The 230,686-nt window shown below is 71.1% G+C and carries 201 protein-coding genes, 5 tRNA genes, 1 pseudogene and 2 riboswitches (1 of these 209 cut by a window edge); of the genes and pseudogenes, 146 read left to right on the top strand and 61 right to left on the bottom strand.

Features of this window, described 5'->3' with window-relative positions; all coding sequences use genetic code 11:
• The 3 genes in view from AB0C62_RS12420 to AB0C62_RS12410 are tightly spaced (at most 28 nt apart) and all read right to left on the bottom strand, a layout consistent with a single transcriptional unit that may run on beyond the window.
• Positions 1-1,778 carry the 5' portion of an ABC transporter ATP-binding protein gene (locus AB0C62_RS12420; protein ID WP_362972160.1) on the bottom strand. 70 nt of this gene lie to the left of the window's left edge, so the window shows 1,778 of its 1,848 coding nt (coding positions 1-1,778); it begins with the start codon at positions 1,776-1,778; its stop codon lies beyond the left edge, outside the window.
• A gap of 28 nt (positions 1,779-1,806) precedes the next feature.
• Complete coding sequence (locus tag AB0C62_RS12415) at positions 1,807-3,711, bottom strand: ABC transporter ATP-binding protein (RefSeq protein WP_362972158.1); 1,905 nt, start codon at positions 3,709-3,711, stop codon at positions 1,807-1,809.
• A complete protein-coding gene (locus tag AB0C62_RS12410) occupies positions 3,708-5,624 on the bottom strand; it encodes an ABC transporter ATP-binding protein (protein WP_362972156.1) in 1,917 nt (638 codons plus the stop codon). The genes AB0C62_RS12415 and AB0C62_RS12410 overlap by 4 nt, the downstream gene beginning before the upstream one ends.
• A gap of 231 nt (positions 5,625-5,855) precedes the next feature.
• Between AB0C62_RS12410 and AB0C62_RS12405 the strand changes: the two genes are divergently transcribed.
• From AB0C62_RS12405 to AB0C62_RS12390, 4 genes are read left to right on the top strand one after another with little or no spacing between them, the layout of a single operon-like run.
• Positions 5,856-6,758, top strand: coding sequence for an ABC transporter ATP-binding protein (locus AB0C62_RS12405; protein WP_362972154.1), 903 nt, complete (start codon positions 5,856-5,858; stop codon positions 6,756-6,758).
• 59 nt (positions 6,759-6,817) lie between these two features.
• Complete coding sequence (locus AB0C62_RS12400) at positions 6,818-7,552, top strand: ABC transporter permease (RefSeq protein ID WP_362972193.1); 735 nt, start codon at positions 6,818-6,820, stop codon at positions 7,550-7,552.
• A gap of 35 nt (positions 7,553-7,587) precedes the next feature.
• A complete protein-coding gene (locus tag AB0C62_RS12395) occupies positions 7,588-8,871 on the top strand; it encodes a sensor histidine kinase (protein WP_362972153.1) in 1,284 nt (427 codons plus the stop codon).
• A complete protein-coding gene (locus AB0C62_RS12390) occupies positions 8,861-9,520 on the top strand; it encodes a response regulator transcription factor (RefSeq protein WP_362972151.1) in 660 nt (219 codons plus the stop codon). The genes AB0C62_RS12395 and AB0C62_RS12390 overlap by 11 nt, the downstream gene beginning before the upstream one ends.
• A gap of 54 nt (positions 9,521-9,574) precedes the next feature.
• Here AB0C62_RS12390 and glgX read toward each other — a convergent pair whose 3' ends face one another.
• Positions 9,575-11,788, bottom strand: coding sequence for a glycogen debranching protein GlgX (glgX, locus tag AB0C62_RS12385; RefSeq protein WP_362972191.1), 2,214 nt, complete (start codon positions 11,786-11,788; stop codon positions 9,575-9,577).
• A 247-nt stretch (positions 11,789-12,035) separates the two neighbouring features.
• Here glgX and AB0C62_RS12380 point away from each other — a divergent pair, with 247 nt between their 5' ends.
• From AB0C62_RS12380 to AB0C62_RS12350, 7 genes are all read left to right on the top strand, one after another.
• Positions 12,036-13,262: an Ig-like domain-containing protein gene (locus tag AB0C62_RS12380; protein ID WP_362972149.1), complete on the top strand. Its 1,227-nt coding sequence runs from the start codon at positions 12,036-12,038 to the stop codon at positions 13,260-13,262.
• A 183-nt stretch (positions 13,263-13,445) separates the two neighbouring features.
• A complete protein-coding gene (locus tag AB0C62_RS12375; RefSeq protein ID WP_362972147.1) occupies positions 13,446-14,696 on the top strand; it encodes an Ig-like domain-containing protein in 1,251 nt (416 codons plus the stop codon).
• A gap of 90 nt (positions 14,697-14,786) precedes the next feature.
• Entirely contained in the window at positions 14,787-15,554 is a 768-nt protein-coding gene (locus tag AB0C62_RS12370; protein ID WP_362972145.1) for an enoyl-CoA hydratase-related protein, read from the top strand.
• A 193-nt stretch (positions 15,555-15,747) separates the two neighbouring features.
• Positions 15,748-16,356: an ATP-binding protein gene (locus tag AB0C62_RS12365; RefSeq protein ID WP_362972143.1), complete on the top strand. Its 609-nt coding sequence runs from the start codon at positions 15,748-15,750 to the stop codon at positions 16,354-16,356.
• A gap of 655 nt (positions 16,357-17,011) precedes the next feature.
• Positions 17,012-17,833 (top strand): polysaccharide deacetylase family protein, encoded by an 822-nt coding sequence (locus tag AB0C62_RS12360; RefSeq protein WP_362972142.1) that lies wholly within the window; start codon positions 17,012-17,014, stop codon positions 17,831-17,833.
• Positions 17,833-19,053, top strand: coding sequence for a hypothetical protein (locus tag AB0C62_RS12355; protein WP_362972140.1), 1,221 nt, complete (start codon positions 17,833-17,835; stop codon positions 19,051-19,053). The genes AB0C62_RS12360 and AB0C62_RS12355 overlap by 1 nt, the downstream gene beginning before the upstream one ends.
• A gap of 90 nt (positions 19,054-19,143) precedes the next feature.
• Positions 19,144-19,749: an ADP-ribosyltransferase gene (locus tag AB0C62_RS12350; RefSeq protein WP_362972138.1), complete on the top strand. Its 606-nt coding sequence runs from the start codon at positions 19,144-19,146 to the stop codon at positions 19,747-19,749.
• A 50-nt stretch (positions 19,750-19,799) separates the two neighbouring features.
• Here AB0C62_RS12350 and AB0C62_RS12345 read toward each other — a convergent pair whose 3' ends face one another.
• On the bottom strand, positions 19,800-20,444 hold the full coding sequence (locus AB0C62_RS12345; RefSeq protein WP_362972136.1) for a GNAT family N-acetyltransferase: 645 nt from the start codon (positions 20,442-20,444) through the stop codon (positions 19,800-19,802).
• Positions 20,445-20,499: 55 nt separating this feature from the next.
• On the opposite strand from AB0C62_RS12345, the gene AB0C62_RS12340 reads away from it, so the two are divergent.
• The 3 genes from AB0C62_RS12340 (at position 20,500) to AB0C62_RS12330 (ending at position 22,564) form a co-directional block, all read left to right on the top strand.
• Entirely contained in the window at positions 20,500-21,414 is a 915-nt protein-coding gene (locus tag AB0C62_RS12340) for a MerR family transcriptional regulator (RefSeq protein WP_362972134.1), read from the top strand.
• Between the two features lie 61 nt (positions 21,415-21,475).
• Entirely contained in the window at positions 21,476-21,688 is a 213-nt protein-coding gene (locus AB0C62_RS12335) for an EF-hand domain-containing protein (RefSeq protein ID WP_362972189.1), read from the top strand.
• 102 nt (positions 21,689-21,790) lie between these two features.
• Entirely contained in the window at positions 21,791-22,564 is a 774-nt protein-coding gene (locus AB0C62_RS12330; protein WP_362972132.1) for an NAD(P)-binding domain-containing protein, read from the top strand.
• Between the two features lie 22 nt (positions 22,565-22,586).
• On the opposite strand, the gene AB0C62_RS12325 is transcribed toward AB0C62_RS12330, so the two are convergent.
• The 6 genes from AB0C62_RS12325 to gcvT form a co-directional block, all read right to left on the bottom strand.
• Complete coding sequence (locus AB0C62_RS12325) at positions 22,587-23,138, bottom strand: MOSC domain-containing protein (RefSeq protein WP_362972130.1); 552 nt, start codon at positions 23,136-23,138, stop codon at positions 22,587-22,589.
• Between the two features lie 27 nt (positions 23,139-23,165).
• The gene (locus AB0C62_RS12320; protein ID WP_362972128.1) at positions 23,166-23,723 is read right to left on the bottom strand and encodes a glycoside hydrolase family 25 protein; all 558 of its coding nucleotides are present in this window, start codon (positions 23,721-23,723) and stop codon (positions 23,166-23,168) included.
• A gap of 136 nt (positions 23,724-23,859) precedes the next feature.
• Positions 23,860-25,227: an L-serine ammonia-lyase gene (locus AB0C62_RS12315; RefSeq protein ID WP_362972126.1), complete on the bottom strand. Its 1,368-nt coding sequence runs from the start codon at positions 25,225-25,227 to the stop codon at positions 23,860-23,862.
• Between the two features lie 191 nt (positions 25,228-25,418).
• Positions 25,419-26,681, bottom strand: coding sequence for a serine hydroxymethyltransferase (gene glyA, locus AB0C62_RS12310; RefSeq protein ID WP_362972124.1), 1,263 nt, complete (start codon positions 26,679-26,681; stop codon positions 25,419-25,421).
• 11 nt (positions 26,682-26,692) lie between these two features.
• Entirely contained in the window at positions 26,693-27,070 is a 378-nt protein-coding gene (gcvH, locus tag AB0C62_RS12305) for a glycine cleavage system protein GcvH (RefSeq protein ID WP_081219542.1), read from the bottom strand.
• 154 nt (positions 27,071-27,224) lie between these two features.
• Positions 27,225-28,343, bottom strand: coding sequence for a glycine cleavage system aminomethyltransferase GcvT (gene gcvT, locus AB0C62_RS12300; RefSeq protein WP_362972122.1), 1,119 nt, complete (start codon positions 28,341-28,343; stop codon positions 27,225-27,227).
• A 147-nt stretch (positions 28,344-28,490) separates the two neighbouring features.
• Positions 28,491-28,587, bottom strand: a riboswitch (glycine riboswitch).
• A 174-nt stretch (positions 28,588-28,761) separates the two neighbouring features.
• Between gcvT and AB0C62_RS12295 the strand changes: the two genes are divergently transcribed.
• From AB0C62_RS12295 to AB0C62_RS12250, 10 genes are all read left to right on the top strand, one after another.
• Positions 28,762-29,430 carry an AAA family ATPase gene (locus AB0C62_RS12295; RefSeq protein WP_362972120.1) on the top strand — a complete coding sequence of 223 codons (669 nt, stop codon included), beginning with the start codon at positions 28,762-28,764 and terminating at the stop codon, positions 29,428-29,430.
• A 69-nt stretch (positions 29,431-29,499) separates the two neighbouring features.
• Positions 29,500-30,276, top strand: coding sequence for an enhanced serine sensitivity protein SseB (locus tag AB0C62_RS12290; RefSeq protein WP_081219545.1), 777 nt, complete (start codon positions 29,500-29,502; stop codon positions 30,274-30,276).
• A gap of 173 nt (positions 30,277-30,449) precedes the next feature.
• Positions 30,450-31,250, top strand: a complete 801-nt coding sequence (locus AB0C62_RS12285) for an enhanced serine sensitivity protein SseB C-terminal domain-containing protein (RefSeq protein WP_081219546.1) — start codon at positions 30,450-30,452, stop codon at positions 31,248-31,250.
• Positions 31,251-31,726: 476 nt separating this feature from the next.
• Positions 31,727-32,725 carry an ABC transporter permease gene (locus AB0C62_RS12280; RefSeq protein ID WP_081219547.1) on the top strand — a complete coding sequence of 333 codons (999 nt, stop codon included), beginning with the start codon at positions 31,727-31,729 and terminating at the stop codon, positions 32,723-32,725.
• 59 nt (positions 32,726-32,784) lie between these two features.
• Positions 32,785-34,536 (top strand): ABC transporter substrate-binding protein, encoded by a 1,752-nt coding sequence (locus AB0C62_RS12275; RefSeq protein WP_362972117.1) that lies wholly within the window; start codon positions 32,785-32,787, stop codon positions 34,534-34,536.
• 69 nt (positions 34,537-34,605) lie between these two features.
• Positions 34,606-35,613 (top strand): ABC transporter permease, encoded by a 1,008-nt coding sequence (locus AB0C62_RS12270; RefSeq protein ID WP_362618197.1) that lies wholly within the window; start codon positions 34,606-34,608, stop codon positions 35,611-35,613.
• Positions 35,610-36,707 carry an ABC transporter ATP-binding protein gene (locus tag AB0C62_RS12265; protein WP_081219550.1) on the top strand — a complete coding sequence of 366 codons (1,098 nt, stop codon included), beginning with the start codon at positions 35,610-35,612 and terminating at the stop codon, positions 36,705-36,707. The genes AB0C62_RS12270 and AB0C62_RS12265 overlap by 4 nt, the downstream gene beginning before the upstream one ends.
• Entirely contained in the window at positions 36,704-38,020 is a 1,317-nt protein-coding gene (locus tag AB0C62_RS12260) for a dipeptide ABC transporter ATP-binding protein (RefSeq protein WP_362972115.1), read from the top strand. Before AB0C62_RS12265 ends, AB0C62_RS12260 begins: the two co-directional genes overlap by 4 nt.
• Before the next feature lie 140 nt (positions 38,021-38,160).
• Entirely contained in the window at positions 38,161-39,552 is a 1,392-nt protein-coding gene (locus AB0C62_RS12255; protein ID WP_362972113.1) for a M1 family metallopeptidase, read from the top strand.
• Between the two features lie 47 nt (positions 39,553-39,599).
• Entirely contained in the window at positions 39,600-40,265 is a 666-nt protein-coding gene (locus AB0C62_RS12250) for a trimeric intracellular cation channel family protein (RefSeq protein ID WP_362972111.1), read from the top strand.
• Here the strand turns inward: AB0C62_RS12250 and AB0C62_RS12245 are convergent.
• Complete coding sequence (locus AB0C62_RS12245; RefSeq protein ID WP_362972109.1) at positions 40,165-41,508, bottom strand: alpha/beta hydrolase-fold protein; 1,344 nt, start codon at positions 41,506-41,508, stop codon at positions 40,165-40,167. The genes AB0C62_RS12250 and AB0C62_RS12245 overlap by 101 nt on opposite strands.
• Positions 41,509-41,727: 219 nt before the next feature.
• Between AB0C62_RS12245 and AB0C62_RS12240 the strand changes: the two genes are divergently transcribed.
• Positions 41,728-42,588 carry a thioesterase family protein gene (locus tag AB0C62_RS12240; protein WP_362972107.1) on the top strand — a complete coding sequence of 287 codons (861 nt, stop codon included), beginning with the start codon at positions 41,728-41,730 and terminating at the stop codon, positions 42,586-42,588.
• A 313-nt stretch (positions 42,589-42,901) separates the two neighbouring features.
• Here the strand turns inward: AB0C62_RS12240 and AB0C62_RS12235 are convergent, their stop codons facing one another.
• Positions 42,902-43,492, bottom strand: a complete 591-nt coding sequence (locus tag AB0C62_RS12235) for a TIGR03086 family metal-binding protein (RefSeq protein WP_362972105.1) — start codon at positions 43,490-43,492, stop codon at positions 42,902-42,904.
• A gap of 104 nt (positions 43,493-43,596) precedes the next feature.
• Here AB0C62_RS12235 and AB0C62_RS12230 point away from each other — a divergent pair, with 104 nt between their 5' ends.
• Positions 43,597-44,559, top strand: a complete 963-nt coding sequence (locus tag AB0C62_RS12230) for a YafY family protein (protein ID WP_362972103.1) — start codon at positions 43,597-43,599, stop codon at positions 44,557-44,559.
• Positions 44,560-45,071: 512 nt separating this feature from the next.
• Here AB0C62_RS12230 and AB0C62_RS12225 read toward each other — a convergent pair.
• Positions 45,072-45,698 (bottom strand): TetR family transcriptional regulator, encoded by a 627-nt coding sequence (locus AB0C62_RS12225; protein ID WP_362972101.1) that lies wholly within the window; start codon positions 45,696-45,698, stop codon positions 45,072-45,074.
• Between the two features lie 184 nt (positions 45,699-45,882).
• Between AB0C62_RS12225 and AB0C62_RS12220 the strand changes: the two genes are divergently transcribed.
• The 3 genes from AB0C62_RS12220 (at position 45,883) to AB0C62_RS12210 (ending at position 47,900) form a co-directional block, all read left to right on the top strand.
• The gene (locus tag AB0C62_RS12220; protein ID WP_355867596.1) at positions 45,883-46,050 is read left to right on the top strand and encodes a hypothetical protein; all 168 of its coding nucleotides are present in this window, start codon (positions 45,883-45,885) and stop codon (positions 46,048-46,050) included.
• A 308-nt stretch (positions 46,051-46,358) separates the two neighbouring features.
• On the top strand, positions 46,359-46,571 hold the full coding sequence (locus AB0C62_RS12215) for a DUF4190 domain-containing protein (protein ID WP_362972187.1): 213 nt from the start codon (positions 46,359-46,361) through the stop codon (positions 46,569-46,571).
• Positions 46,572-46,730: 159 nt separating this feature from the next.
• Positions 46,731-47,900: a cysteine desulfurase family protein gene (locus AB0C62_RS12210; protein WP_362972099.1), complete on the top strand. Its 1,170-nt coding sequence runs from the start codon at positions 46,731-46,733 to the stop codon at positions 47,898-47,900.
• Positions 47,901-47,973: 73 nt separating this feature from the next.
• Here AB0C62_RS12210 and AB0C62_RS12205 read toward each other — a convergent pair whose 3' ends face one another.
• Positions 47,974-48,669, bottom strand: coding sequence for an N-acetylmuramoyl-L-alanine amidase (locus tag AB0C62_RS12205; RefSeq protein ID WP_362972097.1), 696 nt, complete (start codon positions 48,667-48,669; stop codon positions 47,974-47,976).
• A 60-nt stretch (positions 48,670-48,729) separates the two neighbouring features.
• Here AB0C62_RS12205 and mnmA point away from each other — a divergent pair, with 60 nt between their 5' ends.
• The gene (gene mnmA, locus AB0C62_RS12200; protein ID WP_362972095.1) at positions 48,730-49,851 is read left to right on the top strand and encodes a tRNA 2-thiouridine(34) synthase MnmA; all 1,122 of its coding nucleotides are present in this window, start codon (positions 48,730-48,732) and stop codon (positions 49,849-49,851) included.
• Between the two features lie 90 nt (positions 49,852-49,941).
• Here mnmA and AB0C62_RS12195 read toward each other — a convergent pair whose 3' ends face one another.
• Positions 49,942-50,727: an alpha/beta hydrolase gene (locus AB0C62_RS12195; protein ID WP_362972093.1), complete on the bottom strand. Its 786-nt coding sequence runs from the start codon at positions 50,725-50,727 to the stop codon at positions 49,942-49,944.
• A 65-nt stretch (positions 50,728-50,792) separates the two neighbouring features.
• Positions 50,793-51,116: a DUF427 domain-containing protein gene (locus AB0C62_RS12190; protein ID WP_327408885.1), complete on the bottom strand. Its 324-nt coding sequence runs from the start codon at positions 51,114-51,116 to the stop codon at positions 50,793-50,795.
• A gap of 50 nt (positions 51,117-51,166) precedes the next feature.
• Here AB0C62_RS12190 and AB0C62_RS12185 point away from each other — a divergent pair, with 50 nt between their 5' ends.
• The 15 genes from AB0C62_RS12185 (at position 51,167) to AB0C62_RS12115 (ending at position 70,059) form a co-directional block, all read left to right on the top strand.
• Positions 51,167-51,706, top strand: coding sequence for a TIGR00730 family Rossman fold protein (locus tag AB0C62_RS12185; protein WP_358819009.1), 540 nt, complete (start codon positions 51,167-51,169; stop codon positions 51,704-51,706).
• 96 nt (positions 51,707-51,802) lie between these two features.
• Positions 51,803-52,501 (top strand): SDR family oxidoreductase, encoded by a 699-nt coding sequence (locus AB0C62_RS12180; RefSeq protein WP_362972090.1) that lies wholly within the window; start codon positions 51,803-51,805, stop codon positions 52,499-52,501.
• Positions 52,502-52,569: 68 nt separating this feature from the next.
• Positions 52,570-53,577, top strand: a complete 1,008-nt coding sequence (locus AB0C62_RS12175) for a methionine synthase (protein WP_362972088.1) — start codon at positions 52,570-52,572, stop codon at positions 53,575-53,577.
• 15 nt (positions 53,578-53,592) lie between these two features.
• The gene (ligA, locus tag AB0C62_RS12170) at positions 53,593-55,788 is read left to right on the top strand and encodes an NAD-dependent DNA ligase LigA (RefSeq protein ID WP_362972086.1); all 2,196 of its coding nucleotides are present in this window, start codon (positions 53,593-53,595) and stop codon (positions 55,786-55,788) included.
• A 260-nt stretch (positions 55,789-56,048) separates the two neighbouring features.
• Positions 56,049-58,289 carry an EAL domain-containing protein gene (locus AB0C62_RS12165; protein WP_362972084.1) on the top strand — a complete coding sequence of 747 codons (2,241 nt, stop codon included), beginning with the start codon at positions 56,049-56,051 and terminating at the stop codon, positions 58,287-58,289.
• A gap of 531 nt (positions 58,290-58,820) precedes the next feature.
• The gene (gatC, locus tag AB0C62_RS12160) at positions 58,821-59,117 is read left to right on the top strand and encodes an Asp-tRNA(Asn)/Glu-tRNA(Gln) amidotransferase subunit GatC (RefSeq protein ID WP_015036350.1); all 297 of its coding nucleotides are present in this window, start codon (positions 58,821-58,823) and stop codon (positions 59,115-59,117) included.
• A gap of 5 nt (positions 59,118-59,122) precedes the next feature.
• On the top strand, positions 59,123-60,628 hold the full coding sequence (gene gatA / locus AB0C62_RS12155; protein ID WP_362972082.1) for an Asp-tRNA(Asn)/Glu-tRNA(Gln) amidotransferase subunit GatA: 1,506 nt from the start codon (positions 59,123-59,125) through the stop codon (positions 60,626-60,628).
• Between the two features lie 8 nt (positions 60,629-60,636).
• A complete protein-coding gene (locus AB0C62_RS12150) occupies positions 60,637-60,867 on the top strand; it encodes a hypothetical protein (protein WP_081219570.1) in 231 nt (76 codons plus the stop codon).
• Between the two features lie 16 nt (positions 60,868-60,883).
• Entirely contained in the window at positions 60,884-62,401 is a 1,518-nt protein-coding gene (gatB, locus tag AB0C62_RS12145) for an Asp-tRNA(Asn)/Glu-tRNA(Gln) amidotransferase subunit GatB (protein WP_362972080.1), read from the top strand.
• A 264-nt stretch (positions 62,402-62,665) separates the two neighbouring features.
• Positions 62,666-64,912, top strand: a complete 2,247-nt coding sequence (locus AB0C62_RS12140; protein ID WP_362972078.1) for an MMPL family transporter — start codon at positions 62,666-62,668, stop codon at positions 64,910-64,912.
• A gap of 3 nt (positions 64,913-64,915) precedes the next feature.
• Entirely contained in the window at positions 64,916-65,491 is a 576-nt protein-coding gene (locus AB0C62_RS12135; RefSeq protein ID WP_362972076.1) for a GNAT family protein, read from the top strand.
• A gap of 35 nt (positions 65,492-65,526) precedes the next feature.
• Positions 65,527-66,120, top strand: a complete 594-nt coding sequence (locus AB0C62_RS12130; RefSeq protein ID WP_362972074.1) for a hypothetical protein — start codon at positions 65,527-65,529, stop codon at positions 66,118-66,120.
• 176 nt (positions 66,121-66,296) lie between these two features.
• Positions 66,297-66,494, top strand: coding sequence for a hypothetical protein (locus AB0C62_RS12125; protein ID WP_362972072.1), 198 nt, complete (start codon positions 66,297-66,299; stop codon positions 66,492-66,494).
• A 164-nt stretch (positions 66,495-66,658) separates the two neighbouring features.
• Positions 66,659-69,721, top strand: coding sequence for an AAA family ATPase (locus tag AB0C62_RS12120; protein WP_362972185.1), 3,063 nt, complete (start codon positions 66,659-66,661; stop codon positions 69,719-69,721).
• Between the two features lie 26 nt (positions 69,722-69,747).
• Positions 69,748-70,059, top strand: coding sequence for a DUF6191 domain-containing protein (locus AB0C62_RS12115; RefSeq protein WP_362972071.1), 312 nt, complete (start codon positions 69,748-69,750; stop codon positions 70,057-70,059).
• 49 nt (positions 70,060-70,108) lie between these two features.
• Here AB0C62_RS12115 and AB0C62_RS12110 read toward each other — a convergent pair whose 3' ends face one another.
• Positions 70,109-71,284, bottom strand: a complete 1,176-nt coding sequence (locus tag AB0C62_RS12110; protein WP_362972069.1) for a PQQ-dependent sugar dehydrogenase — start codon at positions 71,282-71,284, stop codon at positions 70,109-70,111.
• A 104-nt stretch (positions 71,285-71,388) separates the two neighbouring features.
• Complete coding sequence (locus AB0C62_RS12105; RefSeq protein ID WP_362972067.1) at positions 71,389-72,396, bottom strand: aldo/keto reductase; 1,008 nt, start codon at positions 72,394-72,396, stop codon at positions 71,389-71,391.
• 76 nt (positions 72,397-72,472) lie between these two features.
• On the opposite strand from AB0C62_RS12105, the gene AB0C62_RS12100 reads away from it, so the two are divergent.
• The 6 genes from AB0C62_RS12100 (at position 72,473) to serA (ending at position 82,597) form a co-directional block, all read left to right on the top strand.
• Positions 72,473-73,414 (top strand): 2-hydroxyacid dehydrogenase, encoded by a 942-nt coding sequence (locus AB0C62_RS12100; protein WP_362972065.1) that lies wholly within the window; start codon positions 72,473-72,475, stop codon positions 73,412-73,414.
• Positions 73,415-73,804: 390 nt separating this feature from the next.
• Positions 73,805-76,912 (top strand): EAL domain-containing protein, encoded by a 3,108-nt coding sequence (locus tag AB0C62_RS12095; protein ID WP_362972063.1) that lies wholly within the window; start codon positions 73,805-73,807, stop codon positions 76,910-76,912.
• Between the two features lie 243 nt (positions 76,913-77,155).
• Positions 77,156-79,009 (top strand): acetolactate synthase large subunit, encoded by a 1,854-nt coding sequence (locus AB0C62_RS12090; protein WP_362972061.1) that lies wholly within the window; start codon positions 77,156-77,158, stop codon positions 79,007-79,009.
• Positions 79,010-79,029: 20 nt separating this feature from the next.
• Complete coding sequence (gene ilvN / locus AB0C62_RS12085; protein WP_081219582.1) at positions 79,030-79,557, top strand: acetolactate synthase small subunit; 528 nt, start codon at positions 79,030-79,032, stop codon at positions 79,555-79,557.
• Positions 79,558-79,696: 139 nt separating this feature from the next.
• The gene (gene ilvC, locus AB0C62_RS12080) at positions 79,697-80,698 is read left to right on the top strand and encodes a ketol-acid reductoisomerase (RefSeq protein WP_164369001.1); all 1,002 of its coding nucleotides are present in this window, start codon (positions 79,697-79,699) and stop codon (positions 80,696-80,698) included.
• A 309-nt stretch (positions 80,699-81,007) separates the two neighbouring features.
• On the top strand, positions 81,008-82,597 hold the full coding sequence (serA, locus tag AB0C62_RS12075) for a phosphoglycerate dehydrogenase (RefSeq protein ID WP_362972059.1): 1,590 nt from the start codon (positions 81,008-81,010) through the stop codon (positions 82,595-82,597).
• 123 nt (positions 82,598-82,720) lie between these two features.
• Here the strand turns inward: serA and AB0C62_RS12070 are convergent, their stop codons facing one another.
• Together AB0C62_RS12070 and AB0C62_RS12065 are read right to left on the bottom strand one after the other, a co-directional pair.
• The gene (locus AB0C62_RS12070) at positions 82,721-85,696 is read right to left on the bottom strand and encodes an AAA family ATPase (protein ID WP_362972057.1); all 2,976 of its coding nucleotides are present in this window, start codon (positions 85,694-85,696) and stop codon (positions 82,721-82,723) included.
• A 145-nt stretch (positions 85,697-85,841) separates the two neighbouring features.
• The gene (locus tag AB0C62_RS12065; RefSeq protein ID WP_362972055.1) at positions 85,842-87,437 is read right to left on the bottom strand and encodes an MFS transporter; all 1,596 of its coding nucleotides are present in this window, start codon (positions 87,435-87,437) and stop codon (positions 85,842-85,844) included.
• A 109-nt stretch (positions 87,438-87,546) separates the two neighbouring features.
• Between AB0C62_RS12065 and AB0C62_RS12060 the strand changes: the two genes are divergently transcribed.
• Positions 87,547-88,137 (top strand): TetR/AcrR family transcriptional regulator, encoded by a 591-nt coding sequence (locus AB0C62_RS12060; protein WP_362972053.1) that lies wholly within the window; start codon positions 87,547-87,549, stop codon positions 88,135-88,137.
• 7 nt (positions 88,138-88,144) lie between these two features.
• On the opposite strand, the gene AB0C62_RS12055 is transcribed toward AB0C62_RS12060, so the two are convergent.
• On the bottom strand, positions 88,145-89,380 hold the full coding sequence (locus tag AB0C62_RS12055) for a helix-turn-helix domain-containing protein (protein WP_362972051.1): 1,236 nt from the start codon (positions 89,378-89,380) through the stop codon (positions 88,145-88,147).
• 164 nt (positions 89,381-89,544) lie between these two features.
• Here AB0C62_RS12055 and AB0C62_RS12050 point away from each other — a divergent pair, with 164 nt between their 5' ends.
• From AB0C62_RS12050 to AB0C62_RS12040, 3 genes are all read left to right on the top strand, one after another.
• Positions 89,545-90,471, top strand: coding sequence for a proline dehydrogenase family protein (locus AB0C62_RS12050; protein WP_362972049.1), 927 nt, complete (start codon positions 89,545-89,547; stop codon positions 90,469-90,471).
• A gap of 130 nt (positions 90,472-90,601) precedes the next feature.
• Positions 90,602-92,233: an L-glutamate gamma-semialdehyde dehydrogenase gene (pruA, locus tag AB0C62_RS12045; protein ID WP_362972047.1), complete on the top strand. Its 1,632-nt coding sequence runs from the start codon at positions 90,602-90,604 to the stop codon at positions 92,231-92,233.
• Between the two features lie 145 nt (positions 92,234-92,378).
• A complete protein-coding gene (locus AB0C62_RS12040; RefSeq protein WP_362972045.1) occupies positions 92,379-92,921 on the top strand; it encodes a GNAT family N-acetyltransferase in 543 nt (180 codons plus the stop codon).
• Positions 92,922-93,001: 80 nt separating this feature from the next.
• Here AB0C62_RS12040 and AB0C62_RS12035 read toward each other — a convergent pair whose 3' ends face one another.
• A complete protein-coding gene (locus AB0C62_RS12035; RefSeq protein ID WP_362972043.1) occupies positions 93,002-93,967 on the bottom strand; it encodes a LysR family transcriptional regulator in 966 nt (321 codons plus the stop codon).
• A 67-nt stretch (positions 93,968-94,034) separates the two neighbouring features.
• On the opposite strand from AB0C62_RS12035, the gene AB0C62_RS12030 reads away from it, so the two are divergent.
• Complete coding sequence (locus AB0C62_RS12030; protein WP_362972042.1) at positions 94,035-95,492, top strand: MFS transporter; 1,458 nt, start codon at positions 94,035-94,037, stop codon at positions 95,490-95,492.
• 207 nt (positions 95,493-95,699) lie between these two features.
• A complete protein-coding gene (locus tag AB0C62_RS12025) occupies positions 95,700-95,831 on the top strand; it encodes a hypothetical protein (RefSeq protein WP_266616822.1) in 132 nt (43 codons plus the stop codon).
• 132 nt (positions 95,832-95,963) lie between these two features.
• Here the strand turns inward: AB0C62_RS12025 and AB0C62_RS12020 are convergent, their stop codons facing one another.
• Entirely contained in the window at positions 95,964-97,565 is a 1,602-nt protein-coding gene (locus AB0C62_RS12020) for a metallophosphoesterase family protein (protein WP_362972040.1), read from the bottom strand.
• A 142-nt stretch (positions 97,566-97,707) separates the two neighbouring features.
• Here AB0C62_RS12020 and AB0C62_RS12015 point away from each other — a divergent pair, with 142 nt between their 5' ends.
• The 3 genes from AB0C62_RS12015 (at position 97,708) to AB0C62_RS12005 (ending at position 101,814) form a co-directional block, all read left to right on the top strand.
• On the top strand, positions 97,708-98,751 hold the full coding sequence (locus AB0C62_RS12015) for a 3-isopropylmalate dehydrogenase (RefSeq protein WP_266846629.1): 1,044 nt from the start codon (positions 97,708-97,710) through the stop codon (positions 98,749-98,751).
• Positions 98,752-99,016: 265 nt separating this feature from the next.
• Positions 99,017-100,105: a branched-chain amino acid aminotransferase gene (locus AB0C62_RS12010; RefSeq protein ID WP_362972038.1), complete on the top strand. Its 1,089-nt coding sequence runs from the start codon at positions 99,017-99,019 to the stop codon at positions 100,103-100,105.
• 251 nt (positions 100,106-100,356) lie between these two features.
• Entirely contained in the window at positions 100,357-101,814 is a 1,458-nt protein-coding gene (locus AB0C62_RS12005) for an FG-GAP repeat protein (protein ID WP_362972036.1), read from the top strand.
• 120 nt (positions 101,815-101,934) lie between these two features.
• Here AB0C62_RS12005 and AB0C62_RS12000 read toward each other — a convergent pair whose 3' ends face one another.
• Positions 101,935-103,368 (bottom strand): cytosine permease, encoded by a 1,434-nt coding sequence (locus AB0C62_RS12000; RefSeq protein ID WP_362972034.1) that lies wholly within the window; start codon positions 103,366-103,368, stop codon positions 101,935-101,937.
• Between the two features lie 166 nt (positions 103,369-103,534).
• Between AB0C62_RS12000 and ureA the strand changes: the two genes are divergently transcribed.
• The 5 genes from ureA to cimA all read left to right on the top strand — a co-directional run bounded on the left by ureA (position 103,535) and on the right by cimA (position 109,560).
• Positions 103,535-104,239 carry an urease subunit gamma gene (ureA, locus tag AB0C62_RS11995; RefSeq protein WP_362972032.1) on the top strand — a complete coding sequence of 235 codons (705 nt, stop codon included), beginning with the start codon at positions 103,535-103,537 and terminating at the stop codon, positions 104,237-104,239.
• The gene (locus AB0C62_RS11990) at positions 104,236-105,945 is read left to right on the top strand and encodes an urease subunit alpha (protein ID WP_362972030.1); all 1,710 of its coding nucleotides are present in this window, start codon (positions 104,236-104,238) and stop codon (positions 105,943-105,945) included. Before ureA ends, AB0C62_RS11990 begins: the two co-directional genes overlap by 4 nt.
• 26 nt (positions 105,946-105,971) lie before the next feature.
• Positions 105,972-107,009, top strand: coding sequence for an agmatine deiminase family protein (locus tag AB0C62_RS11985; protein ID WP_362972029.1), 1,038 nt, complete (start codon positions 105,972-105,974; stop codon positions 107,007-107,009).
• A gap of 15 nt (positions 107,010-107,024) precedes the next feature.
• Positions 107,025-107,615 (top strand): TetR/AcrR family transcriptional regulator, encoded by a 591-nt coding sequence (locus AB0C62_RS11980; RefSeq protein ID WP_362972027.1) that lies wholly within the window; start codon positions 107,025-107,027, stop codon positions 107,613-107,615.
• Positions 107,616-107,955: 340 nt separating this feature from the next.
• Positions 107,956-109,560, top strand: coding sequence for a citramalate synthase (cimA, locus tag AB0C62_RS11975; RefSeq protein ID WP_362972025.1), 1,605 nt, complete (start codon positions 107,956-107,958; stop codon positions 109,558-109,560).
• A 54-nt stretch (positions 109,561-109,614) separates the two neighbouring features.
• On the opposite strand, the gene AB0C62_RS11970 is transcribed toward cimA, so the two are convergent.
• Positions 109,615-111,495, bottom strand: a complete 1,881-nt coding sequence (locus AB0C62_RS11970) for a ricin-type beta-trefoil lectin domain protein (RefSeq protein WP_362972023.1) — start codon at positions 111,493-111,495, stop codon at positions 109,615-109,617.
• 238 nt (positions 111,496-111,733) lie between these two features.
• Between AB0C62_RS11970 and AB0C62_RS11965 the strand changes: the two genes are divergently transcribed.
• On the top strand, positions 111,734-114,775 hold the full coding sequence (locus AB0C62_RS11965; protein WP_362972021.1) for a glycoside hydrolase family 3 N-terminal domain-containing protein: 3,042 nt from the start codon (positions 111,734-111,736) through the stop codon (positions 114,773-114,775).
• Between the two features lie 70 nt (positions 114,776-114,845).
• Here AB0C62_RS11965 and AB0C62_RS11960 read toward each other — a convergent pair whose 3' ends face one another.
• A complete protein-coding gene (locus tag AB0C62_RS11960) occupies positions 114,846-115,088 on the bottom strand; it encodes a hypothetical protein (RefSeq protein ID WP_362972019.1) in 243 nt (80 codons plus the stop codon).
• Positions 115,089-115,331: 243 nt separating this feature from the next.
• On the opposite strand from AB0C62_RS11960, the gene AB0C62_RS11955 reads away from it, so the two are divergent.
• Complete coding sequence (locus AB0C62_RS11955) at positions 115,332-116,693, top strand: hypothetical protein (RefSeq protein ID WP_362972017.1); 1,362 nt, start codon at positions 115,332-115,334, stop codon at positions 116,691-116,693.
• 30 nt (positions 116,694-116,723) lie between these two features.
• Here the strand turns inward: AB0C62_RS11955 and AB0C62_RS11950 are convergent, their stop codons facing one another.
• On the bottom strand, positions 116,724-117,215 hold the full coding sequence (locus AB0C62_RS11950; protein ID WP_362972015.1) for an N-acetyltransferase: 492 nt from the start codon (positions 117,213-117,215) through the stop codon (positions 116,724-116,726).
• 171 nt (positions 117,216-117,386) lie between these two features.
• On the opposite strand from AB0C62_RS11950, the gene AB0C62_RS11945 reads away from it, so the two are divergent.
• Positions 117,387-117,977 (top strand): YdeI/OmpD-associated family protein, encoded by a 591-nt coding sequence (locus AB0C62_RS11945; RefSeq protein ID WP_362972013.1) that lies wholly within the window; start codon positions 117,387-117,389, stop codon positions 117,975-117,977.
• A gap of 116 nt (positions 117,978-118,093) precedes the next feature.
• On the opposite strand, the gene AB0C62_RS11940 is transcribed toward AB0C62_RS11945, so the two are convergent.
• On the bottom strand, positions 118,094-118,711 hold the full coding sequence (locus AB0C62_RS11940; protein ID WP_362972011.1) for a YceI family protein: 618 nt from the start codon (positions 118,709-118,711) through the stop codon (positions 118,094-118,096).
• 290 nt (positions 118,712-119,001) lie between these two features.
• Here AB0C62_RS11940 and AB0C62_RS11935 point away from each other — a divergent pair, with 290 nt between their 5' ends.
• From AB0C62_RS11935 to AB0C62_RS11925, 3 genes are all read left to right on the top strand, one after another.
• The gene (locus tag AB0C62_RS11935) at positions 119,002-119,499 is read left to right on the top strand and encodes a hypothetical protein (protein WP_362972009.1); all 498 of its coding nucleotides are present in this window, start codon (positions 119,002-119,004) and stop codon (positions 119,497-119,499) included.
• A 250-nt stretch (positions 119,500-119,749) separates the two neighbouring features.
• Positions 119,750-121,357 (top strand): acyl-CoA carboxylase subunit beta, encoded by a 1,608-nt coding sequence (locus AB0C62_RS11930; RefSeq protein WP_164374136.1) that lies wholly within the window; start codon positions 119,750-119,752, stop codon positions 121,355-121,357.
• A 57-nt stretch (positions 121,358-121,414) separates the two neighbouring features.
• Positions 121,415-121,609 (top strand): acyl-CoA carboxylase subunit epsilon, encoded by a 195-nt coding sequence (locus tag AB0C62_RS11925; RefSeq protein WP_081219609.1) that lies wholly within the window; start codon positions 121,415-121,417, stop codon positions 121,607-121,609.
• Positions 121,610-121,828: 219 nt separating this feature from the next.
• On the opposite strand, the gene AB0C62_RS11920 is transcribed toward AB0C62_RS11925, so the two are convergent.
• The 8 genes from AB0C62_RS11920 to AB0C62_RS11885 all read right to left on the bottom strand — a co-directional run bounded on the left by AB0C62_RS11920 (position 121,829) and on the right by AB0C62_RS11885 (position 132,414).
• Positions 121,829-122,410 carry an ATP/GTP-binding protein gene (locus tag AB0C62_RS11920; RefSeq protein WP_006375305.1) on the bottom strand — a complete coding sequence of 194 codons (582 nt, stop codon included), beginning with the start codon at positions 122,408-122,410 and terminating at the stop codon, positions 121,829-121,831.
• A complete protein-coding gene (locus AB0C62_RS11915) occupies positions 122,391-122,987 on the bottom strand; it encodes a DUF742 domain-containing protein (protein ID WP_081219610.1) in 597 nt (198 codons plus the stop codon). Before AB0C62_RS11915 ends, AB0C62_RS11920 begins: the two co-directional genes overlap by 20 nt.
• A 94-nt stretch (positions 122,988-123,081) precedes the next feature.
• Positions 123,082-123,495 carry a roadblock/LC7 domain-containing protein gene (locus tag AB0C62_RS11910; protein ID WP_261709979.1) on the bottom strand — a complete coding sequence of 138 codons (414 nt, stop codon included), beginning with the start codon at positions 123,493-123,495 and terminating at the stop codon, positions 123,082-123,084.
• 10 nt (positions 123,496-123,505) lie between these two features.
• Entirely contained in the window at positions 123,506-126,733 is a 3,228-nt protein-coding gene (locus AB0C62_RS11905; protein WP_362972007.1) for a nitrate- and nitrite sensing domain-containing protein, read from the bottom strand.
• Positions 126,734-127,088: 355 nt separating this feature from the next.
• Positions 127,089-127,664 (bottom strand): ATP/GTP-binding protein, encoded by a 576-nt coding sequence (locus tag AB0C62_RS11900; protein WP_028802395.1) that lies wholly within the window; start codon positions 127,662-127,664, stop codon positions 127,089-127,091.
• Positions 127,645-128,043: a DUF742 domain-containing protein gene (locus AB0C62_RS11895; protein ID WP_059131717.1), complete on the bottom strand. Its 399-nt coding sequence runs from the start codon at positions 128,041-128,043 to the stop codon at positions 127,645-127,647. The genes AB0C62_RS11900 and AB0C62_RS11895 overlap by 20 nt, the downstream gene beginning before the upstream one ends.
• 111 nt (positions 128,044-128,154) lie before the next feature.
• Entirely contained in the window at positions 128,155-128,568 is a 414-nt protein-coding gene (locus AB0C62_RS11890; protein WP_010984127.1) for a roadblock/LC7 domain-containing protein, read from the bottom strand.
• 9 nt (positions 128,569-128,577) lie between these two features.
• Positions 128,578-132,414, bottom strand: a complete 3,837-nt coding sequence (locus AB0C62_RS11885; protein ID WP_362972005.1) for a nitrate- and nitrite sensing domain-containing protein — start codon at positions 132,412-132,414, stop codon at positions 128,578-128,580.
• A gap of 595 nt (positions 132,415-133,009) precedes the next feature.
• Between AB0C62_RS11885 and AB0C62_RS11880 the strand changes: the two genes are divergently transcribed.
• The 9 genes from AB0C62_RS11880 to AB0C62_RS11840 all read left to right on the top strand — a co-directional run bounded on the left by AB0C62_RS11880 (position 133,010) and on the right by AB0C62_RS11840 (position 137,052).
• Positions 133,010-133,198 carry a hypothetical protein gene (locus AB0C62_RS11880; protein ID WP_362972003.1) on the top strand — a complete coding sequence of 63 codons (189 nt, stop codon included), beginning with the start codon at positions 133,010-133,012 and terminating at the stop codon, positions 133,196-133,198.
• Between the two features lie 113 nt (positions 133,199-133,311).
• Positions 133,312-134,088: a fumarylacetoacetate hydrolase family protein gene (locus AB0C62_RS11875; RefSeq protein ID WP_362972001.1), complete on the top strand. Its 777-nt coding sequence runs from the start codon at positions 133,312-133,314 to the stop codon at positions 134,086-134,088.
• The gene (gene gltX / locus AB0C62_RS11870) at positions 134,081-135,595 is read left to right on the top strand and encodes a glutamate--tRNA ligase (protein ID WP_362971999.1); all 1,515 of its coding nucleotides are present in this window, start codon (positions 134,081-134,083) and stop codon (positions 135,593-135,595) included. Before AB0C62_RS11875 ends, gltX begins: the two co-directional genes overlap by 8 nt.
• Before the next feature lie 120 nt (positions 135,596-135,715).
• A complete protein-coding gene (locus AB0C62_RS11865) occupies positions 135,716-136,450 on the top strand; it encodes an HAD family hydrolase (RefSeq protein ID WP_362971997.1) in 735 nt (244 codons plus the stop codon).
• A gap of 89 nt (positions 136,451-136,539) precedes the next feature.
• A tRNA-Gln gene (locus AB0C62_RS11860) sits at positions 136,540-136,611 on the top strand.
• A 43-nt stretch (positions 136,612-136,654) separates the two neighbouring features.
• Positions 136,655-136,727 (top strand) — tRNA-Glu (locus AB0C62_RS11855).
• Between the two features lie 62 nt (positions 136,728-136,789).
• Positions 136,790-136,862 (top strand) — tRNA-Glu (locus AB0C62_RS11850).
• A gap of 16 nt (positions 136,863-136,878) precedes the next feature.
• Positions 136,879-136,950: transfer RNA gene (locus AB0C62_RS11845), tRNA-Gln, on the top strand.
• Positions 136,951-136,979: 29 nt separating this feature from the next.
• Positions 136,980-137,052, top strand: a tRNA-Glu gene (locus tag AB0C62_RS11840).
• A gap of 198 nt (positions 137,053-137,250) precedes the next feature.
• Here AB0C62_RS11840 and ndgR read toward each other — a convergent pair.
• The gene (gene ndgR / locus AB0C62_RS11835; protein ID WP_081219617.1) at positions 137,251-137,967 is read right to left on the bottom strand and encodes an IclR family transcriptional regulator NdgR; all 717 of its coding nucleotides are present in this window, start codon (positions 137,965-137,967) and stop codon (positions 137,251-137,253) included.
• Between the two features lie 190 nt (positions 137,968-138,157).
• Here ndgR and leuC point away from each other — a divergent pair, with 190 nt between their 5' ends.
• The 4 genes from leuC to AB0C62_RS11815 all read left to right on the top strand — a co-directional run bounded on the left by leuC (position 138,158) and on the right by AB0C62_RS11815 (position 141,482).
• Positions 138,158-139,582, top strand: a complete 1,425-nt coding sequence (gene leuC, locus AB0C62_RS11830; RefSeq protein WP_362971995.1) for a 3-isopropylmalate dehydratase large subunit — start codon at positions 138,158-138,160, stop codon at positions 139,580-139,582.
• Between the two features lie 5 nt (positions 139,583-139,587).
• Positions 139,588-140,181, top strand: a complete 594-nt coding sequence (gene leuD / locus AB0C62_RS11825) for a 3-isopropylmalate dehydratase small subunit (protein ID WP_362971993.1) — start codon at positions 139,588-139,590, stop codon at positions 140,179-140,181.
• A 279-nt stretch (positions 140,182-140,460) separates the two neighbouring features.
• Positions 140,461-140,691, top strand: coding sequence for a hypothetical protein (locus tag AB0C62_RS11820; RefSeq protein WP_164374128.1), 231 nt, complete (start codon positions 140,461-140,463; stop codon positions 140,689-140,691).
• Positions 140,692-140,828: 137 nt separating this feature from the next.
• A complete protein-coding gene (locus AB0C62_RS11815; protein ID WP_358816224.1) occupies positions 140,829-141,482 on the top strand; it encodes an HU family DNA-binding protein in 654 nt (217 codons plus the stop codon).
• 67 nt (positions 141,483-141,549) lie between these two features.
• On the opposite strand, the gene AB0C62_RS11810 is transcribed toward AB0C62_RS11815, so the two are convergent.
• Together AB0C62_RS11810 and cofC are read right to left on the bottom strand one after the other, a co-directional pair.
• Complete coding sequence (locus AB0C62_RS11810) at positions 141,550-141,753, bottom strand: hypothetical protein (RefSeq protein WP_164374126.1); 204 nt, start codon at positions 141,751-141,753, stop codon at positions 141,550-141,552.
• Between the two features lie 193 nt (positions 141,754-141,946).
• On the bottom strand, positions 141,947-142,585 hold the full coding sequence (gene cofC / locus AB0C62_RS11805; protein WP_362971991.1) for a 2-phospho-L-lactate guanylyltransferase: 639 nt from the start codon (positions 142,583-142,585) through the stop codon (positions 141,947-141,949).
• Between the two features lie 144 nt (positions 142,586-142,729).
• Here cofC and AB0C62_RS11800 point away from each other — a divergent pair, with 144 nt between their 5' ends.
• The 3 genes from AB0C62_RS11800 (at position 142,730) to AB0C62_RS11790 (ending at position 145,782) form a co-directional block, all read left to right on the top strand.
• Positions 142,730-143,500 carry a lysophospholipid acyltransferase family protein gene (locus tag AB0C62_RS11800; protein WP_362971989.1) on the top strand — a complete coding sequence of 257 codons (771 nt, stop codon included), beginning with the start codon at positions 142,730-142,732 and terminating at the stop codon, positions 143,498-143,500.
• Positions 143,497-144,507 (top strand): NAD(P)H-dependent glycerol-3-phosphate dehydrogenase, encoded by a 1,011-nt coding sequence (locus AB0C62_RS11795; RefSeq protein ID WP_362971988.1) that lies wholly within the window; start codon positions 143,497-143,499, stop codon positions 144,505-144,507. Before AB0C62_RS11800 ends, AB0C62_RS11795 begins: the two co-directional genes overlap by 4 nt.
• Positions 144,508-144,624: 117 nt before the next feature.
• The gene (locus AB0C62_RS11790) at positions 144,625-145,782 is read left to right on the top strand and encodes a D-alanine--D-alanine ligase family protein (RefSeq protein WP_362971986.1); all 1,158 of its coding nucleotides are present in this window, start codon (positions 144,625-144,627) and stop codon (positions 145,780-145,782) included.
• 21 nt (positions 145,783-145,803) lie between these two features.
• Here the strand turns inward: AB0C62_RS11790 and AB0C62_RS11785 are convergent, their stop codons facing one another.
• Together AB0C62_RS11785 and AB0C62_RS11780 are read right to left on the bottom strand one after the other, a co-directional pair.
• Positions 145,804-146,319, bottom strand: a complete 516-nt coding sequence (locus AB0C62_RS11785; RefSeq protein ID WP_362971984.1) for a DUF3515 domain-containing protein — start codon at positions 146,317-146,319, stop codon at positions 145,804-145,806.
• 20 nt (positions 146,320-146,339) lie between these two features.
• Positions 146,340-146,573 (bottom strand): Lrp/AsnC ligand binding domain-containing protein, encoded by a 234-nt coding sequence (locus AB0C62_RS11780; RefSeq protein ID WP_164374121.1) that lies wholly within the window; start codon positions 146,571-146,573, stop codon positions 146,340-146,342.
• A gap of 206 nt (positions 146,574-146,779) precedes the next feature.
• Here AB0C62_RS11780 and AB0C62_RS11775 point away from each other — a divergent pair, with 206 nt between their 5' ends.
• On the top strand, positions 146,780-147,745 hold the full coding sequence (locus tag AB0C62_RS11775) for a thiamine-phosphate kinase (protein ID WP_081219628.1): 966 nt from the start codon (positions 146,780-146,782) through the stop codon (positions 147,743-147,745).
• 201 nt (positions 147,746-147,946) lie between these two features.
• On the opposite strand, the gene rpmB is transcribed toward AB0C62_RS11775, so the two are convergent.
• Complete coding sequence (rpmB, locus tag AB0C62_RS11770; protein WP_081221832.1) at positions 147,947-148,132, bottom strand: 50S ribosomal protein L28; 186 nt, start codon at positions 148,130-148,132, stop codon at positions 147,947-147,949.
• A gap of 257 nt (positions 148,133-148,389) precedes the next feature.
• On the opposite strand from rpmB, the gene AB0C62_RS11765 reads away from it, so the two are divergent.
• A complete protein-coding gene (locus AB0C62_RS11765; RefSeq protein WP_362971982.1) occupies positions 148,390-150,081 on the top strand; it encodes a DAK2 domain-containing protein in 1,692 nt (563 codons plus the stop codon).
• Between the two features lie 27 nt (positions 150,082-150,108).
• Here the strand turns inward: AB0C62_RS11765 and AB0C62_RS11760 are convergent, their stop codons facing one another.
• Positions 150,109-151,038 (bottom strand): DMT family transporter, encoded by a 930-nt coding sequence (locus AB0C62_RS11760; RefSeq protein WP_362972183.1) that lies wholly within the window; start codon positions 151,036-151,038, stop codon positions 150,109-150,111.
• A gap of 86 nt (positions 151,039-151,124) precedes the next feature.
• Here AB0C62_RS11760 and AB0C62_RS11755 point away from each other — a divergent pair, with 86 nt between their 5' ends.
• Complete coding sequence (locus AB0C62_RS11755) at positions 151,125-152,075, top strand: LysR family transcriptional regulator (RefSeq protein WP_362971981.1); 951 nt, start codon at positions 151,125-151,127, stop codon at positions 152,073-152,075.
• Between the two features lie 425 nt (positions 152,076-152,500).
• Here the strand turns inward: AB0C62_RS11755 and AB0C62_RS11750 are convergent, their stop codons facing one another.
• Together AB0C62_RS11750 and AB0C62_RS11745 are read right to left on the bottom strand one after the other, a co-directional pair.
• The gene (locus AB0C62_RS11750) at positions 152,501-155,572 is read right to left on the bottom strand and encodes a tetratricopeptide repeat protein (RefSeq protein WP_362971979.1); all 3,072 of its coding nucleotides are present in this window, start codon (positions 155,570-155,572) and stop codon (positions 152,501-152,503) included.
• Positions 155,569-157,407, bottom strand: coding sequence for an HSP90 family protein (locus tag AB0C62_RS11745; RefSeq protein ID WP_362971977.1), 1,839 nt, complete (start codon positions 157,405-157,407; stop codon positions 155,569-155,571). Before AB0C62_RS11745 ends, AB0C62_RS11750 begins: the two co-directional genes overlap by 4 nt.
• A 163-nt stretch (positions 157,408-157,570) precedes the next feature.
• Here AB0C62_RS11745 and recG point away from each other — a divergent pair, with 163 nt between their 5' ends.
• The 8 genes from recG to mutM all read left to right on the top strand — a co-directional run bounded on the left by recG (position 157,571) and on the right by mutM (position 165,054).
• Positions 157,571-159,787, top strand: coding sequence for an ATP-dependent DNA helicase RecG (gene recG, locus AB0C62_RS11740; protein WP_362971975.1), 2,217 nt, complete (start codon positions 157,571-157,573; stop codon positions 159,785-159,787).
• A gap of 68 nt (positions 159,788-159,855) precedes the next feature.
• Entirely contained in the window at positions 159,856-160,443 is a 588-nt protein-coding gene (gene rsmD / locus AB0C62_RS11735) for a 16S rRNA (guanine(966)-N(2))-methyltransferase RsmD (RefSeq protein WP_362971973.1), read from the top strand.
• Positions 160,444-160,469: 26 nt separating this feature from the next.
• On the top strand, positions 160,470-160,949 hold the full coding sequence (coaD, locus tag AB0C62_RS11730; RefSeq protein ID WP_277625251.1) for a pantetheine-phosphate adenylyltransferase: 480 nt from the start codon (positions 160,470-160,472) through the stop codon (positions 160,947-160,949).
• A 99-nt stretch (positions 160,950-161,048) separates the two neighbouring features.
• The gene (locus tag AB0C62_RS11725) at positions 161,049-162,137 is read left to right on the top strand and encodes a cell division initiation protein (RefSeq protein WP_362971971.1); all 1,089 of its coding nucleotides are present in this window, start codon (positions 161,049-161,051) and stop codon (positions 162,135-162,137) included.
• Between the two features lie 175 nt (positions 162,138-162,312).
• Positions 162,313-162,957, top strand: coding sequence for a DUF177 domain-containing protein (locus tag AB0C62_RS11720; RefSeq protein WP_362971969.1), 645 nt, complete (start codon positions 162,313-162,315; stop codon positions 162,955-162,957).
• A 2-nt stretch (positions 162,958-162,959) separates the two neighbouring features.
• Positions 162,960-163,133 carry a 50S ribosomal protein L32 gene (rpmF, locus tag AB0C62_RS11715; RefSeq protein ID WP_006139588.1) on the top strand — a complete coding sequence of 58 codons (174 nt, stop codon included), beginning with the start codon at positions 162,960-162,962 and terminating at the stop codon, positions 163,131-163,133.
• Positions 163,134-163,152: 19 nt separating this feature from the next.
• Complete coding sequence (rnc, locus tag AB0C62_RS11710; protein WP_362971967.1) at positions 163,153-164,010, top strand: ribonuclease III; 858 nt, start codon at positions 163,153-163,155, stop codon at positions 164,008-164,010.
• A gap of 177 nt (positions 164,011-164,187) precedes the next feature.
• Positions 164,188-165,054: a bifunctional DNA-formamidopyrimidine glycosylase/DNA-(apurinic or apyrimidinic site) lyase gene (mutM, locus tag AB0C62_RS11705; protein ID WP_362971965.1), complete on the top strand. Its 867-nt coding sequence runs from the start codon at positions 164,188-164,190 to the stop codon at positions 165,052-165,054.
• A gap of 28 nt (positions 165,055-165,082) precedes the next feature.
• Here the strand turns inward: mutM and AB0C62_RS11700 are convergent, their stop codons facing one another.
• Positions 165,083-165,517 (bottom strand): helix-turn-helix domain-containing protein, encoded by a 435-nt coding sequence (locus tag AB0C62_RS11700; protein WP_362971963.1) that lies wholly within the window; start codon positions 165,515-165,517, stop codon positions 165,083-165,085.
• 130 nt (positions 165,518-165,647) lie between these two features.
• Here AB0C62_RS11700 and AB0C62_RS11695 point away from each other — a divergent pair, with 130 nt between their 5' ends.
• Positions 165,648-166,247, top strand: coding sequence for a flavodoxin family protein (locus tag AB0C62_RS11695; RefSeq protein WP_362971961.1), 600 nt, complete (start codon positions 165,648-165,650; stop codon positions 166,245-166,247).
• A gap of 326 nt (positions 166,248-166,573) precedes the next feature.
• On the opposite strand, the gene AB0C62_RS11690 is transcribed toward AB0C62_RS11695, so the two are convergent.
• Positions 166,574-166,858 carry a hypothetical protein gene (locus AB0C62_RS11690; protein WP_362971959.1) on the bottom strand — a complete coding sequence of 95 codons (285 nt, stop codon included), beginning with the start codon at positions 166,856-166,858 and terminating at the stop codon, positions 166,574-166,576.
• Positions 166,859-167,024: 166 nt separating this feature from the next.
• Here AB0C62_RS11690 and AB0C62_RS11685 point away from each other — a divergent pair, with 166 nt between their 5' ends.
• Positions 167,025-167,291 carry a hypothetical protein gene (locus AB0C62_RS11685; protein WP_362971957.1) on the top strand — a complete coding sequence of 89 codons (267 nt, stop codon included), beginning with the start codon at positions 167,025-167,027 and terminating at the stop codon, positions 167,289-167,291.
• A gap of 338 nt (positions 167,292-167,629) precedes the next feature.
• Positions 167,630-168,406 carry a hypothetical protein gene (locus tag AB0C62_RS11680; protein WP_158690524.1) on the top strand — a complete coding sequence of 259 codons (777 nt, stop codon included), beginning with the start codon at positions 167,630-167,632 and terminating at the stop codon, positions 168,404-168,406.
• Positions 168,407-168,449: 43 nt separating this feature from the next.
• On the opposite strand, the gene AB0C62_RS11675 is transcribed toward AB0C62_RS11680, so the two are convergent.
• On the bottom strand, positions 168,450-169,412 hold the full coding sequence (locus AB0C62_RS11675) for a CAP domain-containing protein (protein ID WP_362971955.1): 963 nt from the start codon (positions 169,410-169,412) through the stop codon (positions 168,450-168,452).
• A gap of 154 nt (positions 169,413-169,566) precedes the next feature.
• Here AB0C62_RS11675 and AB0C62_RS11670 point away from each other — a divergent pair, with 154 nt between their 5' ends.
• The 4 genes from AB0C62_RS11670 (at position 169,567) to AB0C62_RS11655 (ending at position 176,132) form a co-directional block, all read left to right on the top strand.
• Positions 169,567-169,848 (top strand): acylphosphatase, encoded by a 282-nt coding sequence (locus tag AB0C62_RS11670; protein WP_081219644.1) that lies wholly within the window; start codon positions 169,567-169,569, stop codon positions 169,846-169,848.
• 381 nt (positions 169,849-170,229) lie between these two features.
• The gene (locus tag AB0C62_RS11665; protein ID WP_028802434.1) at positions 170,230-170,433 is read left to right on the top strand and encodes a hypothetical protein; all 204 of its coding nucleotides are present in this window, start codon (positions 170,230-170,232) and stop codon (positions 170,431-170,433) included.
• Between the two features lie 223 nt (positions 170,434-170,656).
• Positions 170,657-174,238, top strand: a complete 3,582-nt coding sequence (gene smc / locus AB0C62_RS11660; RefSeq protein ID WP_362971953.1) for a chromosome segregation protein SMC — start codon at positions 170,657-170,659, stop codon at positions 174,236-174,238.
• A gap of 475 nt (positions 174,239-174,713) precedes the next feature.
• Positions 174,714-176,132, top strand: coding sequence for a sugar porter family MFS transporter (locus tag AB0C62_RS11655; RefSeq protein WP_362971951.1), 1,419 nt, complete (start codon positions 174,714-174,716; stop codon positions 176,130-176,132).
• 132 nt (positions 176,133-176,264) lie between these two features.
• Here the strand turns inward: AB0C62_RS11655 and AB0C62_RS11650 are convergent, their stop codons facing one another.
• A complete protein-coding gene (locus AB0C62_RS11650) occupies positions 176,265-177,233 on the bottom strand; it encodes an LLM class flavin-dependent oxidoreductase (RefSeq protein WP_362971950.1) in 969 nt (322 codons plus the stop codon).
• 202 nt (positions 177,234-177,435) lie between these two features.
• Between AB0C62_RS11650 and ftsY the strand changes: the two genes are divergently transcribed.
• A complete protein-coding gene (gene ftsY, locus AB0C62_RS11645; RefSeq protein ID WP_358816250.1) occupies positions 177,436-178,638 on the top strand; it encodes a signal recognition particle-docking protein FtsY in 1,203 nt (400 codons plus the stop codon).
• A 155-nt stretch (positions 178,639-178,793) separates the two neighbouring features.
• On the opposite strand, the gene AB0C62_RS11640 is transcribed toward ftsY, so the two are convergent.
• Positions 178,794-179,456, bottom strand: a complete 663-nt coding sequence (locus AB0C62_RS11640; RefSeq protein ID WP_362971947.1) for a bifunctional DNA primase/polymerase — start codon at positions 179,454-179,456, stop codon at positions 178,794-178,796.
• Between the two features lie 445 nt (positions 179,457-179,901).
• Between AB0C62_RS11640 and AB0C62_RS11635 the strand changes: the two genes are divergently transcribed.
• The 6 genes from AB0C62_RS11635 (at position 179,902) to ftsH (ending at position 190,060) form a co-directional block, all read left to right on the top strand.
• A complete protein-coding gene (locus tag AB0C62_RS11635; protein WP_362971946.1) occupies positions 179,902-181,377 on the top strand; it encodes a hypothetical protein in 1,476 nt (491 codons plus the stop codon).
• A gap of 415 nt (positions 181,378-181,792) precedes the next feature.
• On the top strand, positions 181,793-183,133 hold the full coding sequence (locus tag AB0C62_RS11630; protein ID WP_362971944.1) for an ammonium transporter: 1,341 nt from the start codon (positions 181,793-181,795) through the stop codon (positions 183,131-183,133).
• On the top strand, positions 183,130-183,468 hold the full coding sequence (locus AB0C62_RS11625) for a P-II family nitrogen regulator (protein WP_081219652.1): 339 nt from the start codon (positions 183,130-183,132) through the stop codon (positions 183,466-183,468). The genes AB0C62_RS11630 and AB0C62_RS11625 overlap by 4 nt, the downstream gene beginning before the upstream one ends.
• A gap of 56 nt (positions 183,469-183,524) precedes the next feature.
• Complete coding sequence (locus tag AB0C62_RS11620; RefSeq protein WP_362971942.1) at positions 183,525-185,981, top strand: [protein-PII] uridylyltransferase; 2,457 nt, start codon at positions 183,525-183,527, stop codon at positions 185,979-185,981.
• Positions 185,982-186,416: 435 nt separating this feature from the next.
• The gene (gene ffh / locus AB0C62_RS11615; RefSeq protein ID WP_362971940.1) at positions 186,417-187,970 is read left to right on the top strand and encodes a signal recognition particle protein; all 1,554 of its coding nucleotides are present in this window, start codon (positions 186,417-186,419) and stop codon (positions 187,968-187,970) included.
• Positions 187,971-188,125: 155 nt separating this feature from the next.
• Positions 188,126-190,060, top strand: coding sequence for an ATP-dependent zinc metalloprotease FtsH (gene ftsH / locus AB0C62_RS11610; RefSeq protein ID WP_362971938.1), 1,935 nt, complete (start codon positions 188,126-188,128; stop codon positions 190,058-190,060).
• A 27-nt stretch (positions 190,061-190,087) separates the two neighbouring features.
• On the opposite strand, the gene AB0C62_RS11605 is transcribed toward ftsH, so the two are convergent.
• Complete coding sequence (locus tag AB0C62_RS11605) at positions 190,088-190,945, bottom strand: SAM-dependent methyltransferase (RefSeq protein ID WP_362971936.1); 858 nt, start codon at positions 190,943-190,945, stop codon at positions 190,088-190,090.
• Between the two features lie 199 nt (positions 190,946-191,144).
• Between AB0C62_RS11605 and proS the strand changes: the two genes are divergently transcribed.
• From proS to AB0C62_RS11515, 18 genes and pseudogenes are all read left to right on the top strand, one after another.
• Positions 191,145-192,560, top strand: coding sequence for a proline--tRNA ligase (gene proS / locus AB0C62_RS11600; RefSeq protein WP_362971934.1), 1,416 nt, complete (start codon positions 191,145-191,147; stop codon positions 192,558-192,560).
• A gap of 251 nt (positions 192,561-192,811) precedes the next feature.
• Positions 192,812-193,408 carry a hypothetical protein gene (locus AB0C62_RS11595; RefSeq protein ID WP_081219658.1) on the top strand — a complete coding sequence of 199 codons (597 nt, stop codon included), beginning with the start codon at positions 192,812-192,814 and terminating at the stop codon, positions 193,406-193,408.
• A 412-nt stretch (positions 193,409-193,820) separates the two neighbouring features.
• Positions 193,821-194,240, top strand: a complete 420-nt coding sequence (rpsP, locus tag AB0C62_RS11590; protein WP_081219659.1) for a 30S ribosomal protein S16 — start codon at positions 193,821-193,823, stop codon at positions 194,238-194,240.
• Between the two features lie 2 nt (positions 194,241-194,242).
• Positions 194,243-194,482 carry an RNA-binding protein gene (locus tag AB0C62_RS11585; RefSeq protein WP_003973401.1) on the top strand — a complete coding sequence of 80 codons (240 nt, stop codon included), beginning with the start codon at positions 194,243-194,245 and terminating at the stop codon, positions 194,480-194,482.
• 166 nt (positions 194,483-194,648) lie between these two features.
• Positions 194,649-195,242 (top strand): ribosome maturation factor RimM, encoded by a 594-nt coding sequence (rimM, locus tag AB0C62_RS11580; RefSeq protein ID WP_362971932.1) that lies wholly within the window; start codon positions 194,649-194,651, stop codon positions 195,240-195,242.
• Positions 195,242-196,063 carry a tRNA (guanosine(37)-N1)-methyltransferase TrmD gene (gene trmD, locus AB0C62_RS11575; RefSeq protein WP_362971931.1) on the top strand — a complete coding sequence of 274 codons (822 nt, stop codon included), beginning with the start codon at positions 195,242-195,244 and terminating at the stop codon, positions 196,061-196,063. Before rimM ends, trmD begins: the two co-directional genes overlap by 1 nt.
• A 131-nt stretch (positions 196,064-196,194) precedes the next feature.
• A complete protein-coding gene (gene rplS, locus AB0C62_RS11570) occupies positions 196,195-196,545 on the top strand; it encodes a 50S ribosomal protein L19 (RefSeq protein WP_081219662.1) in 351 nt (116 codons plus the stop codon).
• A gap of 80 nt (positions 196,546-196,625) precedes the next feature.
• Positions 196,626-197,342 carry a signal peptidase I gene (gene lepB / locus AB0C62_RS11565; RefSeq protein WP_362971929.1) on the top strand — a complete coding sequence of 239 codons (717 nt, stop codon included), beginning with the start codon at positions 196,626-196,628 and terminating at the stop codon, positions 197,340-197,342.
• A pseudogene (lepB, locus tag AB0C62_RS11560) lies at positions 197,335-198,366 on the top strand (signal peptidase I); the annotation flags it as partial. The gene lepB (AB0C62_RS11565) and the pseudogene lepB (AB0C62_RS11560), both read left to right, overlap by 8 nt.
• Positions 198,311-199,252, top strand: a complete 942-nt coding sequence (gene lepB, locus AB0C62_RS11555) for a signal peptidase I (protein ID WP_362971927.1) — start codon at positions 198,311-198,313, stop codon at positions 199,250-199,252. The pseudogene lepB (AB0C62_RS11560) and the gene lepB (AB0C62_RS11555), both read left to right, overlap by 56 nt.
• A 218-nt stretch (positions 199,253-199,470) precedes the next feature.
• A complete protein-coding gene (gene lepB / locus AB0C62_RS11550; protein ID WP_362971925.1) occupies positions 199,471-200,244 on the top strand; it encodes a signal peptidase I in 774 nt (257 codons plus the stop codon).
• Positions 200,234-200,758, top strand: coding sequence for an NUDIX hydrolase (locus AB0C62_RS11545; RefSeq protein WP_362971923.1), 525 nt, complete (start codon positions 200,234-200,236; stop codon positions 200,756-200,758). Before lepB (AB0C62_RS11550) ends, AB0C62_RS11545 begins: the two co-directional genes overlap by 11 nt.
• Positions 200,759-200,813: 55 nt before the next feature.
• Positions 200,814-201,122 carry a DUF2469 domain-containing protein gene (locus AB0C62_RS11540; protein WP_003965949.1) on the top strand — a complete coding sequence of 103 codons (309 nt, stop codon included), beginning with the start codon at positions 200,814-200,816 and terminating at the stop codon, positions 201,120-201,122.
• A 216-nt stretch (positions 201,123-201,338) separates the two neighbouring features.
• The gene (locus AB0C62_RS11535) at positions 201,339-201,758 is read left to right on the top strand and encodes a YraN family protein (RefSeq protein ID WP_362971921.1); all 420 of its coding nucleotides are present in this window, start codon (positions 201,339-201,341) and stop codon (positions 201,756-201,758) included.
• A 1-nt stretch (position 201,759) separates the two neighbouring features.
• Positions 201,760-203,385, top strand: coding sequence for a YifB family Mg chelatase-like AAA ATPase (locus AB0C62_RS11530; RefSeq protein ID WP_362971919.1), 1,626 nt, complete (start codon positions 201,760-201,762; stop codon positions 203,383-203,385).
• Entirely contained in the window at positions 203,382-204,527 is a 1,146-nt protein-coding gene (gene dprA / locus AB0C62_RS11525) for a DNA-processing protein DprA (protein WP_362971917.1), read from the top strand. Before AB0C62_RS11530 ends, dprA begins: the two co-directional genes overlap by 4 nt.
• Before the next feature lie 270 nt (positions 204,528-204,797).
• Complete coding sequence (whiG, locus tag AB0C62_RS11520) at positions 204,798-205,640, top strand: RNA polymerase sigma factor WhiG (protein WP_355867936.1); 843 nt, start codon at positions 204,798-204,800, stop codon at positions 205,638-205,640.
• A gap of 141 nt (positions 205,641-205,781) precedes the next feature.
• Positions 205,782-206,339, top strand: a complete 558-nt coding sequence (locus AB0C62_RS11515) for a helix-turn-helix domain-containing protein (protein ID WP_362972181.1) — start codon at positions 205,782-205,784, stop codon at positions 206,337-206,339.
• Between the two features lie 42 nt (positions 206,340-206,381).
• Here the strand turns inward: AB0C62_RS11515 and AB0C62_RS11510 are convergent, their stop codons facing one another.
• Complete coding sequence (locus tag AB0C62_RS11510; protein ID WP_362971916.1) at positions 206,382-206,864, bottom strand: M23 family metallopeptidase; 483 nt, start codon at positions 206,862-206,864, stop codon at positions 206,382-206,384.
• 686 nt (positions 206,865-207,550) lie between these two features.
• Here AB0C62_RS11510 and rpsB point away from each other — a divergent pair.
• From rpsB to AB0C62_RS11485, 5 genes are all read left to right on the top strand, one after another.
• Positions 207,551-208,495, top strand: coding sequence for a 30S ribosomal protein S2 (gene rpsB / locus AB0C62_RS11505; RefSeq protein ID WP_362971914.1), 945 nt, complete (start codon positions 207,551-207,553; stop codon positions 208,493-208,495).
• 96 nt (positions 208,496-208,591) lie between these two features.
• Positions 208,592-209,428: a translation elongation factor Ts gene (gene tsf / locus AB0C62_RS11500; RefSeq protein WP_362971912.1), complete on the top strand. Its 837-nt coding sequence runs from the start codon at positions 208,592-208,594 to the stop codon at positions 209,426-209,428.
• 182 nt (positions 209,429-209,610) lie between these two features.
• Positions 209,611-210,381 (top strand): UMP kinase, encoded by a 771-nt coding sequence (gene pyrH / locus AB0C62_RS11495; protein WP_362971911.1) that lies wholly within the window; start codon positions 209,611-209,613, stop codon positions 210,379-210,381.
• A 170-nt stretch (positions 210,382-210,551) separates the two neighbouring features.
• Positions 210,552-211,109, top strand: coding sequence for a ribosome recycling factor (gene frr, locus AB0C62_RS11490; protein ID WP_362971910.1), 558 nt, complete (start codon positions 210,552-210,554; stop codon positions 211,107-211,109).
• Positions 211,109-212,248: a phosphatidate cytidylyltransferase gene (locus AB0C62_RS11485; RefSeq protein ID WP_362971909.1), complete on the top strand. Its 1,140-nt coding sequence runs from the start codon at positions 211,109-211,111 to the stop codon at positions 212,246-212,248. The genes frr and AB0C62_RS11485 overlap by 1 nt, the downstream gene beginning before the upstream one ends.
• A 106-nt stretch (positions 212,249-212,354) precedes the next feature.
• On the opposite strand, the gene AB0C62_RS11480 is transcribed toward AB0C62_RS11485, so the two are convergent.
• Positions 212,355-212,552 (bottom strand): hypothetical protein, encoded by a 198-nt coding sequence (locus AB0C62_RS11480; RefSeq protein WP_362972179.1) that lies wholly within the window; start codon positions 212,550-212,552, stop codon positions 212,355-212,357.
• A 388-nt stretch (positions 212,553-212,940) separates the two neighbouring features.
• Here AB0C62_RS11480 and rlmN point away from each other — a divergent pair, with 388 nt between their 5' ends.
• The 4 genes from rlmN (at position 212,941) to AB0C62_RS11460 (ending at position 218,034) form a co-directional block, all read left to right on the top strand.
• Positions 212,941-214,047, top strand: a complete 1,107-nt coding sequence (rlmN, locus tag AB0C62_RS11475) for a 23S rRNA (adenine(2503)-C(2))-methyltransferase RlmN (RefSeq protein WP_355867956.1) — start codon at positions 212,941-212,943, stop codon at positions 214,045-214,047.
• Between the two features lie 41 nt (positions 214,048-214,088).
• A riboswitch (TPP riboswitch) is annotated at positions 214,089-214,194 on the top strand.
• 82 nt (positions 214,195-214,276) lie between these two features.
• Positions 214,277-215,359: a thiamine ABC transporter substrate-binding protein gene (locus AB0C62_RS11470; protein ID WP_362972177.1), complete on the top strand. Its 1,083-nt coding sequence runs from the start codon at positions 214,277-214,279 to the stop codon at positions 215,357-215,359.
• Entirely contained in the window at positions 215,335-217,011 is a 1,677-nt protein-coding gene (locus AB0C62_RS11465) for an iron ABC transporter permease (RefSeq protein ID WP_362971907.1), read from the top strand. Before AB0C62_RS11470 ends, AB0C62_RS11465 begins: the two co-directional genes overlap by 25 nt.
• Positions 217,012-218,034 (top strand): ABC transporter ATP-binding protein, encoded by a 1,023-nt coding sequence (locus tag AB0C62_RS11460; protein WP_362971905.1) that lies wholly within the window; start codon positions 217,012-217,014, stop codon positions 218,032-218,034.
• A 79-nt stretch (positions 218,035-218,113) separates the two neighbouring features.
• On the opposite strand, the gene AB0C62_RS11455 is transcribed toward AB0C62_RS11460, so the two are convergent.
• From AB0C62_RS11455 to AB0C62_RS11425, 7 genes are all read right to left on the bottom strand, one after another.
• On the bottom strand, positions 218,114-218,797 hold the full coding sequence (locus AB0C62_RS11455) for an LAETG motif-containing sortase-dependent surface protein (protein ID WP_362971903.1): 684 nt from the start codon (positions 218,795-218,797) through the stop codon (positions 218,114-218,116).
• Between the two features lie 159 nt (positions 218,798-218,956).
• Positions 218,957-220,072, bottom strand: coding sequence for a Rossmann fold nucleotide-binding protein (locus AB0C62_RS11450; RefSeq protein ID WP_362971901.1), 1,116 nt, complete (start codon positions 220,070-220,072; stop codon positions 218,957-218,959).
• Between the two features lie 134 nt (positions 220,073-220,206).
• Positions 220,207-220,614, bottom strand: coding sequence for a VOC family protein (locus AB0C62_RS11445; protein WP_362971899.1), 408 nt, complete (start codon positions 220,612-220,614; stop codon positions 220,207-220,209).
• A 132-nt stretch (positions 220,615-220,746) separates the two neighbouring features.
• Entirely contained in the window at positions 220,747-222,231 is a 1,485-nt protein-coding gene (locus tag AB0C62_RS11440) for a hypothetical protein (protein WP_362971897.1), read from the bottom strand.
• A complete protein-coding gene (locus AB0C62_RS11435) occupies positions 222,213-222,950 on the bottom strand; it encodes an ATP-binding cassette domain-containing protein (protein ID WP_358816285.1) in 738 nt (245 codons plus the stop codon). The genes AB0C62_RS11440 and AB0C62_RS11435 overlap by 19 nt, the downstream gene beginning before the upstream one ends.
• 270 nt (positions 222,951-223,220) lie before the next feature.
• A complete protein-coding gene (locus AB0C62_RS11430) occupies positions 223,221-224,603 on the bottom strand; it encodes an aspartate aminotransferase family protein (RefSeq protein ID WP_355867976.1) in 1,383 nt (460 codons plus the stop codon).
• A complete protein-coding gene (locus AB0C62_RS11425; RefSeq protein ID WP_081219687.1) occupies positions 224,588-225,103 on the bottom strand; it encodes an Lrp/AsnC family transcriptional regulator in 516 nt (171 codons plus the stop codon). Before AB0C62_RS11425 ends, AB0C62_RS11430 begins: the two co-directional genes overlap by 16 nt.
• Before the next feature lie 188 nt (positions 225,104-225,291).
• On the opposite strand from AB0C62_RS11425, the gene AB0C62_RS11420 reads away from it, so the two are divergent.
• The 7 genes from AB0C62_RS11420 to AB0C62_RS11390 form a co-directional block, all read left to right on the top strand.
• On the top strand, positions 225,292-226,731 hold the full coding sequence (locus AB0C62_RS11420; protein ID WP_362971895.1) for a gamma-aminobutyraldehyde dehydrogenase: 1,440 nt from the start codon (positions 225,292-225,294) through the stop codon (positions 226,729-226,731).
• A 191-nt stretch (positions 226,732-226,922) separates the two neighbouring features.
• Complete coding sequence (locus tag AB0C62_RS11415; RefSeq protein ID WP_362971893.1) at positions 226,923-228,113, top strand: spermidine/putrescine ABC transporter substrate-binding protein; 1,191 nt, start codon at positions 226,923-226,925, stop codon at positions 228,111-228,113.
• 221 nt (positions 228,114-228,334) lie between these two features.
• Entirely contained in the window at positions 228,335-228,697 is a 363-nt protein-coding gene (locus AB0C62_RS11410) for a DUF2089 domain-containing protein (protein WP_362971891.1), read from the top strand.
• Positions 228,697-228,957, top strand: a complete 261-nt coding sequence (locus tag AB0C62_RS11405; RefSeq protein WP_362971889.1) for a hypothetical protein — start codon at positions 228,697-228,699, stop codon at positions 228,955-228,957. Before AB0C62_RS11410 ends, AB0C62_RS11405 begins: the two co-directional genes overlap by 1 nt.
• Before the next feature lie 21 nt (positions 228,958-228,978).
• Positions 228,979-229,410, top strand: a complete 432-nt coding sequence (locus tag AB0C62_RS11400; RefSeq protein ID WP_362971887.1) for a hypothetical protein — start codon at positions 228,979-228,981, stop codon at positions 229,408-229,410.
• A gap of 273 nt (positions 229,411-229,683) precedes the next feature.
• Complete coding sequence (locus AB0C62_RS11395; RefSeq protein ID WP_362972175.1) at positions 229,684-230,355, top strand: DUF4097 family beta strand repeat-containing protein; 672 nt, start codon at positions 229,684-229,686, stop codon at positions 230,353-230,355.
• Positions 230,356-230,387: 32 nt separating this feature from the next.
• The coding region (locus tag AB0C62_RS11390) for an ATP-binding cassette domain-containing protein (protein WP_362971885.1) at positions 230,388-230,686 on the top strand (299 nt) is incomplete at its 3' end.

Genomic DNA, 230,686 nt, shown 5'->3' with positions numbered 1-230,686 from the left:
CGTACGCCGCGGGTCCGTCCTGCGGCCGCGTGCGCCTCCACGGCATCCACCCGGCCGCCGGCCGCTTCCGATCCGCCGTCGGCCGCCAGGTCGCGGGCCACCAACGCCCGGTATCCCGGCTCCGAGCCGAGGAGTTCGCGATGGGTCCCGGTGGCGGCCACCTTGCCGTCGACCAGGAAACAGACGGTGTCCGCGTGGTCCAGCACGAGCGGCGAGGTACTGGTCACCACCGTCGTACGGTCGGTGCGCTCGGCCCGCAGCCGCCCCGCGACGGCCGCCTCCGTGTGCGCGTCGAGCGCCGAGGTCGGTTCCACGGCGAGGAGCACCTCCGGGTCGGCGAGCAGGGCCCGCACCAGCCGGACCCGCTGCCGCTGGCCGCCGGACAGGCTGCGGCCCCCCGCGTCGACGGCCGAGCCGAGACCGTCCGGCAGCCCGAGGACGATGTCGTCGGCGGCGGCCGCGCGCACCGCCCGCGCGATCACCTCGTCGGCGTGGTCCCGCCGCCCGCCGACCAGTTCGCGCAGCGTGCCCGCGAACAGGTCGGCCTCGTTGTCCGCCACCAGGATCCGCTCCCGCACCTGCTCCAGAGCGACCTCGTCCAGCCGGACACCGCCCCAGGTCACGTCCGACGGCGCGTACCGCCCGAGCCGGTCCAGCACCGCCTCCGACTCCGCGGGCCGCGCCCCGACCAGGACCGTCAGCCGTCCCGGGACGATCCGGACCCCGGACGCGGGATCGTGCAGCACGGCCGGGGACCCCGGGGCGTCCAGCGCGTCCGCGGGAGCGCGGTCGGGCTCCAGGGACAGGAACCGAACGACGCGCCGCGCGGCGACCACGCCCCGCGACAGCTGGTAGCCGGCCTCGATGAAGAAGTACACCGGCAGGACCAGCACCGCGACATAGCCGTACACGGACACCAGCTCGCCGATGCTGATGGCGCCCTGCGCGGCGAGCCGGGCCGCGAGCCAGGTCACCACGGCCAGGAACAGGGACGGCAGCCCGAGGCCCAGCGCCTGGATCCAGCTCGTCACCGCGCCGACGCGGTAGCCCTGGTCGCGCAGACGCCGCGCGTCGCGTCGGAACGCGTCCGCGAACAGCCCCTTCCCGCCCAGCCCGTTGAGAACGCGCAGACCGCCCGCCAGATCGCCGATCCGCGCCGTCAGCACGGCCTGCCGCTCCCGGTAGTCCGTCTCCGTCCCCTGGAGCCGGCCCATCAGCGGTCCGACCAGCAGCGCGATCAGCGGCACCCCGAGCAGGATCGCCACCGACAGCGTCACCGACACCGACAGCAGCAGCGCGGCCACCACCCCGTAGGTCACGACCGAGGCGATACCGGGCCCGACGACCGTCAGCGACGTACCGATCGTCTGCACGTCACCCACACCGATCGTCACGACCTCACCGGCCCCGACCTGCCGCGGCAGCGCCGCCCCGAGCCGGACCGCGTGGTCGACGACGACCTTGACCGTCCGGAAGTTGCCGTCCATCCGGACCTGGGTCATCGTGCGGTGCCGGACGACACCCAGCCACGCGTTGAACACCCCGGCGCCCAGCACCGCCGCCGTCCAGCCGACCAGCGCCGTGCCGTCACCCGGCTCCAGACCGTCGTCGATCGCCCGCGACAGCAGATACGGCGTCAGGGCCAGGAGCCCCATCCACACCGTCGCGATCACCGCGCCGGTGGCCGAGCGGCCCGCCTGCCGGCCGACCAGCCACCACAGGTACCGCCAGCCGCCCCGCCGGTCCGGCGTCCCCGGATCCGCGTACGCGTCGATCATCCGTCCCCCTTCGCCCGTCGGTCCGCCGTCATACGAGGCTGTCGCGCCACGCCCGGTGCAGATCGGCGAACCGGCCGGTGCCCGCGACGAGTTCGGCGGGCGATCCGTCCTCGACGATCCGCCCGTGCTCCATCACCAGCACCCGGTCGGCGATCGCCACCGTCGACAGCCGGTGCGCGACGACCACGGCCGTGCGGCCCCGCAGCACCGTCGACATGGCGCGCTGCACCGCCCGTTCACCCGGCACGTCCAGCGAACTGGTCGCCTCGTCGAGGATCAGCACCGCCGGGTCGGCGAGCAACGCCCGTGCGAAGGCGACCAGTTGGCGCTGACCGGCGGAGATCCGACCGCCCCGCTTGCGGACGTCCGTGTCGTAGCCGTCGGGCAGCTCGCTGATGAACTCGTGCGCCCCGATGGCCTTCGCCGCCTGCTCGATCTCCTCGCGGGACGCCTCGGGGCGCCCGATCGCGATGTTCTCGGCGACCGTGCCCGAGAAGAGGAAGGCCTCCTGGGTCACCATCACCACCCCGCGCCGCAGCTCGGGCACCGACAGCTCGCGCAGGTCGACGCCGTCGAGCAGGACGCGCCCCTCGGACGGGTCGTAGAACCGGGCCAGCAGCTTCGCCAGCGTCGACTTGCCCGCGCCGGTCGAGCCGACCACGGCCACCGTCTGTCCCGCGGGCAGGGCCAGCGAGAAGGTCGGCAGGACCTCCCCGCCGGTGCGGTACGCGAAGCGGACCTCGTCGAAGACGACCTCGCGGCCCGGGTGTTCGGAGGCGAGCGCGGGCAGCGGGCGCGGCGCGGACGGCTCCGGAACCGTCGGCGTCTGGGCCAGCAGACCGGCGATCTTCTCCAGCGAGGCGGCCGCCGACTGGTAGGAGTTCAGGAACATGCCCAGGCGGTCGATGGGGTCGTACAGCCGGCGCAGATAGAGGACCGCCGCGGCGAGCACGCCGAGCGCCAGCGAACCCGACGCCACCCGGTACGCGCCCCACAGCACGATGCCCGCGACCGCCGTGTTGGCGACGAGACGGGAGCCGACGACATAGCGGGCCATCTCCAGCAGGGCGTCGCCGTTCGTCTTCTCGTGCCGTTCGTTGAGCACCCGGAAGGCGTCGTCGTTGGCCGCCTCGCGGCGGAACGCGCGGACCGGCCGGATGCCGTTCATCGTCTCCGCGAACTTCACGATCACCGAGGCGATCGCCGTCGACCGGACGGCGAAGATCCTGCCCGCCCGACGCTGGTAGCGGCGGATGAGCAGGTACAGCGGGACGAAGGAGGCCACCGCGACCGCGCCGAGGCCCGCGTCCAGCCAGAGCAGCATCGCCGAGATGTAGACGAACGACAGGATGACCGTGACGAGTTCCTGGAGCCCCTCGCTGAGCAGTTCGCGCAGCGACTCGACGTCCGTCGTGGAGCGCGAGATCAGCCGGCCCGAGGTGTAGCGCTCGTGGAAGTCGACGCTGAGCGCCTGGGCGTGCCGGAAGATCCGGCCGCGCAGATCGAGCAGCACGTCCTGGTTGACCCGGGCCGAGGCGATGATGAACGCCCACTGGAGTCCGCCGGAGAGCGCCGAACACAGCAGATAGGCGACGCCGACGGCGATCAGCGGCCCGTGGTCGTCGTGCCGGAACGCCGGGACGGCGCGGTCGATGGCGTACGCGACGAGCAGCGGCCCGGCCTGCACCGCAGCCTGCTGGAGCAGCAGCAGAACGGTCGTCACGACCACCCGGGCCCGTAGCGGCACGAGCAGCGACCGCAGCAGGGCCGCCGTCGCACCCGGGGGAGTGGGCAGCGTGTCGCGGTCGAAGGGGTCCTGGTGCGGCTCGGTCCGCCGGTCCGCCCGTACCGCGAGCCGTCCTTCGCCCGGGTCCTCACCCGGGGCTCCGTCCGGTTCCCGGTCCGGAGCGGTGGTCGTGGGCGCCGCGGTCATCGGTCGTCCTCCTCTGCGCCCGACATCAGGTGGGCGTACTCGGCGTTCGTGCGCAGCAGTTCGTGATGGGTGCCGACCGCGGTGATCCGGCCGCCGGAGAGCAGCGCGACGCGGTCGGCCAGCAGGACCGTGGACGGGCGGTGCGCCACGATCAGTGCGGTCGTCTCCGCCAGCACCCGGCGCAGGGCGGCCTCGACGGCCGCCTCCGTGTGCACGTCCAGGGCCGACAGCGGGTCGTCGAGGACCAGGAAGCGGGGTCGTCCGACCACCGCCCGCGCCAGCGCGAGGCGTTGGCGCTGGCCGCCGGAGAGGCTGAGGCCCTGCTCGCCGACCTGCGTCGCGGTGCCCTGGGGCAGCGCGTGGGCGAAGTCGGCCTGGGCGACGGCCAGGGCGCGGTCCAGCTCGTCCCGGCCGGCGGTTGCCTCGGCGCCCATGAGGACGTTCTCGCCGACGGTGGCCGAGAAGAGGGTGGGCTCCTCGAAGGCGACGGCGACGAGTTCGCGCAGCTCCTCGCGGGGCATGGCCGTGATGTCCCGGCCGTCCAGGGTGATCCGTCCCGAGGTCACCTCGTGCAGCCGGGGGACGAGTGCGGTCAGCGTGGTCTTGCCGGTTCCGGTCGCCCCGACCAGCGCCATGCTCTCGCCCGACCGGATGTGCAGGTCGATCCGGTCGAGCACCGGCGGGGCGTCGCCGACGGCATCCGGGTACCGGAACCCGACCCCGTGGAACCGGAGCCCGTCCTCTTCGAGCGGGGTCGCGAAACCGCCCGCCGGCTCCGAACCACCGACGGGCACCGGCCCGGTGACCGGTGCGTGCGCGGGTCCCGGACCCCGTTCCGGCTTCGGGCAGGGGGAGGGTCCTCCCGCCGGCTCCGCGGCGGCTGTCCGTACGCTCGGGGGCGTGAGGGGCGATTCCGGTTCCGCGTCCATCACCTCGAAGTAGCGCTCGGTGGCCGTCGCCGCCTCCTGGCTCATCGCGAGGAGGAAGCCGATGGAGTCGACGGGCCAGCGCAGCGCGAGCGCGGTGGACAGGAAGGCGACCAGCGTTCCGGCGGACAGGTCGCCGTCGGCGACCTGGACCGTGCCGAGCACCAGGGCGGCGCCGATGGCCAGTTCCGGCAGGGTGACGATCACGGCCCAGATCGACGCGAGCAGCCGGGCCTTGGCCAGCTCCGTACCCCGCAGCGTCCCGGACAGCTCACGGAACGCGCGGGCCTGGCTCCGGTGCCGCCCGAACCCCTTGATGATCCGGATGCCGAGCACACTCTCCTCGACCACCGTCGTGAGGTCGCCGACCTGGTCCTGCGCCTGCCGCGCCACCTCCGAGTAGCGCCGCTCGAAGAGCCAGCAGACGATCATCACCGGGATCGCCGGGGCCAGCAGCACGAGTCCCAGGGTCCATTGCTGGACCAGCATGATCGAGACGCCCGCGAGGATCGTCACCGAGTTCACCAGCAGGAACGTCAGCGGGAACGCCAGGAACATGCGCACCAGCATCAGGTCCGTGGTCCCCCGGGACAGCAGCTGGCCCGACGCCCAGCGATCGTGGAAGGCGACCGGCAGCCGCTGCAGATGCCGGTACAGATCGGCCCGCATGGACGCCTCGACGCCCGCGAGCGGCCGGGCCACCAGCCACCGGCGCAGCCCGAACAGGACCGCCTCGGCGATGCCGAGGAGCAGCAGCCACAACGCACCGAGCCAGACGCCCGCCGGGTCATGGCCGGAGATCGGCCCGTCCACCATCCACTTCAGGACCAACGGGAACAGGAGCGCGAGACAGGACGCCACCACCGCGACGAACGCCGCGACGAACAGCCGCGTCCGCACCGGCCGCACATACGGCCACAGGCGCAGCAGGCTGCGAACGGTCGATCGATCGGGCAGGTCCGTGGTGACTGCATCTGTGGTTCCCATCACCGGCGAGCCTACGGAGTGGCACTGACAGTGCCCACCGAGTTTTGGCCGCACCGGAGAGATCCGGACCCGCCGCGTCCGCGCACTCAGGACCCGCCGCGTCCGGGATCTCCCGACTCGTCGCCCGGCTTCCGCGCACCTGGTCGTAGTGCCGCATCAACCGATCGGCTGATGCCGCTTCGAGCGCGATGGCCGATGTGCCGGCCGGGGTCCGGGCGGGAGGCTCGGAGCATGTCAGTCATCGAAGTGAGCGGACTGCGCAAGTCCTACGGCGGCCGGGCCGTCGTCGACGGTGTCTCCTTCACCGTCGAGGAGGGCGAGATCTTCGGGATCCTCGGCCCGAACGGCGCCGGCAAGACCACCACCGTCGAGTGCGTCGAGGGCCTGCGGGTCCCGGACGCGGGCCGGGTCCGCGTCACCGGGCTCGACCCCTTCGCCGACCGCGAGGCCACCAGCCGTGTCCTCGGCGCCCAGCTCCAGCAGAGCGAACTCCAGGCCAAGCTCACCGTGCGCGAGGCCCTGGAGCTGTACGCCGCCTTCTATCCGCACCCCGCCGACTGGCGCCCGCTCGCCGAACGCCTCGGCCTCACCGACCGGCTCACCACCGGGTTCGGCAAACTCTCCGGTGGCCAGAAACAGCGCCTGTTCATCGCGCTCGCGCTCATCGGCAACCCGCGTGTCGTCGTCCTCGACGAGCTGACCACCGGGCTCGACCCGCGGGCCCGCCGCGACACCTGGGAACTCATCGAGGACATCCGCGCGCAGGGCGTCACCGTCCTCCTCGTCACCCACTTCATGGAGGAGGCCCAGCGGCTCTGCGACCGGATCGCGGTCATCGACAAGGGCCGGATCGCCGCGCTGGACACCCCGGCCGGGCTGATCCGCCGCTCGAACGGCTCGACCGTCATCAGCTTCACGCCGTCGGCGCCGCTGGACGAGCGGGACCTCGCCGCGCTGCCCGCGCTCGCCTCCGTGGAGCACAAGGACGGCCGGGTCACCCTGTCCGGCACCGACGAGACGGTCAACGCCGTCATCACCCTCCTCGCCCGCCACCGCATCACCGCCCACCAACTCCGCGTCACCGACGCCACCCTGGACGACGCGTTCCTCGACCTGACGGAGGCAGCAGCATGAGCACGGCACTCGCTCGCCCCGGTACCCGCGCGGACCTCCGCTCCGGCATCCGCGGCGGCCTGAACACCGCCGTCATCCGGACCGAACTCCGGCTCTTCCGCCGCGAACCCGGCGCGATCTTCTGGATCCTGCTCTTCCCCACACTCCTCCTGGTGATCCTCGGCTCGATCCCCTCCTTCCGGCAGCCCGACCCCTCCTTCGCGGGCCTGCGCCCCATCGACGCCTACGTCCCCGTCGCCGTCCTCCTCGGTCTGATCGTGGGCTGCCTCCAGTCGATGCCACAGTCCCTGACCGGCTACCGCGAGCGCGGCATCCTGCGCCGCATGTCCACCACCCCCGTACGGCCCGCGGCGCTGCTGTCCGCGCAGATGCTGGTGTTCGGCGGCGCGGCACTCGTCTCCGCCCTGCTCGCGCTCACCGTCGGCCGCCTCGCCTTCGACGTGACCCTGCCCCGGCAGGCCGGCGGCTACCTCCTCGCGCTGGTCCTCGCCGTCCTGGCCGCCCTCGCGCTCGGCGCGGTGGTCTCCGCCGTGTCCCGCACGACGAAGATCGCGGGCGCGATCGGGTCCGCGGTGTTCTTCCCGATGATGTTCTGCGCCGGTGTCTGGCTGCCCGTGCAGGCCATGCCGGACACCCTCGCCCGGATCGTCGGCTACACGCCCTTCGGCGCCGCCGCCCAGGCCCTGAACCAGGCCGCCGCGGGCCACTGGCCGAGCTGGTCCCACCTGGGTGTGCTCATCGCCTGGACGGTGCTGCTGTCGGCCGGGGCCGCGCGCTGGTTCCGCTGGGAGTGAGCGTGAGCGACCTCCACTCCGTGCAGACTGAACGCATGACGACCGCACCGCGACAGGACAGCGCGGCCGCCGCGGCACGGACCGTGGAGGAACGCTGGGCCAGCTTCCACCGCTACGGCCCCTTCGGCCTGCTCGGCGTCGCCGTCGTCCTCTCCGTGGCGACGGCCGGCGTCGTCGGCATGAACCGCACGGACTGGTACGTGGGCGTGCCGCTGGTGCTCGCCGCACTCGCCCTTCAGATGTGGTGGACCCGGGCGATGCGCAGCAGACCGGGTCCGACCCGCGCGAGCATCGGCTACTTCTGGATCCGCTGGGCCATCGCGTTCGTCCTCGCCCTGACCAACCCGTTCTACGCCTTCTACGCGGCCGCGAGCTACTTCGACGTCGAGCGGCTGCTGCCCCGCCGCATGGTGCGGGTCGGGGTGATCGCCGCGGTCGTCGTCGTGGCCGGTTCGCAGTCCGGCGGGCTGCCACCGCACGGCGCGGTCGGCTGGGCCGTGTTCGGCGGGCTGCTCGCCGTCAACGTCACCCTCGCCGCGATCATGGGCCACCTCAACGCCAAGGAGAACGAGCGGGCCCTCGTCCAGGCCGCCACCATCGCCGAACTGGAGCGCACGAACACCGCGTTGCAGCAGGCCCTCGACGAGAACGCCGCCCTGCACGCCCAACTCCTCGTCCAGGCACGGGAGGCCGGGGTCGCCGACGAGCGCCGCCGGCTCGCCGCAGAGATCCACGACACCATCGCCCAGGGTCTGACCGGCATCATCGCCCAGCTCCAGGTCGTCTCCAACACCCCGGACCCGGCGGCCGCCCGCGACCACGTGACCCGCGCCGCCGACCTCGCCCGGCACAGCCTCGGCGAGGCCCGCCGCTCCGTTCAGAACCTCGCCCCCGTCGCCCTGGCCGACGACGGCCTGCCCGAGGCGCTGAAGAAGACCGTCGCCGAATGGGGCGAACGCAACGGCATCCGGGCCGAGTTCACCGTGACCGGCGTCGCCGAGCAGCTCCACGACGAGGTCTCGGCCACCCTCCTGCGGATCGCCCAGGAAGCCCTCTCGAACGCCACCCGGCACGCCCGCGCCGGCCGGGTCGGGGTCACCCTGAGCTTCATGGTCGACGAGGTCACCCTCGACGTCCGCGACGACGGACACGGCTTCGACCCGCTCGCCGTCCCGGCCCGCACCGGCACCGGTGGATTCGGCCTCGACGGCATGCGCGCCCGAGCCGAACGCATCGCCGGCTCCCTCACCGTCGAGTCCGAGCCGGGACACGGTACGGCGGTCTCCGCTCGCGTACCGTTGGTGCGCCATGACCGATGACCCCGCGGCCCGCCGCTCCGACCCCGTGATCACGCTCCTCCTCGTCGACGACCATCCCGTCGTCCGCGACGGTCTGCGCGGCATGTTCGAGTCCGCCCCCGGCTTCACGGTCCTCGGCGAGGCGTCCGACGGCGTGGAGGCGGTGGCGCTCACCGCCTCCCTCGACCCGGACGTCGTCCTGATGGACCTGCGGATGCCCGGCGGCAACGGCGTCGAGGCCATCGCCGAACTCACCCGCCGCGGAGCCCGTGCCAAGGTCCTCGTCCTGACGACGTACGACACCGACTCGGACACCCTCCCCGCGATCGAGGCGGGCGCGACCGGCTACCTCCTCAAGGACGCGCCCCGCGACGAGCTGTTCACGGCGGTCCGCGCGGCGGCGGAGGGCCGCACCGTCCTGTCCCCGGCGGTCGCCTCCCGCCTGGTGTCCGCGGTGCGCGCGCCCGCTCCCGCCGAGTCCCTGTCCGCCCGCGAACGCGAGGTGCTGGCGCTGGTCGCCCAGGGCACCTCCAACCGCGAGATCGCCCGTGTGCTGTTCATCAGCGAGGCCACGGTCAAGACCCACCTCACCCACCTGTACAACAAGCTCGGCGTCAAGGACCGCGCGGCCGCGGTCGCCAGGGCCTACGACCGCGGCATCCTCGGCTGACGGGGCGGGTCCGAGCCGGCCCCGCCGCCCGGGCGCACGCTCCTCAGCGCACTCTCAGCACACCTTCAGCAGCAGCACCGACCGCGCCGGCACCGCGATCGCCGTCCCCGCCCGGTGCACGACACCGGGCTCCTCGTCCTGCTCCTCCCGCGAGGTGTCCACGACCACCTCGTACCGAGCGGCCCACGGCAGCCCCGGCAGCTCGAAGGAGGCCGGCCGGTCCCCGGCGTGCAGCACGGCGAGGAAACTGTCGTCGGTGACGGGCACGCCCAGCGCGTCCCGGCCCGGGATGTCCCGCCCGGACAGGTACATCCCGAGCGTCGCGGCGGGCGCGTACCAGTCGCGCTCCGTCATCTCGGTGCCCCGCGCGGTGAACCAGGCCAGGTCCCGCAGCCCGTCGACCGAATGGGCCCGCCCGGAGAAGAACGCCCGGCGGCGCAGCACCGGATGCTCGTGACGCAGCGCGATCAGCCGGGACGTCAGCTCGAACAGCGCCCGCCAGCCGGGGTCCTCCAGCTGCGCCCAGTCGACCCAGCTGATCTCGTTGTCCTGGCAGTACGCGTTGTTGTTGCCCCGCTGGGTCCGCCCGAACTCGTCGCCGGCTACCAGCATCGGCACGCCGGTCGACAGCAGCAGGGTGGTCAGCAGGTTCCTCAACTGCCGCCGTCGCAGCGCCTGGAGGCCCTCGTCGCCGCTCTCGCCCTCCACCCCGCCGTTCCAGGCGCGGTTGTCGTCCGTGCCGTCCCGGTTGCCCTCGCCGTTCGCCTCGTTGTGCTTGCGCTCGTAGGACACCATGTCCCGCAGGGTGAAACCGTCGTGCGCGGTCACGAAGTTCACCGACGCGTACGGGCGCCGGCCGCCCCAGGCGTACAGGTCGCTCGACCCGGACAGCCGGTACCCGAGGTCCCGTACGTCGGGCAGGGCGCCGCGCCAGAAGTCCCGTACGGCGTTGCGGTAGCGGTCGTTCCACTCCGTCCACAGCGGCGGGAAGGCACCCACCTGGTAGCCGCCTGAGCCCACGTCCCACGGCTCGGCGATCAGCTTGACCCGGCGCAGCACCGGATCCTGCGCGATGACGGCGAGGAACGGCGACAGCATGTCGACGTCGTGCATGGACCGGGCGAGCGCTGCCGCCAGGTCGAAGCGGAAGCCGTCGACGCCCATCTCGGTCACCCAGTACCGCAGCGAGTCCGTGATCAGCCGCAGCACCTGCGGCTGCACGACGTGCAGGGTGTTGCCGCAGCCCGTGTAGTCGGCGTAGCGGCGGGCGTCGGACTGGAGCCGGTAGTAGCCGCGGTTGTCGATGCCGCGCAGCGACAGCATCGGGCCCAGCTCGCCCGCCTCCGCGGTGTGGTTGTAGACCACGTCGAGGATGACCTCGATGCCGGCCGCGTGCAGCGCGCGCACCATCCGCTTGAACTCGCCGACCTGCTGGCCCGTCGTCCCGGAGGCCGCGTAGCCCGCGTGCGGGGCGAAGTAGCCGATCGAGTTGTAGCCCCAGTAGTTCTTCAGCCCCCGGCGCAGCAGATGGTCCTCGTGGGCGAACTGGTGCACCGGCAGCAGCTCCACCGCCGTCACCCCGAGCTTCACCAGGTGCTCGATCGCGGCCGGGTGCGCGAGTCCCGCGTAGGTGCCGCGCAGTTCCTCGGGGATCCCGGGGTGCAGACGGGTGAACCCGCGGACGTGCAGCTCGTAGATCACCGAGTCCGCCCAGGGCGTCTTCGGGCGGTGGTCGTCGGCCCAGTCGTCGTCGTCCTGCACGACGACGCCCTTGGGGACGAACGGCGCCGAGTCCCGGTCGTCGCGCACGGTGTCGGCGACGTGCTGCTGCGGCCAGTCCCGGACGTGCCCGTACACCTCCGACGGCAGGGTGAAGTCGCCGTCCACCGCGCGGGCGTACGGGTCGAGGAGCAGCTTCGCCGGGTTCCAGCGGGCGCCGGTCCACGGGTCCCAGCGGCCGTGCACCCGGAAGCCGTACCGGCGGCCGGGGAGCACACCGGGGACGAAGCCGTGCCAGATCTCGTGGGTGAGTTCGGTGAGCGCGACGCGGGTCTCGGCGCCCGCCTCGTCGAAGAGGCACAGGTCGACGGCCTCCGCCCCGCCCGCCCACAGCGCGAAGTTGGTGCCGGTGGTGCCGTCCGGGCCCACCCGGAAGCGTGCTCCGAGTGGAGTCGGGGCACCCGGCCATACGGAGACGGGAGGCGCCTTCGGGCGCCGGGCACCGTTCAGCGCGGGAGCGGCCGGTTCCGGCTCCGTGGTCGCGGGCACGGCGGTGGACCGCCCCGCCGGTTCCGTGGCGGTCTGCGTGGGCAGTTCAGCGGCATGTCCCTGGTGGACTGCCTCCTGCTCGGGTGCGCTCGACACCGATCAGCCTCCCGCGGCTCGTGGAACGCAACGAAAAGGGGCGTACGGCGTCCCGGCCGCAGCTCCTTGTCGCGTCGTCCTCCCCACTGTTCTGCCCACCGGGTGGCTCGCACTCACGTTTCCCCGGCGGGGCGCCGTCGTTGGGTCCCTTGTGAACCACGTACCGACGCGCGCGCGGCGCGCAGGGGCCGCGCTGGCCGCCGTACTGACCTGGGCCGGTCTGCTGGCCGGAGCCGCCGGCTGCTCCTCCGGCGGGATCTCGAAAGGGATCGGTGAGGCGTTCGGCAAACCCCGCTCGCCCGAGGACGTCATCCACGTCACGCCCGACGACACCGCCAAGGGGGTCCGCCCGCAGCAGACGCTGACGGTACGGGTGCCCGGCGGGCGCCTGGAGTCCGTGACGGTCGTCAAGTCCCAGGACGCCCAGGAGTCCCCGGTGCCCGGGCGGATCTCCGACGACGGCCTGTCCTGGAAACCGGACGAGCCGCGGCTCGCCCTCGCCGCCAAGTACACGGTCGACGCGGTGGCCCTGGACGGCCACGGACGTCGCTCGGCCCGGCACACCACCTTCACCACGGAGGTCCCCGACGAGCGCTTCATCGGGTACGTCACCCCGGAGAACCGGTCCACCGTCGGCACCGGAATGATCGTCTCCCTGGAGTTCAACCGGGAGATCGAGAACCGGGCCGCCGTCGAGCGGGCCATCCGGGTGGAGGCGAGCCCGGCCGTCGAGATCCGCCCGCACTGGTTCGGCAAGGACCGCGTCGACTTCCGCCCCGAGACGTACTGGAAGCCCGGCACGAAGGTCACCGTCGCGCTGCGCCTGCGCGACGTCGAAGCGGCCCCCGGCGTCTACGGACTCCAGTCGAAGACCTTCACCTTCACCGTCGGCCGCAGCCAGGTCTCCCTCGTCGACGCCCGCGCGCACACCATGCAGGTCCGCCGCGACGGCGCCCTGCTCGCCACGGTGCCGATCACGGCCGGGGCGCCCAAGACGACGACGTACAACGGGAAGATGGTCGTCACCGAGATGCTCGAGGTGACCCGGATGAACAGCCGCACGGTCGGATTCGGCGGCGAGTACAACATCCCGGACGTCCCGCACGCGATGCGCCTCACCGACTCCGGGACCTTCCTGCACGGCAACTACTGGGCGCCGGACGCCTTCGGACACACCAACGTCAGCCACGGCTGCGTGGGCCTGCGGGACGTGAAGGGCGGTGGCTCGGACACCCCCGCCGGCTGGTTCTTCGACCGCAGCCTCATCGGGGACGTCGTCGAGGTCGTGCACAGCAACGACAAGCAGGTCGCGGCCGACAACGGGCTCGGCGGCTGGAACATGAACTGGAAAGTGTGGAAGGCGGGCTTCCGGCGATGAAGTGACCCGATATGCGGGTATGCGCACGACGGACTCCAGCGGCGCCCCGCACGGCCGAAGTTGGGACTGAACGGTGACCTTCCCGGGGAGCCATCGCTCCAGGCCGTGTGATTAATTAGCGCGATACGCGCGTGGGACGCGCTGGAGTGCGGGCCTGATCAGGCCGTGCGAGGGGAGAACGACTTGAACGGGCGACCGATATCGGGGGCGTCGGTTGGCGCACGGACCCACCGGAGCAAGGGAATCCTGGCACTGCTGCTGGGCGTCCTGCTGCTCGCGGTGACCGCGTGCGGCGGGGGAGGAGGCTCGGACCGGGAAGCCGGTTCGGGCGACGGCAAGGGCAAGGGTTCGAGCGGTACGGCCGACACCAAGGTCTCGCAGGCCGTGGTGAAGATCGCACCCAAGGACGGCGCGGGCGACGTGGAGACGAGCGGTGCGCTCAAGGTCTCCGCGGCCAAGGGCAAGCTGACCGAGGTCCGCGTCGAGGACACCAAGGGAAACGCTGTCAAGGGAAGCATCACCGACGGGGGCGCCACCTGGACGCCGTCGTCACACCTGGCCGCGGCCACCAAGTACACGGTCCACGCGGTGGCCAAGGACTCCGGGGGACGTGAGGCCGCCGAGGAGTCGGCGTTCACCACGCTGACCCCGAAGAACACGTTCGTCGGCATCTACACGCCCGAGGACGGCGCGAAGGTGGGCGTCGGAATGCCGTTCTCGGTCCGCTTCACCCGGGGCATCACGCACCCGGACGACGTCGAGAAGGCCATCAGGATCAAGACGGAGCCGGCGGTCGACGTCGAGGGCCACTGGTTCGGCAACGACCGGCTCGACTTCCGTCCCGAGGAGTACTGGGCGGCCGGCACGAAGGTCACGGTCACCTTCGACCTCGACGGTGTCGAGGGCCGCCCCGGCGTCTACGGCAAGCAGGCCAAGACCGTGAAGTTCACGATCGGCCGCAGCCAGGTCAGCACCGTCGACGTCAAGACCCACAAGATGACCGTCAAGCGGGACGGCAAGGTCCTCAAGACCATCCCCGTCACCACGGGAAAGCCGGGCTACGACACCTGGAACGGCCAGATGGTCATCAGCGAGCGCCTCAAGGTGACCCGCATGAACGGCGAGACGGTCGGCTACGGCGGCGAGTACGACATCAAGGACGTGCCGCACGCCCAGCGCCTGACCAACTCGGGCACCTTCATCCACGGCAACTACTGGGGCGGCGACGCCTTCGGCAACTACAACGCCAGTCACGGCTGCATAGGCCTGCGCGACGTGCGCGGCGGCTACGACGGCAAGGTGGCGGCGGCCTGGTTCTTCGACAACTCGATCACCGGTGACGTGGTCGTGGTCAAGAACTCGCACGACAAGACGGTCGCCCCGGACAACGGCTACAACGGCTGGAACATGTCCTGGTCCGACTGGACCAAGTGACCTGAGCGAGGGACCGGTCTTCGACGGGCCGGGTGTGCTGTGACCCAGCACACCCGGCCCGTTGCCGTTAACGGCCACTAACCTGCTCGCATGACTGTGCATCTCGAAGTGGCCGAAGGCGTGGGCACCATCCGCCTGGACCGCCCGCCCATGAACGCCCTGGACGTCGCGACGCAGGACCGTCTCAAGGAGCTCGCCGAGGAGGCCGCGACGCGCACGGACGTCCGTGCCGTCGTGCTGTACGGCGGGGAGAAGGTGTTCGCCGCCGGCGCGGACATCAAGGAGATGCAGGCCATGGACCACGCGGCGATGGTCGTACGGTCCCGGGCCCTGCAGGACTCCTTCACCGCCGTCGCCCGCATCCCCAAGCCGGTCGTCGCCGCCGTCACCGGCTACGCGCTCGGCGGCGGCTGCGAACTCGCCCTCTGCGCCGACTACCGCATCGCCGGCGAGAACGCGAAGCTGGGCCAGCCGGAGATCCTGCTCGGCGTCATCCCCGGCGCCGGCGGCACCCAGCGCCTGTCCCGGTTGATCGGCCCCTCCCGGGCCAAGGACCTCATCTTCACCGGCCGCATGGTCAAGGCCGACGAGGCGCTCGCCCTCGGCCTCGTCGACCGGGTCGTCCCCGCCGCCGAGGTCTACACGGCCGCCCACGCGTGGGCCGCCCGGCTCGCCAAGGGCCCGGCGATCGCGCTGCGCGCCGCCAAGGAGTCCGTCGACGCGGGTCTGGAGACGGACCTGGAGACCGGACTCGCCATCGAACGGAACTGGTTCGCGGGCCTGTTCGCGACGGAGGACCGGGAGCGGGGGATGCGGAGCTTCGTCGAGGAGGGTCCCGGCAAGGCGAAGTTCCTCTGACCGGACGGCGAACGTCACCCCGGCAATTCCTCTGATCCACTTGCAGTTGACGCGGTGTCTTACCCGGCGTCCCCCGATGGAGCGTTTTATGCCAGCCTTAAGGCAACCTTAAGCGCACCTTGTCGGTGGTCGCCGGGTACTGCCCCCAATCGCCCTTCGTTCGCAGGTCGGACGGGTTGCCCGGCCCTCCGGAATGCCGTGGGCATATGCCGATCAGCCACTTCGGAATGTCCCGTTCCGGGGGGCGTATTCCTCCGGAACGGCCCCCAAGCGAGGTCCGGGCGGCCATGATGGGGGCATGGCGGGGCTGGAGGGTATCGAACAGCCGCGGCGGCACGGGAGTGCGACCGCGGCACGCTGGACACCTGCGGTCGAGGACGAACGGGCGCTCAGGGCACTGGAGTTGTTCGGCAATCCCATCGAGACCGAGGTGCAGTTGCCGTCCCGCCCGGAGTCCGCGGCGTCCGCGCGGCGGCTCGCCCAGGTCGTGGTGCTGCGTCACTGGGGCCTCTCGCCGAAGATGGCCGAGGACGCGGTCCTGCTCGTCTCCGAACTCGTGGGCAACGCCGTGCGGCACACCGGCGCCCGCCATTTCGGACTCCGGATGCGCCGCCGCCGTGGCTGGATCCGCGTCGAGGTGCGTGATCCCTCCCGCGGCCTGCCCTGTCTCCTGCCGGTGCAGGATCTGGACCTGAGCGGGCGCGGTCTCTTCCTCGTCGACAAGCTCTCCGACCGCTGGGGCGTCGATCTGCTGCCCCGCGGCAAGACCACCTGGTTCGAGATGCGCGTCGCCGACCGCTAGCCCGCCCTCGTACGCGGAAACCCCGGCCGCTGGGCAGCCGGGGCTTCGGGGCTCCGCGGAACGAATGGGGTGTGATCCGCGGTGCCGACGACAACCATGGCCCGGGTCAATGGGTGGAGGTCGCATCGCTGACTATCGCAGACCGGCCGGATTGATCCAAAACCAGGGGATGTTGGCTCCGCCCCTCCTCGAATCCTCCACCCGATCCCCCCTCGGACCCGCGCCGTCCCCCTCCGGGTCCGCCCCACAACCTTCTTTCACCCCTCCGCCCCTACCCTTCCCGTACCTGGGGCTCCGCCCCAGACCCCGCTCCTCAAACGCCGGAGGGGCTGACATTCAGGCCCGCACCCGGCACCCGGCGAAAGGGACGCGCCCCGGCCAGTCGCTGCCCGCAGTCGGCGTCCGGTGGGAGGGGCCGTGCCGGTACATCAGGTGCCCGTCGCTTACGTCCGGATCGAGCAGCTCCCGCTTCTCGGCCGACGTCTGATGCAGCGGCGACGGGCGGATGTGCCGGCACGGCCCCGCCCCGCCCACCGGACCGAAACCGGAACCGGAGCCGAGGCCGAAGCCGGAGGCGCCCGGAACGCCCGGCGCGCAGCCGCCCGCAGACGGACCAATCGGCGGTTTCCGGGGTGGTCCCCCCTTAAATGGTCCGGTGACCACGCCCGCCGAAGACCCCGCAGCCGCCCCACCCCGGCGCGCGGCCCTGCTCACGGGACTAGCGCTCACCGCAGGAACGCTCACCGCAGGCTGCTCCGCCCAGGCATCCCCCGACACCGCACGGGCCCAGCCCCGGACGACACCCCCGACACCCCCCGCCGCGCCGAGCGCGCCCGTCGTACCCCCCGCCCCCGCCCCCCGCCGCTTCCCCGCCCAGCCCTCCGAGATCACGCACGGCCCCCGCACGAACCCCCCGAAAGTCGCCCTCACCTTCCACGGCCAGGGCGACCCCGCCATCGCCACGTCGGTTCTCGGCGAGGCGGAGAAGGCCGGCGTCCGCGTCACCGTCCTCGCCGTGGGCACCTGGCTCGACGAGCACCCCGGCATCGCCCGCCGCATCCTCGACGGCGGCCACGACCTCGGCAACCACACGCTCCACCACCTCGACATCAACGCGATGTCGCAGACGGAGGCGGCCGCCGAGATCCGTGGCTGCGCGGACCGGCTGAAGCGGCTGACCGGCTCGATCGGCACCTGGTTCCGGCCCTCCCGCAGCCCGCGGGCCTCCGCCCTCGTCCAGCGCCTCGCGCAGGACGCCGGTTACCCGCACACCCTCTCCTACGACGTCGACTCCCTCGACTTCACGTCGCCGGGGGCCGCCGCGGTCACCCGGAACGTCCTGGCGACGGTTCGCCCCGGCTCCGTGGTGAGCCTGCACTTCGGCTACGCCGACACGGTCGCCGCCCTCCCCGACCTCCTGCACGAGCTCGACCGGCGCGGCCTGCGCCCGGTCACCACAACGGAGTTGCTGAGCTGATGCTGACGCCCCCCTCCCCCCTGCGCTCCTGCCTGCACTCCTCCCTGCGTGGCGTGCTGGCCGCCGGCGCCGCCCTCACCACGCTGGCCGCCCTCGCGGGCTGCGGCGCCTCCGGCGGGAAGCATGCCGACGAGGCCCTCGGCACGAAGGCCGCCGTCCAGCCCGCCCCCGTGAAGAAGAAGACACCCGAGGGCCTGCCCGGCATGCCTCCGCTGCTGGACCCGACGGACGTCTACGCCGCCGACCGGCCGGGCCGTTTCTCCCCGGTGGTCAAGGACTTCCCGTCCCGGGTGTACGTGCCGAACACCGAGTCCAACACGGTCACGGTCATCGATCCGAAGACGTACGAGGTCATCGAGACGATCAAGGTCGGAGTGCAGCCCCAACACGTCGTCCCCTCCTGGGACATGAAGACGCTGTGGGTCAACAACGACAAGGGCAACAGCCTCACGCCCATCGACCCGAAGACGGGGAAGGCGGGCAAGCCGGTCGACGTGCACGACCCGTACAACCTGTACTTCACGCCCAACGGCAAGTACGCGATCGTGATGGCCTCCCTCGACCGTGAGCTGGTGTTCCGCGACGCGCACACGATGAAGCGCGTCAAGACGGAGCCGGTCAGCTGCTACGGCGTCAACCACGCCGACTTCTCCCCGGACGGGAGGTACTTCATCGTGTCCTGCGAGTTCAGCGGCGAACTGCTGAAGGTCGACACCGAGAAGATGAAGGTGGTCGCCCAGCAGAAGCTGCCGTTCCAGGGGGCGATGCCACAGGACGTGAAGATCTCCCCGGACGGCAAGAAGTTCTACATCGCCGACATGATGGCCGACGGCGTGTGGGTCCTGGACGGCGACAAGTTCACCAAGCCGACCCTGCTGCACACCGGCAAGGGCACGCACGGCCTCTACGTCAGCCGCGACTCCCGCGAGATGTACATCTCCAACCGCGGTGAAGGCACCATCTCCATCTTCGACTTCACCCAGAACCGGCTCACCAAGAAGTGGCGCCTGCCCGACGGCGGCAGCCCGGACATGGGCGGCGTCTCGGCGGACGGCAAGGTCCTGTGGCTCTCCGGCCGCTACAACGCCGAGGTGTACGCCATCGACACCCGCACCGGGGTGCAACTCGCCCGCATCCCGGTCGGCAGCGGCCCGCACGGCCTCGCCGTGTACCCGCAGCCCGGCCGCTACTCGCTCGGCCACACGGGCATCTTCCGTTAGAACGACGCCTGTTGACCCGCTTGAGCTGACACGCCGTCGTACGGGTGATGGTCCACGGCCCGCCACCGCGGAACGGAGATCGTGCACCCCATGATCATCCATCGCCCGCGGCGGCGGGCCGCCGCCGTCGTCCTGTCCCTCGGGGCCGTCCTCGCGACGACCGCCGCGACGCCCGCCGCCCCGGCCGCCCCCGCCACCCGGGCCGCGGCGCCCGGCTGTCCCCAGTTCACCGACCCGGTCAAGGCCGCCGCCGACCGGCGGGTGGACGTCGGGCGCATCACACCGGAACCGGTCTGGCGCAGGACCTGCGACACCCTGTACCGCAGTGACGTCCGGGGCCCGGCGACCGTCTTCGAGCAGGGCTTCTACCCGAAGGACGTCATCGGCGGACAGTACGACATCGAGCAGTACGCCCGCGCCGACCAGCCCTCGCCGTACGTGGCGGCGACGTACGACCACGATCTCTACAAGGCCGGGAACACGGCGGGCTTCAACTACTACATCGACGCTCCAGGCGGCGTCGACGTCAACAAGACCATCGGCGACACCCACCGCCGGGCCGGCCAGGACGAGGTGGCCTTCCCCGGCGGCATCGCCCGCCAGTACGTCGTCGGCGTCTGCCCGGTCGACAGGCGGACCCGGACCGAGATCATGAGCGACTGCCAGAGCAACCCGTACTACGAGCCCTGGCACTGACCCACGCCCCGCGGCACCACCGGAACCGGCGCCCCGCCCCGGGCGCCGGTTCAGCCCGCGGTGAGCAGTGCCTCCGCCCCGACGGGACGGAAACCGGCCGCCTGGAACGCCCGCAGACTGCGGGCGTTCCCCGCCGCCACCTGCGCCCAGACCGGCTCGCCGGCGAGGTGCCGCGCCGCCGTCGCGAGCGCCCGCCCCAGCCCCCGGTGCCGTACGTCCTCGTCCACCTCGACCGAGGCCTCCAGACGGCCCCCGATCCCGTGTCCGAGGACGACCACTCCGCCGTCCGCCGCCCAGGCCCGCACGCCGTCCCGCCGCCCGAGCGCGGCGGCGATGCGCGGATGACCCGGACCGGACAGTTCCGTGAGCGCAAGGGGCGGCGGGCCGGGCAGCGGGGCGGCGACGCACATCACGTCGACGGTGTCGTGCGCGCGTCCGGTCCGTTCCATGAGCGCGGCGAGGAACCGGGGGTTCATGGCCGCCGCGAGCGGATCGCAAGCGACCGCCGCCAGCGTCGCGCGCACCCAGTCCTCGTCCTCGTCGGTGAAGACCACGGAGTGCGCGGTGAAGGCGAGTACTCCGGCGTCGCGCGCGGAATGCTGCCGTACGACCGTGACGGAGCCGTCGGGCGGTGGGAAGATCCCCCGTGCCGCGGCGTCCACGACGGCTCCCAGCCTGTGTGCGGTGCCGGTCACGACCGCCCCCTCGGCGCTTGAGTCTCCACCCACTGGAAGGCCCAGACTCGCAGACATGACCGACGACGGCACCGGCCTTCTCACCATCGGAGCGCTGTCCCGGAGCACGGGGCTGTCCGTCCGGACCATCCGCTACTGGTCGGACGAGGGCGCGCTGCCCCCGGTGGCCCGCTCGTCCGGCGGCTACCGGCTCTACGACGCCGGGTCCGTGGCCCGGCTGGAGCTGGTCCGCACCTTGCGCGAGCTGGGGCTCGGCCTGGACGACGTACGGGCGGTGCTGGCCGGCGGGACCACGGTGGCGGAGGTGGCGGCCGCGCACGTGGTCGCGCTGGACGCTCAGATCAGGTCCCTGAAGGTGACCCGGGCGGTGCTGTCGACCGTGGCGCGACGCGGCTCGACCGCGGAGGAGACGACACTCATGAACAGACTGGCCCGGCTCTCGGCCGCCGAACGCGGACGCATCGTGGACGACTTCATGGAGGAGACCTTCGGGGGCCTGGACACCGCGGACCCCGACATCAGGACCCGGCTGCGGTTCAGCGTCGGGGACCTGCCCGACGACCCCACCCCCGAGCAGGTGGACGCCTGGGTGGAGCTGGCGGAACTGATCCAGGACCCGGCCTTTCGCGCCAGGATGCGGGAGACGGTCGAGTTCAACGCGGCCGACCGGGGCCCGGACGTGGCGCCGGGCACGTCCCTGTGGTTCATGAGCCGGCTCGTGCAGCTCGCGGGCGAGGCGCTGGAGCGCGGTGTCGACCCCGCGTCCCCGGCGGCGGACGAGGTGCTCGGCGGGCTGCTCGGTGACGCGGACAGCGCCGTGCTGCTGGCCCGCGTCGAGTCCGCGGCGCACGCCGAGATGGCCCGCTTCCGGGAGTTGTGCGCCCGGGTCGGCGGTCTGGAACCGCTGTCGGCCCACCGTGCGGAGTTCGCCTGGGTGGTCGCCGCACTGCGGGCCCGCGCGGACCGTTAATCTGACCTCCGTACACAACGCAGTGACGCACGCAGTGATGCACGACGAAGGGGCGGACCGGGTGGCCGACATCGAGGAAGCACGCAAGCAGTTCGAGCGGATCGACACGGACGGTGACGGGTTCATCACCGCGGCCGAGTTCAAGACCGCGCTCGCCCAGGGCGGCGACTGGAACGTCACCGAGTCGGTGGCGGAGGTCATCATCGCCGCCCGCGACCTCAACGGCGACAAGCTCCTCTCGTTCGACGAGTTCTGGGTCCACCTGAACAAGTGACGCACCGCGAAGGGGCGCCCGCCGGTCATCCCGGCGGGCGCCCCTTCGGCGTCTCCCGACCCGGCGGGTACCCGTCGGCCCGGCCCGAAGCAGCCGGAGAGCGTGGTGTTTTCGGCCTCTTCACCCGGATGCCGCACAGCCCGGAATAGGGCATCCGCCCCCACGGTTGGTGATCCCCATCAGGAGCATCAACCCCGGAAGGGTCTGTCTCTCATGAAGATCGGCATTATCGGCGCGGGCAACATCGGCGGCAACCTCACCCGGCGGTTCACCGCCGCCGGGCACGACGTCTCCGTCGCCAACTCCCGCGGCCCCCAGACGCTCACCGCGCTCGCCGAGGAGACCGGGGCGACCCCCGTCACGGTCGAGGAGGCGGCGCGCGACGCCGAGATCGTGGTCGTCACGGTCCCCCTCAAGGCGGTCCCGAACCTGCCGGACGGCATCCTGGACGGAGCCGCCGAGGGCGTCGCCGTCATCGACACCGGCAACTACTACCCCCAGCAGCGCGACGGCCGGATCGACGCGATCGAGGACGACGGCCTCACCGAGAGCCGCTGGACCGCGCAGCAGATCGGGCACACGGTCGTGAAGGCCTTCAACGGCACCTACGCCCAGGACATCCTGGACCGCGCCCGCCCGGCCGGTGCCCCCGACCGCATGGCGCTCCCGGTGGCCGGTGACGACGCCGCGGCCAAGCAGCGGGTGCGCGACCTGATCGACGAGATCGGCTTCGACACCGTCGACGCGGGCGGCCTGGACGACTCCTGGCGCCAGCAGCCCGGCACCCCCGTCTACGGCCTCCAGGAGGGCCTGGACGCCGTCACGAAGGCCCTGTCCGAGGCGCCGAGGGAACGCCCGGCGGACTTCCGCGGCTGACCCGTAGGGCACGGCCCGGAGGTCAGACGATCTCCAGGGGCCGGTGCGGCCCGTCCGGCAGCTCCACCGTCACGGAGTCGCCGGGCCGCACCGGCCCGCCGGTGAGGACGACGCTCATGATCCCCGCCTTGAAGCGGACCGTGCCGTCCTCGCCCCGCCCGACGACCTGCTTCATGAGGCCCTTTCGGAAGGTGTCGATCTGGGCGCAGGGATTGCGCAGCCCGGTCACCTCGACGACGGCCTCCGCCCCCAGGTGCAGCCGCGTCCCGGTGGGCAGCCCCAGCAGGTCGACGCCCCGGGTCGTGACGTTCTCCCCGAGCTGACCGGCGGCGACCTCGAAACCCGCCGCGCGCACCTCGTCGAACAGTTCCTCGTGGATGAGGTGCACCTGCCGCAGGTTCACCTGCGAGGGGTCCTTCAGCATCCGGAAACGGTGCTTCACCGTCGTCCCGGCGTGCACGTCCCCCTCCACGCCGAGCCCGGCGAGGAGCGTGACGCCCTCACGGTTCGGCTTGGTGAAGGAGTACGTCCCGTTGCTGCTGACCGCAGCGACCGTCCCGCCCGTGTCGCCCATGTGTCCGCTCTCTTCCTTCCGCTCGGCCTACGCCCCGCTGGCCCAGGTGCGCAGCGCGGTCTTGCTCGCGAAGTCCGCCACATCCTTGTCCACCGGGTCGGACGTGTACTGGTGGAAGCGCCACTTCGCCTTGATGCGGGGCTTGCCCGCGGAGACGTAGTCGGCGATCCAGAGACCGTCGCCGGCGTACGAGGTGGTGTCGATGTTCAGCCAGAAGTTCCGGTTCGTGTAGAGCACCACCCGATGGTGCGGGCGCAGCTCCTTCACCTTGCGGATGAAGCGGTCCTTCTCCGAATTGCTCGCGTGGGTGCCCTCGCCGGTGGTCTCCCAGTCGACGGCGAGCAGGTCGCCCGCCTTCTCGGGGGCCTTGCCGACGAAGTACTCGGCCTGGGCGGTGATGTCGCCGGGCCACAGGAAGTGGTAGAAGCCCACGACGCACCCGGCGTCTCGGGCCGTCTTCACCTGGGCGGCGAGCTTCGGGTTGACGTACGAGCGGCCTTCGGTCGCCTTGATGAAGACGAACGACAGACCGTCGGTTCCGTACGCGGACGACTGGTAGGCGCTGACGTCGATGCCTCGCAGCATGGGGGGAGCCTCCGTGCAGAGGGCGGGCCACACAGCGTGGTGCCCGGGGTTCGTGGGGAACAACTGCCTTTCGAGTTCCCCGACTTCACCCGTGTCACCCTCGCACGGAGGAGTGACCCGTAGCCCGCGTACGCGATCAGCACTCGATGATGTTCACCGCGAGCCCGCCGCGGGCCGTCTCCTTGTACTTGACGCTCATGTCGGCGCCGGTCTCCTTCATGGTCTTGATGACCTTGTCGAGGGAGACCTTGTGGGAGCCGTCGCCGCGCATGGCCATCTTCGCGGCGGTCACGGCCTTCACGGCCGCCATGCCGTTGCGCTCGATGCAGGGGATCTGCACCAGGCCGCCGACCGGGTCGCAGGTCAGGCCGAGGTTGTGCTCCATGCCGATCTCGGCGGCGTTCTCCACCTGCTCGGGGCTGCAGCCGAGCACCTCGGCGAGAGCGCCGGCCGCCATCGAGCAGGCCGAGCCGACCTCGCCCTGGCAGCCGACCTCGGCGCCGGAGATGGACGCGTTCTCCTTGAAGAGCATGCCGATGGCACCGGCCGCGAGGAGGAACCGTACGACGCCCTCCTCGTCGGCGCCCGGCACGAAGTTTATGTAGTAGTGCAGCACCGCCGGGATGATGCCGGCCGCGCCGTTGGTCGGGGCGGTCACCACCCGGCCGCCCGCGGCGTTCTCCTCGTTGACCGCCATCGCGTAGAGGGTGATCCACTCCATCGCGTGGGCCAGCGGGTCGCCCTCCGCGCGCAGCTGGCGGGCCGAGACGGCGGCGCGCCGGCGGACCTTGAGACCGCCCGGCAGGATGCCCTCGCGGGCCATGCCGCGTGAGACGCACGCCTGCATCACGCGCCAGATGGCGAGGAGCCCCTCGCGGATCTCCTCCTCGGTGCGCCAGGCCCGCTCGTTCTCCAGCATCAGCGCGGAGATCGACAGGCCGGTCTCCTTCGTCAGCCGCAGCAGTTCGTCACCCGTGCGGAACGGGTACTTCAGGACGGTGTCGTCGAGCTTGATGCGGTCCTCGCCGACGGCGTCCTCGTCGACCACGAAGCCGCCGCCCACCGAGTAGTACGTCTTCTCCAGGACCAGCTCGCCGGCGGCGTCGTGGGCGAAGATCGTCATGCCGTTCGCGTGGTACGGCAGGGCCTTGCGGCGGTGCAGGATCAGGTCGTCGTCGAAGGAGAAGTCGATCTCGTGCTCGCCGAGCAGGCTGAGCCGCCCGGACGCCTTGATCTCCTCCACGCGGTCGTCGGCGCCCTCCACGTCGACCGTGCGCGGGGAGGCGCCCTCCAGGCCGAGCAGCACCGCCTTGGGGGTGCCGTGGCCGTGGCCGGTCGCGCCCAGCGAGCCGTACAGCTCGGCGCGTATCGAGGTGACCGGCTCCAGCAGCTCCTCGTTGCGCAGCCGCCGGGCGAACATGCGCGCGGCGCGCATCGGGCCCACCGTGTGGGAGCTGGACGGGCCGATACCGATCGAGAACAGGTCGAAGACCGAGATGGCCACGGGGAACTCCTTGGTGGTTTCGCCGGACGCCGTTGTCCGGCGGGGGTGGTGCGGGACCGCATGGGACGGGGCACCGCGCTGCTTCCAGTGTGCGCGGTGCCCCGGACGCCCGTACGGAACGAACCGTACGAACAAAAACCGTACGCCGTGAAAACGTACGAACAAAAACGTACGACCTGAAGCGTACGAAACTACTTCAGGCCGGGGTACAGCGGGTGCTTGTCGGCCAGAGCGGACACCCGGGCCTTGAGGGACTCGGCGTCGTAGGACGCCTTGAGCGCCTCGGCGATGATGTCGGCGACCTCGGTGAAGTCCTCGGTCGTGAACCCGCGGGTGGCGAGCGCCGGCGTGCCGATGCGCAGGCCGGAGGTGACCATCGGCGGACGCGGGTCGTTCGGGACGGCGTTGCGGTTGACCGTGATGCCGACCTCGTGGAGGCGGTCCTCGGCCTGCTGCCCGTCCAGCGCGGAGTTGCGCAGGTCGACGAGGACCAGGTGCACGTCCGTGCCGCCGGACAGCACGTCCACGCCCACGGCCTTCGCGTCGTCCTGGACCAGGCGCTCGGCCAGGATGCGCGCGCCGTCCAGCGTGCGCTGCTGGCGCTCCTTGAAGTCGTCCGTGGCGGCGACCTTGAAGGAGACGGCCTTGGCCGCGATCACGTGCTCCAGGGGGCCGCCCTGCTGACCGGGGAAGACCGCGGAGTTGATCTTCTTGGCCAGCTCGGCCGTCGAGAGGATCACGCCGCCGCGGGGGCCGCCGAGGGTCTTGTGGGTGGTCGTCGTGACGACGTGGGCGTGCGGCACCGGGTTCGGGTGCAGGCCCGCGGCCACCAGACCGGCGAAGTGCGCCATGTCGACCATGAGGTACGCGCCGACCTCGTCGGCGATCCGGCGGAACTCCGCGAAGTCGAGCTGACGCGGGTACGCGGACCAGCCAGCGACGATCAGCTTCGGGCGGGACTCCTTGGCGAGGCGCTCGACCTCGGCCATGTCGACCTGGCCGGTCGCGTCGTCCACGTGGTAGGCGACCACGTCGTAGAGCTTGCCGGAGAAGTTGATCTTCATGCCGTGGGTGAGGTGCCCGCCGTGCGCGAGGTTCAGACCCATGATCGTGTCGCCCGGCTTGAGCAGCGCGAACATCGCCGCCGCGTTGGCCTGGGCGCCCGAGTGCGGCTGCACGTTGGCGTGCTCGGCGCCGAACAGCGCCTTCACCCGGTCGATGGCGATCTGCTCGACGACGTCGACGTGCTCGCAGCCGCCGTAGTAGCGGCGGCCGGGATAGCCCTCGGCGTACTTGTTCGTCAGGACCGAGCCCTGGGCCTCCATGACCGCGACCGGAGCGAAGTTCTCCGAGGCGATCATCTCCAGGGTGGACTGCTGGCGGTGCAGCTCGGCGTCGACGGCGGCCGCGACGTCCGGGTCCAGCTCGTGCAGGGGGGTGTTCAGAAGCGACATGCGGTGACTCCTCAGCCGGCGGTGAAGGCGGCGTACTCGTCGGCGGACATCAGGTCCTCGGGCTCGTCGGCGACGCGGACCTTGAACAGCCAGCCGCCCTCGAAGGGGGCCGAGTTCACCAGCGACGGGTCGTCCACCACGTCCTGGTTGGCCTCGACGACCTCGCCGCCCACGGGGGAGTACAGGTCGCTGACCGACTTGGTCGACTCCAGCTCGCCGCAGGACTCGCCCGCGGTCACCGTGTCACCGACCTCGGGAAGCTGGGCGTAGACGACATCGCCGAGGGCGTTGGCCGCGAACTCGGTGATGCCCACGGTCGCGACGCCGTCCTCGGCGACGGACAGCCACTCGTGCTCCTTGCTGTAGCGGAGCTGCTGGGGGTTGCTCATGGCCTGAATTCTCCTGTACGCGGGGGAGTGCTGATGAATGGGGGAGTCCGTCACCCGGACGAGCCCGTCCGGGGGTGCCGTCCGGCGCCGCGGAAGGCCGCGACGCCCGTGGTCCGTGCGGGCCGGTGTCACGGCCTGCCGATGCGGACCAGTGTCACTTCCGGCGCTTGTAGAAGGGCAGCGCCACGACCTCGTAGGGCTCGTGGGTGCCCCGGATGTCCACACCGACACCGGTGGTGCCCGGCGCGGCGTGCGCGGCGTCGACGTACGCCATCGCGATCGGCTTGCCCAGCGTGGGAGACGGGGCGCCCGAGGTGATCTCGCCGACGACCTGGCCGTCGGAGACGACCGGGTACCCGGCGCGCGGCACACGACGCCCCTCGGCGATCAGGCCGACCAGCACCCGCGGCGGGTTCTGCTCGGCACGCTCGGCGGCCTCCTGGAGCGCGGTACGCCCCACGAAGTCGCCCTCCTTCTCGAACTTCACGACCCGCCCGAGGCCGGCGTCGAAGGGGGTCAGCGAGGTGGTGAGTTCGTGCCCGTACAGCGGCATGCCCGCTTCCAGGCGCAGCGTGTCGCGGCAGGACAGACCGCACGGGATCAGCCCGACGGGGGTACCCGCGTCGGTCAGCGCCTGCCACACCTTCTCGGCGTCGGCGGGCGCGACGAACAGCTCGAAGCCGTCCTCGCCCGTGTAGCCGGTACGCGCGATCAGCGCCGGGACGCCGGCGACGGTGCCCGGCAGGCCCGCGTAGTACTTCAGGCCGTCCAGGTCCGCGTCGGTGACCGACGCGAGGATGCCGGGGGACTCGGGCCCCTGCACGGCGATCAGCGCGTACGCGTCACGGTCGTCGCGCACCAGCGCGTCGAAACCGGCGGCGCGTTCGGTCAGCGCGTCCAGCACCACCTGGGCGTTGGAGGCGTTCGCCACGACCATGAACTCGTGCTCGGCCAGCCGGTAGACGATCAGGTCGTCCAGGATGCCGCCGTCCTCCTGGCAGATCATCGTGTAGCGGGCGCGGCCGACGCCCACGGTGGCGATGTTGCCGACCAGCGCGAAGGCGAGAAGTTCGGCGGCCTGCGGGCCGGTGACGGTGATCTCGCCCATGTGCGAGAGGTCGAAGAGCCCGGCCTTCGTGCGGACGGCCAGGTGCTCGTCGCGCTCCGAGCCGTAGCGCAGCGGCATGTCCCAGCCGGCGAAGTCGGTCATCGTCGCGCCCAGCGAGCGGTGCAGGGCGTCGAGCGCGGTGAGACGGGGGGTGGTGCTGCTCATCGGTGGGGCTCCCAAGGCATGACGGCGAGGTCGTTCCTCCCCATCTGTCATCGGAACCTGAGAGGTTCATCACGACCCCGCGAAACGGTGGTCCTGACTTGCACCTTGGGTGGAGCCACTGGAGAGCGGCCCGCTTTTCAGATGTGCCTCGCCCGCGCGGTAACGGGGCCTGAGAGATTCAAGGGAGGGACTTGCTCCTTCGGCGCCCGGGTACACGTACCCAGGACTCTCCCGCGCGGATTCAAGCGGCCGGTATGCAGTTGGCGCGGCCATCATTGCACGCCCCGTCCGATCAGGGCAGTCCGCATCTGTAACCGTGCTGTGGCAGTCCGCGCACCGAAACGGGAAGCGCCGCGCATTACCTTCTCTTTACACTCGACGGGGATGGGACTCCACATCCAAGGGGAGGACGGCCACGGTGAACAGGACCACGGTGTACGCGACGACCTCGGGTCTCGCGCTGCCCGAGCAGCCCGGCGCACCGGCCCGGGAGGCGTGCGGCCCGCTCCCGGCGGCCGTCGTCCGTGACCTGAGGGACCGCGCCGGGCACAGTCCGCACGGCCTGCGCTTCGGCGCCCGCGACCTCGTCGTGGTCACCGGACTGCCGGGCAGCGGCAAGTCGACCCTGATGCGGCGGGCCGTCGAGGGAGCGCGCGTCGACTCGCAGGACACCCGCGACCGCTGGGACGGCCGGATGGCCGGCCTGCTGCCGTACGCGGTCTACCGCCCCCTCGTCCGCCTCGCGCACTACGCCGGCCTGCGCCGGGCACTGCGCGGCGACGGGGGAGTCGTCGTGCACGACTGCGGCACCCAGACCTGGGTGCGCCGCTGGCTCGCCCGCGAGGCCCGCCGCCGGGGCGGCGCCCTGCACCTGCTGCTGCTCGACGTCACGGCGGACACCGCGCTGGACGGCCAGCGCGAGCGCGGCCGGGGCGTCTCGCGCTACGCGTTCGCGCGCCACCGCGGCGCCGTCGCCCGGCTGCTGCGTTCCGTGGAGCGGGGCGACCTGCCCGAGGGATGCGGTTCCGCGGTCCTCCTCGACCGGGAGGCGGCGGACGTGCTGCGCAGGATCGACTTCGGCCACTGACCGGCCGAGGCGCCCACCCCACTAACCTTTCCAGCCGGAACAGTGGTTCGAAGCAGGCGGTAGAGACAGATGGACTTCCCGGCACAGGCACACCCCCATCCGCACGGCGGCTGGCCCGGCAACGAACTGGAGGAGGTGCTGTCCGCGGCCCTCGGCATGGGCGGAGCCGCCTCGGCGGGCGCCCGCATCGTCGAGGTGCTCGGCCGCAGCTTCGTCTGGGTGCCGCTGCCCAGCGGCGGGGGCCCCGACAGCGGCCCGCTCGATCTGCCCACGATGGAGCTCGAAGGCCAGGTCTACGTGCCCGTCTTCAGCTCGGAGGAGCAGTTCCGGCAGGTCACCGGCGGCCACATGTCGTTCACCATCGCGCCCGCCGCGGAGTTCGCCCGCGGACTCCCGCCGCAGGTCGGCATCGCGGTGAACCCGGACGGCGTGGTCGGCGTGCCCCTGCCGCCGATCGCCGTCGCCGAGCTCTGCCGGGCCGGGCGGACCCCACTGGACGGACCGGCGAGCGGCGGCCGGGTGCGGCTCTTCGAACCCGACTGGCAGGAGGACCCGGTGGACTTCCTCGCCGCGGCCTCGGCCGAGTTCGCCGGGACCGGCGTCGTGCTGAGCGCCCGCCGCTGCCTGGCCAGCATCGAGGGCGACGCCCCGGTCATGTTCATCGGCGTCGAACTCTCCCTGTGGGAGGGCGAGGCCCGCACCCTGCCCCTCGACGCCCTCGGCCGTGCCCTCGGCCGCGTCCCCATGAACATCCCGGTGAACCTGGTCCTCCTCGACGTCACCCAGGACCCGGTGGGCGACTGGATGCGCGCCCAGGTCCGGCCCTTCTACCAGGCAGGTCACTGAACGGCCGCCCCACCGTGACGGAAAGGAGCACGCGACGGCGTCCCCCGGCGGAGGACGTTCGCCGCATAAGCTGGTTTCATGGCCCGGTCGAGGTGTTGACGCAGGTTCTCACCGGCACCTCAGGCGTAATGGATGAGTTCGTCGTGATTTGTTCGCGAAGGGGCGGTTGAAGGGTGAGCGCGTCGGGCACGGCCGCGGCCGGGCAGGTCGAGCACATGCTGCGCCAGGTGACGCCCGGGCGTTACGACGCCTACGAGGCGCTCCTTCGCGCGCTCGCGACCCCCTCGTCCGGCCAGGTGTGGATGCTCCTCTGGCACGGCCAGTCCGGCTCCCCCGACGCCCAGTACGGCAACATGCAGGTGGACGGCTTCGGTTACGCGCCCTGCGTCACCTCCGCCCAGGAGCTGTCGGCCAGCGGCTGGAACCGCTCGTACGAGGTCGTCGACGGCCTGGACGTGGCCCGCACCCTCTACCCCGACCACTTCGGTCTCTGGCTGAATCCGCACGCCCCCGGCGGTGGCCTCGGCATCCCCTGGCTCGATCTGCGCCGGATCGCCACCGGCCTGGAACGCCAGCCCGCGGGCCCGCTCCGGCTCTCCGAACCCGGCATCGAGATCCCGCAGTTCTACGCCCTGATCACCCAGAACGCGCATCTCACCCCGGCCGTCCGCTCGTTGCGCCGTGCCTGGGTGCAGCCCGCGCTCGGGGCGCCGTATCTCGCCATCGGCCTCGACGTGTACGACACCTCGCCGCCCGCCGTCGACTCGGTGCGGGCGATGATGCAGCAGTCGATCGGAGCCGTCCCGGAGGGGCTGCCCGTCTCGACGGTGGCGATGTCGGACGCGTTCGACCCGGTCGCGATGTGGCTGCGCGCCAACGCCCGGCCGTTCTACGACCGCGAGGCCCACGCGGCCCCCGCGCAGGCCCCGGTGGCGGGCGGCTACGGCTATCCGCCGGCCCGCGGCGGCTACTGAGACCGTCCCGCATCGCGGACCGGTCGTACGATCGTGCGAGCGCTGCTGGCATCATGACCTCGCACACGGCCTTCCAGTGCCGTACGCATGATGGTGCTGACCTGCGGGGGAGCAGGCACATGGGGTGGTTGTCCCGATTCGGGACCATTTAAGACCAAAAGGATCAGCGTGGACCCTTCACGCCCAACTGCCCCTCGTCCGGCTCGCGTTACCCACTGTTCGGATAACGGAATCCCCCTACAAGCATCACGGTTGCGCATACTTTCTCCATGAGACCTGGCACGTGATCGTGGCGGCACTGAAGACTCGCCCATCAGACACGGGGTCATCGATCCCGTGAGCGAGTGCAAGTCGAACGATCAGCCGGATTTCCGGGCCGCATCATCTGCGGCCGGCTTCCCGGCGAGCAAGTGAACCAAGCCGCAGACAGCGGCAGGCGTAGGCCGGTCACCACCGGCGAGAAGGGTCGGGTCACTGTGACCGCACCGATCGAGACCACCGGGGCGGCGACGGAAGTTCAGCCAGAGGCTGTGCTCGCCGGAGTCGACAAGGGGCAGATCGAGGGTCGTTCCCTGGGACAGATCGCCTGGACGCGCTTCAAGCGCGACAGAGTGGCGGTCGCCGGCGGTGTCATCGTCGTGCTGCTCATCCTGCTGGCCGTGCTCGCCCGGCCCGTGCAGGCGATGTTCGGGCTGGACCCGAACGCCTTCCACCAGGACCTGATCGACCCCAACACCTCGCTGCCCAAGGGCGGGTTCGGCGGAATGAGCTGGGATCACCCGCTCGGCGTCGACCCGAAGTTCGGGCGCGACATCGCCACCCGTGTCCTCGAGGGCTCCTGGGTCTCCCTGGTGGTCGCCTTCGGCGCCACCATCCTGTCGAACGTGATCGGCGCGATCCTCGGCGTCGTCGCGGGCTACTACGGCGGGCGCGTCGACGCGGTCATCAGCCGCCTGATGGACACGTTCCTCGCCTTCCCCCTCCTGCTCTTCGCGATCGCCATCTCCGCCACCCTGCAGGGCGGCGCGTTCGGCCTCGAAGGGCTCCCGCTCCACCTGAGCGTGCTGATCTTCGTGATCGGCTTCTTCAACTGGCCCTACCTGGGCCGTATCGTCCGAGGCCAGACGCTCGCCCTGCGCGAGCGGGAGTTCGTGGACGCCTCCCGGGGCATGGGGGCCAGGGGCCCGTACATCCTGTTCCGGGAACTGCTGCCCAACCTGGTCGGCCCGATCATCGTCTACTCGACGCTGCTCATCCCGACCAACATCCTCTTCGAGGCGTCCCTGAGCTTCCTCGGGGTCGGCATCCAGCCCCCGCAGGCGTCCTGGGGCGGCATGCTCAGGGAAGCGGTCACCTACTACGAGGTCGACCCGCAGTTCATGATCGTGCCCGGCCTCGCCATCTTCGTGACCGTCCTGGCGTTCAACCTGCTGGGTGACGGTCTCCGCGACGCTCTCGACCCGCGCAGTCGCTGATGCCTGACGCGCACCGAGAGATCCACAAGTTTCCGACAATGGAGGGGAACCCGCCCATCATGCGAAGGTCAGCGCTGGCCGCAATTGCGGCCATCGGCTCCGCGAGTCTGCTCGTAGCAGGCTGCAGCAAGGCCGATGACAACAAGAACACCGACAACACGAAGTCAGCTGGGGCCAACGCAGCGACCACGGACGTCGTCAACGCCTCCACCCAGAAGGGGGGCACGGTCACGTACGAGTACTCCGACGTGCCGGACTCCTTCGACCCGGGCAACACGTACTACGCGTACATGTACAACCTCTCGCGTCTGTACGCCCGTCCCCTGATGACGTTCCAGCCCGGCGCCGGCGAGAAGGGCAACACCCTTGTCCCCGACCTCGCGGCCGGCAAGGGTGTCCCGAGCGACGGCGGCAAGACCTGGACGTACAAGCTGCGGACGGGCCTGAAGTACCAGGACGGCTCCGCGATCACGTCCAAGGACGTGAAGTACGCCGTCGAGCGCTCGAACTTCGCGCGTGACGTCCTCTCCCTCGGCCCGAACTACTTCCAGCAGTTCCTCGTGGGCGGCGACAAGTACAAGGGTCCCTACAAGGACAAGAGCGGCAAGGGCCTCTCGTCCATCGAGACCCCGGACGACACCACGGTCGTCTTCCACCTGAAGACCGCGTTCCAGGAGTTCGACTACCTGGTTGCCTCGCCGCAGACCGCTCCGGTCCCGCAGGCGAAGGACAACGGCGTCGACTACGTCAAGAACATCGTGTCCTCGGGCTCGTACAAGTTCCAGAGCTACTCCGACGGCAAGCAGGCCGTCCTCGTGCGCAACGAGAACTGGGACGCGAAGACCGACCCGCTGCGCAAGCAGTACCCGGCGAAGATCGTCGTCAACCTGAAGGTCAACGCCGAGACGATCGACAAGGACGTCCTCGCGGGCGACGCGATCGACCTCGGTGGCGGCGGTGTCCAGGCCGCGACCCAGGCGCAGCTGCTCAGCTCGGCCGACAAGAAGGCCGGCACGGACAACACCTACGGTGGCCGACTCGTCTACATGGCGATCAACACCAAGGTGAAGCCGTTCGACAAGGTCGAGTGCCGCAAGGCCGTGCAGTTCGCGATCGACAAGGTCTCGGTGCAGACCGCCGAGGGCGGCCCCATCCGCGGCGACGTCGCCTCCACCGTTCTCCCGCCCGACATCCCGGGCTACGCCAAGTCGGACGTCTACGCGTCCGCCGGCAACAAGGGTGACGCGGCCAAGGCCAAGGACCAGCTCAAGGCCTGCGGCAAGACGGCCATCAACACGAACATCTCCGCGCGCAGCGACCGCCCGCAGGAGATCGACGCGGCCACCGCGATCATCAACTCGCTGAAGAAGGTCGGCATCAACGCCAGCCTGAAGCAGTACCCGTCGGGCAAGTACTTCACCGACTACGCGGGTGTCCCGAAGTTCACCGAGAAGAACAACATCGGTCTGATCATGATGCAGTGGGGTGCCGACTGGCCCTCGGGCTACGGCTTCCTGCAGCAGATCCTGAACGGCAGCGCCATCGGCGCCTCGGGTAACACCAACCTGTCGCAGTACGACAACAAGGAAGTCAACTCGCTTCTCGAGAAGGCCATCGGCACGCAGGACGACACCGCGCGCAACAGCCTCTACACCGAGATCGACAAGAAGACCATGGACGACGCCGTCCTCGTTCCGCTGACCTACTTCAAGGTGCTCCTGGCCCGCCCGAAGTACGCCACGAACCTGGTCTCCACGGCTGCCTTCAGCGGTCAGTACGACTACCTCAACATCGGCACCACGAAGAAGTAGTAGCCCCGGAAGGCAGGTGAAGGCATTGGTGCCCGCGGGCTCAGCCCGCGGGCACCAGCGCCGATCCCCGTGATCTCGTACATCCTCCGTCGGACGGCAGCGGCAGCGATCCTGCTCCTGGTCGTCTCCGCGGTCACCTTCGCCATCTTCTTCCTGCTCCCCAGACTGGCCGGTCAGACCCCCGACCAGCTGGCCCAGCAGTACATCGGGAAGAGCCCGTCGAAGGCCGACATTCTCGCGGTCAAGCACAACCTCGGTCTGGACCAGCCCGTCTACGTCCAGTACTGGCACTTCATCAAGGGGATCGTCAGCGGCGCCACCTATGACCTCGGCCCCACCACGGCACACTGCAGCGCGCCGTGCTTCGGGTACTCCTTCAAGACCCACCAGGCGGTCTGGCCGCAGCTCACCTCCCGCCTTCCGATCACTCTCTCGCTGGCCGCCGGCGCTGCTGTCCTGTGGCTGGTCTCGGGTGTGGTCGTCGGCGTGATCTCCGCGCTGAAGCCCCGCTCGGTCTTCGACCGCACCTTCATGGGCGTCGCGCTAGCCGGTGTCTCGCTGCCCATGTTCTTCACGGGCAACCTGGCGCTGCTGCTCTTCACCTACCAGTGGCCGATCTTCGGTCGCGTCTACGTACCGTTCACCGAGAACCCGGCACAGTGGGCCAACACCCTCTTCCCGGCCTGGTGTTCACTCGCTCTGCTGTACTCCGCCATCTACGCGCGGCTCACCCGCTCGGGCATGCTGGAGACGATGAACGAGGACTTCATCCGCACGGCCCGCGCCAAGGGTCTGCGGGAGCGCAGGGTGGTGGTCCGGCACGGACTGCGTGCCGCGCTCACTCCGATCATCACGGTCTTCGGCATGGACCTCGGCCTGCTGCTCGGCGGTGCCGTGATCACCGAGACGGTGTTCTCGCTGCACGGCGTCGGCGAATACGCGGTGGACGGCATCACCGACAACGACCTGCCGCCCATCCTCGGCGTGACCCTCCTCGCCGCCTTCTTCGTCGTCATCGCAAATCTCCTGGTGGACCTGCTCTACGCGGCCGCCGACCCGCGGGTGAGGCTCTCGTGACCGAACTGTCCAAGACCGGCGCCGCGGTCGGCGAGCCCGTCTCCTCCCCCTCGAACGCCCCGCGCTCCTTCCTCGAAGTACGCGACCTCAAGGTGCACTTCCCGACCGACGACGGTCTGGTCAAGTCCGTCGACGGCCTGACCTTCTCGGTGGAGAAGGGCAAGACCCTCTCCATCGTGGGCGAGTCCGGCTCCGGCAAGTCCGTCACCTCGCTGGCGATCATGGGCCTGCACCGGCTCGGCGCACGCGGCAAGAACGTCCAGATGTCCGGCGAGATCTGGCTGGACGGCAAGGAACTGGTCAACGCCGACCCGGACGAGGTGCGCAAGCTCCGCGGCCGCGAGATGGCGATGATCTTCCAGGACCCGCTGTCCGCGATGCACCCGTACTACACGATCGGCAACCAGATCGTGGAGGCGTACCGCGTCCACCACAAGGTCGACAAGAAGACCGCCCGCAGGCGGGCGATCGAGATGCTCGACCGGGTGGGCATCCCGGAGCCGGCCAAGCGCGCCGACAGCTACCCGCACGAGTTCTCCGGCGGTATGCGGCAGCGCGCGATGATCGCCATGGCGCTCGTCAACAACCCTGAGCTGCTCATAGCGGACGAGCCGACGACCGCCCTCGACGTCACCGTCCAGGCGCAGATCCTCGACCTCATCCGTGATCTGCAGAAGGAGTTCGGCTCCGCGGTCGTCCTCATCACCCACGACCTCGGCGTGGTCGCCGAGATCGCCGACGAGGTGCTGGTGATGTACGGCGGCCGCTGCGTGGAGCGCGGTACCGTCGAGCGGATCTTCGAGCAGCCGCAGCACCCCTACACCTGGGGTCTGCTCGGCTCGATGCCGCGGATCGACCGCGAGACCTCCGACCGGCTCATCCCGGTCAAGGGCCAGCCGCCGAGCCTCATCAACGTCCCGTCGGGCTGCGCCTTCCACCCGCGCTGCCCGTACGCGGACCTGCCCAAGGGCGATGTCACCCGTACCGTGCGCCCCGAACTGCAGCTGATCGGCAGCGGCCACTACACCGCCTGCCACCTCTCGCAGGAGGACCGCACGCGGATCTGGACCGAAGAGATTGCGCCGAAGCTGTGAGTGAGACGAAGAAGACGGACGCCGCCGACGCGGTGATCCCGCAGCAGGCAGCGTCGTCCGACGACCGCGCGGCCTCCGCGAAGTCGCCGGACGACCGCGAGGTCCTGCTGCGGGTCCAGGGGCTGAAGAAGCACTTCCCCATCCGCAAGGGTGTTCTTCAGCGCCAGGTCGCCGCGGTCAAGGCGGTCGACGGCATCGACTTCGAGGTCCGCAAGGGCGAGACGCTCGGCGTCGTCGGTGAGTCCGGCTGCGGCAAGTCGACCATGGGCCGGGTCATCACCCGCCTCCAGGACCCGACCGGCGGCAGCATCGAGTTCGAGGGCCAGGACATCACCCGGCTCAGCGCCTCGGGGATGCGTCCGCTGCGCCGCGACATTCAGATGATCTTCCAGGACCCGTACGGGTCGCTGAACCCCCGTCACACCATCGGCTCGATCGTCTCGGCGCCCTTCCGGCTGCAGAGCGTCACGCCCGAGGGCGGTGTGAAGCGGGAGGTCCAGCGGCTCCTGGAGCTGGTGGGTCTGAGCCCCGAGCACTACAACCGCTACCCGCACGAGTTCTCCGGCGGCCAGCGCCAGCGCATCGGCATCGCCCGCGCGCTCGCGCTGAAGCCGAAGCTGGTCGTGGCGGACGAGCCGGTCTCGGCCCTCGACGTGTCGATCCAGGCGCAGGTCGTGAATCTGATGGACGACCTGCAGTCCGAGCTCGGTCTCACGTACGTGATCATCGCGCACGACCTCTCCGTCGTCCGCCATGTCTCGGACCGCATCGCGGTGATGTACCTCGGCAAGATCGTCGAACTCGCCGACCGCACCTCGCTGTACGAGGCGCCGATGCACCCGTACACCAAGGCCCTGATGTCGGCCGTGCCGGTGCCGGACCCCAAGCGCCGGGGCGCCAAGAGCGAGCGGATCCTGCTCAAGGGCGATGTTCCCTCGCCGATCTCGCCCCCGAGCGGCTGCCGCTTCCACACCCGGTGCTGGAAGGCCACGGAGATCTGCAAGACGACCGAGCCGCCGCTCATCGAGCTGAGGCCCGGTCAGCAGGTCGCCTGCCACCACCCGGAGAACTTCGAGGACCAGGCTCCTCAGGACACCGTGCTGCTGTCGGCGGCGCGGGAGGCTGTCGAGCTCGTGGGCGAAGCGGTGCTGGGGGAGTCGGCCGCGGCGCCCGTCGCCGTGGCGGAGCCCGAGCCCTCGGCGGTCCCCGCGGAGAAGTCCGTGAAGCCCGCGCAGGACGACACGGTCACCGAGGCGCCCGAGGCGGCTGCGGTGCCCGAGGCGGCCGACGCGGCGGAGGACGACAAGAAGTAGCGTCCTCGGCTGTCAGGAGTCACCGGCCTCCAGCCCGTGACGACTTGGCAAAGTCATGAACATGCCCGAACGGGAGCGTGCAGAGTCCTGCGTGTCCGTCTGATCGAATCTGATCGGCACACGTACGAAAGGGACGCGAAATGGCACTCTCCCGTTCGGCACGTTTAGGGGCCCTCGCCACCGCGGCGGCCTCCTTCCTCCTCGTCGCCGCCTCCTCCGCCCCCACCCCGGGCGCCGACGGCATCGGTGACACCTACTTCCCCCAGCTCGGCAACGGCGGCTTCGACGCCCGCCACTACGCCCTCGACGTGGCGTACGACCCGGCCACCGACCGCCTCGACGGCCGGACCACCCTCACCGCCCGCGCCACCCAGAACCTCTCCTCCTTCGACCTCGACCTCCAGAAGCTGGACGTCACCAGGGTCGAGGTGAACGGCAGACGCGCCCACTTCACGCGGTCCGGCGACGAGATCCGCATCACCCCGCGCGGCCCGCTGGCCAAGGGCCGGACCTTCACGGTCACCGTCACCTACGGCGGAGTCCCCGAGGCGCTCAGCGGACCGATCGTGTTCGGCTCCGACTACGGGTGGATGAAGACCCCCGACGGCGTCTTCGTCGCCTGCGAACCCAACGCCGCCTCCACCTGGTTCCCCTCCAGCGACCACCCGTCCGACAAGGCGACCTACGACATACGCATCACCGCGCCCAAGGGCCTGACGGGTGTCTCCAACGGACGTCTCGTCTCGACGCGCGACAGGGGCGGCCGCACGGTCACGCACTGGCGCGAGAGCCGTCCCATGGCCACGTACCTGGCGACCGCGACCATCGGGAAGTTCGACGTGAAGACGGGCAGGACGCCCGCCGGGACGCCGATCTACGTCGCCATCGACCCGGTGCTCGCGAACAGCAACAGCGTCGACGTGTACGCCGTCACCGCCGCGGCCACCGACTACTGGTCCCAGGTCTTCGGTCCGTACCCGTTCGAGGAGACCGGCGCGATCGTCGACGACATGCCGCAGGCCGGCTTCTCCCTGGAGGTCCAGTCCAAGCCCGCGTACTCGGCGGTGCGCTCGGAGTCGACCATCGTGCACGAGCTGGCCCACCAGTGGTTCGGCGACTCCGTCTCGGTCGCCCACTGGAAGGACATCTGGCTGAACGAGGGCTTCGCCACCTACGCGCAGTGGCTGTGGTCGGAACACCAGGGCGTCCGCTCCGCGCACGACTCGTTCGTCGCCGGCTACGACTCCCGGCCCGCCGACTCCTCCTTCTGGCAGACCACCGTCGGCGACCCGCAGCGGGACACGATGTTCGCCTCCGCCGTCTACCAGCGGGGCGCGATGACCCTCCAGATGCTGCGCGAACGCATCGGCGACACCGCGTTCTTCAAGCTGCTGCCCGCCTGGACGAAGCTGCACCGCTACGGCAACGCGAGCACCGCCGACTTCATCTCCCTCGCGGAGCGGATCTCCGGCCGGCAGCTCGACGACCTCTTCCAGACCTGGCTCTTCACCACAGGCAAGCCCGCCGTCTAGACCTTTGTTCGTAAGGTGCACGCCCCGCGACAGGTGAGAATGTGGGGGTGCTTCTGCAACTGTTCAGCCCCTCCGTCCAGCACACGCTCGACCTGATCGGCATTTTCGTCTTCGCGATCTCCGGCGCGCTGCTGGCCGTCCGGAAGAACTTCGACGTCTTCGGCATAGCCGTTCTCGCGGAGATCACCGCGCTGGGCGGAGGGCTGCTGCGCGACATCATCATCGGCGCCGTGCCCCCGGCCGCCTTCACCGACCTCGGGTACTTCACCACCCCGTTGGTCGCCGCCCTGCTCGTGTTCTTCCTGCACCCCCAGGTGGAGCGCATCCAGGTCGGCGTCAACGTCTTCGACGCGGCCGGGCTCGGCCTGTTCTGCGTCACGGGCACCGTGAAGGCGTACGACTACGGGCTCGGCCTCACCGCCTCCGCCGCCCTCGGCCTCGCGACCGCCGTCGGCGGCGGTGTGCTGCGCGACGTCCTCGCCAACGAGGTGCCCTCACTGCTGCGCTGGGACCGCGACCTGTACGCGGTTCCCGCGATCGTCGGCGCCACGATGGTGGCGCTCTGCATCCGCTACGACGCGCTCACCCCCTTCACCAGCGGCCTTGCCGTCGTCACGGCCTTCGTGCTGCGGCTGCTCGCGATGCGGTTCCACTGGCGTGCTCCGCGGGCCTGGAACCGCCGTTCGACGGTGAGCGAGGACGAGACCCCCTGACCCGGCCGGTCCCGACGACGTCCCGGGAGCCGTCGGCGTCGCCGGTCTCCACGAGGGTGCCGGTGCCGCCCGGGCCGCGTACGCCGTCCCCACCGCCTGCCCCGGGCGCGGCGCCGGCGGCCCGCGCGCGGAAGCGGTCCGACAGCCAGCGGAACACCTCCGGCAGCTGCGGCCGCCACAGGCCCATGTCGTGGCCGCCCGCGCTGGGCGGCAGCAGCACCACGTCCACCCGCGTCGGCGCCTTCGCGATCCGTTGGATCGCCGCGCCCGCCTCGTAGCCGTCGCCGGACTCGCCGGAGAAGTAGAGCGCGACCGGCGGTGGCACACGGTCGGCACGGAGCCGGACGGAGGGGTCGTTCCGCAGGCGCAGCTGCGGGTTCCGGCCGGCGAGCGAACTGCTCTCCTCACGCGGGTCGTTGTACCCGGACATGCTCACCGCGGCCCGGTAGCGGTCGGGGTGGGCGACGGCCAGTTTGGTCGCGCAGTGCGCCCCGGCCGAGTACCCGGCGGTCGCCCAGCCGTCCGGCGCGGCCTCGGTACGGAAGTTGTCCCTGACCATCCGCGGCACGTCGACGCTGAGCCAGCTCTCCGCGTTGACCGTGCCGGGGACGTTCGCGCAGCCCGTGTCCGCCCGCGCCAGCAGGTTGGTGCGCGGCGCGACCAGGATGAAGGGCGCCACGCGTCCGTCGCGCATCAGCGGCACCAGTTGCTGGTGCACCTTCAGCGAACCGAACCAGGCCCTGGCGGAGCCCGGATAGCCCGGCAGCAGCTCCACGACGGGGAACGAACGGTGGCGGAAGGCGGGTTCGGCGTACTGCGGCGGCAGCCAGACGTAGACCTCGGCGTTCACGCCGGAGACCCGTCCCCTCAGCTCGGTGACGCGTACCCCGCCCGCCTCGCGCATGCCGGGCCCGACGGCCTGCTCGAAGGTCTGCCGCACCCGGGGCAGACTCTCCGGCGCGATCCCGCCGGTGCCGTCCGCGCCCAGCTCGGCGGCCCGCTCGACGTGGTCGCCGGTGCCGAGCAGGTCGGCCCAGTCGTCGTACAGGCTGTTGGCGTCGTTCACCAGGACGAAGACCACGCTGATCGCGGTGGCCTGCGCGAACAGCAGCATCAGCAGCCGTCCCGTGCCACGCACCGGTCCCGGTCCCGGGACCCGGGACCACAGGGCCAGGGGCAGCACGAGGGCGACGGCACACAGCGCGATCGTGGTCAGGAGGAACGGCGTCCCGGTGAGACTCATGTCCTGTCAGAGGAGCACCCGGACCGATTGGTCACGGGTGATTCCGGACACTTGCCGAGAAAATGGCGAACGATCACCCACCTGGACGGGTCGCACCGAGGACCGGCTCCTCGCCGCGTCCCGTGACCGGGGAGGGGGGTGGATGCCGGCCGGCGGGCGTTCATCCTCCCGAAACAGTAAAAGCTACCGCTTAGTAATTTCCTGTTGTACCGTTCAGGCATGCCAGAAGCAGCTTCGGTACAGGCCGCACGGGCCACGATCGGCGACAGCGAGTTCGACCGCGACACCGCGGTCACCCCGCGCGCCCCGGGCGTCTACGACGTGGACCTCTCCGCCGGGTGGACGATCATCACCGCCGTCAACGGCGGCTATCTGCTGGCCGTCCTCGGCCGCGCGCTCGCCGACGCCCTGCCGCACTCCGACCCCTTCACGGTCTCCGCGCACTATCTCACCGCCTCCCAGCCGGGCCCCGCGGTCGTCCGCACGGACGTGGTCCGCACCGGCCGGACGCTGTCGACGGGCCAGGCGTCGCTCTTCCAGTACGACGACGAGGGCCGCGAGGTCGAGCGGATCCGTGTCCTCGCCTCGTACGGCGACCTCGACGCGCTGCCCGACGACGTGCGGACGACCGCGCGGCCGCCCGCGATCCCGCCCATGGACCAGTGCTTCGGCCCGCAGGACGCGCCCGCGCCGATTCCCGGCAGCTCGGCGATCACCGACCGGCTCTTCCTCAAGCTCGACCCCGCGACCCTGGGCTGGGCCCTCGGCGCCCCGTCCGGGAAGGGCGAGATGCGGTCGTGGTTCGGGCTCGCCGACGGCCGCGACGCCGACCCGCTCTCGCTGCTCCTCGCGGTCGACGCGCTGCCGCCGACCGCGTTCGAGATCGGCCTGTCCGGCTGGGTGCCGACCGTCGAACTGACCGTGCACGTGCGCTGCCGTCCGGCCCCCGGCCCGCTGCGGGTGTCGATCACCACCCGCAACCTCGCCGGCGGTTTCCTGGAGGAGGACGCGGAGGTGTGGGACAGCGCCGACCGGCTGGTCGCCCAGTCCCGCCAGCTCGCGCGCGCACGGCTCGACTGACCGGGGACTTCCCTCGGGGGGTACGACCCGGCCGAGCCGGGCCCCGGTCGGGGGGCCCGGCTCGACCGATCTCGACAGCCGGTCGGAGCCGGCTCGATCCGACCGCGACCGTCGGTCGGAGCCCGGCTCGATCCGACCGCGACCGTCGGTCGGGGAGCGGGACCTGCCGACCGCGGCCTCCGTGACGGAGGCTCGGCTCGGCCGAGCACGCTCCTCGGAGTCCAGCTCGTTAGCATGCGATCTCTTCGGGATCCGGCCCGGCAGGGCGCGATGTCCCGTCGAGGAGCACGACTTCGCCGGGTCCGACGTCCGGTCACACGGTGACGAACGGCCGGCGGCCCGTCCAGGCCGCCAGCCGGGTGTAGGCGTCGGCTCCCTCGGGCGCCGGGAGGGCCGGGTCGAAGGGCAGCTCGGGGTCCTCGCGCCCCTCCACGGGCAGTACCCGGCCTGCGGTCGCGAGGGCGAACTCGGCGAGTTCCGGGTCGAGTTCGAGGGGCCGGCCGAGCGCCTCGGACAGGTCCCAGGTGTGGATGACGGCCTCCATGACGTACCCGGCGAGGGCCTGGCGTCCGGGAGCCGCGCCCCACGGCACCCGCACGAGCGCCTCCAGGCGGGCGTCGTCGGCCCACGCCGTCCGGACCTGCGCCCTGGCCCCGTCGTACGCGGCGACCCAGCCGTCGTCCGGGACGCCGTCGACGAACGGCCGTACCGCGAGTCCGTCACCACCCGCCCCGATCACCGCGATCCGCCGGGTGCCTCCGACGAGGTGCGACAGCAGCAGGCGGACGTCGAAGTCGGCGCAGGGCGTCGCGCCGGAGAGCTGATCCGGCCGGACGGTTGCGATGAGTTCGGCGATCCGACCGGCGGCGCGGGTGTACAGGGGGCGGGGGTCCATGGCGTTCATGAGCGAACCTCTTCCGTGTCTCGGTGTGCCCTCACTGTCGACGCATAACCTGACAGCCCCCGTCAGCATTTGCCGGGTCCTCGGGTGAGCGCGATCCTGGGCCCGTGAAGTCCGACCGCCTGCTCTCGATCCTCCTGCTGCTCCAGACCCGGGGCCGGGTTCCCGCCCGCGAACTCGCCGACCGCCTCGAGGTGTCGGTGCGCACCATCTACCGCGACATCGAGGCTCTCTCCACCTCCGGCGTCCCGGTCTACGCCGAGCGGGGCCGGCACGGCGGCATCGAACTGCTCGCCGGATTCCGTACGGACGTCACCGGACTGACCGCCGACGAGTCCCGCGCGCTGTTCATCCTGGCCGCGCAGGGCGCGCACGCCGCGCTCGGTCTGGACGCGGCCCTCGACTCCGCGCTGCGCAAGGTGATGGCCGCGCTCCCCGCGCCGTTCCGGCCGGCCGCCGAGGTCACCGGCAGGCGCATCCTCGTCGACGCCACGCGCTGGAAGGGCGGGCCTCTACGGGCCGCCGACCTGGACGTGTTGCAGGACGCCGTGTTCAGCGACCGAAGGCTGCGGCTGCGCTACCGGCGCGGCGGGGAGGCCGAACCCCGCACGTACACCGTCGACCCGTACGGGCTCGTCTCCAAGGCCGGGGTCTGGTACCTGGTCGCCGACCGGCGCGGCACCCCGCGGCTGTTCCGCGCCGACCGGATCGGCGCGGCCACCCTCCTGCCGGACCCGGTGCGCCGCCGTCCCGGAGTGGAACTCGCCCACGTCTGGGAGGTGTTGCGCCGCCAGGTCGAGGAGCGGCCCGGGGGCGTCGAGGTCACGGTCCGGGTGCGTCGTTCGCGCCTGGACATGTTCGTGCGCCTCAACGCGGCCGCCCTGACGGAACTGCCCGAGGACAACGGCACCGACGAGTGGGTGATCGCGCGGCTCTCCCACGGTTCCGTGCGCGAGGCCCGGACCCTGCTGGCGTTCGGGGACGCGGTGGAGGTCCTCTCCCCGGCGGCGGCGCGGGAGGAGCTGGCCACGACGGCCTCGGCCGTCGGAGCGCTGTACGCGGGGGGTTGAGCGCCGGATCGCGCCCCGCCGGACGGGGCTCCGCCCAGCAGGAGACAGCTCCGGCACGGCGCACCCTTCGTGGATCTGGTGCTCCGGCCACCGCTCGCCAGGCCGTCGTCCGTCGGCCCGAACCGGCCCGGCCCTCGCCAACCCGACTGCACACGCGCGTCCTTCGGTCTTCGGCGGACGCCGGCCCGACGCCGCCCGGTCCACGCCGCCGTCGGCCGGTCCGATCCGGTGCGGGCGCCAGGTGCCAGGGTGGCTGCGGTGAGCGGGTCGCCGATCCAACGGGGGTTACGAGGTCTGTCGCGTCCGTGCGGCCACGTGGGCCGGGTTGGCGCCTTCGGCCGGGCGACCACGCTCGCTCGGCCAGTGCCAGTGCCCGTAGTGCCCGTGTCCGCGCGGGGGTTGGGCAGTCGGCGGGCGTCAAAGGCCCGGCGGCTGGGGCCAGTTTGGCGGGCTCCCGGGGTCCGGGCTCGTGGTCGGCCGGTGGCCTGTGGTCCCGTCCGTCGGGGCCGGGATCAGCCGAGCCAGTGACGGCGGCCGATGCTGATCAGACGCATCTGGCGGCTCGCCACCCGGGCCACCCGCTCGCGCTCCGCCTCCGGGGAGTCCAGCGCCTCCAGGAACGCCGAGGCCGCCATCAGCATGTGGTCGACGTAGAGACCCGCCAGCATGAGCAGGTCGTCGTCGCTCCACCCCCGCGACTCGGGGTGTTCGGCGAGCGCGTCCCGCACCTCCTCGGCGAACCGGGCCAGTTGCTCGCGGATCGCGTCCCGCACCGACTGCACCCCGCCGTGCCGCTCGCGCGCGATGAAGCGGACGTGCGCGGGGTGCGCCCCGACGTGATGGGCGATCAGTTCCACGGCGCGGGCGATGCGTTCGTCGCTGTCGCCGGCCGCTGACACCGTGTCCTCGATCATCGGGTGCAGGCTGCCGAGCGCCTCCTCGACCAGGGCCACGCCGAGATCCGCCGTCGAGCGGAAATGCCGGTAGAAGGCGGTCGGAGCGACTCCCACGGCACGCGTGACCTCCCGCAGACCCAGGCTGCTCAGGCTCTGGTCCTCCAGCAGCAGCAACGCGGCGTCCAGGAGCGCCTGTCGGGTCTTCTGCTTCTGCGCCTGCCGGATGCCGAGAGTGTGACTCATGCCATGCAGTTAACAACTGTTCTCTGGATTTTTAAAGCCGTGGGACGCGCTAGACTCGAGAGTCAGTGAACAAGTGTTACTACAACCGTTCACTGAGTCGTCAAGTCCCGGAAACAATCGGGCCTCACCGTCGAGGCACGGGTGGTCCGGGACCGGACCACGAGACTCCTTCGAGAGGAATCCCATGCTGTTCCTCGTCGCCGCACTCCTGCTGCTCGGCGTCGTCATGGGCACCGTGGCGCACGCGCCGCTGCCCGTCACCCTGGTCGCTGCGGCCGTCATCGGCATCTGGCTGGTCGTCTTCGCGCTGCGTGAGCGCGGCGCCCGCCGCCGGCACACCTCCGCCGGCTGACCGCCGGCACACCACACCCTCGCCGACCGGCCCGTGGTCCCCTTCCTTCACCAACTGACCGTTGGGAGCTGACGTACGTCATGGCACTCACCACTCACACCGCCGGCACCACCCGATCCGCCGGCACCACCAGCACCGCCGACACCGACTTCGACACCGCTCGCGGCACGGAGACGGCCCGCGACACGGACGCCGCCCCCGGCGCGCGGACCGTGCGTACCGAGGACGCCGTCCGTTCCACGGAATCCCCCCGCTCCGAGGCGGCCGCACGAACCCCCCTCGGGCGCCGCGTCCGGGACGCGGACGGCATGGCCGTGGCCGCCTTCATCCTCGGGCTCGTCGGCCTCCTGGTCCTCAACGTCTTCCTCGGCCCGATCGCCATCGTCCTCGCCTCCGTCGCCCTGTGGCGCGGGACCGCCCGCCGTGGCCGCGCGTTCCTCGGCCTCGGCCTCGGCATCGCCGACCTGGTCGTCCTGGTCGCGTTCATGCACGTCGACAGCACGGTGTCCTGGAGCTTCTGACGCCGAGCCGCTGAACGGCGCTCGGTGACGGGAGTCCGATGAAGCGCCCGTTCCGGTCCGGGGAGGACGCCTCGGCCGGTCCGCGCGCGGACCCCGACGACGGCGATGCCGGTGGGGGCAGCGGCAGGGGAACGAAGGGCCCGTAGAATCGGGCCCACCATGGCTTACCTCGACCACGCCGCGACCACCCCCATGCTCCCCGAGGCGGTAGAGGCACTCACCGCCCAGCTGAGCGTCACGGGCAACGCCTCCTCCCTCCACGCCGCCGGCCGCCGCGCCCGGAGGACGGTCGAGGAGTCCCGCGAGACCCTGGCGGACGCCCTCGGCGCCCGCCCCAGCGAGGTGGTCTTCACCTCCGGCGGCACCGAGGCCGACAACCTCGCGGTGAAGGGCCTCTACTGGTCCCGCCGCGACGCCGACCCCGCCCGCACCCGCGTCCTGTCGAGCCCGGTCGAGCACCACGCCGTCCTCGACGCCGTCCACTGGCTCGGCGAGCACGAGGGCGCCACGGTCGAGTACCTCCCCGTCGACGCGTACGGCCGGGTCCACCCCGACGCCCTGCGCGAGGCCATCGCCCGCAACCCCGACGACGTCGCCCTCGCCACCGTCATGTGGGCCAACAACGAGATCGGCACCCTCATGCCGGTCCGTGAACTGGCCGACGTCGCCGCCGAGTTCGGCATCCCGCTGCACGCCGACGCCGTCCAGGCCTTCGGTCAGGTCCCCGTCGACTTCGCCGCCTCAGGCCTCGCCGCGATGACGGTCTCCGGCCACAAGATCGGCGGCCCGTACGGGATCGGCGCGCTGTTGCTGGGCCGCGAGTACACCCCCGTACCCGTGCTCCACGGCGGCGGTCAGGAGCGGCACGTCCGCTCCGGCACCCTCGACGTGCCCGCCATCGCCTCCTTCGCGGTCGCCGGGCGGCTGGCCGCCGAGCGGCGCGAGTGGTTCGCCCGGGAGATCGGCGCCCTGCGCGACGACCTCGTCGACGCCGTCCGCAAGGCCGTGCCCGACGCGATCCTCGGCGGCGACTCCGCACCCGGCGGCCGGCTGCCCGCCAATGCCCACTTCACCTTCCCGGGCTGCGAGGGCGACTCGCTGCTCCTGCTGCTCGACGCGCAGGGCATCGAGTGCTCCACGGGCTCGGCCTGCACGGCGGGCGTGGCCCAGCCCAGCCACGTCCTCCTCGCCACCGGCACCGACCCGGACCTCGCGCGCGGCACCCTCCGCTTCTCGCTCGGTCACACCTCCACGGACGCCGACGTCGACGCGGTGGCCCGGGCGATCGCCCCCGCCGTGGAACGAGCACGCACCGCGGGCCTCACCTGACCGACCGGGCGCGCCCTCGGCCCGCGTCCCGGCCGAGGCCGCTCCTCGGCGGTGACCGCCCTTCAGGCCGCGCTCACGCCGCCGCCGTCCGTGCCCGCCGTACGAGGCGCAGATACCGGTCCCAGTCCCAGTACCGCCCGGGGTCGGTGTGGTCGGCGCCCGGCACCTCCACATGGCCGATGATGTGCTCGCGGTCCACCGGGATGTCGTACCGCCCGCATATTCCGGCCGTCAGGCGCGCCGACGCCTCGTACATCGCGTCCGTGAACGACGAGGCGCGGTCCACGAAGCCCTCGTGCTCGATGCCGACACTGCGTTCGTTGTACGCGCGGTTGCCCGCGTGGAACGCCACGTCCAGCTCGCGGATCATCTGCGTGACGTGACCGTCCTTGCGGACGATGTAGTGCGCCGCCGCCCCGTGCCCCGGGTCCTGGAAGACCCGCACCGCGCTCGCGAAGCTGCCCTGGGTGACATGGATGACCACCCGGTCTATCGAGTAGTCGTCGGGCCGGTCCGCCCGCCGCCAGTTCGCCGTCGACGCCGCCACCCACTGCGCGCCCCGGGAGTCCACCGCCCCCGCGACCCTCTCCTTCTCCACACCGGGCAGCCGCCACCACAGGTGCGTCAGCACGTCCCGGGCGATCGCCGCCGTGCCCACGGCGGCCGCCACACCGCCGACGAGCAGCACCCGGCGTCCGACCGCCGCGTCCGCGTCCTTGGCCGCCGCCTTGGCACCACGGCCCTTCGGCTTCCCCTTTTTCTCCCCCATGCGATCTTCAACGGATACTCGCGGGATCCGGTTCCCGCCGCCCCGTACTCTGGAGGGGTTATGACTGACACCTCGCAGCGCCCCCTCCGTGTCCTCGCCGCCATGTCGGGCGGCGTGGACTCCGCCGTAGCCGCCGCCCGTGCCGCCGAGGCCGGGCACGACGTGACGGGCGTGCACCTCGCCCTGTCGGCGAACCCCCAATCGTTCCGGACCGGCGCGCGGGGCTGCTGCACCATCGAGGACTCGCGCGACGCCCGCCGCGCGGCCGACGTCATCGGCATCCCCTTCTACGTCTGGGACCTCGCCGAGCGCTTCCGCGAGGACGTGGTGGAGGACTTCGTCGCCGAGTACGAGGCCGGCCGCACCCCGAACCCCTGCCTGCGCTGCAACGAGAAGATCAAGTTCGCCGCGCTGCTCGACAAGGCGCTCGCGCTCGGCTTCGACGCGGTCTGCACCGGCCACTACGCGCAGGTGATCGTCCGCGAGGACGGCACGCGCGAGCTGCACCGCGCCTCCGACATGGCCAAGGACCAGTCGTACGTCCTCGGTGTCCTCGACGACCGCCAGCTCGCCCACGCCCTGTTCCCGCTCGGCGACACGGTCACCACCAAGGACGAGATCCGCGCCGAGGCCGAGCGCCGGGGACTCGCCGTCGCCAAGAAGCCGGACTCGCACGACATCTGCTTCATCGCCGACGGAGACACCCAGGGCTTCCTGGCGAACCGCCTGGGCAAGGCGGAGGGCGACATCGTGGACGAGGCCGGAGCGGTCGTCGGATCCCACGAGGGCGCGTTCGGCTTCACGATCGGCCAGCGCAAGGGGCTGCGTATCGGCACCCCCGCCCCGGACGGCAAGCCGCGCTACGTCCTCGACATCTCGCCGGTGGACAACACGGTGACGGTGGGCCCGGCCGCGTCCCTGGACGTGTCCGCGCTGACCGCGCTCAAGCCCCGCTGGTGCGGCGCCGCCCCCACCGGTCCCGGCACCTACACGGCCCAGCTGCGCGCCCACGGCGGCGAGACGGAGGTGGCGGCCGAGCTGGTCGACGGCTCCCTCCAGGTCACCTTCAGCGAGCCGGTCCGCGGGGTCGCCCCCGGCCAGGCGATCGTCCTGTACGACGGCACGCGCGTGGTGGGCTCGGCGACGATCGCGACGACCACGCGCGCGACGGCCGGCGTCTGACCCGACGCTCGCCTGGCGTGACCGTGCGCGCCGCCGCCGCCGGGCCGGGGTGAGGCAGACGTCGCCGGGTGAGGCAGCGGTCCAGGGCGGCTAGCCGTTCGCGTCGAAGAACTCCGCCAGCACCGGGGCGAGCACCAGGGAATCGACCATGTGCGTCTGCCCCTCCAGCGTGCGGTACGAGCCGACGGGCGCCGTGTCCGCGACGACACGGGCCGCCTCGCGCATCCAGCCGGGGCTGGCGTCGCCCGCGATCGACAGCACCGGCACGGGCACGGCGGCCAGTCGCTCACGGGGCACCGTGCCGTCGCCGAGCGCGGCATTGTCGTACGCCAGGGTCGGAGCGATGGCCTCCATGCCGGCCCACGCGTGGGACAGACGGATTCCGGCGATCGTCTCCGGCGGCGTGCCGACCCGGGACAGGAACAGCTCGACGGCATCCCCGCGCCGGTCCTGCGCGAGCAGTTCCGTCAACCGCTCGGTGTACTCGGCGCGCTCCTTGCCGCCCCGGTCGTCGAGGGCGAAGGGCGTCTCGTAGACCGCGATCTCGCGCACGGGCAGCCCGCTCGCCACCGCCCGCAGGGCGAGCGCGCCGCCCGACGAGATGCCGTAGAGCGCCGCGCTGCCTCCGGAGGCCTCGATCAGCGCCGCGATGTCCTCGACCTCACGAGCGACCGCGAAGGGCTCGGTGTCACCGCTGCGACCGCGGCCCCGGCGGTCGTAGGTGACGGCCCCGAAACGGTCGGACAGGGCCTCGGCGAGGGGCGCCAGTGTGGCGCCCGTGCACATGGCCCCGCCGACCAGGACGACCGCCGGGCCGTCACCGAAACGTTGGTACGCGATGGGTGTCCCGTCGCGCGAGATGGTCTTCTTGTCCATGCCTGGGAAGACTGCCGGGTGGCCCGGAACTCATCGCGTCGCCACGCCCGCGTGGGGGCGCGACGTCAGGACACGTCCTGCTCGTAGAAGCAGAAGTGGTCCTTGATCCCGGCGACGTCGGGCTTGGGGTCGGGGTAGGCCCACACGAGGTCCGCGCCGTCCGGACGCGACCAGTACGACGCGGTGCCCTTGAAGGGGCAGTACGTGTGGGTGTCGGAGGGCGTCAGCAGGTCGAGACGGACGTCCTCGGGCGGGAGGTAATAGCGCACCGGACAGCCGGTCTCGCGCAGCACCAGGGGGCGGTCGCTCTCCGCCAGGACCTGGTCGCCGTGCACGACGCGGACGTGCTGGGTGCCCTGCTCGATGGTGATCGTGTGTCCTTCAGCCATACCGGGAAAGCGCTCGCGGGCCCCGATTCGTTCCCGCGTACGGTGAGGACATGAACATCTGCGTCTTCCTCTCCGCCGCCGACCTCGACGACCGCTACACGCGCCCCGCGCGGGAGTTCGCGGAACTCCTCGGCAAGGGCGGCCACACGCTGGTGTGGGGCGGCTCCGACGTGGGGCTGATGAAGGTCGTCGCCGACGGTGTCCAGGAGGCGGGCGGACGGCTCGTGGGGGTGTCCGTGGACTTCCTGGCCGCCAAGGCCCGCCCCGGCGCCGACGAGATGGTCATCGCCGGTGACCTGGCCGAGCGCAAGGCGCTGCTGCTGGCGAAGGCGGACGCCGTGGTCGTCATGGTCGGCGGCACCGGAACCCTCGACGAGGCGACGGAGATCCTGGAGCTGAAGAAGCACGGGAAGACCGAGAAGCCGGTGGTCCTGCTGAACACGGCCGGGTTCTACGACGGCCTCAAGGAGCAGTTCCGCCGCATGGACGCCGAGGGCTTCCTGCCCCGGCCGCTGACCGACCTGGTCTTCTTCGCGGAGGAGCCCGTGGGGGCCGTCGCCTACCTGGAGGAGAGCCTCGGCACTCAGTGAGGCGCGGGCGGCATCCGGGGCGCCGGCACGCGGTCCCGTGCGGACCCGTGTGACGTACCGGGACCTGGTGCGGGAGCGGCGTCCGGTGATGCGAGCATGGCGTCCATGGCTACACATGTGATCACCGGGGCCGGTTCCGGCATCGGCGCGGCCGTCGCCCGTCGTCTGCACGCGCGCGGGGACGACCTCGTGCTCCACGCGCGCGACGCGGGCCGCGCGAAGGAGCTCGCCGCCGCCTTCCCCGGGGCGAAGACCCTGGTCGGCGACCTGGCGGACCCGGACAAGCTCTCCTGGGCCTTCTCCCACCAGACGCTCCCCGACAGCGTCGACTCGCTGCTGCACATCGCCGGCGTGGTCGACCTCGGTCGGGTCGGCGACCTGACCCCGAAGTCCTGGCGCCACCAGCTCAACGTCAACCTGATCGCCCCCGCCGAGCTGACCCGCCACTTCCTGCCCCAGCTCCGTGTCGCCCAGGGGCACGTGCTGTTCGTGAACTCGGGGGCCGGTCTGAACGCCCACGCCGACTGGTCCGCCTACGCCGCCTCCAAGCACGGCCTGAAGGCCCTCGCGGACTCCCTGCGCCACGAGGAGCACGCCGCCGGTGTCCGGGTCACCTCCGTCTACCCCGGCCGCACCGCCAGCCCCATGCAGGCCAAGGTCCACCAGCAGGAGGGCAAGGACTACGACGCCGCCCGCTGGATCGACCCCGAGTCCGTCGCGACCACCATCCTGATGGCGCTCGACCTGCCGCGCGACGCCGAGGTCAACGACCTGACGGTGCGCCCGGGGCGCTGACCTCCGCCCGGACGGCTGACCTCTGCCCGGGTCGCCGACCTCGCCCCGGGATTCCGTAGGCTTCCGGGGTGAGCGAAAACAGCGTGTTCAGCTTCGGTGCAGCCACCGGGGTCGGGTCCATGCCGGGCGGCGACGCCCGGGAGGCCGCGAAGACCGTCACCGGTTCCGTGGAGGACTTCCCCTTCCTCGCCGAACTCCCCGCGCGCGGGCCGGGCGCCGACATGATCGGCCGGACCGCCGGGATGCTCGTCGAGCTGTACGCGCGCGTGGAGCCCAGCGGCTGGCGGATCGGCGACCGGCCGGGCCGGGACACCAAGCGGGCCCGGTCCTGGCTGGGGGAGGACCTCGACGCCCTGGAGGAGTTCACCCAGGGCTACGAGGGCCCGGTGAAGGTGCAGGCGGTCGGACCCTGGACGCTGGCCGCCGCCCTGGAACTGAGGAACGGCGAGTCGGCGCTCTCCGACCCGGGCGCCTGCCGTGACCTGGCCGGCTCGCTCGCGGAGGGACTGCGCGTCCACCTCGCCGACGTACGCGCCCGGATCCCCGGCGCCCAGGTCGTCCTCCAGCTCGACGAACCCTCCCTCGTCTCCGTGCTGCGCGGCCAGGTGCGCAGCGCCAGCGGCTACCGCACTCACCGCGCCGTGGACCGCCAGCTCGTCGAGGGAACCCTCCGCGACGTCCTCGGCGCCCACGCGGGCGGACCCGTCGTGGTCCACTCCTGCGCCCCGGACGTCCCCTTCGCGCTGCTGCGCCGGGCGGGTGCGACGGCGATCTCCTTCGACTTCTCGCTGCTCACCGAGCGTGACGACGACGCGATCGGAGAAGCCGCCGAGAGCGGGACGCGTCTGTTCGCCGGTGTCGTCCCCGGCGTGGACGGTCCGTTGTCCGACCCTGCCGGTAGCGTCATGGGTGTCAGGACGCTGTGGCGCAGGCTGGGGCTGCGGCCGGGGCTGCTTGCGGAGGCCGTCACGCTCACTCCGTCGTGCGGGCTCGCGGGGGCTTCCCCCGACTACGCGCGCAAGGCGCTCGCCCACTGCGTCCGGGCGGCGAGATCCCTCGCGGACAACCCTGAGTAACGGGAGGACACAACGGTGGCCGGCGAAAAGCACGCAGAGCCCACATCGGTACCCGCCGAGGCACGGGAGAAGCACGCGCAGCTCGCTGAGCAGATCGAGGAGCACCGCTTCCGGTACTACGTGAACGACGCGCCGGTCGTCAGCGACGCCGAGTTCGACAAGCTGCTGCGCTCCCTGGAAGCCCTGGAGGAGGACCACCCCGAGCTGCGCACCCCCGACTCGCCGACCCAGAAGGTCGCGGGCGCGTACGCCACGGAGTTCACCTCGGTCCAGCACCGCCAGCGCATGCTGTCGCTGGACAACGCCTTCTCCGATCTGGAGCTGGCCGCCTGGGCGGAGCGCGTCGCCAAGGACGTGGGCACCTCCGACCACCACTTCCTGTGCGAGCTGAAGGTCGACGGCCTCGCGGTCAACCTGACGTACGAGCGCGGCCGTCTGACGCGCGCGGCCACCCGCGGCGACGGCCGGACGGGCGAGGACATCACGCCCAACGTCCGTACGATCGCGGAGATCCCGGACCGCCTGACCGGCGACCGCGTCCCGGACCTCGTGGAGATCCGCGGCGAGGTCTACTTCCCGATGGAGAAGTTCGAGGAGCTCAACGCCCGCCTGGTGGAGGCCGGCGACAAGCCCTTCGCCAACCCGCGCAACGCGGCGGCCGGTTCACTGCGCCAGAAGGACCCGCGCGTCACCGCGTCCCGCCCGCTGCACATGGTCGTCCACGGCATCGGCGCCCTGGAGGGCTTCGACGGCCTCGGCCGCCTCTCCGAGGCCTACGCCCTGCTGCACTCGTGGGGCCTGCCCACCACGCGGTACGCCAAGGTGGTCGACGACCTCGACGGCGTACGGGAGTTCATCGCGTACTACGGGGAGAACCGCCACTCCGTGGAGCACGAGATCGACGGCGTGGTCGTCAAGCTCGACGAGATCCCCCTCCAGGGACGCCTCGGCTCCACCTCGCGGGCGCCGCGCTGGGCGATCGCCTGGAAGTACGCGCCCGAGGAGGTCAACACCAAGCTCGTCAACATCCGCGTGGGCGTGGGCCGCACGGGCCGCGTCACTCCGTACGCGCAGGTCGAGCCGGTCACGGTCGCGGGTTCCGAGGTCGAGTTCGCCACCCTGCACAACCAGGACGTGGTGAAGGCCAAGGGCGTCCTCATCGGGGACACGGTGGTGCTGCGCAAGGCCGGTGACGTCATCCCGGAGATCCTCGGCCCGGTCGCCGACCTGCGGGACGGCAGCGAGCGGGAGTTCGTGATGCCGGCCGAGTGCCCCGAGTGCGGTACGCCGCTGCGGCCCATGAAGGAGGCCGACGTCGACCTGCGCTGCCCGAACGCGCGGACCTGCCCGGCCCAGTTGCGCGAGCGGCTGTTCTACCTCGCGGGCCGCAAGGCGCTGGACATCGACCACTTCGGGTACGTCGCCGCGGCCGCCCTCACCAAACCGCTGGAGCCGTCCGAGCCGCCGCTGACCGACGAGGGCGACCTCTTCGGCCTCACCATCGAGCGGCTGCTGCCCATCAAGACGTATGTCCTCGACCAGGACAGCGGACTGCCCAAGCGTGACCCGAAGACCGGCGAGGAGAAGATCGCCACGATCTTCGCCAACCAGCAGGGCGAGCCCCGGAAGAACGCGCTTGCCATGCTCGACACCATCGCCGCCGCCAAGGACCGCCCCCTCGCGCGGGTCCTCACGGGCCTGTCGATCCGTCACGTCGGGCCCGTCGCGGCCGAGGCGCTGGCCCGCGAGTTCCGCTCCGTCGACCGGATCGAGCAGGCGACCGAGGAGGAGCTCGCCACCACCGAAGGGGTGGGGCCGATCATCGCCGCCTCCCTCAAGGAGTGGTTCGCCGAGGACTGGCACCGCGAGATCATCCGCAAGTGGCGGGCCGCCGGGGTCCGGATGGAGGACGAGGGCGCGGGCGAGGACCAGGGGCCGCGTCCCCTCGAAGGCCTCACGGTCGTCGTGACGGGCACGCTCGAACACCACACGCGGGACGGCGCCAAGGAGCAACTCCAGAGCCGTGGAGCGAAAGTGACCGGTTCTGTTTCGAAGAAGACGTCATTCGTCGTCGTCGGTGACAATCCTGGTTCGAAGTACGACAAGGCGATGCAGCTCAAGGTTCCGGTTCTGAACGAGGACGGCTTCGCGGTCCTGCTCGAACAAGGACCCGAAGCGGCGGCGGACGTCGCACTTCCGATCGAGGAGTAGCGGTTGAAGGCCACCCGTTCGGCGCATATCAGATGCATACGGGTGGCCGGGTCGCATTCGGGCAACCGTAGACGACCGCTGCCCGTGGAAGCCTTCCGCGGCCTACTGTTGACGTGTGCGCCCGTCGTGCCCAGTTGCGGCCGGCGCACCCCCTGTTCCTCGGGAGCCGGGGGAAGGGTTTTCCGACGTGGCTCCGTTGGCAGTTGTCGCCGGCGACGGACCGCGTGGCGTGGGCACCGCCGGCTGTGAGAGGGACGGGAATGGAACCGACCGAGAGCGCCGCCCCGGACTCCCGGCTGCGACTGAGCCGGATGACCGGCGCGTGGCTGGCGGGAATGCGGACCGGACGGTCCGCGCAGCGTCCCGCGCCCAGCGGCCTCGGTGCCGCACCGCTCGGCGCTCCCGCCCCGTCCGGCGCCGGCCCGCTCACCGCCGGGCGCGGCACCGGTCTGCCCGGCCAGGACCCCGAACGCCACACGGCCTGGCCCGCACTGCCCGCGGCGGTCGTCGGCGCGGCCGGCATCGTCCTGGGCGCCGGTTTCTACCGGGCGTTCAGCGACCACCACGCGCTCTTCCCGTGCGGCACCGTCGGCTGGGCCCTCGCCCTGCTGACCGGCATCATCGTCGGCCACCTCGTCGCCCTCGGCCGCGCCCGCTGGTGGGGCGGCACCGGCTCCGGCGGGGCGCTCACCCTCGCGGTCCTGCTGCTCTACGGCTGGGTCCCGGCCGGAATGGTCAGCCTGACCGTCGTCGTCCTGGTCGGCACGGCCCGCCGCAACCGCTGGCGCCAGGGCGTGCTGCACGGCGCCGTCGACATCCTCGGCATCGGCGCCGGAGCCCTCGTCCTCGCCTCGTTCGGGCGGTTCCCCAGCGTCGAGACCCCGTGGGTCGCCACGACCTGGACGCTGTACGCGGCTCCCCAGGTGGTCCTGGTCGCGTGCACCTACCTGGCCGTCACCCGGGGCCTGCTCTGGTGTCTGCACGCCCGGCGCGGTGGCGGACTGCGCACCGTCGCCCGTACGGCCCTGGTCAGACAGGGACTCGTCGCCGTCGCCGTGCTCGGTATCGCGCCGCTCGTGTGCGTCGTCGCGATGTCCCAGCCGATGCTGCTGCCCCTCTTCTCGATCCCGCTGATCGCCCTCGACTCCACCCTGTGGATAGCCCGCGCGCGGGCCGAGGAACAGCTCCGTGACCCGCTCACCGGACTGCCCAACCGGCAGTGGCTGCTGGAGCGCACCTGGACGGCCCTGGACGACGCCGAGCGCATCGGCGCACGGTCCGCGCTCATGCTGATCGACCTCGACCGGTTCCGGTCGGTGAACGACACGTTGGGGCACCTCGCCGGTGACCGGCTCCTCCTCCAGATCGCCGACCGGCTACGGCTCGCCCTGCCGCGCGGGGCGGAGGCCGCACGACTCGGCGGGGACGAGTTCGCCGTGTTACTCCCGGTCGCGGACTCCACCACGTCGGCCACCCGCGTCGCCCGCAACCTCGTCGCCGCCCTCGGCTCGCCGCTCGACCTCGACGGACTCACCCTCGTCCTGGAGGCCAGCGCCGGGCTCGCCGTCTTCCCCGACCACGCCCTCGAGGCCGAGGGGCTGCTGCGCCGGGCGGACGTCGCGATGTACCAGGCCAAGCGCGACCGCACGGGCGTCGAGGTCTACGAGTCCAAGCGGGACTCCAACACCCCCGACCGGCTCGGCCTGCTGGGCGACCTGCGCCGCGCGCTGGACGCCGGTGACGTCGAACTGCACTACCAGCCCAAGGTCCGCTTCGACGGGCAGGTGGCCGGCCTGGAGGCGCTCGTCCGCTGGGTGCACCCCGAGCGGGGGAAGGTGCCGCCGGACGAGTTCATCGCGATCGCCGAGTCGTCCGGGCTGATGCCCCACCTCACCGAGTACGTCCTGGAGACCGCCCTCGCGCAGGTCGCCCGCTGGCGCGCCCAGGGTCTGTTCGTACCCGTCGCGGTCAACGTCTCGCCCCGCGACGTCCACACCCCCGGTTTTGCCGGCTCCGTCGCCGCGCGTCTCGCCCGGCACGGCGTCCCCGCGGGAGCGCTCCAACTGGAGATCACCGAGCACGTGCTCCTGGAGGATCCGCAGCGGGCCGCCGACACCCTGGCGGCGCTCACCGGGCACGGCGTGAAGATGTCGCTGGACGACTTCGGCACCGGGTACTCCTCCCTCGTGCATCTGCGCAGGCTCCCCGTCAGCGAGCTGAAGATCGACCGGTCGTTCGTCGCGCGGCTCGCCGTGGACACCGAGGACGCCGAGATCGTGCGCTGCACCGTCGATCTCGCGCATTCGCTCGGGCTGCTCGTCGTCGCGGAGGGGGTCGAGGACGACGAGACGTGGGAGCGGTTGCGGGATCTGGGGTGTGACGCCGTCCAGGGCTGGCTGGTCGCCGCGGCGATGCCTCCGGAGGAGGCGACTGCGTGGCTGCTCGCCCGGGGGTCCCGGGGCTGGCAGCGTCCCCGCGCCGCGCTGCCCGCGGCGGAGTAGCCCCCCTTTCCGGGTGGGATCCCACCCCGCCCGCCCGTGACTGCCTCCCGAGAGGCTGGGCTCGCCGGGGGTGCCTCGTCGCCGTGGGCGTCTGCCCGTCGTGGGTGGTGGTTTCCCACCCGCGCACCGCCCGTTGGGGGTCTCCCGCCCAGCGGTGGGCGGTAGCGCGGAGGGACGGACGCCGACGGCGGGAAGGCCGCGCGGGAGGGCTGTGCCTGGTGGCTGAGGGTTACGGGTGGTGCGGGGGCGGGGGATCGTCCGGCCGGAGGCCGGCGGTCCGGTGCGGTGCACGCCGGTCGGCGTCAACGCACCGAAGACCGGCAGGCTCGGTGGGGCCGATCGCCGGGCAGGCGCGATGGGGCGACGGCCGGCCAGTCTCGGCGGGGCCGACCGCCGGGGAGAGTGGCGTGGGGGATTGCGGGGTTTGGGCGGAGGTCCGGGGGGCGTCCGCGGCAAACCCGGGCGCGGGCACAGGCGCGGGACCCATAGGATTGGGCCAAACCACACACACTCACCCCAGAGGATCGCTGCATGCCTGGCATCACGCGCGAGGAGGTCGCCCACCTCGCACGGCTGGCGCGTCTGGAGCTGAAGGGCGAAGAGCTCGACCACTTCGCCGGCCAGCTCGACGACATCATCGGCGCGGTCGCCCGCGTCAGCGAGGTCGCCGACCAAGACGTACCGCCGACCTCTCATCCGCTGCCGCTGACGAACGTCATGCGCGCGGACGAGGTCCGTCCGTCGCTCACCCCCGAGCAGGCGCTCTCCGGCGCCCCGGCCCAGGAGCAGCAGCGTTTCAAGGTGCCGCAGATCCTGGGGGAGGACTAATCACCATGACGGACACCAACGTCAACATCATCAAGCTCACCGCCGCCGAGATCGCCGAGAAGATCGCGGCGGGCGAGCTGACGGCCGTCGAGGTCACCGAGGCCCACCTCGCCCGGATCGGGGCCGTCGACGAGAAGGTGCACGCCTTCCTGCACGTCGACCGTGAGGGCGCCCTCACGCAGGCCCGCGCCGTGGACGCCAAGCGCGCGGCCGGCGAGAAGCTCGGCCCGCTCGCCGGCGTACCGCTCGCGCTGAAGGACATCTTCACCACCGAGGGCATCCCGACCACGGTCGGTTCGAAGATCCTCGAAGGCTGGATCCCGCCGTACGACGCGACGCTCACCAAGCGGCTGAAGGCCGCCGACGTCGTCATCCTGGGCAAGACCAACATGGACGAGTTCGCCATGGGGTCCTCCACCGAGAACAGCGCGTACGGTCCGACCGGCAACCCGTGGGACCTCACGCGCATCCCCGGCGGCTCCGGCGGCGGCTCGTCCGCGGCCCTCGCCTCCTACCAGGCGCCGCTCGCGATCGGCACCGACACCGGCGGTTCCATCCGCCAGCCGGCCGCCGTCACCGGCACGGTCGGCGTCAAGCCGACGTACGGCGCCGTGTCGCGGTACGGCATGGTCGCCTTCTCCAGCTCCCTCGACCAGGGCGGCCCCTGCGCCCGTACGGTCCTGGACGCGGCCCTGCTCCACGAGGTCATCGCCGGCCACGACCCGCTGGACTCGACGTCCATCGACGCCCCGGTCCCGCCGGTCGTCGAGGCCGCCCGCAACGGCAGCGTCGCCGGCATGCGCGTCGGCGTCGTCAAGCAGTTCCGCGGCGAGGGCTACCAGGCCGGTGTGGTGCAGCGCTTCGACGAGGCCGTCACCATGCTCAAGGAGCTGGGCGCCGAGATCGTCGAGCTGGACTGCCCGTCCTTCGACCTGGCGCTCTCCGCGTACTACCTGATCGCCCCGTCCGAGTGTTCGAGCAACCTCGCCCGCTTCGACGGCCTGCGCTACGGCGCGCGCGTCGGCGACGACGGTACGCACTCCGCCGAGGAGGTCACCGCCCTCACCCGTGAGGCCGGCTTCGGCCCCGAGGTGAAGCGCCGCATCATGCTCGGCACGTACGCGCTCAGCTCCGGCTACTACGACGCGTACTACGGCAGCGCCCAGAAGGTCCGTACGCTCATCACCCGCGACTTCGAGAAGGCGTTCGAGCAGGTCGACGTGATCGTCTCCCCGACCACGCCCACCACCGCCTTCCCGATCGGCGAGCGCGCGGACGACCCGATGGCGATGTACCTCGCGGACCTGTGCACCATTCCGACCAACCTGGCCGGCAACTCCGCCATGTCGCTGCCCTGTGGTCTCGCTCCGGAGGACAATCTCCCGGTCGGCCTGCAGATCATCGCCCCCGCCCTCCAGGACGACCGGCTGTACAAGGTCGGCGCCGCCGTCGAGGCAGCCTTCGTGGAAAAGTGGGGGCACCCGCTGCTTGAGGAGGCTCCGTCGCTGTGAGCAAGGCAATGTCCAAGGCCAAGGGTTTCAAGAAGTCCAAGTCCGGCACGTACCTGTCCATGGCCGGCACGGCCTTCGGTGCGCTCGGTGTCGCCAAGCAGGTCAAGAAGGCCCGCTCGGAGAACGACACGCTGCGCCTGCTCGACGCGGCCGTGTCCGCCGCCGCCATCGTCACCGGCCTCGCCATCCTCTACCGGGAGCTCAAGCGCCTGGGCGACGACGACGTCCTGCTGGGCTGAGAGGGAAGTTTTCACCGTGACCACCACGACCGACGAGTTGGTGTCGTACGAGGACGCTCTGGCGACCTACGACCCCGTCATGGGCCTCGAGGTCCACGTCGAACTCGGCACCAAGACCAAGATGTTCTGCGGCTGTTCGACCGAGTTGGGCGCCGCGCCCAACGCGCAGACCTGCCCCACCTGCCTCGGCATGCCCGGCGCGCTCCCGGTCGTCAACGCGATCGGCGTCGAGTCCGCCATCAAGATCGGCCTCGCGCTGCACTGCGAGATCGCCGAGTGGTGCCGCTTCGCCCGGAAGAACTACTTCTATCCGGACATGCCGAAGAACTTCCAGACCTCCCAGTACGACGAGCCGATCGCCTTCAACGGCTATCTGGACGTCCAGCTGGAGGACGGCGAGGTCTTCCGCGTGCAGATCGAGCGCGCCCACATGGAGGAGGACACCGGCAAGTCGCTGCACGTCGGCGGTGCCACCGGCCGCATCCACGGCGCCTCGCACTCCCTGCTCGACTACAACCGCGCGGGCATCCCGCTCATCGAGATCGTCACCAAGCCGATCGAGGGCGCGGGCGAGCGTGCACCCGAGGTCGCCAAGGCGTACGTCGCCGAGCTGCGCGAGCTCATCAAGGCGCTCGGTGTCTCCGAGGCACGCATGGAGCAGGGCCAGATGCGCTGCGACGTGAACCTCTCGCTGCGCCCGCACGGCCGCGAGAAGTTCGGCACGCGCTCCGAGACGAAGAACGTCAACTCCCTGCGTTCCGTCGAGCGTGCCGCCCGCTTCGAGATCCAGCGCCACGCCGCGGTGCTGAACTCCGGCGGCACGATCATCCAGGAGACCCGCCACTTCCACGAGGACACCGGGTCCACGACCTCGGGCCGTGTGAAGGAGGAGGCCGAGGACTACCGGTACTTCCCGGAGCCCGACCTCGTCCCCGTCGCCCCGTCCCGTGACTGGGTGGAGGAGCTGCGCGCCGGGCTTCCCGAGCAGCCGCTGGCCCGTCGCAACCGGCTGCGCGAGGAGTGGGGCGTCAATGCCCACGACATGCAGTCGATCCTCAACGCCGGTGCCATCGACCCGATCGTCGCGACGATCGAGGCCGGGGCCGACGCCACGTCCGCCCGCAAGTGGTGGATGGGCGAGCTGGCGCGCAGCGCCAACGAGTCCGGCAAGGCGCTGGAGGACCTGCCGATCACCCCGGCGCAGGTCGCCCGGGTGGCCGAGCTGGTCACGTCCGGCGATCTGAACGACAAGCTGGCCCGCCAGGTCATCGAGGGCGTTCTCGCCGGCGAGGGCACTCCGGACGAGGTCGTCGAGAAGCGCGGCCTGAAGGTCGTCTCGGACGAGGGCGCGCTGACCGCCGCCGTCGACGAGGCCATCGCCGGGAACCCGGGCATCGCCGACAAGATCCGCGGCGGCAAGGTCCAGGCCGTCGGCGCGCTCGTCGGTGCGGTCATGAAGGCCACCCGCGGCCAGGCCGACGCGGCCCGCGTCAAGGAGCTCATCCTGGAGAAGCTGGGCGTCAGCGAGGGCTGAGGTCACGTTTTCCCACGTCTCAGGGGGCGCATCGCTGTCGATGCGCCCCCTGAGGTGCGTCCGGGCTCGTTCCGGACCGGCCGTGCCACGCGTGGGACGGCGGAGTTCACACGAATGCCCTGGGACGGGGGTCGCAGATGTGTGAGTAAGCCCACGAATGCGACAAAGGATCATTTCCGGCTGTAAGAGTGATGACGCATGAGTCATGCGTTCTTTGCGGGCAGTTCCCGATAAAGATCCCCAAATCCCCCAGGGAGCTCGTCCGTGGCAGCCCTCGCACGTTGGTGTGTCCAGCACCGCCTCGTTGCCGTACTGCTCTGGCTGGTCGCCTTCGGCGGCGTGACCGCTGCCGCCGCCGTGACGGGCTCCTCGTACTCGAACGACTACGAGGCCCCCGGCACCGAGTCCGGCCGCGCCACCCAGCTCCTCGGCGAGGGCTTCCCGGGCCTCGGCGGCGACAACGACACGGTCGTCTGGCACACCGGCCACGACGACGGCGTGCGTTCCCCCGCCGTCGAGCAGTCGATGACCCGCACCCTGGACAAGATCGCCGAGCTCCCCGGAGTCGCCTCCGTCGACAGCCCGTACGGCCGCGGCGGCGCCGACCGGATCAGTGAAGACGGCCGCACCGCGTACGCGAACGTCACCTTCACGGACCGGGCCGAGACCATCGACAAGGGCGAGGTCCGCGCCGTAGTCGACACCGCGAAGGCGGCCGGGACCGACGGGCTCGACGTGGAACTGGGCGGCAGCGCCGTCGCCCTCACGCAGTCGTCCGGCGGGCACCTCGCCGAGATCGTCGGCGTGGTCGTGGCCGCCGCCGTCCTCTTCCTCGCCTTCGGCTCCCTCGCCGCCTCCATGCTGCCCATCGCCACCGCCCTGGTCGGCGTGGGCACGGCGTACTTCGGGATCGTGCTCCTCGGGCACGCCATGACCGTCGCCGACTTCGCCCCCATGCTCGGCATGCTGATCGGGCTCGGTGTCGGCATCGACTACGCGCTGTTCATCGTGACGCGACACCGGCGCGGCCTGAAACGCGGACTGCCGGTGGCCGAGGCCGCGCGGAACGCCGTCGCCACCACGGGCCGTGCCGTCGTCTTCGCGGGGGCCACCGTCTGCATCGCCCTGCTCGGCATGCTCATCCTGCGGCTCGGCTTCCTCAACGGCGTCGCCATCGCCGCCTCCCTGACCGTCGTCCTCACCGTCGCGGCCTCCGTCACGCTGCTGCCCGCGCTGCTCTCGTTCATCGGGCCCCGCGCCCTGAGCCGCCGCGAACGGCGCCGGCTGGAGGAGCACGGACCGGAACCGGAGCTGCCCACCGGGTTCGCCGCCCGCTGGTCCGCCTTCGTCGAACGCCACCCGAAGGTGCTCGGCGGCGTCGCCGTCGTCGTGATGGCGCTGCTCGCCCTGCCCACGTTCTCCCTCCATCTGGGCACCTCCGACCAGGGCAACGACCCGCGGACGACGACCACCCGGCAGGCCTACGACCTCATCGGCAAGGGCTTCGGACCCGGCGTGAACGGCCCCCTGACCCTCGTCACCAAGGTCGGCGGCTCCGAGGACCGCCTGGCGCTCGACACCCTGGACCTCTCGCTGCGGCTCACCCACGGCGTCGCCTCGGCGACCCCGGTCACCTACAACACCGCGGGCGACACCGCCTACCTCACCGTCGTCCCGTCCTCCGCCCCGCAGTCCAAGGACACCAGCGACCTCGTCGACCGGCTGCGCACCGAGGTCCTGCCGCGCGCCGAGGCCGGCACCTCCCTCGACGTGCAGGTGGGCGGGGTGACGGCGAGCTACGACGACTTCGCCGACGTCATCGTCGGCAAGCTGCCGCTCTTCGTCGGCGTCGTCATCAGCCTCGGCTGCGTCCTGCTGCTCCTCGCGTTCCGTTCGATCGGCATCCCGCTCAAGGCGGCCGTGATGAACATCGCCGCGGTCGCGGCCGCCTTCGGGGTCGTCGTCGCGATCTTCCAGTGGGGCTGGGGGAGCGACCTGCTCGGCCTCGGCCGCGCGGGACCGATCGAGCCCTTCCTCCCCGTGATCATGGTGTCGGTGCTCTTCGGACTCTCGATGGACTACCAGGTGTTCCTGGTCAGCCGCATGTACGAGGAGTGGCTGGAGACCGGCGACAACCGGCGGGCCGTCCGGGTCGGGCTGGCCGAGACCAGCAGGGTGATCAACTCGGCGGCCGTCATCATGATCTCGGTGTTCCTCGCCTTCGTGCTCAGCGGCGACCGCGTCATCGCGATGTTCGGCGTGGCCCTGGCGGCCGCCGTCGCCCTCGACGCCTTCGTCCTGCGCACGCTCCTCGTCCCCGCCCTCATGCACCTGCTGGGCGGCGCGAACTGGTGGCTGCCCGGCTGGCTCGACCACCGGCTGCCCCGCGTCAGCATCGAGGCGCCGGAGTGCCGTGCCGCCCATGAGAGGCTGGCCGAGGCGACGGACGCCGGTGTGGCGGACGTCCTGGACGCCGCCGACGCGGCGGACATGATGGCGAAGGAGCGGTAGCGGATGTACGCGATATCCCTGGGTGACGACGGGGCGCAGCTGCGGCCCCTGGAGCCGTGGCACGCCGAGGAGTTCCTCGCCCACCTGGACCGCGGCCGCGAGTTCATCGGACAGTTCATCCCCTTCGGATCCCAGTCCACGGACGTGCCGTCCACGCGGGCCCACCTCCAGCGGTACGCCGACATGCGGGCGGCGGACACCGGCTCGCTGCACGGCCTGTGGCTCGACGGCAAGCTCGTCGGCGGCGTGCTCTTCCTGAACTTCGACGCCGAACAGGGCAACTGCGAGGTCGGCTGCTGGCTGGAGCCCGCGGCCTCCGGACGCGGTCTCGTCACCCGCGCGATGCGCGTGCTCATCGACTGGGCGGTCGAGGGCCGCGGGATCCACCGGATCGAGTGGGTGGCCGCCGCGGGCAACGTGCCGAGCCTGAACGTGGCCCGCCGCCTGGGCATGACGCAGGACGGCGTCCTGCGCGAGAAGCACCCCTACCGCGGGGTCCGGCACGACCTGGAGGTGTGGTCCCTGCTCGCCCCCGACTGGCGCGCCGCACGCGCGCGCGAGGCGCACAAGGATCATTAAGGAACTTCTCAGACAGCGTCCGTACGGTGCGGGGCATGGGAACCAAGACAGTTGACGAAGCCGGGGCCGAGACCGGCGCCGAGGCGCAGCGCGACGAGCAGACCGTGGACGTCACCAAGACCGACGCGACCACGGACGACGTGACCGGCACCGAGCCGCAGGGCGTCCGGGCCGAGGAGCAGGACGAGGCCGACGCGGACCTCGTGGACGGCGACGACACCACCGCGGCCGGGTCGACCGGCGTCGGTCAGGGTGCCGCCGCCGTGGTGTCCGCCGGACTGGGCATCGTGTCGCTGACCGGCAGCTGGGTCTCCACCGTCGCCGCCGCCCGCGAGACGCTCGTCGGCCAGCTCCAGACCTCGCAGAGCGCGAGCGTCGCCAAGCAGGTCAAGGAGGTCTACGGCGACGCCTGGGCGGTCACCGCGCTGATCGGCGGCCTCTTCGCGCTCGCCGCGCTGATCGTGGGCGTCGTCGTCCTCGTCCGGCCCGCGTTCGGCGCCCCCGGCAAGCCGCAGGCCCCCTGGATCAAGTCCGTCGCCTGGGCCGGTGTCTCGCTCGGCGTCGTCGGGCTGATCCTCGCGGTCGCCAAGTACTCCGACCTCCTTCTCGGACTGCCCTCCACCAGCTGAGAACCCGACCACTCTGAGGGGCCTTAGGGCCGGCGCCGTACAACGGGTGCCGCCCTAAGGCCCTTCGCGTGCGCAAGATGCGGAACTCTCCCGATGTGGCGCACCCCCCTCGGAGACGAAGGTTGAGACATCGCCAGACAGCGAGGACGAAACCGACTCTTCACCAGGGGTACAAGATGTTCGAGTACGAGCTTCACCGCATCCGGTCCGCGGAACTGATCCGCGAGGCCCACAACGACCGGCTCGCCCAGGAGGCCCTCCGCGGTCGCCGGGCCGCCCGCCGCGCGGCCCGCCGCGAGTCCGCACAGCAGGACACGGAGGGGCGGGCCCATAGCCGCCGTCCCCGCCGGTATCCGTTCACCCGCGCCGCGTGAACGCCATGGCACCCGGCGTCGGCCGTACCGCGTACGACCGGCTGCCGGGTGGGCGGGAGGGCGGCCGTACAGGGGGCGGCCGCCTCCTGCCGGACACGGCACGTCCCGACGGGGCACCGACGGCCCACCGGATAACCGGTGCCGCGCTGTCGGTGCCCTGTGCGATGCTCGGGCCCGTGGAGACCAGGTCCGTGAGCCCCGTGTTCGTCGGACGCACCGCCGAACTGGGGGTGTTGAACGACGCGCTCTCCCGTGCCGCCACGGGAGAGCCACAGGCGTTGCTGCTCGGTGGCGAGGCCGGCGTCGGCAAGACCCGACTCCTGGAGGAGTTCGCCACCGCCGCCGCCCGCGAGGCCGCCGTCGTCGCCTGCGGCGGCTGCGTCGAGATCGGCGCCGACGGCCTCCCCTTCGCCCCGTTCTCCACCGCCCTGCGCGCCCTGCGCCGCATCCTGCCCGACGAACTCACCGCCGCGGCCGCCGGACAGGAGGAGGAACTCGCCCGCCTGCTGCCCGAACTCGCGGGGACGACCCCCGGACGGCGCTACGACGAAGAGGGCATGGCCCGTCTCTTCGAGCTCACCGCCCGCCTGCTGGAACGCGTCGCGGCGGACCGCACGGTCGTCGTCGTGCTGGAGGACCTGCACTGGGCCGACGCCTCCACCCGCCACCTGCTCGCCTACCTGTTCCGCACCCTGCGCAGCGGCCGGCTCGTCGTGATCGCCACCTACCGCGCCGACGACATCCACCGACGCCACCCGCTGCGTCCCCTGCTCGCCGAACTCGACCGCCTCCGCACCGTCCGACGTCTCGAACTGGGCCGCTTCAGCCGGGCCGAGGTCGGCCGTCAGATAGCCGGAATCCTCGCCCGCGAGCCCGACCCGGCCCAGGTCGACGAGATCTTCGCCCGCTCGGACGGCAACGCCTTCTTCGTCGAGGAACTCGCCGTCGCCGCCCACGAGGGCTGCCGCACCGGACTCACGGACTCCCTGCGCGACCTGCTCCTGGTCCGCGTCGAACGGCTCCCGGAGAGCGCCCAGCGGATCGCCCGGATCGTCGCCGAAGGCGGCTCCACCGTCGAGTACGCGCTGCTCGCCGCCGTGGCCGGACTCGCCGAGGACGACCTCATCGAGGCACTGCGGGCCTGCGTCGGCGCCAACATCCTCCTCGCCTCACCCGCCGGCGACGGCTACCGCTTCCGCCACTCCCTGGTCCGCGAGGCCGTCAGCGACGACCTGCTCCCCGGCGAACGCTCCCGCTTCAACCGCCGCTACGCCGAGGCACTGGAGGCCGCCCCGGCGCTCGTCCCGGCCGACGAACGCGTGACCCGGCTGGCCAGTTACTGGTACCACGCCCACGACGCCGCCAAGGCCCTGCCCGCCGTCCTCGACGCCTCCGTCGAGGCTCGCCGCCGGCACGCCCACTCCGAGCAACTGCGGCTCCTGGAGCGGGCGATGGAGCTGTGGGAGGTCGCCCCCGACGCCGTGCGCGCCGCGCTGCGGCCCGTCGACTACGTGGAGGCCTATCCGGCCTGCGGCTGCGACCCCGAGACGACCCCGCTCAGCTACCTCGACCTGATGGCCGAGGCGGCCGTCGCCGGACGGCTGTGCGGAGAGCGCGAGCGAGCCCTGAAGACCACCCGGCGCGCGCTGCACCTCCTGGAGAACACGGGCGATCCGCTGCGCGCCGCCTGGTTCTGGCTCCAGCGCTCCCGGCTCGTCCAGGCGCAGGTCCGCGGCGACGGCTGGGAGGAACTCGCCACCGCCCAGGAGCTGGTGCGGGGCCTGCCGCCCTCCGAGGTGCACGCCGAGGTGCTGTCCATGGTCGCCGCCTGGTGCATGCTCCACGAACCGGGCCACGGCGCCCTCTCAGCGGCCGAGCGCGCCGTGGAGTACGCGCGCATGGTCGGCGCCCGGGACGTCGAACTCAACGCCCGGCTCACCCTCGGCGGCCTGATGGTCGACTCGGGCGACGTCGAGGCCGGACTCGCCGCGATGTACCAGGTCAAGGAGGCGGCGCACCAGCACGGCGCCGCCTACGTCGTCGGCCGCCTGCACATCAACCTGCCCTCCCACCTGGAGTCCGTCGGACGCTCCCGCGAGGCCGTCGCGATCCTGCGCGACGGTCTCGAACTCGCCCGCAGAAACGGCCTGTTGGACACCCTCGCCTGGGTCTGGGGCAACCTGTCCGAGTCGCTGTACGCCCTCGGCCAGTGGGACGAGGCCGTCGACGCCGCCCGGAACGCGCTGGGCGTGGGGCTCAGCGGCAAGGCATCCGGAGTGGGTGCCGCCCGTCTCGCGCCCGTCGCCCTCGCCCGCGGCGACCTCCCCGAGGCGGCCCGCCAACTGACCGCCGCCCGCGGCCACTTCGGCACCCACGATCCGATGCCCCAGCACTCCCTGCCGCTGCTCTGCACCACCATCGGCACCGCCGCCGGCGAGGGCCGCCTCCTCGACGCCCGCGCCACCCTCGATCAGGCACTGGACGCGGGCTTCCCGCCCGGTACGCAGCGCTACGGCTGGCCGCTGCTGCTCGCCGCCGCCGTCGCGGAGGCCGACGCCCGCGGCCTGCCCGTCGCCGAACCGGGCCGCGCCCAGACCGTCGAGCGCATCCGCGCAGCCGCGAAGTCCCTGGCGGCGGGCGCTCCTGTGTGGCTCGCCCACGCCGAATGGGTCCGCGCCGAACTCGACCGGGCCGAGGGCGTGAGCACCCCGGACCAGTGGTCCGACGTGGTCACCGCTCTCGAACCCCTGGAGCGTCCCTACGACCTGGCGCGGGTCCGCCTCCGCCTCGCCGAGGCCCTGCTCGTCTCCGGCACGGACGACGACGAGCGCGCCCGGGCCACGGAACTCCTCCGGCTGGCCCGCGCCGCGGCCGACCATCTCGGAGCCCGCCCGCTCACCGACGCCGTCGCGCTCCTCGCCCAGCGCGCCCGCCTCCCCCTGGAGCACGCACCCGAGCGGTCCGCGGTGTCCTCGGACCCGGCACTGGCCCTCGGTCTCACCGGCCGCGAGCGCGACGTGCTGCGACTCGTCGCCGCCGGCCGCACCAACCGCCAGATCGCCGAGGAACTCTTCATCTCCCCGAAGACGGCCAGCGTCCACGTCTCGAACATCCTGGGCAAGCTGGACGTCTCGGGACGGGGCGAGGCTGCGGCCCTGGCCCACCGGCTGCGCCTCTTCCCGCCGGAGCCCTCCTCGGCCCCGGCTGCGGGCCGAGGTCTACGCTGAAAGGGATTCGGGCCGAGGGAGGCGCCGTGTTCAACATGTTCGAGGAGCTCTTCGCACCGGGCCGCAAGCACACCAACGACGAACGCAAGCGGCTGGAACTGAGCCGCGTGGACCTGAACGACGGCGACCCGGGCCGCGGCCCCATAGACCTGACCTCGGGCAAAGTGGTCGTACGGGCACCTCGGCATGACGAGGACCACGAGACGGACGCGGCCGAGGAGAACGACGCGGCCGAGGACCGGAAAGCGGCCCACGAGAAGGACACGGCCCAGGACCGGAACACGGGCCCGGACGGGGATGCCGCCCGGAAGAACCCAGGCCCCGCGCAGGGGCCGTAGCCCCGGGTCCGCATCAGACCTCCGCCTGCTTCCCCGCCGCAAGCTCCCGCTACTTCACCTCGATCTCCAGGAGACGGTCGTCGCCCTTCCCGGGGCTGCCGCGGCCGTCGGTCTCGCTCGTCATCAGCCAGAGCTTGTCGCCGCCCGCGGAGACGACCGTGCGCAGCCGGCCGTACTTCCCCGTGAGGAAGGCCTCGGGGTCGGCGGAGGTCTTCGTGCCGTTCAGCGGGATGCGCCACAGCCGCTCGCCCTTGAGGCCCGCCATCCATATGGATCCCTCGGCGTACGCGATCCCGCTCGGGGAGGCGTTGTCCGTGTGCCACTGGGCGACCGGGTTGTGGTACTTCGCGTCCTTGCCGATGCCCTCGACCACCGGCCAGCCGTAGTTGTCGCCGGGCTTGATCTGGTTCAGCTCGTCCCAGGTGTCCTGGCCGAACTCGGAGGCCCACAGACGCTGTTTGTCGTCCCAGGCGAGGCCCTGGACGTTGCGGTGTCCGTAGGAGTAGACGACCGAGCCGGGGAACGGATTGCCGGGCGCGGGCTCGCCGTCGGGAGTCATCCGCAGGATCTTGCCGCCGAGCGCCTTCTTGTCCTGCGCCTGGCCCCGGTCGCCCGTCTCGCCCGCACCCGCGTACAGCATCTTGTCGGGGCCGAACGCGATCCGCCCGCCGTTGTGGATGATCCCCTTGGGGATGCCCTTGAAGATCGTGTCCGGTGCGCCGAGCTGCTCGCCGGCGGGCTTCTTCGCGTCGTACAGCATGCGGACGACGCGGTTGTCGGAGGCCGTGGTCACATACGCGTAGATCATGTGGTCCGAGGCGTAGTCGGGGGAGAGGGCTATGCCCAGCAGGCCGCCCTCGCCGGCCGGGGCCACCCCGGGGACATCGCCCAGCACGGTCTTCCTGCCGGTCTTCTCGTCGATCCGGGTGATGGTCCCCTTGTCCCGCGACGACACCAGCAGGCCGCCCTCCGGCAGGGGCGCGAGCCCCCAGGGGCTGTCGAGGTCCTCGGTGACGGTGCGCACGACCTTCACCGAGCCCTTGGCCGGCGGTGTCGGCTCGGGGGCGGCGCCGCGGGAGGCCGACGACTGCGGGGCGGGGCTGCTCCCGAGGCCGGGGAACGCGCCTCCGTCGTCCGAGCCCCCTCCACCGCCGGAGGAACAGCCTGCCGTCACCAGAAAGGCAGCCGTGACCAACACGGCTGTCACTGCTCGACGTTGCACCATCTGTGTCCCTTCGACGCGGCGGTTCCACTGTTCATACACCGCTCGCGTTCCGCAGGTTCCCGATCACGGGCCGGTGAATCCGGACTCCGGCCCGCGGACGTGCCTCACTCCCAGGATCCCAGGGCCCCCGGCAGACCCGCCACCTCCGCCAGATCCTCCGGTGTCAGCCGCAGCCCCGCGGCCCCCGCGTTCTCGGTCACCCAGCGTTCCCGCTTGGCCCCCGGCACCGGAACCACGTGCGGCCCCTGCGCCAGCACCCAGGCCAGCGCCACCTGCGCGGGCGTGACCGGACGGCCCGCCTCCGAGTGGCGCCGGGCGATGCGCCGCAGACCGACCACGATGGGCTGGTTCGCGGCCATCATCTCGGCGGTGAACCGCGGATGCCGGGCCCGTACGTCGTCGGGCTCGAAGCCCTCGCCGGGGGTCAGCGTCCCGGTCAGGAAGCCGTTGCCCAGCGGCATCGCGGCGAGGAAACCGACCCCGCGCGCCGCGCACCAGGGCAGCAGCGCGTCCAGCGCCTCAGCCGACCACACCGACAGCTCGGCCTCCACGGCGCTCACCGGGAACACCTGCTGCACCCGCTCCAGCTGCCGGATCGTTCCGTCGTGCAGCCGCGCACCCGGGCGCCGGCCGGACCTGGCCCCCAGCGCGCAGAGCCCGAGCGAGCGCACCTTCCCCGCCGACACCAGCTCGGCCATCGCGCCCCAGGTCTCCTCGACCGGCACCTCCGGATCCGCCCGGTGCAGCTGGTAGAGATCGATCACGTCCGTCCGGAGCCGGCGCAGCGAGGCGTCGCACGCCCGCCTCACGTACCCGGGACGGCCGTTGGCCACGATGTGCTGCTCGCCCACCAGCAGACCGACCTTGGTCGACACGAAGGCCTCCGGGCGGCGCTGCCGGAGCGCCCGTCCGAGCAGCAGTTCGTTGGTGAAGGGGCCGTACATGTCGGCCGTGTCGAGCAGCGTCGAGCCCCGGTCGAGCGCCGCGTGCACCGCGCGCAGCGACTCCTCGCCGCTCTGTCGCGAACCGGTGTAGGCCCAGCTCATCGGCATGCACCCGAGGCCGACCGCCCCGACACCGAGCGCCGCGGCCCCGATCGTTCTGCGCTCCACCTGGTCGTGATCCTCCCTCTGCCGGCACCCCAACCTAACCTCTGCGCGCACGGGCGCCTGGCATAGCCTCCTGACCATGACTTCCGATGTGTGGCTCCCGTTTCACGCCGACGAGATCGAGGGACTCCCAGAAGGCCCCGCGTACCGCTTCTGGGACGGCGACCAGGACTTTCCCGCCGACCCGGCGGACTGCGCGTTCTACGTCGTCCCCTACATGAAGCCGCCCGCCGTGTCGCGGCGACCGCTGCCGGCGATGACGTCGGTCCGGGCCGTGCAGACGCTCTCCGCGGGTGTCGACCACGTCCTGCCGAGCCTCAAGTCCCTGCGCCCCGGCGTGGTGTTGTGCAACGCCCGTGGTGTCCACGAGGCGAGCACGGCGGAGTTGACCCTCACCCTGATCCTCGCGTCGCTGCGCGGCGTGCCCGACTTCGTGCGCGGGCAGGACAACGAGGAGTGGCGCTCGGGCTTCCGGCCGTCACTGGCCGACAAGTCCGTCCTCATCGTGGGGTACGGCTCGATCGGGTCCGCCATCGAGGACCGGCTCGCGCCGTTCGAGCTCGCGCGGGTGGCGCGCGTGGCGCGCTCCGCCCGCACCACGGAGCGCGGCCCGGTGCACCCACTCACTGAACTCCCCTCGCTGCTCCCCGCATCCGATGTCGTCGTCCTGTCCACACCGCTCACGGAGAGCACTCGGGGGCTGGTGAACGCCGACTTCCTCTCCCGGATGAAGGACGGCGCCCTGCTGGTGAACGTGGCGCGCGGCCCCGTCGTCGACACCAAGGCGCTGGTCGCCGAACTGGAGAGCGGCCGCATCACCGCGGCCCTCGACGTGACCGACCCCGAACCGCTGCCCGCGGGTCATCCGCTGTGGCACGCGCCCGGTGTGCTCATCAGTCCCCATGTCGGCGGCCCCACCTCGGCGTTCTGGCCGCGCGCCAAGCGGCTGCTCGCGCAACAACTGACGCTTTTCGTGAACCGGGAGCCGCTGCGGAACGTGGTTCTCACCACCGGCACCTGAGCACCGCTCCGTTCGTCTCCCGTCCGCCTCGAACACCCTCCGCAGTTCCCCGAACGCGGGCAGTTCCGGCATAGTCCCTGGTCGTCACGGAGCGTAGAGGAACTATGTCCCTGAGTGACGAGACTGGTGTATCGTCCCGACAGGGGCTGCGCCGCGCACCGTTCGGCGCCGGGGACGGACATTGAGACTGCGAGGGGGGCGACGGGCGATGCACGGCCTATGGACCGACGATCCGCGGCGGCGGGGCCGCCGCCGACGACCCTGGCGCGCGGCCGCACGCGGACGCGGGCACGGCTGCCATCACCACCGCAGGCACCCGAGCCGCCGCAGGCATGTCCATCCGGCGCACCGGGACCAGTTGGACCCGGGAGCACGGACCGGGTGGGCCCGGTGAGCTCCCCGGGAGCACTGCTGGCCCGCCGTCCGGTCTTCGACGGCGGGACGGGCCTGTTCTCGCAACTCGTCCTGGCCCTGGTGTGCGCGGGATACGCCGTCGGTTCCGCACTCGGCTGGGGCTCCGCGCGTCTCGCGCTGGTCATGGGCGACTTCGGGCTGAGCATCGCGGCGGGCACCGCGGCCGTCTCGTGCTTCCTCTACGCCCGTAGCCGGAGCAGCCGCTTTCGACCCGCGTGGCTGCTGTTCTCCCTCTCCTCGGCGATGGCCTCCCTCGGCAATCTGGTCTGGGGGTGGTACGAGGTCGTCCTCGAACGCCCGGTGCCCAGCCCGAGCTACGCCGACCTGTTCTTCCTCTGCTTCGCGCCGCCCGCCATCGTCGGCCTGCTGGTGCTCGCCAAGAGGCCGGTCACCAGGGCGGGTTGGGTGTGCCTCGCGCTCGACTCCTGGCTGATCGGCGGTTCGCTGCTCACCCTGTCCTGGTCGCTTGCGCTCGCCCAGGCGGCCAAGTTCGACGGACCGAGCGTCGCCCACACCGCGCTGTCGCTGGCGTACCCGCTGCTGGACATCGCACTGGTCAGCATGGTCCTCGCCCTGCACTTCCGGCGCTCCTCGGTGAACCGTTCGGCGGTGAACACCGCGATCGGGGCGCTCGCCCTGACCGTGATGTGCGACGCCCTGTTCACCTCGCCCCTCCTGCACAACAACTACCACTCGGGCCAGCTCCTCGACGCGGGCTGGTTCGCCGGCTCCCTGCTCCTCGCGTACGCACCCTGGGCCGCCACCCGGCACGGACACCCGGAGGCGGAGGAGTACGGCCCGCAGGAGCACGCCCCGGACGGGCCCGCGCGCGGGGTGCGCGAGCGCATCCCCGGCCAGCGCCGGGAGGGCCGCTTCGGTCCACCGGGCTCCGACGAGCGGCGCGGACCGCGGGCCGGCCACGAGCCCCCCGGGCCGGGAGCCCTCCGGGGCCCCGCAGGGCACGAGCGCCGGGGCGGGTCCGGTGCGCAGGAGCACGGGTACGGGCGGGAGCAGGACGGACACCCGCAGCCCGCCCCGCAGGGCCCGGGTCACGGCCGGTACCCGGTCACACGTCCGATCGCCGGTTCGCTCGCCGCGCTGACGCCCTATCTCGCCGCGGCCGTCTGCACGTTGGGGATCCTCTACAACATCCTGAACGGGCGCAGGGTGGACCGTGTGGTGCTCCTCACCGCCGGTCTCGTCGTCCTCGCCCTCGTGGTGCGCCAGGGCATCATGCTGCTCGACAACATCACCCTCACCCAGGAGCTGGCGCAGAAGGAGAACCACTTCCGCTCCCTGGTGCAGGGCTCCAGCGACGTCATCATGATCGCCGCTCCGAACGGCATCCTGCGGTACGTGAGCCCGGCCGCCGCCGGGGTCTACGGCTGTGACGCGGAGGAACTCGTCGGCTCCGAGCTCGCCTCGCTCATCCACCCCGAGGACCTCGGCTGCGTGGTCCACGAGGTGCGGCGGTTCCTCGCGGCCAGTCACGTCGAGGAGCCGACCACCCGGATCGAGTGCCGGTTCCGGTCCGGCGACGGCGGCTGGCTGAACGTGGAGTCCACCGTCAACCGGCACCACGGCGGCCTCATCTTCAACAGCCGTGACGTGACCGAACGCGTCCGTCTCCAGGCGCAGTTGCAGCACAACGCCGAGCACGACCCGCTCACCGACCTGCCGAACCGCGCGCTGTTCACCCGGCGCGTCCAGCAGGCCCTGTCCGGGCGCCGCTCCTCCGACCGGGGCACCGCCGTGCTCTTCATCGACCTCGACGGCTTCAAGGCCGTGAACGACACGATCGGGCACCAGGCGGGCGACGAACTGCTCGTCCAGGCCGCCCGCCGGCTCCAGGACTCCGTACGGCACGGGGACACCGCCGCCCGCCTCGGCGGGGACGAGTTCGCGGCACTCATCGTCGGCGACGGCGGCCGCGACCGCACGGCCCGCGAGCAACAGATAATGGAACTGGCCGACCGGCTGCGGATCAGGCTCTCCCAGCCCTACTGCATCGACGGCAACGATGTCCGCGTCGCCGCGTCCATCGGTGTCGGTTTCGCCGAACCGGGCCTCGGCGCGGGTGAGCTGCTGCGCAACGCCGACCTCGCCATGTACCGGGCCAAGGCGGCGGGCAAGGGCCGTGTCGAGTTGTACGCGCCGCAGATGCAGCAGGACGTGGTCCGCAAGGCGGAACTGGCGACCCGGCTGCGCTCCGCGCTCCAGGACGGCGAGTTCGCCCTGCTGCACCAACCGGTGGTGTCGTTGGCGAACGGCCGGATCTCATCGGTCACCGCACAGGCGCGCTGGCGTTCCTCCCAGGGGGTGCTCTTCACGCCGGCCGAGTTCCTGCGGGTGGCCGAGGACAGCGACCGCACCGCCGAGCTGAGCCGCTGGATGCTGGACGAGGCCGTCGGGCAGGCGGCCGAGCGCACCGCCGCGGGCATCGCGGTGCCGGTCGCCGTCCGGATGACCGCGCGGCGGCTGCTGGACCGCTCCATGCCGCTCGGCTCCGTCGAGTCCCTCCTCACCCGGCACGGGCTCGCGTCCGGCGGACTCGTCATCGAGCTGTCGGACACGGACCCACGAGTCCCTCTGGACGAGCTGGAGCGCCGTCTGAACGCCCTCAGGCGCCTCGGGGTCCGGATCGCCCTGGACGGCTTCGGCAGCGGCTACGCGGCGATCACAGCGCTCCGCCGGCTCCCCGTCGACATCCTGCGGCTCGACCGCAGTCTGGTCGAGGGAGTCGTCGAGTCCGCCCGACTGCACAAGATCACCAGCGGACTGCTGCGGATCGCCACCGATCTGGGGCTGCAGTCCGTGGCGGACGGGGTGGATCTCCCGGAGCAGGTGATCGCGCTGCGGGCGATGGGCTGCACCCACGGACAGGGCATGGCGTTCTCCGGACCGCTGGACGAGTACCGGCTGCGCCGTGCGCTCTCCGCCGGCCACTTCCCCGTACCGAACGGGCCGGTCGAGCCCGTTTTCGCGCGCGGTGGAGCGGGGGTGTACACCGGTGGTGTGCCCGCCGTTCTCGGCGGCGGAACGGCCCTCCGCTCACATAATGAGACTCCCGTCCCACCTACTTGACAGTCAGTGCGTGCCGGGGGGAGGGTCAATGCCATGCGCACCCGAATTCTCGTACTTGGAAAGCGCGTCGGCTGAAGCTAGGTGGTCACCGGAGGATCCGGAACACCCAGCGACCGCACCCGGCGCGCTCCCCTCGCTTGCCTCACGGCACGAGGGGTTTTTTGTTGCACAGGCGCCTTTCGATCAGCAAACGCACACCGCACAAAAGTCGCAAAAACCCTCAGCATCGAGAAGAGAATGCCGATGACCGAGCAGGCCACCGGGGCCCACCATCCGCAGCCGCGGCCCCGTTCCGGAGGACAGCAGTCCGCCCCCGTCGAGCACGTCACGGGTGCGAAGTCCCTCATTCGCTCGCTCGAGGAGGTCGGGGCCGGCACCGTATTCGGCATCCCCGGTGGGACGATCCTTCCGGCGTACGACCCGATGATGGACTCGAGCAGGCTGCGCCACGTGCTCGTCCGTCATGAGCAGGGTGCGGGTCACGCGGCCACCGGCTACGCGCAGGCCACCGGCAAGGTCGGTGTCTGCATGGCCACGTCGGGCCCGGGTGCGACGAACCTGGTGACGCCGATCGCGGACGCCATGATGGACTCCGTGCCGCTGGTCGCCATCACCGGCCAGGTCGTCACCAAGGCGATCGGCACGGACGCCTTCCAGGAGGCGGACATCGTCGGCATCACGATGCCGATCACCAAGCACAGCTTCCTGGTCACCAAGCCGGAGGACATCCCGAAGGCGATCGCCGAGGCGTTCCACATCGCCTCGACCGGTCGCCCGGGCCCGGTCCTCGTGGACATCCCGAAGGACGTGCTGCAGGCCCAGACCACGTTCTCGTGGCCGCCGCAGAGCGACCTGCCGGGCTACCGTCCGGTGACCAAGCCGCACGCCAAGCAGATCCGTGAGGCCGCCAGGCTGATCACGAGCGCGAAGCGACCCGTCCTGTACGTGGGTGGTGGCGTCCTCAAGGCGCACGCCACCGCCGAGCTCAAGGTTCTCGCCGAGCTCACCGGAGCGCCCGTCACCACCACCCTGATGGCGCTCGGCGCATTCCCCGACAGCCACCCGCTGCACGTGGGGATGCCGGGCATGCACGGTGCGGTCACCGCCGTCACCGCGCTGCAGAAGGCCGACCTGATCGTCGCCCTCGGAGCCCGCTTCGACGACCGTGTCACCGGCAAGCTGGACAGCTTCGCGCCCTTCGCGAAGATCGTCCACGCCGACATCGATCCGGCCGAGATCGGCAAGAACCGCGCCGCCGACGTGCCCATCGTCGGTGACGCCCGCGAGGTCATCGCCGACCTGGTCCAGGCCGTGCAGAAGGAGCACAGCGACGGCAACACCGGCGACTACACCGCCTGGTGGAAGGACCTCAACCGCTGGCGCGAGACGTATCCGCTCGGCTACGAGCAGCCCGACAACGGCTCGCTCTCCCCGCAGCAGGTCATCGAGCGCATCGGCCAACTCGCCCCCGAGGGAACGATCTTCGCGGCGGGCGTCGGCCAGCACCAGATGTGGGCCGCGCACTACATCCAGTACGAACAGCCCGCGACCTGGCTGAACTCGGGCGGCGCCGGAACCATGGGCTACGCGGTCCCGGCCGCGATGGGTGCCAAGGCCGGACAGCCGGACCGCACGGTCTGGGCGGTCGACGGCGACGGCTGCTTCCAGATGACCAACCAGGAACTCACCACCTGTGCCCTGAACAACATCCCGATCAAGGTCGCCATCATCAACAACGGCGCCCTCGGGATGGTCCGCCAGTGGCAGACCCTCTTCTACAACCAGCGCTACTCCAACACCGTGCTGCACAGCGGCCCGGACGCGGACGGCAAGCAGCCGAGCGCCGGCACCCGCGTCCCCGACTTCGTCAAGCTGTCGGAGGCCATGGGCTGTTACGCGATCCGCTGCGAGTCCCCGGACGACCTCGACAAGGTGATCGAGGAGGCGAACTCGATCAACGACCGCCCGGTCGTGGTCGACTTCATCGTCCACGAGGACGCGATGGTGTGGCCGATGGTCGCCGCCGGCACCTCCAACGACGAGGTCATGTTCGCCCGGGACGTCCGCCCCGACTTCGGCGACAACGAAGACGACTGAGAGAGAGCCGAGTCAGACCCATGAGCAAGCACACCCTCTCCGTCCTCGTCGAGAACAAGCCCGGTGTCCTCGCCCGGATCACCGCCCTGTTCTCCCGGCGCGGCTTCAACATCGACTCCCTCGCCGTCGGTGTCACCGAGCACCCGGAGATCTCCCGCATCACCATCGTGGTGAACGTGATCGAGGCACTCCCGCTCGAACAGGTCACCAAGCAGCTCAACAAGCTCGTCAACGTCCTGAAGATCGTCGAGCTGGAGCCCGGAGCGGCGGTTCAGCGCGAACTCGTTCTGGTGAAGGTGCGCGCCGACAACGAGACGCGCTCCCAGATCGTCGAGATCGTCCAGCTGTTCCGCGCCAAGACCGTCGACGTCTCCCCGGAGGCCGTCACCATCGAGGCCACCGGCGGCGCCGACAAGCTGGAGGCCATGCTCAAGATGCTGGAGCCCTTCGGCATCAAGGAGCTCGTCCAGTCCGGCACCATCGCGATCGGACGCGGGGCGCGTTCGATCACCGACCGGTCGCTGCGCGCGCTCGACCGTTCCGCCTGAGCACCGACGGACGACACCGGCACACGGGCGGGCGCCACCCGCGGCCCGCCCGTATACCGAGACCCGAGAACTTCCCTTCCCCCGCCCGCCGTACGGTGGGACGCAACACCGGCAATACCGGATAACAAGGAGAACCCCAGTGGCCGAGCTGTTCTACGACGACGACGCCGACCTGTCCATCATCCAGGGCCGCAAGGTCGCGGTCATCGGCTACGGCAGCCAGGGCCACGCCCACGCGCTGTCGCTGCGCGACTCGGGTGTCGACGTCCGCGTCGGTCTGCACGAGGGCTCCAAGTCCAAGGCGAAGGCCGAGGAGCAGGGCCTGCGCGTGGTGACGCCGTCGGAGGCCGCCGCCGAGGCCGACGTCATCATGATCCTGGTGCCGGACCCGATCCAGGCCCAGGTCTACGAGGAGTCCATCAAGGGCAACCTCAAGGACGGCGACGCGCTGTTCTTCGGCCACGGCCTGAACATCCGCTACGGCTTCATCAAGCCGCCGGCCGGCATCGACGTCTGCATGGTCGCCCCCAAGGGCCCCGGCCACCTCGTGCGCCGTCAGTACGAGGAGGGTCGCGGCGTCCCCTGCATCGCGGCCGTCGAGCAGGACGCGACCGGCAACGGCTTCGAGCTCGCCCTCTCGTACGCGAAGGGCATCGGCGGCACCCGCGCCGGCGTCATCAAGACGACCTTCACCGAGGAGACCGAGACCGACCTGTTCGGTGAGCAGGCCGTTCTCTGTGGTGGCACCGCCGCCCTGGTCAAGGCCGGTTTCGAGACGCTGACCGAGGCCGGCTACCAGCCGGAGATCGCGTACTTCGAGTGCCTCCACGAGCTGAAGCTCATCGTCGACCTCATGTACGAGGGCGGCCTGGAGAAGATGCGCTGGTCGGTCTCCGAGACCGCCGAGTGGGGCGACTACGTCACCGGCCCGCGGATCATCACGGACGCCACCAAGGCCGAGATGAAGCAGATCCTCGCCGAGATCCAGGACGGCACCTTCGCCAAGAACTGGATGGACGAGTACCACTCGGGCCTGAAGAAGTACAACGAGTACAAGAGCCAGGACGAGAAGAGCCTGCTGGAGACCACCGGCAAGGAGCTGCGCAAGCTCATGTCGTGGGTGAACGACGACGAGGCGTAAGCCGCACGACGAGGGGCCGGGGCAGCACGCTCCGGCCCCTTCGTCGAACCCCGGGTAACCCCGGAGCCGCGGTGTTGTCCATCCCGTCCAGCCACGGACGGGTGATCCTTCCGCGGAGGCACAGGACGACCGCCTCGGCGCCACTACACTGCTGCACATCACCAACGCGTCAGGCCCACAGCGTCGTGCGTCTTCCACGCGGCTCGAGCGACCCCACCCCAAGTGCAGGCACGCCCAGGGGCCGCTACAAACCCTCCACCGCCTGCGGCCGTCGGGACGGCCGTCCGCAATGGACTTGTGAGGACTCACGTGAGCTCGAAACCTGTCGTACTCATCGCTGAAGAGCTGTCGCCCGCGACCGTAGACGCCCTGGGCCCGGACTTCGAGATCCGGCACGCGAACGGCGCGGACCGCGCCGAGCTGCTGCCCGCCATCGCCGACGTCGACGCCATCCTCATCCGCTCGGCCACCAAGGTCGACGCCGAGGCCGTCGCCGCCGCCAAGAAGCTGAAGGTCGTCGCACGAGCCGGCGTCGGCCTGGACAACGTCGACGTCTCCGCCGCCACCAAGGCCGGCGTGATGGTCGTCAACGCCCCCACCTCGAACATCGTGACCGCGGCCGAGCTGGCCTGCGGTCTCCTCCTCGCCACCGCGCGCCACATCCCGCAGGCCAACACCGCGCTGAAGAACGGCGAGTGGAAGCGCAGCAAGTACACCGGCGTCGAACTCGCCGAGAAGACCCTCGGTGTCGTCGGCCTCGGCCGCATCGGCGCGCTCGTCGCGCAGCGCATGTCCGCGTTCGGCATGAAGGTCGTCGCCTACGACCCCTACGTCCAGCCCGCGCGGGCCGCGCAGATGGGCGTGAAGGTCCTCACCCTCGACGAGCTGCTCGAGGTCGCGGACTTCATCACCGTGCACCTGCCGAAGACCCCCGAGACCCTCGGTCTCATCGGCGACGAGGCGCTGCACAAGGTCAAGCCGACCGTGCGCATCGTCAACGCCGCGCGCGGCGGGATCGTCGACGAGGAGGCGCTGTACGCGGCGCTCAAGGAGGGCCGCGTCGCCGGCGCCGGCCTCGACGTGTACGCGAAGGAGCCCTGCACGGACTCCCCGCTCTTCGAGCTCGACGAGGTCGTCTGCACCCCGCACCTCGGCGCCTCCACGGACGAGGCGCAGGAGAAGGCCGGTATCTCCGTCGCCCGCTCGGTGCGCCTCGCCCTCGCCGGTGAGCTCGTCCCGGACGCGGTCAACGTCCAGGGCGGCGTGATCGCCGAGGACGTCAAGCCCGGTCTGCCGCTCGCCGAGAAGCTCGGCCGCATCTTCACCGCGCTCGCGGGCGAGGTCGCGGTCCGTCTCGACGTCGAGGTGTACGGCGAGATCACCCAGCACGACGTCAAGGTGCTCGAACTCTCCGCGCTCAAGGGCGTGTTCGAGGACGTCGTCGACGAGACCGTCAGCTACGTCAACGCTCCGCTGTTCGCGCAGGAGCGCGGCGTCGAGGTCCGTCTGACCACCAGCTCCGAGTCGCCCGACCACCGCAACGTGGTCACCGTCCGCGGCACCCTCGGCGACGGCCAGGAGGTCTCGGTCTCCGGCACGCTGGCCGGCCCCAAGCACCTCCAGAAGATCGTCGCCGTCGGCGAGTACGACGTGGACCTCGCGCTCGCCGACCACATGGTCGTGCTGAGCTACGAGGACCGTCCCGGTGTCGTCGGCACCGTCGGCCGCATCCTCGGCGAGTCCGGCATCAACATCGCCGGCATGCAGGTCGCCCGCGCGGCCGTCGGCGGGGAGGCCCTCGCGGTCCTCACCGTCGACGACACGGTCCCGCAGAACGTCCTGACCGAGGTCGCCGAGGAGATCGGCGCCACGTCGGCGCGGTCCGTCAACCTCGTCTGAGGTCGCCGGAGGCCTGAACAGGGTCTGTCCGCTGGGGCTTTCGCCCAGCGGCCGAGGGCCGGGTCACCCACGGGTGGCCCGGCCCTCGCGCGTTGTCCGGGTCACCTTCGTCGCGCGGGCCCATCAGGGGGAGGCGGTCGTCTCCGGCTCGATCAGACCCTCGCGGTAGGCGATGGCCACGGCCTCGGTGCGGCTCGCGGCGCCCAGCTTGGCGAGGATGTTCGACACGTGGACGCTCGCCGTCTTGCCGCTGATGAACAGCTCCTCGCCGATCTGCCGGTTGGTGCGCCCCCGGCCGAGCAGCCGCAGCACATCGCTCTCGCGGGCGGTCAGCGCGGCGATGCGGTCCCCGGCGGCCGGCGCGTCGGAGAGACGGCCCCGCCGGACCAGGGTGTCCACCGCCTCGCGCAGCGGCACCGCGCCCAGCCGCACGGCGGTCTCCCGGGCCGCGCGGGCCTGTTCGGCGGCCTCCTCCCGGCGGTCGGCGGTGAGCAGCGCCTCCGCCAGCCGTCTGCGGCACCGGGCCAGCTCGTAGGGATCGCCGTAGCCGAAGGCCGTGACCGCCCGGTCCCAGGCATCGACGTCCGGGCCGGTGGCGGCGCGTACGCCCTCGGCCTCGGCGCGGGCCAGCCAGGCCAGTCCCTCGGGCCCCTGCTCGGTGCCGTCCTCGCCGCGCGCGGCGGTGCTCCGGGCCAGCTCCACCAGGTCCGCGGCGGTCTTCGCACAGCGCTTCGCGGCCGCCGCGTCACCGGACAGGCGGGACTCCTCCGCCGCGTCCGCGACCGCCGCCAGCGTGAGCGCGGCGAGCCGCACCACCACGTCGGGCCGCTCGGAGACCGAGGCGTCCGTGAGCGCCTCGACCGACGCGCTCATCCGGCGGACGGCCTCCTCCGCGTCACCGCGCAGTGCCGCGGCGTCGGTCAGCACCACGCTCGCGACGAGCGTCGCCATCCAGTCGAAGGGGCGGTCCAGCAGCGCGCGGGCCCCGGCGGTGGCGGCGTCCAACTCGCCGCGCGCCAGGGCGACGTACAGCGCGGGTCCGGTCGCGAACCCGCCCGCGGACGGCAGGAGTTCGGCGTCCTCGGCGGCCGCTCGCACGCACGCGTCCCAGCGGCCCAGCGTGTACAGCAGCAGGGACTCCAGATAGCGCAGCTCCAGGGCGTACGGCGAGGAGAGGAGTCCGGCGCGACGGGCGCGGTCGAGGCCGTCGCCGATCCAGGTCAGGCACTCGTCCAGGGCGCCGGACTCGTAGCACCCGATGGCCAGGTTGAACAGGGCGCGCATCTCCACCGGGAGGTTCCCGGCGGTGCGGGCCAGCTCGCGGGCCCGGCGCAGCCGGTCCCGGCCGCGCACGGTCCGCCGGTTGTGCGACTCCATGCCGACCAACGAGATCATCAAGTCGGCCTGGGCGTCGCCCAGTCGGAGCCGCTCGGCGATCTCCAGCGCCTGCCGGGCGACTCGCTCCGCGTCCTCTTCGCGCCCCACCTGGCGGGCGGCCATGACGTGGGTCGCCGCCGCCCACACCCAGGTGTGGGAGGGCGGCTCGGCCGGGATCAGCGCGAGGGCCTCGCTGCTGTACGTGAACGCGTCGTTCAGGCTGTCGATCCGGATCAGGTTGCCCGCGAGGGTGTAGCGCACCCGCGCGGCCAGTTCGGAGTCGGTGTCCGCGCCGGCCCGGGCCAGCGCGGAGCGGGTGAGCTGGACCGCGCGATGGGGTTCACCGGCGCGCGCGGCGGCGGCCGAGGCGCGCAGCGTGAGCGTGACCGTGTCGCCGCTCTCGGGGCGGGCGGAGGCGTCCACCACCGCCCACAGTTCGAGCGCGGTCTCCAGGTGGCGCAGCTCCTCGGCGGGCGCCCCGACGCGCTGGGCGTGGTCGGCGGCCTCGAGGGAGGCGGTCAGCGCGTCGGCCAGGTCGTGGCTCTCGCGGGAGTGATGGGCGCGTTCCGCCGCGCTCTTCGCCGAACGGCCGTCCGCCGCGAGGAGTTTGGCGAACAGTCCGTGCAGCCGGACCCGCTCGCCGGGCAGCAGGTCCGCGTACACGGCCTCGCGGGTGAGGGCGTGCCGGAACGAGTACGTCGCGTCGTCGCCGGGCAGCAGCAGCTGGCGTCCGACCGCCTCGCGCAGCGCCGACTCCAGCTCCTCCTCCGGCAGTTGCACGGCGTCACGCAGCAGGTCGTGTCCGACGCGGCGCCCCGCGACGGCCGCCGTGCGCAGCACCTGCTGGGCGGTCTCGGAGAGTTGCTCGATCCGGATGAGCAGGACGTCCGCCAGGCCGCTGGGCATGGCGGGGGAGCCCGAGGCGTCGTCGCCGGGCAGCGCGGCGAGCAACTCCTCGGCGTAGAAGGCGTTTCCCTCGGCGCTGTCGACGATGCGGCGGACCGTGCTGTCGGATACGGGTCCGGTGCGCAGCGCGCGCACGAGCCGCGCCACGTCCGCGTCGGCCATCGGGCGCAGCTCCAGCCGGTCGACGGCGGGCAGTCGGATCAGCTCGGCGAGCAGGGGTCGCAGGGGATGGCGGCGGTGCAGGTCGTCCGCGCGGTAGGAGGCGAAGACGGCCAGGCGACGGGGCGGCCCGCCGGGGGAGGGTCGCTGGAGGACGCCTCGGCTGAGCAGGAAGCGGAGCAGGTCGCGGGAGGACTGGTCCGCCCAGTGCAGGTCTTCGAGGACGAGCAGGAGCGGGGTCAGGTCGGCGAGGTCCGCGAGGAGTCCGGTGATGCCCTCGAAGAGCTGGAGGCGGCTGCCGGGGTCGGGTGCGCTGCCGGTCCCGGAGGCCGTGCCGATCAGACGGTCCACGGCGGGGTGCGCGGCGAAGGCCGGTGCGAGCCGGTCGTCGGCGGCGGCCGCGCCGAGGATCTCCGTGAAGGGGAGATACGGCAGGCCCACGTCACCGAGGTCCACGCAGTGGCCGGTCAGGACGGTCATGCCGGCGGCGGCCGCGTGCGCGGCGGCCTCGGTCAGCGTGCGGGTCTTGCCCACTCCCGCGTCGCCGGCCAGCAGGACGGAGCGCGGATCGCCGGCCGCGGCCCGCTCCAGCACGCCGGTGAGCCGGGCGAGTTCGTCCTCCCGGCCGATGAACGGCGTACCGAATGTCTGTGCCACGTGCCCATCCTGGCATGCCGCGCCGACAACGCCCGGTGGTTTCCCGCGCACTCGATCAGGGGCGCTGCGACGCCGGGCGGGGCCGGAGTGTTCCGGCCCCGCCCGGTGGGTGGGTGGCGTCCGGCGCGCGGCCCGCGCGAGGGGGTCAGGCGGTCACCTCCCCGGCCGCCCTCTCGGACGCCGGGGGCTCGGGTGCCGCCGCATCGGACGCGGTGGTGGCCGTACCGACCGCGACCTTGCGCAGGGTGGCCTCGGCGAGCAGCGCGGCGGCCACCAGCAGGACCGCGCCGGCCACCGCCGCCGCCTGCATGCCGTGGGTGAAGGCCTCCCGTGCGGCGGCGGTCAGTGCCCGGCCGGCGTCGCCCGGCAGCTGCCCCGCGACGGCCAGGGCGCCACCCAGCGTCTCGTGGGCCGCGGCCGGTGCGCCGGCCGGCATGTCGTGGCGGTAGACCGCGGTGCCGACGGAGCCGAGGACGGCCATGCCGAGGGCGCCGCCGAACTCGGCGCCGGTCTCCAGCAGGGAGGCGGCGGAGCCCGAGTTGCCGAGCGGGACGGTGCCGAGCGCCAGGTCCATCATCTGGGACATCACGGTGACGATGCCCGAGGCGAGGACGCCGGCGCCGGCCAGGACCAGCCAGAGCGAGTCGGTACCGGCGAGGGCCAGCAGGGCGTATCCGCCGGCGGCGACGGCGAAGCCACCGGCGACGACGTGGGCGCGGTGCACGCCCTTCTCGACCAGTTGCGCGGCGACGGGCGCGGCCACCCCGACCAGGACGGTGGGGAGCAGCGACCACAGGGCGGCCGACATGGAGCTCTTGCCGAGCACGGACTGGAGGTACTGCGTGGTGAAGAAGGCCGAGCCCATCATGCCGAACGAGGAGACGAGGTTGAGGACGACGGCGGGGGCGAATCCCCGGCCGCGGAAGAGGGCGGGGGAGATGAGGGGGGACTTCGCGGTGCGCTGCCGGTGGACGAAGAGGGCGGTGAACAGCAGCCCGACGGCGATCGAGACGACGTACCGCACGTTCCATCCCTCGGAGGGGATCTCCTTGACGCCGTAGATCACCGGCAGCACGGCCGCCATCGACAGCGGCACGCTGACCAGGTCGAAACGGCCGGGCTCCGGGTTCCTGGACTCCGGCAGCAGGAACGGGCCGAGGACCAGCAGCAGCACCATCGCGGGCAGGTTGACCAGGAAGACCGAGCCCCACCAGAAGTACTGGACGAGGACGCCGCTCATCACCGAGCCGAGCGCGATACCGCCGGTCATGACGCCCGACCACAGTCCGATCGCCTTCGCGCGCTGCCCGGGGTCGGTGAACATCGTGCGGACGATCGCCATGGTGGACGGCATGAGGGTCGCGCCGCCGACCCCGAGGAGCGCGCGGGCGGCGATGAGGGTCTCGGCGCTGTTGGCGTAGGCGGCCAGGGCGGAGGCCGTGCCGAAGGCGGCGGCGCCGATCAGCAGCAGCTTGCGGCGCCCTATGCGGTCGCCCAGCGAGCCCATGGTCATCAGCAGGCCGGCGAGCACGAACGCGTAGATGTCGAAGATCCAGAGCTGCTGGGTGCCGCTCGGCTCCAGGTCCGCACTGATCGCGGGGATCGCGAAGTACAGGACGGAGACGTCCATGGAGACCAGGAGCAGCGGAAGCATCAGGACGCCGAGGGCGGTCCACTCGCGGCGGCCGGCCAGGGCGCCCAGGGCGCCGGAGACCGGAGTCGTGCTCGTCGGGTTCGTCATGGCAGGGACTGTACGGACGTCATAAACGCTTGTCTAGTACGCCCGTATAAGACGGTCGTTTTGTACGTCGGTATAGGACGGTTGTCTGAATCGCGGTACGCTGGCCGGCATGGGACACCGTGAGGATCTGCTCGAAGGCGCCAAGCGCTGCCTGCTGGAGAAGGGGTTCGTGCGCACCACCGCGCGCGACATCGTCAAGGAGTCGGGGACGAACCTGGCGTCCATCGGCTACCACTACGGGTCGAAGGACGCGCTGCTCGCCGCGGCGTACGTGGATCTCATCGCCAACGTCGGTGACACGTTCGGCGCGTTCGCGACGACCGACACCGCGAGCGCGCCCGGTTCCCTGGAGCGCTTCCAGGAGGCCTGGGAGAGCGTCACCCGGTCGTTCGTCAAGGAGCGGCCCATCTGGATGCTCACCTTCGAGGTGATCACCAACTCGGACCGGCTGCCCACGGTCCGCGAACACCTGGCGAAGGCCTCCGACGAGGGCCGCCGCGGGCTCGTCCCGCTGCTGGCCGGCGGATCGGAGGCCGACGTGGACGACGCCACGCTGCGCTCGCTCGGCGGCTTCTACCAGGTCCTGCTCAACGGACTCAGCGTGCAGTGGCTCTTCGACCCGGACTCCGCGACCGACGCCGCCGAACTGACCGACGGACTGCGCCGGGTGATCGACGGGGTGGCGCGGTCCGGGAGTTGAGCGCGCTCTACAGCCGCGCTCCCTTGAGCGCCATGTGCAGCAGCAGGCGGTCCTCGCCGTCGTCCAGGTCGAGGCCGGTGAGCTGTTCGACGCGGGACAGGCGGTAGTAGAGCGTCTGGCGGTGGATGCCCAACTCGGCCGCGGTTCGCCCCGCCTGGCCCGCGAGGTCGAGGAACACCTCGGCGGTGCGGGCGAGTTCACGGTGGGCCGGGGCCGACAGGGCCTGTACGACGGGGTCGTGGGCCGCCTCCGGAGGCAGGGCGGTGAGCAGTCGGTAGGGTCCGATGGCGCCCCATTCGGCGACCGGTCCGAGCCGCGGTTCGGCCAGCGCCGCCCGCGCCGCGGAGGCCGCCTCCTGCCAGGCGGTCCCCAGCTCGCCGAGCCCGACCCGCGCGCCGGAGACCCCGGCGGCGGCCCGCCCGCCCCCGCTGCCCGGCCCGGCGCCGGCCGCGCCCCCGCTCCGCCCGCCCTCCGCCTCCCGTACGAAGCGGGTGGCCGCGGTGAGTGCCGGCGTCAGGACGTCCGCGGAGCGCAGCCGCACCAGCAGCGCGAGGCTCTGACCGGTGGTGCCCCACGGGACGGTGCACAGGGCGGTCGCGCCGGGCACCGTGCGGGCCGAAGGCGCGTCGTCGGGGTCGGCCGAGGACCACGGCGCCACGCACACCACCGTGTGCAGGCCCTCGCCGCGAGGCCCGAGCGCCGTCCGCAGCTCGGCCACCGCCATGTCGCGCTGCCAGCCGCGCTCGGCGGTCAGGACGGCGCGCAGCTCACGGGTGAGGTCGGCGCCCGCCTGCGCCTCGTCCGCGAGGAGGGCGCCGATCCGCGAGGTCACCTGCATGGCCGCGGCCAGCTGGGCGTCGGTGGGGCCCGGGTCGTCGTCGAGCAGCCAGACGTAGCCGAGAACGACACTCCGATGGCGTACCGGCAGACAGATCCGTCCCCGGTAGACGCCCGCCTCCGGGGTCGGCGGGATCCGGACGGGTCCGGAGGCGCGGGTGATGCCGAACCCCTCGAACCAGGTCCGCACCGCCGTGGTGGAGCGGCGCGTGAGGATCGAGCGGGTGCGCACCGGGTCGAGCGCCGACGGGTCGAGGTCGCCCTCGCTGTCGTACGCGCCGAAGGCGATCAGCTCGAAGTCGCGGTTCTCCAGCGTCGCGGGGACGCCGAGGAGCGCCGAGATCTCGTCGACCAGCTCCTGGTAGTCGCCTCTGTATTCACCGCTCACCCGGGCATTCTCCCGCATTTCAGCGAGCCCTTCATACATTTGTCTGAGATCCGGGGAACGGATGCGTGACAGGTGTCGATGGCCCAGGATCGAAGAGATCCCTAGGTTTCACGGTGGTTCTCCGTGCCGTACCCGAATCGTCGGGATTCGGCCTCCTGCTGGCCTTGTTGTGGAGGTGCCCCGTGCTGGGTCCCGTGATTCTCGCCGCTTCGCGCAGCGACAAGATGCGCCGTCTGATCTCGGCCGCCCCGGTGACCAAGCCGGTCGTCGACCGCTTCATCCCCGGCGAGACCGTCGACCAGGTCGTCCCGATCATCAAGGACCTGACGGCCAAGGGCCTGGAACTGACGATGGACGTCGTCGGTGAGGACATCACGACGCCCGAGCAGGCCGCCGCCGCCCGCGACGCCTACCTGGCGCTCGTCGACCACCTGAAGGAGCTGGACCTCGGCACCCGCGCCGAGATGTCCGTCAAGCTCTCCATGTTCGGCCAGGCGCTGGAGGGCGGCCACGAGCTGGCCCTCGCCAACGTCCGCCCGGTCGTCGAGGCCGCCGCCGCCATCGGCACCACCGTCACGCTGGACGCCGAGGACCACACCACCCTCGACTCGATGTTCGCCATCCACGAGGAACTGCGGAAGGACTTCCCGCAGACCGGCTGTGTGATCCAGGCCTACCTGTTCCGCACCGAGGCCGACGCCCGCCGCCTCGCCGAGAGCGGCAGCCGAGTCCGCGTGGTGAAGGGCGCCTACAAGGAACCCGCCGAGGTCGCGTACCAGCAGAAGGCCGAGACCGACAAGGCGTACGTCCGGATCCTGAAGATCCTGATGGAGGGCGCGGGCTACCCGATGATCGGGTCCCACGACCCGCGGATCATCTCCATCGCCCAGGAGCTCGCCCGCAAGGCCGGGCGCAAGCTGGACGAGTACGAGTTCCAGATGCTGTACGGCATCCGCAGCGACGAGCACCTGCGGCTCGCCGCCGAGGGCCACCGCATGCGCGTCTACACGGCGTACGGCACGGACTGGTACGGCTACTTCATGCGGCGCCTGGCGGAGAAGCCGGCCAACCTCGTGTTCTTCCTGCGCAGCATGATCACACGTGGCTGATCCCACCTGGCTGTGCACCGGCTTCGGCCGGGGGTCCGGGGGTTGTCCCCCGGACAGGCACGGCGCTCGCTCCATCCTCACCAAGGGCTGAGACCGAAACACCCGCTCGACTCAAGGAGTTACGGAACCCATGGACGCTGTGACCCAGGTCCCCACCCCCGTCAACGAGCCGGTGCACGGCTACGCCCCCGGCTCGCCCGAGCGTGCCCGGCTGGAGGCCAAGCTCAAGGAGCTGGCCGAGAACCCGATCGAGCTGTCGATGACCATCGGCGGCGAGAAGCGGCTCGGCGGCGGTGAGCGCTTCGAGGTCGTGCAGCCGCACAACCACAAGGCCGTCATCGGCACGGGCGCGCACGCCACCGCCCAGGACGCCCAGGACGCCGTCGACGCAGCCCTCGCCGCCGCCCCGGCCTGGCGCGCGATGGCCTTCGACGACCGCGCCGCGATCATCCTGCGCGCCGCCGAGCTGCTGTCCGGCCCCTGGCGCGAGACGCTGGCCGCCTCCACCATGCTCGGCCAGTCGAAGACCGCCCAGCAGGCCGAGATCGACACCCCCTGCGAGCTCGTCGACTTCTGGCGCTTCAACGTCAAGTACGCCCGCGATCTGCTGGCCGAGCAGCCCCCGGCCAACTCGCCCGGCGTCTGGAACCGCCTCGACCACCGTCCGCTGGAGGGCTTCGTCTACGCGATCACGCCCTTCAACTTCACGGCGATCGCGGGCAACCTGCCCACCGCTCCGGCGCTGATGGGCAACGTCGTCGTCTGGAAGCCGTCCCCGACGCAGACCCACGCCGCCGTGCTGCTCATGCAGCTCCTGGAGGAGGCCGGCCTGCCCAAGGGCGTCATCAACCTCGTCACCGGTGACGGCATCGAGGTCTCCAAGGTCGCCCTGGAGCACCGTGACCTCGCGGGCATCCACTTCACCGGTTCGACCAAGACCTTCCAGTACCTGTGGAAGACGGTCGGCAACAACATCGAGAAGTACCGCGCGTACCCGCGTCTCGTCGGCGAGACCGGCGGCAAGGACTTCCTCGTCGCCCACCCGTCGGCCGACCGCGCCGTCCTCAAGACCGCGCTGACCCGCGGCTCCTTCGAGTACCAGGGCCAGAAGTGCTCGGCGACCTCGCGCGCCTACATCCCGGCCTCCATCTGGAACTCCGGTTTCAAGGAGGAGTTCGCGGCCGAGGTCGACTACCTGACCATGGGTGACGTCACCGACCTGTCGAACTTCATGGGCGCGGTCATCGACGAGCGCGCGTTCGCCAAGAACAAGGCGGCCATCGACCGCGCCAAGTCCGACCCGTCCTGCACGATCGTCGCGGGCGGCTCGTACGACGACTCCGTCGGCTACTTCGTGCGCCCGACCGTCGTCGAGTGCTCGGACCCGGAGAACGAGGTCTTCAAGACCGAGTACTTCGGCCCCTTCCTCGCCGTGCACGTCTACGAGGACGACGCGTACGACGCGATGCTGACCCAGATGGAGTCGGCGTCCGACTACGCGCTCACCGGCTCGGTCGTCGCGGGTGACCGTGCCGCGGCCGCGTACACGATGGAGAAGCTCCGCTACGCGGCGGGCAACTTCTACATCAACGACAAGTCGACCGGCGCCGTCGTCGGCCAGCAGCCCTTCGGCGGCGGCCGCTCCTCCGGCACCAACGACAAGGCCGGCGCCCCGCAGAACCTGATGCGCTGGACGCTGACCCGCGCCATCAAGGAGACGCTGGTCGCCCCGACCGACTACGGCTACCCGCACATGGGCTGACACCCGTCACCGACTCCGCCCCCGCCCACGGTCTCCCCCGTCCGTGGACGGGGGCGGTTCCATGCCCGCACCCGGTGGCGCGGTGAAGCGGTGAACTCCGGGGCGAGGGGGTCCGATTGCCGTCCGCCGTGTGAATACTGGCCGCATGGCCATCCGACTGAGGACCGCTCACACCGCGGACCTCGCCCCCGCCGAACTCCGCGCCGCCCGCACGCTCCTGGAGGACGCCTTCGACGGCGACTTCCGTGACGAGGACTGGGACCACGGACTCGGCGGCCTGCACGTCCTCGTCCACGACGAACAGGGGCTCGCCGCGCACGGCTCGGTGATCCAGCGGCGCGTCCTGCACGCCGGACGCTCGCTGCGCGTCGGCTACGTGGAGGCGGTCGGCGTCCGCGCGGACGCGCGCCGCACGGGGCTCGGCGGACGTGTGATGGCCGGGCTGGAGCGGATCATCGAGGACGCCTACCCGCTCGGCGCGCTCTCCGCCAGCGAGGACGGCGCCGCTCTGTACGCGGCGCGCGGCTGGCGACTCTGGCCGGGCCGCGTCTGCGCTCTCGCCCCGGACGGCGTGGTCCGCCTCCCCGACGAGGAGGGCACCACCTTCGTCCGCCCCGGCACCGCCCTCCGCCCCCTTGACCCGGCACACGACCTGGTCTTCGACTGGCGCGACGGCGACGTGCTCTGACCGGCACCGACGCGGACACCTGCACCCGGCGAGGGGCGCGCCCCTGTCCTCCGGTCGGGAGGGGGGCTCCGACGCGCCCGTCAGGAGAGGTCGGCCTCCGGCACCGGCCCGAACTCCGCCGCCAGCCGGGTGAACGACCGCCGCAGCCACCGGTGCGCCGGGTCCGTGTCCAGCCGTACGTGCCACGCCTGCGCCGACGTCACCCGCGGCAGGTCCAGCGGGATCTCCAGGACGGCGAGCGGCATCACCCGGGACGCCTCCGTCGCGACCTCGACGGGAACGAGGGCCAGCGCGTCGGTGCGCAGGGCGAAGAAACAGGCCGCGCCGTAGGTGGGGGCGGTGGCCAGGACGTCGCGGCCCAGGCCCAGTTCGGCGAGCCGGTCGTCCACCACGCTGTGCGTGCGACCGCGCCGGGTGACCGTGATGTGGGGGAGCGCGGCGAAGGACGCGGCGGTCAACGGGCCTTGCGCGAACGGGGCGTCGGCGCGCGCGACGGCCACGTACCGGTGCACGTGCAGGACGGCGCTGCGCACGTCGTGCGGCAGCGGTTCCGGCAACTCGCCCACGTCCAGGTCGACGTGGGTGCGCAGGTCCGCCGGGTCCTCGTCGCCCTCCGGCAGCAGCCGCAGCCGTACGCCCGGTGCCTCCCGGGCCGCCAGCTCCAGCAGCGGGGCACCGAGGGACATGGCGACCCCGTCATTGGTACGGATCCTGAACTCCCGCTCCAGCGTGGCGAGTTCGACGTCCCGGGGCGGGTGCAGGGCGGCCACCGCCCCGGTGAGCGCCGCCTGCACGCCGGGCCGCATCGCGTGCGCGCGGGGGGTCAGCGTCAGGCCCCGGCCCGACGGCACGAGGAGTGGGTCGCCGACGACCCGGCGCAGCCGGCCCAGTGTGCGGCTCATCGCCGAGGGTGACACGCTCAGCTCGGCCGCCGCGCCCGCGACGCTGCCCGCGCGCAGCAGGGCGTCCAGTGCGGGGAGCAGGTTCATGTCCGGGAGGGGTGCCATCGCGTCGGGCGGGGGCGTCGCCGATCGTGAATGCTGCATGAGACGCAAGGCTACGTGAAGCAATCGGACCTTGTGTGCAGCAGTGAGGTGGCCCGAGTCTGAGCGCATGATGGATTCACGTCAGCGCGGCACCGCGCTCCTCGTCGCGGGCTGCTTCTTCATGGAGATGCTGGACGGCACGATCGTGTCGACCGCCGCTCCGCGGATAGCCGGCGACCTGCACACCACCCCCGCCTCGGTCGGCCTGATCATCACGGCCTATCTCGTCACCCTCGCCGTCCTCGTCCCCCTCTCCGGCTGGCTCACCGCCCGCTTCGGTCCCCGCCGCGTCTTCCTCGCGGCGATCACCCTCTTCACCCTCGCCTCGCTGGCCTGCGCCTTCGCCCCCGGCCTCGGCGTCCTCGTCGTGACCCGGGTCCTCCAGGGCGCGGGCGGCGCGATGATGGTTCCGGTCGGCCGGCTCGTCGTGGTCACCGGGATCGCCAAGCAGGACCTGCCCCGCGCGGTCGCGTACATCGTCTGGCCCGGCCTCGCGGCCCCGGTCGTCGCGCCGCTGCTCGGCGGCGTGATCACGACGTACGCCTCCTGGCACTGGATCTTTCTCCTGAACGTGCCGCTCGGCGGGCTGGCCCTGCTCGTCGCCCGGCGCCTCATCGCCCCCGGCGCGCCGGCCGGCGCGCCGCCCCTCGACGTGCCCGGCATGCTGCTCGCCGGCACCGGTCTCGCCGCGCTGACCTGGACCGCGCACCTCCTCTCCGCGGCCGGGAGCGGGCCGGCCGGGGCAGCCGTGAGCGGCGCCGTCGCGGTCGTCGCCCTCGTGGCGGCCGTGCGTCATCTGCTGCGCGCCCCGCACCCGCTGGTCAACCTGCGCACCCTGGAGGTGCCGTCGTTCCGGGCGGCGGCGCTCGACGGCGCCCTGTGCATGGCCGTCGTCTCCGCCGTCCCCTTCCTGCTGCCCCTGCTCTTCCAGGAGGTCTTCGGGTGGAGCGCGGTGAAGTCGGGCGCCGTCGTGCTGTTCGTGTTCGCTGGCAACATCGGCATCAAGCCGGCCACGACGACTCTGATCAACCGGTTCGGCTACCGCCCGCTGCTGCTCGTCGCCACGCTCGGCCTCGCGGTCACCACGGCCGGCTGCGCCCTGTTCACCGCCGCGACGCCGGTCGCGGTGATCGCCGTCGTGGCGGCGGCCGGCGGTGTGGTCCGATCGGTCGGGCTGAGCGGCTACGCGACGATCGCGTTCAGCGAGACCGGCGAGGAGCGGCTGCGGGACGCGAACGCCCTCTTCGCGACCTCGCACCAACTGGCCGCCGGACTCGGCGTCGCGATCGCCACCGTCGCCCTGCGCGGAGGAGCGGCCCTGACCGACGGGGGCCGTTCGGCGTACGCCGTCGCCTTCGTGGTGCTCGGCGCGCTCTGTCTGCTGCCCGCGGTCGGCGCCCTGCGGCTGCACCCCTCGGCGGGTGACGCGGCGCGGACCGTCGGCCCGAGCGGGGCGCGAACGGTCGTCCCTGGTGGGAGGGGTGTGACCCGGTCCACCGTCTCAGATAGTAGGAAGTCCGAGTAATCGTAGAGACAGATGCCCGGTCCTCACCTAGTTTTGTAGGAGCCGAACGTCTCGCTCGACCAAGCGAATGGCGGTCGTGAGCCGGAGCCCCTGGCAGGCAACCCCTGCGGCCCCGCTCCCCGCCCCTTCCGGCGTCTCGTAAAGACCTCACCGCACTTCCGGGCGTCCCCGTGCGGGTCCCGCCGGAAGGTAAGGAGTCGATTCATCATGGCCGAGACGACCGTCCGCCGAGTCCGTCACCACTCTCGTTCGAGCAGCGAGTCCGACCGCAAGAACGCCGCCGCAGCGCTCCAGCGCGCCCTGGACCGCAGGGACAACGGCGGCGAGACGGGCCACTGAGGCCCGCCGCCCCTCAGCCGGAGCCGCCCGCAGAGGTGCGGCGCGAGGCTCGTGCCCCGCGCCGCATCTCGGACTGGCGTCCGCGCCATCGGTGTTCGGGCCGTCACGTCCTGCCGCCGAAGCGGCCGTGGGTCACTTCCCGCGCCGCACCACGAAGTGGTCGATCCGTTCGCCGTTCTGTGCCAGCGCCGACACCGTGAGCCGCGGTGAGGGACCGGTCTCCGCCTCCACCGAGAGGAAGGAGTAGCCGGTGTACCGCACCCGCGACCATGTGACGGTGTCCGGCTTCTGCTTCTTCGATTTCGTCCAGTGGAAGGTCTCCACGGACTCGCGGTCCTTCACCCTGCCCTCGTAGCTGTCCTTCACCCCGATGGGGAACCGGTACAGGCTCTTGCCCGCCCCGCCCGCCGTGACGTAGACGATGCCGTCACGCGTCGGGTCGGTCGACGCGCCCACCGGCACCTGCCGGCCCTCCGCGCCGCCCTTGATCGCGTCGGTCCGCTCGTAGACGTGGTTGTGTCCGTTGATCACCAGGTCCACCTGGTGCTTGGCGAACAGCGGCACCCACGCGTCCCGCACCCCGCCGTCGGAGGCGTGCGTGGAGGTCGAGTACGCGCAGTGGTGGAAGAACACCACGACGAAGTCGACCTGCCCGCGCAGTTCGCCGAGCCGCCGGTCCAGCCAGGCGGTCTGCCGGCCGTCCGAGTAGCCCTTGTTGGCGGGGATCTCGTACGACACGTCGTTGGCGTCCAGCGCGACGATGCCGACGTTGCCGTAGACGAACGAGTAGACGCCCGGCGCCCGCTTCGCGTCGAAGCCGTTGTCCGGGAGCGTCCAGCGGGCGGACTGGCCGCCGTAGCCGTTCGGCGAGTACCAGGCCTCCATGTCGTGGTTGCCGGTCGTCACCATCCACGGCACCGACCTGGCCACCGTCTCCGTCTGCTTCAGGAACAGGTCCCAGGCGGCCGGGTCGTAGATGTCCGACGCCTCGCCGTGGCCGATCCCGTCCGCGTAGCAGATGTCACCTGCGTGCAGGTGGAACGCCGGGCCCCGGCCGAGCAGCACCTTGTCGTTGGCGAGCGCGTCGGGAGTGACGCCCTGGTCCCCGAAGGCGGTGAACACGAACTTCTCCGGACGCGCGGGCGCCGTGCGGAAGTGGCCGACCGTCGCGTGCCGCTCCTTGCCCGCCGGGTCGAAGCCCTCGTGGCCGACGCCGTAGTAGTAGGTCGTCCCGGGGCGCAGCCGGTCGAGCGCCGCGTGCAGGTAGTACTGGTCGAGCGCCCCCCGCTGCCCGGCGATACCCGGCGTGTGCAGGTCGCGGACCTCGGCCTCGATCCGCCGGCTCAGCGACCAGGGCGTCGGCCCCACCCGGACGTACGGCTTCCTGACGGCGAACGGGACCTGCCAGGAGATCCGCATCTGGGTCTTCGGGTCGGCGCCGAAGGCGAGATGGCGTCCGAACGGCGTGACCGCGGAGCCCGGCACCCGGCTGGTGGCCGGGTTCGGCGTCGAGCCGGCCGTCCGCGTACGGCTCCCGCCGCCCGGCCCCGCGCAGCCGGCGAGCAGTCCGCCGCCCGCGAACGCGCTCGCCGACACCAGGGCACGGCGCCGCGTGAGCTTCGTCCGCAGGTACTCGTACTGCTCCGCCATGCTCATGTTGTCCGCGAGCTCACGCGGGATGCCGACGTCGGGAACGGGGCGCTCGGGGGGAGTCACCCGGGAAGCAGCGGTCATGTCTGGAAAGTTCCCAGCGTGCGCCAACAGCCGTCGTACATACGGGTGAACTCCGGTAGAAGGGTGGGCGTGCTCCGGGACTCGCGTGTCCGCATGCCGGACATCGTGTGTCATCCCATGGGACAAGGAGTACGGTGCCGTCATGTCTCGCAGCATCGATCTCGCAGTGATCCCCGGTGACGGCATCGGCCAGGAAGTCGTGGCCCAGGGGCTCAAAGTCCTCTCCGCCGTCCTTCCGCAGGACGTGAAGCTGGAGACCAAGGATTTCGACTTCGGCGCCCGGCGCTACCACGCCACCGGTGAGACCCTCACCGACGCCGACCTCGACGCGCTGAAGCAGCACGACGCCATCCTCCTCGGCGCGATCGGCGACCCCTCGGTCCCGTCCGGCGTCCTGGAGCGCGGCTTCCTGCTCAAGCTCCGCTTCGCCTTCGACCACCACGTCAACCTGCGTCCGTCGAAGCTTCTGCCGGGTGTCGAGACCCCGCTCGCCGGTCAGCCGGCGATCGACTTCGTCGTGGTCCGCGAGGGCACCGAGGGCCCGTACACGGGCAACGGCGGCACCATTCGCAAGGGCACGCCGCACGAGGTCGCCACCGAGGTCTCCGTGAACACGGCGTTCGGTGTCGAGCGCGTCGTCCGTGACGCCTTCGCCCGCGCCCAGGCCCGCCCCCGCAAGAAGCTGACGCTGGTCCACAAGAACAACGTGCTGACCTTCGCGGGCCACCTCTGGACGAACATCTTCAACCAGGTGGCCACCGAGTTCCCCGAGGTCACCACCGACTACATCCACGTCGACGCGGCGACGATCTACCTCGTCACCCAGCCCGAGCGCTTCGACGTCATCGTCACCGACAACCTCTTCGGCGACATCATCACCGACCTCGCCGCGGCCGTCTCCGGCGGCATCGGCGTCGCCGCCTCGGGCAACATCAACCCGAGCGGCGAGTTCCCCTCGATGTTCGAGCCCGTGCACGGCTCGGCGCCCGACATCGCGGGCCAGGGCAAGGCCGACCCCAGTGCCACCGTCCTGTCCGTCGCCCTCCTGCTGCGCCACCTCGGCTACGAGGCCGAGGCCGCCCGCATCGAGGACGCCGTCTCCGCCGACCTCGCCGAGCGCGTCGGCAAGCCCGCCCGCAGCACCGAGGAAATCGGCGACGCGCTGGCCGTACGAGTAGCCGGCTGACCCGCCGCACCGTCTACGTCTCGTAGCAGCCGCCGGGTCGCATCCGCACCCGGCGGCTTTGCTGTGCCCTCGCCGGGTGCCACCATCAATCCCTGGGCCTCCCCCGGGCCGCATACACGCCGTTTTCCCCCACGGTCCTCCGCTGGGCGATAATCGAACGCGGAGCCGCGGAATGAGGGAATGCTCGGACGTCCTACCACTGGCCACTGGCAGTGCGGGCGTGAGCGCGGCCCGTCACATCCAACCGGTGAAGGACAAACCACTCATGACGCAGCCCACGATCGAGCTCAAGCCGTCCGCCAGCCCGCTCTCCGCCGCCGAGCGCGAGGCGATCCTGGTCAACCCGGGGTTCGGCCGCCACTTCACCGACCACATGGTGACGATCAAGTGGACGGAGGGCCGCGGCTGGCACGACGGGCAGCTCGTTCCGTACGGACCGCTCTCCCTCGACCCGGCGAACATGACCCTGCACTACGCGCAGGAGATCTTCGAGGGACTCAAGGCCTACCGCCAGCCCGACGGCTCCGTCGCCACGTTCCGCCCCGACAAGAACGCCCGCCGTTTCCAGGCCTCCGCCCGCCGGCTCGGCATGCCGGAGCTGCCGGTGGAGACCTTCGTCGAGGCATGTGACCTGCTGGTCCAGCAGGACCGCGACTGGGTCCCGGCGCACGGCGGCGAGGAGTCCCTCTACCTGCGCCCGTTCATGATCGCGACCGAGGTGGGCCTCGGTGTGAAGCCGGCCAACGAGTACCTCTTCCTCGTCATCGCCTCGCCCGCAGGCGCCTACTTCGCGGGCGGCGTGAAGCCCGTCTCGATCTGGCTCTCCGAGGACCGCGTGCGCGCCGTTCCCGGCGGCATGGGCGACGCGAAGACCGGCGGCAACTACGCCGCCTCGCTCCTCGCCCAGGCCGAGGCCGCCGCCAAGGGCTGCGACCAGGTCTGCTACCTCGACGCGGTCGAGCACCAGTGGATCGAGGAGCTCGGCGGCATGAACCTGTACTTCGTGTACGGGGACCGGATCGTCACCCCGACCCTCACCGGCTCGATCCTGGAGGGCGTCACCCGCGACTCCCTGCTGACCGTCGCCCGGGACCTCGGCTACACCGCCGAGGAGGGCCGCGTCTCCATCGACCAGTGGCAGACCGACGCCGAGAACGGCAGCCTCACCGAGGTCTTCGCCTGTGGCACCGCCGCCGTCATCACCCCGATCGGCACGGTCAAGCGCACCGGCGCCGAGTGGAAGCAGTCGGGCGGCGAGCCCGGCGCGGTCACCCTCAGGCTCCGCGAGGCCCTGCTCGACGTCCAGCGCGGCATCACCGAGGACACCCACGGCTGGATGCACCGCCTGGGCTGACCCGCCCCGCCGGCCACCCCGGCCCCGGCCGGACCGCGCCTGGTACAGCCCGAGTCCCCGCCAAGTCCCCGTGCGAGCGGGTGACCGGGCGGGGACCGGCCTTTTCCACGGCGCTCGGTGCACGCGGTGGGCTCGGTGTACGCGGTGCGCTCGGTGTGCGCGTTGCACTTGAGCCTCTGCCGTCCCGTACAACCCTTCAGGCCCGCCAGAGGTCATCTCCAGGACCGCACGTATGTCCTGGAGAGGACCTCATGTCCCGGCCCCATCACAAGCGTTCCCGGCGTCCCGTCGTCCTGGGCGCCACCGCCGTCGCGGCCGCCCTGGCCGGTGGCCTGCTCATCGCCCTGCCGGGCGGTGCGAGTGCCGCCCCGTCGGGCCTCGCCGACGACTTCAACGGCGACGGCTACCGCGACCTGGCGACCGGCGCCCCGGGCGCCGTCACGGGCGGGAAGGCGAAGGCGGGCGCCGTGGTCGTCAACTACGGCTCGGCGAGCGGTGTCGGCGCCGCGCGGCACAAGACCACGTCGCAGAGTTCCTCCGGCGTGCCCGGTGCTTCGGAGACCTCCGACCGCTTCGGCACCGAACTCGCGCACGGCGACCTCAACCACGACGGCTACGGCGATCTCGTCGTCGGCACACCGCAGGAGGATGTCAGCGGCGACGTCGACGGCGGCTCCGTCACGATCCTGTGGGGCGGCGCGTCCGGCCTGTCGGGCGGTACGACGATCAGCGACCCGAACCCCACGGGCCACGACCGGTTCGGCCAGTCCCTCGCGGTCGGCGGCTTCACCGGTGACGGGAAGACCGATCTGGCGGTCGGTTCCACCGGCAAGGACGTGTGGATCTTCAAGGGCGGCTTCACCAAGTCCGGCGGCGCGGCCGGGAAACTGCGCTTCGACGCGCAGATCGAGGCCGGCGCGTACCCGATGGGTGCCGTCCAGCTCGCCGCCGGGGACTTCGACGACGACGGCACGGACGACGTGGTGGTGGGCTCCTTCGCGGGCAACTTCGTCTACCGGGGCGCCTCGACGGGACCCACGCTCCAGACCGAGGCCGGCGCGGGGTCCGCGGGCGCGTTCGCCGTCGCCGACTTCGACCGCGACGGGCACGACGACCTGGTCGTCGGCACCGACTTCGTCGACATCCTGAACGCTCCCGCGAAGGGCGGCTACGCCACCGTCTTCTACGGCGGCACGGCCGGCGTCGACACCACGCGCAGCGCCGTCCTCAGCCAGGACACCGCGGGGGTGCCGGGAACGGACGAGTCCAACGACTGGTTCGGAGCCTCGCTCGCGGCGGGCGACGTCAACGGCGACGGCTACCCGGACCTCGCCGTCGGCGCGGACAACGAGTCCGTCGGCTCGACGGACGGCGTCGGCAACGTCTGGGTGCTGCGCGGCGGCGCCTCCGGCCTGAAGGGGACCGGCGCCCAGTCCTTCAACCAGGGCACCGCGGGCGTCCCGGGAGCCAACGAGCAGTCGGACATGTTCGGCGACGCCGTCCACCTCGCCGACCACGACAAGGACGGCCGCGCCGACCTGTCGGTGGGCGCGGCCGGCGAGAACAGCGACGACGGCGCCGTGTGGGTCCTGCGCGGCTCCGCCGGTGGCATCACGGTCACCGGCGCGGTGAGCTTCGGCGCGTCCTCCGTCGGCGTCGGGAAGTCGGGGGACGACCCCATGTTCGGGGACGTGATGTCGGGCTCCTGAGCGGCGCCACGCCGGGACCGTGAGCGGGGCGCGGACCGACGGGAAGGGGCGGCACCGGATGATTCCGGTGCCGCCCCTTCCCGCTGTGCCCGGAACACGCCCTCCGAGGGCCTGCCGGTCCTAGACCCCGCTCTCCGCCGGCGCGAGTTCCTCCACCGCCGGCGCCGGGGACGCCGCCTGCCGTGCGCTGAGCGCGTAGTAGAGCAGACCGCCCACCAGGCCCGACAGCAGGAAACTGCAGTCGACTCCGCCGGTCAGTTGCAGCAGCGGGCCCTCGTACGAGGGCAGCGAGACCGCGAGCAGTCCGGCGCAGGCGCCGATCGCCCAGGACACGGTGGCCCGGATGTTCCAGCCGGCCCGGTACCAGTAGACGCCGCCTTTCGAGCGGCGGTTGAAGACCTGGAGGGCGTCCGGGTCGTAGACACCGCGGCAGCGCACGAAGCCGATCAGCGTGATGACCGCCCAGGGGGTGCCGATCGCGGTCAGCAGCAGGACGAACGAGGTCATGGCGGACTGCGCGTTCCAGGCGTAGTGCCCGACGAAGACGCAGAGCATGGCGACGACGGCGACCGAGCAGGTGGCGCGGGCCCGCGAGGCGCGCGGCAGGATCGCGTCCAGGTCGAGGCCCATCGAGTAGAGCATCAGACCGGCGTTGCCGACCGAGCCGGCGGAGGCCGCCAGCAGCAGCGGGACCAGGTACCAGCCGGGGGCCGCGGACACCAGCGGGCCCGCGTAGTCGAGGGCCGCGTGGGCCGCGTACGCCGTGAAGGTGCCGAAGAGCTGGGGGACCAGCAGGCCCGCGAGCAGGCCGAGCCAGGTGGAGTGCAGGACGGTGCGCGAGGTGTGGCGCGCGGGGGAGATGTAGCGGGTGTAGTCGCCGAGCAGCGTGATGAACGCGATCGGGCCGGACAGGCCGGCCGCCACCGCCGCCAGCAGCCAGGTGGGCCAGAACGAGCCGAGCAGATATCCGCCCGTCTCCGGGATCGCCGCGGTGGAGAAGTGCGGGGCGTACGCGATCACGCCGACCGCCAGCAGCGCCGTCATGCCGATCGCGAGGGCGCGGGACATGGTGAGCAGCACGCGGTAGCCGTAGACCGCGCCGGCGACGGTGGCGGCGGCGAGCACGACGTACACGACGGCGTACGCGGTGCCGCTGGGCTCCAGGCCGAAGAGCCGGCCGAGGACGCTCACCATCACGTCGCCGCCGATCCACACGGTCAGCGCGGTGTAGCCGAGCGCGAGCAGCAGGCCGACGACCGAGCCGACCAGCCGTCCCCGCACGCCGAACTGGGCGCCGGAGGAGGTGGAGAGGTTGGTCCCGGTCCGCAGCGAGACCAGGGCCAGCGGCGCGGTGAGCGCCGTGCCGACCACGGTGCCTGCCACGATCGCGCTGACCGAGGACCACCAGCCGAGCCCGAAGGAGGGCGGCAGCCAGCCGAAGATGATCACGCCGAGGCAGAGGTTGGAGCCGAGCAGGATCGACATGAGGTCGCGCGGACCGCTGGTGCGTTCCTCGTCGGGGATCGTGTCGACTCCGCGCTGTTCAATCGGCATGGCTGGTCTCCTTCGACGGCCGCCCAGGGGTGGTGCTGGTCGCATCCAAAAATTAGAGCGACGTTCAATGTGTCGTCTTCGACGCTTACCCGTCAATGTTTCCCTTCCATGAAATCCGCGTTTAGAGTGATGCTCTAAACGGAGGAACGCAAGGAGGTGTCGTGGCGTGAGACTGACCCCCACGGAACGTGACCGGCTGCTGCTGTTCTCGGCCGCCGAGCTGGCCCGCGCCCGCAGGGCCCGCGGGCTGCGGCTCAACGTGCCGGAGGCCACCGCCCTGATCGCGGACACCGTCTGCGAGACCGCCCGCGACGGCGGCCGGCTGGCCGAGGCGATCGAGGCGGCCCGGTCCGTCCTCGGCCCCGACGACGTGCTGCCCGGCGTCGCGGACGTGGTCACCGAGGTGCACGTGGAGGCCGTCTTCGACGACGGCTCCCGGCTCGCGGTCGTCTCCGACCCCATCGGCGGCGGACTCGGCGACCTGGCCCCCGGCGCGCTGCTGCCGGCGCCCGCGCACACCGAGCCCCCCGCGGTCCTGCGGCTGACGGTCACCAACACCGCCACCGTGCCCGTCTCCGTCACCTCCCACTTCCACTTCTTCGAGGCCAACCCGCGGCTCGACTTCGACCGGGCGGCCACCTACGGCATGCGGCTCGCGGTGCCCGCCGGATCCTCCGTCCGCTTCGGCCCCGGCGAGAGCGCCGAGGTCGGTTTCGTGCCGATCGGCGGCGAACGGATCGCCATCGGCTTCGCCGGCCTGGTCGACGGTCCTCTGGACGCGCCCGGAGCCAGGCAGGAGGCCCTGCGCCGGGCCGCCGCCTGCGGCTACCTCGGCGTACCGGACACCCGTGACAAGGAGGTCGGCCGATGAGCCGTCCCGGAGGCCACCCCGCGGAACCCCGCCGCCTCTCCCCGTACGAGTACGCCGCCACCCACGGCCCCCGGGCCGGCGACCGGGTCCGGCTCGGCGACTCCGGACTGACCGTCCGCGTCGAGTCCGACTCCCAGCTCCCCGGCGACGAGTTCCTCGCCGGATTCGGCAAGACCGCCCGTGACGGGCTGCACCTGAAGGCCGCCGCCGTCCGGGACACCTGCGACGTCGTCATCAGCAACGTGGTGGTGATCGACGCCGTCCAGGGGATCCGCAAGGTCTCCATCGGCATCCGCGAGGGCCGGATCTGCTCGATCGGGCGGGCCGGCAACCCCGACACCCTCGACGGCGTCGACGTCGTGGTCGGCACCGGCACGTCCATCGTCTCCGGCGAGGGCCTCATCGCCACCGCCGGAGCCGTCGACACCCACGTGCACCTGCTCTCGCCGCGCATCATGGAGGCCTCGCTCGCCTCCGGCGTCACGACGATCATCGGCCAGGAGTTCGGCCCGGTCTGGGGCGTCGGCGTCAACTCCCCCTGGGCGCTGCGCCACGCGTTCAACGCCTTCGACGCCTGGCCGGTCAACATCGGCTTCCTGGGCCGGGGTTCGTCCTCCGACGGCGCCCCGCTCGTCGAGGCTCTCGCCGAGGGCGGCGCCAGCGGCTTCAAGGTCCACGAGGACATGGGAGCCCACACCCGCGCCCTCGACACCGCGCTGCGCGTCGCCGAGGAGCACGACGTCCAGGTCGCCCTGCACAGCGACGGCCTGAACGAGTGCCTGTCGGTCGAGGACACCCTGAAGGTGCTGGACGGACGCACCATCCACGCCTTCCACATCGAGGGCTGCGGCGGCGGACACGTCCCGAACGTCCTCAAGATGGCGGGCGTCCCGAACGTCATCGGGTCCTCCACCAACCCGACCCTGCCCTTCGGCCGGGACGCGGTCGCCGAGCACTACGGGATGATCGTCTCCGTCCACGACCTGAAGACCGACCTGCCCGGCGACGCCGCCATGGCCCGCGACCGCATCCGCGCCGGGACGATGGGCGCCGAGGACGTGCTGCACGACCTGGGCGCGATCGGCATCACCTCCTCCGACGCCCAGGGCATGGGCCGCGCCGGAGAGACCGTCCGCCGCACCTTCGCCATGGCCGGCAAGATGAAGGCCCAGTTCGGGGCGCCCGAGAGCGACGACAACGAACGCGTCCTGCGCTACATGGCCAAGCTGACGATCAACCCGGCCATCGCGCACGGCCTCGCCCACGAGGTCGGCTCCATCGAGACGGGCAAGCTCGCCGACATCGTGCTGTGGCGCCCCGAGTACTTCGGCGCCAAACCGCAGCTGGTCCTGAAGTCCGGCTTCCCCGCCTACGGAGTCGTCGGCGACCCGAACGCCGCCACCGACACCTGTGAACCGCTCGTCCTCGGGCCGCAGTTCGGGGCGCACGGCGCGACGCCCGCCGAGATCTCCGTGGCGTTCGTCGCCCAGGCCGCGCTCGACCAGGGCAACGACACCATGCCGACCCGCCGGCGCCGCGTCGCCGTCCGCGGCACCCGTGGCATCGGCCCCGCCGACCTGCGCCTCAACTCCCGTACCGGAGAGGTCGACGTCGACCAGCGCACCGGCCTCGTCACCCTCGACGGCGACCCGCTGCGCTCCGAACCCGCCGACTCGGTCTCCCTCAACCGCCTGTACTTCCTGTGATCGACCACGCCTCTAAGGAACCCCCCATGTCTGCTGCCGCCGACGGCTTCCGGATGCCCGCCGAGTGGACCGCGCACGAGCGCACCTGGATGGCGTGGCCGGGCCCCAACCCCACCTTCGACAACCCCGACGACCTCGCCGAGTCGCGCGCCGCCTGGGCGGCCGTGGCCCGCGCCGTCCGCCGCTTCGAGCCGGTCACCGTGGTCTGCGGTCCCGGCCAGTCCGCGCCGGCGGCCGAACTCCTCGGCCCCGGCGTCGACACCGTCGAGCGGGAACTCGACGACGCCTGGATGCGTGACATCGGTCCCACCTTCCTCACCAACGGTTCAGGTGAACTCGCCGCCGTGGACTGGACGTTCAACGGCTGGGGCGCCCAGGACTGGGCCCGCTGGGAGCATGACTCCAAGATCGGCGCGCAGGTCGCCGAACTGGCCGGAGCGAAGACGTACGCCTCCCGGCTCGTCAACGAGGGCGGCGCGATCCACGTCGACGGCGAGGGCACCGTGCTGCTCACCGAGACCGTCCAGCTCGGCCCCGAGCGGAACCCCGGCTGGAGCCGCGAGGAGGTCGAGGCGGAGATCCACGCCCAGCTCGGCACCCGCAAGGCGATCTGGCTGCCGCGCGGCCTCACCGGCGACTACCCGCCGTACGGCTTCGGCACCCTCGGCCACGTCGACATCGTCGCCGCCTTCGCCCGGCCCGGCGTGGTCGTCGCGCACTCCCAGCAGGACCCGGCCCACCCCGACCACGAGGTCAGCAAGGAGGTCATCGGGCTGCTCAAGGCCCAGACCGACGCGCGGGGCCGCGGCATCGAGGTCGTGGAGGTGCCCGCCCCGACGGTCCTGGAGGCCGACGGCCACTGGGCCGACTACTCGTACATCAACCACTACCTGTGCAACGGCGGCGTCGTGCTCTGCGGCTTCGACGACCCGCGCGACGAGATCGCGGCGGGCATCTTCCGCCGCCTGTTCCCGGAGCGGACGGTGACACTGGTGGACGCACGTACGATCTTCGCGGGCGGCGGTGGCATCCACTGCATCACCCAGCAGCAGCCGAAGGTCTGAACACGGGAGTCACGGATGGCCGGTGCGCGGAAGAACGCGCCGCCGCGCGAGGAGGTCCTCGCCGTCGCCATGGAGATGATCGCCGAGCGCGGTCTGGAGAAGCTCACCATGGCGGCGCTCGGCCGCGAGGTCGGCATGAGCAGCGGCCATCTCCTCTACTACTTCCGCACCAAGGACGAGCTGCTGCTGCGCACCCTGGAGTGGAGCGAGGGCCGGCTCGGCGCCGAGAGGGGCCGGCTGCTGGCCGCGCGCGGAACCGCCCGGGAGCGCCTCGACGCCTACGTCGACCTGTACGTCCCCGACGGCCACCGCGACCCGCACTGGACGCTCTGGCTGGAGGTCTGGAACCGCTCGCAGAACGCCGCCGAGGACGCCCGGGAACGGCAGGTCGCCATCGAGGGCGCCTGGCACCGCGACCTCGTCGCGCTGCTCGCCGAGGGCGTCTCGCGCGGCGAGTTCCGAGCCGTCGATCCGGACCGCGTCGCCGCCCGGCTGCGTGCCCTGCTCGACGGCTTCTCCATCCACGTGGCGATCGGCCTGCGCGGCACCGACCGCGAACGGGTGCTGTCCCACGTGCGGGAGTTCCTCGACGAGTCGCTGGGCTGACCCGCGGCGGCGCCGTCCGGGCCCGCCCGCGCCGTCCGCGGCGGTGCTCGCATCCTGAGACGCCCCGTGAGGGGACGCGTGCTCTGTGCCAGACTGCCCCCGTGCTCTCGTTCGCCACGATTATTGGCAGCAGGCGCGCCGGTCCGCAGTGACCGCCACGTACGACCAGGTACGGGCGGACACCGTCGTTCTCGACCCGCGCGCAGACCTCTCGCACCCGCGAGGGGTTTTTCGCTTTTCTGGCCCACCTTCAGCCGGGAGCGCAGCGCGAGGGATCATTGGGGGACGGTGGAGCCGGTCATTCCGGTAGACCGAGATTCAACACAGGAGCCCTGACACCATGACGGAAACCAGCGAACTGGATGACGCGTTCCACGTCTTCGACACGACGCTGCGCGACGGCGCGCAGCGCGAGGGCATCAACCTCACCGTGGCGGACAAGCTGGCCATCACGCGGCACCTGGACGACTTCGGAGTCGGCTTCATCGAGGGCGGCTGGCCCGGCGCCAACCCCCGCGACACCGAGTTCTTCGCCCGCGCCCAGCAGGAGATCGACTTCCAGCACGCGCAGCTCGTGGCCTTCGGAGCGACCCGCCGGGCAGGCGGCAAGGCCTCCGAGGACCCGCAGGTCAAGGCACTCCTGGACTCCGGCGCCCCGGTGATCACGCTGGTCGCCAAGTCCCACGACCGGCACGTCGAGCTCGCCCTGCGCACCACTCTGGAAGAGAACCTGGAGATGGTCCGCGACACCGTCTCCCACCTGCGGTCCCAGGGCCGCCGCGTCTTCGTCGACTGCGAGCACTTCTTCGACGGCTACCGCGCGAACCCCGGCTACGCCAAGGCGGTCGTCCGCGCGGCCGCGGAGGCCGGCGCCGACGTCGTGGTCCTGTGCGACACCAACGGCGGGATGCTCCCGGCGCAGGTCCAGGCCGTCGTCGCCACCGTCCTCGCGGACACCGGCGCCCGGCTCGGCATCCACGCGCAGGACGACACCGGCTGCGCGGTCGCCAACACCCTGGCCGCCGTCGACGCGGGCGCCACCCACGTCCAGTGCACGGCCAACGGCTACGGCGAGCGGGTCGGCAACTCCAACCTGTTCCCCGTCGTCGCCGCCCTGGAGCTGAAGTACGGCAAGAAGGTGCTGCCCGACGGCGCCCTGCGCGAGATGACCCGGATCTCGCACGCCATCGCCGAGGTGGTCAACCTGACCCCCTCCACCCACCAGCCCTACGTGGGGGTGTCGGCCTTCGCCCACAAGGCGGGCCTGCACGCCTCGGCCATCAAGGTCGACCCCGACCTCTACCAGCACATCGACCCCGAACAGGTCGGCAACACCATGCGGATGCTGGTCTCCGACATGGCCGGCCGCGCCTCGATCGAACTCAAGGGCAAGGAACTCGGCGTCGACATCAGCGGGGACCGCGAACTGGTCGCCCGTGTCGTCGCCCGCGTCAAGGAACGCGAGCTGGAGGGCTACACGTACGAGGCGGCCGACGCGAGCTTCGAACTGCTGCTGCGCGCCGAGGCCGAGGGCCGGGCCCGCTCCTACTTCGAGGTCGAGTCCTGGCGCGCCATCGTCGAGGACCGCCCCGACGGCACCCACGCCAACGAGGCCACGGTGAAACTCTTCGCCAAGGGCGAGCGCATCGTCGCCACCGCCGAGGGCAACGGCCCGGTCAACGCCCTCGACCGCGCCCTGCGCGTGGCCCTGGAGACGATCTACCCGCAGCTCGCCAAGCTGGAACTGGTCGACTACAAGGTCCGCATCCTGGAGGGCAAGCACGGCACGTCCTCCACCACCCGCGTCCTGATCGCCACGTCCGACGGCACGGGGGAGTGGTCCACGGTCGGCGTGGCCGAGAACGTCATCGCCGCGTCCTGGCAGGCACTGGAGGACGCGTACACCTACGGCCTGCTGCGGGCCGGGGTCGAGCCGGCGGCGTAGCGAGCCGAACGCCGGAGGGGCCGAGGCCCCTCCGGCGCTCATCCCTGTGGGGGGCTACTGGAGGTGCCACTTCTGGTTGCCCGCACCCGTGCAGGTCCAGATCTGCGCCCGGGCACCGTTCGCCGACGAGTTGTCCGTCACGTCGAGGCACTTGTCCGCCCCCGTGTTGACCACGTCGCCGGTCGAGGCGTTGTACGACCAGCGTTGGGCGGCCGAACCGTTGCAGTCGTAGAGCTGCACCTTCGCGCCGTTCGCCGTCGAGGCCGACGTGACGTCGAGGCACTTGCCGAGCGAGCGCACCGACCCGTCGGCCTGCACGCTCCAGGACTGCGCGGTCGAGCCGTTGCAGTCGTAGAGCTGGACCGCCGTGCCGTTGGCACTCGAACCGCCCGCCACGTCCAGGCACTTGCCGCCCAGTCCGACGAACGCGCCCGACTGCGCACCCCCGCCCGACTGTGTCCCGGACCAGGTGAACGTCGCCGATGTCTTACCGGGCAGCGAATAAGTGGCGTGCTGCGAGCCCCAGTTGATGGTGACGGTCTTCGCCGCCGAGCCGTCGTTGTAGGCGATCAGGGCCTTCGAGCCGTCCGGGTTGCGCCAGGCGACGTTCGGGACCGCCGACGACGCCGTGGAGGCGATCCGCTGCGCGCCGGGACGGACGAACTTCGTCAGATGGCCCATCGTGTAGTACTCGACCGTGTAGTCGACGCTCCCGCTCGCCCCGTCACCGTTGTGCACGGTGACCAGGCCGGTGCAGGTGCCGCAACCCCCGTTGTGCGGGCCCATGTTCTGGTCCACGGCCAGCGACCACTTGGTCACCGACTTCGCCCAGTTGCGGGTGTAGTCGACGATGTTGAGCATGTCCTCGCGCTGCTGGTTGGCGATCCAGGTGCCGCCGGAGTGCTCGGTGCCGAAGGCGTCGAGGTTCGGGTACTGGTTGTGCACGCTCGTCTGCTTGGTGACGTCGCCGCCGTATCCGTGCCAGGCGATCCCGCCGAAGTTCGGGTGCGAACGGACCGCCGCGTCGTCCACGGTCTGCGCGGCGTAGGAGTCGTAGACGTCCCAGTTCCAGTCGTGCGCGAGCACCTTGGTGGACAGCCCCGCCGCCTGGAGCTTGGGCAGCAGCTCGCTCTTGGTGAAGTAGGCGAGCCCCGAGGCGTTCCAGCTCATCGAGGGATAGCCCGAGCAGCAGGTCGGCTCGTTCTGCGCGGTGACGTACGAGACGGGGACACCCTGGTCCCGGTAGGCCTGGAGGTACTTCACGAAGTACGAGGCGTAGGCGCCGTAGTCCTCGGATTTCAGCCATCCGCCGTTCAGCGACCCGCTGTCCTTCATCCAGGCCGGCGCGGTCCACGGCGAGGCCATCACGGTGAGGGACGGGTTGAGCTGGAGCGCCTGCCTGGTCAGCGGCACCACGTCGGCCAGGTCGTGCGCGATGGAGAACTTCGTCAGGTTCGGATCGGTCTGCCCGGCCGGCACGTCGTCGTAGCTGTAGCCGAATCGGGCCAGGTCGGAGGCGCCCATGGGGTTGCGCAGGAAGGACAGCCCGATGCCGTCGGTGGGGGAGAAGAGCTTCCGCATCGTCGCGTCGCGCGTGCTCTGCGACAGCGCCCCGCTGCTGTTCATCAGCCAGGCCGCCGTGTCGGTGAAGGAGGCGCCCCCGCCGGTGAACGTCTGGTACCGGGTGTTCTCGTCGACGGTGATGTTCTCGCCACCGCCGCCGCTGCCCGACTGGAAGGCGAACGGCGCCTGGGCCTGCAGACCGCGCACGACGTGACGGCCGCCGGAGTCGTCCGTCGTCGTGAGCCAGGCGGTGACCTGTTCGCCCGCGGCGTGCGCCGTGACGGGCGTGGCCGCCGCGAATCCCGCGGTGGTGAGCAGCCCGGCGACGATCAGCCGGACCGCCCGAGTGGATCTCCTGATGGATCTCCGCATGGAGCGCCGCCCTTCTGGAAGTGGGGGTGGGGAGGCGTGCGAGGCGTGAGTAAATGACGGCTTCGGAGCCACGTCAAGGGGTCGCGCGTTCACATTCTGAAGGAACAACTGCCCTGATCCGGCCGTGACTTGAGTGTGTACCGGTTCTGACGTGAAGCCTTGACGGGTTCTCGAGACGCCAGTTAACTCACGCCCTGATCTAAGTCGTGAGAAGAGCGTGAGAGTCGAAAGGGAACCCATGACAGGGCTCGATCGGAACTCCGTACGAAGAACCGCCGTGCTGGCCGGCGCCGCACTGATCGTCGGCCTGCTGCCGCTCGCGTCGGCGGGGACGGCGGCGGCCGCCGATCCCGACCCCGTCCCGGTCGACCGCTTCGAGGGCGAGGTGCCCTTCGCGAGCCAGCCGGCCGAAGGCCTCTTCACCTGGGGCGGCGACGCCGACGACCCGCCCGCGCTGACCCTGGCCGAACGGTCCGACGCGCCCGAGGGGGCCAAGGTCCTCGCCGGCGACTACGACATCAGCGGCTACGGCGGCTTCACCCACGACTACGCCGCGGATCAGCCGGGCCACGACTGGTCCGCGCACAAGGGCATCCGCTTCTGGTGGGACGGCCAGGACAACGGCAAGAAGACCGCCTTCGAGATCAAGGACGGCGGTGCGAACGGCGAGGCCTCAGAGCTGTGGACGACGTCCTTCACGGACGACTTCACCGGCTGGAAACAGATCGAGATCCCTTTCACCGACTTCACCTACCGCACGGACTACCAGCCCGTCGGCGGGATCGACCAGGTGCTCGGGCTGACCCAGATGTGGGGCTACGCCGTCACCCTCCCGGTCGGCGCCGAGGGCCGGTTCGCCATGGACGACGTCGAGCTGTACGGCAAGGCCGACCAGTCGCTGCGCGCCTCCGTCACCACCGACGCGGCGGTCTACCCGGTGAAGGAGGGCGCCACCGCGAGCGTGAAGGTCTCCGTCGCCACCACCGGCTCCGCCCCGATCGACGAGCCCGTGACCGTCGCCTACGAGAGCACCGGCGGCACCGCCGAGTCCGGCAAGGACTACACCCCGGTCAAGGGTGAGATCACCTTCCCGGCGGGCACGGTGTCCGGCACCAGCAGAACGGTCCGCGTCCCGACCCTGCGCGACCGCTCCGGTGAAGCGGCCGAGACGATCCCGCTCAAGCTCACGGTGACCGGCGCCAAGGCCCCCGCCGAGACGCCGCAGGTCGTCATCGACGCCCACGGACTCCCGTACCTGGACGCGAAGCTCCCCGTGAAGAAGCGGGTCGCCGACCTCCTCTCCCGGATGTCCCTCGCGGAGAAGGCCGGGCAGATGACCCAGGCGGAGCGCGGCGCGATCGGCGCGGGCGGTGACATCGCCGCGTACGACCTCGGATCGCTGCTCTCCGGCGGCGGCTCCACGCCCACACCCAACACCCCCGCGGCCTGGGCGAAGATGATCGACGGCTACCAGCTCCGCGCGCAGGCCACCCGCTTCCAGATCCCGCTGATCTACGGCGTGGACGCGGTGCACGGCCACAACAACCTCGCCGGCGCGACGGTCATGCCCCACAACATCGGCATCGGCGCCACCCGCGACCCCGCGCTCGCCGAGCGGACGGGAGCCGTGACCGCGGCCGAGGTCCGCGCCACCGGCGTCCCGTGGGACTTCGCGCCCTGCCTGTGCGTGACCCGCGACGAACGCTGGGGCCGCTCCTACGAGTCCTTCGGTGAGGACCCGGCGCTCGTCGAGTCCATGGAGACGGTCGTCCAGGGCCTCCAGGGCGACCGGAGCGGCAAGGACCTGAAGGACGACGACAAGGTCCTGGCCACCGCCAAGCACTTCGTCGGCGACGGCGGCACCGCCTACGGCTCCTCCACCACCGGCAGCTACACCGTCGACCAGGGCGTCACCAAGGTCAGCCGCCAGGAGTTGGAGGCCGTGCACCTGGCCCCGTTCCAGGAAGCGGTGGACCGCGGAGTCGGCACGGTCATGCCCTCGTACTCGTCGCTCGACATCCTCGGCGACGGCCAGGGCCCGGTGAAGATGCACGCCCGCGCCGACATGATCAACGGCGTGCTCAAGGACCGGATGGGCTTCGACGGCTTCGTCATCAGCGACTGGAACGCCATCGACCAGCTCCCCGGTGACTACGCCTCGCACGTCCGCACCTCGGTCAACGCGGGCGTGGACATGATGATGGTCCCGTACAGCTACAAGGAGTTCAGCGCGACCCTGATCGACGAGGCGAAGGCCGGACGGGTCACCGACCGGCGGATCGACGACGCGGTCGCGCGGATCCTGGCGCAGAAGTTCCGCCTCGGCCTCTTCGAGAAGCCGTACGCGGACACGAGCGGCGCCTCCGCGATCGGCTCGACGGCCCACCGCGCGGTGGCCCGCCAGGCGGCGGCGGAGTCCCAGGTGCTGCTGAAGAACGCCGGATCCGTCCTGCCGCTGAAGAAGTCCCAGAAGGTGTACGTCGCCGGCTCCAACGCCGACGACATCGGCAACCAGACCGGCGGCTGGACCATCACCTGGCAGGGCTCGTCCGGGAACATCACCCAGGGCACGACGATCCTCCAGGGCATGCGCAAGGCCGGCGGCGACGTCACGTACTCCAAGGACGCCTCGGCCTCCACGGACGGATACGACGTCGGTGTGGTCGTGGTCGGCGAGACCCCGTACGCCGAGGGCGTGGGCGACGTCGGCAACGGCAACGACCTGGAGCTGACCGCGGCCGACAAGGCCGCCGTCGACAAGGTGTGCGCGGCCATGAAGTGCGCCGTGCTCGTCGTCTCGGGCCGCCCGCAGCTCATCGGCGACCGTCTCGGGGACGTCGACGCGCTCGTCGCCTCCTGGCTGCCGGGCACGGAGGGCGACGGTGTCGCCGACGTCCTCTACGGCAGGCGCGCCTTCACCGGGCAGCTCCCGGTCACCTGGCCGAAGAGCGAGTCCCAGCTGCCGATCAACATCGGTGACACGTCCTACGACCCGCAGTTCCCGTACGGCTGGGGTCTGACGACGCTCACGAACGTGCCGGGCGGCGGCACCGCGAGCCTCAGGGCCCTCGCCCTGGTGGCCGCGGCGGCGGAGCGCGCGGGTGCCGACACGGTCGCCCGCACGGCCGTGACCAAGGCCCGTCTGCTCGTCCAGCAGAAGATCGGCACGTCGGTCACGGCGGCGTCCGCCAAGCCCTTCGCGGACGCCGACCATCTGCTCCTGACCGGGCACTACGCGGACGCGGTGGCGAAGCTGACGGAGGCGTACCGCGTCGGGTGAGACGCGCCGTGAGAGCGCCGGCCGGGGCTGGGCACCAGTCCCGGCCGGCGCTTTTCGCCGTCCCGGGTCCCTAGGGCGCGGTCGCCGCGGCGCTCCTGAGCTGCTTGGCCGCCTTACGGGCCCGCAGCGCCTTGACCACGGTGTGGACGCGGATCGAGGTGAACACGAGGACCGCGAGGCCGAGGAGGGCGCCGATCGGCGCCCGGTCCCGGGCAGCGGCGTAGAAGAGCCCGATGGTGAAGGGGACGCCCACGACGATGAGCAGCGGCTCGCGCACCCAGAACGGGAGCACGCGAAGGATGAGTCCGACCATGCGGCCACCTCATCAGGTGCATGCCGGCAGCTGCTGTGACGGAGGCCACAGTTCCGCCAGGCGGAACCGGATCGTTGCGGGACGGACGACTCGCCGGACGACTCGCCGGACGACGGGTCGGCGGCGGGACGCCCGGCCGGCGACGCCCGTCGCGGCGGCGGGATCGCGGTCCGGGCCGTCGGGGCTTTCGGACCGGCGCCTCCCGATGCCCGGTTCCGCTCGGATTCGGGTAGCTTCGAAGACATGAGGGCCGCACGCACCCGAGGGATTCCGGGCCTGTTGGTCGCACTGACACTCGCGGCCCTGGCCATGCTGTCGTTCGCGCCCGGAGCCCACGCGGCCACCAGCGTCTCCACCGTCGCCGCCGCCCTGCGCGAGAGCCCGGTCTACGTGGACCCGGCCGCCGCCGACCAGCTCTCCGCCGTGCAGGCGTCCGCGCTCGTCGAGAAGATCGAGAAGGCGGACAAGCCCGTCTTCGTCGCCGTGCTCCCGGCCGGCTTCCCGACCCAGGACCTCTTCCGGAACCTGCGCACCTCGACGGGCGTCACGGGCCTGTACGCGATCCGGCTCGGCGACCGCTTCGACGCCCGCGCCGACTCCGCCGTGATGTCCGGCAGCGCCGTGCGGAACCTCGTCACCAGCGTCCAGGGCGAGCGGGACGCGAACACCCAGCTGAACGACTTCACGGACAGCGCGCTCGCCAACATCCGGGGCTCGGCACCCTCGAGCTGGAGCGGCGGCGGAGGCGGCGACGGTGTCTCCGCGGGCGCGCTGATCGCGGTCGGCGCCGTGGTCGTGATCGGCGGCGCGGGCGCCTACACGGTCGTGCGGCGCAAGCGGCGCCGCCGCGAGGAGGAGCAGCGGGCGGCGCTCGAACGGCTCCGCGTCGTCGTGGACGAGGACATCACCGCCTTCGGCGAGGAACTGGACCGCCTCGACTTCCATCCCGCCGAGGCGGGCGCCGACGACACCATGCGCGCGGACTACGAGCGTGCCCTGGACGCCTACGAACGGGCGAAGTCGTCGATGGCGGCCGCCCGGCGCCCGGAGGACGTGCGGGCCGTGACCGAGGCGCTGGAGGACGGCCGGTTCTCGCTCGCCGTGCTCGCCGCGCGCCGCGAGGGCCGCCCGGTCCCCGAGCGCCGCGCGCCCTGCTTCTTCGACCCCCGGCACGGCCCCTCGGTCGCCGACGCCCGGTGGACTCCGGCCGGGGGCGCAGCGCGCGAGGTCCCGGTGTGCGCGGCGGACCGGGCGCGCCTGGCCGACGGCACGGACCCGGCGGTCCGCGAGGTCGACACGGAGCACGGCCGCCGTCCGTACTGGGACGCGGGCCCGGCGTACGGCCCGTGGGCGGGCGGCTACTTCGGCGGCGGCCTGCTTCCCGGCCTGCTCGTCGGCACCGTACTCGGCAGTTGGATGGCGAGCCCCGCCTACGCCGCCGACTACGGCTCCGGCTACGGCGACTTCGGCGGCGGCGACGTCTCCGGCGCCGACTACGACTCGGGCGACTTCGGAGGCGGCTTCGGGGACGGCGGGGGTGGCTTCGGGGACGGCGGCGGGGGCGGCGACTTCGGCGGCGGAGGAGACTTCGGCGGGGGTTTCTGACCGACCCGGGCCGCCGGGGGGCTGCCCTGCCTACGCGTCCGGCAGTGCCAGCCAGTCGCTCCATGACAGGTCCCGGCCGATGAACCGGGGCCGGGTGAAGGGCCACTCCTCGGCGATCCACCGCGGGACGAGCAGGTCCAGTTCCCGTTCGAGGTCCGTACCGACGCTGTCGTCCACCACCCACCAGGAGATGTCCGCGTCGGCGCCCGCCTTCTCCGGCGGGTCGATGTAGACGCAGCCGAACTCGGTCGTCCCGGCGGCGTCGAACAGCACGTAGTTGAAGGACTCGTGGGCGGCGATCTCCCTCGCGTGCCGCTCCAGGTCCTTCAGGTTCGCGTCGTACGTCATGGTCTCGGCGGGCCAGCCCCATGCCTCTCCGAAGATCGACCACAGCCGCTCGCGCGACCCCATGACGGTCGGGTAGTCGACGGCGGCGTCGCCCCCGGTGATGGGCCGCAGATGGCACCCGCCGGGCACCTCGACGCGCGGCGGATGGACGAAGTCGGGGGGAAGCCAGCTCATACCCGGAGGCTAACGACCGTGCGGGCGGGGCGCACCGGGTTAAATCCCGGACCCACGACCGCGAGGACATCGCGCCACCGCGCCACCGCACGTGGGCGATCCGGCGTCCTCGTAGGCCGGTCGACGGTGCCGCACGCCTCCGGGCGGCGCGCGTCGGGCTAGCGTTCCCCCATGGCCCATTCCGGCGGGACCGAGGAAACGGCAGGCGTCGAGACCTTCGCGGACGTGGAGGCGATGGACGCGTGGCTGACCGAGCACGCCGGACTCCAGGGCGGTGTCTGGGTGAAGGTCGCGAAGAAGGGCGCCGGGCCGGTCTCCGTCGGCGCCGCGGACGTCAACGACGTGGCGCTGTGCCACGGTTGGATCACGGGCCACCGCAAGGGGTACGACGACGTGTGGTTCCTCCAGCGGATCACCCCGCGCCGGCCCGGCAGCGTGTGGTCGGCGGTGAACGTGCGACGCGTCGAGGAACTCACCGAGGCGGGACGCATGCGGCCCGGAGGCCTCGCGGAGGTCGCCTCCGCCCGGGCGGACGGCCGGTGGGCGGCGGCCTACGCCTCGCAGAAGGAGGCCACGGTCCCCGACGACCTGGACTCGGCGCTGGGTGAGAGCCCGCGGGCCCGGAGCTTCTTCGACGGACTGGGCCGGACCGACCGGTACCGGGCCGTGGTGGGACTGCTGCGGGCGCGGACCCCGGAGACCCGGGCGGCCCGTCTGCGGGCCGTGCTCGCCGAACTGGAGGCGGGTCGACGGCCGAAGTGAGGGGCCGGAACGCCGGAGCGCCCGCCCCTCCGCCCACGGAGGGCGGGGGTACGGGCGCGCTCGGGATACCGCGTGAGCGAAGCCCGGCCGGTTGATCACCGGCCGGAGTCGGTCGCTCAGTCGGCGTTGCGGATCGCTGAGATGTCGAAGTTCAGCTTGATCTTGTCGGAGACGAGGACGCCACCGGTCTCCAGGGCCGCGTTCCAGGTGATGCCCCACTCGGAGCGCAGGATCTCGGCCTTGCCCTCGAAGCCCACGCGCTCGTTGCCGAAGGGGTCCTTCGCGGCGCCGTTGAACTCCAGGTCGATGCTGATCTCCTTGGTGGTGCCGAGGATCTCCAGGTCACCGGTGATGCGGTAGTCGTCGCCGCCCAGGGCCTCGGCCCTGGTGGAGCGGAAGGTCATCGTCGGGAACTCGTCGATCTTGAAGAAGTCGGCGCTCTTCAGGTGACCGTCACGGTCGGCGGAACCGGTGTCGATGCTGTCCATCTTGATGTCGAGGGTGGCCGTCGACTTGGCCGGGTCGCCGCCGTCCAGGTGGAGCGCGCCCTCGAAGTCCTTGAACGAGCCCTTGACGTTGGTGACCATCGCGTGGCGCGCGACGAAGCCGATCGTCGAGTGCGCGGGGTCGATCGTGTACTCACCGGTCAGCGCCGACAGCTCCGGGCTGACAGGAGTCGCGGCGGAGGCCGGCGACTCGGCGGCGTCGGTGGACTTGCGGCCGAAGATACCCATGACGTTCTCCTTGAGGGGACGGGCCACGGTTCGGTTCGGAGCCGTAGCGTTGGTCTGTTGAATCTTCAACGAGGTCAACAGGGGGAACCGTAGACCTATTCCGTTCAAGTTTCAACATCATCCGCAATGTGTCTGTGGCGTCACGTTATGTCATCTCCCACCGCCCTCTGGCGAACGCGCGTAGAACTCGGGCACCATCTGCGTGCACCCCCTGCACAGCCGCCCCACAGGAAGCACGGCCGTACGCCGTACGGCCGCCGACGGTCCTTCGCAGGAAAGGTTCCCCCCGCATGAAGCTCAGGTCCGCGCTGACCGCTCTCGCCCTCGTCGTCGCCCCCGGTGTCGCCGTCGTCGGCACCTCCACCGACGCCTTCGCCGCCACCAAGATCAGCCACGCCACCGCGACCTCGATGTTCCGCCAGGTGGGCATCACCTGGTCCTCCTCCGGCGGTTGCTCCGACCGCAACAACTCCACCTGTACGTCCTTCGACCAGCTGAACCAGGCCACCGCGCAGGGCGCCCAGACCCTCAAGGGGGCCAGCGGCTGCGCGCTCAACATCACCGGCGGCACCGAGACCGGCCACGCGAGCGGTACCTACTCGCACTGGAACGGCTACAAGCTCGACTTCGGCAAGAGCACCTGCGTGACGGGCTACATCAAGAACACCTTCACCTACATAGGTCTGCGTGGTGACGGCGCTCCGCAGTACAAGTCCGGCTCCGGCAACATCTACGCCGACGAGGGCAACCACTGGGACGTCCTCTACTACAACTGTGGCGGCTGCTGAGCCCTCGCGCGAGGTGGCGCGGACCGCCGTCCGGGGGTCCGCGTCACTCCGAGGATGGCATGTGCTCCTCATGAATGTGAGGTGGCTCTCAGTGGAAGTCTTTGTCTGACCCCTACAAGCAGAGGCCCCTCTGAGCAGTCCGATTGCCTGCATGAGGTGGTGGTTCTGTTCAGGGTTACCAGGAAAACGGGCCGGAGACTGTGCAGAGTCGACGGGCCCCTTTCCTTGGTGGACTTCGTATGGTCACTACATGACCGTTTTGGACGAGGCCGGCTCCGCAGGCTCCACGAGCTCCACAGGTGAACCGACGGACGCGCGCGGGCGTGTGGCGGAGCTGCACGCGATCCGTGCCGAGGCTCTGCGCGGACCCAGCGAGAAGGCGACCGAGGCGCAGCACGCCAAGGGCAAGCTGACCGCCCGGGAGCGCATCGAGCTGCTGCTGGACGCGGGCTCGTTCCAGGAGGTCGAGCAGCTGCGCCGGCACCGGGCGACCGGGTTCGGCCTGGAGGCGAAGAAGCCGTACACCGACGGTGTCATCACCGGCTGGGGCACGGTCGAGGGCCGCACGGTCTTCGTGTACGCCCACGACTTCCGCATCTTCGGGGGCGCGCTCGGCGAGGCGCACGCCACGAAGATCCACAAGATCATGGACATGGCCATCGCGGCCGGTGCGCCGCTGGTCTCCCTGAACGACGGCGCCGGCGCCCGTATCCAGGAGGGCGTCTCCGCGCTCGCCGGCTACGGCGGCATCTTCCAGCGCAACACCAAGGCCTCCGGCGTCATCCCGCAGATCTCGGTGATGCTCGGCCCGTGCGCGGGCGGCGCGGCCTACAGCCCCGCCCTGACGGACTTCGTCTTCATGGTCCGCGAGACCTCGCAGATGTTCATCACCGGCCCGGACGTGGTCAAGGCGGTGACGGGCGAGGAGATCACCCAGAACGGCCTGGGCGGCGCCGACGTCCACGCGGAGACCAGCGGTGTCTGCCACTTCGCGTACGACGACGAGGAGACCTGCATCGCCGAGGTGCGCTACCTCCTGTCGATGCTCCCGCAGAACAACCGCGAGAACCCGCCGCGCGCCGACTCGGACGACCCGTCCGACCGTCGCAGCGAGGTGCTGCTGGACCTGGTCCCGGCCGACGGCAACCGTCCGTACGACATGACCAAGGTCATCGAGGAACTCGTCGACGACGGCGACTACCTGGAGGTCCACGAGCGCTGGGCCCGCAACATCATCTGCGCGCTGGCCCGTCTCGACGGCCAGGTCGTCGGCATCGTCGCCAACCAGCCGCAGAGCCTCGCGGGTGTCCTCGACATCGAGGCCTCGGAAAAAGCTGCACGCTTTGTGCAGATGTGTGACGCTTTCAATATCCCGATCATCACGTTGCTGGATGTCCCTGGATTCCTTCCGGGCGTCGACCAGGAGCACGGCGGGATCATCCGGCACGGCGCGAAGCTGCTGTACGCGTACTGCAACGCGACGGTGCCGCGGATCTCGCTCATCCTGCGCAAGGCGTACGGAGGTGCCTACATCGTCATGGACAGCCAGTCCATCGGGGCCGACCTCACCTATGCCTGGCCCACGAACGAGATCGCCGTGATGGGCGCCGAGGGCGCCGCCAACGTCATCTTCCGCCGCCAGATCGCCGAGGCCGCCGACCCCGAGGCCATGCGCGTCCGCATGGTCAAGGAGTACAAGGCCGAGCTGATGCACCCCTACTACGCCGCCGAGCGCGGTCTGGTCGACGACGTCATCGACCCCGCCGAGACCCGCGAGGTCCTGATCAAGTCGCTCGCGATGCTCCACACCAAGCACGCGGACCTGCCCTCCCGCAAGCACGGCAACCCCCCGCAGTAACCCTGCGGATCCTCCGCGGTACCGCCGCGGAAACCTCTCTCACGGAGACTGAGACCTATGAGCACCCCTGACATCCGCGTCGAGAAGGGCCACGCCGAGCCCGAGGAGGTCGCCGCCATCACGGCGATCCTGCTGGCTCGTGCCGCCGCCGCTCCCACCGATGCCGCTCCGGCCCACCGTGCCCGCCCGCGGGCCGGGTGGCGCCGCCTGGAGCGCGAGGGCGGCTTCCGCGCCCCGCACAGCTGGCACTGAGCGTCCTGACGACCGACAGCCCCGCCCCTCCGAGCCGGAGGAGCGGGGCTGTGGCGTTCTCCGGACCCCGGCGGCCCGCCGTCCGGCTCCGGTACCGCCGGCGCCCAGGAGGCCGCCCAACCCGCCCTCACGGACCGCGAGTTCGGGTGCCCGACGGACAACGGCCCCCGCTTCTCCGGGAGGAGAAGCGAGGGCCGACGCCTCGGAGGTGGGGGAGGGCTAGCGGAGCCGCGCCATCAGAGCGTGCTCCACGAGCGTGATCAGCGCCGACTTGGCGTCCGCACGGTGGCGGGCGTCCGTCGTGATGATCGGGGTGTCCGGGCCGATCTGGAGGGCCTCGCGGACCTCGTCCGGGTTGTACGGCTGGCTGCCGTCGAAGCCGTTGAGGGCGATGACGAACGGCAGGCCGCTGTTCTCGAAGTAGTCGACCGCGGGGAAGCAGTCGGCGAGACGCCGGGTGTCGACCAGGACGATCGCGCCGATGGCGCCGCGGACCAGGTCGTCCCACATGAACCAGAAGCGGTCCTGACCCGGCGTACCGAAGAGGTACAGGATCAGGTCCTGGTCCAGGGTGATGCGGCCGAAGTCCATGGCGACGGTCGTCGTCGTCTTGTCTCCGGTGTGCGTGAGGTCGTCGATGCCCGCGGATGCGGACGTCATGACGGCCTCGGTGCGCAGCGGGTTGATCTCCGAGACGGCGCCGACGAACGTGGTCTTGCCCACGCCGAAGCCGCCCGCCACCACGATCTTCGCGGACGTGGTGGAGCGGGAAGGCCCTCCGCTAGAGCTTGCGAAGTCCACTGAGCACCCTTTCGAGCAATGTCACGGCTGGCTGGCCGCCGGCGCTCTCGTCGCCGCCCGGCTGATGAATGGCGACCAGGCCCGCTTCCGCCAAGTCGGCGACGAGGATCCTGGCGACACCGAGAGGGATGGTCAGCAGGGCCGAGATCTCGGCCACCGACTTGATCTCCCGGCAGAGGTTGCAGATGCGCTGATGCTCGGGCAACTGGCCCTGCATCTGGTGCGGCTGCGCGGTGGTGTGCACCAGCGCCTCGATGGCGAGCTGGTAGCGGGGCCTGGTGCGGCCGCCCGTCATGGCGTACGGACGCACCAGAGGGTTGGACGCCCCGGTGGGCGACGGCTCGGGCGAGCGCCGCTGCGGTTGTACGGGCTGGATGCGCGGCGCGGCCGGCTGGTCGTACGGAGACGGCCCGGGGCCCTGGGGACCCTGCGGGTACGGCTGCTGACGCCGCTGGCTGGGCGCGGAGGGAAAGTTGTACCGGTTCGGGTTCTGCGAACCGTCGCCCTGGCCGCCCTGCCCCTGGCCGGGGCCGTACGACCAGTTGCCCGAAGACGAACCGCCTGGGGGTGTCACCACTTTCTCCTCCTCCGACTGTGCCGGGAACCCGTCACTGTGGGTCCGCGTCCCGAAACCTTACGGCCACAAGACGCCAATACGCACCGTCTGTCTGTTAGTTGAGAAGGCTGCCCTGGAGCTCCGCACGGAGATCCGGGGTCAGGACCGTGCCCGCACGGTCCACCAGAAGCGCCATCTCGTACCCAATGAGACCGATGTCCGCCTCCGGGTGTGCAAGGACCGCGAGCGACGAACCATCGGAAACGGACATGAGGAAGAGGAATCCTCGCTCCATCTCCACAACCGTCTGGTTCACATGGCCGCCCTCGAAGATGCGGGACGCGCCCGCGGTCAGCGAGGTCAGACCGGACGCGACGGCGGCCAGCTGGTCGGCGCGGTCACGGGGAAAGCCTTCGGACATGGCCAGAAGGAGTCCGTCGGCGGAGACCACCACCGTGTGCGACACCCCGGGGGTGTTGTCCACGAAATTGGTGATCAACCAGTTCAGGTTCTGTGCCGCCTGGCTCATCGGACTCACACTAACGCTCCTGGTTGTAGGTGCTGTCAGAGCCGAAGCCCTGACCGTTCGTGTCACTACCTGCATTGCGTCCCCGCTCGACACCCCGGCGCAGGTTGCTCAGCCTGCCCCGGACGTCCTCGGGAGCGCGGGAGACCTGGGGGCCGCCCTGGGGTGTGGATTCCGCGGTGCCCTCGACCAGGTTGGCCTTGGGTACCCGCCGGGGCAGACCGGACGAGGTGACCCCGCCGGCCTTCGGCTTCTTCAGCTGCTCGGCGCGCTGCCACCGGTCGTCGTTGGACGAGCGCCAGTCGTCGCCCTTGCCGTCGGGAGCCGGCGCGGCCTGCTCCTTCTGGTGGTTCGCGGGGCTCTGGCCGTTGCCGTTGACGTTGCCGCCGGCGGTGGATCCGCGGCGGGGCAGTCCGGCATCGGTCATCGCGTGGGCGGCCGAGGGGGCCGGTCCCGGACGACTGAAGCCTACGCGGTCCTGCTCACCGACGTCAGCGGCCTGCGGTGATTCCGCTTGCGGAGCGTACTCGGAGCGATAGCCGCCCTGGTAGGCGTTCTGCTGCGGCCAGTCGTCCTGGTAGGACGGCTCTTCGAAGCCCGAATGCGTCTCCGGCGCGGAACCCCGCGCTCCGGCGTGCTCCTCCTGGACCGCCTCCGGATAGGAGGCCTCCGGGTAGCCGCCGGTGGACGGGAAGTACGCCTCGTCGTACGCAGCGCGCTGCGGCTCCTCGTACGACGTCTGCTGGTCGTACGTCGTCTGCTGCTCCTCGTGCACGCCCTGGCCGCCGTCGTACGCCGGAGCGCCGTTGTAGGGCGGCTGTCCGTTGTCGTAGGGCTGCCGGCCGTCGAAGCCCTCGGCGTACCCCTGCGGGCCCTCGATGGCCTCCATGCCCTGTGCCTGGGCCTCCAGGGCCGCCCGGCGCTCCTCGCGCATCAGGGAGCGGCCCACCGGGTCGAGGTCGCGGATGTCGTCCGGGACCTCGTAGCGGCTGTCGTCGAAGCCGAGGTCCGCGGCGGTGAGCAGCGGCTGCTGCTGCTGGCCCCCGAAGCTCTCGCCCGGGAACGACTGCTGCTGCTCCGGGATGATCTGGGAGACGGTGAACTCGTCGCGCATCGGCTGCTCGCCGCCGCCACCGTGGGTGATGGCGTCGGGGAGCATGACCAGCGAGGTGGTGCCGGCCTGCTCGCCCGAGGGACGCAGCTGGACGCGGATCCCGTGCCGGTCGGACAGCCGGCCGACCACGAAGAGGCCCATGCGCTGGGAGATCGCGGCGTCCACGGTCGGCGGGTTGGCCAGCTTGTGGTTGATGTCCGCGAAGTCCTCGGCGGTGAGGCCGATGCCCTTGTCGTGGATCTCGACCATGATGCGGCCGTCCGGGAGACGGGTCGCGGTGACGCGGACCTTGGTCTGCGGGGAGGAGAACGTGGTGGCGTTCTCCAGGAGCTCGGCGAGCAGGTGCACGAGGTCGGTCACGGCGCGGCCGTGGATCTCGGCCTCCGGGACACCGGAGAGCTCGATGCGCTCGTACTGCTCCACCTCGGAGGAGGCGGCGCGCAGCACGTCCACCAGCGGGACCGGCTGGTCCCAGCGGCGGCCGGGCTCCTCGCCGGCGAGGACCAGGAGGTTCTCGCCGTTGCGGCGCATACGGGTCGCGAGGTGGTCCAGCCGGAAGAGGCTCTCCAGCTGGTCCGGGTCGGCCTCGTTGTTCTCCAGCTCGGTGATCAGGGTCAGCTGGCCCTCGATCAGGGACTGGTTGCGGCGCGACAGGTTGGTGAAGATCGCGTTGATGTTGCCGCGCAGGAGGGCCTGCTCGGCGGCCAGCCGGACCGCCTCGCGGTGGACCTGGTCGAAGGCGCGTGCGACCTCGCCGATCTCGTCCGTGGTGGTGATCGGGATCGGCTGGACGCGGGTGTCGACGCGGCCCGGGTCGGTGCGCGAGAGCTGGTCGACCAGCATCGGCAGACGCTGCTCGGCGACGTTGAAGGCCGCGTTGCGCAGCTGCCGCATCGAGCGGCTCATCTGGCGGGCCACCATGCCGGCCAGGATGAACGCGGCGAGCAGGGCGATCACGACGGCCGCGCCGGTGATGATGGCGTCGGTCTTGGCGTCGGCGGAGATGTCGGCGGCCTCGGCCACGGCCTTGTCGGAGAGGTCCGACTCGATCTGGCGGTAGGCGTTGTACTTGGCGGTGTTGACCGCCCACCAGTTCTGCGCGGTGATGCCCTTGCCGGCCAGGGCGGCGCGGTCGCTGTCCTCAGGAGACTTGAGCTGCGCGAGCGTCGTGACCATCACGGTCGGGTCGGACGGCGGCTTCACGTAGTTCGGGTCGGCGGCCGCGGCCTGCTTCCCCTGCTCGGTCAGCTCGGCCTTGATCTTCGCCTGCGCGGCGGAGAGCTTGTCGGCGTCGGCCTGGGTGCCACCGCCGATGTACTCCTCGACGGCGATGCCCTCCAGGTAGGCGTACGAGGAGAGGGCGACGCGCTGGTTGGCGAGGCTGCTCAGGCCCGGGCCGGGCTGGACCAGCATGTGCATACCGATCGAGCGCTCCAGCGACAGGGCCGCCTTGGAGAGGGAGATCGCGTAGACCGTACGGCCGTAGCTGGTGATGTTTCCGGTGCCCAGACCGAGTTCGTTGGCGAACTCCATCAGCGGGTGCTGGATCTGGAGGTAGCCCTCCTCGGTCTTCACCCCGGGGAGCTTGGAGGTGTACGCGACCTTCCGCAGGGAGTCCAGACCGGGCTCGACCTTGCGGAAGATGGCGAGGCGCCGCTCCAGACCCGCCGTCTTCGGCATGTTCTGGGCCGCCGCGTCGAAGGCGTCGGCTGCGGTGTCGGTGTCCTTGCGGACGGCCGCGACGGCCGCCTTGTCCTTGGCGCTGGCCTGGCTGCCCTGGAGCAGTGGGGCCGCGCTGACGTCACGCTCGACGAACAGCTTGTCGCCGTAGTTCAGCGCCGCCTGCACCAGACGCGCCGTCTTCTCGGCGTCCTGGGCCTGCTGCCAGGTGTCGATCGAGCTCCTCACCTGGAAGCCGCCCATGACGAGGCCGACCACCACGGGTATGAGCAGGATCGCGTTCAGCCTGGCCGGCACTCGCCAGTTGCGCGGGGAGAAACGGCCGCCGCTCGGCGCGGGGGCCGGGACGGGCTCCGGGCCGGGCATGTGTGCGGGCGCCGCTCCGCGCGGCGGCGGGGTGAAGTTGCCCCGTGCCGACGGCTCGGGACCGTTCGTGCTTCGCCTCACTCGACCAACAACCTCTCGGCGTCGGCACCTACGTTGTGCCGCGGTATCTCCAGCGCCCGTGACTTAGCTACTGGGCAGTTCAGCGCATTCCAGCACGTCAGGGAGCGCCCTTCCAAACACTCGGAACCTGTGATTCCGGGTGGCATCGACCACAGATAAAACGGTCATAAAGAGCGAGCCCCGCCAAAAGGCGGGGCTTTCGTGAGCGCAGCGGTACCGGGTGACCGCGAACCGTGTCGGCGCCGGTGAAATTCTCTGTCGAAACGTTATGAACACTGTGGCCGACCGTGTCAAACGACACAGCCGGCTCCAGTTCGTCTACGACAACTTCCTTAGGGACCTGTCGACTTGGCTGCTACCGCAGTCGAGCCATCAGAGCGTGCTCGACGAGCGTGATCAGAGCGCTCTTCGCATCCGCACGGTGTCGGGCGTCCGTCGTGATGATCGGAGCGTCCGGACCGATCTGGAGGGCCTCGCGTACTTCCTCGGGGTTGTACGGCTGGTGACCGTCGAAGCCGTTGAGGGCGATGACGAACGGCAGGCCGCTGTTCTCGAAGTAGTCGACCGCGGGGAAGCAGTCGGCGAGACGCCGGGTGTCGACCAGGACCACCGCGCCGATGGCGCCGCGGACCAGGTCGTCCCACATGAACCAGAAGCGGTCCTGACCCGGCGTACCGAAGAGGTACAGGATCAGGTCCTGGTCCAGGGTGATACGTCCGAAGTCCATGGCCACCGTCGTGGTGGTCTTGTCCCCGGTGTGGGTGAGGTCGTCGATGCCCGCCGAAGCGGACGTCATGACGGCCTCGGTGCGCAGCGGGTTGATCTCGGAGACGGCACCCACGAACGTGGTCTTGCCGACACCGAAGCCACCCGCCACGACGATCTTCGCGGAGGTGGTCGCCCGGCCTCCGTCAGAGCTTGCGAAGTCCACTGAGCACCCTTTCGAGCAAAGTCACGTCCGGCGCGCCGCCGTTGTTCTCATCGCCGCCAGGCTGGTGAATGGCGACCAGTCCGGCCTCCGCGAGGTCCGCGACGAGGATCCTGGCCACACCGAGAGGCATGGACAGGAGGGCCGAGACCTCGGCCACCGACTTCACTTCCCGGCACAGGTGGCAGATGCGCTGGTGTTCGGGGAGCAGCCCCATCAGCTGCGCCGGGTCGGCCGTGGTGCTGATCAGCGCCTCTATGGCGAGTTGGTACCGCGGCCGGGTCCGGCCGCCGGTCATCGCGTACGGACGTACCAGCGGCTGGTCGCCCTCGTCCCCGTACGGCTCAGCGTACGGATCATGAGAGGCGGTGGGCGGGGTCATGAATCCTCCGGGCGGGACAGCAGGTCGGTCAGTCGTGCCGTCTGTTGAGGCCGGTGGGGGGATTGTGGCGGCCGGACGGTGATTTCGTGCGGTGTCTGGATCCGGGGGCGGTCAGTGAAGCAGACTGCCTTGTAGTTCGGCACGCAGGTCCGGCGTGAGGACAGCGCCCGCACGGTCGACGAGCAGTGCCATCTCGTAGCCGACGAGACCGATGTCGCACTCCGGGTGGGAGAGGACCGCGAGGGACGATCCGTCCGAGACGGACATCAGGAAGAGGAAGCCGCGCTCCATCTCCACGACCGTCTGGGCCACCGTCCCGCCCTCGAAGATCCGGGATGCCCCGGCGGTCAGCGAGGTCAGTCCGGAGGCGACGGCCGCCAGTTGGTCCGCGCGGTCGCGGGGGAAGCCTTCGGACATGGCCAGAAGGAGTCCGTCGGCGGACACGACGACGGTGTGGGACACCCCAGGGGTGTTGTCCACGAAGTTGGTGATCAACCAGTTGAGGTTCTGTGCCGCCTGGCTCATCGGGCTCAACTAACGCTCCTGCTGGTGAGTGGGGCTGGGGAAGCTGCCGGTCTGGCCGTTGGGAGCGGCCTGTCGACCTTGCTGAATGCCCCTACGGAGGTTGGTCAGCCGGCCGCGTACGTCATCAGGCGCACGGGAGACCTGCGGACCGCTTTGGTGCTGTTGCTGCTGTGCCGTGCCCGCGACGAGGTTGGCTCGCGGGACGCGGCGCGGCAGGCCCGAGGTCGTGACCCCGCCCGCCGACGGTTGACGGACGCGCTCTGCCTGCCGGACGAGGTCGTCGTTCGGAGAGCTGCGCCACGAGGTGGCGGCCGGTGCGGCGGCGGGCCGCTGCTGCGGCGCCGAGGAGCCCTGCGGCTGCTGGGGGGCAACCTGCGCGGATCCCTGGGAACCGTTGTTCTGGTGGGTGTCGTCCGCGCCGGCACCGTTCGCCTGACCGTGGAACCAGTTGGTCTCCAGGGTGTCGAACAGCGGCGTGCGGCCGTCACCGGGGCCCGCGGGCGGAAGCGCCTCGGGCTCCTGCGGACGTACGGGCGGCTGCGGGGCCGCCGGCCGCTCGAACTGTCCGGTGGACGAGGGGTCCTGCCGGTTGCCGTAGCCGGGCGCCGTGAACTGCCCGGTGGACGCGGGGTCCTGGGAAGCTCCGTAGCCGGGGCGCGCGAACTGGCCGGTGGACGACGGGTCCTGGGAGGCACCGTAACCCTGCGCGGCGAACTGGCCCGTGGAGGCCGGGTTCTGGCCGACGGGGGAGCCGCCGGGAGTGCCGTACACCTCCGGGCGGTGGTACTGCCCGGTGTTCTGGCCGCCGTTGACCTGACCGTTGTTGCCCTGGCCGTTGGCGTTCTGCCCGCCGTTGCTCAGGCCACCGTTGTTCAGACCGGTGTACTGCGGCGTGCCGGCGCCGGGGCGCGGGGCGTCGAAGTCGGGACGGGCGAACTCCGAGGTGGACGCGGGGCCCTGGTGGTCCTCGATCCGCGGCATGCGGGAGGTGGCCTCGGGGTCCTCGTGCCCGCGCGGGGCGTCGAGCGAAGCGCGCGGCACGGGCGGCTGCGCGTTGTCGTCGCTCCAACTCGGCGTACGGGAAGCGGTGTTGCCACCGGGCAGCTCGGCGCGAGCGCCACCGCGGCCCGGAAGCTGCGGCCGGCGACGGCTGCCCTTGCCGGCCTGCGGGGCCTGCGGCGGCGTGGCGGCGGGGGCGCTGTCGCCGAAGCCGTTCTGCTGCCGGGCGCCGGAGCCGTTGGTGGCGCCGAACGCGTTCTGCCGTCCGCCGGAGGTGTCACCGAAGGCGTTCGCGGAGCCCGGACCGTCGCCGAAGCCCTGCTGGTTGCCGTTGCCGGTCTGCAGACCCTGCGGAGTTCCCTGCGCGTTCTGTCCGAAGACACCCGCGCCGGCACCGGACGGAGCCGGCCTGCCCTGCTGTCCGGCACCCGGACCCTGCGGACCACGCGCACCGCCGGGAGCACCCGGGCGACCGCCCTGGTTGCTGCCGGGAAGCGCGGCCCGCGGACCCTGGCCGGCGCCGACCTGTCCGCGCTGCGGCGGGGCACCGAGGGAGCCGCCGGCGGCCGTGGGGGCCCCGGCACCGAGCGACGGACCGCCCTGCGAGCCGCTGCCGCGACGGGCCGCGGCCAGTCCGGCCGAGGCCTGCGCGGCGGCGGGTCCGCCACCCTGCATGCCCTGGCCGGGCTTGCCGGGGACGGGCTTCTTGCCGCCCTGGGCGACATCGACGGGCAGCATGACCAGCGCGGTCGTACCACCGGAGTCGGACGGGCGCAGCTGGATGCGGATGCCGTGGCGCTGCGACAGACGGCCGACCACGAAGAGGCCCATGCGGCGGGAGACGGAGACGTCCACGGTCGGCGGAGCGGCGAGCCGCTCGTTGATCGCGGCGAGGTCCTCGGGGGACAGGCCGATACCGGTGTCGTGGATCTCGATCAGCACCCGGCCGTCGGGCAGGGCGTGACCGGTGACCTTGACCTTGGTCTGCGGGGAGGAGAACGAGGTGGCGTTCTCGAGGAGCTCGGCGAGCAGGTGCACGAGGTCGTTGACCACACGGCCGGCCACTTCGGTGGTCGGCACGGAGGCCAGCTCGATGCGCTCGTACTGCTCCACCTCGGAGGCGGCGGCGCGGAGCACGTCGACCAGCGGGACCGGGCGGGTCCAGCGGCGGCCCGGCTCCTCACCGGCGAGGACGAGGAGGTTCTCGCCGTTACGGCGCATGCGGGTCGCGAGGTGGTCGAGCTTGAACAGCGAGGAGAGCTGGTCGGGGTCGGCCTCACGCGACTCCAGCTCGGATATGAGCGAGAGCTGGCGCTGGATAAGACCCTGGGAGCGGCGCGAGAGGTTGGTGAACATCGCGTTGACGTTGCCTCGCAGGAGGGCCTGCTCGGCGGCGAGGCGGACGGCCTCGCGGTGCACGTCGTCGAAGGCCGCGGCCACCTGGCCGATCTCGTCCCGGGAGTGCACACCGACGGACTCGACGGAGGTGTCGACGTCCTGCGGGTCCGATTCCGAGAGCTGCTTGACCAGCTCGGGCAGACGGTCCTGGGCGACCCGGGTGGCGGTGTCCTGCAGGCGGCGCAGCGAGCGGATCATGGACCGCGCCACCACGAAGGCGCCGACGAGCGAGACACCGAGGACGAGCAGGATCAGCGCACCCGAGATGATCGCTTCGCTCTCGGACTCGTTGCGCAGCTGACGGGCCTTCTGCTCCATCTCGCCGAGCAGCGTGGTCTCGATCGTCGACATCTTGTCGATCTTCGAGGTGTCGTCGTCGATCCAGTCCTTGTAGGACCGCTTGGCCTGCGTCTTCAGACCGTCGGGGCCCGCGAGTACACGCCGGGCGTACTTGTCGGCCGACTCGATGGTCGGGTTGGGGCCCTCGATCGGCTTCATCAGGTCGGCATAACCGCTGCCGTAGATGGTCTTGAAGCCGTTGATCTCCGAGTCCTGGCTCTCCTGCGCGGAGGACGCGTAGAGCCGGTCGTTCTCGGAGAGCGTTCCGAAGGTCTTCGGCTGCTCGGGCAGGGCCGCGGCGATGACGGCGCGCTGGACGGAGGCGTACTCCTTGGCGGTGGAGAAGGCCGTCAGCGCACGGGTGCGCTGGATCATCTCCGGGTTGCTGGTCGCCTCGGCCATGTCCTGCGAGAGCGCGAGCAGCTGGGTGACGAGGCGGTGGTACGCCTCGACCGTCTGCATCGAGTTCTTGGGGTCGTTGTAGGCGTCGTTGCGAATGGTGTTGAGCTTGATCAGCTCGCTCGCGATACCGACGAGGCTGTCGCGGACGCCGGAGAGCTGGCCCTTGGCCGTCGCGTCCTCGATGTCCTGTGTGCCCTCGAGGAAGTGCTTCTTCGCGACGTCCGTCGCGTCACGCACGCCCTTGACCGTGTAGTCGCTGGACGTGGCGCCGTGTGCCAGCGGGCCGGCCGAGAGGTCGCGTTCCTTCTGGAGCGCGACGGAGAGCTCGGTCGCCTGCTTGGTCATCTCGGTCAGCAGCTTCATGTTGTCGAGCTGCTGGATGTCGTCCATCGACTGGTTGATGCGCAGCGCGCCCAGCGAGGTCGCGGCGACCACGGGGAGCGCGAGCAGTGAGACCAGTCGCGTCGAGATGCGCCAGTTCCGCAGGGCGACGCGCGGGCCGGGGCCCGGGTTGCTCGGCGGCGTGGCGGCCGGTGTGGTGGCGGGAGCCTTGGGCTTCGCGCCGGAGCGAGCGGAGTGATCACCGCTGCCGCCGACCTCTGCCGGTCCCGGGTTCTGGGCGTGCTGGGGCGAGGAACCGCGGTCGGTCCCGCCGCGCGGCTCCGGCTCCGCCGAAGCGCTGCCATCCCTCTTGAAACGTCCCTGCACTAGCGTCGCAACCTCTGGACCAGGCGCCCCTCCGCGCGAACGGCGGGACGGTGTCGGCGTCGTACAAAGGCGCAGATGCGCCTCATGGTGTGGTCGTGAGTGACCGGCGCAGGCTCCCCTTTCCCGCCGCCACTCGGCGCTGCGTTGCGCCCCTGCGCGCCGGTTCGTATCCCGCGGCGGTCCGTGGAATTCCAGCACAGTGCAGGATCTCCAACAAGGGCCGAGTACCAGGCTGTGACCTCCGTGACAGCATGTGAGGGCCGCGTCACGAGATGTGCAAAGCGATCTCGTACATACCGGGCGTATGCCTACGAGCCACGGACGCGCACCCCCTGTCCCAGTCGCCATGATCAGGAGCGGAATGACTGCTTCAGTGGAGCAATGTCCGTTTGGTCGCCCGGGGTTGGGGGTGGCAATTGACCGCTTTGCCCCTGCGTGAGTGAGCAAACTCACACTACGATCATGGCGTCTTCACGGCTTCGCCCGGGAATTGCATGTTTAGCCTGACGCTTTACAGGGATGGCGAATCCGACAACCCGCGCCTATACGGGGCTCTTCGCCCCCGGCGCCCAGGACGACAAGGTCGAGTACAACGGTGAAGACGACGATGATGTTCCGCAACATTGCCAACCCGCGACGCACCACGCTGGCGCACCTCGACGACGCCGGTGCCCTCGGGACCGCGGAGCAGCCGGAGCACTCGCTCGACCTTCCGGGCCAGACCGCCAACCCCCGCCGCACCGTCCTCATGGAGGTCCCGGTCTCCGCGACCGCCGCCGAGTGAATCGGCCGGCCCGCGGCGACCGCCCCGGCGGACATACGCGAAGCCCGCACCCCTTGCCGCGTTAGCCTGGAGCGTCAGACTCCAGCCAGCTCAGTGAGGGGCGCAAGGATCCCGTGCGCATCGCCAGATTCTCCATCGACGGCAACGTCGCTTTCGGCGCGGTCGAGGGCGACAAGCCGGACGAGCTCGTCCTCGACATCATCAAGGGCATCCCGTTCGCGGACTTCGAGCTCTCCGGTACGAAGGTCCCGCTGAGCAAGGTGCGGCTGCTGCCGCCGGTGCTCCCCAACAAGGTCGTGGCCTTCGGCCGCAACTACGCGGAACACGCCAGGGAGCTCGGCAACGAGGTGCCGGACGCCCCGTTCGCCTTCTTCAAGCCGTCGACCTCGGTGATCGGCTCCGGCGACCCGATCCAGTACCCCTCCTTCACCAGCGACCTCCACCACGAGGCGGAGCTCGCCGTGGTGATCGGCCGCATGTGCCGCGAGGTCCCGCGCGAGCGCGTCAAGGACGTCATCCTCGGCTACACCTGCGCCAACGACGTCACCGCGCGCGATGTCCAGAAGCGTGAGAAGCAGTGGGCCCGGGCCAAGGGCTTCGACAGCTCCTGCCCGCTCGGCCCCTGGGTGGAGACGGACGTGGACCCCGCCGACCTCACCATCCAGTGCACGGTCAACGGGCAGCAGCGGCAGCTCGGCCGCACCAGCGAGATGATCCACTCCATCGAGGACCTGATCGTCAACATCACCGAGGCCATGACGCTGCTCCCGGGCGACGTCATCCTCACCGGCACCCCGGCTGGGGTCGGCCCCCTGAACGTCGGCGACGAGGTCGCCGTCACCATCGAAGGCATCGGCACTCTCACCAACAAGGTGATCAAGCGTGGCTAACGCGAATTCCCCCAAGTCCTCGGCTTCGCTCGGACAGGGGGTGCCCCCACGCGTACGTTTCTGTCCGTCCCCGACCGGCAACCCCCACGTGGGCCTGGTCCGCACCGCCCTGTTCAACTGGGCGTTCGCCCGGCACAACAAGGGCACCCTGGTCTTCCGCATCGAGGACACCGACGCCGCCCGCGACTCCGAGGAGTCGTACGACCAGCTGCTCGACTCGATGCGCTGGCTCGGCTTCGACTGGGACGAGGGCCCCGAGGTCGGCGGCCCGCACGCGCCGTACCGCCAGTCGCAGCGCATGGACATCTACAAGGACGTCGCCGCCAAGCTGCTCGAAGCGGGCCACGCGTACCCCTGCTACTGCTCGACCGAGGAACTGGACGCGCGCCGCGACGCCGCCCGCGCCGCCGGCAAGCCCTCCGGCTACGACGGCCACTGCCGCGACCTCTCCGCCGAGCAGAAGGCCGCCTACGAGGCCGAGGGCCGCAAGCCCATCGTCCGCTTCCGGATGCCCGACGAGGCGATCACCTTCGACGACCTGGTGCGCGGCGAGATCACGTACCTCCCGGAGAACGTCCCGGACTTCGGCATCGTCCGGGCCAACGGCGCGCCGCTGTACACGCTGGTCAACCCGGTCGACGACGCCCTGATGGAGATCACGCACGTCCTGCGCGGCGAGGACCTGCTCTCCTCCACCCCCCGGCAGATCGCCCTCTACAAGGCGCTGACCGAGCTGGGCATCGCCAAGAGCACCCCGGCCTTCGGGCACCTCCCCTACGTCATGGGCGAGGGCAACAAGAAGCTCTCCAAGCGAGACCCGGAGTCCTCGCTCAACCTCTACCGGGAGCGCGGGTTCCTCCCCGAGGGCCTGCTGAACTACCTCTCCCTGCTGGGCTGGTCGCTCGCGGCGGACCGCGACATCTTCTCCATCGACGAGATGGTCGCCGCGTTCGACGTCACGGACGTGAACCCGAACCCGGCGCGCTTCGACCTGAAGAAGTGCGAGGCGATCAACGCCGACCACATCCGCCTGCTCGACGTGAAGGACTTCACCGAGCGCTGCGCCCCCTGGCTGCGCGCCCCCTTCGCCCCCTGGGCGCCGGAGGACTTCGACGACGCCAAGTGGCAGGCGATCGCCCCGCACGCCCAGTCGCGGATGAAGGTCCTCTCCGAGATCACGGACAACGTCGACTTCCTGTTCCTGCCGGAGCCGGTCTTCGACGAGGCCTCCTGGACGAAGGCCATGAAGGAGGGCAGCGACGCCCTGCTCCGCACGGTCCGCGAGAAGCTCGACGCCGCCGACTGGTCGTCCCCGGAGTCCCTCAAGGAGGCCGTCCTGGCCGCCGGTGAGGAGCACGGCCTCAAGCTCGGCAAGGCGCAGGCCCCGGTCCGTGTCGCCGTCACCGGCCGTACGGTCGGCCTGCCGCTCTTCGAGTCCCTGGAGATCCTGGGCAAGGAGACGACGCTGGCACGCGTCGACGCCGCCCTGGAGCGGCTCGCCGCATAGCCGCGGGGTGTACGCGCAGGGGGCGGTGTCCGTTTCGGGCACCGCCCCCTCGCTGTGTGCCGCCCGCCCGCGACCGACCGACGAGCGACAGCCGCCCGGCCGCGGCGATACGGTCGTTCCATGAGCATCGACGCGGTGGTCTGGGACATCGACGACACGATCTTCGACTACACGGCGGCCGACCGAGCGGGCATGCGCGGTCACCTGGCGGCCGAGGGCCTGCTCGACGGAGGCACCACGGTCGAGCAGGCACTCGCGCGCTGGCGTGAGATCACCGACGCGCAGTGGGCACGGTTCTCGGCGGGCGAGACGGACTGGCAGGGCCAGCGGCGCGACCGCGTCAGGGTGTTCCTGGGGGAGCGGCTGAGCGACGCCGACGCCGACGCGTGGTTCGACCGCTACGTCACGCACTACGAATCCGCCTGGACCCTCTTCCCCGACGTCCTGCCCGTCCTCGACAGCCTCGTCGGCAGCCACCGGCACGCGGTGCTGTCCAACTCCAGCCTCCTCGTGCAGGACCGCAAACTGCGCGTCCTCGGGGTGCACGACCGCTTCGAGACGATCCTGTGCGCGGCGGAACTCGGCGTCTCCAAGCCCGCCGCGGCCGCCTTCCACGCGGCCTGCGACGCCCTGCGGCTGCCGCCGCACCGGGTCGCCTACGTCGGTGACCACCCGGAGATCGACGGCCGGGGCGCCGCCGAGGCGGGCCTGCTCTCCGTCTGGATCGACCGTGACGGCGCCCACATCGCGGCCGACGGTCCACCGACGGGCCCGCACCGCATCGTCTCGCTCGCCGAACTCCCCTCGCTGCTCGGCGCCGATACCCGTTTTGGAGCGCCGTCCACCTTCGGGTAATGTTCTTTCTGCGCCGCCGAGAACGGGCCGAAAGGTCGGAGCTCGGAGGCGTTAGCTAAGACAAGATCCCTCAGGGGATGGTGTCTCAGTGGCCTATGGTGTAATTGGCAGCACGACGGTTTCTGGTTCCGTTAGTCTAGGTTCGAGTCCTGGTAGGCCAGCTCGCAGAGCTCATCTGCACCGTGCGGAGACCAGCTCCGCAAAGCCCCCGTTGTGTAGCGGCCTAGCACGCTGCCCTCTCACGGCAGTAGCGCCGGTTCGAATCCGGTCGGGGGTACAGATCCTTCCCAGGGGGACAGTCCGGGTCGCACCCGCTGCCTCTCATGCAGGATCGCTAGGGCCCCCGTTGTGTAGCGGCCTAGCACGCTGCCCTCTCACGGCAGTAGCGCCGGTTCGAATCCGGTCGGGGGTACTGGTCTAAACCACCATGGGCTATGGTGTAATTGGCAACACTACGGTTTCTGGTACCGTCATTCTAGGTTCGAGTCCTGGTAGCCCAGCTCGGTTCTGCGGAAACGCACGATCCAAGGCCCCCGTTGTGTAGCGGCCTAGCACGCCGCCCTCTCAAGGCGGTAGCGCCGGTTCGAATCCGGTCGGGGGTACGCAGTTCGAAAGGGTCTCCACTCCGGTGGGGACCCTTTCGGCGTTCCAGGACTCCTCGGTGTCCCCGGGCCGTTCGCGTGACGGTGACGCCAACTCGGTTTCCCTCGACGTGACTTCGGTGCTCCGGGGCGGGCCTGCCGCGGCGTTGGGGCCGGCCCGTCCCGGAGTGCGGGACACAAGGGGGGAGAGACCTCTGATCAGCCGGTGCGGCGCAGGGCCTCGGAGAGCCGGCCGGCGGCGTCGATGACCGCCTGCGCGTGCATGCGGCCCGGGTGACGGGACAGACGCTCGATCGGGCCGGAGACCGAGACGGCGGCCACCACGCGGTTCGAGGGGCCGCGGACCGGCGCGGAGACGGACGCGACACCCGGCTCCCGCTCACCGATCGACTGGGCCCAGCCCCGGCGTCGTACTCCCGACAGGGCGGTCGCGGTGAACCGGGCGCCCTGAAGACCGCGGTGCAGCCGCTCCGGCTCCTCCCAGGCCATCAGGATCTGCGCGGACGAACCGGCCTTCATGGTGAGGGTGGAGCCCACCGGCACGGTGTCCCGCAGACCCGACAGGCGCTCGGCCGCGGCGACGCAGATGCGCATGTCTCCCTGGCGGCGGTAGAGCTGGGCGCTCTCGCCGGTGATGTCCCGCAGATGCGTGAGCACCGGGCCCGCCGTCGCGAGGAGACGGTCCTCGCCGGCGGCGGCGGCCAGCTCGGCGAGGCGGGGGCCGAGGATGAACCGGCCCTGCATGTCACGCGCCACCATGCGGTGGTGCTCAAGTGCCACGGCGAGGCGATGTGCCGTGGGTCGTGCCAGTCCGGTCGCCGCGACCAGGCCCGCGAGGGTGGCCGGACCGGACTCCAGAGCGCTCAGGACAAGGGCTGCCTTGTCCAGAACGCCGACGCCGCTACTGTTGTCCATGAAACGATACTCGCGTCTCACTCTGTGAAACGCAAGTTCAATTTCCGGTGGAACGCGCCACCCTTGTACACACAGCGGCCCGCGGACCAACGGGCCCGGCGGACGACGTCCGGACGAGGGGTACGAACGTCTGCCGCCTCGGAAATCTCTAGTTGGGCCGGCGCCACACAGGCCGGCCGGAGGGAAAGCGATGGGTAGGACACTCGCGGAGAAGGTCTGGGACGACCATGTCGTCCGGCGCGCCGAGGGCGAGCCCGACCTCCTCTTCATCGATCTGCACCTGCTGCACGAGGTGACCAGCCCGCAGGCCTTCGACGGTCTCCGTCAGGCCGGGCGCCCGGTGCGGCGGCTCGACCTCACCATCGCCACCGAGGATCACAACACCCCGACCCTCGACATCGACAAGCCCATCGCCGACCCGGTCTCCCGGGTCCAGCTGGAGACGCTGCGCAAGAACGCGGCCGAGTTCGGTGTGCGCCTGCACTCCCTGGGCGACGTCGAGCAGGGCGTGGTCCACGTGGTGGGCCCCCAGCTCGGCCTGACCCAGCCCGGCACCACCGTGGTCTGCGGCGACTCTCACACCTCCACGCACGGAGCCTTCGGCGCCCTGGCGTTCGGCATCGGCACCTCGCAGGTCGAGCACGTGCTGGCCACCCAGACACTGCCGCTGGCCCGCCCGAAGACCATGGCCATCACGATCGACGGCGAACTGCCCGACGGTGTCACCGCCAAGGACCTCATCCTCGCGATCATCGCCCGGATCGGCACCGGTGGCGGCCAGGGCTACATTCTGGAATACCGCGGCTCCGCCATCGAGAAGCTGTCGATGGAAGCCCGCATGACCATCTGCAACATGTCGATCGAGGCCGGCGCCCGCGCGGGCATGATCGCCCCCGACGAGACCACCTTCGCCTACCTCCAGGGCCGCGCCCACGCCCCCGAGGGCGAGGACTGGGACGCCGCCGTCGCGTACTGGAAGACCCTCAGGTCCGACGACGACGCCGTCTTCGACGCGGAGGTCGTCATCGACGCCGCCGCGCTGGCGCCGTTCGTCACCTGGGGCACCAACCCCGGCCAGGGCGCGCCGCTTTCGGCAGCCGTCCCCGACCCGGCTTCGTACGAAGACGCTTCGGAGCGCCTGGCCGCCGAAAAGGCCCTGGAATACATGGGGTTGACCGCCGGGCAGCCGCTGCGGGACATCAAGGTCGACACCGTCTTCGTAGGTTCGTGCACCAACGGCCGTATCGAGGACCTGCGGGCCGCGGCCTCGATCGTCGAGGGCCGCAAAGTCGCCGACGGCGTACGGATGCTGGTCGTCCCCGGCTCCGCGCGCGTCGGTCTCCAGGCCGTCTCCGAGGGCCTGGACGTGGTCTTCAAGGAGGCCGGCGCCGAATGGCGGCACGCGGGCTGCTCGATGTGTCTGGGCATGAACCCGGACCAGCTGGCCCCCGGTGAGCGCTCCGCGTCCACCTCGAACCGCAACTTCGAGGGCAGGCAGGGCAAGGGCGGCCGTACGCACCTCGTATCGCCGCAGGTGGCGGCCGCTACCGCGGTCCTCGGCCACCTCGCCTCGCCGGCCGACCTGTCCGACGCCCCCGTGCCCGCTGGAGTCTGAGAGCCATGGAAGCATTCACCAAGCACACCGGCCGGGCCGTCCCGCTGCGCCGCAGCAACGTCGACACCGACCAGATCATCCCCGCCCACTGGCTCAAGAAGGTGACCAGGGACGGCTTCGAGGACGGCCTCTTCGAGGCCTGGCGCAAGGACCCGTCCTTCGTCCTCAACCAGCCCGAGCGCAAGGGCGCCACGGTCCTGGTGGCGGGCCCCGACTTCGGCACCGGCTCCTCCCGTGAGCACGCCGTGTGGGCGCTGCAGAACTACGGCTTCAAGACCGTCGTCTCGTCCCGGTTCGCGGACATCTTCCGGGGCAACTCGCTCAAGAACGGCCTGCTCACCGTGGTTCTGGAGCAGAAGACCGTGGACGCGCTCCAGGAACTGGTGGAGAAGGACCCGCAGGCCGAGATCACCGTCGACCTGGAGGCCCGCGAGGTGCGCGCCGAGGGCATCACCGCGGCCTTCGAACTCGACGAGAACGCCCGCTGGCGGCTGCTGAACGGGCTGGACGACATCTCCATCACCCTCCAGAACGAGGGCGACATCGCCACGTACGAGGCCAAGCGGCCCTCGCACAAGCCGAAGACGCTCCCGGTCTGACCCGGGGGGCTGCTCAGCGGCCGGGGCAAGACTGATTTCGGCCACCCGCAACACCCCTCTGTACCCCCAATCGTGGACGGTTGGGGGTACAGCTGTATCCGCCCTCGATGACCCTTCGCGCACCCCTGTCACACCTGTCAACTCCCTTAGTTACAAGGGAGTTTGGCTGGGTACGCGCAGTGTGGTGCAGCTTCCGGCCGACGTCGCCAGGAGGCCCTCGGGAGGCGGCAGTTACCCCCTGCGCAGGCGACAACTCGCCCCAGATGGCACAATCTGTGCATGGAACGCGACGGCCAACTCGAGCTCTACACGGCAGTCGCGGCCCAACTCAAGGAAGCGCACACAAGAGTGCGCGCACTGCAAGTCCCGGAGGGCGTACGGATGGCGCTGGCCCGGAAGCTGCTGGTCATTACGGCCGCGGCCAAGCACGATCTCGCCGATGCGACAAGGCGTCTGGAGCGGTTCACCAACGACCTCGACGAGGGCCGATTCCCCGAAGAGGAACGCTGAGGAACTCCGCTGCGGCCCGAGTTCGTTGCGGCACAAGGGTGATTAGCCCGTTTCGTGTTTGATTTGCGGTATATATCTGCCTAACGTGCGAAAAGCTTGAACGCATTCGTTCGGGCAATGTCTCCGAAGGGGAAGACGTGAACAAGGCGCAGCTCGTAGAAGCGATTGCCGACAAGGTCGGTGGCCGTCAGCAGGCCGCCGACGCGGTCGACGCGGTACTGGACGCGGTCGTCCGTGCGGTCGTCGGCGGGGACCGGGTCTCGGTCACCGGCTTCGGTTCCTTCGAGAAGGTCGACCGTCCGGCTCGATACGCCCGCAACCCGCAGACGGGTGAGCGTGTCCGGGTCAAGAAGACCTCGGTGCCGCGCTTCCGCGCGGGTCAGGGCTTCAAGGACCTGGTGAGCGGCTCGAAGAAGCTCCCGAAGAACGACGTCGCGGTCAAGAAGGCCCCGAAGGGCAGCCTGTCCGGCGGCGCTTCGGCGACGGTGAAGAAGGCCGCGGCCAAGAAGGCCACCACCGCCAAGAAGGCGGCGACGGCCCGCAAGGCCGCCACCGCCAAGAAGACGACCGCGAAGAAGACCACCGCGGCCGCGAAGAAGACCACGGCGACGGCGAAGAAGACCACCGCCAAGAAGACCACCGCCACCGCCAAGAAGGCGACGGCGAAGAAGACCACCGCCAAGAAGGCGACGGCCAAGAAGGCCCCGGCGAAGAAGGCGACGGCCAAGAAGGCCCCCGCCAAGAAGTCGACGGCGCGCAAGACCACCGCCAAGAAGGCCACCGCCCGCTAGAAGCAGGGCGCTGGGGTACCTCACGCGCCGGGCCGGGCTCCCCTCGGGAGCCCGGCCCGCGGCGTTCTCAGAACGTCTGCAGGGTGATCAGCGTGATCCGGCGCCGCTCGCCCTCGCCCTCCGTCTCGATCCGCACGCGCTGCCCGGGCCGCAGCAGCCGCAGCCCGCCGGCGTCGAACGCCGCCCCGTCGAAGGGCACCGGAGTGCCGTCGTCGAGCAGCACCTGTCCGCTGCGGGTCTCGGGGTCGTACGTGTACGAGGTCGCCTGCATGGGGGCAGCCTACTGATCCCGGCCGGCGCTCCCGCCGGCCGCGCGGGACGCGGTGGACCCCCGCGATCCGCGCCGTGGCACATGGTCCGCGGGCGTGGAGTACCCCGGCCGGCGCAGTGCCACGGAGCGAACTCGCCGCCTCGTCCGTACACCGGGGCCACCGGAACACCCGTCCCTTGTCGGCGGGCCCCGCCTACTGTTCCGGAATCAGCAGCCGGGCGGCCGCCGCGAGCGTGCGCGGTCCCACCCCGAGCGTCAGCGCCGCCCGCAGATCGTCCCCGGTGTCCACGTCCTGCCGTACGGAATCCACGGCGTCGAGACGGAGTTCCGCGGCGCCCGACATGCGATGGCGGGCCCGGGATTCGGTGCCGAAAGCCGGCAGCAATTCGAGGCCCGGGGAAGCGGCCAGGAGTGTCGTCCCGATTGCTGCCGCATCGGGCAGAAATGCGCGGGGGAATTCGGCGGCCGCGTGCAGTACCCGGGCCAATTCAGAGGGGCGCAGGGCGGGCAGATCGGCATTCAGGGCCGCGACGGCACTTCCGGGGTCCCGGGACCGTACGGTCTCGGCTCCGTGCGCCAGCGCCGCGTTCAGGCCGCCCCCCGGCTCGTCCGCGACGATGCGCGCGCCCAGCGCGGCCAGTTCCCGCCCGGCCAGCGGGTCGCCCGTGACGACCGCCACATCCGCGACCGCCTCGCAGGCCAGCGCGGCCGCCACGGTGTCCTGCGCGAACGCCAGGGCGAGGGCCGGGCGCAGTCCCGCGGAGGCCGTGTCCGCAAGCCTGCTCTTGGCCCGCGCCAAGGGCTTGAGGGGAATGACCACAGTCCACCGCACGAGCACTCCGCCCTCTCTCGTCACGCCTTATTGTGACCCGCCGACCCTGGCGGTCCGGACGCCGGGGCGTACGGTGTTCTCGACAGACAGACGGCCTGGGGCGACACTTGTGCGGCCCCCCAGGCCCTAGAGGAAGGTGTCCGCGTGCCCCGCCGCAGAATCGGCTTCTGGTACCGCTTCGCAGCGGTTCTCTGCAAACCGCCGCTGGTGCTTCTGATCAAGCGGGACTGGCGCGGAATGGAGAACATTCCGGCCGAGGGCGGATTTATCACCGCGGTGAACCACAATTCGCATGTGGACCCCTTCGCGTACGCGCACTATCAGTACAACACGGGGCGTGTTCCGCGCTTCCTGGCGAAGGCCGGCCTTTTCCGGAAGGGATTCGTCGGCGCCGCGATGCGCGGTACCGGACAGATTCCCGTCTACCGCGAGAGCACCGACGCGCTGAGCGCCTTCCGCGCCGCCATCGACGCCGTGGAGCGAGGTGAGTGCGTCGCCTTCTACCCGGAGGGCACCCTCACCCGTGACCCCGACGGCTGGCCGATGACCGGCAAGACGGGCGCCGCCCGGGTCGCGCTGCAGACCAGGTGCCCGGTGATCCCGGTCGCCCAGTGGGGCGCCAACGAACTGCTCCCGCCGTACGCCAAGAAGCCCAACCTCCTTCCGCGCAAGACCCACCACGTGCTCGCGGGCCCGCCGGTGGACCTCACGCGCTTCTACGGCAAGGAGATGACCCCGGACCTCCTCAAGGAGGCGACCGAGGTCATCATGGCCGCCGTCACCGCGCAGCTGGAGCTGATCCGCGGCGAGAAGGCGCCCGCGAAGGTGTACGACCCGCGCGAGGTGCGTATCGCGCAGCGCCGCAGGGCAGCGGCCCGGGCGAAAGCACAGCAGGAAGAGGGGCAGGGCACGTGAGCAACCCGGTCAGGGCAGCCGTCTTCGGGACCGGATCGTGGGGCACGGCCTTCGGGATGGTGCTCGCCGACGCGGGGTGCGACGTCACCCTGTGGGCGCGCCGTCCCGAGCTCGCCGAAGCGGTCAACTCCACGCGGATGAACCCGGACTACCTCCCGGGCATCGAACTCCCGGAGAACCTGCGGGCCACCGCCGACCCCGCCGAGGCCGCGCGCGGCGCCGACTTCACCGTGCTCGCCGTGCCGTCCCAGACCCTGCGCGCCAACCTCGCCGAGTGGGTGCCGCTGCTCGCCCCCGACACCGTGCTCGTCTCCCTGATGAAGGGCGTCGAACTCGGCACGGTGAAGCGGATGAGCGAGGTCATCGAAGAGGTCGCCAAGGTCTCCGCCGACCGCGTCGCCGTCGTCTCCGGACCCAACCTCGCCAAGGAGATCGCCCAGCGGATGCCCGCGGCGGCGGTCGTCGCCTGCCCCGACGAGTCGGTGGCCCGCCGACTGCAGGCCGCCTGCCACACGCCGTACTTCCGCCCGTACACGATCACGGACGTCGTCGGCTGTGAACTCGGCGGCGCCGTGAAGAACGTGATCGGTCTCGCGGTCGGTATCGCCGACGGCATGGGGCTCGGCGACAACGCCAAGGGCTCGCTCATCACCCGCGGTCTCGCCGAGACGACCCGCCTCGGACTCGTCATGGGCGCCGACCCGATGACGTTCTCCGGCCTCGCGGGCCTCGGGGACCTCGCGGCGACCTGCTCCTCGCCGCTCTCCCGCAACCACACCTTCGGCCTCAACCTCGGCCGGGGCATGACCCTGCAGGAGACCATCGCGATCACCCGGCAGACCGCCGAGGGCGTCAAGTCCTGTGAGTCCGTGCTGGATCTGGCGCGCCGGCACGGCGTCGACATGCCCATCACGGAGACCGTGGTCGGCATCGTCCACGAGGGCAAGCCTCCGGTGGTCGCCCTCAAGGAGCTGATGTCGCGCAGCGCCAAGCCCGAACGGCGCTGAACGGGCCCCGGCGTACCGCCGGGTGGGCGACGCTCCGCAACGGCCGGTACGACGCTGAGCAACGGCCGTCGTGGGGCGCTGACTCACCCCACGACCACCGGGTACGCTCAACGCGATATGAGCACCGAGAACCTCCCCCAGAGCCCTGAGCAGCCGCAGCGCAAGCCGCGTGTGGCTGTCGTCTTCGGCGGCCGCAGCTCCGAACACGGGATCTCCGTGGTCACGGCCGGCGCCGTCCTCAGCGCCATCGACCGGACCAAGTACGACGTCCTGCCGATCGGCATCACCCAGGACGGCCGGTGGGCGCTCACCGCGGACGACCCGGAACGCATGGCGATCGTCGACCGCAAGCAGCCCAGCGTCGAGCAGCTCGCCGAGTCCACCGAGGGCGGCGTGGTGCTCCCCGTGGACCCGTCCAACCGCGAGGTCGTCTACAGCGAACCCGGTTCGGTCCCCAAGGCGCTCGGCGAGGTCGACGTCGTCTTCCCGGTGCTGCACGGCCCGTACGGCGAGGACGGCACCCTGCAGGGCCTGCTGGAGCTGTCCGGCGTCCCCTACGTCGGCTCGGGCGTGCTCGCCTCGGCCGTCGGCCAGGACAAGGACTACATGAAGCGGGTGTTCACCTCGTTCGGCCTCAAGGTGGGCCCCTACGTGGTGATCCGGCCCCGCGAGTGGCAGCAGGACGAGTCCGCCGCCCGCAAGAAGATCGTCGACTTCGCGGGTGAGCACGGCTGGCCGCTGTTCGTGAAGCCCGCGCGCGCGGGTTCCTCGTTCGGCATCACCAAGGTCGACGACCTCGCGGGCCTCGACGAGGCGATCGAGGAGGCCCAGCGGCACGACCCGAAGATCATCGTGGAGGCGCTGCTGACCGGCCGCGAGATCGAGTGCGGGGTGCTGGAGTTCGAGGACGGGCCGCGCGCCTCGGTCCCCGCCGAGATCCCGCCCGTACAGTCGCACGCCTTCTACGACTTCGAGGCCAAGTACATCGACTCGGCCGACGGGATCGTGCCCGCGCCGCTGACCGAGGAGCAGACCGCCGAGGTCCGCCGGCTCGCCGTCGAGGCATTCGAGGCCGCCTCCTGCGAGGGCCTGGTCCGCGCGGACTTCTTCCTCACCGAGGACGGCGAGTTCGTGATCAACGAGATCAACACGATGCCGGGCTTCACGCCGATCTCCATGTACCCGCGCATGTGGCAGGAGACGGGCGTGAGCTACGCGGAGCTGGTCGACCGCCTCGTCCAGGCGGCGCTGCGCCGCTCGACGGGTCTGCGCTGAGTCCTCCGCCGGACCGCGGTGTCAGTAGGCGATCCCCGTGGGGATCGCCTTCTTGACGCCCGCCGCGAGCCCGACCAGGACGCCGGAGACGTCGTCGCCCCTCGGGACCGTGACCTCGACGTACGCCTTGCGCAGGGCGGTGGTGAGGCGGGTGGACCCGTCGTCCTGCTTCTCCATCAGCCAGTCGACGCCGTTCACACCGCCGCCGACCGCCTTCGGGTCGTTGCCCGAGGCCACCTTCGGGTCGGTCATCTTCGGCGGCCGTTCGACACCGCAGCGCAGTATGATCGCCGTCGCCGGGCTTCCCCAGCCCGCGGTCAGCGCGGACCGGGGCTCCGGGTCCTCACGGCTGTGGCCGTCCAACGTCCGCGGCAGCGCCTCGTCCAGGTTCCGGCACAACTCGGTGGCCTTCCGTCCCGGGTTCGGAACCGCGACGGACGTGTTGTCGTCTGCCGAGGAGCAGCCCGCGATCGCGGTCAGAACCGCGATGACGGGCAGCCCGAGGAGAGCGGCGTGCCGGTGACGGAAGAAGTTCACCGGCCAAGGGTAGACGGGGGCTACAGGTGAACGACCGGGCAGGTCAGGGTGCGGGTGATGCCGTCCACTTGCTGGACCTTGGCGACCACCATGCGGCCGAGTTCGTCCACGGTCTCGGCCTGGGCCCGCACGATCACGTCGTACGGTCCTGTCACGTCCTCGGCCTGGATCACCCCCGAAATCTTGCTGATCGTCTCGGCGACGGTCGACGCTTTGCCGACCTCCGTCTGGATCAGGATGTACGCCTGTACCACGGAACCTCCAGGGCGGCCACGAGGATCATGTGGGGAAAAGGAACGCCACGGTATCGCGTTGCCGCTCGCCGCGGGGAGACCCGCGGTGACTGGGGCTTGCGCGCCGGGGTGCAGGGACGGCACAAGTTGACGGTCAACTCGACCGTACCGAGTACGGACACCGCTCGCGACCGGGCACGAGCAGCGACAGAGGGAGCACGACGATCATGAAGGGCACCGTGGGCGAGTTGGGGGAGTTCGGGCTCATCCGAGAGCTCACCTCACGTCTCACCACCACGCCGGCGGTCCGGGTCGGCCCCGGCGACGACGCCGCGGTGGTGGCAGCGCCGGACCGCAGGGTCGTGGCGAGCACCGACATCCTCCTGGAGGGACGGCACTTCCGCCGCGACTGGTCCACGGCGTACGACGTCGGCCGCAAGGCCGCCGCGCAGAACCTCGCGGACATCGCCGCGATGGGCGCCGTGCCGACCGCGCTGCTGCTCGGTCTGGTCGTGCCCGCCGAACTCCCGGCCACCTGGCCGTCCGAGCTGATGGACGGGCTGCGCGACGAGTGCCAGGTCGCGGGGGCGGCCGTGGTCGGCGGCGACGTCGTACGGGGCGAGACCATCACCGTCGCGATCACCGCTCTCGGCGATCTGCGCAACCACGAGCCGGTCACCCGGGGCGGCGCCCAGCCCGGTGACGTCGTGGCCGTGACGGGCTGGCTGGGCTGGTCCGCGGCCGGCTTCGCGGTGCTCTCCCGCGGGTTCCGCTCGCCGCGCGCCTTCGTGGAGGCCCACCGCCGCCCCGAACCGCCGTACCATGCGGGCCCCGCGGCCGCCGGACTCGGCGCGACCTCGATGACGGACGTGAGCGACGGACTGATCGCGGACCTCGGGCACATCGCCGAGGCGAGCAAGGTGCGCATCGACGTCCGCTCCGGGGACATCGACGTGCCGTCGCAGATGAACGACATCGGGCAGGCCGTCGGCGTCGACCCGATCCAGTGGGTGCTGAGCGGAGGCGAGGACCACGCGATCGTCGCGACGTTCCCGCCGGACGTGAAGCTGCCCGCGCGCTGGAAGGTGATCGGCGAGGTCCTCAACCCGTCGGCCCTTCCCCAGGTCACCGTGGACGGAGCCCCCTGGACGAGCAAGGGCGGCTGGGACCACTTCGGGGACATCGAGTCCTGAGCGCGGCCGCGCGGCCCGGTGCGGTGTGCGCCCGAGGGCGTGCGCCGCGCTTCCGCGCCCCGTACCCGGACGCAGACGCAGGGGGTGCGACCGCTCCCGGCCTCCGGGCTCCGTCTGCGTCCGGACAGCAAAAAACCCGCCCACCAAGAGGTGGACGGGTTCAGTGCAAGCGAACCAGCAGTGGCCGCGCGCTAGCGGTTTTCAGCGCGTGACCTTGCCGGCCTTGATGCACGAGGTGCAAGCGTTCACGCGCTTCGGCGTCCCGCCCACAACGGTACGGACGCGCTGGATGTTGGGGTTCCAGCGACGGGACGTACGGCGGTGCGAGTGCGAGATGTTGTTGCCGAAGCTCGGCCCCTTGCCGCAGACATCGCAATTGGCAGCCACGGTCACTCCAAAGACTTCAGATGCACTTACGGTTGATCCCGGCAGGCCGGAATCAAGATCTGGGATCTGAGTGGCGGTGCCAGGGGGATGGCCCGAGTGGATCGGGCAACTGGAGCAGCATACAACGACTGCGTCCGGAGAACGAAACTACCATGGCTCGGCCGACCCCCCGTCCACCCCTCACAGGGCCCGCTACCGGCAGTAACCCTTGCTGGGTCTACGCTGCGACCCACGTCCAGCCGCTCAAGGAGGCGCAGGTGCCGCAGGGACCGCAGACATTCGATGCTCTCGCGGTGCGTACCTGGTGCGGGCTCGCGCTGGAGGCCCTGGGCCGCGCGCGCGAGGAGATCGACGCGATCAACGTCTACCCGGTGGCCGACGGGGACACCGGCACCAACCTGTATCTGACGGTGGAGTCGGCGGCCGCCGCGGTCGAGGCGGTGTTCGCGGGCCACGCGATGGCCGCCGCGTCGGCGCCCCCGTCCCTGGCCGACGCCGTACGGGCGATGGCGCACGGAGCGCTGATCGGCGCCCGGGGCAACTCCGGGACCATCCTGGCGCAGCTGCTGCGGGGGATGGCACAGGTCCTCGCGGCCGACAGTGAGAGCGCTCACACCGACGGACCGGGACTGCGGCTGGCCCTGCGGCACGCCGCCGCGTCGGCACGGCAGGCCGTCGCCCACCCTGTCGAGGGCACCGTCCTCACCGTCGCGACGGCCGCAGCCGACGCCGCCTCCGACGCCGAGGGGGACTGCGGCAGCGTCGCGCGGGCGGCCTACGACGGAGCGTGCGTCGCGCTCACCGCGACGACCGGGCAGCTGGCCGTGCTGGAGCGCGCCGGAGTGGTCGACGCGGGCGGGCGGGGTCTGGTGGCGGTCCTGTCGGCGCTGGTGCAGACGTTCACGGGCGAGGCGCCGCGGCAGACCGTCGGCTCCGCCGCCCTCCCCCCGCACGCCGACGGGACGCCGGACGCGCCGGACGGCACCGACGCGGAGGCCTGCGGTGACGGAGCGGCCGGGGAGAGCGGTCCCGCCTTCGAGGTGATCTACCTCCTGGAGGCGGACGACGCCGCCGTGGACCGGCTGCGCGAGCGGCTCGACGGACTCGGCGACTCCCTCGTGGTGGTCGGCGGCGACGGACTGTGGAACGTCCATGTGCACGTCGACGACGCCGGCGCCGCCGTCGAGGCCGGCGTCGAGGCGGGGCGCCCCCACCGCATCCGCATCACCCACTTCGGGCTCGGAGACGTCCACGCCGGGGGAGCGGGGCGGCCGCCCCGGGAACGGGCACAGCGTGCCGTCGTGGCCGTCGTACCCGGTGAGGGTCTGGCCGGGCTGTACGCGGAGGCCGGGGCGACGACCGTGCTGGCCCGGCCCGGGGAGCCGCCCGCCAGCGGCGAACTCGTCCAGGCCGTCCGCCGGGCCCACGCGCTCGAGGTCGTGCTGCTGCCCAACGACGCCGACCTGCGTCACACCGCCGCGGCCGCCGCCGAACAGGCCCGCACCGAGGGTGTCCGGGTCGCGCTCATCCCGACCCGCTCCGCCGTGCAGGGCATCGCGGCACTCGCCGTGCACGAGCCGGAACGCCGCTTCGACGAGGACGTCGTCGCCATGACCTCGGCCGCCGGCGCCACCCGTTACGCCGAAGTCGCCGTCGCCGAACGGCAGTCCTGGACCATGGCCGGGATCTGCCAGGCCGGCGACGTCCTCGGCCTCATCGACGGCGATGTCGCCGTCATCGGCGCCGACGTCACCACCACGGCGGAGACCGTCCTCGACCGCATGCTCGCCGCCGGCGGCGAGATGGTCACCCTGGTCCTCGGCGACGAGACCCCCGACGCCGTCGCCACCCGCCTCGAAGCCCGGGTGCGGGAGGCCTACCTGGCCGTGGACACCGTGGTGTACCGCGGCGGGCGGCAGGGCGCGCTGCTGCTCATCGGCGTCGAGTAGCCCGCGGCGGGACGCCTGCCGGACCGGTCACGCGGTCTTCGGTTCCGTCGCCTTCGGGCGGGGAACCGCCGGGGGTGTGGACGCTCGGAAGGTGCGTTCGACGGCCTGCCCCCAGTAGGTTCCGGCGACCATCAGCACGGCGCCGAGAGCGGTGAGCGCGGTGAGGTGTTCGCCGCCCAGTCCGATGCCGACGGCGACGGCCCACACCGGCTCCGTGCCCAGCAGCAGACTGGCCCGGCTCGCGGAGCTGCGCTGCACCGCCCAGGTCTGGGCGAGGAACGCGAACACACTGCAGAACAGGGCGAGATAGAGCAACTGCGCCCAGCCCGCCGCGTCGACGGAGCCCAGCCTCGGCAGGCTGCCCGCGACAGGCACCAGGAACAGGGCGGTACCGACGACCGTCTGAACGGCCGTGATCTGCAAGGGCCTTACCTGTCGGCGGGCGGTGAGCCGTCCCACGAGGGCCACGTGACCGGCACGGACCAGCGCGGCCGCGAGCATCAACAGGTCACCGACGCGCGGCTCGTGGAAACCGTTGCCCGACACCAGGAGCCCGACGGCCAGGAGGCACAGGCCGGTCGCGGCGAAGTAGCGCGGGGGCAGCCCCGCCGCACCCGCCGAACGGTCGAGGAGGGGGGTGAGCACCACGGTGAGGCTGATGATCAGTCCCGCGTTCGCCGCGCTGGTGTGGGCGACACCGTAGGTCTCCAGGACCAGGATCGCGGCCTGCGTGACCCCCAGTACCGACCCGAGCCGCAGCTCGTCCCGTGTGCAGCGGCCCGCCCCTTTCCCGAGGGCGACGACGAGGAGGCAGGCGGCGGCCGAGATGCCGTAGCGCGCGAACAGGACGAGCAGGACGGGGAGCGCCGAGGTGGCGGTCTTCGCGGCCAGATAGCTGGAACCCCAGACGGCGGCGACAAGGAGGAGCACTGCGTCAGTGCTGCGGACTCGGGACACGTCCTCACGCTCCCGCACGGTGACGCTGAAGCACAGAGTCAGCTTCTTCAAGGACCTTGAAGCATCACTACAACTACGATGCACGGATGAACGAGCGGCAACTGCGGATCCTGCGGGAACTCGGGGAGCTGGGCAGTGTCACCGCGGTGGCCGAGGCGCTGCTGATGACCCCCTCCGCGATCTCCCAGCACCTGCGGCTGCTGCAGCGCGCGATGCCGGTTCCGCTCACCGAACGGGACGGACGGCGGCTGGTGCTCACGGACGCGGGGCGCGCGCTGGCCGGTGCGGCGATCGAGGTGGAGACCGCCCTGGCCCGGGCACGGCACACCGTCGACGACTTCGTGGACGAGCCGGCCGGCCAGGTGTCGGTGGCCGCCTTCCACAGCGCCGCCTCCACCTTCTTCCCGGTGCTGCTGCGCGGCCGGACCCCGCGAGCGCCGCGGCTCTCGCTCGCCGACGAGGACGTCGCCCAGGACCAGTTCCCCCGGCTCACGCGCGACTACGACCTGGTCCTCGCCCACCATCTCGGCCAGGCGCCGCCCTGGCCGCGCACGGTCACCGCGACGACCCTGCTGCGCGAACCGCTCGACGTCGCCCTGCCGGCCGACGATCCCCTGGCCCGCCGGGAGCACCTCACGCCGGAGGACGTCGCGGGCCGCCCCTGGATCACCGTGCACGACGGTTTCCCGCTGATGGCCACCATCGAGGCCATCGCGACCGCCGCGAACCGGCGGCTCGACATCGTGCACCGCATCAACGAGTTCGCGGTCGTCGCGGAGACGGTCGCCGCGGGCGGCGGGCTCGCCCTGATGCCCCGCTGGACCACCCGCCCACATCCCGCGCTGGTCCTGCGACCCCTCGCCGGCGTCCACGCCGTACGGCGCATCGACGTCCTCCACCGCCCCGAACGCGCGGCCCGCAAGGCGGTACGGACCGTGCTCGACGAACTCCGCCACGCGGCGGAGACGATCCGAGAAGGCGACACCACGGGCGACGGACGGGCGGTCGGCCCCATGGACGGCGACGGGCGCACCTGAGCAGGCCCGCAGCAGGGGCGGGTGTCAGCTCCTCGCAGGGGACCGGATCCGGCGGTGGGTCGGCCGTCGGTACGGGGGGCGAGAGGCGGACCGGGTTCGCCGCTGGTAGGCGGGGTGTCCGGTGGGCCGTCCGATGCCGGTCCGCGAGGCCGTCCGGCACGGCTGTCGAGGCCGGGGCAGCGCCGCCCGGCGTCGCCCCCGCCCCTTTCGTCCGGCAGTATCCGCCCGGTGCCCGGTGCCCGGTGCCCGGTGCCCGGTGCCCGGTGCCCGGTGCCCGGTGCCCGGTGCCCGGTGCCCGGTGCCCGGTGCCCGGTGCCCGGAGCCCGGAGCCCGGAGCCCGGAGCCCGGAGCCCTGGTGTGCCGGTGTGGGCTCGACCCGGGTCGGCCCGCGCGGGGTGGGACCGGCACGCGGGCGTCGGCGCCGGTCAGGCCTTCTCCGGGCTCTCCATGAGGTCCCGCAGCCGTTCGGCCTCCGTGCGGCGGGCCTCGGCCCTGTCCCCGTCGAGGCGGGGGCAGGCGTCGAGCACCGCACGCGCGCGTGCCGCCGCGGCCTCGCGCCGGCCCAGGTCCGCCTCCAGCCGGCCGGCGGCGAGTTCGGCCCCGGTACGGGCGTCGAGCTCGTCGTCCCCGAGGGGGGCGAACACGGCGATGGCGCGCGTGAGATGACCGAGGGATTCCTCGAACACGGCCCGCGCGAGGGCCTCGTCCGGGACGGAACGGGCCACCAGGTCACCGAACTGCCGGTGCGTGTGGCCGAGTTCGGCGACGATCCGGCGTTGCGCGTCCTCGGCCTCCCGCGGCGACTCCTCGACGTCCGCACCGGCACCGGGCGCGGCCCCCGGCGAGCCGACAGCCTCCGTCCGGCGCTCCACCGCCGACGCGCACTCCCGCAGCGCCGCCTCCATCAACTCCCGCGCCCCGTCGAGGTTCTCGTCCCTCCGCGCCGCCGCCCACGCGCGCGCCCTGAGCGACCGGACCAGCCCGTTGACATCGCCCAGCTCGCGCCACAGGACGCCGGCCCGGGCGTACGCCTGGTCCGCCTCGACGGTCAGTCCGGCGTGCCCGAGGGCCTCGGCGGCGAGATGCGCGAGCATCGCGTGGTCCCGCTGCTCGGGCCAGTGCCGGGCGATGTCCGCGGCCCGCAGCCAGTGCTCGGCCGCCCCGCGGTGCTCACCCAGCTCGGTCAGGCAGTCGCCGAGCCACCAGCGCGTCTGCACGATCGCGCCGTCGCCGTGCATCTCGCCGGTCAGATCGGGCAGCGCCGACTCCAGGATCTCGGCGGCCTCCGCCCACCGCCCCTGACGGAGCAGGAACCCGCCCAGCTGGTGACGTGCCCAGGCACCGAGCGTGCCGGCCTCACCCGCCTCGTCGGCCCAGTGCGCCGCCTCCAGGGCGTGCTCCGCGGCCGGGCCCACCTGCCCGGTCGCCGCCAGGATCTCCGCCAGCCGCAGCTGCAGCTGGGCGTGGCCGGCCGGCTCCAGGTGGGACCCCCCGTGCTCCAGGGCCGCACGCGCCGACCGCTCCGCCAGCTCCGGATCACCCAGGTGCAGGGCGATCCCGGCGAGCCGCGCGTCGTACTCGACCGCGAACCACGGCAGCCCGGCCGCCACGAACCCGTCGACGGCCAGCGTGAGCGACGCGACGGCCGATTCCCCGTCCCAGGCGCGCGCAGCCAGCTCCCCGAGCATCGCGTGGGCCTCCGCGCCGCGCGACGCCACGGCCCCGTCGTCGGCGCCGTGCGGCTCCACCAGGGCCAGCAGCTCCCGCGCGGCCGCCTCCGCGACGGCCAGGACGTCCTCCTGCGGACCCGGGCCGCCGGGCGGAGCGCTCTCCTGCGCGGCCTCCGCCTCCTCCACCCGGTGCATCAGCGTCCGTGCCCGGCCCACCAGCACCGACGCCGTCTGCGCCACCCCGGTGCCGCCCTCCGCGAAGAGGGCGAGGACCTGCTCGCGCAACTCGGCGCCGGTGGTCAGGGCCTCCTCGGTACCGCCGGTCAGCGCCCGGACGTACGCGGCCCGGGAACGCGCCGCCAGCGCCTCGCCCGGGTCACCCGCCTCCGCGTACAGCTCGGCCGCCCGCAGGAACAGGTCGATGCCCTGCGGGCCCCGGCCCATCGCCGCGTGATCGGCGACCGCCGCACGGTCGTGGACGTCCAGCTCGTGCCCCTCGGCGGCGCGCGAGACCGCCGCCCACGCCTCCACGGCGTCCGGACTCCGGCGCGCGGTCAGCCCGCGGGCCTCGGCGAGGAGCGCGTCCAGAGCGGTCGCGGTGCTCTCACCGTGCGCCGCGTCCTCGCTGCTCCCGGCGGACCCCCTGGCTCCCTCGGCGTTCTGCGGGGGAGTGTGCGCCGCGGTCGGCGCCTGCTGTCCGGCGCCGGCAGACCGTACGGACCGAACGCCCAGCGGCAGCCGGTCGACGAGCACCGGCCGGTCCATCCGCGCCCGGGCCCGCTCACTCACGTACGACGTGCCGTTGCGGGCGTCGAAACGCGCGGCCAGCGCGAGCGCCTCCCCGCGCGCGTGCACGGCGAGTCCGGCCGCCGTCCACGCTCGTCCGGCGGGCCCGGGAACCGTCTGCTCCCCGAGTCCCAGAGCGGTGAGGCGGTCCATCAGGAGCGCCACCACGGCCATGAAGGCCAGCTTGCTGCGCGGGTCCCCGGAGTCCGTGAAGTAGGCCGGACGCTCCGCGAGGAGCTCCAGGGCACGCGCCTCGTTGCCGGTGACGGCACAGAACTCCACGTGGTCCGCGTACGCGCCCCGCATGCTCTCCATGGCGCGCACCAGCCGGAAGCCCCGCAGATGGTGGGCGCGCGCCTCCTCGACGCGCCCGAGACGCAGCAGCGGCAACAACGACGACGCGAGCACCGTGTGCGGCTCGTGGGCGCAGCTGTACTCGCCCTCCAGCACCGGCGCCCACAACTCCAGCGCCTCCCCGTCGGAGCCGCGCACCGACTGCCACCACCCCTGCCCGTGCAGCTCGCACGCGTGGCAGTCCGCCATCGCGTCGCGGTCCGCGGCGAGCCAGGCGCCGTACGCCCGCTCGGCGCGCGCCAGATCGCCCAGATGCGCGGCGACACTGAACTCGGCGCTGCGCACGGCCCGTTCGGAGTGGCCGGCGAGGCGGTAGCGGTGCTCCATCTCGCCGAGCCACTTCTCTATGGAGGCGAGCGGGACGTGCGGCTGGTCGAGCATGCCCGCCGACATCCACTTGAAGACCCAGTGCAGGGAGTGGATCTCGTACGCGTCGAAGTCCTCGGGACGCTCGTCCCACATGCGCAGCAGCCGCGCGAAGGGCACGAACATCTTGCCCTTCTCCGAGCTGTAGTTGTAGACCTTCAGCTGGTGTCCGAGCGCCTCGATCACGGCGAGCGGGATGCCCAGCTTCTCGGCCTCCACGAGCAGGTGCTCCGCGCGCGCGTTGCGTGCGGGTCCCTCCGGCTGCCCGTAGTTGTCCGCCATCGCCCGGCGCAGCGTGTCGAAGTCCATGGCCGGGTTCATCGGCGGTCGTCCCTTCCGGGGTCGGTGTGCGTGGCCCACTCCAGGAGGCCGATGAAGGCACGGTTCAGGAGCGCGGAGTCCGCCGGCCGCAACGGGCGCTGGGCCATCAGCAGGGCCTGCCCGTAGAGCGACTCCGTGGCGGTGCCGATCAGGTCCGGGTCGTGGAGCGAACTGATGCGCCGGATCAGCGGGTTGAGATGGTTGAGGACCAGCCGCGCGCGCGGGGCGCTGCCGCGCAGCGAGCCCAGGATGCCCGCCCAGAGGTCGTCGGCCTGCTCCTCGGCGTCCGCGCGGGCCTGCTCGTGCCGGGCCGCCCGGTCGTCCAGATGCAGGGCGGGCACCGACAGCGGATGGAAGGCCCGCAGCACCACGTCACAGCCCAGCGGGTCGAGCCGGGCCCGCGCGGCCGCAAGGAACGCCGACAGCGCCAGCTCCTCGGCCGGGTCCACCGCGTCCAGGTGCGCGGTCACGGTGTCCGCGTCCAGCTCCGAGACCACCGTGCCCGGACGCACCGACGGCAGCGCCTCGACCAGCTCGCTGTCGTACGTGTAACCGCCGTTGACGACCCCGACGCCCTGCGCGGAGGCGATCGGCGCGACCTGCCGGTACTCCTCCACCGTCCGCGTGAAGTGCACCACCGGGTGCCGCTGCGCGAACTCCTCAAGGGACAGCCGTCCGTCGGTCGTCTCGAACGGCAGCCACGGCAGCATCGTGCGCAGCATCTCCGGGTCGTGCCGCGCCAGCGACTTCACCCCCAGGTGGTGCACCGAGAGGAACGCGGCCAGCCGCTCCGGATCGCCCGCCGCGAGGCCGGTCAGCCACGACCGGATGCGCTCGCCCAGCGCCTCCCGTACGGCCGCCAGCGTCTCGTCCTCGTACAGCGACTCGCGCGACGCGGTGGGCCGCAGACTGTCCGTGTCGAGGACACAGCGCACGAAGAACGCCCAGTCGGGCAGCAGCTGTTCGGCCCGCTCGGTGAGCAGCATGCCCTTCAGGTGCACCCGGTGACTCGCCCGCTGGGCCGGGCTGACCGCGGACGGCAGCACATAGGCGACTCCCCGGATCCCGGCGAGCGGCACGTCCAGGTCGATCGAGTCCAGCGGAGTGAACCCGAACAGGTCGTGACAGTGCCGGGCCAGTGCCACCCGGCGTGTGGCCGGGCTCGGATAGGAGCGGTCCCAGGGCGCGGGAAGGTCCGCGATCGCCTCGTCGCCGACCCGCACGTCGTACGGCAGCAGCGCCCCGAAGTCCCGCGCCAGCGACCTGACCCGCTCGGGGCTCAGCCACTCGCCGGCCCCGGCGCGCGCCACCAGGTGCACGGTGGTGCCCGGTTCGGGGCGAGCCGAGTGCGGCAGGGTGCGCACGGTGTACGAACCGTCGTCGGCCGCCGTCCACTCGACCGGCGCCGCGTCGGGCGTCCGCGCGCTGCGGCTGACCACCCGGATGCGCTCGGCCACGACGAAGCAGGCCAGCAGCCCGATCCCGAACTGGCCGAGGAAGTCCGAACGGGCCGACTCCAGGCCGTCGTCGCGCTTGGAGCTGCGGCCGATCGTCGCGAGCAGACTGTGCACGTCGGACTCCGTGAGCCCGATGCCCGAGTCCTCCACGCGCAGCGTGCCGTCCTCGGCGTGCAACCGCACCGTCGCGGGCGCGTCCGGCTGCTCGGCGCGCCGCGCGGTGATCGCGTCGACGGCGTTCTGCAGCAGTTCGCGCAGATAGACCTTGGGGCTGGAGTACAGGTGATGGGAGAGCAGGTCGACCAGACCGCGCAGGTCCACCTGGAACGTGTGAGGAGACGGGGAGGCCGGAGAAGGCTGAGAAGTCTGGGAGTCCATCGTCGCTGCGCCGGTGGGGGGACGTGCGACGGCGCGGGGTCGGGCGGTCCCGGGGGACGGTGACCGCGAAGAGGGCCGGAGCGGGTCATCCTAGGCCCGGAACGAGCCGTCTGACCAGCGGATTTCCAGGACGTATACGGCAATGTCAGTGGTGTGGTGTGCAATGGATCTCGTGCCCGTGCTCGATGAACCACTGAAGAAGGCGCTCGGTGCCGCCACCGCGAAGGTGATGGCCGAGCACCTCGGCCTGCACACCGTCGGCGATCTGCTGCACCACTACCCGCGCAGATACGAGGAGCGGGGGCAGCTCACCCACCTCGCCGACCTGCCGCTGGACGAGCACGTGACCGTGGTCGCCCAGGTCGCCGACGCGCGCCTGCACACCTTCGCCTCCTCCAAGGCGCCCCGCGGCAAGGGCCAGCGCCTCGAGGTCACCATCACGGACGGCAGCGGCCGCCTTCAGCTGGTCTTCTTCGGGCACGGCGTGCACAAGCCCCACAAGGAGCTGCTGCCCGGCACCCGCGCGATGTTCTCCGGCAAGGTCTCCGTCTTCAACCGCCGCCTCCAGCTCGCCCACCCGGCGTACGAGCTGCTGACCGGTGACGGCGACGAGGCCGTGGAGAGCGTCGACAGCTGGGCCGGCGCCCTCATCCCGATCTACCCGGCCACCGCCAAGCTGGAGTCCTGGAAGATCGCCAAGTCCGTGCAGACCGTGCTTCCGAGCGCCCAGGAGGCCGTCGACCCCCTCCCGGACTCCCTGCGCGACGGCCGCGGCCTGGTGACCCTCCCCGAGGCACTCCTCAAGATCCACCGCCCGCACACCAAGGCGGACATCGAGAACGCCCGCGCCCGCCTCAAGTGGGACGAGGCGTTCGTCCTCCAGGTCGCCCTCGCCCGCCGCCGCCACGCCGACGCCCAACTCCCCGCCGTGGCCCGCGTCCCCGCCCCGGACGGTCTGCTCACCGCCTTCGACGCCAAGCTCCCCTTCACCCTCACCGAAGGCCAGCAGAAGGTCTCCAAGGAGATCTTCGACGGCCTCGCCACCGAACACCCGATGCACCGGCTGCTCCAGGGAGAGGTCGGATCGGGCAAGACGATGGTGGCCCTGCGCGCCATGCTCGCCGTCGTCGACGCCGGGGGGCAGGCCGCGATGCTCGCGCCCACCGAGGTGCTCGCGCAGCAGCATCACCGGTCGATCACCGAGATGATGGGGGAGCTGGCCCAGGGCGGCATGCTGGGCGGCGCCGAGCACTCGACGAAGGTCGTGCTGCTCACCGGTTCCATGGGGACGGCGGGCCGCCGGCAGGCGCTGCTCGACCTGGTCACCGGCGAGGCCGGGATCGTCATCGGCACGCACGCGCTGATCGAGGACAAGGTCCAGTTCCACGACCTGGGCCTGGTCGTGGTCGACGAACAGCACCGCTTCGGCGTCGAGCAGCGCGACGCGCTGCGCGGCAAGGGCAAGCAGCCCCCGCACCTGTTGGTCATGACCGCCACCCCGATCCCGCGCACGGTGGCGATGACGGTCTTCGGGGACCTGGAGACCTCCGTCCTCGACCAGCTGCCCGCCGGCCGTTCCCCGATCGCCAGCCACGTCGTCCCCGCCGCCGACAAGCCGCACTTCCTCGCCCGCGCGTGGGAGCGCGTACGCGAGGAAGTGGAGAACGGCCATCAGGCGTACGTCGTCTGCCCCCGCATCGGCGACGAGGACGACGATCCGAAGAAGGGCAAGAAGAAGGCCTCTCCCGAGGACGACGCGGAGAAGCGGCCACCGCTGGCCGTCCTGGACGTCGCCGCCCAGCTCGCCACGGGCCCCCTCCAGGGGCTCCGGATCGAGGTCCTGCACGGCAGGATGCACCCCGACGACAAGGACGCCGTGATGCGCCGCTTCGCCGCCGGCGAGACGGACGTCCTGGTCGCGACGACGGTCATCGAGGTCGGGGTGAACGTACCGAACGCCACCGCCATGGTGATCATGGACGCCGACCGCTTCGGCGTCTCCCAGCTCCACCAGCTGCGGGGCCGCGTCGGCCGTGGCTCGGCGGCCGGGCTGTGCCTGCTGGTCTCCGAGATGCCCGAGGCGAGCCCGGCCCGCCAGCGGCTGAACGCGGTGGCCTCCACACTGGACGGCTTCGAACTCTCCCGCCTCGACCTCGAACAGCGCCGCGAGGGAGACGTCCTCGGCCAGGCCCAGTCCGGCGTCCGCTCCTCCCTGCGCATGCTCGCCGTCATCGACGACGAGGAGATCATCGCGGAGGCCCGCGAGGAGGCCACCGCCGTCGTCGCCGCCGACCCCGAGCTGACCGGCCTGCCCGGACTGCGCACCGCTCTGGACGCCCTGCTCGACGAGGAGCGCGAGCAGTACCTGGACAAGGGCTGAGCCGCGGTGACCGGCCGTCGGCTGAGAGACTGGGAGCGACCGACACATCCCCAGCGCAAAGGACCCTCATGACCCGCGTGATCGCCGGCCGGGCCGGCGGACGCCGTCTGGCCGTCCCCCCGGGTACCGGCACCCGCCCCACCTCCGACCGGGCGCGCGAGGGTCTCTTCTCCACCTGGCAGTCCCTGCTCGGCGGCCCGCTGGACGGCGACCGCGTCCTCGACCTGTACGCGGGGTCGGGCGCCGTCGGCCTGGAGGCGCTCAGCCGCGGCGCCGGACACACCCTCCTCGTCGAGGCGGACGCCCGCGCGGCCCGGACCATCCGCGAGAACGTGACGACACTGGGCCTGCCGGGCGCCGAGGTCAGAGCGGGCAAAGCGGAACAGATCATCCGTACGGCGCCGCCCGCGGACCCGTACGACCTGGTCTTCCTCGACCCTCCGTACGCCGTCTCCGACGACGATCTTCGCGAGATCCTGCTCACACTCCGGACCGGGGGCTGGCTCACGGAGGATGCGCTCGTCACCGTGGAGCGCAGCACCAGAGGCGGCGAATTCGTGTGGCCGGACGGTTTCGAAGCCGTCAGGGCCCGTCGATACGGCGAGGGCACGTTTTGGTACGGTCGCGCCGCCTCTACGTGCGAAGACGCACGATGACCGGACCGGAGAGCGAGGGACCACTGTTGCGCCGCGCCGTCTGTCCGGGGTCATTCGACCCCATCACCAACGGACACCTCGACATCATCGCCCGCGCCTCCCCGCTGTACGACGTCGTACATGTCGTGGTGATGATCAACCAGTCGAAGAAGGGCCTGTTCACGGTCGACGAGCGGATCGAGCTGATCCGCGAGGTCACGGCCGAGTTCGGCAACGTCCAGGTCGAGGCCTACCACGGCCTCCTCGTCGACTACTGCAAGCAGCGCGACATCCCGGCCATCGTGAAGGGCCTGCGCGCGGTCAGCGACTTCGACTACGAACTCCAGATGGCCCAGATGAACAACGGCCTCTCGGGCGTCGAGACCCTCTTCATCCCCACCAGCCCCACCTACAGCTTCCTGTCCTCCTCCCTGGTCAAGGAAGTGGCGCAGTGGGGCGGCGACATCAGCCACCTCGTGCCGCCGCTGGTTCTGGAACAGCTCACGGAGCGACTGGGCAAGCACTGAGCGACTGACAGTGCGTCACCCGGTGTCGGGCGGGGCGGCAGTGGTCGTACAGTCGACCCGTCCGTCTCCATCACAGCTGTAGAGAGTGGCGAGCACACGGTGGACGTGCAGAAGAAGCTCGATGAGATCGTGGCTGCGGTCGGCAGCGCCCGGTCCATGCCCATGTCGGCCTCGTGCGTGGTCAACCGCGCCGACCTGCTCTCGATGCTCGAAGAGGTGCGCCAGGCGCTGCCCGGCTCCCTCGCCCAGGCGCAGGAGCTGATCGGCGGCCGCGAGCAGATGGTCGAGCAGGCCCGCCAGGAGGCCGAGCGGATCATCGAGACCGCGCACGCCGAGCGCGGCTCCCTGATCTCCGACACCGAGGTCGCCCGCCGCTCGCAGAACGAGGCGGACCGGATCCTCGCCGAGTCCCGTCAGGAGGCCGAGGAGGTCCGCGCCGAGGCCGACGACTACGTCGACTCCAAGCTCGCCAACTTCGAGGTGGTCCTCACCAAGACCCTCGGCTCCGTCGGCCGCGGCCGCGAGAAGCTCCTCGGCACCGGCCCGGGCGTCGACGAGCAGGGGTACGAGGACGAGGACGCCCCCGAGCGCAGCCACGACCCGGAGACCCTGCGCCGGAACGCCGACGAGTACGTCGACATCAAGCTCGGTGCCTTCGAGGCCGTCCTCGCCAAGACGCTGGAGGCCGTCGGCCGCGGCCGGCAGAAGCTGCACGGGCGGATCGCCAGCGACGACCTCGGCGACCTGACCCCCTTCAGCGACGACGGGACGCCGGGCCTGCACACCAGCGACTCCGACTACCTGGCCGGCCTCGCCGACCTGGCCGAGACCCCGGAGCAGCCCGTCCAGAGCCCCGAGGTGCCCGCCGAGCAGCCGACGTACGGCCAGCAGCAGGAGGCGTACGCCTACCAGCACCAGCAGCAGGACCCGTACGGCTACCAGCAGCAGTACGCCCAGCAGCAGGACCCGTACGGCTACCAGCAGGCCGACCCGTACGCCGCCTACCCGCAGCAGGGCTACGACCAGCAGGCCGCGTACGACCAGAACCAGCAGCAGGCGTACGTCCAGCAGCAGGGGCAGGTCCAGGAACAGCAGGCGCAGGCGCTCGACGAGACCAGTCTCTTCGACACCGGCATGATCAGCGCCGAGCAGCTCAGGGCCTACGAACAGGGGCGCGGCGGCCACTGACGGCCGGGTCGGGAGGGGCGCGCGCCGGGGGACCGAGCGGGGCGTTCGGACCGGATTGGGCCGTGAGCGAAAGGTCCAGTATCCTGGCTCTTCGGTCGCGTGTACGTCCGCGATCAACGCTGCCCACGGAACACCAGGGGCGGCGTCCCCATGAGTTCGAAGATCGAAAGCAGGAATGGCTCTGAACGCCCGCCTCGACCACCGCAACCCTCTTGTGTTCGACACACACGAGCTGGGGCGGCGTCCTGGCGCGCTGCAGCGCCTGAACCGCACGATCGACGCACCCGTGGATCTCGGGATCCAGGGTGTCATCGGAGTGCCGGAAGGCGCCCCGGTGGAGCTCGACCTCCGCCTGGAGTCGGTCATGGAAGGGGTGCTTGTCACAGGCACCGCCCGTGCATCGGCCAAGGGGGAGTGCGTAAGGTGTCTGGAGCCGCTTGAGCAGGTGCTCGAAGCGGACTTCCAGGAGATGTTCTCGTACCCTGACGCCGATGACCGGGGCCGCCCCAAGGCGGAGCCGGCCGACGACGCCGAGGACGACGAGGACACGCTCTTCCTCGAGGACGGCCTGTTCGACCTCGAACCCGTGCTGCGTGATGCGGTGGTGCTCGCACTGCCGATGCAGCCGGTGTGCCAGGACGACTGCCCGGGCCTGTGCTCCGAATGCGGAGCCCGGCTCGCGGACGACCCGGAACACCACCATGACGCCGTCGACATCCGTTGGGCGGCACTGCAGGGACTCGCCGGTTCACTCGAAGATGGCGAGAAGGACGAGTTGAGCGGCGCCGAACCTGGCGTCGACGAGAAGCAGGAGAAGTAGCCGTGGCTGTTCCGAAGCGGAAGATGTCGCGCAGCAACACGCGCCACCGCCGGTCGCAGTGGAAGGCTGCGGTCCCCACCCTGGTTGCGTGCGAGCGCTGCCACGAGCCCAAGCTGCAGCACATCGCGTGCCCGGCTTGCGGCACCTATAACAAGCGCCAGGTCCTCGAGGTCTGAGCGGCTGGTGAGAGGTCTGATGTCTGACGCCAAGGCGGACTCAACCGCCAAGAAAAAGGCGGACAACACAGCCTCGTCCCACACGCTTCTGGAAGGGCGGCTCGGCTACAAGCTCGAGTCCGCCCTTCTGGTGCGTGCGCTGACCCATCGTTCCTACGCGTACGAGAACGGCGGTCTGCCGACCAACGAGCGCCTGGAGTTCCTCGGGGACTCCGTGCTGGGGCTCGTGGTCACGGACACGCTGTACCGCACCCACCCCGACCTGCCCGAAGGCCAGCTGGCCAAGTTGCGGGCCGCGGTGGTCAATTCTCGTGCGCTGGCGGAAGTGGGCCGCGGCCTCGAACTCGGCTCCTTCATCCGGCTCGGCCGGGGCGAGGAAGGCACGGGAGGCCGGGACAAGGCGTCCATCCTCGCCGACACCCTTGAAGCGGTGATCGGCGCTGTCTATCTCGACCAGGGTCTGGAAGCGGCGGGCGAACTCGTCCACCGGCTCTTCGATCCGCTGATCGAGAAGTCCTCCAACCTCGGTGCCGGCCTGGACTGGAAGACCAGTCTCCAGGAGCTCACCGCGACCGAGGGGCTCGGCGTTCCCGAGTACCTGGTCTCGGAGACCGGTCCCGACCACGAGAAGACCTTTACTGCTGCCGCCCGCGTCGGAGGCGTCTCGTACGGCACCGGCACCGGCCGCAGCAAGAAGGAGGCGGAGCAGCAGGCCGCGGAGTCCGCGTGGCGTGCGATCCGCTCCGCCGCGGACGAACGCGCGAAGTCGGCCCAGGCCGCGGAGCAGGCGGCCCATGCCGCTCAGCTGGCGGCCAAGGAAGCCGAGGGGACCGCCGACACCCCCTCGACGCCGACCACCGACACGGCCACGGCCTGATCCTTCACAAGAAGCACCGCACCACGGGACCCCGTCGCAGCGCACCGGCGCCGCGGCGGGGTCCCGTGCGTGTTGCGGGACCGGGGGGAGTGGGCTCAACTCCTCGTCGGCAGTGCCCGCCGCCTGCGATGTACGCTTCCGGCATCACCCCTCAGTCCGCCCCTCCGGAGGAGTCCCGTGCCCGAGTTGCCCGAGGTCGAAGTCGTGCGCCGGGGCTTGGAGCGCTGGGTGTCCGGGCGGGTCGTGAAGTCCGTCGAGGTGCGTCATCCGCGGGCCGTGCGGCGGCACTTGGCGGGGCCGGATGGCTTCGCGAAGTCGCTGGAGGGGCAGCGGATCGGTGAGGCGATGCGGCGCGGCAAGTACCTGTGGCTGCCGCTCGACGATTCGCCGTTCTCCGTGCTCGCGCATCTCGGGATGAGCGGTCAGCTCCTCGTGCAGCCGGAGGAGGCCGTGGAGGAGAAGCACCTGCGGATCCGCTTCCGGTTCGACGACCCGCTCGGCACCGAGCTGCGCTTCGTCGACCAGCGGACCTTCGGTGGCCTCTCGCTGCACGAGAACACCGCGGACGGACTGCCCGACGTCATCGCGCACATCGCCCGCGATCCGCTGGACCCGCTCTTCGACGACGCCGCGTTCCACGTCGCCCTGCGGGCCCGCCGCACGACGATCAAGCGCGCCCTGCTCGACCAGTCGCTGATCAGCGGCGTCGGGAACATCTACGCGGACGAGGCGCTCTGGCGTTCCAGGCTGCACTACGAGCGCCCGACGGGGACCATGACCCGGCCGCGCACCGCCGAACTCCTCGGCCACATCCGCGACGTCATGAACGACGCCCTCGCCGCCGGCGGCACCAGTTTCGACAGCCTCTACGTCAACGTGAACGGCGAGTCGGGCTACTTCGACCGCTCGCTCGACGCCTACGGGCGCGAGGGCGAGCCGTGCCGTCGCTGCGGGACGCCGATGCGGCGGCGGGCCTGGATGAACCGCTCCAGCTATTTCTGCCCACGCTGCCAGCGCGCACCGCGGCCGGGCGCCGACCTCTAGTCGTCGCGGCCGCCGGACTCGGCGGCGGTCATGCCCCGCGCGTCGTGTCGTAGCGCCCGCGGGACTCCAGGACCTCGTCCATGCTGCCCTCCACGAACGTGATGAGGCCGATCAGGCGCTCGGCGACCTGACGGCCGAGCGGCGTGAGGCTGTAGTCGACGCGCGGCGGATTCGTGGGCTGTGCGTCCCGATGCACCAGCCCGTCGCGTTCCAGCGCGTGCAGGGTCTGGGAGAGCATCTTCTCGCTGACGCCGTCGACCCGTCGCCGCAGTTCGTTGAAGCGGAACGTCCCGTCGTGCAGCGCCCCCAGCGTGAGCGAGCCCCAGCGGCCGGTGACGTGCTCCAGCGTGCCCCGGGACGGGCAGCTCCGCGCGAACACGTTGTACGCGAGGTCCTCGCCTTCAGGGCACACGGCGCCCTCGTCGCGGTCGGGACGCTCGGAGACAGGGACGACGGTTTCCATGAGAGCAGCATACGCAGATGCAGCGCTTCCCGGAAGGTTGCACTAACTAGAAGTTAGTGCTTTCCTTTCGGCATTGCTGGTGAGCAGCCCATCCGCTGCTCCCGATCCCGTTCTCCGAGGAGTCCTTACCGTGACGACCCCTGTTGTCTCCATCGCCTACCACTCCGGCTACGGCCACACCGCGGTCCTCGCCGAGGCCGTGCGCACGGGTGCTCTCGAGGCCGGTGCCGAGGTCCACCTGATCAAGGTCGACGAGATCACCGACGCGCAGTGGGAGCAGCTCGACGTCTCGGACGCCGTGGTCTTCGGGTCGCCGACGTACATGGGCACGGCGTCGGGCGCCTTCCACGTCTTCGCGGAGGCGTCCTCGAAGCGGTGGTTCGGACAGGACTGGAAGGACAAGCTGGCCGCCGGGTTCACCAACTCCGGCTCCAAGAGCGGCGACAAGCTGCACACCCTGCAGTTCTTCCAGATCCTCGCCGCTCAGCACGGCATGAACTGGGTCAACCTCGGTCTGCACCCGGGCTGGAACAACAGCGCCGGCTCCGAGCACGACCTCAACCGCCTCGGCGTCTTCGCGGGCGCCGCCGCGGCCACCAACGTCGACGAGGGCCCCGACGCGGTCCACCCCTCCGACCTCGCCACCGCCGAACACCTGGGCCGCCGGATCACCGAGGCGGCCCGCGTCTTCACCCTGGGCCGCGCGGCGGCGGCTGTACCGGTCGCGTAGGCGGGGGACGGCGCGCGGCGCTCAGGACCACGCGGCTCAGCCGCGTGACGACGAGCGGGGTCGGGCGTGCGTGGGGCCGGTCGCGCGGGGTCGGCTCAGTAGCCGAAGAAGTGCGGGGCCGGATCTCTGACCTGCGCCCCTGCTACCGCCCAACGCTGCGACCTGCGACTTAGCCGTCGACGGTTGTCAGCGTTGGGCGTCGTCGAGCATCCTCGGACGGCCCGGAGACGGCCCGGGGTAGTAATGAGCCCCGGCGACTGGTGGCGAGAATAGATGGAATGGGGGGCTGGACTGAGTCTCTGTAGCGCAGCCCAACCCGCATGCTTCTACAGGCCGCGAAGTGCCTCGTATAGGTCGTCGTAGGCACACCAGCAGTCGATGCTGCCGTCGTCGTACAAGCTGCCCATGTACCAGTCGTCGTCATGGACGGGTTTCACGAGACACAAGCTGCCGAACCCGAGAACGATCTCTGGCTGCAGCATCTCGTCGGCTCCGGCGAAGGCGACCCACTTCACCGCCCGGTTTGGATCCAGGGGGAGAGCCCTTTGGTCGCCAGACACGTCCCGGATTTGCTGAAGCGTCCACCCTGGGGGTAGCTGTGCGTCGGCCATCCACGGATGATCTCACCGGCGAGATGTGGAACACCGCTTTAGGAGTTCGGTCCAACAGCCGACCTGGAGCTTCTAGACCCTCGTTCGTCGGGCGCCCTCGGCTGCTCAAGGCTGCCTGTGTACGCCCGCGTTGATGCCAGCCGGTGATGTCAGGTTGGATGGTGCGATGGAACGTGTTGAGGCAGAGCTGTTCACGGACGGTGGGAACAACGCTGTGGTGCGCCTGCCTCCGCGCCGGTTCCCCGGCGTCTTGATCCAGGGGGACTCCCTCTCCGTCATCCGCAGCGAAGTTGCCGAAGTCCTCGAATCATGCGACCAGGGCGACCTCGCCGGAGCACGGGAAACCGCCGGCCTTCTACTGGCTGACCTCGATGAGGTGCTGGCGCGATACACCGCCGCGCTGGACGCCCACCAGGTCCCGCGGCCGTACTGATCGCAAGACTCTGGTCTTCGCGAGCTGGATCGCTGCTTTGTAAGGGCGGACGTGGCCGGACGAGGAGTTCCCCAGGTCGTTCCGGCTGTAGCAAGTGCCCAGGCGAACGGCGCATCTCGACTGTGGCAAGCCGCCATTGACCGTGGTTGACCGCACGATGTGGCACGGTTGTGGCACGCTCACCGTCCCAGGCTCACTTGCATGGCCGAGCATCTGCTCGACTTCCCACCTCTCATCTACGCCTAGCCCGCCTCGCAGCACCACGTCATGCCTGAGTCCGGGAGGGAATCAGAAAAATCCTGAGGACATGGCGCCCCGCAAGACTGCATAATGCCGAGATGCAGATCACCTCCGAGGAAGCCCACAGACTGCTCTTCTATGTGAATGCAGTCACTCGGCGCGGACACAGAATCACCGTTCCTGAGTTCGAAGCCTATGCGAAAGCACCCTCGCGCAAAACGAGGGTAGTTAGTGGCCCACTCCAAAACTTCGCTGCTCTGACCGCAAAATGGGGTGGCGAGCGTGTCCCCAACGAGTCATGGCTTCAATATCTCACGCGACTCGAGTGGGTTTCGTCCGAGGGTGACCGTCTGAGGCTGACCGGACTCGGGAAAGCGGTCCTTGATGAGCTGTCTTCACCCACGGTCGATAGCGGCTCCGAAGAGGCTACAGAGGTCCTACTTGACCCATCAGACCCACACGCATACGTGAAGGTCATCGGAGTCCTCGGCGAGCTCGGTGAAGGGATGCTGGTCGACCCCTACTTCCGTTACGACCAGCTTGAAACGATCGTGGAGCATACGCAGATTCGACGAATTCTCGCCAGTAGAAAAACTGGAAACACTGCTCTCTCGCAACTACAATTCGCCTTGGCTGTAATTGGAGAAGACCAGCGACCTGAGATTAGGATTGCTGACACGCTTCACGACCGATTCGCAATAGGCGACAATTCCAACGTTGTCGCCATTGGCACGTCACTTAATTCGGTTGGAAGGAATCACAGCGTCGTGGTTCCCCTCAGTGCAACCGCAGGTAAAGCGGTAGCCTCCGTATACGAGGACCTGTGGAGTCAGGCAAACAAGCTGGAACCACGACAGCAGACCGGAACACCTTGACGAAGGTCCAGGGAGCCCCAATGGACGAGTCAAGCGAATGCGGTCAGTAGCCGAAGTCCTGCGTCCACCAGGGGCCGCCCGAGCCGAAGTGGGCTCCGACGCCGAGGGTCTTGAAGTCGCAGTTCAGTATGTTCGCGCGGTGGCCGGGGCTGTTCATCCAGGCTTCCATCACCGCTTCGGCCGTGGTCTGACCGCGGGCTATGTTCTCGCCGCCGAGGCTGGTGATGCCGGCGTTCGCCGCACGGTCCCAGGGGCTGAGGCCGCTCGGGTCGGTGTGGTCGAAGAAGTCGCGTGCCGCCATGTCCTCGCTGAAGGACTGAGCCAGGTCCGACAGCGCGCTGTTCGCGGACACCGGACTGCAGCCCACCTTGGAGCGTTCGTCGTTGACGAGCTTGAGCACCTCGGCCTCGGCCGCCGTCTCCGCGGACACGGTCACCGGGGCCTTGGGCGCCGGCGCCTTCGTCGCGGTCTTGGAAGGCTTCGGGGCCTCGGGGGCCTTCGCCTCCTCGGTCGGCTCGGCGCTGGGCTTCTTCGAGGGCGTCTTCGTCGGGGCGGCCGACGGCGACGACGAGGAGGGGGCGGCCGAGGGGGTGGCCGCGCGGTCGGCGTCACGGCTCGTCGCCGTGTCGTCGTCGTGGGCCTCCGCGCTGCCCGAGGTGCCGCCCTGCTGGGTCTCCAGACCGGAGGGCGAGCCGACGGCCTGCACCTTGTCGGAGTTGCCGCCGCCGCCACCGAGCGCGTAGTTGTCGGCGCCGGGCATCACGCCCGCCGCGACAGCCGCGGTACCCAGGGCCACAGCCGCCGAGACACCGAGCAGACCGGTGCGTACCGCGGTCGCACCCTTCTTCTTGCGGTGCGAGCGGGCGGACGACGTGGACGGGAGATCGGCGACGGCCGCGTAGCCGTACAGGTTCTCCGGACCGTAGTTCTGCGTGTCGGCCCCGTGCTGGTCGGTGGCGCGGCCTGTGGCGGCGCGGCCGGCGTCGTGGCGTCGGTGGCGTCCCATCTCTTGGGCCTTCCTCGATCTTGCGTCAGGCGATCCTCAAACGAACCTCACCCGAAAGAGTGAGTTTCCTATGAGACTCATTGGGTGGGGACGGTACCCCATGGCGCAAGGGGAGGAAGTGCTCCGAGAGACATTGTCCGGTTAGCGTGCACCCATGAACGAGGTTGTACGGCTGGTCGTCTGGGTACGCGGGCGCGTCCAAGGTGTGGGTTTCCGCTGGTTCACGCGTGCCCGGGCCCTGGAGATCGGCGGGCTGAGTGGTTTTGCTCTCAATTTGGACGACGGACGCGTCCAGGTCGTCGCGGAGGGCCCCCGCGCCGGCTGTCAGGGACTGCTCGACTGGCTCCAGGGCGACGACACGCCCGGCCGGGTGGACGGTGTCACTGAGATCTGGGACACGCCCCGGGGGATCTACGACGGCTTCGCGATCCGCTGACGATGTGACCCGCGACGGCCTCCCGGAAGCCCTCCGCGCATGCCCCGGGCACCTGCCCGCAGGAGAAATGGCCTGGTGGTTGCCAAGAAGGCCGCGAAGTGGCAGGCTCGCGGGGTAACGATGATCTCCACGCCCTGAGGGTCCCGCAGGAGTCGCAGCGCCGCCGATCCAGAGCCGCGCGACAGCGGGTTGCCCCCCGATACGGGGCGTGATCGTGTTGACCGTCAAACTTTTTGGTGAGACTCTGAAAGCCCCGCGCACCTTAGCTGTTTGGCATGTGGAACGGCAGCAGGACATCAGCAGTGTCAAGCACGCGGGTGCGATTCCCTCACGACCCACACCGCTTCCCGGTCGGTCACTCAGTGTGGAGGACCATCCATCATGGCAAAGGCGCTTCTCGGTTACGTCGGCGGTTCCGACCCGCGACTCATCGCCGAGATGCGACGGCTCCAGCAGCGCGTACAGGACCTCGAATCCGAGCTCGTACGGATTCAGGCCGAGAACGACGCGCTCGCGGCTGCCGCTTCTCACGACTCGCTTCTCGAGAGCATCGACGTACCCCAGGCGGAGCCTGCGCTCACCTGATCGCTGCACCGCACTACTACGACAGCAGTGGTCGGCCAGCCCGAATCAACCGCTACGTTGTCAGATTTGCAAGGGACGCCTCTTCGGCGTCCCTTCTTTCTTGCCCCCGCGCCCCCGTGGACCCCCGTCCCCTCTCTTTAACGTGTGGTGTGCCCTGCACATTCACGGGTGAAACCGCGCGTTCATGGAGTGAGACCGGGACCGAAAGGTAGAGTCCGGCGGCGTGCACCTCAAGGCCCTGACCCTCCGTGGGTTCAAATCGTTCGCCTCGGCGACCACGCTGCGGTTCGAGCCGGGCATCACCTGCGTCGTGGGCCCCAACGGTTCGGGCAAGTCCAACGTCGTGGACGCGCTCAGCTGGGTCATGGGCGAGCAGGGTGCCAAGTCGCTGCGCGGCGGCAAGATGGAGGACGTCATCTTCGCCGGCACCACCGGGCGCCCGCCGCTCGGCCGTGCCGAGGTCTCCCTCACCATCGACAACTCCGACGGCGCCCTGCCGATCGAGTACGCCGAGGTCACCATCACGCGGATCATGTTCCGCAACGGCGGCAGCGAGTACCAGATCAACGGTGACACCTGCCGCCTGCTGGACATCCAGGAACTGCTGTCCGACTCCGGCATCGGCCGCGAGATGCACGTCATCGTCGGCCAAGGCCAGCTCGACTCCGTTCTGCACGCCGACCCGATGGGCCGTCGGGCCTTCATCGAGGAGGCGGCCGGCGTCCTCAAGCACCGCAAGCGCAAGGAGAAGGCGCTGCGGAAACTGGACGCGATGAAGGCGAACATGGCCCGCGTCCAGGACCTCACGGACGAGCTGCGCCGCCAGCTGAAGCCGCTCGGCCGGCAGGCCGCCGTGGCACGCCGCGCCGCCGTCATCCAGGCCGACCTCCGCGACGCCCGGCTGCGTCTGCTCGCCGACGACCTCGTCCGGCTGCGCGGAGCGCTCCAGTCCGAGATCGCCGACGAGGCCGCTCTCAAGGAGCGCAAGGAGTCCGCCGAGACCGAGCTGAAGAAGGCGCTCCAGCGGGAGGCCCTCCTGGAGGACGAGGTCCGGCAGCTGACCCCGCGCCTCCAGCGCGCCCAGCAGACCTGGTACGAACTCTCCCAGCTCGCGGAGCGGGTGCGCGGCACGATCTCGCTGGCCGACGCACGCGTGAAGAGCGCCACGTCGGTGCCCGCCGAGGAGCGGCGTGGACGCGACCCCGAGGACATGGAGCGCGAGGCCGCCCGGATCCGCGAGCAGGAGGCGGAACTCGAAGCGGCCTTGGAGGCGGCGGAGCGGGCTCTGGAGGACACCGTCACCCACCGCGCGGAGCTGGAGCGCGAACTCACCGTCGAGGAGCGCCGCCTCAAGGACGTGGCCCGCGCCATCGCCGACCGCCGCGAGGGCCTCGCCCGCCTCAACGGTCAGGTCAACGCCGCCCGTTCACGGGCCGCGTCCGCCCAGGCCGAGATCGACCGGCTCGCCGCCGCACGCGACGAGGCCCAGGAGCGCGCGTTCGCGGCCCAGGAGGAGTACGAGCAGCTGAACGCCGAGGTCGAGGGCCTCGACGCCGGCGACGCCGACCTCACGGACCAGCACGAGGCGGCGAAACGGGCGCTGTCCGACGCCGAGGCCGGCCTGGGTTCCGCCCGCGAGGCGGTCACCGCGGCCGAACGCCGGCGGGCCGCGACCCAGGCCCGCCACGAGGCGCTCGCGCTCGGGCTCCGGCGCAAGGACGGCACGGGTGCGCTGCTCGGCGCCCGCGACCGGCTGACCGGACTGCTGGGTCCCGCCGCCGAACTGCTCTCGGTCACCCCCGGTTTCGAGGTCCCGCTCGCCGCCGCGTTCGGCGCGGCCGCCGACGCCATCGCCGTCAGCACGCCCGCCTCGGCCGCCGAGGCCATCCGCCTGCTGCGCAAACAGGACGCGGGCCGGGCCTCCCTCCTGCTCGCCGGAGCACCGGAGGAGTCTCACCGGGACGGGCACGGGAGCGGGGGAGAGGACCTGGGCCCGGGCGACGGGGGGCGGTACGCCGCCGACCTCGTCCGGGGACCGGTCGAGCTGATGCCCGCAGTACGGCGGCTGCTGCGCGGCATCGTCGTCGTCGGGACCCTGGAGGACGCCGAGGACCTGGTCTACGCGCGGCCCGGGCTCACCGCCGTGACCGCCGAGGGCGACCTGCTCGGGGCGCACTTCGCGCACGGCGGGTCCGCCGGAGCGCCCAGCCTTCTCGAGGTGCAGGCCTCCGTGGACGAGGCGGCGGCCGAGCTGGAGGAGCTGGCCGTGCGCTGCGACGAGCTGACCGAGGCACAGCACCTCGCCGCCGGGCTGCGCACGGAACGGGCCGCGCTCGTCGAGGAGCTGGGGGAGCGGCGCCGGGCCGCCGAGCGGGAGAAGTCGTCGGTCGCGCAGCAGCTCGGCCGGCTGGCCGGACAGGCGCGCGGCGCAGCGGGCGAGGCCGAGCGGAGCACCGCGGCCGCCGCCCGTGCGCAGGACGCCCTCGACCGGGCCCTGGAGGAGGCGGAGGAGCTGGCCGAACGGCTCGCCGTGGCCGAGGAGATGCCCGTCGAGGAGGAACCCGACACCTCGGCGCGCGACCGGCTCGCCGCCGACGGCGCCAACGCCCGCCAGACCGAGATGGAGGCCAGGCTCCAGGTGCGCACGCACGAGGAGCGGGTCAAGGGTCTCGCCGGACGGGCCGACTCGCTCGACCGGGCGGCCCGGGCCGAACGCGAGGCACGCGCGCGTGCCGAACAGCGCCGGGCGCGGCTGCGCCACGAGGCGGCCGTCGCGCAGGCCGTGGCCTCGGGAGCGCGGCAGCTGCTCGCGCACGTCGAGGTCTCGCTCGCCCGCGCCGACGAGGAGCGCACCGCCGCCGACAGTGCCAAGGCCCACCGTGAGCAGGAACTCGTCGCCGCGCGGAGCCAGGGCCGTGACCTCAAGGCGGAGCTGGACAAGCTCACCGACTCGGTGCACCGCGGGGAGGTGCTGGGCGCCGAGAAGCGGATGCGCGTGGAGCAGCTGGAGGCGAAGGCGCTGGACGAGCTCGGCGTCGAGCCGGCGGGACTCGTCGCGGACTACGGCCCCGACCAGCTCGTACCGCCGTCCCTGCCCGCCGAGGGCGAGGAACTGCCCGAGGACCCGGAGCATCCGCGCAACCAGCCCCGGCGGTTCCACCGTGCCGAGCAGGAGAAGCGGCTCAAGTCGGCCGAGCGGGCGTACCAGCAGCTGGGCAAGGTCAACCCGCTCGCCCTGGAGGAGTTCGCCGCGCTGGAGGAGCGCCACAAGTTCCTCAGCGAGCAGTTGGAGGACCTCAAGAAGACGCGGGCCGACCTCCTCCAGGTGATCAAGGAGGTCGACGAGCGGGTCGAGCAGGTGTTCACCGAGGCGTACCGGGACACCGCCCGGGAGTTCGAAGGGGTCTTCAGCCGGCTGTTCCCGGGAGGCGACGGGCGGCTCATCCTGACCGACCCCGACAACATGCTCACCACGGGAGTCGACGTCGAGGCCCGCCCGCCGGGCAAGAAGGTCAAGCGGCTCAGCCTGCTCTCCGGCGGCGAACGGTCGCTGACCGCCGTGGCGCTGCTGGTGTCGATCTTCAAGGCGCGCCCCAGCCCGTTCTACGTGATGGACGAGGTCGAGGCCGCGCTCGACGACACCAACCTCCAGCGGCTGATCCGCATCATGCAGGAGCTGCAGGAGGCCTCGCAGCTGATCGTGATCACGCATCAGAAGCGCACGATGGAGGTCGCCGACGCGCTGTACGGCGTCTCCATGCAGGGCGACGGAGTCTCGAAGGTCATCAGCCAGCGACTGCGCTGACGCCCGTCTCCGACGGCGTGCGCGGCCACCCGCCGCCGGGGCCGGGAGGGTTGTCCACCCGGTCGGCGTACGCGGGCTCGCCTTCGCCGTGGGGTCGTCGCCCGGCCGTCGCCCGGTCAGGAGTGCCCGTGGACGCGGTGTGCCCCGTGCCCGCACCGGTCGCCGCCTCCCGGTGTTCCGAGCGTCACATCCATGTACCGCCCACGGAGTTACTGCCGAAGCTTCGGGGGCAGAAGGCCTTGTGTTGAGCCGTACGAGGGTCAACCGTTCAACTCTTGAACACAGACGCACTCATTTGGGCGCGCACATTCACAGCATCCCGAGTATTGACTTCGAAACTTGAAGGCATAGTCTCTGCAACGTTGCTTTTACCTTCAGGTGGTGGGCGGCGTGAAGTTGTGCGCCACTGGTACCACCATCGAAGGGTTTCGCCCCCCACCCCCGGCAGCGAGGCCGGTGGCCCGAGGAGTTTTACGTGACCAGCGCAGCGCAGGCACCCCCACCGGCAGCCAAGTCGGCTCATCCCGAGCATCTCGGGCACGTCATCTTCATCGCGGCCGCTGCCGCGATGGGCGGTTTCCTGTTCGGTTACGACAGCGCCGTCATCAACGGCACCGTCGAGGCCATCCGAAGCCGTTACGACATCGGCTCCGCGGCCCTGGCCCAGGTCATCGCCATCGCGCTGATCGGCTGCGCCATCGGCGCCGCGACCGCAGGTCGCATCGCCGACCGCATCGGCCGCATCCGTTGCATGCAGATCTCCGCGGTCCTGTTCACCATCAGCGCCGTCGGCTCGGCTCTGCCCTTCGCGCTGTGGGACCTCGCCTTCTGGCGCATCATCGGCGGATTCGCCATCGGTATGGCCTCCGTCATCGGCCCCGCCTACATCGCCGAGGTCTCTCCGGCGGCGTACCGCGGCCGGCTCGGCTCCTTCCAGCAGGCCGCGATTGTCGTGGGCATCGCCATCTCGCAACTCGTCAACTACGGCATCCTGCAGGCCGCCGACGGCGACCAGCGGGGCCAGGTGATGGGTCTGGAGGCCTGGCAGGTCATGCTCGGCGTCATGGTCATCCCGGCCATCCTCTACGGTCTGCTGTCCTTCGCCATCCCCGAGTCGCCGCGCTTCCTCCTCGAGGTCGGCCGCAAGGACCGGGCCCGCGAGGTGCTCAAGGAGGTCGAGGGCGACCACGTCGACCTGGACGCCCGCGTCGCCGAGATCGAGCACGCGATGAAGCGCGAGCACAAGTCGAGCTTCAAGGACCTGCTCGGCGGCACCGTCTTCTTCAAGCCGATCGTCTGGGTCGGTATCGGCCTCTCGGTCTTCCAGCAGTTCGTCGGCATCAACATCGCGTTCTACTACTCCGCGACGCTGTGGCAGTCGGTCGGCGTCGACCCGACGGACTCGTTCTTCTACTCGTTCACCACGTCGATCATCAACATCATCGGCACCGTGATCGCCATGATCTTCGTGGACCGCATCGGCCGTAAGCCGCTCGCCCTCATCGGTTCGGTGGGTATGGCGATCGGTCTCGGCCTGGAGGCCTGGGCCTTCTCCTACGACCTGGTCGACGGCAAGCTGCCCGCCGCCCAGGGCTGGGTCGCCCTGATCGCCGCCCACGTCTTCGTCCTCTTCTTCGCCCTCTCCTGGGGTGTCGTGGTCTGGGTCTTCCTCGGCGAGATGTTCCCGAACCGGATCCGCGCCGCCGCCCTCGGTGTCGCCGCCTCCGCGCAGTGGATCGCCAACTGGGCCATCACCGCGAGCTTCCCGTCGCTGGCCGACTGGAACCTCTCGGGGACCTACATCATCTACACGGTGTTCGCCGTGCTCTCCATCCCCTTCGTGCTCAAGTTCGTCAAGGAGACGAAGGGCAAGACCCTGGAGGAGATGGGCTAGCCCGTCCCGCGCCACCGGCGGCCCCGCGCGGGCCCCGGTGGCTCCCCGGAAACTCGGGGAGAAGGGCCAAGTCCCCGCTGCCCCTCTCCCCGTACTCGTGAGAGACGTACCGCCCCGGTTCGGACCGCAAGGTCAGTCGAGCCGGGGCAGTACGTTTTCGCAGAACAGCTGGAGACTGCGCCACCCCTCGTCGAGGGGCATCCCGCCGGACAGCGGGTGCAGGACGAGGTTCTCGAGGCCCTGCTCCACGCACTGGTCGGGCGTCAGGATGCGGTAGACGCCCTCGGCGCGCAGTTCCTCGACGGTCGTGGCCGCCGACTTCACCGCCGAGCGGATCTCACCGGACTGCCAGGAGGCGTACGTCCGTGCCTCGTGCAGGAAGTGCGTGCCGTACTCCGCCCAGGCGCGGTCCGGGTCCTCGGCGATGTGCAGCAGCGGGGTCTCGGCGGCGGGCATCATCGTCCAGCCCTCGGTGCCGTACTCGACGAGCCGCTCCTTGTAGTACGCCTCCAGCTCGGGCAGGTGCGCGCTCGGGAAGAACGGCAGCCCGAGCCGTGCGGCACGCCGGGCCGCCGCCCGGGAGGAGCCCCCGACGAGCAACAGGGGGTGCGGATCGGAGAACGGGCGCGGGGTGACCCGTACCGTACGGCCCCGGTAGTCGAACTCCTCGCCCGTCCATGCCTTCAGCACCGTCTCCAGGAGCTCGTCCTGGAGCCTGCCGCGCTGCTTCCAGTCGACGTCGAAGAGCGCGTACTCCTCGGGCCGGTAGCCGATGCCGGCCACGGTCACCAGCCGCCCGCCGCTCAGCAGGTCCAGCACGGCGATGTCCTCGGCGAGGCGCAGCGGGTCGTGCAGCGGGCCGATGACCGCCGAGACGGTGACCGCGACGTTCCGGGTGGCCCCGAAGACGGCGCCCGCGAACGCGAACGGCGAGGGCAGCCAGTTGTTGGCGACACCGTGGTGCTCCTCGGTCTGCACCGTGGTGATCCCGCGGTCGTCGGCGTACCGGGCCATCTCGACGGCCGCCTTGTAGCGGGCACTCAGCGAGGCGGGGGTGGCGCCGGGTTCGACGAGGTTGAAGCGCACGACCGTTACGGGCATGGGGAGCCCCCCTTCGTGTGTGGTGGGGGACGGTAGCTGACGGTGCGTCAGGTGGCCATAGCGGCGGAGGCCGGAATCCGGCACCGGGGAGGGCGACTCCCGTTCGCCGCCCTACTCCGGATCCTCGTACGAAACTACAAGAGTTCCTCTGCGCGGGGGAAAATCCCTCCCGCGCGGGCGATGGCTGATACTGGGGGACGTTATGGAAACCGTCATCCTTGCTGTAGTCATCGCCGTGGTCGTGATCGGCGCACTCGGTGGGCTCGTCGTCGGCAGTCGCAAGCGGAAGCAGCTGCCCCCGCCGCCCCCGTCCGCCCCCGACATCACCGCCCCGCCGGCCGAACCGCACGTCGGCGACGAGGCCGAGACGCCGCGCGACGAGTCGCGCCGCACGATAGAGGAAGTGGATCTTCCCGACCGCTCGGCGGATGCGCCGGTCGTCGTGGAGGAGCCTCCGACCGCCCCCGGGATCGAGATCCCGGAACCGACCGCCGGCCGCCTGGTGCGCCTGCGTGGCCGGCTCTCCCGCTCGCAGAACGCGCTCGGCAAGGGGCTGCTCACGCTGCTCTCGCGCGAGCACCTCGACGAGGACACCTGGGAGGAGATCGAGGACACGCTGCTGACCGCCGACGTCGGCGTGCAGCCCACCCAGGAACTGGTCGACCGACTGCGTGAGCGCGTCAAGGTGCTCGGCACGCGCACCCCGGACGAGCTGCGCGGCCTGCTGCGCGAGGAGCTGCTCCAGCTCCTCGTCCCGGAGTTCGACCGCGAGGTCAAGACCGACTCGAACCTCGACACCCCCGGCATCGTGATGGTCGTCGGCGTCAACGGCACCGGCAAGACCACCACCACCGGCAAGCTCGCGCGCGTGCTCGTCGCCGACGGCAAGAACGTCGTGCTGGGGGCCGCCGACACCTTCCGTGCCGCCGCCGCCGACCAGCTCCAGACCTGGGGCGAGCGCGTCGGTGCCCGCACCGTGCGCGGCCCCGAGGGCGGCGACCCCGCCTCGATCGCGTTCGACGCGGTCAAGGAGGGCATCGAGGAGGGCGCGGACGTCGTCCTCATCGACACCGCCGGCCGGCTCCACACCAAGACCGGTCTGATGGACGAGCTGGGCAAGGTCAAGCGCGTCGTCGAGAAGCACGCCCCGCTCGACGAGGTGCTCCTCGTCCTCGACGCCACCACCGGTCAGAACGGTCTCATCCAGGCACGGGTGTTCGCCGAGGTCGTCGATATCACCGGCATCGTGCTGACCAAGCTCGACGGCACGGCGAAGGGCGGCATCGTCATCGCGGTCCAGCGTGAGCTGGGTGTGCCGGTGAAGCTGGTGGGGCTCGGCGAGGGCGCGGACGACCTGGCGCCGTTCGAGCCGGAGGCGTTCGTTGACGCCCTTATCGGAGAGTGACCACCCGCGCGAACGCGTAGGTGCCCGAAGAAGCGCCCGCCTCCCGAGACGTACTCGGGGGACGGGCGCTTCGTCGTGAAGGACGGTGCTGTCGTCGCCGTTCGCCGCTCGGGCCGCTCGGCGGGTGGCGGGGTGGTGGGGCGGCCTCGGGTCGGTCAGACCCGCGACCGGTGCGCCACGTAGGCGAGCGTGCCGAGCAGCAGGCGGGCCTGGGGCGGGTTCGTCGCCGAGTCGAGCGCGGGGGCGCGCAGCCAGCGGACCGGGCCGAGACCGGCGCGGTCGGAGGGCGGGGCGGTGAGGAACGTGCCGCGACCGAGGCCGTGCAGGTCGAGGGAGGCGTCGTCCCAGCCCATCCGGTACAGCAGGCGGGGGAGTTCGGCGGCCGAGCCGGGGGAGACGAAGAAGTGGGCGCGGCCGTCCGGCGTGGCCGCGACCGGGCCGAGCGGCAGACCCATCCGCTCCAGGCGGACGAGCGCGCGGCGCCCGGCGGCCTCCGCGACCTCGATCACGTCGAACCCTCGGCCGACCGGGAGCATCACCGCGGCACCCGGGAACCCGGCCCAGGTGTCGGTCGCCTCGTCGAGCGTCGCGCCGGCCCGGATCGTCGGGGCGAAGTCCAGGGGATGCGCTCCGGGCGCCGCGCAGTCGGTCCTGCCGCACGAGCACGCGCCCGCCGCGGCCCGGGCGCCCGGGACCACGTCCCAGCCCCACAGTCCGGTGTACTCGGCGACGGCGGTGCACTCCGACGAGCGGCCGCGGCGTCGTGTCCCGGTCCGGATGTCGCGCATCGTCCGACTGCTGCCGATCGTGAAGCCCATGCCCCCTCCAACGGGTCCGACGCACCAGTGGTTACGTGACGCAGCCGGATTGTCACGCTCTGCTTCCAGCTGCCCGCTGCCGCGTGGTCCAGGCGGCGCCCTGATGCACACCAGGTGGTGCGACCGGTTTCGTGCGCCCCGGCGCACACCGTTTCACCCATCCCCGGTGATGCTGTGTCAAGTGAATCGCGATCAGCGCGTACGGAGTTCATTCGAAGGGGTGGCGAATGGTGGCGTTTCACGGATCGCCATGGCTGGAGGGGTGATCGTAGGATTACTTTGTGTGCACAAGACCTGGGAACGTCGCACTCGTGGGTATGCCAAGGGCAAGTCGGCTTCCCGTTCGAAGGGTGAGAACTGGCGGACGGGCGGCCGTATTTACCGGCATTCTGATAGGGCTTGGCGCACAGCGGCGACAAGTGGTTTCAGGGATGGGGGCGTTCCAGTGGGCGGCAACGGCGGAGGCGGGACGAACGCTGAGAAGCGCCCCAACGAGCTGCTCGGCTCGTGGTTCGTGCGCAGTGGCTGGTCCAAGGGTGAGCTGGCGCGTCAAGTGAACCGCCGGGCCCGCCAGTTGGGGGCCAGCCACATCTCCACGGACACCTCGCGGGTGCGCCGCTGGCTGGACGGGGAGAACCCGCGCGAGCCGATCCCGCGGATCCTGTCCGAGCTGTTCTCCGAGCGGTTCGGCTGCGTCGTCGCCGTCGAGGACCTCGGTCTGCGCGCCGCCCACCAGGCGCCGTCCGTCTCGGGTGTCGACCTGCCCTGGACGGGCCCGCAGACCGTCGCGCAGATCAGTGAATACTCGCGCAGCGACCTGATGTTGGCGCGCCGCGGCTTCCTCGGCAGCTCGCTCGCGCTCGCCGCGGGTCCGGCCCTGATCGAGCCCATGCAGCGCTGGCTCGTGCCCACGTCGCTGGCCCAGCAGGAGGAGCCCGAGCCGCCGGCCTCCGCCCGTCGCGGCGGGCGGCTCTCCAAGCCGGAGCTGGACCTCCTGGAGTCCACCACGGTCATGTTCCGCCAGTGGGACGCCCAGTGCGGTGGCGGCCTGCGCCGCAAGGCCGTCGTCGGCCAGCTCCACGAGGTGACGGATCTGCTCCAGGAGCCGCAGCCCGCTGCCACCACCAAGCGCCTGTTCAAGGTCGCCGCCGAACTCGCCGAACTGGCGGGCTGGATGAGCTACGACGTGGGTCTCCAGCCCACCGCCCAGAAGTACTTCGTGCTCGCCCTGCACGCCTCGAAGGAGGCGGGCGACAAGCCGCTGGGCTCGTACATCCTCTCCAGCATGAGCCGCCAGATGATCCATCTCGGGCGGCCCGACGACGCGTTGGAGCTGATCCACCTCGCGCAGTACGGCAGCCGCGACTGCGCGAGCCCGCGCACCCAGTCGATGCTGTATGCGATGGAGGCCCGCGCCTACGCCAACATGGGCCAGCCCGGCAAGTGCAAGCGGGCCGTGCGGATGGCCGAGGACACCTTCTCGGACGTGCACGAGTGGGACGACCCGGACCCCGACTGGATCCGCTTCTTCTCCAAGGCCGAGCTGTACGGCGAGAACTCGCACTCCTACCGTGACCTCGCCTACGTCGCGGGCCGCAGCCCCACGTACGCCTCCATGGCCGAGCCGCTGATGCAGGAGGCGGTCGACCGCTTCGGCAAGGACCCCGAGCACCAGCGTTCGCACGCACTCAACCTCATCGGCATGGCCACCGTGCACCTGCTGCAGCGGGAGCCCGAGCGGAGTGCGGAGCTGGCGCTGGAAGCCCTCAGGATCGGCAGGAAGGTCCGCTCCGAGCGCGTCAACACTCGTATCCGAAAGACGGTCGACACCGCGGTCCGTGACTTCGGGGAGCTGGCCGAGGTCATCGACCTCACCGCCCAGCTGGCCGTCGACCTGCCCGAGACCGCAGAGGCGGTCTGACCCCGGGCCGCCGAGGCGGCCCCACCCCGTGCCCCGGCCATGGCCGGCCGTCCCGAAACGCCCGACTCGGCTCCCCCGTGCCAGGTCATCGGACGGCCCGCCGTGGCCGGTCCCGCGCTCTGCCCGGCCCGGCCGGCACGCCTCCCCGCGGACCCCGCCGGGAGCCCAGTGGGCGCCTCCACAGCGGGTCGCGACCGCCACCGCCGAAGATTGCGTCACGATAACGATCGACGCGAACACAATCCGGCAGTTCATGAACGCGTAACACGCGGAGTGCCTTCGTCACTGGTGCGAAACATCGAGGGCCGTCGACGGAAACCGCGCTGCGCCAATCTCATGGCGCATAACCGGCCCACCCCTCACGCCCACTCAGGCTTCGCCCGCACGGGGCCGTACCAACGACGAGGAGACGCCGATGGCACCAGCCATCACCCTTGCCGCAGAGGCGCCAAAGCTCTCTGCCGCGAACACAGGGTTCATGCTCATCTGTTCCGCCCTGGTGCTGATCATGACGCCCGGCCTCGCCTTCTTCTACGGAGGCATGGTCCGCGTCAAGAGCACCCTCAACATGCTGATGATGAGCTTCATCAGCATGGGGATCGTCACCATCCTGTGGGTGTTGTACGGCTTCTCCCTCGCCTTCGGCACGGACAAGGGGTCGTTCATCGGCTGGACCTCCGACTGGGTCGGCCTCAGCAACATCGGGCTGACGGAGCTGTGGCCGGGCTACACCATCCCGGTCTTCGTCTTCATGGTCTTCCAGCTCATGTTCGCGATCATCACGCCCGCGCTGATAAGCGGCGCGCTCGCCGACCGCGTGAAGTTCACGGCGTGGTCGCTGTTCATCGCCCTGTGGGCGACGGTCGTGTACTTCCCGGTCGCCCACTGGGTCTGGGGCACCGGCGGCTGGGCCTTCGACCTCGGCGTGATCGACTTCGCCGGTGGTACGGCGGTCCACATCAACGCGGGTGCCGCGGCGCTCGGCGTGATCCTCGTCATCGGCAAGCGCGTCGGGTTCAAGAAGGACCCGATGCGCCCGCACAGCCTCCCGCTGGTGATGCTCGGTTCCGGCCTGCTGTGGTTCGGCTGGTTCGGATTCAACGCCGGCTCCTGGCTCGGCAACGACGACGGCGTCGGCGCGCTGATGTTCGTCAACACGCAGGTCGCCACCGCCGCCGCCATGCTGGCCTGGCTCATCTACGAGAAGATCCGGCACGGCGCGTTCACCACGCTGGGCGCCGCCTCCGGCGCGGTCGCCGGTCTGGTCGCCATCACCCCGTCCGGTGGAGCGATCTCCCCGCTCGGCGCGATCGCGGTCGGCGCCATCGCCGGTGTCCTGTGCGCCATGGCGGTCGGCCTGAAGTACCGCTTCGGCTACGACGACTCGCTCGACGTCGTCGGCGTCCACCTCGTCGGCGGTGTCATCGGCTCCCTGCTCATCGGCTTCTTCGCCAGCGGCCACGGCCAGTCCACGGTCGAGGGTCTCTTCTACGGCGGCGGGCTGACCCAGTTCTGGAAGCAGTGCGCCGGCGTCTTCGCCGTCCTCGGCTACTCCCTCGTCGCCTCCGCCATCCTCGCCTTCCTCATCGACAAGACCATCGGCATGCGGGTCACCGAGGACGAGGAGATCACCGGCATCGACCAGGCCGAGCACGCCGAGACCGCATACGACTTCAGCGGTGCCGGCGGCGGCTCCGCTGCCCGGACCTCCGCGCCGGCCACGGCCGACACGGACGCCAAGAAGGTGGACGCATGAAGCTCATCACCGCCGTCGTGAAGCCTCACCGGCTCGACGAGATCAAGGAGGCCCTGCAGGCCTTCGGGGTTCACGGACTGACGGTCACCGAAGCGAGCGGCTACGGTCGGCAGCGGGGACACACCGAGGTCTACCGTGGTGCCGAGTACACCGTGGACCTCGTGCCCAAGATCCGTATCGAGGTGCTGGCCGAGGACGACGACGCCGAACAGCTCATCGACGTCGTGGTGAAGGCGGCCCGTACCGGCAAGATCGGTGACGGCAAGGTCTGGTCCGTCCCGGTCGAGTCGGCGGTCCGGGTCCGGACCGGGGAGCGCGGCCCGGACGCGCTCTGACCGGTCGCACTCCGACCGGCCTGCACGAAGGAAAGAAGAAAGACAGGAGTCGCTGGGTGACGAGTACCGACACACGCACGGAAGCAGAGGACTCGGGACCCAGCGGCTACGCGGCGGCCCGGCTGCGTCTCCTCCAGGAGGGGGCGCGGTCCGGGCCGCCGCGCCGTGCGGCCCTCGCCGAACTCACGGACGACTGGCTGACCGGCCTGTTCAGCGCCGGGGCCGAGGGCATGCGCGGGGTCTCCCTCGTCGCCGTCGGCGGCTACGGCCGCGGTGAGCTCTCCCCGCGCAGCGACCTCGACCTGCTGCTCCTGCACGACGGCGGGGACTCCGGCGGTGTCGCCGCCCTCGCCGACCGCATCTGGTACCCCGTCTGGGACCTCGGCCTCGCCCTCGACCACTCCGTCCGTACCCCGGCCGAGGCCCGCAAGACCGCCGCCGAGGACCTCAAGGTCCAGCTCGGTCTCCTCGACGCCCGCCACCTCGCCGGTGACCTCGGCCTCACCGCCGGACTGCGCACGGCGATCCTCGCCGACTGGCGCAACCAGGCCCCCAAGCGGCTGCCCGAGCTCCAGGAACTGTGCGCCGAGCGCGCCGAACGCCAGGGCGAGCTGCAGTACCTCCTCGAACCGGACCTCAAGGAGGCCCGCGGCGGACTGCGCGACGCCACCGCCCTGCGGGCCGTCGCCGCCTCCTGGCTCGCCGACGCGCCCCGCGAGGGGCTCTCCGAGGCCCGCCGCCGGCTCCTCGACGTCCGGGACGCCCTGCACCTCGCCACCGGCCGCGCCACCGACCGCCTCGCCCTCCAGGAGCAGGACCAGGTGGCCGCCGAACTCGGCCTCCTCGACGCCGACACCCTGCTCCGCCAGGTGTACGAAGCCGCCCGCGTCGTCTCGTACGCCAGTGACGTCACCTGGCGCGAGGTGGGGCGCGTGCTGCGGTCCCGCGCCGTGCGTCCCCGGCTGCGCGCCATGCTGGGCGGCGGCTCCAAGCCCGCCGCCGAACGCTCACCGCTCGCCGAGGGCGTGGTCGAGATGGACGGCGAGGTGGTGCTCGCGCGGGCCGCCCGGCCCGAGCGCGACCCGGTCCTCCCGCTGCGCGCCGCCGCGGCCGCCGCCCAGGCCGGTCTGCCGCTGTCCCTGCACGCCGTACGGCGCATGGCGGCCGCGGCGCGTCCGCTGCCCTCGCCCTGGCCCGCCGAAGCGCGTGAGCAGCTCGTGACCCTCCTCGGCTCGGGCCGCCCGACCGTCGAGGTCTGGGAGGCGCTGGAGGCCGAAGGCCTGATCACCCGGCTGCTGCCCGACTGGGAGCGGGTCCGCTGCCGGCCCCAGCGCAACGCCGTCCACATCTGGACCGTCGACCGCCACCTCATCGAGACCGCCGTCCGTGCCTCCGAACTGGCCCGCCGCGTCGGCCGCCCCGACCTGCTCCTCGTCGCCGCCCTGCTGCACGACATCGGCAAGGGCTGGCCCGGGGACCACTCCGTGGCCGGCGAGATCATCGCCCGTGACGTGGCCACCCGCATCGGCTTCGACCGCGCGGACGTCGCCGTCCTCGCCACCCTCGTACGGCATCACCTGCTGCTGATCGACACCGCGACCCGCCGCGACCTGGAGGACCCCGCCACCGTCCGCTCGGTCGCCGAGGCCGTCGGATCGCAGGGCACCCTCGAACTGCTCCACGCGCTCACCGAGTCGGACGCCCTCGCCACCGGCCCCGCCGCCTGGTCCACCTGGCGCGGCTCCCTCGTCGCCGACCTGGTCAAACGGGTCGCGGCCGTGCTCGCCGGCGATGCCCCCGAGGAGCCCGAGGCCGTGGCTCCCACGGCCGAACAGGAACGGCTCGCGATCGAGGCCTTCCGCACCGGCGGACCCGTCCTCGCGCTGCGCGCCCAGACCGAGCCGGTCGACCCCGAGACCGAGGCCGTGCCGGACGACCCCGAGCCGCTCGGGGTCGAGCTGCTCATCGCCGTCCCCGACCAGCCCGGAGTGCTCCCCGCGGTCGCCGGTGTCCTCGCCATGCACCGCCTGACCGTCCGCACGGCCGAGCTGCGCGCCCTGGACCTGCCGGACGAGGTCGCGGGCTCGGTCCTGCTGCTCAACTGGCGGGTCGCCGCCGAGTACGGCTCCCTGCCGCAGGCCACCCGTCTGCGCGCCGACCTCGTCCGCGCCCTGGACGGCTCCCTCGACATCGCCGGGCGGCTCGCCGAGCGCGACGCCGCCTACCCGCGCCGCCGCGGCACCGTCGCCCCGCCCGCGCGCGTGACGGTCGCCCCCGCCGCCTCACGGCACGCGACCGTCATCGAGGTCCGCGCCCACGACGCCCCCGGGCTCCTGCACCGCATCGGGCGGGCCCTGGAGAAGGCGCACGTCCGGGTGCGGAGCATGCACGTCTCCACGCTCGGAGCGAACGCCGTGGACGCCTTCTACGTGACCGGTACCCAGGGCACGCCCCTGCCGGCGGAGGAGGCGGTGTCGGTGGCGCGCGCACTGGAGGAGGCGCTCCGGGAGTGAGCGGGGGAGACGGCAGGGGCGGACCCGGCCGTTCCGCCCAGCCGCGCCGGACACCTGGAGGTGTCCTGCCCGTCCGCCGGTCGCTGTTCTCGCCGGCCACCGGTCGCCGGTGCGCGCTGGTTCCGAGCACTCGGACCGGGGAGGGGAAAGGGCGGTCTGCCATTCCGCCCCGCCGTTCCGCCCGGGCTCCGGGCACCCGGCGCCGCTCCGCCCGACCGCCGGGCACACCGGGCGCCCACCGTTCCGTACGCCCCGGTACGAAGTGCGGCTCCGTTCCGGACCCCTCGATACGAGGTGCCGTCCGGCTGCCCCGTACCCCCGGTACGAGGTGCCGTAGGTCTCTCGTATGAACGCGGTGGAGACCCCACCGCACGCGGCCAGATACCCTGGAGGGCGAATCCCTTCGCCCCCGACCCCTGAGGACCGACGAGCGCCGTGTTCGATACTCTCTCCGATCGCCTCTCAGCGACGTTCAAGAACCTGCGGGGCAAGGGCCGACTGTCCGAAGCCGACATCGACGCCACCGCACGCGAGATCCGTATCGCGCTCCTCGAAGCCGACGTGGCCCTCCCGGTCGTGCGGACCTTCATCAAGAACGTCAAGGAACGCGCGCTCGGTGTCGAGGTCTCCAAGGCGCTGAACCCGGCCCAGCAGGTCCTGAAGATCGTGAACGACGAACTCGTCACGATCCTGGGCGGCGAGACCCGCCGTCTGCGGTTCGCCAAGAACCCGCCCACCGTGATCATGCTCGCGGGTCTTCAGGGCGCCGGTAAGACCACCCTCGCCGGAAAGCTCGGCAAGTGGCTCAAGGACCAGGGGCACTCCCCGCTCCTCGTCGCCGCCGACCTCCAGCGCCCGAACGCCGTGAACCAGCTCAGTGTGGTCGCCGAGCGCGCGGGCGTCGCCGTGTACGCCCCCGAGCCGGGCAACGGCGTGGGCGACCCGGTCAAGGTCGCCAAGGACTCCATGGAGTTCGCGAAGACCAAGGTCCACGACATCGTGATCGTGGACACCGCCGGCCGCCTCGGCATCGACCAGGAGCTGATGCGGCAGGCCGCGGACATCCGCGACGCCGTCAGCCCCGACGAGATCCTCTTCGTCGTCGACGCGATGATCGGCCAGGACGCGGTCAACACCGCCGAGTCCTTCCGTGACGGCGTCGGCTTCGACGGCGTGGTGCTCTCCAAGCTCGACGGTGACGCCCGCGGTGGTGCGGCCCTGTCGATCGCCTCGGTCACCGGCAAGCCGATCATGTTCGCGTCGAACGGCGAGAAGCTCGACGACTTCGACGCCTTCCACCCGGACCGGATGGCCTCCCGCATCCTCGACATGGGTGACCTGCTCACCCTGATCGAGCAGGCGGAGAAGACGTTCAGCCAAGAAGAGGCCGAGAAGATGGCCTCCAAGCTGGCGTCCAAGAAGGGCCAGGACTTCACCCTGGACGACTTCCTGGCCCAGATGGAGCAGGTCCGGAAGATGGGCAGCATCAGCAAGCTGCTCGGCATGCTCCCCGGCATGGGCCAGATCAAGGACCAGATCAACAACCTCGACGAGCGCGACGTCGACCGCACGGCCGCCATCATCAAGTCGATGACCCCGGCCGAGCGCCAGGAGCCGACGATCATCAACGGCTCGCGCCGCGCCCGTATCGCCAAGGGCTCCGGCGTCGAGGTCAGCGCGGTCAAGGGCCTGGTCGAGCGGTTCTTCGAGGCCCGCAAGATGATGTCCCGCATGGCCCAGGGCGGCGGTATGCCGGGCATGCCGGGGATGCCGGGCATGGGTGGCGGCCCCGGCCGCACCAAGAAGAAGCAGAAGCAGGCCAAGGGCAAGCAGCGCTCCGGCAACCCGATGAAGCGCAAGCTGCAGGAGGAAGAGGAGGCGGCCCGCCGCGAGGCGGGCGCCCAGGGCGGCAACGCCTTCGGCCTCCCGCAGCAGGGCGCTCAGGAGGACTTCGAGCTGCCGGACGAGTTCAAGAAGTTCATGGGCTGACGTCCGCCCCGCGCGGATCCGCTCGCACGACACCCCCTGGGGGCGTCCCTCTCCCGAGGGGCGCCCCCGGCGGCGTACCCGGAGGCTCCGTGCGGGGCTGTTCCCGCAGTACGAGCGCGGGTGCCGCCGTTCGTCTTGTGTCGTAACGTCCGGATATGAGCAACCCCGTTCCGCCGCGCAAGGCACCTGAGAAGCCGTGGCGTACCGAGGGCACGCCGCCCGAGCCGACACCGCCGCCCTCCGGCAGGCGGAAGATGCCCGGCGGCTGGTGGAGCCTGATCCTGGCCGCTCTCGTCGTGTTCCTCATCGCCAACCTGGTCCTGTCGTTCTTCAACGAGGGCGACGAGCCGACGATCTCGTACACCGAGTTCAGCAAGCAGGTGGGCGACGGCAACGTCACCAAGATCTACTCCAAGGGCGACGCGATCCAGGGGCAGCTCAAGAAGTCCCAGGACAAGCCCGACGGTGACGGGAAGTACACCAAGTTCAAGACCCAGCGCCCGGTCTTCGCGGACGACAAGCTCTGGGAGAACCTGGAGCGGCACGACGTCACGGTGACCGCCTCGCCCGTGGTCCAGCAGCGCAGCCTGCTCTCCAACGTGCTGATCTCGCTCGCCCCGATGCTGCTGCTCGTCGTCCTGTGGATCTTCATCGCCCGGCGGCTCAGCTCCGGCATGGGCGGCGCGGGCGGCATGCTCGGCCGCAAGGCACCTCCCAAGCCGGTCGAACTGGTGCCCGGCGGCAAGCGCACGACGTTCGCCGACGTGGCCGGGATCGACGAGGTCGCCGGTGAACTCAACGACGTCGTGGACTTCCTCAAGAACCCCGACGCCTACCGCCGGATGGGCGCCAAGATGCCGCGTGGTGTGCTCCTCGCGGGCCCGCCCGGCACGGGAAAGACCCTGCTCGCGCGGGCCGTCGCGGGGGAGGCGGGCGTCCCGTTCTTCTCGGCGTCCGCCTCCGAGTTCATCGAGATGATCGTCGGCGTGGGCGCCTCGCGTGTCCGGGAACTGTTCGCGGAGGCCCGCAAGGTGGCCCCGTCCATCATCTTCATCGACGAGATCGACACCATCGGACGGGCCCGCGCGGGCGGTTCCGGCATGGGCGGTCACGACGAGCGCGAGCAGACCCTCAACCAGATCCTCACCGAGATGGACGGCTTCTCCGGCTCGGAGGGCGTCATCGTCATCGCCGCCACCAACCGCGCGGACATCCTGGACCCCGCCCTCACCCGCCCGGGCCGCTTCGACCGGGTCGTCAGCGTCTCGCCGCCCGACCGCGACGGCAGGGCGGCGATCCTGGAGATCCACACCCGCCAGATCCCGCTGGCCCCTGACGTGGACCTGGAGCAGGTCGCCCGGACGACCCCGGGCATGACCGGCGCCGATCTCGCCAACCTCGCCAACGAGGCCGCCCTCCTCGCCGTCAAGCGCGAGCAGGACCAGGTGACCCAGGGCGACCTCTCCGAAGCGCTCGAAAAGGTCCAGCTCGGCGCCGAACGCCCGCTCGTCATGCCCTACGACGAACGCCGCCGCACCGCGTACCACGAGAGCGGCCACGCCCTGCTCGGCATGCTGCACCCGGGCGCCGACCCGGTCCGCAAGATCACCATCGTCCCGCGCGGCCGCGCCCTCGGCGTCACCCTGTCGACCCCGGACGCGGACCGGTACTCGTACACCGAGGAGTACCTGCGCGGCCGGATCATCGGTGCCCTCGGCGGCATGGCCGCCGAGCACGTCGTGTACGACGTCATCACCACCGGCTCGGAGAACGACCTCGAACAGGTGACCAGACTCGCCCGTGGCATGGTCGCCCGCTGGGGCATGAGCGAACGCGTCGGACGGATGTCCGCACTGCCCGACGACGCCCAGCAGGCGTACGGCCTGGCGGCCGCCCCGAGCACCCTCGACTCCATCGACCACGAGATGCGCCGCATCGTCGACGAGTGCTACGAGGAGGCCTGCGGCAAACTCCGCGAACACCGCGGACAGTTGGACGCCCTGGCCGAGGCGCTCCTCGCGAACGAGACGCTGGACGAGGCGGAGGCCTACCGGATCGCCGGCGTACCCCGCATGGCGAAGGACGCCTGACGGGGACCGGGACCGGCCCGCGGCCGCTCAGACCGTCCGCGCGATCAGGTACCGGAACACGTTCGGCATCCAGACCGTCCCGTTCCCGCACAGATACGGATGCAGCGCCTCCGCGACCTCCTTCTCGACCTGGGCCCGGTCGGTCGCGTCGACCGCCGCGTCGAACAGCCCCGTGGACAGCAGTCCCCGCACGGCACTGTCGACGTCCGCGTACCCGAACGGGCACGCCACCCGGCCCGAGCCGTCCGGCCGTAACCCGGCCCGCTGGGCGACGTCCTCCAGGTCGTCCCGCCGCGCGGCACGCCAGCCGGGCGCCGTGCGCAGCGGATCGGCGAGCTTGCGGGCCACCCGCAGCACGGCCGAGGTGCTGCAGCGTTCCGGCGGTCCCCAGCCGACGAGCACCACGGGCGTCCCGCGCCCGGTCAGCGGCGCCGCCGCGGCGAGCTCCGAGGCGAGCCCCTCGGAGTCGCCGGCCACACAGCCGATCGGCTCGAAGGAGGTCACGAGGCTGTACGGCGGCTCTCCCTCGACGGCCGCGTCCTCGGGCGGCCCGGCCACCAGCCGGGTCCCGGTGTGCGCCCGCGTGCCTCGGTCCCCGGGCAGCAGACGCTCCCGCGCGAGGGCCAGGCGTTCGGGCGAGGTGGAGTCGACCCCCGTGACCGCGGCGCCGCGGGAGCGTGCCATCAGCAGGGCCAGTCCCGCCCCGCAGTCGAGCCCGAGCAGCCGCGTCCTGCCGCTCACTTCGAGTCGTTCGTGGACGGCCTCGTAGAGCGGCACCAGCATCCGCTCCTGGATCTCGGCCCAGTCACGCGCGCGTGCAGCACGGTCCGTGCGGGGCGGTGGGCCCGCGTGAGGAAGGTGCTGTCGCACGAGTGTCGGTGTCATCGAAAGTGCCCCAATCAGCCGAGAGTTGCCGCCGGGCCCCGATTCCTTCGCCCCCGCGCAGTAGGCCCGCACTCCCCCCGTATGTCAGGTAACTCCGCCCTCGTCGTGTCGTCCAGGGGTTGCGGGGGCCCGTTTCCTCCCCGGGCGCGAACGTCGCGAGAATTCACATCCCGGCAACGTGGGCCCGTACGATCGCCGCATGGCAAAGGCACCCGTTCTCACGCCCCAGGCGGAAGACTTCCCGCGCTGGTACCAGGACCTGATCAACAAGGCCGAGCTGGCCGACAACGGGCCGGTGCGCGGCACCATGGTCATCAGGCCGTACGGGTACGGGCTGTGGGAGCGGATGCAGCAGGAGATGGACGCCCGCATCAAGGAGGCGGGGGCCCAGAACGCGTACTTCCCGCTGTTCATCCCGCAGTCGTACCTGACCCGGGAGGCGGAGCACGTCGAGGGCTTCGCGCCCGAGCTCGCGGTCGTCACGCACGGCGGTGGCAAGGAGCTGGAGGAGCCGGTCGTCGTCCGCCCCACCTCCGAGACGATCATCAACGAGTACTTCTCCAAGTGGGTGCAGAGCTACCGCGACCTGCCGCTGCTGATCAACCAGTGGGCGAACGTGGTCCGTTGGGAGATGCGGCCGCGGGTGTTCCTCCGGACGACCGAGTTCCTCTGGCAGGAGGGCCACACCGCCCACGCCACCTACGAGGACGCCCGGGACTACGCCGCGTACATCCACAAGGAGGTGTACGCCGACTTCATGGTCGACGTCCTCGGCATCGACGTCGTCCTCGGCCGCAAGACGGCCGGCGAACGGTTCGCGGGAGCGATCAACACCCTCACGCTCGAAGGCATGATGGGCGACGGCAAGGCCCTCCAGATGGGCACGAGCCACGAGCTGGGACAGAACTTCGCGAAGGCCTTCAACACCCAGTACCTGTCCAGGGACGGCAAGCAGGAACTCGTCTGGCAGACCTCCTGGGGGTCCTCGACCCGCATGGTGGGTGGCCTGATCATGTCCCACGGCGATGACAACGGGTTGCGGGTGCCGCCGCGCCTCGCCCCCGTCCAGGTCGTCGTCCTCGCGATCAAGGGCGACGAGGCGGTTCTGGCCAAGGTCCGCGAGATCGGCGACCGGCTGAAGGCCGCGGGTGTACGGGTCCAGGTCGACGACCGCACGGACACCCCCTTCGGACGCCGCGCCGTCGACTGGGAGCTCAAGGGCGTCCCAGTACGCGTCGAGGTCGGCCCCCGTGACCTGGAGAGCGGCACCGCGATGCTGGTCCGCCGCATCCCCGGGGGCAAGGAACCCGTCGCCGTCGACGCGCTCGCCGCCCTGCTCCCCGGTGTTCTCGAGGAGGACCAGGCGCTGCTGCTGAGGCAGTCGCGCGAGCGCCGCGAGTCCCGCACGTCCGACGTGTCGACGATCGAGGAGGCCGTGGAGGCCGCCGTCGCGGGCGGTTGGGCGCGCATGCCGTGGGCGGACCTCGGCGAAGAGGGCGAGGCCCGGCTCGCCGAGCACGCGGTGACCGTGCGGTGTCTGGTCGCCGAGGACGGGTCGGTGCCCGACACCGACGACGCACCCGGTAACGTCGCCGTGGTCGCCCGCGCCTACTGAGCCGGCCGCGAGCGCGACCGAAACACCTCTTGCGCATCCGCCGACCACAGGTACCCCGGTACGCGGACACCGTCTACGTGCCGGGGCGTACGTGACCCTACGTACCGCCTTGGTATGAGCTGTGATGCTTCTCCGCAGATCAGCGCACCCGCCCTCGTCAGGACGCATCAGCGGCAACTGACGGGTACGTGCAAATTATTTGGGATGCCCCGGAATAGGAACACAGAGGCACCCACGCTCGTTGTCATTACGTGAGCACGACACCACCTGTTCTCGCCGCAGAGCTGGCAGGGGCGTGGGCCGACATTCAGCGGCACCACTCCGAGCTGCCCGATCTTGCCGCGCCAGAGTCCCTGATCGGGGAGTCGTCGTCCGCCTGCGGACACGAACTCTCCTTCGAGCGACTGCTTCACGAAGCAGTCCACGGCATCGCCGCCGCGCGCGGAGTCCGCGACACCTCGCGCGCCGGCCGCTATCACAACCGCAGATTCCTCGCGATCGCCGAGGAGTTGGGCCTCGACCACCCCGAGGAACCGCATCCCAGCAGCGGCTTCTCGCTGGTCACGCTCAACCCCGAGGCCAAGCGCCGTTACCGTCCGACGATCGAGCGGCTCCAGCGCGCGTTGAAGGCCCACACGGCCGCCACCGCCGCCGACACCGCCCGCTCGTTCCGCGGCCCGGCCGCCCGTCACGGTTCCTCCGGGGGAGGCGTCCGCGTGAAGGCCGTCTGCGACTGCGGGCGCAACGTCCGCGTCGTCCCGTCGGTCCTCGCGCAGGCGCCGATCGTGTGCGGGGGGTGCGGCAAGCCCTTCCGGATTCCGGAGGTGGTCGGCGCGGCAGCCGGCTGATCCGGGTGCGACACCGGCATCTCGTGGGTGCCGGCAGCACACGCCCGCGGGCAGTCGTGCCTCCCTCACCGTCCCAGGGCGGCGGGGGACTTCAGGAGGCACGCGTGCGCGCGGGCGACACCGTCCCGACAGCAGCCGACGACCGCCGCAGACCGGCGACGACCGCCCGGACCGACCCGGGCCGGCGTCACCTGACGGGCACCCGGGACCGCCGGGTGCCCGTCAGGTGTGGGCCGGCTCACCCTCGGTCGGGGGGATCCGCGGGATGTGGCAGAATGGCTAGCTGTACTCGACAGCCGCACAGGACCCCTCTCTCCTCCGGCTGACGCGTCCATCGGACACTCGGGTACCGCAACCCCACGCGGCCATCTCGTCGTGTCCAACCCCGTCAAGACCAGGAGACACCACTTCCGTGGCAGTCAAGATCAAGCTGAAGCGTCTGGGCAAGATCCGTTCGCCTCACTACCGCATCGTCGTCGCCGACTCCCGTACCCGCCGTGACGGCCGGGCCATCGAGGAGATCGGCCTGTACCACCCGGTCCAGAACCCCTCGCGCATCGAGGTCGACACGGACCGCGCGCAGTACTGGCTGAGTGTCGGCGCGCAGCCGACCGAGCCCGTCCTCGCCATCCTGAAGCTGACCGGCGACTGGCAGAAGTTCAAGGGCCTGCCGGCCCCGGCTCCGCTGCTCGTGGCCGAGCCGAAGGCCGCGCGCCCGCTGTTCGACGCCCTCGGTGGCGACGACACGGGCAAGGGTGAGGCCATCACCCAGAAGAAGAAGGCTGAGAAGAAGGACGAGGCTCCGGCCGAGTCCGAGTCGACCGAGGCCTGAGCATGCTCGAGGAGGCTCTCGAGCACCTCGTGAAGGGCATCGTCGACAACCCCGACGACGTGCAGGTCGCCTCGCGCAACCTGCGCCGCGGGCGCGTTCTCGAGGTTCGGGTGCACCCCGACGACCTCGGCAAGGTGATCGGCCGCAACGGCCGCACCGCGCGCGCTCTGCGGACCGTCGTGGGTGCCATCGGCGGCCGCGGTGTCCGTGTCGACCTCGTCGACGTGGACCACGTCCGCTGACGTAGCACGCAGCACCGGCTCGGGCCGGGGAGGGCTTACGAGCCGTCCCCGGCCCGTAGTCGTCTGCGCACCCGCATCCGCACCCGCATCCGCACCCGCATCCGCACCCGCATCCGCATCCGCATCCGAAGCATTGCCGTCGGTACACGACAGGAGATCAAGCACAGTGCAGCTGGTAGTCGCTCGCGTCGGCCGTGCCCACGGCATCAAGGGCGAGGTCACCGTGGAGGTCCGCACCGACGAGCCGGAGCTCCGGCTCGGACCCGGTGCCGTCCTGCTCACCGATCCGGCCTCCACCGGACCGCTGACCATCGAGACCGGCCGCGTCCACAGCGGCCGTCTCCTGCTGCGCTTCGCCGGCGTACGCGACCGGAACGGCGCCGAGGCGCTGCGCAACACCCTGCTGATCGCCGAGGTCGACCCGGACGAGACTCCGGAGGACCCGGAGGAGTACTACGACCACCAGCTGATGGACCTGGACGTGTTCACCACGGACGGCGCCGCTGTCGGTCGGATCACCGAGATCTCTCACCTGCCCTCGCAGGACCTGTTCGTGGTCGAGCGGGAGGACGGCACCGAGGTGCTGATCCCGTTCGTCGAGGAGATCGTCGTCGAGATCGACCTGGAGGAGCAGCGGGCCGTCATCGACCCGCCGCCCGGCCTGATCGACGACAACGCGGAGATCGTCTCCTCCCGTGACGCGGACGACGACGAGGGTGACGCCACCGGCGGCGAGGACTCCGCGGGGGCGGGTGCCTGATGCGGCTCGACGTCGTCACGATCTTCCCCGAGTATCTGGAGCCCCTGAACGTCTCCCTCGTCGGCAAGGCACGCGCGCGTGGCCAGCTGAACGTCCACGTGCACGATCTCCGGGACTGGACGTACGACCGCCACAACACCGTCGACGACACCCCGTACGGCGGCGGTCCCGGCATGGTCATGAAGACCGAGCCGTGGGGCGAGGCCCTGGACTCCGCGCTCGCGGACGGCTACGAGACCGGCTCCCACGGGCCCGTCCTCGTCGTCCCCACGCCCAGCGGACGCCCGTTCACCCAGGAACTCGCCGTCGAGCTCTCCGAGCGCCCCTGGCTGGTCTTCACGCCCGCGCGCTACGAGGGCATCGACCGCCGCGTCATCGACGAGTACGCGACCCGGATGCCCGTCTACGAGGTCTCCATCGGCGACTACGTGCTCGCCGGCGGGGAGGCGGCCGTGCTCGTCGTCACCGAGGCCGTGGCCCGGCTGCTGCCGGGTGTGCTCGGCAACGCCGAGTCGCACCGGGACGACTCCTTCGCCCCCGGCGCCATGGCCAACCTCCTGGAGGGGCCGGTGTACACCAAGCCCCCCGAGTGGCGCGGCCGCGAGATCCCCGACGTGCTGGTCAGCGGTCACCACGGGAAGATCGCCCGCTGGCGCCGCGACGAGGCCCTGCGCCGTACGACGGCGAACCGGCCCGACCTCATCGAGCGCTGCGACCCGTCCACCTTCGACAAGAAGGACCGCGAGATGCTCTCGATCCTCGGCTGGCGGCCGGGTCCCGACGGCCGATTTGGGCGCAGCCCCGAGGCCGTGGAAGAATAGGCCGCTGCTCTTTGTCGTCCGGCGTGCGCCCCTGCCACAGGGGGACACGACGCCCGTCCCGACGAGGCAGCACCATCTCGGAATCCTCTCCCGTCGATGACCTGTGGCATTGGCGAAGAAAGCAGACACACATGACTCACCTGCTCGACAACGTCGACAGCGCGTCGCTGCGCACGGACATCCCGGCGTTCCGCCCGGGTGACACCGTCAACGTCCACGTCCGCGTCATCGAGGGCAACCGCTCCCGTGTGCAGCAGTTCAAGGGCGTAGTCATCCGCCGCCAGGGCGCCGGTGTCCGGGAGACCTTCTCGGTCCGCAAGGTCTCGTTCTCCGTCGGCGTCGAGCGCACCTTCCCGGTGCACACCCCGATCGTCGAGAAGATCGAGGTCGTCACCCGTGGTGACGTGCGTCGCGCCAAGCTGTACTACCTCCGTGACCTGCGCGGCAAGGCCGCGAAGATCAAGGAGAAGCGCGACCGCTGAGCCCGTGCCGCCGACGTGACACGTCGGCGACCGAGCCGGTAAGAAGGCGTCTCATGGAGGCCGGATAGCATCTGGCCCCGATGGACACCGAAGCACAGCACGTGGAGCGCGACCGCTCCTCCCGCCCTTCCGCTTCCGAGGAGATCTCGGACACGGAGCGGCCGGAGGGCCGGTCGCGCTTCGCGTTGGCGGGCCGGGCCGCCGACTGGCTCCCGGGCGGGTGGATCACCCTGACCGTGCTGGTCTGCCTGGTCTTCCTGCTCCTGGTCAGCCGCTTCGTGATGCAGCCGTTCCAGATTCCCAGCGGCTCGATGGAGTCCGGATTGAGGATCGGGGACCGCGTTCTCGTAAATAAGTTGGCGTACCGTTTCGGTTCCGAACCGCGGCGGGGCGACGTCGTCGTGTTCGACGGCACCGGGTATTTCGGGAGCGCCGACTACGTCAAGCGCGTTGTGGGGGTAGGGGGAGACCACGTGGTCTGCTGCGACAGGGAGGGGAGACTCGAGGTGAACGACCGGTCGGTCGACGAGTCCGCGTTTCTCCATCGGGGCGACAGCCCCTCGGACGTGCCTTTCGACGTCGTGGTGCCCGACGGCTCCCTCTTCGTCCTCGGTGACCACCGCAGCCGCTCCAGCGACTCCCGTGACCATCTGGGCTCGCCCGGCGGCGGCATGATCCCCGTCGGTGACGTGATCGGCCGCGCCGACTGGATCGCCTGGCCCGCGGGCCACTGGACCCGGCTGGGCCGTCCCGACGCCTACGCGCGCGTGCCCGCCGCCGGCGGTGCCCATGGGTAACCGGGGACGACCGCGCGGAGCCCCCGCGAGCGCCATGGAGAACCTGCTGCCCACCGGGACCCGGCGTGCCTCCGGAGGAGCCGCCCGTCCCAGCAGGGTCGAGCGGCGCAAGCTCGCCCGCAAGATCAAGCGACGCAGACGGCGTTCCGCGGCCAAGGAGATACCCCTCCTCGTCGGGGTCGCCGTGCTGATCGCCCTGGTCCTCAAGACCTTCCTCGTCCAGGCCTTCGTGATCCCGTCGGGTTCCATGGAGAACACGATCCAGATCGGCGACCGCGTCCTGGTCGACAAGTTCACCCCGTGGTTCGGCTCCGAGCCCTCGCGCGGTGACGTCGTCGTCTTCAAGGACCCCGGTGGGTGGCTCACCGCCGAGGAGACCAAGAAGAAGGACGACCCCGTGGTCGTCAAGCAGTTCAAGCAGGGGCTGACCTTCATCGGCCTGCTGCCGTCCGACAACGAGAAGGACCTCATCAAGCGGGTCGTCGGCGTCGGCGGCGACACGGTCAAGTGCTGCGACGCGCAGGGCCGGGTGACGGTCAACGGCACCCCGTTGACCGAGCCTTACATCTTCGCGGGCGACAAGCCGTCCGACTTCGCCTTCGAGGTCAAGGTGCCCGAGGGACGGCTTTTCGTGCTCGGCGACCACCGGGGCAACTCCGCGGACTCCCGTTACCACCGGACCGACAAGTTCAGCGGTACCGTCTCCGAGAAGTCCATCGTGGGCCGGGCCATGATCATCGGATGGCCCATCGGTCACTGGACCCGACTGCGCGAGCCGAGCACGTTCTCGACCGTGGCCGACGCGCCTGGAGCGTCGACCGTCGCCTCTGCGCTGTCGCATAGGGTGGCCCCTGCGGATCCAGACGGATTGATCCCGCTCCCGAGCCCTGCGGAACTCCCGCTCGTTATGGGAGTGGTGGGCCTGCGCCGAATACGGCGCGGGCAGCGGCACGGAGTGAGGAGTGGATGTGGGGGATGTGGCGGTCGGCGCACGGTCCGGACACGATGGTCCCGAAGGGCAGCCGGAGCGGCCCGACGATGCGGCTGCCCCCGGCGTAGAGGACGGGTCGGGTTCCGGCAGTGGTTCCGAGGGCGGTGACGCCTCGACCGGGCGTTCCGAGCAGGACCCGAAGTCCAGGAAGCAGCGCTCCTTCTGGAAGGAGCTGCCGATCCTGATCGGCATCGCCCTCGTGCTCGCGCTGCTCATCAAGACGTTCCTGGTGCAGGCGTTCTCGATCCCTTCGGACTCGATGCAGAACACCCTCCAGCAGGGTGACCGCGTCCTGGTCGACAAGCTGACCCCGTGGTTCGGGTCCGAGCCGGAGCGCGGCGAGGTCGTCGTCTTCCACGACCCCGACAACTGGCTGGCGGGCGAGCCCACGGCGGACCCGAACGCCCTGCAGACCTTCCTCAGCTGGATCGGCCTGATGCCGTCCGCCGAGGAGAAGGACCTGATCAAGCGTGTCATCGGCGTCGGCGGCGACACCGTCGAGTGCAACGGCACCGGCCCCCTGAAGGTCAACGGCAAGGCACTGAACGACTCGTCGTTCGTCTACGCCGGGAACACCCCGTGCAGCCAGGACGACGAGGGCGGCCAGTTCAAGGTCAAGGTCCCCAAGGGCATGATCTGGGTGATGGGCGACCACCGCCAGAACTCTCGGGACTCCCGCTACAACCAGGCCGACAAGCACCACGGCATGGTCCCGGTGGACGACGTCGTCGGCCGTGCCATCGTCAAGGCCTGGCCGATCAACCGCTGGGGCACCCTTCCGGTCCCGGACACCTTCGACCAGTCCGGCCTGAACGCCAAGGCGGCCGCCGCGGTCACGGCGCCCGGAGCCGTCGCGCTCGTCGGCGCGGTGCCGCTCGTGCTGATCCGCCGCAAGCGCAAGGCGTCCAAGGACGACTGACGACCGCGTCGTCTCCGGCCTTCGGGGCCGGTCGCTCCGGACTCTCGGAGCGGCCGGCCCCTGCCCGTTCCCACGGGGGACCGGTGACCGCAGGCGTCCCCCGGATCACCCCGTGTACCGGCGATCCACACAGGTCCTCCCCAGGGCGCCCGGGCCGGTGATCGTTGTCCGAACCATGGGCTGACCGCGGACCGTACCCCCGGGTAGGGTGCGGTCCCATGGGTGGCGAGAGCGCAACACGTACAGCCCCGCGCAGCGGTGGCGTGGCCAGGGACCAGGCGGGCGGCAAGATCGGACAGCGACTGTCCGGGCTGGCCGTCGGGCTGGGCCTGGTGCTGTTCCTCGGAGGGTTCGCCTGGGGAGCGGTGGTGTACCTGCCGTACACCGTGCCCACCAGCTCGATGGCACCGACGATCAACATCGGGGACCGGGTCCTCGCACAGCGCGTCGACGGAAGCGACGTCCGCCGCGGTGACGTCGTCGTCTTCAAGGACAAGGCGTGGGTCACCAACGCGTCCGTGGTCAAGCGCGTGGTCGCCGTCGGCGGTGACACGGTCTCCTGCTGCACCGACGGCAAGCTGACCGTCAACGGCAAGCAGATGGACGAGCCGTACCTGCCCGAGGGCAGCCTCGCCGAGATCACCAACTTTCCCACGGTGAAGGTCCCCCAGGGCCGCCTCTTCCTGCTCGGCGACGAGCGGCAGGGCTCGCTGGACTCCACCGCGCACCTTTCGGACGCCGCCGGCGGCACCGTGGCGCGCAGCGCCGTGTCCGCCCGCGTGGACGCCATCGCCTGGCCGATGGACGGCATGCTCGAACGCCCCACCGGCTTCGAGACGCTCGGCGCCCTGTCCCAGCCGGGACCGCTCCGTACGATGGTCGCCGCGGTGATCGCCGGTGCCGTGCTGGTGCTGGGCGGCGCCGCCTACGGGCCCATCGCCAAGCGGGCGGGCCGCTCCCGCACGAAGACGGGGCCCGCCGGTGTCCGCTGAGCCGACTGCCGACGGAGAGGAAACGCCCGAGGGCGGTCTGCGCAAGGTCGCCCGGGTCGTCCTGCTCGATCCGCAGGACCGGGTCCTTCTCCTGCACGGGCACGAGCCGGACGATCCTTCGGACGACTGGTGGTTCACCCCGGGCGGCGGCCTGGAGGGGGACGAGACCCGGGAACAGGCCGCGCTGCGGGAACTCCTGGAGGAAACCGGTATCACGGAGGTCGAGCTGGGCCCGGTGCTGTGGCAGCGGATCTGCGCGTTCACGTTCGCCGGCCGGCGCTGGCACCAGGACGAGTGGTACTTCCTGGCCCGAACGACCCAGACGGCCACGGCGGCCACGGCACTGACCGACCTGGAACGGCGCAGCGTCGCCGGAGCGCGCTGGTGGACGTGCCGGGAACTGACCGAGGCACATGAGACGGTGTATCCGACCAAGCTCGCCGGGCTGCTCCGCAGGGTGCTCGACGAGGGTCCCCCGGCCACGCCCGAGATCCTCGACACGGAAATCGTCTAGGGGCTCCCGGGGCTGGCGCACAATAGGGGGACGCACGGCTGAAGGGGAACATGCCATGAGCGCCGAGGACCTCGAGAAGTACGAGACCGAGATGGAGCTGAAGCTCTATCGGGAGTACCGCGACGTCGTCGGTCTGTTCAAATATGTGATCGAGACCGAACGGCGCTTCTACCTCACCAACGACTACGAGATGCAGGTGCACTCGGTCCAGGGCGAGGTGTTTTTCGAGGTGTCCATGGCGGACGCCTGGGTGTGGGACATGTACCGGCCCGCTCGCTTCGTGAAGCAGGTACGCGTCCTGACATTCAAGGACGTGAACATCGAGGAGCTGAACAAGAGCGATCTGGAGCTGCCGGGCGGCTGAAGCCGAAGCGGCCGGGCGGCTGACTGACGGGCCGGCCGGACAGCGGGCCGGCGAGGCCGGGAACCGAGGGGTTCCCGGCCTTCGTGTTTCCCGGCCTTCGTGTTCCCGGTCGTGACTCGTGCGGGTGACGGACATTTCCACAGTCGCGCGGCTGTCCACCAAGATCCACAAGCCGCACGGCACGGCCTCAGTGTGGGTGCCGGAGGTGGTGCCGACATGAAGACGACCGAGGCACGGAACGACGCACGGAACGAAGTACGGGACGGAGTACGGAACGACGCACGGAACGCACTGGGCAGGTACGGCGAGGATCTGGCCGCGCGGCGGCTGACCGAGACCGGCATGACGGTCCTGGCGCGCAACTGGCGGTGCGGCAGGACGGGCGAGATCGACATCGTGGCGCGGGACGGAGACGCGCTCGTCCTCTGCGAGGTCAAGACCCGCAGGACCGGCACGTTCCAGCATCCGATGGCGGCCGTGACACCGGCCAAGGCCCGGCGGCTGCGGAGCCTCGCCGAGCGCTGGCTCCAGGAACACGGCGGGGCCCCACCAGGCGGTGTCCGCATCGACCTGATCGGCGTCGTCCTCCCCGACCGCGGCGCACCTGTGGTCGAGCACGCGCGGGGGGTGGCCTGAGATGGGCTTCGCGCGTACGTGTTCGGTGGCCCTGGTGGGTGTGGAGGGCGTCGTCGTCGAGGTCCAGGCGGACCTGGAGCCCGGTGTCGCGGCCTTCACCCTGGTGGGGCTCCCCGACAAGAGCCTGACGGAGAGCCGGGACCGGGTCCGGGCCGCGGTCGTGAACTCCGGCGCCGCCTGGCCGCAGAAGAAGCTGACGGTGGGGCTCAGTCCGGCCTCCGTGCCGAAGGGCGGTTCGGGGTTCGACCTCGCCGTCGCCTGCGCGACGCTGGGTGCCTCCGAGCGGATCGATCCCCGGGTGCTCGCCGACATCGTGATGATCGGGGAGCTCGGGCTCGACGGCCGGGTGCGGCCGGTCCGGGGGATCCTCCCCGCGGTGCTGGCGGCGGCGGACGCGGGATACGAGCAGGTGGTGGTCCCCGAGTGCGCCGCGGCCGAGGCGTCACTGGTGCCAGGAGTCTCGGTGCTCGGCGTCCGCAGCCTGCGCCAGCTCATCGCGGTGCTCGCCGACGAACCGGTGCCCGAGGAGGACCCCGACGAGCAGGGCCGCCCCGATCCGCTGCTCGCCGGCCTGCGCGTCCCGGGGACGGGGGAGGCCACCGGCCTGTGCGGCATCGCCGTCCCGGAACACGACCAGGGGCACGATCTCGCCGACGTCGTCGGCCAGTTGTCGGCCCGCACGGCGATGGAGGTCGCGGCGGCCGGAGGGCACCACGTCTTCCTGCAGGGTCCACCCGGGGCGGGCAAGACGATGCTCGCCGAGCGGATGCCGTCCCTCATGCCGCGGCTGTCCCGGCAGGAATCCCTGGAGGTGACGGCGATCCACTCCGTGGCGGGCCTGCTCCCGCCCGGCAAACCGATGGTCGACATCGCCCCGTACTGCGCCCCCCATCACTCCGCGACCATGCAGTCCCTCGTCGGTGGCGGCAAGGGCCTCGCGAGGCCCGGCGCGGTGTCCCTGGCACATCGCGGGATCCTCTTCCTCGACGAGGCGCCGGAGTTCAGCGGCTTCGTGCTCGACGCCCTGCGCCAGCCGTTGGAGGCGGGACACGTGGTGATCGCGCGCAGCGCCGGTGTCGTGCGGTTCCCCGCGAAGTTCCTGATGGTGCTGGCCGCCAACCCCTGCCCCTGTGGCCGTTTCAGCGTGACGAACGACTACTGCGAATGCCCGCCCTCCGCCATCCGCCGCTACCAGGCACGGCTGTCCGGGCCCCTGCTCGACCGGGTCGACCTGCGCGTAGAGGTGGAGCCCGTCACCCGGTCCGAACTCACGGCGCGGGGCGTTCAGGGTGAGTCCACGAAGACGGTCGCCGAGCGCGTGCGCACCGCGCGCGAGCGGGCCGCAGCCCGCCTCGCCGGGACGCCCTGGCACACCAACAGCGAGGTCCCGGGGCGGGAGCTGCGCAGCCGCTGGCAGGCGGTGCCGGGTGCGATGGACAGCGCCGAGCACAGCCTGGAGCGCGGACTGCTCACGGCGCGGGGGCTGGACCGGGTGCTCCGCGTCGCCTGGACCGTCGCGGACCTGTCGGGACACGACCGGCCCGACGCCGGGGACGTGGCCCTCGCCCTCCAACTGCGCACCGGGGTTCCGCGCGGGGTGCCGATGGCGATCGGCTCACCGGTATGACGGACGACGAACGCGGGGCCCGCGTCACGCTCTCCCGGGTCGTCGAACCCGGCGACGAGGTCTGCGGACGGTGGGTCCGGGAGGTCGGGGCGCGGGAAGCCGTGCGGTGGCTGTCCGCCGGTGACGGACAGCCGCGCGGGATGACGGACGCCCGGTGGGCGGGGCTGCGGGCCAGGGCCGAGCGGGCCGACCCGGAGGGCGACCTCGTCCGGGCGCGGGAGGCCGGGGTGCGGTTCGTCTGTCCCGGCGACTCGGAATGGCCGGCCCAACTGGACGACCTGGGGGACGGGCGGCCCCTCGGGCTCTGGGTCCGGGGGCTGTCCAGCCTGCGGATATGGGCGCTGCGGTCGGTCGCCGTCGTCGGCGCCCGGGCCTGCACCGAGTACGGCGCGCACATGGCGGCCACCCTCGGCGCCGGGCTCGCGGAGCGGGGCTGGGTCGTGGTGTCCGGCGGCGCCTACGGGGTGGACGGGGCCGCGCACCGAGGCGCCCTCGGCGCGGGCGGCGCCACCGTCGCCGTGCTCGCCTGCGGGGTCGACCGGCCCTACCCGCGCGGCCACACTCAGTTGATCACCAGGATCGCGGAACAGGGGCTCGTGATCGGGGAGTTGCCACCCGGCGACCATCCCACGCCGAGCAGGTTCATCCTCCGGAACCGGGTCATCGCGGCGCTCACCCGGGGCACCGTGGTCGTCGAGGCGGCGTATCGCAGCGGGGCGCTCGTCACCGCCCGAGCGGCACAGCGGCTGGGGCGGTTCACCATGGGAGTGCCGGGCCCGGCCACCAGCTCGCTCTCCGCCGGGGTGCACGAACTGCTGCGCGGAGAAGCGGTTCTGGTCACCGACGCCGCGGAAGTCGCCGAGCTGGTGGGTGACATGGGCGAGCTGGCCCCGGACCGGCGCGGACCCGTGCTGCCGCGCGACCTCCTGCCCCCGGGCGCCCAGTGTGTCCTGGCCGCGCTGCCGGCGCGGCGCCCCGCGCCCGTCGACGAGATCGCCCGCGGAGCGGCCACCACCACGGACGACGCGGTCGGGAGACTGTACGAACTCCGAGCACTTGGATTCGTCGAACGACACGGCGACGGCTGGAAGTTGACACGCCAGGCGGCGACCTCCGTCCGCGATGATAGGGAGGCCCGCTGACCGAGCGTGTTCGGCCGTCCGGGGGAACGCCGACGCCCTTGCGGATTCCCGCAGTTGGCGGATCCCGCCGGTCACGCAGGGCGACCGGCGGGATGCCGCGAGCCGCCTTGTGGAACCGCCGCGCGTCCGGGTGACAGCCTTCTCTTCGCGCACTGCGACTGTTCAGTCACGCTACGCTCACGAGGATCCGACGCAGGCACACCGTCTCGGCACGAGACCGACAGGTACCCAGGCACCCCCAGTTCACGGCAGAACGGCACAAGGCGACGAATGCCCCAGCACACCTCCGGGTCCGACCGGACGGCGATCCCGCCAGCCGCCCGCGACGGCGGCAGCGTGCGCCCGCCCGCTCCCTCGACCCTCGACGAGCTGTGGCGGTCATACAAGTCGACCGGTGACGAGCGGCTGCGCGAGCAGCTGATCCTGCACTACTCACCGCTGGTGAAGTACGTCGCGGGCCGGGTCAGCGTGGGTCTGCCGGCCAATGTCGAACAGGCCGACTTCGTCTCGTCCGGGGTGTTCGGGCTGATCGACGCGATCGAGAAGTTCGACATCGAGCGCGAGATCAAGTTCGAGACGTACGCGATCACCCGGATCCGGGGCGCCATGATCGACGAACTGCGCGCCCTCGACTGGATCCCGCGGTCGGTCCGGCAGAAGGCGCGCAACGTCGAGCGCGCCTATGCCACGCTGGAGGCCCGGCTGAGACGCACCCCCTCGGAGACCGAGGTGGCCTCAGAACTGGGCATCGCGGTGGAGGAACTGCACGCGGTGTTCAGCCAGTTGTCGCTGGCCAACGTGGTCGCCCTGGAGGAGCTGCTGCACGCCGGCGGCGAGGGCGGCGACCGGCTGAGCCTGATGGACACCCTGGAGGACACCGCCGCCGACAACCCGGTCGAGGTCGCCGAGGACCGGGAACTGCGCAGACTCCTGGCGCGGGCGATCAACACCCTCCCCGACCGGGAGAAGACCGTCGTCACGCTCTACTACTACGAGGGGCTCACCCTGGCCGAGATCGGCAACGTACTCGGCGTGACGGAGAGCCGGGTCAGCCAGATCCACACCAAATCCGTACTTCAGCTCCGCGCCAAGCTGGCCAGTTTCGGACGCTGACCAGGGCGTTCGTCCGCCGCCGCACAGCCTGGGGCCGGTGCCCCCGGACCGCCTGCCACCCGGCCGAGTGGGTGGAGTGGCTCCCGTACGCGGCGGAGCGTCCGTAGAGTGGTTGACGTGCCAAGGATTCGAGCGGCCTCCGTGGCCGAGCACCGGTCGATGCAGCGAGCCGCCCTGCTGGACGCGGCGCGCTCCCTGTTGTCCGAGGGCGGGACGGAGTCGCTGACGTTCCCGGCGCTCGCCGAGCGCACGGGGCTCGCCCGGTCCTCCGTGTACGAGTACTTCCGCTCCCGAGCCGCCGTCGTCGAGGAACTCTGCGAGGCCGACTTCCCCGTCTGGGCCGCCGAGGTCTCCTCCGCGATGGCGGCCGCCGAGGGCCCCGAGGGCAAGGTCGAGGCATACGTGCGCCGCCAGCTCGCCCTGGTCGGGGACCGGCGGCACCGCGCCGTGGTCGCCATCTCCGCCAGCGAACTCGACGCGGGCGCCCGGGAGAAGATCCGGGCCGCGCACGGCGGGCTGGTCACGATGATCGGTGAGGCGCTGGCCGCCATGGGCCATGCCGAGCCGCGGCTGGCCGCGATGCTCCTGCAGGGTGTGGTCGACGCCGCCGTGCGCCGTATCGAACTGGGGGCCGCCGAGGACCCCACCGCGATCACCGAGGCGGCCGTCGCGATGGCCCTGCGGGGCGTCCGAGGCTGACCCACGCTCACCGGGCGTCGCGGACGTCGCGGGCGCCCGGTGTCAGTGCTCGGGGGGAGGTCCGTCGAGCGGCAGCAGGCGGGACGGCCCGAGGCCCAGGAGCCAGGGCGGCAGCAGGGACAGCGGGTTCAGGTAGGCCGTGCCTCTGAGCAGGCCCCAGTGCAGACAGGACGTCGGCCCGCAGTGCGGGTCGCGCGCCGCCTCCACCGTCCCGAGAACCGTGCCCGCGAGGACCTCGTCGCCCTGGTGCACCGAAGCCCGGACCGGGCCGTACGTCGTCCGCAGCGGAGGTGACCCGGTGCCCGCGAGTTCCACGGAGACGACCCCTCGGCCCGCGACCCGGCCGGCGAAGGACACCCTGCCGGGGGCGACGGCGCGCACCGGAGCGCCGGGGGCGGCTTCGAGGTCGACGCCGCGATGGCCCCGCGAGTAGGCCGTCGCCGGCGGTTCCCAGCCCCGTACGACCGGAGGGCGGACCCCCACGGGCCAGGCGCGGGCGAGTGCCGGGACGGCAGGATCCGCCACGGGGGGCGTGACGGGTCCGGCGGGCGCCGGGGCGGTCGAGTCCGCTCCCGAAGGGAGCTCGGTGTGGGGGTCGGGCGGCTCTGCCGGAGCGGCCTCCGGCGGGTCACCGGGATCGACCCCCGGCGGGTCACCGGGATCGGCCGGTGACCGGTCGGCGGACCCGGCGGCCTCAGTGGCCTCATCGGCGTCGGAGGTGAGCGTGCCGACGGGCACCGCGCGGGTGGCCTGAATCGGTGGTGCTGGTCCGCCTCCGTGGGACAGGGACGTCGAGGACGTCAGGGCCAAGGACAGAGGTCCCCGTGCCGGGACCCGGGCCGGAGTCGACGCCGGGGCGGCAGGGGTCAGGACGCCCAGGACGGTCAGGGTCAGGCCGAGGAGAAGGCCCGGCCGGGTACGCACAGATCGCTTCGCTCGCATACGGAAACCGTCCCCCACCGAGCGGATCATGGCCGGGAACTGTGGAGTACCGGCCGGTTGTGGACAGCGGCGTCACCCGGCCCCTCTCGGGTCCCGTACACTTCTGGTGGCGATTCGGGTCACCGAGTCGACTTCGCACGCCCCGACATCTGGTCTTCAGTACCGGTGTCAGCGCCTCTCGGTCCTTTGTGGCACGGCGCATCGCGGGCGTCAGGCGCGAGTGCCGTCCGGCACACGCGGTACAACCGAGAAAACCTAGGAGAACGGCCATGGCCGTCGTCACGATGCGGGAGCTGCTGGAAAGCGGCGTCCACTTCGGTCACCAGACCCGTCGTTGGAACCCGAAGATGAAGCGCTTCATCTTCACGGAGCGCAACGGCATCTACATCATCGACCTGCTCCAGTCGCTGTCGTACATCGACCGCGCCTACGAGTTCGTCAAGGAGACCGTCGCCCACGGCGGCACGGTCATGTTCGTCGGCACGAAGAAGCAGGCGCAGGAGGCCATCGCGGAGCAGGCCACCCGCGTCGGCATGCCCTACGTCAACCAGCGCTGGCTGGGCGGCATGCTCACCAACTTCTCGACCGTCTACAAGCGTCTGCAGCGCCTCAAGGAGCTCGAGCAGATCGACTTCGAGGACGTCGCCGCTTCGGGTCTCACCAAGAAGGAGCTTCTCGTGCTCTCGCGCGAGAAGGCCAAGCTGGAGAAGACCCTCGGTGGTATCCGCGAGATGCAGAAGGTGCCCAGCGCCGTCTGGATCGTGGACACCAAGAAGGAGCACATCGCGGTCGGCGAGGCCCGGAAGCTCAACATCCCGGTCGTCGCCATCCTCGACACCAACTGTGACCCCGACGAGGTCGACTACAAGATCCCGGGCAACGACGACGCGATCCGCTCCGTCACCCTGCTCACCCGCGTGATCGCCGACGCCGTCGCCGAGGGCCTCATCTCCCGTTCCGGCGCCGGCAAGGCCGCCGAGGGTGACAAGGCCGCGGGCGAGCCGCTGGCCGCGTGGGAGCGCGACCTGCTCGAGGGCGAGAAGAAGGCCGACGAGCCCGAGGTCCAGACCTCCGCCGAGACGGAGAAGGTCGCCGACGCCGAGCAGGCCGACGCCCCCGCCGCCGAGGCCGAGGCTGTCGAGGCCCCCGCTGCCGACGCCGAGGCCGAGGCTCCCGCCGCCGAGGCCCCGGCCGCGGACGCCGAGCAGGCCTGACCCCTCACCCCTTCGGGTTGGTGAACGGCGGGGGCCCACAAAGCCCCCGCCGTTCTTCCCGTAGATCTTCAGACTTCGAGAGAGATTCCAGGAATCATGGCGAACTACACCGCCGCCGACGTCAAGAAGCTCCGTGAGCTCACCGGCGCCGGCATGATGGACTGCAAGAAGGCACTGGACGAGGCCGAAGGCAGCGTCGACAAGGCCGTCGAGGCCCTGCGCATCAAGGGTCAGAAGGGCGTCGCCAAGCGCGAGGGCCGCTCCGCCGAGAACGGCGCCGTGGTCTCCGTCATCGCTGACGACAACACCTCCGGTGTCCTGGTCGAGCTGAAGTGCGAGACGGACTTCGTCGCCAAGGGCGAGAAGTTCCAGGCCGTCGCCAACCAGATCGCCCAGCACGTCGCCGCCACCTCCCCGGCGGACCTCCCCGCGCTCCTCGGCTCCGAGATCGAGCCGGGCAAGACGGTTCAGGCGTTCGTCGACGAGGCCAACGCCAACCTGGGCGAGAAGATCGTCCTGGACCGCTTCGCCCAGTTCTCCGGCGCCTACGTGGCCGCGTACATGCACCGCACCATGCCCGACCTGCCCCCGCAGATCGGTGTTCTGGTCGAGCTGGACAAGGTCGACGCCGACCTCGCCAAGGGCATCGCGCAGCACATCGCCGCCTTCGCGCCGAAGTACCTCTCCCGTGAGGACGTTCCGGCCGAGGTCGTCGAGACCGAGCGTCGCGTCGCCGAGGAGACCACCCGCGCCGAGGGCAAGCCCGAGGCCGCCCTCCCCAAGATCGTCGAGGGTCGCGTCAACGGCTTCTTCAAGGAGGCCACCCTCCTCGGTCAGCCGTACGCGCTCGACAACAAGAAGTCCGTCCAGAAGGTCCTGGACGAGGCCGGTGTCACCCTGAAGCGTTTCTCGCGCATCAAGGTCGGCATCTGAGTCCGTACCGCGATCGACGCGCGGCCCCTATAGGGTCGACAGCAGTCGTCCGCGTACGCCGGCACCCACGCGCGTGTGCCGGACGACAGCAGATCTGACGAGGAGGCCATTGCCGAGCACGGGATGCGAACACACCCCACCGGCAATGGCCTTCTTCGTATGTGCACCATGAGGAGATCTCCATGACCACCACCCCGGCCGACAAGGGCGACAAGACCGACGACGGCAAAGGCGCGGGACGCTTTCTGCTGAAGCTTTCCGGCGAGGCGTTCGCCGGCGGCGGCGGACTGGGCGTCGACCCCGACGTGGTGCACAAGATCGCCCGCGAGATCGCGGCCGTCGTGCGCGGCGGTGCCCAGATCGCCGTCGTCATCGGCGGCGGCAACTTCTTCCGCGGCGCCGAACTTCAGCAGCGCGGCATGGACCGGGCCCGTTCCGACTACATGGGCATGCTCGGCACCGTCATGAACTGCCTCGCCCTCCAGGACTTCCTGGAGAAGGAGGGCATCGACAGCCGCGTCCAGACCGCCATCACCATGGGCCAGGTCGCGGAGCCGTACATCCCGCTGCGCGGCGTGCGGCACCTGGAGAAGGGGCGCGTGGTCATCTTCGGCGCCGGCATGGGCATGCCCTACTTCTCCACCGACACCACCGCCGCCCAGCGCGCCCTGGAGATCGACGCCGAGGCGCTCCTCATGGGCAAGAACGGCGTGGACGGCGTCTACGACTCCGACCCGAAGACCAACCCCGGGGCGGTCAAGTTCGACTCCCTCAGCTACAGCGAGGTCATCACGCGGGACCTCAAGGTCGCCGACATGACGGCCATCACGCTGTGCCGGGACAACAAGCTGCCGATCCTGGTCTTCGAGCTCCTGGCGGAGGGCAATATCGCGCGGGCCGTCAAGGGTGAGAAGATCGGCACACTCGTCGGCGACCAGAACGGCCGGGCCTGACGGGGAACGCTCCCGTCCGGGTACGAGCCCCGGACGCGGACGGACCCTGACCGGGGGATGGACAATGTCCTGCCGGTCCGGAACCGTGCAGGAACAAGACGCGACGCAGCCGGCCGCGACCCCGACGAGGAACAGCTGCCGGGCCTACTCAAGACACGCAGGAGCAAGTGGTGATCGAAGAGACCCTCCTCGAGGCCGAGGAGAAGATGGAGAAGGCCGTCGTGGTCGCCAAGGAGGACTTCGCCGCGATCCGCACCGGCCGTGCGCACCCGGCGATGTTCAACAAGATCGTGGCCGACTACTACGGCGCGCTGACGCCGATCAACCAGCTGGCCTCGTTCTCCGTGCCGGAGCCGCGCATGGCCATCGTGACCCCGTTCGACAAGAGCGCGCTGCGCAACATCGAGCAGGCGATCCGCGACTCCGACCTGGGCGTCAACCCCAGCAACGACGGCAACATCATCCGTGTGACCTTCCCCGAGCTGACGGAAGAGCGTCGCAAGGAGTACATCAAGGTCGCGCGGACCAAGGGCGAGGACGCCAAGGTCTCGATCCGTTCCGTGCGCCGCAAGGCGAAGGACGCCCTCGACAAGCTCGTCAAGGACAAGGAGTCCGGCGAGGACGAGGTCCGTCGTGCGGAGAAGGAACTCGACGACACCACGGCGAAGTACGTCGCCCAGGTGGACGAGCTCCTGAAGCACAAGGAAGCGGAGCTGCTCGAGGTCTGATGAACGACTCTTCCTGGGGGGCGCCGCCACAAGCCGGGTACTGGGGGCCGTCCGAGCAGGGGCCTGTCCAGGGGGCAGCCCCGGCGGGTCCCACGTACGATGCGCATGACGCGCAGCACACTCGGCCCATGCCCATCGTGCCCGACGTACCCGCACATGGCGGAGACCAGGATGACGACCCGGGGGCCGCTCGGCCGAGCGGCCCCTTGTTCCACGACGACGCACCGTCGACGGCGCCCTACGGGGATCCGTCGCACAACCCGCAGAGCCCGCAGGAGCCCATGCCCAGCGCCGCCCCCCAGCCCGCCCCCGCACCTCCGAAGAAGAGTGCGGGACGCGACCTGGGCGCGGCCATAGGAGTGGGCGTCGGGCTCGGCGCGGTGATCGTCGCGTCGTTGTTCGTCGTCAAGGCCGTCTTCGTCGGAGTGATAGCGGTCGCCGTGGTGGTGGGGCTCTGGGAGCTCACCTCACGGCTGGAGGAACGCAAGGGCATCAAGGCGCCCCTCGTACCCCTCGCGGTCGGCGGGGCGGCCATGGTCGTCGCCGGATACGTGCGGGGCGCCGAGGGCGCCTGGGTCGCCATGGCCCTGACGGCACTGGCCGTCCTGGTCTGGCGCATGACCGAACCGCCCGAGGGCTACCTCAAGGACGTCACGGCGGGGGTCTTCGCGGCCTTCTACGTGCCGTTCCTGGCGACCTTCGTTGCCATGATGCTCACGGCCGACGACGGTCCGCGCCGCGTCCTGACCTTCCTGCTCCTGACGGTCGTCAGCGACACCGGCGCCTACGCGGTCGGCTGGCGCTTCGGCAAGCACAAGCTGGCGCCGCGCATCAGCCCCGGCAAGACCCGCGAGGGTCTGTTCGGAGCGGTCGGCTTCGCGATGGTCGCGGGTGCGCTGTGCATGCAGTTCCTGATCGACGACGGCACCTGGTGGCAGGGTCTGGTCATCGGCCTAGCGGTCGCGGCCAGCGCCACGCTCGGCGACCTCGGCGAGTCGATGATCAAGCGGGACCTCGGCATCAAGGACATGGGCACGCTGCTGCCGGGCCACGGCGGCATCATGGACCGGCTCGACTCGCTCCTGCCGACGGCTCCGGTGGTCTGGCTCCTGCTCGTCCTCTTCGTCGGCTCGGGCTGACCGCCCTTCCGCACCCACGCGTCCGTTTGCGCGTACCTACGACACCGCCCCTCCCGGTCGGATGATCACCACACGGTGAGTCATGTGACCGGGAGGGGCGGTGTCGTCAGTTCGGGCCGTAGGTGTGGGGTGGGCCCTCCTGCCAGTGGACCCAGGCCGGGTCGTCGAGGAGGTCCTCGGCGTCCGGGAGGCCCGCGCGGCGCAGGAACTCGACGAGGTCGGCGTCGCTGTGGGCGAGGCCGGCGCTCCGCGCACGGATGGTGACGCGGCGGCCGCCGGTTCCGGAGGGGCGGCCCACGACGATGGGCGCGGTGGGGGCTTCCGCGTCGTCGGGGCCGGTGGGGTCGGATGATGCGTGGTCGTTGTTCACAGGACACCGAGATTCCGGTTCGGCGATCGTGTCGCCGGTGCGGGACGGCTGCCAGGCCGGCCAGGCGCGGACTGCGCGCGGGCGCTCCGGACGGGACACGTTATCGGACACGAGTTCGATTCTAGGTCCAAGCGGCATGTGGTGAGAGCACTCTGCCGGAACAGGCCGGTCGCGAGTGGTCCCGGCGGGCACTGTGCGCAGGGCGTCCCGGGAGGCGCAAGGGGCGGGGAGGCCCGAATCCGAGCGGGCACGCCCCGGTCCGTCCGCACCGGGACACGCGGGGCCCGGGTCATGCGATCCGATCTGCGACACTGGTACAGCCATGCCTAAGCCCGGAGAACTCACCTTTGTAGCGCCGCGCGGAGCCAAGAAGCCGCCGCGGCACCTTGCCGATCTCACGCCTGCCGAGCGCAAAGAGGCGGTTGCCGCGATCGGCGAGAAGCCGTTTCGTGCCAAGCAGCTCTCGCAGCACTACTTCGCGCGGTACGCGCACGACCCCGAGCAGTGGACGGACATCCCGGCCGCCTCGCGCGGCAAGCTCCAGGAAGCACTGCTTCCCGAGCTGATGACGGTCGTCCGGCACCTGTCGACGGACCAGGAGACCACCCGCAAGACCCTGTGGCGGCTCTTCGACGGCACGCTCGTCGAGTCCGTGCTGATGCGCTACCCGGACCGGGTGACGATGTGCATCAGCTCGCAGGCCGGCTGCGGGATGAACTGCCCGTTCTGCGCCACCGGACAGGCCGGCCTCGACCGGAACCTGTCGACGGGCGAGATCGTGCACCAGATCGTCGACGGGATGCGGGCGCTGCGCGACGGCGAGATCCCCGGTGGCCCGGCGCGGCTCAGCAACATCGTCTTCATGGGGATGGGCGAGCCGCTCGCCAACTACAAGCGCGTCGTCGGGGCGATCCGAGCCCTCACCGACCCCGAGCCGGACGGCCTCGGCCTCTCGCAGCGCGGCATCACCGTGTCGACGGTCGGCCTCGTGCCCGCCATCAACCGGTTCTCCGACGAGGGCTTCAAGTGCCGTCTCGCGATCTCCCTGCACGCTCCGGACGACGAGCTGCGCGACACCCTCGTCCCCGTGAACACGCGGTGGAAGGTGCGCGAGGTGCTGGACGCCGGATGGGAGTACGCGGCGAAGTCCGGGCGGCGCCTGTCCATCGAGTACGCCCTCATCCGGGACATCAACGACCAGGCGTGGCGGGGCGACCGGCTGGGCCGGATGCTCAAGGGCAAGCCGGTGCACGTCAACCTCATCCCGCTGAACCCGACCCCGGGTTCGAAGTGGACCGCCTCGCGGCCCGAGGACGAGAAGGCGTTCGTCGAGGCGATCGCCGCCCACGGCGTGCCGGTGACCGTCCGGGACACCCGCGGCCAGGAGATCGACGGAGCGTGCGGTCAGCTCGCCGCGACCGAGCGGTAGTCTGAGGCGCGTCCGTACAACTTCATATCCCTAACATCTTCATATTCCGACAGGGGAGCGCCACAGCGCTGAGAGTGCGGGACAGACCGCAGACCCTCTGAACCTTGCCCAGGTCATTCTGGGTAGGAAGTTCGGTCATCACTCAAGCTGTTGCGCCCTGCCCGGGATCTGTCAGAGGTCCCGGGCAGGGCCGCGTCTCTTCCTGGTCAGCCAGGAGGAATCAGTGAGCATCACCAGCAAGCGGTTCGCGGCCACGGCCGTCGGGCTGAGCCTCGTCGCGCTGCCCGTCCTGTCGGCGTGCGGCTCGTCCGACGCCGGCGCCTCGGGCGACTCGAAGACCGTCACGCTCGTCACCCACGACTCGTGGGTCGTGTCCAAGAGCGTGCTCAAGGACTTCGAGAAGCGGTCCGGGTACACGGTCCGCGTCCTGAAGGACGGCGACGCCGGGCAGGCCGTCAACAAGGCGATCCTGACCAAGGACAACCCGCAGGGCGACGTCTTCTTCGGTGTCGACAACACCCTGCTGAGCCGGGCCCTCGACAACGGGCTCTTCCAGTCCTACGAGGCCAAGGGCTCCGACGCGATCGCCGGTCAGTACCGGGTCGACCAGGACAAGCACCGGGTCACGCCCATCGACTCGGGCGACATCTGCGTCAACTACGACAAGGCGTACTTCAGCAAGCACAAGCTGGCGCCGCCGACGTCGTTCGACGACCTGGTCGAGCCCGCGTACAAGGACCTCCTCGTCACCGAGAACGCGTCGACCTCCTCGCCCGGTCTCGGCTTCCTGCTCGGGACCGCCGCGAAGTACGGCGACGACCGGTGGCAGGGCTACTGGAAGAAGCTCAAGGCCAACGGCGTGAAGGTCGTCGACGGCTGGGAGCAGGCCTACAACGACGAGTTCTCCGGATCCGCCGGCGGCAAGAAGGCCAAGGGCGACCGGCCCCTCGTCGTCTCGTACGCCTCCTCGCCGCCCGCCGAGGTCGTCTACGCCGACCCGAAGCCCAGCACCGCTCCCACCGGGGTCGTGGAGGGCACCTGCTTCCGCCAGGTCGAGTACGCGGGTCTGCTCGACAACGCCTCGAACACCAAGGGCGGCAAGGCGCTCCTCGACTTCCTGCTCACCAAGCAGTTCCAGGAGGACATGCCGCTGAACATGTTCGTGTACCCCGTCACCGACACCGCTCGGGTGCCCGAGGAGTTCACGAAGTTCGGTCCGCAGGCCAAGGACCCGGAGACCCTGGCCCCCGCGAAGATCGCCGCCGATCGCGACCAGTGGGTCAAGTCGTGGACCTCGCTCGTACTGAAGTAGCCGGGCGGAACCCGCGCGCGGCCCGTCGGCAGGGCGCGACGCGGCTCGGCCTCATGGCCCTGCCCGTCGCGTTCTTCGCGGTGTTCTTCGCGTACCCCGTGGTCGCGATCGTCGCGCGCGGGCTCCACGTCGACGGCGGCTGGCGGTTCGGCCGGCTCTGGGACGTCCTGGCCCAGCCCGACATCCGGCACGTGCTGTGGTTCACCACCTGGCAGGCACTCGCCTCCACGGCGCTCACGCTGCTGATCGCGCTCCCCGGCGCGTACGTCTTCGCGCGCTTGGAGTTCCGGGGAAAGCAGATCCTGCGGGCCGTGGTGACCGTGCCGTTCGTGCTGCCCACCGTCGTCGTCGGCACCGCGTTCCTCGCGCTCGTCGGCCGGGGCGGGCTGCTCGACGAGCTGTGGGGTGTGCGGCTGGACACCACGGTGTGGGCGATCCTGCTCGCCCACGTCTTCTTCAACTACGCGGTCGTCGTACGGACCGTCGGCGGGCTCTGGTCGCAGCTCGACCCGCGGCAGGAGGAGGCCGCGCGGATGCTGGGCGCCTCGCGCCTCGCGGCCTGGCGCAGGGTGACCCTTCCGGCGCTCGCCCCCGCCGTGGCCGCCGCAGCCCTCATGGTCTTCCTCTTCACCTTCACCTCGTTCGGTGTGGTGCAGATCCTCGGAGGGCCCACCTTCTCGACCCTGGAGGTCGAGATCTACCGGCAGACGTCCGAGATCTTCGACCTCGGGACGGCGGCGGTGCTGACGATCATCCAGTTCGTGGCGGTCGGTGCGATCCTCGCCGTGCACGCCGCGACCGTCCGCCGCCGCGAGACCGCGCTGCGGCTGGTGTCCGCGGACACGACCGCGCGCAGGCCGCGCGGCGTCGGGCAGTGGGCGCTCCTCGCCGGGGTACTGGCGAGCATCGCCGTCCTGCTCGTGCTGCCTCTCGCCGTCCTCGTCCAGCGCTCCCTCGACGCCCCGGGGTTCCGCTACTACCGGTCGCTGGCCGACGACGACGGGGGCACCTTCCTCGTCGCCCCGATCGCCGCGATCGGCAACTCGCTGGAGTACGCGCTCGCCGCCACCGCGATCGCGCTGCTGATCGGTGGTCTGGCGGCCGCGGCCCTGACCCGCCGCGCGGGCCGTCTCGTACGGGGCTTCGACGCGCTGCTGATGCTGCCCCTCGGCGTCTCCGCGGTGACCGTGGGCTTCGGGTTCCTGATCGCCCTGGACGAGCCGCCCCTGGACCTGCGGAGCAGCTGGATCCTCGTGCCGCTGGCGCAGGCGCTCGTCGGTGTCCCCTTCGTCGTCCGGACGATGCTGCCCGTGTTGCGGGCGGTGGACGGGCGGCTGCGGGAAGCCGCGGCCGTGCTCGGGGCGTCACCGTGGCGGGTGTGGCGCGAGGTCGATCTGCCGATGGTGCGGCGCGCCCTCCTGATCGCAGCGGGGTTCGCGTTCGCCGTCTCCCTCGGGGAGTTCGGCGCGACGGTCTTCATCGCGCGGCCCGACAACCCGACGCTGCCGGTCGCCGTGGCCCGGCTGCTCGGGCGCGCCGGCGATCTCAACTACGGCCAGGCGATGGCCCTTTCGACGATCCTGATGGCGGTGTGCGCGGCCGCGCTGCTGCTGCTGGAGCGGGTACGCACCGACCGGACCGGGGAGTTCTAGATGCTGCTGAGCCTCAGGGGCGCGACCGTACGATTCGGCGGGCGGGCCGTGCTCGACGCGGTCGACCTCGACGTCGCCGAGCACGAGATCGTCTGTGTGCTCGGGCCGAGCGGCAGCGGCAAGTCCACCCTGCTGCGGGCGGTCGCCGGTCTCCAGCCGCTGGACGCGGGCGGCGTGGCGCTGGACGGGCGGGACCAGGCGGCGGTGCCCGCGCACCGGCGGGGCGTCGGCCTGATGTTCCAGGACCACCAGCTCTTCCCGCAGCGGGACGTGGGCGGCAACGTCGGCTTCGGGCTGCGCATGCACGGCGCGCCGAAGGCCGAACAGGTCGAGCGGGTCGCGGAGTTGCTCGAACTCGTCGGCCTGCCCGGCGCGCGGAACCGGGCCGTCGCCTCCCTCTCCGGCGGCGAGCAGCAGCGCGTCGCGCTGGCCCGCGCGCTCGCCCCCCGCCCCCGCCTGCTGATGCTCGACGAACCGCTCGGCCAGCTGGACCGCTCACTGCGCGAACGGCTCGTCGTGGAACTGCGCGGACTTTTCGCAGAGTTGGGCACGACGGTGCTCGCCGTCACGCACGACCAGGGGGAGGCGTTCGCGCTCGCCGACCGGGTCGTGGTGATGCGCGACGGACGGATCGCCCAGTCCGGCACGCCTCTTGAGGTCTGGCAGCAGCCGGCGGACGCGTTCGTGGCCCGGTTCCTCGGCTTCGACAACGTCGTGGACGCGACCGTGAGCGGCGAGGCCGCCGACACCCCCTGGGGGAAGGTCCCGGCGCCCGAGGGAGCCGCGCAGGGGCCCGGCACGCTCCTCGTACGGCCCGCGGGCGTCCGGCTGGTGGCCCCGGCCGACGGGCTGCGCTGCACGGTCACCGCACGCACCTTCCGGGGCACCCACGTCGCCGTACGGCTCCGGCCGCGGGACGCGCCGGAACTGGAGGCGGCGTGCGCGCTGCGGGAGGCGCCGGAGCCCGGCGAGGCGGTCGGGGTGCAGTTCGACCCCGCGGAGATCGTGCTGCTCGGCGGATAGCAGCCCCGGGGTCGGGAGCGGAACAGGCGTGTGGCCCGCCTCCGGGGAGGAGGCGGGCCACACGGTCGTGCGGGGTGGGTCAGTTGGCCTTCGAGGCGCCGCGGCGACGCATGCCGAAGAAGACCGCTCCGCCACCGACGACGACGAGCGCGCCGGCGATACCGGCGATCATCGGGGTGTTGGAGCTGGCGCCGGTCTCGGCGAGGTTGGACTCACCGGCCGCAGCCGACGGCGAGTTGTCGCCCGCGGCCGCCGGAGCGGTGCTGCTGCTCTCCTCGGCCGAGGGGGTCGCCGAGTCCGAAGGCTTCTCGGACGGCTTCGGGGTGTCCGAGGGCGACGGGGTCCCGGAAGGCGACGGGGACTCCGAGGCACAGCCCTCGGCCGACGTGGTGAGGGTCGGCGAGACGTCCTCGTTGACGAGGCCCGGGACGTCGACGTGGATCCGGTACTGGGCCTTGGGGCCCCAGTTCTCCGAGAACGTCACGGTGGCACCGTCACGGGTGCCCTTGACCTTCTCGCTGCCGATCTGCTTGGCGTCGGCGCCGTTCGACTCCAGGAAGACCGTGACGGTCGCTTCCTTGCCGGAGGCGTCCGTGTCGGTCACGGTGATGCTGCCCTTCCCGTTGTCGCAGGAGGCGACGGCCGAGAAGTCACGGATGTTGCAGGCGAGTGCGTTGCCCGCCACGCCGAGCGCGAGCGCGGCAGAGGCGGAGGCAACGCCGAGGATTCGCACGGTACGTGCGGTGCGTCGAGATATGGACACGATTGCCCTTCACAGGTTGCGCAACTGCGGGGGGTGTCGGGGGATTTGCTGCGCTTCGTTCACTGGCAACAGCACCCCCACGAGTTTCACAGGTTTATAAGCGTTGCCTAAGGGCTGTCAATGCGTAGACGCCAGACGGCTGTTGGCTTTGCCGAGACATTAACCGGCAAGGTGTTTGAGTGCCTCCGGAGCGTCATCGATCCGGTCGACGAGAGCGATCCGCGACTCCATCGCCCGTTCCCGCGCCAGGGATTGGAGCAAGGGCCAGGCGGGGTGCCGTTCGGTCCAGTGGACGCGGTCCACGAGGACCATGGGAGTGGGCTCGCCCCGTGACTCGTAGTAGTTCGGCGTCGCGTTGTCGAAGATCTCCTGGACGGTCCCGGCGGCCCCCGGCAGGAACACGACTCCGGCGTTCGAGCGGGCCAACAGGCCGTCCTCACGCGTTGCGTTGGCGAAGTACTTGGCTATGTGCGCGGCGAACGCGTTCGGCGGCTCGTGGCCGTAGAACCAGGTGGGGATGCCCACCGAGGGTTCGCCGGACGGCCAGCGCTCGCGCACCGCGAAGGCGGCGCGCGCCCACTCGGTGACCGATGGGGTGAACGACGGTGTACCGGCCAGGATGCCGAGCGCCTCGCCGAGCATGCCGTCCTCGAAGGGGGCCGCGTACGCGCCGAGGTTGGCGGCCTCCATGGCGCCCGGGCCTCCGCCGGTCGCGACCATGAGACCGGAGCGGGCCAGGTCGCGGCCGAGCCGTGCGGCGCCCGCGTACGCCTCCGTGCCGCGCGCCATCGCGTGGCCGCCCATCACGCCGACCACCCGCGCTCCCGCGAGGAGTTCGTCGAGCGCGTCCGAGACCGAGTCGTCGTGGATGGCGCGCACCGTCGACGCGAAGATGTCGCCGTCCGCCCTGGTCTGCTGGAACCAGGCGTACGCGCGGGCGTCCGGCGTCGCCTCGTAGCCCGCGTCGAGCCCGTCGAAGAGCTCGGTGGGTGAGTAGAGGCGGCCGCGGTACGGGTCGAGGGGGAGGCCCGGGACGGGCGGGAAGACGAGCGCGCCCGACGCGCGGACCTTGGCCGCCGCCTCGGGGCCCATCGAGCAGCCGAGGAAGACGGTGTCCGTGGTGTCCACGGCCAGCAGGGCGCGCGTACGGTCCGTCAGATCGATGGCCTGGATGCGGAGACGGGCGAGCGAGCCGCCCGACGAGACGACCGCGTCGAACTCGGCGAGGGACTCGATCTCACGGTCATGGGCTGCGTGAAGAGGTGTCGGCTGCACCGGGCCATGTTAGGGGCCGCGGTCCGCGTCCCGGGCGGGTACCGGAAAGGCCTCCGGGAACGGCGGCGGGGCCGGTGCGCGAACCCCTGTACCGCGCTCCGGCCCCGGGACTCGAACCGGGAGTGAGAGGCTGCTCAGCCCTGGACCGCCGCCGGGTCCATCCACACGACCTCCCAGGTGTGGCCGTCCGGGTCGTCGAAGGCCCGGCCGTACATGAAGCCCTGGTCCTGGGTCTCGCCGGAGGCCGAGCCGCCGGCGTCGATCGCGGCGTCGACCAGCTCGTCGACCTTCTCGCGGCTCTCGGCGCTCAGACACAGCAGCACCTCGCTGGACCTGGTCGCGTCCACGATCTCCTTCTTCGTGAAGTCCGCGTAGCGCTGCTTGCTGAGCATCATCGCGACGATCGTGTCGCTGATGACCACGCAGGCGTTGTCGTCCGTGGAGAACTGCGGGTTGATCGTGTAGCCGAGCTCCGTGAAGAACTTCTTCGAGACGTCCACGTCGGACACGGGCAGGTTCACGAAGATCATCTGCTGGTACATCTGAGGTCTCCCGTTCGCGGTGTGCCGCTGGCGTCGTGTCGTTCGCAGGGTTAGACCGGCGGTCCGCGCGGAACTCATCGCACCGCGCGGAACATGTGTCCGGAGACTCGCGCGCCGGCCCGCGCGGGCCGGTCAGTTGATCAGCGGAAGCGCGGCCAGTTCGGCGACGGCCCAGGTCAGCGGGGCGAACGCGGCGAACAGTGCGCCGACCCGCAGGGCCGCCGCCGCTCGCAGCGTCGCGGCGGGCGCCCCCAGCCGCAGTAGGGCCGCCGTGGTGTCGGCGCGCGCCTGCTTCGCCTCGACGGCCGCCGTGGCCAGCGTCAGCAGCGTGCACCCGGCGACGAGCAGGGCGCCGAGGGTGGTCAGCGGGCCGAACGCCGGCCGGGAGCCGGTGTACAGCACCGTCGCGGCGAACGCGCCCGACGCCACCGCGCACACCACACCGAGCGGCTGCCCGATGCGCCGCGCCTCCGCCTGGAGCACCCGGCCGGCCAGCAGCCGCAGCGCGCCCGGCCGTACCGCCTGGAGCAGCCGCCCGCACAGATACGTGATCGCGGGCCCCGCGAGGGCGAGTCCGACCGCCGTCAGCACCCAGCCGGCCAGCACCCCGGCCGGACCGCTGACGAAACCACCGGGCAGCGCCAGCGATGGCGCCGGTCCCGAACGGCTCGCGTACGTCTCCACGGCCAGCCCGGCCGCGACGGCGGCCGCGCCCCAGGAGAGGCCGTTCGGCGCGGTCTCCGCGGCGGGCAGGCCCCGGGAACCCGTCTCCACGACCGGGCGGGCGGCGGCGTCCGCGCCCTCACCCGCGCCCGATGTGCCGGTCCTGCCGTGAGCGCCGGCGCCGGAGCGGTCCTGTGCGCCGACCCGTACCGGCGTCTCGTCGGCGGCGGGCGCCGCGTTGGTCCAGTGGATGCCGCTGCCGTCGGAGTCCGTCGGCGACTGCTCGGACGCCTCGGGGGTCTCGGTCGGCGTGGTGGTGGGTGTGCCGCGGCCGTCCGGCTGTGCGCCGGGCAGGACCGCGCGCGGGGGAGCGGTCGCGACCGCGCTCTGCCGTGCCGACAGCCATGTCAGGCCGTACGTCCGTGCGGCGCCCTTCGCACGGCCCTCCCGCGGGCGCAGGGCCAGCGCGGCCGCGCCGGAGGCCGCGAGGGGCACCAGGGCGAGCAGGGTCAGGGCGGCCGGCAGGGGCAGCTCCTGGTCGACGGCGAGGAACTCGGCCGCCGCCCCGTCGAACGGGATGCCCGTCAGGTCACCGCGCAGCTGGAGGAACAGGAGGAGCGCGAGCGCCGAGCCGAGCAGCGTCGACAGGGCCGTGGTGAGGGCGGAGACCGCCATCAGCCGGACCGGGCCGAGACCGACGGCGGACAGACCGGGCCGGGGGCGGGTTCCGGGGTCGGTTCGGGCGACCGCCATGGCGAAGTAGACGGTGGCGGCGAGGGGGACGACGCACCAGGCCAGGCGCAGCGCGCCGGCGGCCGAGGCGTCCGGGTGGCTCATCGCGTAGCCCAGCGTGCACAGCAGCAGGAACCCGGTGCCCGCGGAGGCGGCGGCGACCAGGAGCCGGCGGAGCTGGACGAGGGGGCGGCCCGCGCGGGCTAGACGGAGAGCGAGCACGCGGCCCGGCCTTCCGTCTCGGCGACCGGCGGGAGGTGCACGGTGTTCACGCGCCGTCCGTCGAGCAGCGACACCGTGCGGTCGGCGAGGGCCGCGGTGTCGGCGTCGTGCGTGGCGAGGACGACCGTGATGCCGTGCGAGCGGGCGGCCGTGGTGAGCGTGCGCAGCACATGGGCGCGGTCGGCGCGGTGCAGCGGCGCGGTCGGCTCGTCGGCGAACAGGATCGTGGGGGCGGGGGCCAGGGCACGGGCGATGGCGACGCGCTGCCGCTCCGCCTGGAGCAGGGCGTGCGGGCGCTTGCGGGCGCAGCCGCCGATGTCGAGGCGCTCCAGCCACTCCAGGGCGGCGGTCTTGGCGGCCCGGCGGGCACAGCCGCGCAGCATCAGCGGGAGGGCGGCGTTCTCCCAGGCGTTCAGCTCGGGGACCAGGACCGGCGCCGGGTCGATCCAGCCGAACCGGTCGCGGCGCAACCGTTCGCGGGCGACCGGGCCCATGGTGTGCACGGGCGAGCTGTTGAACCAGACCTCGCCCTGCTGGGGCAGCAGCTGGCCGGACAGGCACTGCAGGAGGGTCGTCTTGCCGCTGCCGCGCGGGCCGCCGACGGCGAGGATCTCGCCCTCACGCACGCCGAGCGAGACACCGCTGAGCGCGGGGGATCCGTTGTGCTTGACGTGCAGGGCGCGTGCCCAGAGCACGTCGTTGTCAGGCGGGGCCACCATCGCGTACACCTCGTTCAGATCTGATGTGCCTTGCCCGGCGGCCTCATCGAGGTCGCTCGGTCCCCCGGACGGGGGAACGAAGGCAGGGCCGATCGGTCACTGCGCACGCTAGGGAGTCGCGGTCGGGAGGCCGGACAGCACGCGGCCCCGGGCCGCCCATTCTCACTCGAACGGGCGGCACCGGGGCCGGTGTTGATCAGCCGTACGGAAGCGCCGACGGCCCCGCCCCCTCGGCGCGGGGCCGGGGGAGCGGGGCCGTCGGGGGGTGGATCAGAGCTTGGTCCACGCCTCCGTCAGCACCTGACGGATGATCCCCTCGATCTCGTCGAAGGTCGACTGGTCGGAGATCAGCGGCGGCGACAGCTGGATGACCGGGTCACCGCGGTCGTCGGCGCGGCAGTAGAGGCCGTACTCGAAGAGCTTCTTGGAGACGAAGCCGTAGAGCACGCGCTCCGACTCCTCGTCCGTGAAGGTCTCCTTGGTGGCCTTGTCCTTCACGAGCTCGATGCCGTAGAAGAAGCCGTTGCCGCGGACGTCGCCGACGATCGGCAGGTCGTGCAGCTTCTGCAGGGTCTGCAGGAAGTTCGCCTCGTTGTCCAGGACGTGCTGGTTGAGGTTCTCGCGCTCGAAGATGTCGAGGTTGGTCAGCGCCACGGCCGCGGAGACCGGGTGACCGCCGAAGGTGTAGCCGTGCAGGAAGGTGTTGTCGCCCTTGTAGAACGGCTCGGCGATGCGGTCCGAGACGATGGTGGCACCGATCGGGGAGTAGCCCGAGGTCATGCCCTTGGCGCAGGTGATGATGTCCGGGATGTAGCCGAACTTGTCACAGGCGAACATCGTGCCGAGGCGGCCGAAGGCGCAGATGACCTCGTCCGAGACGAGCAGGACGCCGTACTGGTCGCAGATCTCGCGCACGCGCTGGAAGTAGCCGGGGGGCGGCGGGAAACAGCCGCCGGCGTTCTGCACCGGCTCCAGGAAGACCGCGGCGACGGTCTCGGGGCCCTCGAAGAGGATCTCCTGCTCGATCTGGTCGGCGGCCCAGCGGCCGAAGGCCTCGGGGTCGTCGCCGTGGATCGGGGCACGGTAGATGTTGGTGTTCGGCACCTTGTGCGCGCCCGGGACGAGCGGCTCGAAGGGGGCCTTCAGGGCCGGCAGGCCGGTGATGGACAGGGCGCCCTGCGGGGTGCCGTGGTAGGCGACCGCACGCGAGATGACCTTGTACTTCGTGTGGTTGCCGGTGAGCTTGTGGTACTGCTTCGCCAGCTTCCACGCGGTCTCGACGGCCTCGCCGCCACCCGTGGAGAAGAACACCTTGTTCAGGTCGCCCGGCGCGTAGTGCGCGAGGCGCTCGGCCAGCTCGACGGCCTTCGGGTGGGCGTAGGACCAGATCGGGAAGAAGGCCAGTTCCTGCGCCTGCTTGAACGCCGTCTCCGCGAGTTCGACGCGGCCGTGGCCCGCCTGGACCACGAACAGGCCCGCGAGACCGTCGAGGTAGCGCTTGCCCTTGTCGTCGTAGATGTAGGTGCCCTCACCCTTGACGATGGTGGGAACGGGCGCGTTCTCGTACGAGGACATGCGGGTGAAGTGCATCCACAGGTGGTCGTACGCGGTCTTGCTGAGGTCCTTGGTGCTCACGGTTATCGGGTTCCCCACATGTAGGTCTGCTTCTTGAGCTTCAGGTAGACGAAGCTCTCGGTGGAGCGCACGCCGGGCAACGCCCGGATGCGTTTGTTGATGACGTCCAGCAGGTGGTCGTCGTCCTCGCACACGATCTCGGCGAGGATGTCGAACGAGCCCGCGGTCATCACCACGTACTCGACTTCCGACATGGCAGTCAGTGCTTCGGCCACCGGATCGAGGTCGCCCTCCACGTTGACGCCCACCATCGCCTGCCGACGGAAGCCCACGGTGAGCGGGTCCGTGACGGCGACGATCTGCATCACGCCCTGGTCGAGCAGCTTCTGGACGCGCTGGCGCACGGCCGCCTCGGACAGGCCGACGGCCTTGCCGATCGCGGCGTACGGGCGTCGCCCGTCCTGCTGCAACTGCTCGATGATGGCGAGGGAGACGGCATCCAGCTGAGGGCTGCCGTTCCTGGACTCGCGGGAGTCCCTGGGTTCCGCACTTCGACTGACCACGACCTCACTGTGCACGACGTCTCGATAGTTGCGCAAGGTTCGGGCGATGAAATTCGTTGTTTACGGGGACGTGACTTGCGGATTTCGCAGTTCTGGACCGATCGGGGGTGTTGAAAACGTCGAGCCACGGATTAGGGTGGGGACTCAGGTATCTCAGGTACTGGACACCTGGGTCGTTGGACATCCGACAGGAGGGCCGGGCAGTGAGCACCGAGCTGCGTCGTCTGCGCAATTACATCGACGGAGAGTTCCGCGATGCCGCCGATGGAGGGACCACGGAGGTGGTCAACCCCGCGACCGGCGAGGCGTACGCGACCGCGCCGCTCTCCCGCGAGGCGGACGTCGACGCCGCGATGGCCGCCGCCGCCGCGGCCTTCCCGGCCTGGCGCGACCAGACCCCCGCCGAGCGCCAGAAGGCCCTCCTGAAGATCGCGGACGCGTTCGAGGAGCGGGCCGAGGAACTCATCGCCGCCGAGGTGGAGAACACCGGCAAGCCGATCGGTCTGACCCGGTCCGAGGAAATCCCCCCGATGGTGGACCAGATCCGCTTCTTCGCGGGTGCCGCCCGCATGCTCGAGGGCCGCTCGGCCGGCGAGTACATGGAGGGTCTGACCTCGATCGTGCGCCGCGAGCCGATCGGCGTCTGCGCCCAGGTCGCGCCGTGGAACTACCCGATGATGATGGCCGTGTGGAAGTTCGCCCCGGCCCTCGCCGCGGGCAACACGGTCGTCCTGAAGCCCTCGGACACCACCCCCGCCTCCACCGTGCTGATCGCCGACATCATCGGCGGCATCGTCCCCAAGGGCGTCTTCAACGTCGTCTGCGGCGACCGCGACACCGGCCGCGCGATGGTCGAGCACCCCACCCCGGCGATGGCGTCCATCACCGGCTCCGTCCGCGCGGGCATGTCGGTCGCCGAGTCGGCGTCCAAGGACCTCAAGCGCGTCCACCTGGAGCTGGGGGGCAAGGCCCCGGTCGTCGTCTTCGAGGACACCGACATCGCCAAGGCCGTCGAGGACATCTCCGTGGCCGGCTTCTTCAACGCCGGCCAGGACTGCACGGCCGCCACCCGCGTGCTCGTCCAGGAGTCCATCCACGACGAGTTCGTGACCGCGCTCGCCAAGGCCGCGTCCGAGACCAAGACGGGCCAGCCGGACGACGAGGACGTGCTCTACGGCCCGCTGAACAACCCGAACCAGCTCAAGCAGGTCTCCGGGTTCATCGAGCGCCTGCCCGCGCACGCCAAGGTCGAGGCCGGCGGCAAGCAGGTCGGCGACAAGGGCTACTTCTACGCCCCGACCGTCGTCTCCGGACTCAAGCAGGACGACGAGATCATCCAGAACGAGGTCTTCGGTCCGGTCATCACCGTCCAGTCCTTCACGGACGAGGCCCAGGCCGTCGAGTGGGCGAACGGCGTCGACTACGCCCTCGCCTCCTCGGTGTGGACCAAGGACCACGGCCGGGCGATGCGCATGTCCAAGGTGCTCGACTTCGGCTGTGTGTGGATCAACACGCACATCCCGTTGGTCGCCGAGATGCCGCACGGCGGCTTCAAGAAGTCGGGCTACGGCAAGGACCTCTCCGGGTACGGCTTCGAGGACTACACGCGCATCAAGCACGTCATGACGTCGCTGGACGCGTAAGCGCTTCGGCAGTCACGCGGCCCCGGAGGGAGCGATCCCTCCGGGGCCGCGCCGAGTCGTCGGTGCGGGCGCCCGCCGGGCAGGCCGTCCGGCCCTCGGGCGAAAGTGATCGACAGGGTGTCGGGTCGTGGGACCACCGCGCTGACGCAGCGTCCATTGTTCGCGCCGGACGCGGGCGGCATGCTGCGGGCGTGCCAGTGATTCGGAACACCTCGCGCCCGTCCCGCCGGTCCCTGCTGCGCGCCCTGGGCGGAGGCGCCGCACTCGGCGCCCTGGCCGGCTGCGGGGTGCCCGCCGCGTACGTGAGCCCCGGGGAGCGGGCCGGGACCGACACGTCCACCGCGGTCAAGCGACTGACCTGGGCGAACTGGCCGCTGTACATCGACACCGATGACAAGAACCCCACGAAGCGCCCCACACTGGAGGCGTTCGAGAAGCGCACCGGGATCTCCGTCGACTACATCGAGGAGATCAACGACAACGACGAGTTCTTCGGCAAGATCAGCCCCTCGCTGATGAACCACCAGCGGACCGGCCGCGACCTCATCGTCATCAGTGACTGGATGTGCGCGCGCTTCGTCCGGCTCGGCTGGGTGCAGGAGATGGACCGGGCCAAGCAGCCCAACGTCGCCAAGTACCTCGACCCGCTGCTCCGTTCGCCCGCCTTCGACCCCGGCCGCAAGTCCTCCGTGCCGTGGCAGTCGGGCATCACCGGCATCGCGTACAACCGCCGCAGGGTCGGCCGCGAGATCAAGCACCTCTCCGACCTGTGGGCCCCGGACCTGAAGGGCCGGGTCACCCTCCTCTCCGGTCTGGACGAGGCGTTCGCGCTGCTCATGCAGGGCAACGGCGTCGACATCACGAAGTGGAAGGCGGACGACTTCCACCGGATCTGCGACCAGGTCGAGAAGCACGTGCGCAGCGGTCAGATCCGCCGCTTCACCGGCAACGACTACATCAAGGACCTCTCCAGCGGTGACGTCCTGGCCTGCCAGGCCTACTCGGGCGACGTGATCCAGCTCCAGGCCGACGACCCCGACATCCGGTTCGTCGTCCCCGAGGAGGGTGCCGAGCTGTGGGCCGAGTCGCTGATGATCCCCAACCTGGCCAGCCACAAGGCCAACGCGGAGAAGCTCATCGACTTCTACTACGAGCCGGAGGTCGCCGCCGAGCTGGCCGCGTGGGTCAACTACGTCTGTCCCGTCCCGGCCGCCCAGGACGTCCTCGCCTCCTCCAGGGACAAGGACACCGCCGCCCTCGCCGAGGACCCGCTGATCTTCCCCGACGCCACCATGCGCAAGCGCCTCGCCATCGCCCGCGACATCACCTCCACGGAACGCACGGAGTTCGCCAAGCGCTGGAACGCGATCGCGGGGCTGTGAACCGGGGCCGACCGGATGTCGGCCGACATGCGTGGCCCCGAAGGGCGCCGGGACTCAGGTCCGGCGCCCTTCTTTCATGCCCCTGGTCGGCTCGGCTCGGACGGGTAGTTGTCACATTCATTGAAGGAAAGGTCAGAGAAATTAAGTTCTGCTCGTTGTGATCTCAAAAATCTCAAGGTACAAAGAACGAGTACGGCGCGATCGAGAGTGAGGGGTCGAGTGTGGACTGGCAGGAGCTGACGGACCTGACGCGCGGGCGGTCGTTCGTGGTCGAGCGGGTCCGTCTCGCCGACAGCGGCATCGCGGTCGAGGGCGAGTTCGAGCCGCCGCAGCTGGCTCAACTCGGCATCGAGGACCAGGTGTTCGTTGCCGCCTTCGTGCGGGCGCACGGCTCGATCAAGGAGATGGAGCGGATCTTCGGAGTGAGCTACCCGACCGTCAAGTCCCGGCTGAAGCGCATCTCCGAGCAGCTCGACTTCGTCGACACCGACCCGGCCCCCACCGGCGCCGCCGATGTCGTCGACCGTCTGCGGCGGGGCGAGATCACGGCCCAGGAGGCGCTGTCCGAACTGGAGGGGGCCTGATGCTCCCGCAGTTGGTGACGGTCGGCTACCGGCGCTCGGGCGGCCGCCGACTGCGGCTGTACGTACCGGTGGTGCCGGTCCTGCTGGTGCTCTCACCGTTGCTGCTCCTCGGGCTCCTGGCCGGCCTGGTCGCGTGCCGCGCCACGCGGGTGAGTCCGGGCGGGGCCCTGCGAGGAGTGGGGCAGCTGCTGTGGGCGCTGCCCGGCACCCGGTTCGAGATCCAGGAGGGCCGGACGGCCTTCCTGGTCAGCGTCAGATGAGTCAGAGGAGAGGGAGTACCCGTGAATGAGCAGCGCCGTCAGGTCCTGCAGATGCTGGCTGAGGGGAAGGTCACCGCGGACGAGGCCGAGCGGCTGATCGCGGCCCTGGACCGAGAGCTGCCCGCGGCCCCGCCGGGAGGTGGGTCTCGACCGAAAGGGCGGCCCAAGTACCTCCGTGTGGTGGTGAATTCGGCCGAGACTCCTGAAGGGGAGGGTCCCAGCCGGGTCAATATCCGCGTCCCCCTGCAACTGCTGCGCGCCGGGGTCCGGCTCGCGAGCCTCGTCCCTCCGCAGGCGCTCGCCAGGATCAACGTGGAGCTGGACAAGGCGGGGGTGCCGATCGACCTGGCCGAGCTCAAGCCCCAGTACGTCGAGGAGTTCATCGACCAGCTGGACGACGTCGTCGTCGACGTCGAGGATCCCGACTCCACCGTGCGGGTGTTCTGCGAGTAGCGCCGCCCGCCGTCGAGCCGCTGGGGTTCCCGGGTGCGGCATCAGGTCGGTTGGCCGGCTCGCATAGCGTTCACTGTCAATCATTGCAACACATTTCGTGGCGGCTGTTGCGTTATCTCCGAATCCATTGCAACAACTTCTCGCCTTCTACCTGCACCTATGTCATTGGCGTGCAATGAATGCGTTGTCGAATGCGTGAAAGCAACGTAGCGTTTCTGTCATCGGAAAGCGCGGGCGCCGTAGGGGCGCACGGTGCAGGTGAAGGAGAGCATGATGCAGAAGTTCGACTCGCCCGCCCCCGTCTCGGCTGTCATCGACATTCCCGCGGGCCGGATCCAGGTCATCGCCGCCGACCGCGCGGACGCCACGGTGGAGGTCCTGCCGGCGAACGCCTCCAAGAGCCGGGATGTGAAGGCGGCGGAGCAGGTCACCGTCGTCTACGCCGACGGCGTCCTGCGCATCGAGGCCGCACCGGCCAAGAACCGCATCCTCGGCACCGGTTCGGGGTCCGTCGAGATCACGATCCAGCTCCCCGTCGACTCCCGCGTCGAGGCCAAGGCCGCCGCGGCGGAGTTCCGGGGAGTGGGACGCCTCGGTGACGTCACCTTCGAGGGCGGCTACCGCTCGGTCAAGATCGACGAGGCCGCGAGCGCCAACCTCGCCGGCCACGACGCGAACATCACGGTCGGCCGCCTGAACGGCCCCGCGGAGATCAGCACCCAGCGGGGCGACCTGAACATCACCGAGGCCGTCCGCGGTGCCGTCACGCTCAGCACGCAGCAGGGCGACATCACCGTCGGCGCCTCCCGCGGCGTCTCCGCCTCCCTGGACGCCGGCACCAGCCACGGCCGGATCAGCAACGCGCTGAAGAACACCGACGGCACCCCTGGCCTGACCATCCGGGCGACCACCGCCCAGGGCGACATCACCGCCCGCAGCATCTGACCTCGCGACAGCACTGCCGAAGGAGCAGCTCCATGACCAACCTGGCCATCGCGGCGCACGGGTTGCGCAAGTCCTACGGTGACAAGGTCGTGCTCGACGGCGTCGACCTGACGGTCCCCGAAGGCACTGTCTTCTCCCTGCTCGGCCCGAACGGTGCCGGCAAGACGACGGCGGTGAAGATCCTCTCGACCCTTATCACCCCGGACACGGGGTCGGGCCAGATCCAGGTGGGCGGCCACGACCTCGCCACCCACGCCCAGGCCGCCCGCGCAGTCATCGGTGTCACCGGACAGTTCTCCGCCGTCGACGGGCTGATCACGGGCGAGGAGAA

It is taken from the genome of Streptomyces sp. NPDC048643, from assembly GCF_040650615.1.
Lineage (GTDB): Bacteria > Actinomycetota > Actinomycetes > Streptomycetales > Streptomycetaceae > Streptomyces.
Note: the sequence above shows the minus strand (reverse complement) of the source record. Positions and strands in the feature narration are given on the sequence as shown.

Excerpts from the sequence above, each read along its gene's own strand:
- AB0C62_RS11395 (WP_362972175.1), top strand. The coding sequence starts at position 229,684 with ATGCAGAAGTTCGACTCGCCCGCCCCCGTCTCGGCTGTCATCGACATT.
- AB0C62_RS11930 (WP_164374136.1), top strand. The coding sequence starts at position 119,750 with ATGACCGTTTTGGACGAGGCCGGCTCCGCAGGCTCCACGAGCTCCACA.
- AB0C62_RS11585 (WP_003973401.1), top strand. The coding sequence starts at position 194,243 with ATGCTCGAGGAGGCTCTCGAGCACCTCGTGAAGGGCATCGTCGACAAC.
- recG (WP_362971975.1), top strand. The coding sequence starts at position 157,571 with ATGGATCTCGTGCCCGTGCTCGATGAACCACTGAAGAAGGCGCTCGGT.
- glyA (WP_362972124.1), bottom strand. The coding sequence starts at position 26,681 with ATGTCGCTTCTGAACACCCCCCTGCACGAGCTGGACCCGGACGTCGCG.
- AB0C62_RS12390 (WP_362972151.1), top strand. The coding sequence starts at position 8,861 with ATGACCGATGACCCCGCGGCCCGCCGCTCCGACCCCGTGATCACGCTC.
- AB0C62_RS12220 (WP_355867596.1), top strand. The coding sequence starts at position 45,883 with ATGCTGTTCCTCGTCGCCGCACTCCTGCTGCTCGGCGTCGTCATGGGC.
- leuC (WP_362971995.1), top strand. The coding sequence starts at position 138,158 with ATGGGTAGGACACTCGCGGAGAAGGTCTGGGACGACCATGTCGTCCGG.
- AB0C62_RS11680 (WP_158690524.1), top strand. The coding sequence starts at position 167,630 with ATGCAGATCACCTCCGAGGAAGCCCACAGACTGCTCTTCTATGTGAAT.
- AB0C62_RS11720 (WP_362971969.1), top strand. The coding sequence starts at position 162,313 with ATGGCTCTGAACGCCCGCCTCGACCACCGCAACCCTCTTGTGTTCGAC.
- AB0C62_RS12010 (WP_362972038.1), top strand. The coding sequence starts at position 99,017 with ATGACGCAGCCCACGATCGAGCTCAAGCCGTCCGCCAGCCCGCTCTCC.
- gcvT (WP_362972122.1), bottom strand. The coding sequence starts at position 28,343 with ATGAGCAGCACCACCCCCCGTCTCACCGCGCTCGACGCCCTGCACCGC.
- AB0C62_RS12100 (WP_362972065.1), top strand. The coding sequence starts at position 72,473 with ATGACTTCCGATGTGTGGCTCCCGTTTCACGCCGACGAGATCGAGGGA.
- AB0C62_RS12235 (WP_362972105.1), bottom strand. The coding sequence starts at position 43,492 with ATGAACGCCATGGACCCCCGCCCCCTGTACACCCGCGCCGCCGGTCGG.
- AB0C62_RS12090 (WP_362972061.1), top strand. The coding sequence starts at position 77,156 with ATGACCGAGCAGGCCACCGGGGCCCACCATCCGCAGCCGCGGCCCCGT.
- AB0C62_RS11530 (WP_362971919.1), top strand. The coding sequence starts at position 201,760 with ATGGGCTTCGCGCGTACGTGTTCGGTGGCCCTGGTGGGTGTGGAGGGC.
- AB0C62_RS12190 (WP_327408885.1), bottom strand. The coding sequence starts at position 51,116 with ATGGCTGAAGGACACACGATCACCATCGAGCAGGGCACCCAGCACGTC.
- AB0C62_RS12240 (WP_362972107.1), top strand. The coding sequence starts at position 41,728 with ATGCCAGAAGCAGCTTCGGTACAGGCCGCACGGGCCACGATCGGCGAC.
- AB0C62_RS12120 (WP_362972185.1), top strand. The coding sequence starts at position 66,659 with ATGCTCGGGCCCGTGGAGACCAGGTCCGTGAGCCCCGTGTTCGTCGGA.
- AB0C62_RS11950 (WP_362972015.1), bottom strand. The coding sequence starts at position 117,215 with ATGAGCTGGCTTCCCCCCGACTTCGTCCATCCGCCGCGCGTCGAGGTG.
- AB0C62_RS12125 (WP_362972072.1), top strand. The coding sequence starts at position 66,297 with ATGTTCGAGTACGAGCTTCACCGCATCCGGTCCGCGGAACTGATCCGC.
- AB0C62_RS12060 (WP_362972053.1), top strand. The coding sequence starts at position 87,547 with ATGGGACACCGTGAGGATCTGCTCGAAGGCGCCAAGCGCTGCCTGCTG.
- AB0C62_RS12025 (WP_266616822.1), top strand. The coding sequence starts at position 95,700 with ATGGCCGAGACGACCGTCCGCCGAGTCCGTCACCACTCTCGTTCGAGC.
- rpsB (WP_362971914.1), top strand. The coding sequence starts at position 207,551 with ATGGCCGTCGTCACGATGCGGGAGCTGCTGGAAAGCGGCGTCCACTTC.
- AB0C62_RS12185 (WP_358819009.1), top strand. The coding sequence starts at position 51,167 with ATGAACATCTGCGTCTTCCTCTCCGCCGCCGACCTCGACGACCGCTAC.
- AB0C62_RS11445 (WP_362971899.1), bottom strand. The coding sequence starts at position 220,614 with ATGTACCAGCAGATGATCTTCGTGAACCTGCCCGTGTCCGACGTGGAC.
- pruA (WP_362972047.1), top strand. The coding sequence starts at position 90,602 with ATGGACGCTGTGACCCAGGTCCCCACCCCCGTCAACGAGCCGGTGCAC.
- AB0C62_RS12030 (WP_362972042.1), top strand. The coding sequence starts at position 94,035 with ATGATGGATTCACGTCAGCGCGGCACCGCGCTCCTCGTCGCGGGCTGC.
- AB0C62_RS11985 (WP_362972029.1), top strand. The coding sequence starts at position 105,972 with ATGTCTGCTGCCGCCGACGGCTTCCGGATGCCCGCCGAGTGGACCGCG.
- AB0C62_RS12020 (WP_362972040.1), bottom strand. The coding sequence starts at position 97,565 with ATGACCGCTGCTTCCCGGGTGACTCCCCCCGAGCGCCCCGTTCCCGAC.
- AB0C62_RS12255 (WP_362972113.1), top strand. The coding sequence starts at position 38,161 with ATGGCACTCTCCCGTTCGGCACGTTTAGGGGCCCTCGCCACCGCGGCG.
- AB0C62_RS11820 (WP_164374128.1), top strand. The coding sequence starts at position 140,461 with ATGGAACGCGACGGCCAACTCGAGCTCTACACGGCAGTCGCGGCCCAA.
- AB0C62_RS11925 (WP_081219609.1), top strand. The coding sequence starts at position 121,415 with ATGAGCACCCCTGACATCCGCGTCGAGAAGGGCCACGCCGAGCCCGAG.
- ftsH (WP_362971938.1), top strand. The coding sequence starts at position 188,126 with ATGAGCAACCCCGTTCCGCCGCGCAAGGCACCTGAGAAGCCGTGGCGT.
- AB0C62_RS12350 (WP_362972138.1), top strand. The coding sequence starts at position 19,144 with ATGATCATCCATCGCCCGCGGCGGCGGGCCGCCGCCGTCGTCCTGTCC.
- AB0C62_RS12180 (WP_362972090.1), top strand. The coding sequence starts at position 51,803 with ATGGCGTCCATGGCTACACATGTGATCACCGGGGCCGGTTCCGGCATC.
- tsf (WP_362971912.1), top strand. The coding sequence starts at position 208,592 with ATGGCGAACTACACCGCCGCCGACGTCAAGAAGCTCCGTGAGCTCACC.
- lepB (WP_362971925.1), top strand. The coding sequence starts at position 199,471 with ATGGGTGGCGAGAGCGCAACACGTACAGCCCCGCGCAGCGGTGGCGTG.
- AB0C62_RS12215 (WP_362972187.1), top strand. The coding sequence starts at position 46,359 with ATGGCCGTGGCCGCCTTCATCCTCGGGCTCGTCGGCCTCCTGGTCCTC.
- AB0C62_RS11910 (WP_261709979.1), bottom strand. The coding sequence starts at position 123,495 with ATGAGCCAGGCGGCACAGAACCTGAACTGGTTGATCACCAATTTCGTG.
- AB0C62_RS12005 (WP_362972036.1), top strand. The coding sequence starts at position 100,357 with ATGTCCCGGCCCCATCACAAGCGTTCCCGGCGTCCCGTCGTCCTGGGC.
- AB0C62_RS11955 (WP_362972017.1), top strand. The coding sequence starts at position 115,332 with ATGAGGGCCGCACGCACCCGAGGGATTCCGGGCCTGTTGGTCGCACTG.
- leuD (WP_362971993.1), top strand. The coding sequence starts at position 139,588 with ATGGAAGCATTCACCAAGCACACCGGCCGGGCCGTCCCGCTGCGCCGC.
- AB0C62_RS11960 (WP_362972019.1), bottom strand. The coding sequence starts at position 115,088 with ATGGTCGGACTCATCCTTCGCGTGCTCCCGTTCTGGGTGCGCGAGCCG.
- AB0C62_RS11990 (WP_362972030.1), top strand. The coding sequence starts at position 104,236 with ATGAGCCGTCCCGGAGGCCACCCCGCGGAACCCCGCCGCCTCTCCCCG.
- gcvH (WP_081219542.1), bottom strand. The coding sequence starts at position 27,070 with ATGAGCAACCCCCAGCAGCTCCGCTACAGCAAGGAGCACGAGTGGCTG.
- AB0C62_RS12130 (WP_362972074.1), top strand. The coding sequence starts at position 65,527 with ATGGGAACCAAGACAGTTGACGAAGCCGGGGCCGAGACCGGCGCCGAG.
- gatA (WP_362972082.1), top strand. The coding sequence starts at position 59,123 with ATGACGGACACCAACGTCAACATCATCAAGCTCACCGCCGCCGAGATC.
- AB0C62_RS12225 (WP_362972101.1), bottom strand. The coding sequence starts at position 45,698 with ATGAGTCACACTCTCGGCATCCGGCAGGCGCAGAAGCAGAAGACCCGA.
- AB0C62_RS12055 (WP_362972051.1), bottom strand. The coding sequence starts at position 89,380 with ATGCGGGAGAATGCCCGGGTGAGCGGTGAATACAGAGGCGACTACCAG.
- AB0C62_RS11790 (WP_362971986.1), top strand. The coding sequence starts at position 144,625 with ATGAGCACCGAGAACCTCCCCCAGAGCCCTGAGCAGCCGCAGCGCAAG.
- AB0C62_RS12000 (WP_362972034.1), bottom strand. The coding sequence starts at position 103,368 with ATGCCGATTGAACAGCGCGGAGTCGACACGATCCCCGACGAGGAACGC.
- ftsY (WP_358816250.1), top strand. The coding sequence starts at position 177,436 with ATGGAAACCGTCATCCTTGCTGTAGTCATCGCCGTGGTCGTGATCGGC.
- AB0C62_RS12405 (WP_362972154.1), top strand. The coding sequence starts at position 5,856 with ATGTCAGTCATCGAAGTGAGCGGACTGCGCAAGTCCTACGGCGGCCGG.
- lepB (WP_362971929.1), top strand. The coding sequence starts at position 196,626 with ATGGACACCGAAGCACAGCACGTGGAGCGCGACCGCTCCTCCCGCCCT.
- AB0C62_RS11965 (WP_362972021.1), top strand. The coding sequence starts at position 111,734 with ATGACAGGGCTCGATCGGAACTCCGTACGAAGAACCGCCGTGCTGGCC.
- AB0C62_RS12340 (WP_362972134.1), top strand. The coding sequence starts at position 20,500 with ATGACCGACGACGGCACCGGCCTTCTCACCATCGGAGCGCTGTCCCGG.
- mnmA (WP_362972095.1), top strand. The coding sequence starts at position 48,730 with ATGACTGACACCTCGCAGCGCCCCCTCCGTGTCCTCGCCGCCATGTCG.
- rplS (WP_081219662.1), top strand. The coding sequence starts at position 196,195 with ATGACTCACCTGCTCGACAACGTCGACAGCGCGTCGCTGCGCACGGAC.
- AB0C62_RS12415 (WP_362972158.1), bottom strand. The coding sequence starts at position 3,711 with ATGACCGCGGCGCCCACGACCACCGCTCCGGACCGGGAACCGGACGGA.
- AB0C62_RS11775 (WP_081219628.1), top strand. The coding sequence starts at position 146,780 with ATGAAGGGCACCGTGGGCGAGTTGGGGGAGTTCGGGCTCATCCGAGAG.
- AB0C62_RS11650 (WP_362971950.1), bottom strand. The coding sequence starts at position 177,233 with ATGCCCGTAACGGTCGTGCGCTTCAACCTCGTCGAACCCGGCGCCACC.
- AB0C62_RS12150 (WP_081219570.1), top strand. The coding sequence starts at position 60,637 with ATGTCCAAGGCCAAGGGTTTCAAGAAGTCCAAGTCCGGCACGTACCTG.
- AB0C62_RS12325 (WP_362972130.1), bottom strand. The coding sequence starts at position 23,138 with ATGGGCGACACGGGCGGGACGGTCGCTGCGGTCAGCAGCAACGGGACG.
- AB0C62_RS11810 (WP_164374126.1), bottom strand. The coding sequence starts at position 141,753 with ATGCAGGCGACCTCGTACACGTACGACCCCGAGACCCGCAGCGGACAG.
- AB0C62_RS12320 (WP_362972128.1), bottom strand. The coding sequence starts at position 23,723 with ATGCTGCGAGGCATCGACGTCAGCGCCTACCAGTCGTCCGCGTACGGA.
- AB0C62_RS11605 (WP_362971936.1), bottom strand. The coding sequence starts at position 190,945 with ATGACACCGACACTCGTGCGACAGCACCTTCCTCACGCGGGCCCACCG.
- AB0C62_RS12135 (WP_362972076.1), top strand. The coding sequence starts at position 64,916 with ATGTACGCGATATCCCTGGGTGACGACGGGGCGCAGCTGCGGCCCCTG.
- AB0C62_RS11755 (WP_362971981.1), top strand. The coding sequence starts at position 151,125 with ATGAACGAGCGGCAACTGCGGATCCTGCGGGAACTCGGGGAGCTGGGC.
- pyrH (WP_362971911.1), top strand. The coding sequence starts at position 209,611 with ATGACCACCACCCCGGCCGACAAGGGCGACAAGACCGACGACGGCAAA.
- AB0C62_RS11435 (WP_358816285.1), bottom strand. The coding sequence starts at position 222,950 with ATGGTGGCCCCGCCTGACAACGACGTGCTCTGGGCACGCGCCCTGCAC.
- AB0C62_RS11935 (WP_362972009.1), top strand. The coding sequence starts at position 119,002 with ATGAAGCTCAGGTCCGCGCTGACCGCTCTCGCCCTCGTCGTCGCCCCC.
- AB0C62_RS11665 (WP_028802434.1), top strand. The coding sequence starts at position 170,230 with ATGGCAAAGGCGCTTCTCGGTTACGTCGGCGGTTCCGACCCGCGACTC.
- trmD (WP_362971931.1), top strand. The coding sequence starts at position 195,242 with ATGCGGCTCGACGTCGTCACGATCTTCCCCGAGTATCTGGAGCCCCTG.
- AB0C62_RS11890 (WP_010984127.1), bottom strand. The coding sequence starts at position 128,568 with ATGAGCCAGGCGGCACAGAACCTCAACTGGTTGATCACCAACTTCGTG.
- AB0C62_RS11625 (WP_081219652.1), top strand. The coding sequence starts at position 183,130 with ATGAAGCTCATCACCGCCGTCGTGAAGCCTCACCGGCTCGACGAGATC.
- proS (WP_362971934.1), top strand. The coding sequence starts at position 191,145 with ATGGCAAAGGCACCCGTTCTCACGCCCCAGGCGGAAGACTTCCCGCGC.
- AB0C62_RS11485 (WP_362971909.1), top strand. The coding sequence starts at position 211,109 with ATGAACGACTCTTCCTGGGGGGCGCCGCCACAAGCCGGGTACTGGGGG.
- AB0C62_RS11865 (WP_362971997.1), top strand. The coding sequence starts at position 135,716 with ATGAGCATCGACGCGGTGGTCTGGGACATCGACGACACGATCTTCGAC.
- AB0C62_RS12165 (WP_362972084.1), top strand. The coding sequence starts at position 56,049 with ATGGAACCGACCGAGAGCGCCGCCCCGGACTCCCGGCTGCGACTGAGC.
- AB0C62_RS11405 (WP_362971889.1), top strand. The coding sequence starts at position 228,697 with ATGCTCCCGCAGTTGGTGACGGTCGGCTACCGGCGCTCGGGCGGCCGC.
- ilvN (WP_081219582.1), top strand. The coding sequence starts at position 79,030 with ATGAGCAAGCACACCCTCTCCGTCCTCGTCGAGAACAAGCCCGGTGTC.
- ndgR (WP_081219617.1), bottom strand. The coding sequence starts at position 137,967 with ATGGACAACAGTAGCGGCGTCGGCGTTCTGGACAAGGCAGCCCTTGTC.
- AB0C62_RS12275 (WP_362972117.1), top strand. The coding sequence starts at position 32,785 with ATGCGAAGGTCAGCGCTGGCCGCAATTGCGGCCATCGGCTCCGCGAGT.
- AB0C62_RS12195 (WP_362972093.1), bottom strand. The coding sequence starts at position 50,727 with ATGGACAAGAAGACCATCTCGCGCGACGGGACACCCATCGCGTACCAA.
- AB0C62_RS12395 (WP_362972153.1), top strand. The coding sequence starts at position 7,588 with ATGACGACCGCACCGCGACAGGACAGCGCGGCCGCCGCGGCACGGACC.
- AB0C62_RS11895 (WP_059131717.1), bottom strand. The coding sequence starts at position 128,043 with ATGACCCCGCCCACCGCCTCTCATGATCCGTACGCTGAGCCGTACGGG.
- AB0C62_RS11750 (WP_362971979.1), bottom strand. The coding sequence starts at position 155,572 with ATGAACCCGGCCATGGACTTCGACACGCTGCGCCGGGCGATGGCGGAC.
- AB0C62_RS11460 (WP_362971905.1), top strand. The coding sequence starts at position 217,012 with ATGCTGCTGAGCCTCAGGGGCGCGACCGTACGATTCGGCGGGCGGGCC.
- AB0C62_RS11700 (WP_362971963.1), bottom strand. The coding sequence starts at position 165,517 with ATGGAAACCGTCGTCCCTGTCTCCGAGCGTCCCGACCGCGACGAGGGC.
- AB0C62_RS12210 (WP_362972099.1), top strand. The coding sequence starts at position 46,731 with ATGGCTTACCTCGACCACGCCGCGACCACCCCCATGCTCCCCGAGGCG.
- rlmN (WP_355867956.1), top strand. The coding sequence starts at position 212,941 with ATGCCTAAGCCCGGAGAACTCACCTTTGTAGCGCCGCGCGGAGCCAAG.
- cimA (WP_362972025.1), top strand. The coding sequence starts at position 107,956 with ATGACGGAAACCAGCGAACTGGATGACGCGTTCCACGTCTTCGACACG.
- AB0C62_RS11970 (WP_362972023.1), bottom strand. The coding sequence starts at position 111,495 with ATGCGGAGATCCATCAGGAGATCCACTCGGGCGGTCCGGCTGATCGTC.
- AB0C62_RS12110 (WP_362972069.1), bottom strand. The coding sequence starts at position 71,284 with ATGGTGCAACGTCGAGCAGTGACAGCCGTGTTGGTCACGGCTGCCTTT.
- rnc (WP_362971967.1), top strand. The coding sequence starts at position 163,153 with ATGTCTGACGCCAAGGCGGACTCAACCGCCAAGAAAAAGGCGGACAAC.
- AB0C62_RS11685 (WP_362971957.1), top strand. The coding sequence starts at position 167,025 with ATGGAACGTGTTGAGGCAGAGCTGTTCACGGACGGTGGGAACAACGCT.
- AB0C62_RS11535 (WP_362971921.1), top strand. The coding sequence starts at position 201,339 with ATGAAGACGACCGAGGCACGGAACGACGCACGGAACGAAGTACGGGAC.
- AB0C62_RS12205 (WP_362972097.1), bottom strand. The coding sequence starts at position 48,669 with ATGGGGGAGAAAAAGGGGAAGCCGAAGGGCCGTGGTGCCAAGGCGGCG.
- AB0C62_RS11630 (WP_362971944.1), top strand. The coding sequence starts at position 181,793 with ATGGCACCAGCCATCACCCTTGCCGCAGAGGCGCCAAAGCTCTCTGCC.
- whiG (WP_355867936.1), top strand. The coding sequence starts at position 204,798 with ATGCCCCAGCACACCTCCGGGTCCGACCGGACGGCGATCCCGCCAGCC.
- AB0C62_RS11540 (WP_003965949.1), top strand. The coding sequence starts at position 200,814 with ATGAGCGCCGAGGACCTCGAGAAGTACGAGACCGAGATGGAGCTGAAG.
- AB0C62_RS12245 (WP_362972109.1), bottom strand. The coding sequence starts at position 41,508 with ATGAGTCTCACCGGGACGCCGTTCCTCCTGACCACGATCGCGCTGTGT.
- AB0C62_RS11745 (WP_362971977.1), bottom strand. The coding sequence starts at position 157,407 with ATGGACTCCCAGACTTCTCAGCCTTCTCCGGCCTCCCCGTCTCCTCAC.
- AB0C62_RS12370 (WP_362972145.1), top strand. The coding sequence starts at position 14,787 with ATGACTGTGCATCTCGAAGTGGCCGAAGGCGTGGGCACCATCCGCCTG.
- AB0C62_RS12065 (WP_362972055.1), bottom strand. The coding sequence starts at position 87,437 with ATGACGAACCCGACGAGCACGACTCCGGTCTCCGGCGCCCTGGGCGCC.
- AB0C62_RS12365 (WP_362972143.1), top strand. The coding sequence starts at position 15,748 with ATGCCGTGGGCATATGCCGATCAGCCACTTCGGAATGTCCCGTTCCGG.
- AB0C62_RS12035 (WP_362972043.1), bottom strand. The coding sequence starts at position 93,967 with ATGCAGCATTCACGATCGGCGACGCCCCCGCCCGACGCGATGGCACCC.
- AB0C62_RS11640 (WP_362971947.1), bottom strand. The coding sequence starts at position 179,456 with ATGGGCTTCACGATCGGCAGCAGTCGGACGATGCGCGACATCCGGACC.
- AB0C62_RS12290 (WP_081219545.1), top strand. The coding sequence starts at position 29,500 with ATGGACTTCCCGGCACAGGCACACCCCCATCCGCACGGCGGCTGGCCC.
- AB0C62_RS11980 (WP_362972027.1), top strand. The coding sequence starts at position 107,025 with ATGGCCGGTGCGCGGAAGAACGCGCCGCCGCGCGAGGAGGTCCTCGCC.
- gatC (WP_015036350.1), top strand. The coding sequence starts at position 58,821 with ATGCCTGGCATCACGCGCGAGGAGGTCGCCCACCTCGCACGGCTGGCG.
- AB0C62_RS12355 (WP_362972140.1), top strand. The coding sequence starts at position 17,833 with ATGCTGACGCCCCCCTCCCCCCTGCGCTCCTGCCTGCACTCCTCCCTG.
- AB0C62_RS11945 (WP_362972013.1), top strand. The coding sequence starts at position 117,387 with ATGGCCCATTCCGGCGGGACCGAGGAAACGGCAGGCGTCGAGACCTTC.
- AB0C62_RS11940 (WP_362972011.1), bottom strand. The coding sequence starts at position 118,711 with ATGGGTATCTTCGGCCGCAAGTCCACCGACGCCGCCGAGTCGCCGGCC.
- AB0C62_RS12410 (WP_362972156.1), bottom strand. The coding sequence starts at position 5,624 with ATGGGAACCACAGATGCAGTCACCACGGACCTGCCCGATCGATCGACC.
- AB0C62_RS12015 (WP_266846629.1), top strand. The coding sequence starts at position 97,708 with ATGTCTCGCAGCATCGATCTCGCAGTGATCCCCGGTGACGGCATCGGC.
- AB0C62_RS11670 (WP_081219644.1), top strand. The coding sequence starts at position 169,567 with ATGAACGAGGTTGTACGGCTGGTCGTCTGGGTACGCGGGCGCGTCCAA.
- AB0C62_RS12040 (WP_362972045.1), top strand. The coding sequence starts at position 92,379 with ATGGCCATCCGACTGAGGACCGCTCACACCGCGGACCTCGCCCCCGCC.
- AB0C62_RS11675 (WP_362971955.1), bottom strand. The coding sequence starts at position 169,412 with ATGGGACGCCACCGACGCCACGACGCCGGCCGCGCCGCCACAGGCCGC.
- dprA (WP_362971917.1), top strand. The coding sequence starts at position 203,382 with ATGACGGACGACGAACGCGGGGCCCGCGTCACGCTCTCCCGGGTCGTC.
- rsmD (WP_362971973.1), top strand. The coding sequence starts at position 159,856 with ATGACCCGCGTGATCGCCGGCCGGGCCGGCGGACGCCGTCTGGCCGTC.
- AB0C62_RS11690 (WP_362971959.1), bottom strand. The coding sequence starts at position 166,858 with ATGGCCGACGCACAGCTACCCCCAGGGTGGACGCTTCAGCAAATCCGG.